Genomic DNA, 225,478 nt, shown 5'->3' on the forward strand with positions numbered 1-225,478 from the left:
CACAGCCGGCGAAGAATGAGCCGAGGCCAGCGGCAGCCAAGGCCGCGCCCGCCCTGCCCTGGCGGGCCATTTGGTAGCCGTCGATGGCAGTGACCACCGAGCTCGATTCACCGGGCACATTGATCAAAATCGCCGTGGTCGAACCACCGTACTGGGCGCCGTAGTAGATACCGGCCAGCATGATCAACGCCGGTGTCGCGTCCAAGGCATAGATGGAGGGCAGCAACATGGCAATGGTTGCCACCGGGCCGAGGCCGGGCAAGACACCGATCAATGTACCCAGCAAGGCGCCACCAAAGGCATACAGCAAATTCTGCAGAGTCAGGGCCGTGTGAAAGCCGAGCGCGAGATTGTTGAGCAAGTCCATGCGTCAGCCCTCAGTTGCCGAAAATGACAGGCCACACTGGAATCACCAGCTTCAAGCCCCAGACAAAAATTACCCAGCTGCCCAAAGTCAGCAGCACGCTATTCAGCAAGGCATCGCGCCAACGAAATTCATCACCGGCCGCTGCAGCGAGGGTCACGACCATGGGCAAGGTCATGACCAGGCCCAGGCGCGGCAAGCACAGGCCAAACAAGACAATCGCCGCCGTGATCACCAACAAGGGGCGCCACGCGATCGCACCGATCGGGTCGCCCCCTTCGGATTCAATCGTCAAAGCCTTGAACAGGACCAAAGCGCCCAGCAAGGCGAGCAGCACGCCCAGCCCAAACGGGAAGTAGCCTGGCCCAGGCCGCGCGGAGGAACCAAAACTGTATTCGGTGGAGGCCCAGGCGAACGTCAGCCCGAGCAACACGAACATCAAGCCGGAGAAGAAGTCTCTTTGACTCTTGATCTTCATGGGTGCGCCCTCTATTGATTCTGTCGATGACGGGCGATTCTAGGCAGCGCCATCCCGGCTCGGCCTGTGGGTTACACGTAATCTCGACAGACTGTGCCGCCGCGCGATTCACGCGCGCGGCTGGCTCAGGTCTGCCACTGCGGCGTGCTGCGCAGGATTTCTTCCAGCGTGGTCACACCTTCCGCCACCTTCATCGCCCCCGCCAAGCGCAGCGGTCGCAGGCCCTCTTGCATGGCCTGGCGCCGCAGCGCGGAGATATCGGGGGTCGGGTGAAGATGGGCCTTGACCGCTTCACCCACCGTCAAGAGCTCGTACAGACCCGCCCGGCCTCGGTAACCCGTATTGCGGCATTCCAGGCAACCGACCGGCTTGTAGGGCTTGACGCCGCCATTCATGCGCCAGTGCTTGAGCATGTCATTCAAGGTGTCGCGGGTGACGCTGGGGTCGGGCACTTTGCAATGGTTGCACAGGGTGCGCACCAAGCGCTGGGCCAGCACGCCAATCACCGTGGCGCTGATCAGGTAAGACGGCACACCCAAGTCGGTCAGGCGCGTGATGGCCGCTGCGGCATCATTGGTGTGCAAGGTGCTGAACACCAGGTGCCCCGTCAGCGCCGCCTGAATCGCCATCTCGGCCGTGGCCAGGTCGCGGATTTCGCCCACCATGATGATGTCCGGATCCTGGCGCATCAAGGCCCGCAAGCCCTCGGAAAAGCCGAAGTCCAGCGCGCTTTGCACCTGGGTCTGGTTGAAGGCGGGCTCGATCATTTCGATCGGGTCCTCAATCGTGCAGACATTCACCTCCTCCGTCGCCAGGCGCTTGAGCGTGGAGTACAGGGTCGTGGTCTTGCCGCTGCCGGTTGGGCCGGTCACCAGGATGATGCCGTGCGGCTGGGTCACCAGCTTTTCCCAGCGCTCGTTGTCGTGGCTGGAAAAACCCAGCATGGACAAGTCCTTGACCGCGGTGTCCGGGTCGAAGATGCGCATCACCATCTTTTCGCCAAAGGCCGTGGGCAGCGTCGACAGGCGCATTTCCACCTCATCGCCGGCCGGGTTGCGCGTCTTGATTCGGCCGTCCAGCGGCCGGCGGCGCTCCACCACGTCCATGCGACCAAGCAGCTTGATGCGCGAGGTCATCGCGCTCATCACCGTGGGCGGCAATTGGTAGACGGTGTGCAGCACCCCGTCGATGCGGAAACGGATCACGCCCATCTCGCGGCGCGGCTCCAGATGGATGTCGCTGGCGCGCTGGTCAAAGGCGTATTGCCAGAGCCAGTCCACCACCTGCACGACGCCCTGGTCATTGGCATCGAGCTGCTTGTTGCTGCGGCCCAGTTCCACCAGCTGCTCAAAGCTGGCCACCTGACTGGACTCGCCGGCCTTGGCCGCGGCGCGCACCGAGCGGGCCAGCGTGAAGAACTCGGTCGTGTAGCGCGAAATCTCCAGCGGGTTGGCCACCACCAGCTTGATGGGCTTGCGCACATGGGCCTCGATCTGCGCCACCCAGCCGGTGTCGAAAGGCTCCGAGGTCGCGATGGTCACGTCGTTGACGCCCACCAGCAGCGGCAGGCAGCGCTTGGCCTCGGCATAGCCTACCGACATCACATCGGACACCCGGCCCACATCGACCTTGAGCGGATCGATGCGCAAGTAAGGCAGCTTGGCCCGCTCGGCCAGCCATTCGGACAGCGCGTCGACATCGAGAGGCTTGCCATTGCTGAGCCGGGCCAAGCCACCATGACCCAAGCGCACCAGCGGGTGCAAGGAGCTGTCCCCGGCCGCGAAACGGGCCTCGGTGCGCTGCACCTGCTCGTCATCGATCAAACCATCGTCGCGCAGCCAATGCAGCAAGGCACGCCACTCCAGCCTTCCTTCGGCAGGCTGGGCGGCCGAGGCAGCGGCGGCAGAAGCAGAAGTAGAGGGGGCGCTGGTCTTGGACTTGGCACTCATGGCGATGGGTCGCTCCGCGCTCATTGGGGGTTGAGAATGCTCAAAGGCAGGGGCCGCACCATGCGCAGCCATTTGCGCGCCGGCAGCTCGAACAGCGTCTCGATATTAGCCGCTCGGCGCTCCAGTTCCTCGCGATCCGGCACCACCACGCCGCGCGCCGCCACCAGCACGGTGTTGCCCTCCTTGGTCGGCGTCAAGCTCCAGACCTGGTCCGAGCCAAAGATGGCCGCCACACGCCGCGCGCTGGAGGCAAAGCTGGCGTCGCGGCCGAAGAGATTCACCGTCATCAGCCCACCGTCCACCAGCAGGCCATGGCAATGGCGGTAGAAGTCTTTATCGTCCAGCACCGGGCCGGCGGCCTCGTGGTCATAGAGGTCGATGTTGAGCACATCGACCGTTTGCAGATGCTCAGGGTTCGCCACCCACTGGCCGGCATCCTCGTTGATCACGGTCAGGCGCTTGTCGTCCTCGGGCAGGTGGAACCACATGCGGCAGGCCTGGATCACCGTGGGGTTCAGCTCCACCGCCGTGGTCTTCATGCGCAGCACCTTGTGGCAAAAGCGGGTGATGGCCCCAGCGCCCAGGCCCAGCTGCAAAGCGTGGCCGCTGCGCAGCTCAGCGCTCGGTCGCCAGAGCATCCAGGCCATCATGCGCTGGATGTATTCCAGCTCCAGATGCTGAGGCTTGCGGATGCGCATCGCGCCCTGCACCCAGATGGAATCGAGGTGCAGAAAACGCACGCCGTCGAACTCCGACATGGTGGCTGGCGCCCAGGGCATGGCGCCGGTCTTGGATTTGGATGGACTCTTGGACTTGTTGTTCAGGCTCATGCCTCAAGTGTCGCCCATGGCCGCCTGCAGCGAAGGCCCGAGCTGGGCCCAGACGGCCAGCTTCTTCGCATAGCTCAGGGTGTAGGCCGGGCTGGAGGACGGCAGGGCATGGATGCGCCAGCGCCCGGCTTGATCGCCCAGCTGGCGCAGGCCCAAGCGCGCGGCCGTGCCGCCGTTGAAGGCAATGGCGCGCAGGCAAGGCAGACGCGCCTCGATCAGGCCCAGTAAATCGCTGGCCTCGGGATTGCGAATGTCGCTGTCCATGCTGCCGCGCCGCTGCGTCGTCTGGATCACATCCCACAGCCCCACACCGGCCTGCTGCAAGAGCCCCAGGCGCTCGGCATAGCCTGCCGACGCCAGGGCCAGGCCCAGCGATTCGCCGAGCAGGCGCCAGAACTGGTTCTGCGGGTGGCCGTAATAGGCCTGCGCCTGCAGCGAGGCCACGCCGGGAAAACTGCCCAGCACCAGCAGCCGGGTGTCGCCGAACACATGGGGTGCCAAGCCTTGCAGGCGCGGCACGGAGCTGCTGTCGATCTCAGCCATGCGCGGGCAAAGCCAAGCGCGGCAAGGCTGCGCGCACATTGGCGCTGGTGATGGCCGCCGTCTCGGCCAGGCTCCAGCCGCGCAGCGCGGCCAAGCTCTCGGCGATGCGCGGCAGCTCGGCCGGCTCGTTGCGGCCCATGGCCTCGCCGGCCGCGCGCTGCTCCGCCGTCTTGTAGAGCCAGTGTGGCGGGATGTCGGGCGCATCGGTCTCCAGCACCAGGCACTCAGCCGGTAGCTCGGCCGCCAGGCGGCGGATCTGCTGCGAGCGCTCGAAGGTCAAGGTACCGCCGAAGCCCAGCTTGAAGCCCAAATCCACAAAAACCTGCGCCTGCTGCGCGCTGCCATTGAAAGCATGGGCAATGCCGCCGGATACCGGCAAGCGCCGCAGCCCGGCAAGCAGCTGATCGGCACTGCGCCGCACATGCAGCAGCACCGGCAGCTCAAAACGCCGCGCCAGCTTGAGCTGCTCCAGATAGAAGAAGCGCTGCCGCTCGGCATCAAGGCCAGGCACAAAGAAATCCAGGCCGATCTCGCCGATGGCCACCAGGCGCGGATCGCCGTGGTGACGCTCCAATTGCTCGGTCAGCAGGGTCAGGTCTTGCTCGCTGGCCTGCATCACGTACAGCGGGTGGATGCCCAGGGCGTAGACGTAGCCATGCGCATGGGCCAGCTCGCGCACGGTGTCGAAATCAAAGGCGGCCACCGCCGGCAGCACGATCTGCTGCACACCGGCCGCGCGAGCACGCGCCACCACGGCGGCACGGTCGCCATCAAACTCGGGCGCGTCGAGGTGGCAGTGGCTGTCAATCCACATGCCAAGGTCTCCGCGAACGGTGAACGATCAGCGGAACACCACCGTGCGGCGGCCGTTCAGCAAGATGCGGTGCTCGGCATGCCACTGGATGGCGCGGGCCAGGGTCACGCACTCGGTGTCGCGGCCGATGGCCACCAGCTTCTCGGGCGGCAGGCTGTGGTCGATGCGGGCCACCTCCTGCTCGATGATGGGGCCCTCGTCCAGGTCCGAGGTCACATAGTGCGCGGTCGCGCCGATCAGCTTGACGCCGCGCTCATAGGCCTGGTGGTAGGGCTTGGCGCCCTTGAAGCTGGGCAGGAAGCTGTGGTGAATGTTGATGGCCCGGCCCGACAGGTCGCGGCACAGCTCGGGCGAGAGGATCTGCATATAGCGAGCCAGCACCACCAGATCGATCTGGTTCTCGGCCATCACCTCGCGGATCTTGCGCTCCTGGGCCTGCTTCTGCTCCGCGCTCGAGTTCAACAGCGGGAAGTGGTGAAAAGGAATGTTGTGCGAGGCCGCGAGTTGGTAGAAATCGCGGTGGTTGGAGACGATGGCCGGAATCTCGATCGGCAGATGCCCGGTCTGCACGCGGAACAGCAAGTCATTCAGGCAATGGCCGAGCTTGGACACCAGCAGCAGCACCCGCGTCTTGGCCGAACGCGCCACCAGCTCCCAGTCCATCTGCAGGCGTTCGGCCAGGGGCTGGAAGGCAGCCTGCAGCGCAGCGGCCTCGGTCAGCGCCGCGCACTCAAACTCGATTCGCATGAAAAAGCGCTGGTGGTCGGCATCGCCATGCTGGGCCGAGGTCAGGATGTTGCCGCCCTGCTCCAGCAGAAAACCGGTCACGGCATGGACGATGCCTGCGCGGTCCGGGCAGCTGAGCTTGAGGATGAAGCGGTTGTCTTGGCTCATGGTCACTCGTGAGAACAGGGAAACAAGGGAAAAGGAGAAGGGTCAGGCCAAGGCCGGCTGCATGGTGCCGCCGACCAGGCTCAGCTGCTGCTGGCATTGCGCGGCGAGCGTCTGATCATGGGTCACCAGCACAAAGGCCGTGCCCAGCTCGCGGGCCGTGGTCAACATCAGCTCGAACACCGCTTGTGCTGTGCTGCGGTCGAGGTTGCCGGTGGGCTCATCGGCCAGCACACAGGCCGGCTCGGTCACCAAGGCGCGGGCAATCGCCACGCGCTGGCGCTCGCCGCCCGAAAGCTCCGCCGGCCGGTGCGCCAGGCGCGCGCCCAGGCCCACACGCTGCAGCATGGCCGCAGCACGGGCCCGCGCCTGCTCTTGCGTCTGGCGGCGGATGCGCAAGGGCATGGCCACATTGTCCAGAGCGCTGAACTCGGGCAGCAGGTGGTGGAACTGGTAGACGAAACCCAGATGCTGGTTGCGCCAGCGGCCCAGCTCGGGCTCGCCCATCTCGGCCAAGTTGCGACCCATCAAGCTGACGCGGCCGGCGCTGGGTTTGTCCAAGCCACCGAGCAAATGCAGCAAGGTGGACTTGCCCGAACCCGAGGCGCCGACGATGGCCAGGGTCTGGCCGCGGCGCACCTGCAGGTCCACGCCTGAGAGCACCTGCACATCGAGATCGCCTTCGCTGAAGCGGCGGCTCAGGCCCCGCCCTTCCAGAATCAAGGACGATGAAGGATCACTCATAGCGCAGCGCCTCAGCGGGTTGAACGCGGCTGGCGCGCCAGCTCGGGTACAAGGTGGCCAGGAAGGCCAGGATCAAGGAAGTCACGCCGATGGGCACGATATCGCCCCACTGCGGGTCGCTGGGCATGCGGCTGATCAGGTAGATGCTGCCGGGAAGGAAGCTGACATTGAGCAAGCGCTCGATGGCCGGCACGATCACATCGATATTGAAAGCCACCAGCAGCCCCAAGCCCACACCGGTCAGGGTTCCGATCACGCCAGACGCGGCACCCTGCACCATGAAAATGCCCATGATGGAGCGCGGGCTGGCGCCCAGGGTGCGCAGGATGGCGATGTCAGCCTGCTTGTCCGTCACCGTCATCACCAGGGTCGAGACCAGGTTGAAGGCCGCCACGGCGACGATCAAGGTCAGGATGATGCTCATCAGGCGCTTTTCCACCTGCACCGCATCGAACCAGGTGGCATTGGTGCGGGTCCAGTCGCGCACATAGATTTCAGGGCCCAGGGACTGGGCCAACTCAGCCGCCACCTGGCGCGCACTCAGCGCTTGCTTGAGCTTGAGCTGCACACCGGTCGGCCCCTCGACCTGGAACAGCCTCGCCGCATCGTCGACATGGATCAGCGCCATGCCCGTGTCATATTCGTAATGACCGGCATGAAAAGTGCCGACCAAGGTGAACTGCTTGAGTCGCGGCACCACGCCGGCCGGCGTGACCTGGCCGTTGGGCGCCACCAGGGTGATCTTGTCGCCCTCACGCACGCCCAGGGCACGCGCCAACTCGGAACCGAGCAAGATGCCCCACTCGCCCGAGCGCAGCCGCGCCAGCGGCCCGTCCTTCAACTCAGCCGCCAGCGGCGTGACGGTGGCCTCCTCGGCCGGCGAGATGCCGCGCACCATGGCACCGCGCATGTCCGAGCCACGGGCGATCAAGGCCTGGGCGGCAATGAAGGGGGCCGCGCCGATGACGGCCGGGTTCTGCTTGGCCTGTGCGGCGGTCGCCCGCCAGTCAGGCAAGGCCTGACCCTGGTAGGACTGCAACTCCACGTGAGCGATCACCGAGAGCATGCGGTCGCGCACTTCCTTCTGGAAGCCGTTCATCACCGAGAGCACGATGATCAGCGCCGCCACGCCGAGGGCGATGCCCAGCATGGACACCCCGGAGATGAAAGAAATGAAGCGGTTGCGCCGCCCTCCCCGCCCGGCCCGCGTGTAACGCCAGCCGATCTGCAATTCATAAGGCCAATTCATGGCAGCGATGCTAACCGAGGGCCTGCGCCGCTCCGGCGCAGACAAAGAAAAACCCGCCGGGCTTTCAAGCCGGGCGGGTCAGACCGAAACCGAAATCGATCAGGCGTTCTTGCGGCGACGTGCCACACCCACCACACCGATCAGACCCAGGGCCATCAGGCCGTAAGTGCTGGGTTCCGGCACGGCAGCGGTGACGCCGAAGCTCAGCGAGCCCGAATTCCAGATGCCATCAGGGTCGACGCCCGAGTCGTCAAAACCCTCGTGGAATTCCAGAGTCAGCAAGCCATCGGCACCGACTTGGAAGGCAAAACCTGCGTCGACCAGGTCGATGGTGCCGCTGTAGCTCGCGGTGCCCGGGTCGTTGTCACCGACGCCAGGCGTGAAGGTCAGGCCGGCGAAGGACACCTTCAGCTCCGACAACCAGCTGGGGTCGTAGGCGGTCAGGTTCAGGTTCCAGTCCACCGAGGTCACGGTGGCAAAGGCGCCGATATTGAAGGTGCGAACCACATTGCCCGCTTCGCCGAACTCAGAAAAGCTCTGAATGCCAGCCACATCCACCACCAAGGTGCTGGCCGCTGAACGGTTGGTCTGGTAGGCCTCAGCGCCAATCACGGAAGACATGCCGCCCAGCTTGGCTGCCGAAGCGCTGCTGACGACCTTGCCGGCCGCTTGGGCGCTACCAAAGCTCATGGCAAGAGCGGTGACTGCGGCGAAGGCGAGGGTGCGAGCTGTGTTCAACTTTTTCATCTTGAATTCCTTGTAGCGATCACGATTGAGTGCCCATAAAACTCCCCGGGCTGTGAACAATTTCTCACATCAGACCCGCTCGACCTAGAGGGCGCACCCTGAGCCCCGGTCCCCTAGCACCGAAAGATGACAGGGGTTTTCACCAAGGCCTGTGCCATTTGGCACCGCAACATGCTCAGTGCGCCTGCTCCCAGTTCGGCCCCACACCCACTTCAGCCAAGAGTGGCACCTTCAGCTGGGCCACGCCGGCCATCAGGCGCGGCACCTCGCGGCGCACCCAGTCCAGCTCGGCCTCGGGCACTTCAAACACCAGTTCATCGTGGACCTGCATGACGATGCGGGTGGCCTTGCCCTGGGCGTCCAGTTCGGCTTGCACGGCAATCATGGCCAGCTTGATCAGGTCGGCCGCCGTGCCCTGCATGGGCGCGTTGATGGACTGGCGCTCGGCACCGGCCTTGCGCGGGCCGTTGCCGCCCTTGATCTCGGGCAGATAGATGCGCCGGCCGAACAAGGTCTCGACATAGCCCAGCTCGCCGGCACTCGCCTTGGTGCTGTCCATATAGTGCTTCACGCCGGCGAAGCGATGGAAGTAGAGCTCGATGTAATCGCGTGCGGCTTTTTGCTCGATGCCCAGAGACTGGGCCAGGCCGAAAGCGCCCATGCCGTAGATCAGGCCGAAGTTGATGGTCTTGGCATAACGGCGCTGCTCGCTGGTGACATCGGCCAGCGGGGTGGAGAACACCTCGGAGGCGGTGGCGCGGTGCACATCAAGGCCCTCGCCGAAGGCGCGCAGCAGGCCCGGGTCTTCGCTGATGTGCGCCATGATGCGCAGCTCGATCTGCGAATAGTCAGCGCTGACCAGGCAGCAGCCCGGTGGCGCCACAAAGGCCTCGCGCACGCGCCGGCCTTCCGCCGTGCGCACGGGAATGTTCTGCAGATTGGGCTCGTTGCTGGACAGACGCCCGGTCACCGCCACCGCCTGCGCGTAGTTGGTGTGCACCCGGTGCGTGCGGGCGTTGACCATCAGCGGCAGCTTGTCGGTGTAGGTGCTCTTGAGCTTGGCCAAGCCGCGGTACTCCAGCAGCTTGGCCGGCAGCGGGTAATCCAGGGACAGTTTTTCCAGCACCTCTTCGTCGGTGGACGGCGCGCCCGTGGCCGTCTTCTTCACGACCGGCAGGCCCAGCTTGGTGAACAGGATCTCGCCGATCTGCTTGGGCGAGCCCAGATTGAAAGGCTGGCCGGCGATGTCGTAGGCCTCCTGTTCCAGGGCCAGCAGTCGCTGGCCCAGCTCATGGCTTTGCGCCTGCAGCAGTTCCGGGTCGATCAGCACACCGGTGCGCTCGATGCGGGCCAGCAAGGCGCTGGTCGGCATCTCGATGTCGCGGTAGACCCTGAGCAGGCCGGGCTCGGCCTCGATCTGCGGCCAGAGGATCTGATGCAGCTGCAAGCACATGTCCGAGTCCTCGCAAGAGTACTCGGAGGCCTTGGCCACATCGACCTGAGCAAAAGGAATCTGATGCACGCCCTTGCCGCAGAGCTCTTCGTAGCTCACGCCGGCGCGGCCCAGGTAGCGCTCGCCCAGAGCGCCCAGGCCATGGGTCTTGTGCGCTTCCAGCACATAGCTCTGCAGCATGGTGTCGTGCTGCACGCCGCGCAGGGCGATGCCGTGATTGGCCAGCACATGGGTGTCGTACTTGAGGTTCTGGCCCAGCTTGGGCGCGGCCGCATCCTCCAACCAGGGCTGCAGCGCGGCCAGCACCTCAGCCAGGTCCAGCTGGGCGGGTGCATCGGGGCCCTCATGGGCCAGCGGCACATAGGCCGCCTCGCCCGGCGCCACCGCGAAGGAGATGCCGACGATGCGGGCTTGCATCGGGTCCAGGGAATCGGTCTCGGTGTCCAGGGCCACCAGGGGCGCGGCGGCGATGCGGGCGATCCAGCCCTGCAGCTGGGCCATTTCCAGCACCGTCTCGTAGCGACGTTCCACCTCAAGCGCCGAAACAGGCGCCTCGGCAAACAGATCTCCGCTGACGGGCGCCGCGGCGCGGGCCGCCGTGGCCGTGCCGCCGCTGATCTCCTTCAGCCAAGTCTTGAAGCCATAGCGGGTGTAGAAGTCCTGCAGGCCGACGCGGTCCACCTCGCGCAAGGCCAGGGCCTCCAGCGCCGGCCAGTCCGGCACATGGCCGCTGAGGTCGCAGTCCAGCTTGACGGTCACCAGCTTGCGGCCCATGGGCAGCCAGTCCAACGCCTTGCGCAGGTTCTCACCGGCCACGCCCTTGATCTTGTCGGCGCTGGCGATCACGCCGTCCAGCGAGCCGTACTCGGCAATCCACTTGGCCGCCGTCTTGGGGCCGACCTTCTCGACCCCGGGCACGTTGTCCACGGTGTCGCCCATCAAGGTCAGGTAATCAATAATGCGATCGGGCGGCACGCCGAACTTGAGGCCCACCGCAGCCGGGTCCAGCACTTCGCAGTCGATCGCCGGCCCGCCCCAGGGCGCCAGGCTGCCGGGCACGGCGGCGGCCTTGTTCATGGTGTTGATCAGGGTGGTGTCACTGGACACCAGCTGCGCCAGGTCCTTGTCGCCGGTGGACACCACCACCGCATGGCCGGCCTCGGCCGCCACCCGGGCCAGGGTGCCGATGGCGTCATCCGCCTCGATGCCCGGCACTTCCAGAATCGGCCAGCCGAGCAGGCGCACCACCTCGTGGATGGGCGTGATCTGCTCGCGCAGCGCGTCGGGCATGGGCGCGCGCTGCGCCTTGTACTCGGGGTACCACTCGTCGCGGAAGGTCGGGCCCTTGGCGTCGAAGACGCACACCGCATGTTCGGCCGCCACCTGCTCGCGCAGGCGCTTCATCATGGCCACCATGCCGTGAATGGCACCGGTGGCCACGCCCTCAAGGCCACGCAGATCGGGCATGGCGTGGTAGGCGCGGTAGAGGTAGCTGGAACCGTCGACCAGCAGCAGGATGGGTTTCTTGGAGCTCATGCCCGCATTGTCATGCAGGCCGCCTTGCTCAGTCCTCCCGGTAGTCAGGGCTCAGGGCCACCGCCTCGCCGATGATCAGCAAGCCCGGCCGCGGCCCATAGGCCGGCGCCCGCTCCAACAGGCGGCTCAGGCTGCAGGCCAACACCCGCTGGCCCGGCCGCGTGCCGTCCTGCACGATGGCGGCCGGCGTCGCCGGGCTCAGGCCATGGGCCATCAGCTGGCCGGCGATGCGCGGCAGGCGCGCGATGCCCATATAGAAAACCCGCGTCTGACCCGATCGCGCCAGCGCCGGCCAATCAAGCTGCTCGTCGAAGGGCGTACCCTCGTCGGCCAGCTGACCGGCCAGGAAGACACAGGCGCGCGCCATGCCGCGCTGGGTCAGCGGGATGCCGGCCGCCGCCGCGCAGCCGCTGGCCGCCGTGATGCCCGGCACCACCTCGCATTCAATGCCGGCCTCGCGCAAGGCCAGCATCTCCTCGCCGCCGCGGCCGAAGACAAAGGGGTCGCCGCCCTTGAGACGGACCACCTCGCGGCCGGCACGCGCCTGCTCGATCAAGATGGCATGGATCTGCGCCTGGCCCACCATGTGCGCGCCCGCCGCCTTGCCCACATTGATGCGCTCGGCCCGCGGCGGCAGCAGGTCCATGATCTCGGGCGAGATCAGGCGGTCATGCACCACCACCTCGGCCGCCTCGATGCGGCGCAGCGCCCGCAGGCTCAGCAGATCGGCCGCGCCCGGGCCGGCGCCGACCAGGCTCACCCGCCCCGGTTTGCTGGGGTCGCTCATGGCTCGGCCGCTTCTTCATCACTGCAGCCCGGCCCCTGGTGGAAAACCAGCTCGGCCACCGGCCGGCCATCGCGCAGATGCTCGGTGATGATGCGATCCAGGTTTTCACCCCGGGCATTGAAATACCAGGTGCCGTCGGGCTGCACGCACATCACCGGCCCGCCCTTGCAGGCGGCGAAGCAGCTGACCCGGCTGCGCTTCACGCGCAGCTCGCCCTCGTGCAGGCCGGCGGACTTGAACTTGTCGCCCAGGCTGTCGAACAAGGCCTGCGCCTCGCCGTCCGCCGTGCAGCGTGGGCCGGTGCAGACCAGCAGATGGCGGCGGTAGGCGGCGATCTTGGGGCGGACGATGGGCTCGTCCGGAACGGGCAGGGAAAGGTCGTCATTCATGGCGTCGCCTGGGCTTTCTGGTCTGATGAGATTTTGGAAGGAAGGGGGCGGCGGCCGCGCAAGCGGCGCCAGCCCAGCACGGTACCTGCGGCCGTCAGCGCCAGGCCGGCCAGGCTCAGCGCGATGACCAGGGCGTCGCGCGCCAGAGTCAGGCCGTGCAAGGGCGGCAGGTCCCAGCGGTGCAAGGCGTTGAAGAGCCAGCGGTTCCAGCGCCCGGCCGCGTCCACGCGCAGGGCGATGCGGGCGCTGCGCGGGTCCAGGTAGAGCAGCAGGCCGTCCTGGTACTGCAGGCGGTAGACCGGGAAGTCGCGCGGGTGGTGGCGCAGCGGGTAGTAGTGCAGATCGGCCTCGTGCAGCCACTGCGCTTGAACCAGAGGCTGCTGCGGCCGCATGGCCTGGGCAGCGGCCCGCAACTGCGCCTCGCTCAAGCCCTGGGGCAAGACCTGACCCCCGGGCGCAATCAGCTCGCTACTGCCCTGCGCCAGCCGCGCCAGCCACCAGGTCTGCGACTGGAAACGCAGGGCCTCCAGCTCCACCACACCCGACCGAAGCTCCGGCAGCGACAGGGCCGCGACGGACGGGCTCGCGCCCTGCCAGCGCTGCCGCTCCTGCCCGGCCGCTGCGCCGTCGCCACCGGGCCAGCCCCAGGGCCCCATGGACAGCCAGCCGCTGAACAGCCAGGCCAGCAAGACCACGCCGCCGCCCAGGCCCAGCAGATGGTGCCAGCGCTGCCAGCGCTCGCGGTAGGGAGAGACGCTGCCGCTGGCATAGCGGCGGCGCAGGCGCAGGCGCTGCAGGCCTAGCACCAAGCCCAGCAGGCACATCAGCGCCGCCGCGCCGCTGCTCCAGAGAATGATCTGGCGCCAGAGTTCGGTGTGCTGGCGCAGCGGCGTGATGTAGATCCAGTGCGTGACCGAGCCCAGCCAGTTCCAGGCCCGCTCCCAGCGGCGCGTGTCCAGCAGCAGCTCGCCACTGGCCTGGCCGATGTAGAGCTCCAGGCCCTCGTCCTCATCAGCCAAAGCCACGCGGTAAAGCGGGCGCTGCGGGTTGAAGCGGCTGTAGACCGTCCACTGGTCGCGCTCCAGCAGCTCCAGCTCGGCCACCGCCAGCGTGCGCCCTGTCAGGCGCTCGGCATGTTCGCGCGCCAGCTGCTCGGCCTGGGCCGGCTGCAGCGGCGGGCGCGGCTGGCCGCTCAGGCCGTCGACGGCAAGCCAGCGCTTGCCCGTCTGCAGCAGATAGACCGGCCGGCCCAGCTGCTGCTGCAGGCGCAAGCCGCCCGCCTCCGGGGGGGCCGAGGCGCCCACCGCCGCCCAGGCCTGGGCCGGCGACACGGCCTGGGCCTGGGCCGGCAGCTCGGCCAGGGCGCGCTGGCGCTCTTCCGCGCGCAGCTCGGGCCGCGCCACAAACAGCATGACCAGGCCCGAGAGCAGCCACAGCAGCACCAGCAGGCCCAGGCCGATGCCGGCCCAGCGGTGGATCAGATGAAGACGGCGCCACATCGCTTGAGCTCCGGGCTGTCAGTCGAAGCGGTAGTCCAGCACCAGATCGGCGCTGCGCGGCTTGCCCAGCATGGCCTGGTTGGCGGTGTAGGTGCTGCTGGCATAGAGCCGGTCACCCAGATTGCGCAGCTGCAGGCGCAGCGCGCCCTGGCGGCTGAAGCGCCAGCCCAGCGAGGCATCCAGCACCGTGTAGCCGGGCAGGCTCTGCGTGTTGGCCGTGTTGGTGCTGCGCTGGCCGACATGGCGCAGGCCGGCGCCCAGGTCGAAGTCGCCCTGCTGGCGGCTGAGCCAGAGGTTGGCCAGGCGCTCGGCCACATTGGGCGGGCGCTTGCCCGCCAGCGAGAGGCCGGCGCTGTCGAAGAGCTCCGTGTAGCGGGCCCGCAGCAAGCTGGTATTGGCATCGACGCGCCAACCCGGCGCCGGCGTCCAGGCCAGGCCCAGCTCCAGGCCGCGCGAGCGCAGGCGCCCGCCCTGCACGCTCTCGCGCGGGTTCTTGGGGTCGGGCGTCAGGATGTGGGTCTTGGCGATCTGGAACAGGGCCGCGCTCCACTCCAGTTCTGCGCCCGCCTGCTTGAAGCCCACTTCGGCCTGCCGGCCTTCGGTCAGGCGCAAGTTGGCGCTGGCCTTGCTCAGCGTGGCGATGGTGCCGACCGGGTCGGTGCCGCTGCTGAGCTGGCCGTAGAGGCTTTGCGCCGGGTTCAGCTGCCAGACCGTGCCCAGGCGCCAGGCGGTGGGCGTGAAGCGGCCGCTCCAGGCATCGGGCTTGGGCGAGAGGATCTGCCGCTCCACCTCGCTGCGATCGCGGCGCAGACCGGCGCTGACATGCCAGCCGTCCAGCGGCTGCCAGTCGGCCTCGGCGAACAGGGCCAGCTGCTCGGTCTGCGAGCGGTTGCGCGGCAGCAGCTCGGCCGCGGCGATGTAGCGGCCGGGGTCGAAGCCATGCAGGGGCACGCTGGTCACCGTCTTGTACTCATACAAATCATTGGCATGCTGAAAACGCAGATCCATGCGTTCCGCGCCCAGCGACCAGTTCAAGCGTCCACCCTGCCCGCCCTGCCCCAACAACTCTGCGCGCAGCCCGTTCTGGCGCAGCTCATGGGCAATACCCAGATAGCCCGAACGCCGCACCGTCTGCGCATCGGCGCTGAGCGCGTACTCCTCCAGGTTCTGCCAGCGCCGGTCGGCCTCGAAACGGTAGGCCACCACGCGGGCGGCCAGGCCCTCGCTCAACCGCCAATCCAGGCGGGCGCGAGCGCGCTCCTGGTCCATGCGCCAGATCGCGTCGCTGATGTTGTAGTTCTCGCCGCGCAGCTCGGCCCAGAGCTGGCCGTTCTTCAGCGGGGCACCGTAGTAGGCACTCGGGCTGTCGCGGTGGATGTCCAGGCTCAGATCCAGGCGCAGATCGGGCGTGGCCTGCCAGCGCAGCATGCTCATCAGCTTGCGGTTGCGGTGCTGGCCGCGTGCGACGAAACCATCGCCGCCCTTGGCCAGCGCATCCAGGCGCAGGCCAAGCTGCTCGCCCAGCGGCCGGCCCAGGCCCAGGCCGAGGCGGTACTCGCCGTCCGTGCCTAGGCCGGCCGTCAGCTCGCTGCGCGCCTCGCGGCCCGGCGCCTTGCGCACCAGATTGATCAGGCCGCCGATGGCGCCGTCGCCGTACAGCACCGAAGCCGGGCCGCGCAGGATCTCGATGCGCTCATAACCAAAGCTGTCAGCGGGCCCGGACTGGGTTCCCGAGGCTGTGGCCATGCGCAGGCCGTCCTCGGCCTGCGCCACCGAATCATTGCCGCTGAAGCCGCGGCTGCTGTAGGTGCTGCCCGAGCCCGGCGAGCCCAGGGCCGCCAGGCCGGTGCTGCGCGAGACCAGCTCGGCCACGCTGGCATCGCCGCGCGCCCGCAGGCGATCGACCTCCAGCACCTCGACGCTGGCCGCCGTTTCCAGCGGGCTCAGGCCCAGGCGGGAGGCCGTGCTTTGCGGCGTCTGCAAGACGCTTCTCTGGGCCTGGCCCTGGATCTGCACGGTGCGCAAGGAAATGGGCGTCGGCGCCTCAGCATCGGCCGCAGGCGGACGGGTCTGGGCCACAGCGGCGCAGCTGGCGAGCGCGGCAGCGCCGAGCAGGGAAAGATGGCGCGCCCCGGGGCGGCCTTGCAATGTCTTCATCATCAAATGTCGTCGGTTCGACCGCCCGCATGGCAGGAAACCGCAGCCTCGCGCCGATGGCGCAGGCCTCAGTTCCGTCCAACACCCCGTGGGCGGTCGTGTTCACAAGCCTCTTGCCGTGGCAAGGGGTTGAACAGCTGGCAGGCCGGTATCCGGACTCGCGAGTCTTGTGGCCTCGCCTTCCCAAGCCCTGAGGCTCAGTGGCAGGTGTTTGCGCCGTGGCAAACACCGTGAGGACACCGCACTCGCCCACCGTTGCGGGGGCAGTCGGGGCATGCGGTCTTGTGGCAAGACCTGACCCCGTTCCCGTTGAACCCGAAAACCCTCGGAAGGGTTCGCGCGGCACCTGGCAGCTGTGTACTTCTTCGTGGTCGTTCAGCGTGTCTCAGCCCTCGATATCGGCCTCCTCCTCTTTGCTGTCCGGCGCCGCGGCTTCCAGCGGTTCGCTCAGGGTCGCGCGCACATAGTCCAGCGGCAGGCGGTGGCGCGCGGCGAGCAGCTCGAAGCTGTCGCCGGCCGCATGGTCGGCCTGCAGCCCTTCCAGCCAGCCCAGCAGGCCGGTGGACAGCGAGCGGCCGGGCCGCTCGCCCGCGCGGGTCTCGCCGCCTTCGCTGAGGTCGTATTTGTTGGAATAGCCGCGCGGCGTGACCATCAGGCCATGCTGGATCACGGTGTTGCTGTTGCCGATCAGCACGGTGCTCAGCATGCCGATCTCGCACTCGCTCATGCGGTCCAGGGTCGTGAACTCGATGCGCTCGCGCCGGCGGTAGGCGCTCTTGACCACGGCGACCGGTGTGTCGGGCCGACGGTGGCGCAGAAAGAGGCGCTGCGCCTCGACGATCTGGCGCGTGCGCCGACCGCTCTTGGGGTTGTAGAGCGCCACCACAAAATCCGCCGCCGCGGCGGCATCGAGCCGGCGCGCAATCGTCGGCCAGGGCGTCAGCAGATCGGACAGCGAGATCGAGCAGAAGTCATGCGTCAGCGGCGCGCCGACGCGCGAGGCGCAGGCATTGATGGCCGAAGCGCCGGGCACGATCTCCAGCTGCACCGGGTCGTCCGGCGTCCAGCCGGCCTGGAACAGCACCTCGTAGGTGGGCCCTGCCATGCCGTAGACGCCGGCGTCGCCCGAGGAAATCAGCGCCACCTTCTTGCCCAGGCGGGCCTGCTCCAGCGCGCTGACCGCCCGGTCCAGCTCCTCGGTCATGCCTTTGCGCACGATCTCCTTGCCCTCCAGCAAATCGGCCACCAGCTTGATGTAGGTGACGTAACCGATCACCACATCGGCCTCGGCAATCGCCGCGCGAGCGCGCAGCGTCATGTGCTCGACGCTGCCGGGGCCGATGCCCACCAGCATGATGCGGCCGGGGCTGGAATGGTTGGGCTCGCTGGCATCGCTGGGCTTCAGTGCTTCATTCATGGCTTCATTCCTTGTGTGAGCGGGCCACCGACACGGTGGCGTGGCGCCCATCGGCGCCGCGGTGCTTGTGTTTTTCCAGCAGCAGATCGCTGACCCGGCCGCCGCCCAGCAGCAGGGCCGCCGCCTCGCTGACCGAGGGCGTGCCGGTGTGGCGCCGCACTGTCTCCGAAGGGTTGGGCACCTCGACACGGGCCAGCTCGGCCGCGCTGAAGAAGTGCAGCGGCCAGCCCTGGGCCGCGGCAAAGGCGAGCAGGCCGGCCTCGTCGGCCTTGAGCGCGATGCTGGCCAGGCCGCGCACCTGGGCCGAGCCGCAGCCCAGGCGCAACAGGGCCTGGGCCACCGCCTGCGCGATGGTCTCGGTCGGCGTGCCGCGGTCGCAGCCCAGACCCAGCACCACCGGCCCGCCAGAGAGCAGCGGCGCGCTCATGCCAGCGGCGGCCGGTAGACGACCAGGCGCTCGGCCAGGCGCTGCCAAAGAATTTCCGGCACCTCGGCATGGGTGACCCAGAGCACGGCCTTGAAGCGGCCCAGGTCCACATCGGCGAAGCGCTCGAAGCGCTGGATGTGCGCCGGCAGCGGCGTCGGCCGCGTCCACCAGTGCGGGCTGCCCGCCTCCTGCACAAAGGCGACCGGCTCCTCGTTGACCACATGGGCGGAGACGCGGGTGATGTTGATCTTGGGCGCCTCGACCCGCCAGCCCAGCTCGCGGCCCAGGATGTCCACCGGAATGGTCTTGCCCACGTCCGAGGCCGTGGTCAGCACCGGCGTGGCGCGCAGCAAAGCCGCGATCTGCTCGGCCATGGCATTGGCGCCGCCGACATGGCCGCTGAGCACCGGGATGACGAACTCGCCCGCATCGTCGACCACCAGCACGCCGGGGTCCTCGTCCTTGCTCTTCAGATGCGGCGCGATCAGACGCACCACCGCACCCAGAGAGACGAAAAACACGATCTGGTCATAACGCGCGAACAGCTCGCCAATCTCATCCTTGAACGCGCCGCTGTAGACCCGCAGCGGGTTGGCCAGGCCGGCCAGGGCCGGTGCGAACTTCTCAGCCACGCAGAGCTCGGCCTGCGGCAGCTCGCGCGCCAGCGCTGCCACTTGCGCGGCGCCATGCTTGGTGATGGCGACCAGGACCACGCGCGGTGCCGCGATGACGTTCTCAGGATTCATGTTTCGCTTTCATCTTCTTGTGGTTCCTCGTCCAGCTCGGCGGCAGCCTGGCTTTCCTTCTTGCGGCAGCCGCGCTGCAGCTCGCCGCGCACCCGCCCCGGGTTGCGCACCAGCAGCAGGGACAGGTAATTGACCTTGGTCCCGCGCAAGCTGGCCACCTCGTGGACGATGCGCTCGACCGGGCTGCCCGCTTTCTCGATGAAGCGGCTGTGGGCCAGCAGGCCGCGCCGCTCCAGCAGGTCGATCAAGTCGTCCAGCAGCGGCTTGACCTTCATCAGCACCAGGGTGTCGAAGTCCTCCAACATGCGCTCGACCGCGGCAATGCCATAGGCCGCCGGCACGATGGCGATGGTGTCGTCCTGCTCGGACAGCGGCATCTGCAGCTGGGCGCAGGCGGCGTTGAAGGAATTGACGCCGGCGACGATTTCGATGCGGGCCTCCGGTTCTAGCTCGCGCAGCACCCGGGCCAGGTAGCCAAAGCTCGCGTAGGTGGAGGCATCGCCTTCGACCAGAAAAAGCACGTCCTGCCCGCCGTCCAGCAGCGCGCGCACCGTCTCGGCCGCCTTCAGCCAGTGGCGGGCCAGCTTCTCGGCGTCATGCGTCATCGGGAACAGCAGGGACTGGTGCTGCGCGGGCGGCTGCAGGCCGGCGCGCAGGGCGATGTCCAGCGCATAGCTGTCCTTGCGCAGGCTGCGCACCGGATAGGTCCAGACGGCATCGCGCCGCTCCAGCAGCGCCCAGCCGCGGCGCGTGATCAGCCCGGGGTCGCCGGGGCCCAGCGAGACGCCGTACAGCGTCCCTTTGGCTTGCACGATCTCGCTCATGCCGCACTCCCGCGCTGCGCGCAGACCACCCAGACCGGGTTCTCCGCCGCCATCCGGTGCATATGCAGAATGGGCCTGCTGCGCGAGGCCTGCAGCTGCAGCACATCCCAGCTCGCGCCACCGGCCTTCAAGGCCTCGACCGCCGTGGCCAGATTCTCCAGCGTCACGAAATTCATCACCAGCCAACCCTGGGGCTTGAGCCGGGCCAACACGCGCTCGATCAGCTCGACCAGCTCGCCGCCCGAGCCGCCGATGAAGACGGCGTCGGGCGCGGGCCAGGCCTCCAGGCCCTCGGGCGCGCGGCCTTGCTGGCTGCTGTGGTTGCTCAGGCCCAGGGCCAGGCGGTTGCGGGCGACGATGGCCGCGTCCTCGGTGTTCTTCTCGATCGCGTAGACATGGCCCTCGGGGCAGAGCCGCGCCGCCTCCAGGCCCACCGAGCCGGAGCCGGCGCCGATGTCCCAGACGATGCTGTTGGCGCGCAGCTGCAGGCGCGCCAGCGACACCGCGCGAACCTCGCGTTTGGTCAAGAGGCCTTTCTCCGGCTGGCGTTGCTCAAAGCTCTCATCGGCCAGGCCGAAGAGCACCGGCCGCGGCCGCGGCTGCAAGCGCAGCAGCAGCATCACATGCAGGGGCGCGAAGCGCAGCTCGGCCACCTCGGCCACGCTGAGCTCGGCCCGCACCCGCTCGCCCGGCTGACACAGCGACTCGGCCACGGCGATCTGAAAGGCCTCGCCCAGCCCTTCGGCCAGCAGCATGCGGGCGATGCGATCGGCGCTGTTTTCCGGGCTGGTCAGCACGGCCACGCGCTCCTGCTGGCGCAGGGTCTGCAACAGCGCATACAGCCCATGCGAGGCATCGGCGCCCGGCTGCCATTCGCCGGCATCGCGGCTGTGCACCGAGCAGAACTTCAGGTCCTGCCAGGGCAGGCCCAGGCGGGCGCAGGCCAGCTGGATGGTGCTCAGGTTCGGCAGCACCTCCAGCGCGTCGATGCACAGGCGCGCCGCCAGATAGCTGGCGATGCCAAAGCACAGCGGGTCGCCGGTGGCCAGCACCACGCAGTGCTGGCCCTGAGCCTGAGCCTCGCGCACCCAAAGCGGCACCTGGGACAGGGCGCTGCCGATCTCATGCCGGCGCGCGCCGGGCGCGATCTCGGCCTCGAACAGGGCCAGGGTGCGGGCGGCGCCGATCACGCAGTCGGCCGCGCGCAGCTGGGCCAGGGCGGCCGCGCTGAGGCTGGCCGCGCCATCGTCCAGCACGCCGATCACCTGGCAGCGCCGGCCGCTGAAGCGCTGGCCTTCGTAGCGGGTGTCTTCGCCCTGCGGCGGGCGCGGCGCATGGGTGTGGGTTTCAGAAATCGTCATGTCTGTCATCTGAGTGGTCTTCAATGGCTGGCCGCCTCGGCCAGCTTGCGGCCCTCGAAATCGCAGACCAGCACGGTCAGGCGGAACTTGCCCGGGTAGCGGCCCATCAGGGTCTGCACCACGCGCTCGGCCAGGGCCTGGTGGAACTCCAGCACCAGGCCCAGGGCCTCGACGCGCTCGCTGGCATAGCGGGCGGTTTCGGCGTTGCGGATGTCCTCGCAGACCTCGGCCGGCACGCCGATGCCGGCGCAGAGCTCGGCCAGCAGGCCGGTGTCCACCTCGGCGCGGCCGGCGTGGGTGATGGTCTCGCCCTGGGCGATCTTGGTCAGCTTGCCCACCATGCCGCCGATCACCACATGGTCCAGGCGAGCCTTGACCGCCGCGTCCAGCGCATAGCGCAGGAAGTCGCCCATCTGCACAAAGCAGGCTTGCGGCAGCTCCGGGTATTCGGCCATGACGAACTTCTCGGTGCGGCCGCCGGTGGTCAGGGCCACCATGCCGGCTCCCGTGGTTCCGGCGACCTGCACGCCCTGCACCACGCTGGCCCGGTAGGCCGCCGTCGAGTAGGGCTTGACGATGCCGGTGGTGCCCAGGATGGAGATGCCGCCGAGGATGCCCAGTCGCGCGTTGAGCGTTTTCTTGGCCATCTCCAGGCCTTGCGGCACCGAGATGCAGACCTCCAGGCCCAGCTCATCGAGCAGGCTCTGGCCCACCTCGCGCACGTTGTCCTCGATATTGCGGCGCGGCACCGGGTTGATGGCCGGGCCACCCACCGCCAGGCCCAGGCCCGGCATGGTCACCGTGCCAACGCCGAAGCCGCCGGCCAGCAAGACCTGACCCTGCAGTTCCGGGCGCAGGCTGACATCGGCCGTCAGATGGGCTTTGTCGGTGCAGTCGGGGTCGTCGCCGGCGTCCTTGATGACCATGGCATGGGCGACACGGGCCAGGCCCTCGCCCTCGCAGCGGCCGTCCTGCACCGCGAAGCTGACGCGCTGCCCGTTCGGCAGCAGGCATTCCACCGTCTCGGGCACGGCACCGTGCACCAGGCCCAGCACGGCCGCCCGCGCGGCCGCAGCCGAGCAGGCGCCGGTGGTGAAGCCGGTGCGGGTGCCGCGCTTGACGGTCTTGTCCATCATGGCGAGTGCGGCTCCTGATTCAAGGTCTCGCGCTCGCGCGCCTCGGCCAGGCCCAGCAGCGCATGGATGGCCGCCACCACCAGGGTGGAGCCGCCCTTGCGGCCGCGGATGATGATCCAGGGCACCTCATGCAGCTCGGCCATCAAGTCCTTGCTCTCGGCCGCCGAGACAAAACCGACCGGCATGCCGACCACCAGGGCCGGCCGCACGCCCAGCTCGCGGATCAGGCGCACCAGCTCGATCAGGGCTGTGGGCGCATTGCCGATGCCGACGATGGCGCCGTCCAGCAGGCCTTGGGCCTGGGCCTTGCGCATGGCCTGCACGGCGCGGGTCGTGCCCTGCTCGGTGGCCGCCTGGATGACATCGGCATCGCTGATGAATTGGTGCGTGCGGATGCCGAAGTGAGCCAGGCGCGGGCGCGAAAGGCCGACGCAAATCATCTCTACATCGGCCACCACACGGCTGGGCGCGCGCCCGCCCGTGGCAAGAATGGCGGCGATGCCGGCCTCGACCGCCTGCGGGTGAAAGTCCGTCAGGCCGTTGAAATCGAAGTCGGCATTGGCGTGGATCATGCGGCGCACCACCGGCCACTGCAGCGCGTCGTAGCCGTGCGGACCGACCTCGGTGTCGATCACCGCGAAGGAGTCATGCTCGATGGCCCGCCCGGCCGCGGTCAGCTGCTCGGTGACGGTGTTGCCCTGGGCGTGGACGCTCATGCCGGCGCATGCCCGTGGGCATGGTCGTCGTGGGGGTGATGATGGTGGTGATGGTGCTCATGACCGTGCGCGTGGCTGTGGTCATGAGCGTGGTCATGCGAATGCGCGTGGTCGTGCGCATGCGAATGGTCATGCCCATGGTCGTGATCGTGCACATGCGGCTCCGGCCCATGGTGATGGCCGCCATGGCCCAGGCTGACGGCGATCTCGCGGAACTTGCAGCCGTCGCAAGGCATCAGGGCGGCCGGGGCGCCGGCGCGCAGGTCGGCGGCGCGCTGCTCCAGAAGCTCGAAGATCTCGCGCTCGGCCCCGAAATAATCGGCCAGGGCAAAACGCAGCTGCGGGTACTGCAGGCGCAGATGCTCGACCTGGCGCTCGATGCGGCTGATCAAGGTGCCGCTGAACAGGTAGTAAGGCAAGACGACGATCTGCGTCATCAGCTGCTGGCTTTGCCGCTGCACCACCCGCTCCAGACGCGGATGGGTGATGCCGGTGAAGGCCACATCGACCAGCTCATGGTCGCCCTCCTCCAGCAGCCAGCGCGCCATCTTGGCCACATCGCCATTGGCCTGGCGGTCCGAGGCGCCGCGGCCCAGCAGCACCACGCCGGTGTTGCGCGGGTCGGGCATGTCCAGGCTCATCATGGCCTGGCGCAGGCGGCGCTTGAGCAGGGCGAGGATGGGGTCGCAGGCGCTCAGATGCGGGGCATAGAGAAACTGCGTGCCAGGGCAGTCCAGACGCGCGCTGTCGATGGCCTGCGGGATGTCCATCTTCACATGCCCCGCGGCATTGAGGATCAGCGGCAGCACCAGCACGCGCTGCGCGCCGGCGGCGGCGCGGCGCAGGCCGCTGTGCAACATCACCGGCGCAAATTCGATGAAGCAGACCTCGATGCGCCAGCCCGGCTGACGCTGGCGCCATTGCTGGGCAAAGGCCTCGATCTCGTCGTTGGCGCCGGCTTCGCGCGAGCCGTGGCCGACCAGCAGGATGGTTTCGTTCGGGGTGATTGACATGGTGAGTTCGCCTCAGAGTTCGGGCTGGGCCGGCTCGCTGGCGCGGCGGAAGCGGTGGGTGAAGCTGGGGTCGTAGAGCTTGGACTTGGCCAGCTCGGGCCAGTGGCGCGAGCCCAGGGTCGGGCTGGCGATGACCATGGACTGGCTGACGATGCCGGCCTCGCGGCAGCGCTGTTTCACATCGGCCAGGGTGGCGCGCAGGATCTGCTCCTCGCCCGGCCAGGAGGCCTTGTGCACCACCAGGATGGGCGCGTCCTCGGCCCAGCCGGCCGCGCGCAGCTCGGCCGTGAGCTGGCCCAGCAAGGTGATGGACAGAAAGATGCACAAGGTGCAGCGGTGCGCGGCCAGGGCCGCCAGGTCCTCGCCCGCCGGCATGGGCGTGCGCCCGGCCACGCGGGTGAAGATCACCGTCTGCGTCAGCTCCGGCAGGGTGAAGGTCTCCACCGCCGCCGCGGCCGAGGCCATGGCCGAAGACACGCCCGGCACCACACGCAGCGGCACGCCGGCCGCATCGAGCGGCTGAACCAGCTCCATCAGCGCGCCGTAGAGCGCCGGGTCGCCGGTCTGCAGACGCAGCACGGTGTCGTGGCACGCGGCGCGCTCGATCAGCCAGGCCGACATCTGGTCCAGCGTCATGCCTTTCGAGTCGGCGATCTCGCAACCCGGCGGCGCCCAGCGCGTGGCCGCCTCGTCGACCAGGGAGCCGGCAAACAGGATGGCGCCGGCGCGCTCGATCAGAGCGCGGCCCTTGACCGTGATCAGGTCCGGGTCGCCCGGGCCGGCGCCGACGAACCAGACCGTGCCGGGCTCGGCTCGCGCCTCGCTCATGCGCGGCTGGCCGAGGGCGCGAAGCACAGCGCGGCGAACGCCTGGCGGCGCAGCAAGCCGGCCGGGCGCAGCAGCCACAGCGTGCCCAGCGTCACCACGGGCTCCAGCAGCACGACCGGCGCGTAGGCCAAGGCAAAGCGCGCCCACTCGACCACGCTGGTCTCACCCTGGCCGATGGCCAGCCAGAAGCCCACCATGGCGATCACGCCGCCGTAGTAGGCGCTGTCCAGTTGCAGCAGGGTCTTGACGGTGATGGGCCGCTCGCCGTGGACCAGGCGCTGGGCCAGGCCGTAATGCACGGCCATCAGCGGCAGCATCAGCGAGAGCGAGTTGACCGCCAGATGCACGAGATCCTGCGGCTCGAACACCAGGCCTTGCAGCAGCAGGCCGAGGGCCAGGCCCAAGAGCGTCGGCACAAAGCCGAAGCTCAGGTAGAGCGGCATGGCGCCGAGGAAATGCAGCTCGGACGGCCCGGCCTTCATATGGAAGGCCTGCATGAACAGCGAAAAGAACAGCGCCGCCAGCAGGGTGCGCAGCAAGAGGGCCGGCTGCTTGAACAGCGGCGGCAGATAAGCCAGCAGCAAGGGGCCGGCCACGGCGGCGGCCAGGGTCAGCTTGGCGGGGGCGATCAGCCCGGGTTCGATGTGCATGGCGGCAGCTCCGGCAAATGAAGGTGGGTGAAGAGACGAGAAGGCAGCGCGGCGGACGGCCGCGCAAGGCGAAGCAACGCGCAAGCCACGGCCAGGGCCGGACGCACGCGTCAGCGAGGGAAATTCAAGACAGGGTGGGAGCGGGCTTAGCCAGGGCCGGCGCGCCCACAGGCGCGAGGCGCGGGGCGCGAGCGGCCATGCGGCAGCTTCAGCCGACCGGCCGCAATCCGCAGGCGAACGAGCGCCAAGGACGAGGCCGATCCCGGCTGGCTGCGCCACAAGGCACGGCGAGCGAAGACCTGAAACTCAGACCCGATCAGGGCCTAGGAGGGGGAGGAATCCATGGGTAGAGACACCGAAACAGCGCGATCGCCCGCTTCCCCGCAGGTTTTCGCCACATGGTGCGGCAGCCCAAGGGCTGCGGCGCACCGCTTCGTTGGCCGGTATCCGGGCTGGTGAAATCGAGTCCATCGCCTTCCCAGATGCAAACAACAACATCCAGTGGCTTGAGATGAACCCTGAGGCCGGCTTGGCGCTAGGCCAGGCCGCTTCGTTCACGCACCGTTGCGGGGGCAGCTCAGTCAGGCAAGGTCCGAATGGACGGCTTGCATCTACTGATTCCCGTTTAACTGCAGGACTTTTGGGAGTCCCACGAGCACCAACAGGGCCGCATCCTAGCGCAAAACCGCGCGCCCGAACAAGCACTGTGCGAACTGCGGGTTAGGCAAAGACAACCGCGACCGCGCGGCCTGGGCAGCGACCCTGCCGACAGCGGCGCCGGGCCCCCGGCCCTAGAATGCAAACATGAACTCCTCGACCTTTTGGTTTCGATCACTGCCGGCCGTCCTGGCCCTGCTGAGTGCCGTGGCCCAAGCCGCCGATCCGGCGCCGGCGAAGCCTACCCAGGCGCCCGAATCCGCCCTGGCAAGTGCCCCGACAACTGCCGCGGCAGGCGCGGCCGACGCCCGTGTGAGCGTTGCTGTGATCGAGGACGACAGCACCCGTATCGAAGAGACGCGGGTGCGAGGCCAGACCCAGAAGGTCACGGTCCAGCCCAAGAACAGCAATTTGCCCGGCTACGAAATCCTCATGGTCGATGGCGGCCGCGACCTGTCGGCCGGCCCGGGCTCGACCCGCGGCGGCGGCGGCAAACGCGTCTGGAACCTCTTCAACTTCTGAAGACTGCGCGCCGGCCGGCCTCCGAGGCACCGGCCCGGCGCTGCGGCTTCACCCTTCCTGCTCCGGCAGTGCTGACATGGCTGTATTTACTGAAGTGACGCTGGATCAGGCTCAAGCCCTGAGCAAGCGCCTGAACCTGGGTGCGGTGCTGGGCTTGCGCGGCATCGGCGCCGGCATCGAGAACACCAACTATTTCCTGAGCACCGAGCGCGGCGAGTTTGTGCTGACCCTGTTCGAGCGCCTGAGCTTCGAGCAGCTGCCCTTCTACCTGCAGCTGATGAAACACCTGGCCACGCGCGGCCTGGCCGTGCCGGACCCGCAGGCCGATGCCAGCGGCACCATCCTCTTCGAGCTGCAAGGCAAGCCGGCCGCCGTGGTCAACAAGCTGCGCGGCGGCCACCAGCTGGCGCCCGACCTGCACCACTGCCAGCAAGTCGGCGCCGAGCTGGCCCGCATGCATCTGGCCGGCCAGGATTTCCCCCTGCAGCAAGCCAATCTGCGCGGCCTGGCCTGGTGGAATGAGACCGTGCCCGTGATCCTGCCCTTTCTGGCGCCGGAACAAGCAGAGCTGCTCAGCAGCGAGCTGGCCTACCAGCAGCAGCTGGCCGCCTCGGCCGGCTATGCGGACTTGCCGCGCGGCCCCATCCACGCCGATCTGTTCCGCGACAACGTGATGTTCGAGCCGGTGCCGCAGGAGGCCGGTGTCCAGACCCTGCCCGGGCGCGAGCGCTTGAGCGGCTTCTTCGATTTCTACTTCGCCGGCGTTGACACCTGGCTCTTCGACCTGGCCGTGTGCCTGAACGACTGGTGCATCGACCTGGCCAGCGGCCGCCTCGACGAAGCCCGCGCCCAGGCCTTTGTGCAAGCCTATGAAACCGTGCGCCCCTTGAGCGGCACCGAACACCGCCTGCTGCCGGGCCTGCTGCGTGCCGCGGCTCTGCGCTTCTGGATCTCGCGGCTCTGGGATGTGTACCTGCCGCGCCAAGCCAGCATGCTCAAGCCCCACGACCCAGCCCATTTCGAGCGCGTGCTGCGCGAACGCATCGCGCGTGCCTGGCATGCGCTGCCGGCCTGAGGCCGCATCCCCCACCCAACATCGAGTGATCTGACGGAATGAGCGAAGCCAGTCGCCCCACCAACCCCATGGTCCTGCATCTGCAGACCGTGCCCGCCCGCAATGGCCAGCTGTGGATACGGCATGGCATGAAAGTCTTCCAGCGCCGCCCCATGGCCCTGGCAAGCCTGTTCGCCACATTTGTGTTCCTGGCCTTCGCCTTGCTGCTGCTGCCCGGCGTCGGCATCGTCATGGTGCTGATGGCCGTGCCCTTGCTGTCCCTGGGCTTCATGTTGGCCACCCACCTGGTTCTGCAGGAAAAAACACCAACAGCCGCGGTCTTCCTGGCGCCGCTGCGCCTGACCCGGGAGCGGCGCAACACCCAGCTGATGCTGGGCGCCCTCTATGCCCTGGCCACGGTCGGCATCAGCCTGCTGTCCGAATGGGTGGACGGCGGCACGCTGGAGCAGTTGCAGGTGCTGATGGGCAAGGAGGCACCGGCCGCCGAGATTGAAGCCGTCACGTCCGACCCGCGCCTGTTCTGGGGCGCCGTCACCCGTCTGGGCCTGGCCGGCCTGGTGTCGATCCCCTTCTGGCACGCACCAGCCCTGGTGCACTGGGGCGGCCAAGGTCTGCTGCAGGCGCTGTTCTCCAGCACCCTGGGCGTCTGGCGCAACAAGGGCGCTTTTGCCTACAACGCCTTGCTCTGGGCCAGCGCGGTCCTGGGTTTGTCGGGCGTGTTGAGCGTCTTGCTCGGCGTTCTGGGTCTGGGCCAGTACGTGGCCCTGGTCGCCATGCCGGCGGGTCTGCTGCTGACGACGGTGTTCTACGCCTCGCTCTACTTCAGCTTCATCGACTGCTTCATGTTCGGCGCGCCCAAGGATCTGCCGGCCGCCAAGAGCGAATAAGCCCGCACGGGGCCCCAGGCCAACTGGAGGCCCTGGAGGCCCTGGCGACAACCCTAGCTTTGCGTCGTGCGCAAACTGTTAACGTTCACCTCAAATAACATGCCTACAACATACCCGCAGGCCATCACTGAGGAGACGAGACCATGACCCCAACGATTCCGCGCCCAAGCTTCTGGCGCCCCACCCTGCTGGCCCTGGCCTGCAGCCTGACCCTGCAGGGCGCGCATGCCCAAGACAGCAGCAGCTATGCCGAGCTGCGCACGCGCTGGCAGCAGCAACTCACCGGCGCCGGCCGCGCTGCGCCCACCTTGCCCGAGTGGCAGGCCGCCGCGACAGAGCTGGCCGACAAGGCCGAGCTGCACTGGCAAAACATGAACCTGGCCAGCACCACGCCCGGCCTGTGGCCCGACCTGCAAAGCAGCAGCGACGCCTCGGTGCTGACCAGCCACTACGCGCGCCTGCTGCTGATGGCGCGCGCCTACGCCTCGCCGGGCTCGCGGCTCCAAGGCCGCACAGACCTGGCCGAAGCCATCCAGGACGGCCTGGCCTGGATGCACGCCAACCGCTACCGCCCCGGCCTCGCCCGCTACGGCAACTGGTGGGATTGGGAGATCGGCGCGCCTCAGGCCCTGACCAGCATCCTCACGGTCATGCACGCAGAGCTCAGCGCGACCGAACGCGAGCGCTACCTGGCCAGCGTGGACTTCTACGTGCCCGACGCCACCTACCGCGGCAACCAGCCCAGCCTGGAAGAGACCGGCGCCAATCGCCTGGACAAGGCCTTGATCATCGGCGTGCGCGGCGCGCTCGGCGACTCGGACGAGCGCCTGCGCCACGCCCGCGACGCCATCAGCCAGACCCTGCCCGATGTCACCCAGGGCGATGGCTTCTACGCCGACGGCTCCTTCATCCAGCACAACTATGTGGCCTACACCGGCAGCTACGGCCTGGTGATGCTGGACAGCCTCTCGCGCCTGCTGCTGCTCTTGAACGGCAGCCTCTGGGCGCCGGACGACCCGGAGCTCAGCCATGTCTACGACTGGACCGAGCGCGCCTTCCGCCCCCTGGTGCGCGACGGCGCCATGGCCGACTCGGTGCGCGGCCGTGCCATCGCCCGGCGCAGTTCCAGCAACCACTCCGCCGGCCGCAGCCTGATGGGCTCGCTGCTGCGCTTGGCCGAGGGCGCGCCTGCGGCCCAGGCGCAGCCGCTCAAGGAAATGGTCAAGGGCTGGCTGCAGCGCAACCGCTATCTGGGCCCGAGCTGCTACAGCGGCCAGACCCTGAGCCCGGAGAGCGCCTGCGCCAAATTCTCGCTCCACGAAATCAGCCTGCTGCACAGCCTGCAAGCCGACACCGGCATCACGCCTGCGCCGGAGCGCGCCGGCGCCCAGGTCTTTGCCAGCATGGACCGCGCCGTGCTGCGCCACGCCGATTTCAGCTTCGATCTGAGCCTGTTCTCCAACCGCATCAGCGCCTACGAATCGGGCAATGGCGAGAACCTGCGCCCCTGGTGGACCGGCATGGGCATGAGCAGCCTGCACAACGCCGACCAGCAAGCCTTTGATGGCGACTACTGGGCCACGGTCGACCTGCTGCGTCTGGCCGGCACCACCACCGACCGCAGCAGCGCCGCCCTCAAGAACTGGGCCCTGATCAAGAACACCAGCAACTGGGTCGGCGGCGCCCAGCTCGAAGGCCGCTACGCCATCGCCACGCTGGACTTCGGTGCGCTCAACGTGACCGGCAGCTCGCTCAAGGGCAAGAAGGCCTGGTTCCTGTTCGGCGACAAGATCTTCGCCCTGGGCGCGGCCATCAGCAGCGGCAACAGCCTGGCCGTGGAGACCGTGGTCGAGAACCGCAAGCTCAACCCCGCCGGCAGCAATGCGCTGACCGTGGGCGGCCAGTTGCAGCCGAGCACACCGGGCTGGTCGCAAAGCTTCAGCGGCGCCGCCTGGGCCCATCTGGCCGGCAGCCAGGCGGGCGCGGACATCGGCTATGTCTTCCCCGACCGGCCCACCGTGCAGGCCTTGCGCGAGACGCGCAGCGGCAACTGGAAGGCCATCAAATCGCAAGAGGCGGCCGACAGCGTCAGCGCCCATTACCTGAGCCTGGCCCTGCCCCACGGCATCAAGCCCACGGCCGCCAACTACAGCTATGTCATCCTGCCCGGCCGCAGCGCCGCGCAGACGGCCGCCTATGCCGCCCAGCCCACGCTCAAGATCCTGGCGCGCAGCACCGACATGCTGGCCGTGCGGGACAGCAGCCTCGGCCTGGTGGGCGCGAACTTCCTGACCAATGGCAGCAAAACGCTGAACCTCGACGGCAAACCCCTGCTGACCAGCAGCGCCAAGGCCTCGGTGCTGATGCGCGAGAGCGGCGATGAGCTGGCCCTCAGCGTGGCCGACCCCACCCAGGTCAACACCGGCAGCATCACTCTGGATCTTCAGCGCGCCGCCAGCGCCGTGCTGGCCAGCAGCCCCGGCATCACTGTGCTGCGCCTGGCGCCCACGGTGCAGCTACAGGTCAATGTGGCGCAATCGGCCGGGCGCTCCTTCGAGGCTCGCTTCCGGCTGCAGCGCTGAGCTCAGCCCTTGGCAGCGCTGGCCGCCGGCACCTGCGCGGCCAGCAGCTGGCGCCAGCGGTAAAAGGTCGTGTCCGAGAAACGGCCGTGGCGGCAGGCCTGGGTGACGCTCATGCCCGCCTCCACCTGCTGCACATAAAAGCGCATCAGCGCTTCAGGCAGCGGCATGCTGGGCCGGCCGCGTGCGGGCGTGACGAACAACTCATCCATCACCACAGCTCCGCCAGCGTTGGCGCCATGTCCACCACCTCGCCCGCCTGCGGCAGGCGGGCGCAGAAGTCGGCGCTCAAGGCCTGGCCGGCCTCGGGCTGCAGCTCCAGCACGGTCAGCGTGTTGCGGCCTTGGCGCAGCAGCGGCCAGGGCAGGTAGAGCGCCAGCTGCGGCCCGCAAACCCAGTGCCGGCCAAGGTTGAAGCCGTTGATCCAGACCTGGCCCTTGTGACCGCCGTTCAGGCGCACAAAGCAGTCACCCGGCTCGTCCACCTCAAAGTCGGCGCTGAAGAACTGCGGCAGGCCGCTCTGCACCGAGCTTGGTTCGCGCACCTGCGTGGCGCCCGCCGGCAGCTCGGCCAGGGGCAAGGCGAAGTGCTCCCAGCGCTGCAGCACATTGATGCTCAGGCGCACCCAGCCGAGCAAACCCTTGCGGTCGTGCAGCTGCGGGCCGTAGTTGACCCGGCCCTGGTTCTCGACCAGCAGCTCCAGCGTGGCCTCGCCGCCGGGCCAATCCAGCGCCAGGCTCAAGGGCCCGTTGCGCTCCAGCAGGCCCACGGGCCGGCCATCCACAAACACCTGGGCGCGGTCATGCACCGCCTGCACCGACAGCGTCACCGGCCCTTTCGGGTGGCGCACCCGGCAGCGGTAGAACGTGAAGCCGTAGTCCTGCCCCAGCTGCTCCATGCTGCGCGGGCACACGTCAACACGCGTGGGCACCATGTCCTGCAAGGCCTCGAACCAGGGCTGGCATGGCGCCAGGGCCAGGCCTTGCCGATCGAAGCGCGGCGCCTCGGGCGGCAGCGGTGGCAAATCGGGCGCCGGCAGGCCGCGGGCCTGCGCTTGCGCGCGCAGATGGGCCAGGATCACCGCCTTCATGGCGATGAATTTGGGTGTCACGCTGCCGTCCTCGGCCAGGGGCGCGTCGTAGTCGTAGCTGTTGACCGTGGGCTGGTAGGCCCCGGTTTTGAGGTCGGTATTGGCCCCGTTCATGAAGCCGAAGCTGGTGCCGCCGTGCACCATGAAGATGTTGACCGAAGCGCCCGCCTCCAGGATCTGGCCCAGGCAGCGGGCGGCGTCTTCGCCGTCGCGGGTGTGGTGGGGCTCGCCCCAGTGGTCGAACCAGCCGTTCCAGAACTCCATGCACATCAGCGGGCCGCGAGGCTGGTGCTCGCGCAGCTTGGCCAGCTCCGAGGGCACGCGCGAGCCGAAGTTGCCGGTCTTGAGCAGATGCGGCAAGCTGCCGTGGGTCAGCATGTGATCGGTCGGGCCGTCCGAGGTGAAGAGCAGCACGCGCACGCCGTGGCGGCGCAGGCTGGCCTCGGTCCAGGCCAGGTAGTCCTTGTCGCTGCCGTAGCTGCCGTATTCGTTCTCCACCTGCATGGCCAGGATGGGGCCGCCTTCGGTGATCTGCAGCGGCGCAAGAAGAGGCAGCAGCGCGGCAAAGAAGCGGTCCACCGCCGCCAAATAGGGCGGGTGGCTGCAGCGCAAGGCCATATCACTGTCCGCCAGCAGCCAGGCCGGCAGGCCGCCGAACTCCCACTCCGCGCAGATGTAAGGCCCGGGCCGCACGATCACCCACAGGCCCAGGCGCTGGGCCAGCTGCACAAAAGCCACCAGGTCCAGCCCGCCCTCGAAGCAGAACTCGCCCGGCCGCGGCTCGTGCAGGTTCCAGGCCACGTAGGTCTCCACCGTGTTCAGGCCCAAGGCCTTGAGCTTGAGCAGGCGGTCTTCCCACTGCTCGGGCAGCACGCGGAAGTAATGCAGCGCGCCGGACAGCAGCTGCACGGGCTGGCCGTTCAGCACAAAGTCATCGCCGCAGACGGCAAAGGTCGAGGGGGAAGAGGTAGGAGAAGCGCTGGGGGACTGCATGGCATGAGCGCGGCGCTGGCTCGATCAAAGCATCACTCGATTCAGCGCCGAGATTGAAAGAGGAACAACAGAAGACAAAAAAGGCGCCGCCGCCGGCCTGATGCACCGGCGGCAGCGCCCGCACCCAACATCAATACTTCAGGCGCAAACCGACGTAGAACTGGCGGCCGCTGCTGTACAGCGCGGTGGTCGCATCAAAAGGCACGGTGGCATTGGCCGCGTTGTAGAAGCGGGTCACCGGCTTGTTGAGGTTCAGGCCTTCAAAGGTCAGGGTCACCGTGTCGTTGAGCTTGTAGTTGGCCGACGCAGCCAGCGTGCCCGAAGCCGCCAGATAGTTCTGCGACAGGCCGTACAAGCCCACGCGCGAGGCGCTGCGGTGCGCATACGCCAGGCGGGCGCTGAAGACCTCGTCTTCGTAGTAGGCGCCCAGGTTGTAGCTGTTCTTGGACGCACCCAGCATCGCGTTGCCGTTGGCTTCCTTGGCATTGGCGTAGGTGTAGTTGGCTGTCACGCCAAAGCCGCCCCAGACCGGCTGCTCATAGCCCAGCTCCAGGCCGCGCGAACGGCCGGTGGTGGCCGCCGGCGAGCTGACCAGGGTGGGCACCACGGCCGGGCCGCCCAGGGCCACCGGGATGGCCGTGTTCAGCTGCTGCTGCATGGAGCTGCCCGCGCCGATCAGCGAGTCGAAGTCCATCATGAACACTTGCGCCGACAGCACCGAGCGGCGCGCGAAGTACCACTCCAGGCCGAGGTTGTAGTTCTTGGCCACCACGGGCTTCAGCTCGGCGTTGCCACCGGCCGCCGTGGACGGCGGGTTGTTGGCCGGGTTGTAGGCAAAGGCACTCAGCGTCGAGCCCAGGGCGCTGTAGTCCGGGCGAGCCATCACCTTGGCCGCCGCCACGCGCAGCAGCAGCTTGTCGCTCAAGTCGTAGCTCAGGCTGGCGCTGGGCAGGGCCTGGGTGTCGGTGCTCTCGGTGCTCTTGATGTAGAAGTTGCCGAAGCGCGAGCCGGTCACCAGGCTGGCGCCCTCGGGCACAAAGCCCTTGCAGGCCTCGGCCTGGGCCGGGCTGCCGTAGGTCAGGCCATTGCTGGCGGTGACGGCGCCGCAGGGCACGCCGGTGTTGGTGGTGACTTGCGTGCGGGTGCGCACCAGGCGCAGGCCGAACTCGGCGCGCCAGTCGTCGCGCGCCAGCTTGGCCAGGCCGTAGGCCGCGCTGACGTTTTCTTTCACCGTGAACACGCCGGACACCGGGCGGTTGAACACCGGGTCGGCCGAGAAGTTGGCGTCCGACCAGGCCACCACCGCCGCCGGGTCGATCAGGGGCACGCCCACGCCGCCGGGGTTGCCGCCCAGGCCGTTGCCAAAGTTGCCGGGGAAGCTGGCGCCGCCCCAGGCCGGCAGGCTGGTCAGTGCAACCTGGCCGTTCTTTGTGGCGTTCATCGCAGCGGCACCCTTGACCGGGCGGCTGCCTTCGCGCTCATGCTCGGCGAATCGGGCGCCAAACTTGAGGGCCGAGATCAGGCTGCTCTCGGCGAAGCGGTACTCGCCGTCGATCTGGCCGTAGTTCTCGCGGTCCTTGCTGCGCTGCTGGCTGAAGCTGTTGTCGGCGCCGGAGTTGCCGGGCAGATAGCTCAGCTTGCTGCCGTCAAAACCATTGGGCAGGCTCACTTGCACCGGCTTGTCCATGCCCTGGAAGCTGTAGGCCGTGGCCGTGTTGGGCATGAAGGCGTAGTTCCAGTACAGGAAGGTGTCACCCTGCGCGCGGGTGTGGCCCACCTGGCCCTTGAAGCTCAGCGCCTCGCTGGCGCGGTAGTTGAAGTCGGCGTTCAGGTACTGGGTCTTGGAGGCGGCCAACGGGTTGGCCTGCGTCTCCAGCTGCGCGCCCATGGCATTGCCGGTGTTGTTGAAACGCGCGGCGTTGATGCGATCGCCGTCCAGGCTCACTTCACTGGGCACCACGCCGCCGCTGGCGGACACCGAGTTGCCGGGGCGCACAAAGAAGCGGGTGTTGGTGTAGCTGGCCTTGAGCTCGCTGTGGAAGGCGTCGAGGTTGACCGTCAGGTCCGGCGAGACCTTGAACTCGGCGCCCAGCACCGCGCCCTGGCGCTGGCGCTTTTGCTCGAACAGGCTGTTGATCAGGCCGCTGATGTAGAGCTTGTTGCCCAGCTGGCCGCTGTTGGCCTGGCCGGCGGGCGTGGCGGGCGAGAGGCGGGCCCAGGTGATCTCGGACTGGCCATCGCGGCGGATGTGGCGGGTCTGGTCAAACACCTGCAACATCACACCGGTGTCGTTGGCCTCGTTCTTCCAGTTGAACAAGGCGTTGAACTGCGGGTCGGTCTTGCCGGCCTGGTCGGCGTACACGCCTTGCAAGCCGATCTCGGCCGAAAAGCGCTTTTTGAATTCCAGCGGGCGGCGGGTGATGATGTCCACCGAGCCGGCCACGCCGCCCTCGAGCTGGTCGGCCGAGGCGCTCTTGCGCACCACCACCTGGCTGACGATTTCCGAAGGCAGCAGCAGGAAGCTGACGCTGCGCGCCGCACCCGAGCTGTTGGAGCCCGTGCCGCCGGCGATCTGGTCGCCCGGATCCCAATCGGCCGAAGCCACGCTGTGGCCGTTGATGGTGGTCAGCGACAGGCTGGGGTTGGTGCCGCGCATGCTGACCCGGTCGTTCTCGTCATAGCCGCCCTGGCCGCCGCTGCCGGCGGTGGTGGTCACGCCCGGCAGCTTCTGCAGCGCATCGGCCACGTTCTTGTCCGGCATCTTGCCGATGTCTTCGGCGCTCACCACCTCGGTCACGCCATCGGCGAAACGCTTGGCGTTCAGCGACTTTTCCTTGGACGCGCGGATGCCGCTGATCACCACCGTGTCCAGCTGGTTCTGCACCGGCTTGGCCTCGGGCGCTGCAGCGGGAGCCGTGCTTTGCGCAGCGGCGCTGCCGGCGGCCAGGGCCAGGAAGCTGGCGGCGGCGATCGCCACGGCGTGCGGCACGGTCGGGAAAGCCGAAGCGGAACGAGGGGCAAACAAAGTCTGAGTCGAGGGTCGCATGGTCGTGTCTCCAGTGTAGGTTTTGATCTGATCTGCGCAGCGAAACGAGGGACGGTGGAAGGAGAAAGGTCGAACGGGAAGCAGGGAAAGGGAGAAGAAAAGAACGAAAAACTAGCGGGCGCTTGCTTGCAGCTCAGTTCACGGGGTGGTGCTTGGGGGTGCCAAAACGGGATGCCAGAACGGTGTCCAGTGCCGGGCGCGGCGGGCCAGGGCTTCGAGGAAGAAGAAGTCGCCCCACAGGCTGGCCTCGTCCACGCCCAAGCCATCGGGCTTGCTGTAGACACCGTGGCGCAGCAAGGCGTTGCCGGGCGCGTCCCAGCCGGCGCAGTGGCGCAGCAGGCCGTCGAGGATGCGGTCGGCCGCCTGGCGGTAGGCTTGGGCTCGCTCGGCCTCGGCCGCGGGCAGCTGCTCGGCAATGTCCATCAGGCCGCAGGCCGCAATCGCGCTGGCCGAGCTGTCCCAGGGCTCGCCCGCCTCGGGCGGGAAGCTCATGTCCCAGCACGCAATGCCATGCTCGGGCAGCAGGGCCAGGAAGTGGTCGGCCAACTGGCAGGCCGTTTGCAGAAAGCCCTGCTCCGGCACCCAGCGGTGGTTGAGCGAGAAGCCGTACAAGCCCCAGGCCTGGCCGCGCGCCCAGCAGGATTGGTCCGAAGCGCCTTGGGCCGTGGTGCCATGCCGAGGCGCGCCGGTCTCGGGGTCGAAGTGGAAAGTGTGGAAGCTGCTGTGGTCGGGCCGCACCAGGTATTCACGCGAGCGCTGGGCGTGGCTGATGGCGGCCTCGCGCATCTCGGCCGCGCCGCCCTGCCCCGCGGCCCAGTGCAGCAGGGGCAGGTTGAGCAGGCAGTCGATGATGATGCGGCCGCGCTGGGCCGGGTCTTCCAGCCGGCCCCAGGCCTGCACCACGCCGGCGCGCGGCAAGTAGCGCGTCATCAGCAAGGCCGCCGCTTGCAAGGCCGTGGCGTGGGCCAGAGGCTGCGGCCCCTGGCGCAGCGCCGCCACGCAAGAGGGCATGAAGAGAAAACCCAGGTCGTGGTGGTCCACCACAAAGCGCCGCTCCAGTCTGCGCGAGTAACCCTCCAGCTGGGCGGCTGCGGCCGTGCCAAAGCGGGCATCGCAGCTCAGCTCATGCGCCATCCAGAGCAGGCCGGTCCAAAAACCCGCCGTCCAGCTGCTGTTGACGCCGTCCGGCTCATCGGGCCAGACCGCCGGCGCAAACACATTGCCGCTGCTGGTGTCGCCCGGGAACTGCGGGCCCAGCTGCTGCAGGCAGCGGCCCAACTGGGCGCAAGCGGCCACGATCGCCTGCTCGGCGCGCACCACCATGGAGGGCTGCATCGTGCTGGCCGCGCTGGCCTCAGGGTGTTCAACAACAGAAGCGGTGGTCGTCATGTCTCGTTCAGGCATGGGGCGCCGCAGCACTGCGGCTGCGGGCGGGTTGGATGGGGGTTCGGGGGCTTTGCGGCCGGTGCTTAGCGGGCCATCCAGCCGCCATCAACGACCAAGAGCTGGCCGTGTACGTAAGCCGAGGCCGGCGAGGCCAAAAACACCGCCGCGCCCACCAGGTCTTCGGCCTGGCCCCAGCGGCCGGCCGGGATGCGCTCCATCACCTGGCGGCTGCGCTCGGGGTCGGCGCGCAGCGGCGCGGTGTTGGCGGTTTCGATATAGCCCGGGGCAATCGCGTTCACGCCCACGCCCTGACCGGCCCATTCGTTGGCCAGAGCGCGGGTCAGGCCCAGCAGCGCATGCTTGGCCGCGGCGTAGGCCGGCACGCGGATGCCGCCCTGCAGGCTCAGCAGCGAAGCGATGTTGATGATGCGGCCGCTGCCCTGCTCCAGCATCTGGCGGCCGGCGCCTTGGCACAGGCGCCAGGCGGAGTCGAGGTTCAGGTCCAGCACGGCGTCCCAGTCTTCGTCGCGCACCTCGGCGGCCGGCGCGCGGCGGATGATGCCGGCGTTGTTCACCAGCACATCGATGCGCCCGTAGTGCTTCAGGGTTTGGGCCAGCACTTCGGCCGGCGCCTCGGGCCGGGCCAGGTCGGTGGCGATCACCAGGCATTGGCGGCCCAGGGCCCGCACCGCCGCCTCGGTGTCCTCGCTGCTCTGGCTGTGGCGGGTGATGGCCACATCGGCGCCCGCTTGCGCCAGGCCGATGGCCAAGGCCTGGCCAATGCCGCTGGCGCCCGCTGTGACCAGGGCCACGCGGCCCTGCAGGGAGAACAGGGATTGAAGTTGGGAGGGGGTGTTGGTGCTCATCTTGCTTGTCTCACTCACTCAGCACATGCCCACCAGCTTCTGCGTCCAGGCCAGCTCGGGCTGCAAAGCCACGCCCTGGCGGCGGCCGTCACCGGCCAGGAACCACAGGTAGTAGCTCTTGGCGCCCGGCGCGGCGGCGTAGGTGTGGTAGCCGTAGGGAATCGACAGCAGGCTGTCGTCGCGCACCGTGTGGGTGTGGTCGAAGCCATGCTCGGGGCTGAAGTGGCGCGCCAGGCCGAAGCCTTCGGGCGAAGCCACGCGGAAGTAATACATCTCCTCGTGGAAGACCTCGCCACCCTCCTCGCGCTCGTGCTTGTGCGGCGGGAAGGTGCTCCAGTTGCCCGAGGGCGTGATGGTCTCGCCCACGATCAGGCTGCTGGCCGGGCGGCCATCGGGCTGGGTCAAGATCTCGCGGAAGTGGCGCGTGTAGTTCAACGTGCCCCAGGTGCCGGTGCGCACCGCCTCGGGCCGCACCTCGTAGGCCTCTGTGTCCAGGCTGGACGGCGCGCTCACCAGCACCGCCTCGAACCGGCTGCCTGCAGTGACCGTGAAGCGGCTGCCGCGCGGCAGGTACACGCTGTGCGGGTTGCCCACAAACACATTGGCCCGGCCGCCCACGTTCGCAAAGCGCGGGCCGCCCACGACTTCCACCGCCTCGGCCGTGCCCGAGAGCACCACCAACATCTGCTCGCGGTCCCCCGCCACCTGGCCGCTGTGCGCCTGGCCAGGCAGCAACACCAACTTTTCAAAACCGAGCAAGCGGCAGCTCGCGCCTTGCAGCACATGGTGGCCCGGGGCGGTGGGGATGGCGTGGAAGTGTGTGTTGCTCATGTTTGCTTATGTTTAATGTGTGATAACGATAACATGTTAAACACAAGCGAGGGCTAGGGCAAGCCCTGAGGTGGGGTCAGGATGGGGCTAGTGGTGTGACGTTGCGCACGAGGTCGATCGGAAAGAGCTCCGCACGCGGGTCTGCTTTGCAGTCAATGCAGGAAGCTGGCCTCGCCGGGTCGCAGGCTGCATCGCATCGCATCGCAGCCTGCAATCTGCTGCAGCAGGCTCACACGGTCAGCACCGCATGCGACCTAAACACCTTGGCACCAAATCTGATACGACCAATCAAGCAGCCCAAATCTGAGCGACTTCGGTATACATGGCTAGACGGCCGGAGCGGCAGGCGACATAATCCAACTTAACGAACTTTCCATAAAAGGGGTGTTGATGATCGTCTTGAAAGCAACACAGGACAAGGTGCTCTCAGCCCTTCAGGCTGTAGCCGGCATCATCGAACGCCGCCACACGCTGCCCATCTTGGCTGGTGTACTCATCAACCGAAGCAAGTCTCTCGCCGCCATCTTCAACGCCGGCCCTGAGAACCTTCGCTTCCTCCGCCTGCTGCCCTTGCACAAGCACGCGCCGAAACCCACCAACGCTCACCCCATCGCCGCTTGTGGCCGTGCCCTGGCTGGCTTCTTCAGCCCTGCCAAAGTGAACGCCCGCAACGCGCCCTGATTCGAATTCACTCATGAAGCCCGCCACCACCTCCATTTCCACCGTCCGCAACACCGCACGCGTCGTCAGGGCCCCCAAGCGCCCCTCGCCCTATGTCTCGGCCGCCCAGACCAAGTCGCTCCTGGCCAGCAGCCTTGCTGCTCGGAATGAACGTCTGCAGGCCTCGGACATGGTCAACACCGACGACGCGGCCAGCATCGCCGCCACCACACGCGTGACCATCAACGCCTGGATCGCCAAGGGCCGAGCCATCGGCCTCACCCAGACCCGCCGAGGATTTCGGCTGCCCGTTTGGCAGTTCGACCCGCAGTTCTGGGAGGTCATCCCGAAGCTCTCGAAGGCCCTGGGCACCACCGAAGGGTGGACCATCCTGTCGTTCCTGGAGACCCCTCTGGGAGGCCTCGACGGAAAGACGCCCAAGGCAGCGATCGAGCAAGGCCTGACGGAGCGCGTGCTTGACCTGGCTGCAGCGGAAGGCACCTGACGCATCCACATGAAGCTCTCAGACCTCGAATTCGCTCCGACGTTCGATCTCCTTGCGCCCTCGGCGCTGTTCCGCATCCAGCGCAGCCGCGCACGCGCCGGCACCGTCCGAATTGGCAGACTGTTGCTTCCTCCCTCGACACTCCTGAACGGACGCTTCGATGTCGCCGGCGCGCCCGTGGGCTATTTCGCCGAAGCGCCCGACACGGCAGCCTACGAGGCTCTCGCCAGACGTGAAACGACCGCCCTTTCCATTCAGACCATCGCAGGCCGAAGCCTTCTGTGCGTACAGGCGAGCCGCACGCTGACCCTTCTCGATTTGAGGATGCACGCGTCGAGCTGGCCAGTGCTTCAGTCTTTGCGCCTCGCGCACACCCAGGAACTCGCCGCAGACGCCTACGCGCAAGGGTTTGCGGGCATCGTGTACTGCTCGGCCCAACAGAACAATATGGCCTGCTACGCGGTCTTCGGCGAAGCCCTTTCCTCCCTGAAGGCGGCGTGGACGGAGCGGCTGGTCGAACCCGGCACGGGCAACCTGCACACCGTGATCGCAGCCGCGCTGAAGGGCTCCAAAGTCCCACTGACGCCGTGAGGCCTTGGGCTTGTGGCCCTCAAGATCATCGGAAGATGCTGCTGCAACCTGCCGTGCAAGGGAAGCTCTAGACAATTTGCGGTCGGCCGCCACCGTCGGGATCGAGCCCGAAGCAATCGTTCACTGGCCAGCCAAAGCGTCGTCGCGGAGTAGATGGGGCCTTGCGATCTAATGCGACCCTCGCGCGGCCTTCTGCACGATCTGGACCTGACTAAGAAAATCCAGGCATACCCTGCATAGAACCGGGCAGCCCCCTCGGCAGAATGCATGCTCAGGCCCAATGGGCGTGATACCTCTTGGAGGGCTTGATGCGTAGCCTCGCTTTGTTTGGGTTCGGTTCAGCAATCGTTGTAGCGGCCTGTACTACGGCGTCAGCACGGGCACCGATACTGCCGGTGCCGCCGCGCGTGCTAGAGAGCGCCGATTGCGCCGCACTAGGGCATCCCGGCGATATCCAAAAGATCAAAGTCAGTTCGCAGCCCTATGGCTGGGTAGTGGTGCGCCACGACGTCGAGCGTGGCGTCATCACCAAAGCGCAGATAGTGGACTCAAGCCCCAAGGGACTGTTTGATGCCGAGTCCATCGCCTTCGTCAAGGCCCAGAGCTATCCGTCGCTGGGCACTGCATATGGTTGCGTGTGGTCCCATAAATGGGGCTGATGACAAAGGACAGGTCAGGGGCGAGGGCGAGTCCATAAATCTCAAGGGCCCATCTACTCAGTGAAAACGTCTTGGCTGCGCATCAGACAGGGAACAGATCCTTGAAGTTCAACAACAAGCACTTGTGGGCCGCGACGCTGGCACTGGTTTGGGCCCATAGCGCCCATGCCATCAGCATTCGTTTCGATTTCCCGCAGGCCGCGCGCGACAGCACGGTCATCGCCCAGCTCGAGATTGAAACGGCCGAGCACGTCAGGGCGCCATCGGGGGCCAGCTGCGGGACCCGATACACGGCACGAATCCTCGATGGCATCAAAGGTGTCGCAACCGGCAGCCGCATTGAGTTCGGCTTCTTCACCGGGCACGCAGTCGGCGCGCAGTACTTTGTTTTTCTCAAAGATTCGGCAGTGCTGGCCCAGCACAAAGCGCTCGCGCCCGAAGCCCGAGTCCCGATGACAAGCCCGATCTCGTACAGCGAGGAATGCAAGAAGCTTCTCCCTCGCTTCATCGAAACGGGAGAAGGCATGGGAACCCTTGCGATCCTGCCGAGCCGGCAGAGCCATGCACCCAACGAGCCGGCCGTCACGCTGGAGGCACACCTTTACCCCGTCCCCCTCAAGCTGCCGGTCGCTTTCTGGCACGAGGGCTTGATCTTTGAGGGTGAGTTGCTGGGGACGGTGGAGTTCTCAGTCGAGAACTTCAGCAGATATCTGCGCCTGCTACTCAGCCCCGCCGAGCAACCCTGAGCCCGGCCACCCGCCGAAGGGCTTGCGCCCGCAGCGCCAGTGCGACTTGCGCGACCCGTGCGCCGCTTCGTCTGACTTCACTCCGGCGCCCGATACCCCCCCGCCCCACCGAGCCGCTGGAAATGCCGGTGCACCATGGCAAAGGCCAGCGCGGCGGCCAGGGCCAGGGCGCCGCTGGCGATGAAGGTGTGGCGGTGCTCGTTGCCGGTGGCGTCGAGCCAGGCGCCCATGGGAGGCAAACGACCACATGGCCCGGGGCGGCGTTCGCCAAGGCTTGGCCAACCCTCGACTCAAGCAAAGCGATCAGCCCAGGGCTGCCATGGACCGCCCTAAACCCGCACTTAAGCAGATTCCCGCCAGCTAGACTTACGCAAGACCTGTTGAGGCATGACACATGAACTGGCTGAGAGGCACCGTCGCGAAGATCAAGAAGGCGCCATACCTCACCGCCGACGAGTTCTCCATACCTGTTGTGCTGTTGGCTTCGCTTGTCCTGTGGCAGTCTTCCGTCCTTGTTTACTTAGCGAGCTTTGTTGGCTGCGTGGCTGTCGCACTAATTTCCGGGGAGCTCAAAAAAGCATGCGAAAAAAGTTGGGCGATTGACCTCGAAGCTCGTGACCTCGTTTGGGACGTACGGCACTGGACTATTTGGCTCATGGCGCTAGCGCGGTCGAGCTGTGTGGCTGCAATGCTTGGAATGATCCTCGTTGCCTTTGCTGAGGAACTCGCGCAGTAGCTCTCGCTCACAATGATCGGCCAGGCCCGACCTGAAACTGCCACCGCTCGCAGCTATTGAGGCCGACAAGCTGCGCTGTACAACTCCCCCTCACTCCGGCGCCCGATACCCCCCCGCCCCACCGAGCCGCTGGAAATGCCGGTGCACCATCACAAAGGCCAGCGCTGCACCTAAGGCCAGGGCGCCACTGGCGATGAAGGTGTGGCGGTACTCGTTGCCGGTGGCGTCGAGCCAGGCGCCCATGAGCGGGGGCACGACCATATAGCCCAGGGCGGCCATCAGGCTCATGGCGGACTGGAACTGGGCAAAGCGCGTGCGGGGGAACAGGTACTGGCCCAGGGCAGCGGTGCCGGTGAGGTAGATGCCCGAGAGCACACCGTGCAAGACAAAGGCCAGGGCGAACTGGCCGCCCTCGCGCACCAGGGTGCCGGCGGCCAGCATGGCCAGGCCGTAGGCGGTGATGGCGGTGAGGCCCACGCGCAGCGGGTGCCAGCGGTCGGCCAGCCAACCCACGGGCAGGGCCAGCAGCAGAGAGATCGCGTAGGTCAAGGCCAGGTATTTGCCATAACCGTCCAGGCCCAGGCCCACATGTTTCGCATAGAACACGCCGAAGCTGTTGACCGGGTTGCCGGCCACCAGGCCCAGGGTCATGGCCAGGAACAGCCACAGGTAATAAGGCTGAGTAAAGCACTCGCGCAGATAGCGGCCCAGGGCGCCGCCGGCGGCGGGGGCATCGTGCGCAGCCGGCGCGTCTTCAAGCGGCGGGTACTCGCCCTCGCGCACGCGCCAGCACATCAGCGCAAAGCCCAGGCCGTAGATCAGGGCGATGCCGATGAAGATGGCCGCAAAGTGTTGCTCGGCGCGGCCCATCAGGTGGAAGGTGAAGGCCATGCCGGCCAACAGGCTGGTGGCGCGGAACAGGCCGTAGAAGCGCCCCACCAGGGTGGGCGGCACCACGTCATTGATCAGGCCGCCGAACACGGCATTGGCGGTGACCGAGGCCACCTCGAAGAGGCTCCACATCAGGGAGAACACGATCAGTGCGCAGACGCGCTCACCGGGTGAAGCCCCGCCCAGCAAACTGTGCAGCGCCGCACCGAGCTCGGGCGTGAAGGCCATGCCCACCAAGGACACGACGATGAAGGGCGTGGGCAGAAACAGATACGGGATGCGCCGGCCCCAGCGGCCACGGTGGCGGTCGGATCGCACGGCGACGATGGGCCCGAGCAGCAGGCCCAGGCCAGCCGGCACCGAGCCCACGACCAGGGCGATGAACAAATCGCTGGCCTGCATTTGTTTCAACAGCACCTGGGCCACGGGCGTGACGGCCCGCTCTTTCAGGCTCCAGGCGAAATCACCGAGCAGCAGCAAGGCAAACAGCAACACCAGGCCCGAGCTGCCGTAGACCAGCGTGCCATTGCTCCAGCGGCCCTGCGCCCAGCGATCGCGCCAGGTGCTAGCCACAGGCACAGGGCCCGAGGGCAAGATGGGCGGTGACGCAGACGACGCGGACGTGGGCAAGGAACTCATGGGCGGGGGCGGAAACAAGAGTGAGCTGAATGAAGAACAGGCCGCCCCGCACGCCGCTTCGTGGCGCTGCGCTGCTTAGCGGCCTAACGTTTTTTGCGTTCGGGCTGGGCAGGCGCGGAAGCCACCTTGCGCGCAGCGGCGGTGGAAGACGAAGACGAAGACGAAGACGAAGACAAGGAAGAGGAAGCGCCGCGCGAGGCCTTGGCCACCGGCGGCACCGCCGTAGATTCACGGATCACCAAGCTGCTTTGCAGCTCGACGCGGATGCCGCGCTGCACACCCGCCTCGACCTGCTGCAGCAGCAGGCGCACGGCGCTGCCTCCGAGCTGCTCGTAGTCTTGCTGCACGGTGGTCAGGGCCGGGTGGGTGTGGGCGGCGGCGGGGATGTCGTCGAAGCCGACCAGGGACAGGTCCTTGGGCACCTGCAGACCGCGGGCACGGGCGGCGTCGAGCAGGCCCAGGGCCATCAAGTCATTGGCGCAGAACACGGCGGTGGGCGGCTCGGCCAGGTCCAGCAGCTGCAGGCCTTGCTCAAAGCCCGAGCGCTGGCCGAAGTTGCCCTCCACCACCAGCTCGGGCGCGGGCGCCAGGCCAGCATGGCCCAGGGCCGCGGCGTAGCCTCGCTCGCGCTCCTGGCTCTGGCCCGAGTAGGCGGTGCCGCGCACAAAGGCGATGCGGCGGTGGCCCAGGTCCAGCAGGTGGCGCGTGAGGGCGTAGGCGCCCTCGTAGTTGTCGGCGCGCACGACCGGCAGCGGCGTGGGCGCGCGCCAGTAATTGACCAACACGACGGGCAGCTCGGTGCGCTGGAAATGCTCCAGCTGCTCGGCATGCTGGCCGGGCAGGATCAGCAGCAGGCCATCGCACAAGCTGCTGAGCAGAGGCACCAACTCGGGCCGCGCCTGGCCGCCCGCGTTGGGGGCGATATCGTAGATGATCAAGTCCATGCCGGCCTGCTTCACCACGCGGCTGATGGCGTTGATGATGGCGGCCACCACGGGGGATTCGAAGTCGGTGACCAGCAGGCCCAGCACATGGGTGCGCCCGCCCTTGAGCGCCTTGGCGCCCAGATTGGCCACATAGCCCATGGCCTGGGCCATGGCCAGCACGCGCTCACGCGTGGCCTCGGCCACATAGCCCTTGCCGCTGAGCGCACGCGAGACGGTCATCACCGACACGCCAGCACGGGCGGCGATGTCGCTGACGGTGATGCGGCCGACCTGGGTGGGTTCGGTAGCAGGTACAGCCGGTGCGGCCTCGCCCTCTGCGTCACGCGGCGCGCGGCTGGGCTTCGGTACGGGCTTGTTGTTGTTGTTCTTCATGGTCGACATGCTTTTCTCTCCCTCAATGGACGCGGGCCGGGCGCCGCGCGGAGCGCGAGGCCTGGCGGGCGGCATTGTCGCGCCAAGCCTGGCGCGCCCACCCCGGAGGAAAAGCGACTTGCGTTCATGCCCAAGGCGTGCCCGCGCGCAGGGCCGCCGCATCGAAGGCAAAGCGGCCCAGCGGCGCGCCGGCCACCGGCAGATCGGCCACGAAGAGGCCGCCAGCTAGCGGCTCGCGCGCCAGCTGCGCTTCGCTGAGGCCGGTGCGGGCGCTGGTGATGAAGAGCTGGCGGCCCTCGACGCCGCCGAAGCAGCAGCTCGTGACCTGGCTGACGGGCAGATCGATGCGGGCCAGGGGCTCGCCCTGCGGGCTGTAGCGCGTGACGCGGTGACCGCCCCAGTGGGCGATCCAGAGCGCGCCTTCGGCATCGACACACATGCCGTCGGGCACGCCTTCTTCGGGCGGGAACTGGCGCCAGAGGCGGCGCGGCGCGGTGCCTTGTTGCGCGCCTTGCGGCTCGCCGTGCTCGTCCAGCGCATAGGCCCAGACGCAGCCCAGGCCGCTGTCGGCATGCCAGAGCGTGCGGCCGTCGAGGCTGAAGCAGGGGCCGTTGCCGATGCGGTAGCCGCGGTCCATGGTGTGTAGCTGGCCGCGGCTGTCCAGACGCATCAGCTCGGCGCGGGGCTGGCTGGGGTCGGGCTCGTAGATGCCGCTGAACCAGACCCGGCCCCAGGGGTCGAGCTTGGCGTCGTTCAGGCGCAGGCCCTGGCCCGGGGCTGCGGGCTCATGGATGGGCTGGCCGGGGCCTAGCACTTCGAGCTGCGGCCACAGGCGCAGGCGCAGCACGGCATCGACACGGCCGGCGAGGAAGACGCCCTCCTCGGTTTTTCCGTCAGCGCCATTGCTGGCGATCAGCCAGGCCACGCGCCAGGGCAAGGCCCAGCGATGACGCTGGCCCGAGGGCAGATCGAGGCCATGGACGGCGGCGCCGTGGATGTCCAGCCAGAGCAGTCGGCCGGCCGAGGCTTGGGCCGCATCGGCCAGCCACAGCGGGCCTTCGCCGAGCTGGCATTCGGCCGGCCACAGGCAGCGGGCGCTGTAGCGCGGCAGGGTGTCGGGCATGTGGGCTTGCTGCGCGCTCATGCTCAAGTCCAACCGGCGTCGATGACGAACTCTTGGGCGGTGATCATGCGGCTGTCGTCGGCCGCCAGGAACAAGGCCAGCTGGGCCACATCACTGCCGCTGATGCGGCCGGGCAGGCAGTGGTGTTCGTCCATGGCGCGCTCGCCCTCGGCATCGACCCAGGTGCTGAGCTGCTTGTCCGTCATCACCCAGCCGGGGGTGAGCGTGTTGACGCGCACACCGGCGGGGCCGAACTCGCGCGCCAGGCTGCGGGTCAGGCCGGTCATGGCCGATTTACAAGTGGCGTAGGCGGCGTAGCCGGCCACCTTGTTCTTCCAGCTGGTGGAGCCGAGGTTGATGATGCTGCCGCCACCCTGGCGCTGCAGGCTGGGCAGGGCCGCTTGCGCCGCAAAGAAATGCGCGCGCAAATTGATGGCCACGCGGCTGTCGAAGTAGTCGGGCGTGACGTCGAGAAAGGCGTGGCGGTGGTCATCGGCCGCGTTGTTCACCAGCACGCTCAGGCCCAGGGTCCATGCGTCGGCCTGGCCCACAGCATCGCGCAGCTGGGCCACATCGCTCATGTCACAGCGCAGGAACAGGGGCTTGTACGTCGCGCCGCTGCAGTCGTCCAGCACCTGCTGGGCGGACGCGGCATTGCGGCCGGTGAAGGCCACGCGCGCGCCCTGGCGGGCGAAGGCGCGCACCATGTCACCGCCGATGCCGGAGCTGCCTCCGGTGATGAGGACACCGCGGCCGCGCAGGCTGGGGTAACTGGCCAGCGGGATGGCGGCGGAAGATGGGGACTCGATACTCATATTCATCGCGGGTGTGGTGACTGCGGGTGGCTCAGATCCATGGGAATCAATGGGATTCGCGCGCCACATGGTCGCCACGCTGGCCGACGAGAAAGTCCATGTCCGCGCCTTTGTCGGCCTGCAGCACATGGTCCACATACAAGCGGGCCCAGCCCGAGGCCGGCTTGGGCGGCGGCGCCCAAGCCTGGCAGCGCTCGGCCAGGGTGGCTTCGTCCACATGCAGATGCAGGCGGCGCTCGGCCACGTCGAGGGTGATCAGATCGCCGCTCTGCACCAGGGCCAGCGGGCCACCGGCCGCGGCCTCGGGCGCCACATGCAGGACCACGGTGCCGTAGGCGGTGCCACTCATGCGCGCGTCGGATAGGCGGATCATGTCGGTCACGCCCTGGGCCAGCAGCTTGGGCGGCAGGCCCATATTGCCGACCTCGGCCATGCCGGGGTAGCCCTTGGGGCCGCAGTTCTTGAGCACCATGATGGAGCTGGCGTCGATGTCCAGCGCGGGGTCGTCGATGCGGGCCTTGTAGTCCTCGATGGTCTCGAACACCACGGCGCGGCCGGTGTGCTGCATCAAAGCCGGCGAGGCGGCCGAGACCTTGATCACCGCACCGTCCGGCGCCAAGTTGCCGCGCAGCACGGCAATGCCGCCCTGGGCCACCACGGGGCGCTCGAGCGGGCGGATGACTTCGTCGTCAAAGCATTCGGCGGCCGCGATGTGCGGGCCGATGGTGCCGCCGGCCACGCTGGGCGCCTCCCGGTGCAGCAGGCCGGCCTCGGCCAGGCGGCGCATCACCACGGGCAGGCCGCCGGCGTAGCAGAACTCTTCCATCAGGAAACGGCCGGCGGGCAGCAGGTCCACCAGGGTGGGCACGTCGCGGCCAAGGCGGTCCCAGTCGTCCAGGTTCAGCGGCACACCCAGGCGGCCGGCCAGGGCCAGCAGGTGGATGACGGCATTGGTCGAGCCGCCGATGGCGGCGTTGACGCGGATGGCGTTTTCAAACGCCTCGCGGGTCAGGATGTCGCTGGGCCGGCGGTTCTCTTGCACCAGGGCGACGATGCGGCGGCCGACCTGGCGGGCCAGCTCGTGGCGGCGGGCGTCCACGGCCGGCAGGGCCGCGTTGTCGGGCATGGCGATGCCCAGGGCTTCGACCATGCAGGCCATGGTGGAAGCAGTGCCCATGGTCATGCAGTGGCCGGCGCTGCGCGACATGCAGGCCTCGGCGCTGCGGAACTGGGCTTCGCTCATCTGGCCGGCGCGCACGGCCTCGGAGAACTTCCAGACATGGGTGCCCGAGCCGATGGCCTGGCCGCGGTACCGGCCGTTGAGCATGGGGCCGCCCGAGAGCACCAGGGTGGGCAGGTTGACGCTGGCCGCGCCCATCAGCAGGGCCGGGGTGGTCTTGTCGCAGCCGACCATGAGCACCACGCCGTCCATGGGGTTGGCGCGAATGGACTCCTCCACCTCCATGGCGGCGAGGTTGCGGAACAGCATGGCCGTGGGGCGCAGATTGCTCTCGCCCAGGGCCATGGCCGGGAACTCGAGCGGCACGCCGCCTGCCTGCAGGATGCCTTCGCGCACCTTGTCGACCAGGCCGCGGAAATGGGCGTTGCAGGGCACGAGGTCGGAGCCGCTGTTGCAGATGCCGATGATGGGCCGGCCGTCGAAGGCCTCGCTGCCCAGGCCCTGGTTGCGCATCCAGGAGCGGTGGATGAAGCCGTCCTTGCTGTTGCCACCGAACCAGTGCTGGGAGCGGCGCGCCGGTTTCTTGTTTTGGTTGTCGTTGCCGTTGTTGTTGCTGTTCGAATCGTCCGACATGCGGGGCCGCCTTTGCTGCTTGAGCTTGTTCTTGAACGCATCCACACCCGCCTTCAGGACAGCTGTGATTGCAATGTGTTAACGTTACCTCATTGTGCGCAGCTTCGCGCTGCATGACAAGGGCCACGGCCCGTGAACAGACTGGGGTTTACGATGAGATGTATCGGAATTGACTGGGGCAGCAGCAGCCGGCGCGCCTATGCGCTTGATGAAAACGGCCAGCTGCTGGCCGAGCGCCACGACCAGGCCGGCGTGCTGCATGCCGCACTGAACGGCGCACGCGGCGGCACGCTAGGGCAGCGGCGCGATTTCGGCGCTGAGCTGACCGGCTTCGTCGGCGACTGGCTGCGCCAGGGCCCGCGCACCGTGTGGCTGTCCGGCATGATCGGCAGCCGCCTCGGTTGGCGTGAAGCGCCCTATCTGCCGGTGCCTCTGGCCCTCGATCAGCTGGGCGCGCAGGCCCTGGATCTGGACTGGCCCGCCGCCCGCATGGTGTGCGCCGAGCCGCCGCGCCTGCGCCTGCTACCCGGCCTGAGCCAGCTGCCCCAAGCCGGCCTGGCCGATGTGATGCGCGGCGAAGAAACCCAGCTGCTGGGCGCCTGGCGGCATTGGCAAGCCAGCGGCAGGGCGGCGGCCGATGAAGCCCTGTTCATCCTGCCGGGCACGCACAGCAAATGGGCCCATCTGCGCGGCGATCAGGGCCAGGCTCAGGTGCTGAACTTCCAGACCTTCATGACCGGCGAGCTGTTCCGCCTGCTGAGCCAGCAAGGCGCTTTGGGCAGCCTGATCGACAGCACCCTGCCCTTGCTGGAGCACCCGCTGGCTCAGCAAGGCTTTGACGAAGGCGTGGACTGGGCGCAAAGCCCGGAGCACGGCCTGCTGGCCAGCCTGTTCCGCGTGCGGGCCGAGGCCTTGTTGGCGCCGCCGGCGCAGCGGCCCGGCGGCACGGTTGAGGAGATCCGACTGCAGGCCGCGGCGCGCTTGTCGGGCCTGTTGATCGGCAGCGAACTGGGCCAGTTGCTTCGTCAGCCGGCCCTGCGCGCCCTGCCCTTGCTGGCCGTGGGCGAGGCGCGGCTCTGCGCCTGGTATGCGCGCGCCGCGGAACGCCTGGGCCTGGCCCTGCAATGCCTGGACCCGCGCGAGGCGCATCTGGCAGCGCTGCGCGCGCTCGAAGGCCTGGGCGATTGAAAGGACCGCGATGAAAGCGAACACCAACCCCTTTGCACCCACGCCCGCCTACCCGCCCCTGGTCGCCATCTTGCGCGGACTGCAGCCGGAGGAAGCGGCCGAGGTCGGGCTGGCCCTGTACGAGGCCGGCCTGCGCTTGATCGAGGTGCCGCTGAACCGCCCCGGTGCTTTGCAAGCCCTGAGCCTGATGCGCCAGGCCCTGCCGGCCGATGCGCACTTGGGCGCCGGCACGGTGCTGAGGCCCGAGCAGGCGGAAGCCCTGCGCGAGGCCGGCGGCACGCTGGCCATCTCACCGCACTTGGACCCGGATCTGGTGCGCCACAGCGTGGCCCTGGGCCTGTGGACCATGCCCGGCGTGGCCACGGTCAGCGAAGCTTTTGCCGCGCTGCGCGCGGGCGCCCATGCCCTCAAGGCCTTCCCCAACGACGCGCTGCCGCCCGAGGCTCTGCGGGCCTGGCGCACGGTCTTGCCCGAGGCGCTTATCTACCCGGTCGGCGGCATGGGCCTGCACAACCTGGCGGCCTACCGCCGCGCCGGTGCCACGGGCGCCGGCCTGGGCTCGGCGATCTACCGCGCGGGTGACAGCGCGAGCGTGGTGGGCGAACGAACGAGAGAGTTGGTGCAGGCCTGGCAGACGGCCGAGGGTTGAGCCTGCAGGGCCAACAGCGCCGGCCCCACAAAGAAAAAGCCCCGGCATGCCGGGGCTTTTTTACTTGCTTAGGCCTTCACCTGCGACACCCGAGGGTGCCGCAAGCGGATGACCTCATCAGGAACCGATGCGGCCGCCGTCGGTCTTGGTGATGACGATGGTGGCCGAGCGCGGACGCTTGCCAGCGCCGTAGCCAGCGTTGCTGGGCCACTGGCTGGTGTACTTCGTCGGGTCAGCGATATTGGCCATGGACGTGGTTTCGCCCGGGTGCTGAATGTTGATGAACAGCGCCTTGCCGTCCGGCGTCTCGGCCAGGCCGGTGATTTCGCAAGCAACGGAGCCCACCAGGAAACGCTTGAGCGTGTCGGCCGTAGGCGCCTTGCCGACGTACGTGTCGACATTGAGCTTGCTGCTGTCAGCCTTGGTGTAGCTCAGGGTCTTCTTGGCACCGTCGCCCACAGCGCCGGGCAGAGCAGCCAGCATCATGCAGTTGGTGACGTCGGTGTAGGCGCCGTCATCGGTCTGGATCCAGCAGATGCCAGTCGAGGGGCTGAAAGCCAGGCCGTCCGGGCTGGAGAAGTCCTGGTCGCCGGTCAGGTTTGACAGGTTGATGGCCGAAGGCGAAGCGCTGGATTCGGCACCGAAGAGGTACACGTCCCAGGTGAATCCGGTGGCAGCCGCGCCAGCAGCGTCTTCCTTCAGGCGCAGGATGTGGCCGTTGGGGTTGCCGGCCTGCGAAGTGGAAGCGCCCTTGATGTCGGTGTAGGCGCGCGGGTTAGCGCTGTCCGGAGCCACTTGGGAACCGGTGGCATCCACACGGCGGTTGCTGTTGTTGGTCAGCGCGTAGTAGACCTCGCCGTTCTTCGGGTTGACCGAGCACCATTCCGGGCGGTCCATCTTGGTGGCGCCCACGGCATCAGCGGCCAGACGGGTGTTGACGCAGATGTCGGCCTGGTCGGCGAACTTGTAGTTGGCGTAGGCCGCGATGGCCGTATTGCTCATGGCCAGCTCGATCCACTCGCCCTTGCCATCGGCATTGAACTTGGCGACGAACAGCTTGCCCTTGTCCAGGTACTTGTCGCCGGCGGCGATGCGGCTGGCCGGGGTGGCATCGGCAGCGTCCCAGACGGCTTCGCTGACGAACTTGTAGATGTACTCGCCGCGCGAGTCGTCACCCATGTACACGGCCAGAGGCTTGCCGGCTTCGGCCTTGCCGAACACGGCACTCTCGTGCGCGAAACGGCCCAGGGCGCTGCGCTTCTTGGCGGACTTGGTCTTGTCGTAGGCGTCGATTTCAACGATGTAGCCGAAGGTGTTCAGCTCGTTGCGATAGTCGTCCGAACCGTCGGCCGAGACACCGGACTTGCTGTTGTTGAAACGCTGGTACTTGTCTTCAGCACCGGCGGTTTCCCAGCCGTGACGCGAAGCGCCACCTTGCAAGCTGCCATAGCGCTTCAGCGCCACGACCGACTTGTCGCCACGGGCTGCGTCGTCAGCGGCGCCGCGCGCGAAGTAGCCGACCCAGTTTTCTTCGCCGGTCAGGAAGCTGCCCCAGGGCGACTTGCCCGTGCCGCAGTTGTTGATGGTGCCGCGGGTCTTGACGGCGGTGGGCGAGTACTTGGTCTTGGCCAGAGCGTGGCCGCGCAGCGGGCCGCCCAGCTCGACATCGCTCCAGGGTGTCAGGCGGAAGTTGAAGGCCGAGTCCTTGATGTAGGACCACTTGCCGTCAGCAGCCTTCTTCACTTCCACGACCGAGATGCCGTGGATGTTGACTTCCTTGTCGGTCTCGGCAGCCGGGCGGGGCAGCGTGCTCTTGCCGCCATCCGCGTGCAAGAAGAAGGACGACAGCTTTTCATCGGTCGTCGCTTCGTGGTTCATGGCCAGCAGGCCGCGGTCGTTGGACACCAACGAAGCCTTGCCGTCGGCGCCCAGGCCGAACCATTCCATGCCGTCGTGGTGGTCGCCGGCGCGGTTCTCGAAATCACCGTCGGTGCCGTCGTTCTTGTAGTCGGGCGTGGTGGCGCGCAGTGGGTCACCCAGTGCATAGATGACGCTGGCGGTGTAGCCGGCCGGCACGATGACCTTGTCTTCCAGGCTCTTGGCCACGGCGGTAAAGGCCAGCAGCTTTTCCACCGGTGCCGGGGCCGGCGCCGGAGCAGGAGCCGGTGCGGGAGCCGGATCATCACCACCACCGCAGGCGCTCAGCGAAGCGCCGCCCAGCACGGCCGTGGCCACGCTGCCGATCGAACCGCGCAGGATGTTGCGGCGGCTCAGACGAGCGGCGAGCACGCTGTCGAAAGTCGGGTTGGCAGAGGTGTTGGAGTTTTCGTCGTTGAAATCAACGGCGGTCACATCGGTGCGCTTGGTCATGGAAATTGTGCTGGCTACAGCTCACGTTGAAAGATGTGCGCAGCGTAAGAAGCTGCGGTGAAATCCTCGTGAACAGCACGTGACACTTCCATGACGCCATTCGGCCTAGGGCCGCTCGCCGACGCCAGCCTTGGCGATCAGTCGATCGGCGTCAGCTTGGCCACCGACAGAGCCAGCCATTTCATGCCGTGGCGGCCGAAGTTGACTTGGGCGCGGGCATCGGCACCGCTGCCTTCCAGCGTTAGCAAGACGCCCTCACCGAACTTGGTGTGGAACACGCCCTTGCCGACCTTGAGGCCGCCATGCTCGTCGGCCACCTTCTGGGCGGCGGCCTGCTTCATGCTCTTGGGCACGGGGGTGGTGTCGTAGGCCGGCTTCTCGACCCGGCCGGCGCCAACCATGGACTTGAGGCCCGAGCCGCGCTCCCAGGCGCTTTGGTATTCCTTGGCGAAGCCGGAGCCGAAGCCCTGGTTGCGCGGGGTCAGCCATTTCAGGCAGGCCTCGGGCAGCTCGTCGAAGAAGCGGCTCTTGACGTTGTAACGGGTCTGGCCGTGCAGCATGCGGGTCTGGCTGAAGGCCAGATAGAGGCGCTGGCGGGCACGGGTGATGGCCACATACATCAGGCGGCGCTCTTCCTCCAGGCCGTCGCTGTCGGACATGGAGTTCTCGTGCGGGAACAGGCCTTCTTCCAGGCCGGTGATGAAGACCGCGTCGAACTCCAGGCCCTTGCTCGAGTGCACCGTCATCAGCTGCACGGCGTCCTGGCCGGCTTGGGCCTGGTTGTCGCCGGCCTCCAATGAGGCGTGGGTCAGGAAAGCGGCCAGGGGCGACATGATCTCGCCGGTTTCGGCATCGGGCGTGAAGTTGGCGGGCGCCACGGCGGCGGGGAAGCCTTCTGAGATGGCGCCGGGCGACAGTTCATCGACCGGCAGGGCCACGGCGTCCTTGCCGAAGCCCTCTTGCGTGACAAAGGCTTCGGCGGCGTTGATCAGTTCGCCCAAGTTCTCCAGGCGCTCGGCGCCGTCCTTGTCGTTGCGGTAGAACTCGTTGAGGCCGGAGATCTCCAGGATCTGCTCGATGATCTCGCGCAGGGTGTGGCCTTGGGTCAGGTTGCGGGTCGAGTCGATCAGGCCGGTGAAGGCCTGCAGATTGCTGCCCGCCTTGCCGGCCACCGCACCCACGCTTTGGTACAGGCTGCGGCCGGACATGCGGGCGGCGTCTTGCAGCAACTCGATGGCGCGCGCGCCGATGCCGCGGGTCGGGAAATTGACCACGCGCAAAAAGCTGGTGTCGTCGTTGGGGTTCTCAAGCAGGCGCAAGTACGAGAGCGCGTGCTTCACTTCCGCCCGCTCGAAGAAGCGCAGGCCGCCGTACACACGGTAAGGAATGCCGGCATTGAAAAGCGCCGACTCGATCACCCGTGACTGCGCATTGCTGCGGTAGAGCACGGCGATCTCCTTGCGGTCGATGCCCGAGCGATGCAGGGCTTGCGCCTCTTCGATCAGCCACTGGGCTTCGGCGAAATCACTGGCCGCCTCGAACACCCGCACCAGCTCGCCAGCGCCAGCATCGGTGCGCAAGGTCTTGCCCAGGCGGCGGCTGTTGCGGCTGATCAGCTCGTTGGCGGAATCGAGGATGTTGGAGAAGCTGCGGTAGTTCTGCTCCAGCTTGATGACCTTTTTGACGCGGTACTCGCGCTCGAAATCGGCCATATTGCCGACCCGCGCGCCGCGGAAGGCGTAGATGCTCTGGTCGTCGTCGCCCACGGCCATCACGCCCTGGCCGCGGCCCGGGGGCGCGAACATCTTGAGCCAGGCGTATTGCAGCTTGTTGGTGTCCTGAAACTCGTCGACCAGGATGTGGCTGAAGCGGCGCTGGTAGTGGTCACGCACGGCCGGGTTGTCGCGCAGCAGCTCGTAGGAGCGCAGCATCAGCTCGGCGAAGTCGATCACGCCTTCACGCTGGCATTGGTCTTCGTAGGCCTTGTAGATCTCGATCAGGGTCTTGGTCTGCTCGTCGCGCGGCTCGATGTCGCCGGGGCGCTGCGCGTCTTCCTTGGCGCCGGCGATGAACCAGCTGACCTGCTTGGGCACGAAGCGCTCTTCATCGAGCTTCATGGCCTTGATGACGCGCTTGATGGCCGAGACGGAATCGGAAGCATCGAGGATCTGGAAGCCTTGCGGCAAGCCGGCCAGCTTCCAGTGCGCACGCAGAAAACGGTTGCACAGGCCGTGGAAGGTGCCGATCCACATGCCACGCACCTGCACCGGCAGCATGGCACCCAGGCGCGTCTGCATTTCCTTGGAGGCTTTGTTGGTGAAGGTCACGGCCATCACGCTGCCCGGCGTCAGCTGGCCGGTCTGCATCAGCCAGGCGATGCGGGTGGTCAGCACCCGGGTCTTGCCCGAACCGGCGCCGGCCAGGATCAGGGCCGGCTCCTGCCCCAGGGTCACGGCGGCGTACTGCTCGGGGTTGAGGTTCTTGAGCAGGCCGCTGGCTTGGGGCTGGTACAGGGCTTCAGCGGGGGCCACGACCTCGGCCATGACTTCGGCCTCGGCAAACAAATCCTCGTTCAGTTCTTCGGGCGGGGCTTCGGGGCGCGGGTCGTGGGGCATGTTCATCGCGGCATTTTAGGTTTGCGGCATCATGCGGCCGATGAATGCGCCAGAAGACCTGCCCTGCCCTTGCGGCCATGCCGCGAGCTACGCCGCATGCTGCGGCCGCCTCCATGCCCACTTTGCTGCCACCGGCGAATTGACCGCGGCCAGCGCCGAAGCCCTCATGCGCTCGCGCTACAGCGCCTTCGTGCGCGACGAGCTGGCTTATCTGCAAGCGACTTGGCACGCCAGCACGCGGCCCGCCGAGCTGTCAGCCAATGAGCCCGGGCTGAAGTGGTTGGGCCTGGAAGTGAAAAAGCATGGCCAGCTTGACGCTGACCATGCTTGGGTGGAGTTCGTGGCCCGCTGCAAGCTCGGCGGCAAAGCCCAGCGCTTACAGGAGCGCAGCCGATTTGTGCGCGAGAACGGGGTTTGGTTCTACCTGGACGGCGAGATCAGCTGAAGCCGCGGCTCAGGCGAATTCCTGGCGAACAGCGCGGCTGTTGAGGGTGTGCACCGTCCACAGCATGGCGGCACTCCAGAGCAGGCACAGTGCGGCCAGCACCAGATGCGAGCCGCTCACCCAGAGCAGCAGCGGCGAAGCCAGCAGGAAGCTGAACAGCAGGCCCTGGCAAAGACGACGCGCCCATTCATAGCGGCGCAGCAGTCCCTGGCCACCCGTGATCGCCAGGGCCGAGCTGGCGGCCAGCGCCAGCAGCAGGCTCAGGCCCAGCCAGCTGCGCAAGCTGGGCAGGCCCGAACCCACACCAATTCCCAGCCAATAGCCCAGCAAAGCCAGACCGGCCAGGCCCAGCGACATCAAAACCCAGGCCACGGCACTGACCCAGGGTGAGCGGTATCCGACATGGAAGATTTGCGGCATGGTCTTGGTCTCCTTGGTACCTAGGGTTGGCACTGAGAGGGATGATGAATTCGGCGTGTGACAGCATTGTTTCGACCGCGGCGCGCCAACACCACACCCCCCGAAGTGGGGTTCCCGCATGGCAACTGCTGTCAGAGTGAAGAAAACACCCGGCGCGCCTGCCTGGCCTCCTCGGAGCCGGTAATACTCACCCCCTCCATGTTGCAGATCATCCACATCGACGAACACCTCGTCGCCATAGACAAACCCGCTGGCTTGCTGGTGCACCGGAGCCAGCTGGCGGCACAGGAGCAGGTCTTTGCCCTGCAGATGCTGCGCGACCAGCTGGGCCGCCAGGTTTGGCCCGCGCACCGGCTGGACCGCGGCACCTCGGGCCTGCTTTTGTTCGCGCTCGATGCCGACACCGCCTCGTTGCTGGGCCAGACCTTTGAGCAGGGCCAGGCACGCAAGCGCTACCTGGCCCTGGTGCGCGGCTGGCCGGCGGCGGAGGAGGGCACGATCGAGCACCCCCTGGCCCGCGACCCCGAACTGCCCTCGGCCGGCCAGGCCTTGCTGGAATCACGCACCGACTGGCGCGCCCTGGCACGGGTGGAATGGCCTCTGGCCCTGGACCCGCGCTTTGCCACCAGCCGCTACAGCCTGCTCGAAGCCCGCCCGCTGACCGGCCGCCGCCACCAGATCCGCCGCCACCTCAAGCACATCGCCCACCCCATCATCGGCGACGCCACCCACGGCAAGGGCGCGCACAACCGCGCCGTGGCCGCATTTTTGGGCGAGCAGCGGCTGTGGCTGCACGCGCTGGAGCTGAGCATTCGGCACCCATGGACCGGCGAGACGCTGCGGCTGCGCGCGGCGCCAGGGGCGGAGTGGGAGGCGATGCTGGGGCGGGGGGAGTGGCGCCAGATGGACGACCAGCCCTGGGCGGGCTCGGCCGAGCAAGCCGAGTTGATGCAACCAGGCTGAGGCCGATCAGGGCCCTTCGATCACCCTCATCTCCAACTGCGACGCCCGCTCGCCCGAGCGGAACAAGGTCTGCGTAGCCGGCTGGAAGTCCTCGGGTGCGGCGTCCTTGATGCGCACAAAGCGCTGGGGGTTGCGGTCCAGCAGGGGGAACCAGCTGCTTTGCACCTGGACCATCAGGCGGTGGCCGCGGCGGAAGTTGTGGTTGACGTCGGGCAGCTCGATGTCCAGGGCCATGACCTCGCCGGGCACGACGGCCTCGGGCTTGTCCAGGCCTTTGCGGAAACGGGCGCGCAGCGGCTCGCCGCGCACCAGCTGCTGGTAGCTGTTGAGGGTCTGGCGCGGTGGCGGCACGTCGCTGGGCGGCGGGCCGGAGGGGCCTTCTTCTTCCATGTCATGCGGGTAGACGTCGATCAGCTTGACGATGAAATCGCTGTCGCTGCCGGTGGTGGACACATACAGCCGGGCCTTGATCGGGCCGGCCACCGTCAGGTCACGATCCAGCACCTCGGTCTGGTAGACCAGCACATCGGGCCGGGTGGCGGCGAAGCGCTGATCGCCCACCATGTACTCGGCGGGCATGCCCTGGGCGGCATAGCTGGTGAAGGGCACGGGCTTGCTGGGGTCGCTGACGTAACGATCCATTGCCTCGGTGCCTGCAGCTGCAGCTGGCAACTGCCAATCCAGCTTGCCGCCTGCCTGGAAATAGAGGCGACGCGATTTCGCCTCAGCCGGCGGCCAGGCCGGGTAGTGGCGCCAGACATTGCTGCCGGTTTCGAACATGGTGGCCTCGGCGATCTTGGCCTCCCCTTGGCCGCGCAAATGCTGCTCGAAGAAAGGCAGCATCACCTGCTTCATGAAGTACTCGCTGTTATTGCCACCGAAGCCCACCGAACCGAGGGACTTACCCGCGGTGCGGAACCAGCCGCCGTGGCGCCAGGGGCCCATGACGATCTGGTTGCTGATGCCGGGGTTACGGGTTTCGATGCTGCGGTAGATGGCCAAGGGGCCCGGCAGGTCCTCGGCGTCGAACCAGCCGCCCACCGTCAGCACGGCGGCGCGGATGCCGTTCAGATGCGGGGTGATGGATTTCGGCTTCCAGTGCTCGTCGTAGCTGTCGTGCTCGATCAGGTCGTTGAAGTAGGGGTTGCCCGGCGTGCCAAGGGTCTTGGCGATATTGCTGAGATTGCCGAGCTTGAGGAAGTAGTTGTAGGCGTCGCCGCTGCTGTAGCGGAAATCACCCCAGCGCGAGGGCTCGGAGGTGGGGTTGGGCTGGGGCTTGAAGCTGGTGAAGAAGCCGTAGTTGTGGGCCAGCATGAAGGCGCCGCCGTGGTAGCCGTCGTCGCCCTTGTAGTAATCGGCGATGGGCGCTTGCGGCGAGGCGGCCTTGATGGCCGGGTGCGAATCGATGATGGACGCGGCGCTGTAGAAGCCGGGGTAGGAATTGCCCCAGATGCCGACCCGGCCGTTGTGGCCCGCCACATGGTCGAGCAGCCACTGCACGCTGTCGTGCATGTCGCTGCTCTCGTCGACATCGTTCTTGCTCTTCTTGTTCGGCACATGGGGCGTCATCTCGACAAAGCGCCCTTCCGACATATTGCGGCCGCGCACGTCCTGGCAGACAAGGATGTAGCCGGCTTTGAGGAAATCCTCGCTGGGCGCCAGGCGGCCGCTGTAGCGGTCGGAGCCATAGGGCGCGCAGCTGTACGGCGTGCGCGTCATCAGGACGGGGTACTTCTTGCTGCTGTCCTTGGGCACGTAGACCGTGGTGGCCAGGCGCACGCCGTCGCGCACCGGGATGCGGTACTCGTACTTGGTGTAGTTGGCTTTGAAGTCATAGGGCGCCGGGGCAGAGCTACCCGAAGCACCGGCCGTTTGAGCCAGCACGGCACCAGAACCCAAGAGCAAGCAAGCAAACAATGCAGCGGACGCCACCGGCGAAGAAGAACGCATGAGCATGAAGAGACCTTGAGGAGTACAGAGTCGCGAAGTCGGCGCCAGGCGCAAAGGCAAGGTCAACGGCCTTTCGCAAGACCTGACCCTCACCACTCGCGCGCCAAAGGATTCGCGATTGGGCCATGCGCACTCCGCCCTGCGAAGCAGGTATTTGCCCGGCATGACTTTTGACACCCGCAGCAGAGCCGCCCCCAGCCAGCACGCCAGGCTGGGCTGACAATGCGGGGATGAACAGCAGCCCAGCCACATCGTCTTCAGCCGCCGCATCGGCCAGCCGTGGGGTGCTCTTCGCCGCCCTGTCCTACACCCTCTGGGGCCTGTTCCCGCTCTACTTCAAGCAAATCGCTCAAGTGCCCTCGCTGGAAGTGGTCGCCCACCGCACGCTCTGGTGCATGGTGTTCTTGCTGGGCGTGCTGGCGGTGCTCAAGCGCTGGGCCTGGCTGGGCCAGGTGCTGCGCCAGCCCAAGGTGCTGGCAGCCTTTCTGCTCTCGGCCCTGCTCTTGTCGGTGAACTGGTTGACCTACGTCTGGGCGGTGCAGAACGACCATGTGCTGGACGCCAGCCTGGGCTATTTCATCAACCCCCTGGTCAATGTGGCCCTGGGCTTTGCGGTGCTCCACGAGCGGCCGCGGCCGATGCAGTGGCTGGCCGTGGGCCTGGCCACGGCCGGCGTGCTCTGGCTGACGCTGCAGACCGGGCGTCTGCCCTGGGTGGCTCTGGTGCTGGCGGCCAGCTTCGGCGTCTACGGCCTGCTGCGCAAGATCGCCCCGCTCGGTGCGCTGGAGGGCCTGACCCTGGAAACCCTGCTGCTCGCCCCTCTGGCCGCCGCCGCCATGGCCTGGTGGACCTGGCAGGGCCAGAGCGCCCTGGCGCAAGGCGCCGAAGCGCCCTCCACCCTGCTCTGGTTGCTGTTCGCCGGCCCCCTGACCGCCGCGCCCTTGCTTCTGTTTGCCGCCGGCGCGCGCCGCATCCCCATGGCCACGCTCGGCCTGCTGCAGTACATCTCGCCCAGCATCCAGTTCATGCTGGGCGTCTGGCTCTATCACGAGCCCTTTGCAGCCACCCGCCTGGTCGGCTTCGGCCTGATCTGGGCGGCCCTGGCGATCTACAGCCTGGAAGGCTGGTGGCGCATGCACAGCCAAGCCACGAGCTCGGTTGTGGATGAAAGTTCTGCGGCTTAGAGCTGCGGCTGGTCTTGCCTATTTATTCTTCCGCCAGCGTTCGGACAAAGAAGGCCACAGTTTCGCGCCGGAGCATTTCATGCAGTGCCCTGCGTTCAAAGCCTTTCGGGTCCGCGCAGATTGCCGGGGCCATCTGCTGTCCTTGCGCTGTGCAAGGCGAGACAAAGCTGTAGTGCGTGGCATCGCTCAGCACATGCAAGGTGGCAGCGGGCAAGGATGAGGCCGCAAGTCTTGCGGTGAGCGCTGCGGGTGCTTGGTCGTCGGCGTCGGACGCGATCAGATGCACGGGGCGCTGTATGCCTGCGAGACTTTCCTGGCTCGTCAGTCGTCCATGCACAGGCGCCAGAACCAGGCCGGCGCGGATGCGCCCATCGCGCCAGTCCCGGCCCGCGTCGGCCAGGCTGGCCTGCAGACCACTGCCCTCTTGAAGGGCGCGGCTCACATCGGAGGCTTGGAATCGCGCAGAGATCTCGGGCGGCAAGGGGCAGGAGCTCGCTTTCAGGCAAGGCTCCAGGAAACGCTGCAAAGCCTGCGGATCCAGGCGTGCACCCAGGCTGGCCAGCGCCGTGTAGCCCCCGAGCGAAAAACCGATCACCCCAATGCGCTGCGTATCGACACGCGGCCCCCACACAGGGTCGGCGAGCAGGCGATCCAACAGAACGGTCAAATCACGCGGACGGTCCCACCAGGCGATGAAGGCTTCAAGCTGGTAACTGCCTTCCGCAGCGCTGTTGCCGTGATGGTCGGGGGCCGCCACCAGATAGCCTTGCCGCGCCAGCGCGTGGCCCAGCCATGCCATGGCCATGGCGCTGCCTCCGGTGCCATGAGACAGCAGTAGCAAAGGCAGGCGTCGAGGACTGTCCGCTGCGGCAGCGCCGATGGCCACGGGCTCCAGATCAAAGGGTCCTGCGGGCAGGCTTTGCACCGGCACGCCTGCGGCAGCGGGATACCAGAGCGTGACCTTCACCGGCCGCGCCGCCTCGCTGCCCCAGGCCTGGCGCGTGGGGTCGGTCCAGACGCGTTGCTGCAAACCCACCTGCGCCTGCGCCGACAGCGCCATGGCGCAGCAGAGCAGGCATGCGCCGAAGTCACGAAGCCATGCGAGCGCCTTCATAGCGCTTGCACCGGAATGCAGATTTCGCACGCAAAGCTGCCACTGGCCTCATCGAAGAAGGCCCCGACCGGGTAGTGCTCGAAGCAGGGCCGCGCATCCAACTGCCATCCGCTGTCCGGCAGCCAGTCCCGCAGCAAGGCCGTCCATGCCGCACCGATCTGCTCAGCGGTCCCCAAGTACGGCAGCACCGCGTAAAGACCGCCGGGCAAGCGGTCCAACAAGCGCCCAGGGCCAGGCACAAAGGACGGCGGCACCTCGGCTGCGGCGTCGTAGCGGCAGCGCTCGGGGTCAGAGACACCGGGGTCGTCCAGGCTGACACCAAACAAGGCCTGCTTCTGCAAGCCGTTCTGATGCAACCAAGGCCTGACCCTGTGGCGCCAGAATTCCTGCACCGGCTGGCCCAAGGGACCTTCGTAACGCAGGTAGCTGATCTCGGTCTCGGACCGCTCGACAAAGCGAACATTCATGGCAAAAGCACTGGGAGTGAAAGTCGAAGTGCCATTGTCGAAAGGCATGCCCTGGCCTGCCTGATCGAGCTTGCTTTCGACCTGATCCAGATTGCGGTCTTGCCGAACCTGCGCTCGCCAGACCGTCGGCGAAAGGCCGAATCGCTTCTTGAACGCACGCGCAAAGGCTTCACCCGAGGCAAAGCCGACGCTCAGCGCCGCGTCCAGCACCGGCAAGCGTGGCTGGGCCCACATTCGATGCGCAGCAAGCTCAAGACGGCGTCGACCGAGGTACTCACCCAGCGTCTCCCCGCCCATCCAGGCGGCGAACAGGCGATGGAAATGAAACGGTGAGAAATGCGCAAGCTCGGCCAGAAGGGCCAGGCTCAGGGGCTCGGCAAGATGCGCATCGATGTAGCGCAGGACCGCATGCATCCGTCGCTCATGGTCATGGCGGCTGAATTCCATAGGCGCGCAGTGTAGGGGCCGGCTCGGACGGCGGCGGGAGCCGCTTGCCCACCGCAGGGCTCCGCTTCAAGCCAGCCCATACGCGAGGCCGCTCAGCCGACTGGCCCCATGGCCAGCAGCGCGGCCAGCCCGGTGCTGAGCACCGGCAGCACCGCCACCAAGAGCGTGCCCACGAAGATGGCCAGCATGGCCGGCAGCACCGCGCGGGCGACATAGCGGATGGACTTGTTGAACATCGCGGCGGCAAAGTAGATGTTCATGCCGGCGGGCGGGCACAGGAAGCCGACCTCCATGGCCGCCAGGAAGATGATGCCGAAGTGGACGGGGTCGATGCCGTAGCTCTGGGCCAATGGCAACAACAGTGGCACCAGCACCGCGATGGCGGCGAAGATCTCCATCAAGGCGGCGGCCAGGAACAGAAAGGCGCACAGCGCCAGCAGGAACAGGTATTTGTTGGGAATCGCGCCCTGCACCCATTCCACCGCCAGATCGGGGATGCCCGCATCGACGAGGAAATTGGTCAGCGCCAGGGCCATGCCCAGGATCAGCATCACGCCGCCGATCAGCTGCGCGCACTCCGAGAGGCAGCGCCCGAGCAAGCGCCAGCTGAGCTCGCGGTGGGCCAGCGCCTGGGTCAGCAAGGCATAGGCTGCCGTCAGCGCGGCACTCTCGGTCGGTGTGGCCAGGCCGCTGGCCAGCGAGCCGATCGCCACCACAGGCGCCAGCAGCTCCCACTTGGCCGTCCAGGCCGCCGCCAGGGCCTGGCGTAGATTGGGCCGCACGCCCGCTTCTGATGCAGCAGACGCGCTGCCGCGCAGAAAGCCACCAAACAGCAGCAGACAAGCCACCATCACCAGAGCCGGCAGCAGGCCGGCCAGGAACATGTCCATGATGGGCACGCGGGCGATCACGGCATACATGATCAGCGGCACCGAGGGCGCCAGCAGCACACCCAGGGCACTGGCACTGGTGACCAGGCCGATGCCGCGTTGCTCGGGGTAGCCGGCATTGCGCAGCAAGGGCAGCAGCAGGCCGCCGAGCGCCAGAATGGTCACGCCGCTGCCGCCGGTGAAGGCGGTGAAGGCCGAACAGAGCACGGCCGCCGCCAGCACCGTGCCGCGCGCGCCGCCGCCAAACAGGGCCACAAACAAGGCGCCCAGGCGCTGCGCCGCGCCGGTGCGCGCCATCACCAGGCCGGCCAGGGTGAACAGCGGCAAGGCCGGCAGCGAAGGGTTGACCGTGATCTGGTAATGCGACAGCGCGATGGAGGCCAGCGGCAGGCCGTCGCTCCAGAACAGGGCCAGCGCCAAGCCGCCCAGGACCGCGAACACCGGGACACCGGCCAGCAGCGCCAGCAGGAGCAGGGTCAGCGCCGGCCAGAGCGGGCCACCCTGGCCCTCGCCCGCGGCGGCCAGCAGCCAGCCGGCCAGCGGCAGGGTCAAACACAGGGCCAAGCGAAGCCACAGGCCCTGAGCGCAACGGCTGGCCAGCCTCAGCCCCAGCAGGGCGAAACCAAGCGGCATGGCAGCCTGAACCCACCAGGTCGGCAGGCCATAAGCGAGCGGATGCGCCGTCTCCAGTTCGCTGGCGACAAAACTCCAACTGGCCCAGGCCAGCATGCCGCAGAGCAGCGCGGCGCTGCCCTTGGCCGCCGCCTGCACCAGGGCCCGGCTGCGTTCACTGCCACGCTGCCCCAAGCCGCTGCCCAAGGTGCTGAGATGGCCATGACGCTCGGCTGCGACGGCACCGAACATGGCCAGCAGCAGGCCCAGATGCTGGACCAGCACGGAGGCGTTCTCGATACCGCGGCCCATCAAGGGGCGCAGCGCGATCTCGGCCAGAGGCAGGAGCACCATCAGGGCCAGCGCGGCCGAGGCCAGGCCCTCATCGAAGCGGCCCAGCCAGCGGGCCACACCGGCCTCGCGCGTTCGCTCCGGCACGCCCGGCGTGCCTGGCACGGCTTGCTCGGCCATGCTCACTGCCCCTTGCCGGCGCGGTAGGCCTTCAGATGCAGGAACACCTCGTCAAAAGTTTCGGCCGGCACCATGCTGCCGCGGATGCGCGGGTAGAGGCGCTCGGCCAGCTCGTTCCATTCGCGCATCTGCTCGGGTGAGGGTTTGTTGACCTTGAGGCCGCGCTTCTTCATGGCCTCCACTGCTTCGTCCACCTCGCGGCGCGCCTGCTGGCGCATCGCCACGCCGGCCTTTTCGCCGCCGGTCTTGAGCGCCTGCTGCGCCGCCGGCGTCATGGCGTCCCAGGCTTTCTTGGTGACCACCAGGGCGCCGACGATGGGCGCCCAGTTGATGTCCAGCATGTTCGAGGCGGTGTTGTAGATCTGGCTGGCCAGGGCGAAATACGGCGTCGAGGGCACCACGCTGATCATGCCGGTCTGCATGGCCGGCAGGATGTCGGCGGTTTCCAGCGGCACCGGCGTGTAGCCGAGGTTCTTCATGATGGCCTGCTGCTCGGGCTCCGAACCCCAGGCAAAGAATTTCATGCGCTTGAAGTCATCGGGCCGCGACGCCGGCTCCTTGGAGAAGAAGCGCACCCAGCCGGCATCGCCCCAGGCCACCACCACAAAGCCGCGTTCGAGAAAGCGCTGCTCCATGGCCGGGCGCATCTTCTCGCGCACATGGTCGACCTCCTCCCAGCTGCGGAACAGCAGGGGCAGGTTCTGCAAGGCGGCCACCGTCGGCTCGATCTCGCGCAAGCCCACCACCGACATCAGCGCGCCTTGCAGCTGGCCGATGCGCATGCGCCGCGCCAGCTCGGCCTCGCCGCCCTGGCTGCCATCGGTGAACACCACAAAACGGGCATTGCCGCCCTGCGCCGCCCGCCAGCCCTCGCCCATCTCCATCAGCTGCTGGTGGTACTGCGAATTCTTGGGCACCAGGCTGCCGATGCGCAGCTGCACCGGCGCTTGCGCCCAGGAGGTGGCAGCGGTGGACAGGGCCAGCAAGAGGGCGGCGGCGTGGCGACGGTTCAATCGTGTCATGGTGGATTCGCAGTTCGGCGGAGTGAGAGAGGGCTCAAGAGGCCGCGCCGGCCTCAGAACAAATCGTCGGCGCTGTCGAGCAGCCATTGCGCGCGCACGCGCATCACCTGGTTGCCCAGGCTGTTGCCGGGCACGGCCAAGGCCTGGCGCAGCAAGGCTTCGAAGGCCGCGCGGTCGCCGGCCGGCTGGGCCAGGGACTCGGCCTTGCCGACGTAGACACCGGCATTGCGGCCGCCGCCGGCGGCGATGGCCTGCGCGAACAGGGCTTCAGCGCGGGCGCTGCTGCCGCCCGGGCGGGCCGCCTCCAGCGTGCCCAGCAAGCCGGCCAGCGCGCCGTCGCCATGCTCGGGCCGGGTCATCCAGGCCAGCTCGGCCAGGCGCTGCACCGTGGGCAGATCGGCCACGGCTTCGGGGCGGTCCTTGGACAGAGAAATGGCGGCGCCCCAGGAGGCCGCGGCCCAGTAGGCCAGGCCCACTTGTTCGGGCGGCAGCGCCGGCAGCGCAGAAAGAGGCTGCCCGGCCTGCAAGGCTTTGAGCAGGGTGCCGCCGTGATGCAGCTCCAGCGCCGTCATGGCGTGGCGCTGGGCGCGCTGGTACAGGCGAGCAGCGCGCTGGCGCAGCAGCTGCGCGGCGCGGGCATCGCGGCCGTCCAGGCGCTCGGCCTCGAAAGCCACAAAGGCATAGCTGTACTGCGTGAAGCCGCCGGCCACCGATTCGGCCAGGGCGAGATGGCCCGGGGTCTGGCGCAGCAGCGATTCCGACAGCTTCAGGTAAAAAGCGCCGGCCTCGCGCGCAAGGCCCAGGTCTTCCTCCTCCGCCTGGCCCTGAGCGGCCAACTCGTCGGCCACGCCGCGCACCAGCAGCAGGCGTGGTGAACAGGCGCTGAGCAGGCTGGCCAGCAAGAGCAGACCGAGGAGTCGGGCCATCATGGGTGTGGTCGAAGAAGCGGCCGGGTCGACCAATGGCTGGCGAGTCTAGGCAGGCTTGATGAAGAAGCCGTGACGCTGTCATGAAGCTGCGCATGCGCTGTCATAGCAACGCCGCACACGGCCGTCACACGCGCCAGGGACACTTGAACCTCTATGTCGACCGATCCCGCAACTCGCCCACTGCCACCGACGGAGGAGCCGCCGCTACATTCACCGGAACTGCGCTTGCGCGCCGCGGCGGAGGGTCTGACGGCGACACCCGTCACCCTGGCTCAGCTGGCCGCCTGGCAGGGCTCCGCCGCCTTGGGCTCGCTCTTGCTGCTGCTCGCAGCACCTTGCGTGCTGCCGGTGCCGGGGGTCGGCAATGTCATGGGCCTGGCACTGATGATGTTGGCCCTGCCCTTGTGGCGCGGCGAGCGCCTAGGTGCGCTGCCACAGCGGGTGGCGGGTTTTCAGATGCCGGCCCGCTGGGCGCGCCGGGCGCTGCTGCTGATGGCCTGGCTCTACGGGCAAGCGGGCCGATTCGCGCGCCCGCAGCGCCTGCCGGGCCTGCTGCCGCAGCCCGGCCCGCAGCCAGGGATGGCGGCGCTGGTGGCTTTGATGGGGGGCTTGATCTTCCTGCCCCTGCCCTTGGGCAATGTCCTGCCAGCCCTCTGCTTGGCGCTGCTGGGCCTGGCCCTGGCCCTGCGCGACGGCCTCTTGGTCCTGTACGCGCTGGGAGTTGGCCTGCTGGCCTGCCTCTACACCGCAGCGCTGGCTGCGGTGGCCTGGGCCTGGGGCCTGAGCCCGGTTTGGCGCAGCCTGGGGGCCGGCTGAAGCGGCCGGCGAGCCCAGGCGCCAATCCGGCTCTACTGCATCGCCAAGCTCAGAGCGCTGGCTGGCGCATCAGGTAGTCGAAGGCGCTCAAGGCCGACTTGGCCCCATCACCGGCGGCGATGATGATCTGTTTGTAGGGCACGGTGGTGGCGTCACCGGCCGCGAACACGCCGGGCACCGAGGTCTGGCCCTTGGCGTCGACAACGATCTCGCCATGCTTGCTCAGTTCGACCACGCCCTTGAGCCACTCGGTGTTGGGCACCAGGCCGATCTGCACGAACACGCCGTCCAACTCGATGTGCCGCGCCTCGCCCGTGGCGCGGTCGGTATAGCTGAGGCCGTTGAGCTTGTGGCCGTCGCCGGTCAGCTCGGTGGTCTGCGCCTGGGTGTGGATGCTGACGTTGGGCAGGCTCTTGAGCTTGCTGACCAGCACTGCGTCGGCCCGCAAGGCCTCGCCGTACTCGATCAAGGTGACATGAGCGACCAGGCCGGCCAGGTCAATCGCGGCTTCGACGCCGGAATTGCCGCCGCCGATCACCGCCACGCGCTTGCCCTTGAACAGTGGGCCGTCGCAATGGGGGCAGTAAGCCACGCCCTTGTTTTTGTACTGCTGTTCGCCGGGCACATTGACATTGCGCCAGCGCGCGCCGGTGCTCAGGATCACGGTCTTGGATTTCAGCGAGCCGCCATTGGCCATCTTGATCTCGACCAGGCCGCCGGGTTCAGCGGCTGGGACCAAGCTGTCCCCGCGCTGCAAATTCATCACATCGACGCCATAGGCTTTGACATGGGCTTCCAAGCCCATAGCGAACTTGGGTCCATCGGTTTCCAGCACCGAGATGTAGTTCTCGATCGCCAAGGTGTCGTTGACCTGGCCACCGAAGCGCTCGGCGGCAATGCCGGTGCGAATGCCCTTGCGCGCCGCGTAAACCGCCGCGGCCGCGCCGGCCGGGCCACCGCCGACCACCAGCACATCAAACGCCTCTTTGGCCGAGAGCTTGGCCGCGTCCTTGCCGGCTGTGCTGCTGTCGAGCTTGGCGACGATTTCTTCCACCGTCATGCGGCCGGAGCCGAAGACCTGGCCGTTCAGGTAGATGCTGGGCACGGCCATGACCTCACGGGCATTGACCTCGTCCTGGAACAGGCCGCCGTCGATGATGACGGTTTGGATGCGCGGGTTCTGCACGGCCATCAAGCTGAGCGCCTGCACCACGTCCGGGCAGTTGTGGCAGCTCAGGGACATGTACACCTCGAAGCTGTAGTCGCCGTCGAGGCTGCGGATCTGCTCCAGCACTTCCGGCTCGACCTTGGGCGGGTGGCCGCCCACCCACAGCAGGGCCAACACCAGGGAGGTGAACTCATGGCCGAGCGGAATGGCGGCGAAGCTCAGCTTCATGTCCGAACCGACGCGGTTCAGCGCGAAGGACGGGCGGCGTTCAGCCTGGCCGTCGGTCTTGAGGATGATCTTGTCGGACATGGCCGCGATGTCCTGCAGCAGGCCGAGCAATTCGCTCGAGGCCTCGCGCTGGTCCAGGCTGGCAATGATCTCGAAAGGCTGGGTGACGCGCTCAAGATAAGACTTGAGCTGGGACTTCAGGGCGGCGTCCAACATGGTGACTCTCCTAGGTGTTGTTCAGGCGTGGCGCTGCAAAGCCACTCTGAAAACACCCTGGCGGAGGCCGGGACGCTTTCAGCGTTGCTTTGACATCAAGCCTTGCGCTGGGGGATTCGCAAGCCCTCCCGGGCCTGCGAATTCAATCTTCATTCGATCAGATCGAAGTCAGAAGACTTCTTAGATCTTGCCGACCAGGTCCAGCGAAGGAGCGATGGTCTTGGCGCCTTCCTTCCACTTGGCCGGGCACACCTGGCCGGGGTTGGCGGCGGTGTACTGGGCGGCCTTCAGCTTGCGCAGGGTTTCCGACACGTCGCGGGCGATTTCGTTGGAGTGAACTTCGGCGGTCTTGATGATGCCGTCCGGGTTGATCACGAAGGTGCCGCGCAGAGCCAGGCCTTCTTCTTCGATGTGCACGCCGAATGCGCGGGTCAGCTTGTGGGTCGGGTCGCCGACCAGGGGGAACTTGGCCTTGCCCACGGCCGGCGAAGTTTCGTGCCAGACCTTGTGCGAGAAGTGGGTGTCGGTGGTGACGATGTAGACCTCGGCACCAGCCTTTTGGAACTCAGCGTAGCTGTCGGCCGCGTCTTCGACTTCGGTCGGGCAGTTGAAGGTGAAGGCTGCCGGCATGAAGATCAGCACAGACCACTTGCCCTTCAGGCTTTCGTCGCTGACGGTGATGAACTTGCCGTTGTGGAAGGCCTCGGTCTTGAAGGGCTGGACTTGGGTGTTGATCAGGGACATGACGTTTCCTTTGGGTTGAAAGACAGAACAGAACGGAACGAAACAAGCTCGAAAACCTGCAATCCCCGAATCATAAAAGCAAGCTCCGGCTTGCAGGTTTGATTAATCAAATCACTGTCATTGCTTGAGCCTATTGAGCCGGACTATCGGGGACCATGTCGTACTGTCATCTGCCTGTCACCTTATCCGATGCTTTCCAGCGCCAGCAGTTCTTCCACCGTCTGGCGGCGACGGATCAAGCGCTGCTCTTCTCCGTCGACCAGCACTTCGGCCGCCAGCGGGCGGCTGTTGTAGTTACTGGACATGGAGGCGCCGTAGGCCCCCGTGTCGTGAATGACCAGCAAATCCCCAACCTGAGCGGCCGGCAGCAGGCGCGGCTCGACCACGCCACCGTCCACTTGCGTGAACACATCGCCCGATTCGCAGAGCGGGCCGGCGACCACCGTGGGCCGCTCGGCGCGCGCCTCCTTGCCATCGGCGGGCAGCAGGCTCATGGCATGGAATGCACCGTACATGGCCGGGCGCATCAGCTCATTGAAGCCGGCGTCGACCAGCACGAAATGGTTGCGGCCCACGTCCTTGCTGGCACGCACCTCGGCCAGCAGCACGCCGCTCTCGGCCACCAGGTAGCGGCCCGGCTCGATCTCCAGCTGCAGCGCGTGGCCCAGCAGGGTTTGCGCCTGCTGGCGCGCCTGATCCCAGAGGCCGAAGTAATGCGCCGTGTCGATGACCGGCTCACCGGCGCGGTAAGGAATGGACAGGCCGCCGCCGGCCGAGATTGCCTGCAGGTCCATGCCCGCGGCCTGCACCTGACGCACCAGGTCCACCATGGCGCCGCAGACCTCGGACAGATGGCGGTAGTCCACGCCCGAGCCGATGTGCATGTGCAGGCCGATGAGGTGCAGGCCGTGCGCCTGCACCGCAGCCAGCGCGGCCGGCAGATCGGCATGCCAGATGCCGTGCTTGCTGTGCTCGCCGCCGGTGTTGGTCTTGTTGCTGTGGCCGTGGCCGAAGCCGGGGTTGATGCGCAGCCAGACGCCGTGGTCGGGTGAGGCAGCGCCCAGCTGGTGCAGCATGTCGATGGAGCCGGCATTGACCGGCACCTGGTGCTCGATCACGGTCGCCAGAGTCTCGCGGTCCAGCAGGTCTGCCGTGAAAACGATGTCCGAATGCACGGAGCCATCGGCGCGGTAGCCAGCCGCCAGCGCACGCAAGACCTCACCGCGAGAGACGGCATCGACCTTGACGCCTTGCTCGCGCATCAAGCGCAGGATGTGGGTGTTGGAACAGGCTTTTTGCGCAAAGCGGATGGCATCAAAGGCCCGCAGCGCGGCGATGCGCTCACGGATGGTGCCCGCGTCGTAGACCCACAAGGGCGTGCCGAAGGTCTGGGCCAGGGCGTGCAGGCGGGCGGGGGACAGGGTGGCAGCGGACATGGGCACTCTCTCGGGCAGGAGTTCAGGGAATGAGCGAAGAATGCCAGCGCCGCTCCATTCATTCAAATATTGAATTGTCTTCAGCTCATTCACTTTGGATATGCTGCCAGCATGAACCCCGACATCAGCCTGCGCCACATCGAAGTCTTCCGCGCCGTCATGACGGCCGGCAGCGTCACCGAAGCCGCCCAGCTTCTTCGCAGCTCGCAGCCGACGCTGAGTCGCGAGCTGGCCCGCTTGGAACAACTGCTGGGCTATGCCTTGTTCGAGCGTCAACGCGGCCGCCTGCGCGCCACCGCGCGGGGCCTGGCGCTGTTCGAGGAAGTGCAGCGCAGCTACCAGGGCCTGGACCGCATCCGCAGCCGCGCCGCGCAGCTGGGTCGGGACGAACAGGTCCAGCTGGCCGTGCTCTGCCTGCCGGCGCTCAGCCATGCCTTGCTGCCTGCCGCCTGCGCCGAATTTCTGGCTGCCCACCCAGCGGCGCAGCTTTCCATCACACCGCAGGAATCACCATTGCTGGAGGAATGGATGGCGGCCCAGCGCTTCGACCTGGGCCTGAGCGAGCAGCAGATGCACAGCAGCGAAGGCACACAGCGGGTGCCGGTGCTGACCTTGGATGAGGTGTGTGTGTTGCCTGCGGGCCACCCTCTGCTGGAACGACAGGTCTTGCAGCCGGCCGACTTTGACGACCAGGACTTCATCAGCCTCTCGGCCGAAGACCCTTACCGGCTGCAGCTGGATGCCTTGTTCGCGGAGGCCGGCGTGCAGCGCCGTCTGCGCGTGGAAACCCACAGCGCCGTGGCCGTGTGCGCGATGGTGCAGCAAGGCTTGGGCCTGGCCATCGTCAATCCCTTGACGGCGCTGGCCCTGGCCGGCCCGGGGCTGCAACTGAGGCGCTTCAGCATGTCCGTGCCTTTTCAGGTCTCGGCCCTGCTGCCGCTGTACCGGCCAGCGCAGCCGCTGGCGCAGAGTTTTTTACAGGCGCTGCTGGCTCAGGCTGAGCGCATGAGCAGCGCCTTGGAGCAAGCGATCCGCTGAATGAATCAGAGCCGCTCGATGCGCGCGTAAGCCGAATGATTATGGATGGACTCGAAGTTCTCGACGTCGACGGTGTAGCGGCCGATGCGCGGATCGGCGTTCAGGCGCAGGGCCACATCACGCACCAAGTCTTCGACGAACTTGGGGTTCTCGTAGGCGTGCTCGGTGATCCACTTCTCGTCACTGCGCTTGAGCAGGGGCCAGATTTCGCTGGAGGCGCTTTCTTCGGCGAAACGCACCAGTTCTTGCCAGCTGACCGGCTGGGCGCCGATTTCCGCACGCACCGTCACCAACGAACGCTGGTTGTGGGCGCCGTAGTCGGAGATTTCTTTGGAGCAAGGGCACAGGCTCTTGACCGGCACGGCCACCACGGCCCAGACCGTCGTCTGGCCGGCACGGGTTTCTGAAATCAGGCGGCCTTGATAGTCCAGCAGGCTCTCGATGCCCGAGACCGGCGCGCGCTTGCGGATGAAAAAGCTGAACGCCACCTCGATGCGCCCTTCGACCGCCTCCAGCTTGGCCAGCATCTGGCCATGCAGTTCGCGCAAGGAGGCCGCATCCAGCGGGGCATTCAAGGCGTCCAGCCAGGCGACGAAGCGGGACATGTGCGTGCCCTTCTTCTCTGCGGGCAGGCTGACGTCCAGCGTCCAGGTGCCCACGGTGGGCTGCGCTTGCGTGCCGATTTGAATCTGCAGCGGGTAGCGCACATCCTTGACGCCGACGCGCTGGATGACGAGGTGGCGCTCATCGCGCTCGCTCTGGGTGTCGGGAATGTGGAGAGCGCTGGTGACTTGGTTCATGCAATCTGGTGCGCAGCCCGGCAATGCGGCCGCTGAAATATCGGGATAACCCTGAGGGCCTCAGCTTGCCAGCAAGCGACCGACCTTGCCGAGGCAAGGTCTTCGCAAAACGCTCACTGATTGGCCGCGGGACGCAGCAAGCTGGGCCGAGCGCCGAAGCGCTTGAGGATGGCTTGTTCGATGCCGCTGGCGTCCAGGCCGCACTGGGCCATCAGCTTGGGCACCTCGCCATGCTCGATGAATTCATCGGGCAGACCCAGCACCAGCACCGGCAAGTTGAAGCCCGCCGCCTGCATGGCTTCCATCACCGCCGAACCGGCGCCGCCCATGACGCAGCCGTCTTCGACCGTGACCAGGGCATCGTGGCTGCGCGCCAGCTCGGTGAGCAGCTCGACATCGAGCGGCTTCACAAAACGCATATTGGCGACTGTCGCATCGAGTTGCTCGGCCGCTTCCAGAGCCGGATACAGCAAGGTACCAAAGGCCAGGATGGCGATGCGCGGCGCACCGGCCGCGCCAGACAACTGCGGCTTGCTCGATTGCCGGCGCAGCTCGCCCTTGCCCCAGGGCAAGAGGCTCATGGTCTTCTGGATCTCGGTGCCGACACCGGCGCCGCGCGGGTAGCGCACGGTCACCGGGCCGCTGTGCTGGTAGCCCGTGTACAGCGCCTGACGGCACTCGTTTTCATCGGCTGGCGTCAGCATCGCCATATTCGGGATGCAGCGAGTGAAGGCGATGTCGTAATTGCCGGCATGGGTGGCGCCATCGGCCCCAACCAGCCCGGCGCGATCCAGCGCGAAAAGCACCGGCAGGTTCTGCAGGGCCACGTCGTGGATCAATTGGTCATAAGCACGCTGCAGGAAGGTGGAATAGATCGCCACCACCGGCTTCATGCCCTCGCAGGCCATGCCGCCAGCCACCGTCACCGCATGCTGCTCGGCGATGCCAACATCGTGATAGCGGGTCGGGAAGCGCTTGTGGAACTCCACCATGCCCGAGCCTTCGCGCATGGCCGGCGTGATGCCGATCAGGCGGCTGTCGGCTTCGGCCATATCGCAGAGCCAGTCGCCGAAGACCTGGGTGAAGCTGGTCTTGGCCGGCGTGGCCGACTTGACGAAGCCGACCGAAGGGTCAAACTTGCCCGGCGCCGCGTGGTACTTGACCGGGTCCGCCTCGGCCAGCTTGTAACCCTGGCCTTTTTTGGTGACCACATGGAGGAACTGCGGGCCTTTTTTGCTGCGCAGATTCTCCAGTGTCGGAATCAGGGAATCAAGGTCGTGGCCATCGATCGGGCCGACATAGTTGAAGCCGAACTCCTCGAAGATGGTGCCGGGCACGACCATGCCCTTGGTGTGCTCCTCGAAGCGCTTGGCGAACTCGTACAGCGGCGTGTTCTTCAGCACCGACTTGGCGCCTTCACGGGCCGTGGTGTAGAAGCTGCCGCTCATCAAGCGGGCCAGGTATTTGTTCAGCGCGCCCACCGGCGGGCTGATCGACATGTCGTTGTCGTTCAGGATGACCAGCACATCGCCGAGCACGCCGCCATGGGCGACGCCGGCGTTGTTCAGAGCCTCGAAGGCCATGCCGGCCGTCATCGCGCCGTCGCCAATGATGGCCACGGCCTTGCGGTCCTCGCCCTTGATCTTGGCGGCCATGGCCATGCCATGGGCGGCCGAGATCGAGGTGCTGGAGTGGCCCGTGCCGAAGGTGTCGTATTCGCTCTCGTCGCGCCGCGGAAAACCGCTGATACCCCCGAAGTGGCGGATGGTGGCGAGCGCGTCGCGACGGCCGGTCAGCACCTTGTGCGGATAGGTCTGGTGACCCACATCCCAGACCAAACGGTCATGCGGGGTGTTGAACACATAGTGCAGAGCCACGGTCAGCTCGACCGTGCCCAGATTGGAGCCCAAATGGCCGCCGATGCGAGAATTGGACAAGGTGTCCAGCACATAGGCACGCAGCTCACCGGCCAGCTTGGGCAGGTCGGTGCGCGGCAGGCGGCGCAAATCGGCCGGGCTGTTGATCGTATGCAGCAAGGAGTCACTCATGGATGGTGCCGCGGCTTCTCAGTTGTCTCGTTCCACGACCATATCGGCCAACAAGCCCAGCCAGGCGGTGTTGCGCAGGCCACTGGCCGCCAGGGCGCGGTGCGCGTCATCGCGCAGCTGGCGCGCCAGATTGCGAGCCGGCTCCAGGCCTAGCACCGACACGTAGGTCGGCTTGTTGGCGTCCTGGTCCTTGCCGGCGGTCTTGCCCAGCACCGCCGAATCCTGGGTCACATCGAGGATGTCATCGACCACCTGGAAGGCCAGGCCCAGAGCCGCGCCGTAATCCGACAGGCACTGGCGGGCCACGGGGCTGATGTCACCACAGGCCGCTCCCATCATCACGCTGGCTTGCAAGAGCACGCCGGTCTTGCGGCGGTGCATATCACGCAAGGTGCATTCGTCGAGCTGCTTGCCCACGCTGGCCAGATCAATCGCCTGGCCGCCGGCCATGCCGGCGTGACCGGCGGCGCGGGCCAGCAGACCGCACAGGCGGGCCTGCAGCTCGGGCGCCACGTTCGATTCGGCCGGGTCCGGCGTCAACACCTCGAACGCCAGAGCCTGCATGGCATCGCCCGCCAACATGGCCTGAGCCTCGCCGAACTGCACGTGGACGGTCGGCTTGCCGCGACGCAGCACATCGTCGTCCATGCAGGGCATGTCGTCGTGCACCAGGGAATAGGCGTGGATCAGCTCCACGGCACAGGCAGCGCGCATGGCGGCCTCGGCATGACCCGCCACCGCTTCACAGGTCGCCAAAACCAGCAGAGGGCGCAGGCGCTTGCCGCCGTCGAGCACGGCGTAGCGCATCGCCTCACCGATCCCGGCCGGCGCGTCTACCGGGACGAATCCATCCAACGCGGTTTCGCAAGCAGCAAGCGAGCGCTGCATCCATTGTTCAAACACACCAGCATCCACGCTCAGGACTCTCCCCATTGTTTCAATCCCTCGCCCTCCAGCACCTTGACTTGTTGTTCTACGGCCTGCAGTCGCGATCGGCACAGCCCCAACAGACCGGCACCCCGCTTGTAACTTTCCAGTAACTGATCGAGCGGCAGTTGGCCGCCCTCCATATCGGCCAGCAAACGCTCCAACTCGCCGAGCGCATGCTCGTAGCTGAGATGCGCCAGATCCTCCGCCGCCTGGGGAGGGGCGGCTTTGGATGCGGCTTTGGAGGCACTGCTGGATCGGGTCATTGTTCGTTCAAGCAAACCTCGATTGTAGTCAGTGCGCGACGCGCCTCCGCAGCGGCAATGTCAGCCGGCCGCCACGACTGAAACGGCGGGTAACTTGACATGCTGGAGCGCATGGAGGTTGGCCTGGGTACAATCTCGCCTCTTTGCCTGCTCGCGGCCCGATGGCCGCTTGCCGGTCCGAGCGCAAACGAATCGCCCCTGCTGGGGGCCGGGCGCCCGGCGCTTCACCCAATCTTCCCATCGAGCCCCGTCAGGGGCCACATCGGCACAGGCCGACACCCCGGTTTCTAGGAGACCCACTTGGATCATGTCCGACCTGAGCATCGACCTCTCATTGATTGAAACACCACAAAGCTCCGGCGCGGCTGCACATGCAGCATCGACCGCAGCACCCAGTGCAGCCAGCCAGCTGCCTGTCACCGCCTATTTCGACCCGGACCTGTACCAGCGCGAGCAAGAGCTAATCTTCAAGGCCGGCCCACGCTATATCGGCCACGCCCTGGCCGTGCCGGAGGTGGGTGATCACTACGCCCTGCCCCAGGAAAACGAAGGCCGCGCCCTGGTGCGCACCCCGCAGGGCCTGGAACTGATCTCCAATGTCTGCCGCCACCGCCAGGCAGTGATGCTGCGCGGCCGTGGCAACACCCGCAGCAACATCGTCTGCCCTCTGCACCGCTGGACCTACAGCCTCCAGGGCGAGCTGATCGGTGCGCCGCATTTCGACCACGATCCCTGCCTGAACCTGAACAACTACCCGCTGCGCGAGTGGAACGGCCTGCTGTTCGAGGACAACGGCCACGATGTCGCCGCCTCGCTGAAAAATCTAGGGGCAGCTGCCCAACTCGATTTCTCGGGCTATGTGCTGGACAAGGTCCATGTGCATGAGTGCGACTACAACTGGAAGACCTTCATCGAGGTCTACCTGGAGGACTACCACGTCGGCCCCTTCCACCCGGGTCTGGGGCAGTTCGTCACTTGCGATGACCTGGCTTGGGAGTTCGGCGAGCACCATTCGGTGCAGACCGTGGGCATCCACAAAGACCTGGCCAAGCCCGGTTCGCCGGTCTACCAGCGCTGGCATGAACAGCTGCTCAAGTACCGCGAGGGCCGCCCGCCCGAGTCCGGCGCGATCTGGCTGACCTACTACCCGCACATCATGGTCGAGTGGTACCCGCATGTGCTGGTGGTGTCCACCCTGTTCCCACAAGGCCCGCAAAAGACCGCCAACATCGTCGAGTTCTACTACCCCGAAGAAATCGCCGCCTTTGAGCGCGACTTCGTCGAGGCCCATCAAGCCGCCTATATGGAAACCTGTGTGGAGGACGATGAAATCGCCCTGCGCATGGACCAAGGCCGACGCGCCCTAATGGAACGCGGCGACAACGAAGTCGGCCCCTACCAAAGCCCGATGGAAGACGGCATGCGCCACTTCCACCAGTGGTACCGGCGAGAGATGAAGCTGGACCGCTGAACGCCCGCCACCGACAAAACCTCCTTCGACGCCCTGCGCAGCTTGCCTGCCGGGGCGTTGTCTTTTCTGAGTCCACGCCCAAGCTTGCCCTGCCCTCCATGTCCGCATCCCTGCTGATCGTCGCCGCCACCTTCTTGTTCGCCAGCATGGGCGTCTGCGTCAAGCTGGCCTCGCGCCATTACGACGCCAGCGAGATCGTCATGTACCGCAGCCTGATCGGCGTGCTGATCGTGGCCAGCATGGCGGCCTTCCAGGGCAAGAGCCTGCGCACCCAAGTGCCGCTCAAACATTTCGGTCGCAGCCTGGCCGGGGTGCTGGCCCTGTCGCTGTGGTTCTACTCGATCGGCCAGCTGCCTTTGAGCACGGCCATGACGCTGAGCTATATGTCCTCGGTCTGGATGGCGGTGTTCATGATTCTGGGCGCCCTGCTGTTCAAGACCGCGCCGGTGCGGCCACGCCTGGTGGCCGCCGTGCTGCTGGGCTTTGTCGGCGTGGCCATGGTGCTGCGCCCAACCCTGGCGCAAGACCAAATCAGCGCCGGCCTGATCGGTCTGGTCGCCGGCATGCTCTCGGCCCTGGCCTATTTGCAGGTGGCTGGCTTGGGCCGTGCCGGCGAGCCCGAATACCGGGTGGTCTTCTATTTTTCGCTGGGCGGCGTCTTGGCCGGCGCCCTGATCACCGCAGGCATGCAGCAACTGGGCCTGACGCAAGGCCTGCACGAGCACAGCCCGGTAGGCCTGGCACTGCTGCTGGCCGTGGGCCTGCTGGCCACCGCAGCCCAGCTGATGATGACGCGCGCCTATGGCCGCGGCAAAGCCTTGGTCAACGCCGCACTGCAGTACCTCGGCATCGTCTTCTCGGTCGGCTATGCCCTGCTGTTTTTCGGCGAGGCCGTGGATGCCGGCACCCTGGCTGGCATGGCCCTGATTGTGGCGGCCGGCGTCGGCGCGAGTTGGGCACAAGCCGGTAGACAATCGCCAGCGACACCACCCCAAGACCCGAGCCGCCCATGAGCCACAGCAACCATCAAACCTTGATCTCCGCCACTGAGTTGCAAGAAGCCTTGGCCGCCGGCCAGCCCTTGCTCTTGGTCAACACCAGCTTCGACCTGGCAGACCCCGGAGCTGGCGAGCGCGACCATGCCCTGGGCCACATCCCCGGCGCTCACTATCTGCATCTGGACCGCGACCTCAGCGCCGCGCAGACCGGACCGGATGGCCTGTTCCGTGGCCGCCACCCCTTGCCGGACCGCGCTGACTTCGCCGCACGCATGGCGTCCATCGGCCTTCGCCCGGGACTGCAAGCCGTGGTCTATGACGGCCAAGGCGGCATGTATGCAGCGCGGCTGTGGTGGATGCTGCGCTGGATCGGCCACGCCGAAGTGGCGGTGCTGGATGGCGGGCACGCAGCCTGGCTGGCCAGCGGCGGCGCACTCAGCCATGCCCCGGCCCTGGGCCAGGCCGCCAGCCCGGTCTTGCAAGACAGCCAGGTCGGCAGCCTAGGCGCCGAACAGTTGCGCGCACAACTGGGCCGCGTGCGCCTGATCGACGCGCGTGCGCCCGAACGTTTCCGCGGCGAGGTCGAGCCCCTGGACGCACAGGCCGGCCATATTCCCGGCGCCAGCAATCGCTTGTTCAAGAACAATCTGCAAGAGGATGGCCGCTTCAAGCCGTCCGAGCAGCTACACCGTGAGTTCAGCGCATTGCTCGCCCCCTACCGACCCGAAGAGGTGGTGCACCAGTGCGGCTCGGGTGTCACGGCCTGCCACAACCTGCTGGCCATGGAGCACGCAGGGCTCACCGGTTCACGCCTCTACCCGGGCTCCTGGAGTGAGTGGTCGTCCGACCCGAGCCGACCGGTGGCCAAGGGCTGAAAGCATGGCTGGGCATTTCACTTGACATAGCGCAAGATGGGCGAGCTCTATCGCTACGAAACTGAAGTCCACAACAACGGAGGTTCGCCATGTTCAAGCGCATTCTGGTGCCCACTGACGGTTCAGATATTTCCACCAAGGCCATCCATACCGCCATCGCCATGGCCAAGCTCCATGGCGCCAAGGTCTACGCCCTGAGCGTCAAGGAGCCCTTCCCCTACAGCGCCGTGTCGGAAATGCAGCCGACCCCGCCGCAGGAATTCTTCGACGCTCAGGAGCGCATTGCCAGTGCCCGCGTCAAGGCCGTGCTGGGCTTGTGCGAAGCCGCCGGCGTGCCCCATGAAGGCCACACGCTCGAGGCCATCCACGCCTGGGAGGCCATCATCGAGTACGCAGCCAAGAACGACTGCGATCTGGTCGTCATGGCCTCGCATGGCCGCCGCGGCGTGCAAGCGCTCTTGCTGGGCAGCGAGACCCAGAAGGTGCTGACCCACTGCAAGGTGCCGGTGCTGGTCGTGCGCTGAAACCCATCGCTCGCAAGACAAAGGGCCGGGCTGCAAATACGCAGCGCCGGCCCTTTTTGCTGGAACGCTGGCGCGCCGACTCAGCTCAATGCTTGCCTGACAGCGCCACCACGACCAGAGGAATGGCCAGGCCGGCACTCAGCCAGAGCAGCTGCAGCCAGGTCTCGCGCAGGGGCAAGCGGCGCTGCAACTGTGGGATCAAGTCGGCCACGGCGACATAGATGAAGCTGCTGCTGGCCGCCACCAGCAAAAACGGGAACAGGCTTTCCCAGGGGCCGACCACGAAGTAACCGAGCACCCCACCGACCACCGCAGCCAGACCCGAGATGGCATTGAAGAGCAAAGCCTTGCCGCGCGAGAAGCCGGCATTGAGCAGCACGATGTAGTCGCCAACCTCTTGCGGAATCTCATGGGCGATGATGGCCAGCGAGGTGACCAGGCCCAAATGCGGGTCGGCCAGAAACGCGGCGGCGATGATGATGCCGTCACAGAAATTGTGGATGCTGTCGCCAACCAGCACGCTCAAGCCGCCCCGGCCTGCCTGCTCGACATCGAAATGATGGTGGTGGTGATGCCCATCACCTTCGTGGTGATGGGTGTGACGGTAGAGCTCGGCCTTCTCCAACAGGAAGAAGAACATCAGGCCGCCCAGCAAGGTCATGAACAGGGCATGCGGGCTGGCCTGGCTTTCAAAGGCCTCGGGCAGCACATGGAGCAAGGCCGTGCCCAGCAGCACCCCGGTGGACAGGCCGACCAGGTGCTTGACCACCCGGCCGAGCAGGCTGACGGTGACGCTGGCGGCAATCAGCACCGAGAGCAGGCCGCCGCTGAAGGTGGCCAGCACGATATAAAACAGAGTCATGTCATTCCAGGTGGCGAGCGCCTCGTGGCGCCCACACCGGCCCCAAAAGTGCCGGTCACAAAAACAAGGGGAGGCTGAACCAGCCTCCCTGCAGCCAAGCGGCGGTGCATCTGGCACCCAACGTTGGCTTTCGTCTTCATCTTAGCAAGCCTGTCAAGCGAGCGACCGGACGACTCCGACACAGAGATGCCATCGGTTTGCCACGACAATGCTGCCATGAATTTGCCTGCTGCCTCCCGCGCCGCCGAGCTCTCCGTGCCGGCCACTGCCCCGCTTGCTGCCATCGACATGGGCTCCAACAGCTTCAGACTGGAGATCGCCCACCTGCCGCGCGGCCAGTACAAGCGCCTGGAATACCTGAAAGAAACCGTTCGCCTGGGCGCTGGCCTGGACAGCGAAGGCATGCTGACCGAAGCCGCCATGCAGCGTGGCCTGGACTGCCTGCGCCGCTTCGCCAGCCGCCTCGAGGGCTTCCCGGCCGCACGCGTGCGCGCTGTGGCCACCCAGACCCTGCGCGAGGCGCGCAACCGCAACGCCTTTTTGGCCCGCGCCAAAGAGGCGCTGGGCTACCCGATCGAGGTCATCTCCGGCCGCGAGGAAGCGCGCCTGATCTTCGCCGGCGTCGCCCGTCTGCAGCCCTCGACCATGCCGCGCCTGGTGATCGACATCGGCGGCCGCTCGACCGAGATGATTCTGGGCCGCGGCCGCAAGCCGATCACGGCCGAATCCTTCCAGGTCGGCAGCGTCAGCCTGTCGCTGCGCTTTTTCCCAGACGGCCAGTTCACCGCCGAGGCCTTCCGTGCCGCGCAAGTGGCGGCCGGCGCTGAACTGGAAGAAGCCTTCGCCCTGTTCAAGCCGTCGATGTGGCAGGAAGCCCTGGGCTCCTCCGGCACGGTCGGTGCGGTCGCGCAGATTCTCGCCGCCAGCGGCCAGACCGACGGCCGCATCACGCCCGAGGCGCTGCGCTGGTGCATCGAACGCGCCCTGGAAGCGGGCAGCATGGAGCAGCTCAACCTGCCCGGCCTGAAAGAAGACCGCCGCGCCGTGGTCGGCGGCGGCCTCTGCATCCTCTACACCTTGCTGACCCAGTTCGGCATCCCTGAGCTGCTGCCCGCCAAGGGCGCCCTGCGCCAAGGCGTGATCTTCGACCTGGTGGAGCGCCTGGAAACCGAGAGCGCCGGCGAGGGCGGCACCGTGCTGGACATGCGCGAAGCTTCGGTGGCAGCGCTGCAAAAACGCTTCAGCGTCGACCTGGCGCAAGCCGGGCGCGTGCAAGAACTAGCCCTGCGCCTGTACAAGCAGTTGGCGCCGCGTGCCAGCCGAGCCCTGCAGCGCGAGCTGGCCTGGGCGGCTGCCTTGCATGAAATCGGCATGATGGTCTCGCACCACGACCACCACCGCCACAGCGCCTACCTGCTTTCACACGTGGATGCGGCCGGCTTCTCGCAAGACCAGCTGCGTCGTCTGGCCGATCTGGCCCTGGGTCAGCGCGGTGGCCTGCGCAAGCTGGAAGCGCAGATGAGCGACGAAAGCCTGCTCTGGCAGCTGCTGAGCCTGCGCCTGGCCGTGATCGCCTGCCATGCGCGCGGCGTGACCGAACCCAAGGCCCTGACCTTGCGCCGCAACGGCCGCCAGATCGTGTTGAACCTGCCCAAGGCCTTGCCCGACACGCAGCCGCGCGCGCTCTATCTGCTGCAGGAAGAAGCCCAGGCCTGGGCACGCTCCGAGGTCTTGGAGCTGCAACTGAGCGCTTGAACGCGGCGAGGCCGGTTCAGAGCTGATCCGGCCCCTGCACTGCCACCAGGGTCAGCTCACGCCGGCCCGCGCGCTCGCGCGCTCGCAGCCACCAAACCGCGCCTTTTTTGACCGCCCAGGCCTGATCCTGGCCGGCCAACAAACGCGCAGCCAATCGCCCCAGGGTCGGCTGATGCCCCACCAGCAGCACGGTTGAATGGCTTGGCTCGGGCCAACCCGCAGCCGCCAGCAAGGCCTCCGGCTCGGCATCGGGCGCCAAGGCCGGCAGCAAGCGCAGGTCTCGGCCTAGGGCCAAGGCCGTGGCATGGGTGCGTGCGGCCGGGCTGCTGAGCACCAGGCAATCGTCCGGCAGTCGCTCATTCAGCCAGGCGGCCATGCGCTGCGCCTGGCGCTCGCCCTTGGCGGTCAGGCGGCGCGCCAGATCGCTGCCGCCCTCAGCCAAGAGCTCGGCTTCAGCATGGCGCCACAGAATCAGATCCATGTCCGGCGACTCAGTTGTCGGCGTGATACAGGCGCATCAAGGCCTGCTGGGCGCTGAGGCCATGGTCAGAAACCCGGCTGGAGCGCCCGTCCGGCCCCAGCTGCCAGGCATCCAGGCTGTCATGCAGATAGGGCAGCAAGGCCTCATCGATGACGCGCTGACGTAGGCGATCATCCAGCACCGGCCAGGCCACCTCGATACGTCGGAACATATTGCGGCTCATCCAGTCCGCACTGGACAGGTAAAGCGCCTCGTCGCTTTCGCTGTGGCCCCAACGGAAGTAGCAGATGCGCGTGTGTTCGAGAAAACGCCCCACCACCGAGCGCACGACGATGTTGTCGCTGATGCCGGGCAGGCCCGGAGGCAGCATGCAGGCACCGCGCACGATCAGATCGATCTTCACGCCGGCCTGCGAGACCCGCAACAAGGCCTGGATCAGCTCCAGATCGGTCAAGGCATTGATCTTCAACACCACACGCGCAGGCTGTCCGGCCAGCGCTGCCTGTTCGACCTGAGCCAGATACTCCACCATGCGGCTGTGCATATTGAAGGGCGCCAGCAACAGGCGTTTGGGCGCTTTGATCTTGCCCAAGGAGGCCAGCTGGCGGAATACTGCGTCGGCATCCGAGGTCAGCTCCGGGTCGGCCGTCAGATAGCCGAGGTCGGTGTAGAAGCGTGCCGTGCGCGGGTTGTAGTTGCCGGTGGACAAATGGGCATAACGCCGGAACTTGGCGCCCTCGCGGCGCGTCACCAGCAGCAGCTTGGCGTGCGTCTTGTAGCCGACGATGCCGTACACCACCTGGGCGCCCACGGCTTCCAGACGCTCGGCCCAGTTAATGTTCGCTTCCTCGTCGAAGCGCGCTTTCAACTCGACCACGGCCATCACTTCCTTGCCGCGCCGTGCCGCCTCGATCAGCAAATCCATCAGCGCCGACTTGGCGCCGGTGCGGTAAATGGTCTGCTTGATGGCCAACACATCGGGGTCCTCGACCGCCTGGCGCAGGAATTCGACCACCGGATCGAAGCTCTCGAAGGGGTGATGCAGAAGCACATCGCCCTTGCGCAGACGATCGAACATGGACTTCTGGCGCGGCAAGCGGCCTTGCGGCCAGACCGGCTCATGGTCGGGAAAACGCAACTCAGGCGCCTCCGTCTGGTCGATCAGCTCATTCAGACGCACCAGATTGACCGGGCCGTTGACCCGGTACAAGGCCGCCACCGGCAGTGCGAACTGTTCCAGCAGGAACTGTGACAGCTCGGCCGGGCAGGTGTTGACCACCTCCAGGCGTACGGCTCGGCCGAAATGGCGGGTGGTCAGGCCCGAGCGCAAGGCATGGCGCAGATTGGCCACCTCCTCCTCGTCGACCTCCAGGTCGGAGTCGCGGGTGACACGGAACTGCGAGAAGGCCTCGACCTTGCGACCCGAGAACAAGTCCTCCAGATGGGCACGGATCACGCTGGTCAGCAGCACAAACACCTGCTGCCCGTCGCTGACCGAGGCCGGCAGCTTGATGACGCGAGGCAGCACACGCGGCACCTTGACGATGGCAATGCGGTTGTCGCGGCCGAAGGCATCCTTGCCCGAGAGGCGGGCGATGAAGTGCAGGGACTTGTTCGCCACCTGAGGGAAAGGATGGGCCGGATCCAAACCCACCGGCACCAGCAAAGGCCGCACCTCGCGCTCGAAGAACTTGGCCACCCATTGACGCTGCGCCTCGCTGCGGTCGGCATGGTTGAGCACGACGATGCGCTGAGCACGCAAGGCCGGCATCACATGGTCGTTGAAGATCGAGTACTGCTCGTCGATCAAAGCATGGGCAGCGCGCCCGACCCGTTCGACATCGCGGTTATTGACCAAGCTCTCCGGATCGCGCGCGGCATCCAGCATGTCGGCAAAGCGCACCTCAAAGAACTCATCGAGGTTGGAGGACACGATGCAGATATAGCGCAGCCGCTCCAGCAGCGGCACGTCCGGGCGCTGCGCCTGAGCCAGCACACGCCGGTTGAATTCAAGAATTGCCTGCTCACGGTTGAGCAGCACCACGGGCGCTTGAGATACGGTCATCAGACCATTCTATGGACCAAATATGACAGTTCCGAGAGCCATTCGGCTCATGCCAGCGTGCGCCCCGCTTCCGGCGCCATGGTCGGCCGCGGCAGCGCCAACGTGCGCCCGGCCAGCAGGCTGCTGTGGGCACTCCAGTCAAGGATTTCCAGCTGGCCGTCGGCGTGTTCGACCAGGGCAGTCAGGCTCTCCACCCAGTCGCCGTCATTGGCGTAGAGGATGCCGTCAATCTCGCGCAGCTCGGCATGGTGGATATGGCCGCAGACGACCCCATGCACGCCGCGCTTGCGCGCCTCGCGCGCCACCGCCATCTCAAAATCGGAAATGAAACTCACCGCCCGTTTGACCTTGAGTTTCAGGTACTTGGACAAGCTCCAGTACGGAAGACCCAGGCGGGCGCGCAGGCTGTTGAGATGGCGGTTGAGCTTGAGCGTCAGCTCGTACAAGGTGTCGCCGACATGGGCCAGCCACTTCGCACACTGGATCACGCCGTCGAACAGGTCTCCGTGGGTGATCCAGAGCTTGCGGCCGTCGGCCGTCTCGTGCACCCACTCCTTGGCGACTTCAATGCCGCCGAAGTTGTGGCCCAGGTATTTGCGCGCAAATTCGTCGTGGTTGCCGGGAATGAAGATCACGCGGCAGCCTTTGCGCGCCTTGCGCAGCAACTTTTGCACCACATCGTTATGGGCCTGCGGCCAGTACCAGCTGCGGCGCAGCTGCCAGCCGTCGATGATGTCGCCGACCAAAAACAGCTGCTCGCACTCCACTTCGCGCAAGAATTCCAGCAAGGCTTCGGCCTGACAACCCGGCGTGCCGAGATGCAGGTCCGAGATCCAGACCGTGCGATAGCTGCGGCTGGGGAGCTCGCTCACGCTCTCGTCACTTGCTGCGGCGCTGACAGCGTTGGCCAAGGCGGCGCGTGTGATGGCGGGGTCGTGCTGCATGGCCGGCAGTCTCGACCGCAGCCGTGTCGCTGCCATGGCAGGGCTGTGACGCTTGTGTGACGCAGGCCGCCGCCAAGGCTGGCCTCGATAATCCCCCCATGCATCTGATGATTCCCCATGCCAGCGCCCTGGGCGAGGCCTGCCAGCACAGCCTCGGCGAACTGAACCTGCCCCATTTGAGCGAGCTGCTAGGCCGCCTGAGCCCAGACGGCGCGGCCATCGGCGACGACGAGTACAGCCTCAACACCCCGCAGGAGCTGGCCCTGGCCCAACTGCGCGGCAGCGCCGCCGCGCCGGGCGAGTTGCCCACCGCCGCCTGGTTGGCCGACAGCCTGGGCCTGGATGCCAGCCTGGCCTGGGCGCGCCTGACGCCGCTGCACCTGGCCGTGGGCAGCGACCACATCACCGCCCGCAACCCGGAGGAGCTGCAACTCAGCGAGTTCGACTCGCGCGCGCTGTTCGAGGCCTTGGCCGAGCTCTGGCCAAGCAGCGAAGGCTGGACGGCCCACTGGGTGGACACACAGTGCTGGCTGATCGGCCACGCCAGTCTGCAAGGCCTGGCCTGCGCCAGCCTGGACCGCGTGCTGGCCCGCAATGTCGCGGCCTGGATGCCCGAGGCCCGCCTGCTGCGGCGCCTGCAAAACGAGATCCAGATGCTGCTGCACGAGCACCCCCTGAACGAAGCACGGGAACAACGCGGCTTGCTGCCTGTGAATTCGGTCTGGATCAGCGGCTGCGGCCGCCATGAGGGCGGCGCGCCACCGGCAGCGCTGCAAGTGGACGAGCGCCTGCGCGCGCCGCTGCTGGCAGGCGACTGGGCAGCCTGGGCCGAAGCCTGGGTGGCGCTGGACGCCGGCCCGGTGGCGCGCGGCCTGGACCTGGCTCGCGACGGGCGCGCGGTGCGCCTGACCCTGTGCGGCGAACGCCTGGCGCAAAGCTATGCCTCGGTCCCCAGCAGCGCACTGCAAAGCCTGTGGCAGCGTTTGCGCCCACCGCGCGCCAACACCGCCACCGTGCTGGGGGCCCTATGAACGCGCCCCGCTTGCTGACGCGCGAGGTGCCGCCTCGCACCGCCTGGGCCCTGGAGCAAGCCGGTGTCGAGCCACTGCTGGCGCGCTTGTTCGCCGCGCGTGGCGTCAGCTCGGCCGAGGAGCTGGACGACGGCCTGGCCCGCCTGCTGCCGCCCGAAGACCTGAAAGGCATCCATGAAGCCGCGCGCCTGCTGGCCGACTGCATCGAGCAGCGCGAGCGCATCTGCCTGGTGGCCGACTATGACTGCGACGGCGCCACCGCTTGCAGCGTGGCCCTGCGCGGCCTGGCCTTGCTGGGCGCGGCGCCCGAGCAGCTTTGCTACGTCGTGCCCGACCGCGCCATTCACGGTTACGGCCTGACCCCGGCCATCGTCGAGCTGGCCCTGCCCCTGCGGCCGCAACTCTTGATGACGGTGGACAACGGCATCGCCAGCATGGCCGGTGTGGCCCATGCCAAGGCCCTGGGCCTGCGGGTGCTGGTGACCGATCACCACCTGCCGGCGCTCGTCGCTGGTCAGGTCGAGCTGCCCGCGGCCGACGCCTTGGTCAACCCCAGCCAGCCCGGCTGCGGCTTTGCCAGCAAGAACTTGGCCGGCGTGGGCGTGGCCTTTTACGTGCTGCTGGCCTTGCGCAGCGAGTTGCGCCAACGTGGCCGCTACGAAAACACCCCACAACCCAAGCTAGACGGCCTGCTGGACCTGGTGGCCCTGGGCACGGTGGCCGATGTGGTCAAGCTGGACGCCAACAACCGCCGCCTGGTGGCGCAGGGGCTCAAGCGCATGCGCGCCGGCCGGGTGCAGCCGGGCATCGCCGCCCTGTTCACGGCCGCCGGCCGCGACTGCAGCCGTGCCAACGCGTTCGACCTGGGCTTTGCACTCGGCCCTCGCATCAACGCCGCGGGCCGGCTCTCGGACATGACCCTGGGCATCGAATGCCTACTCAGTGATGACCCGGCGCGCGCCCTGGAGCTGGCGCGCCAGCTCGACGCCATCAACCGGGAAAGGCGCGAAATTGAGGCCGATATGCGCGAGCAAGCCGAGTTCAAGCTCGACGAACTGATGCAGGACCCGCGCCTCAAGGGTGAACCACCGGCCGCCCTGGCTCTGTTCGAGCCCGAGTTCCACGAAGGCGTGGTCGGCATCATTGCCTCGCGCCTCAAGGACCGCATCCACCGGCCCACCTTTGTCTTCGCCCGCGGCGCCGACGGCCAGCTCAAGGGCTCGGGCCGCTCCATCCCCGGCTTTCATCTGCGCGATGCCCTGGACCTGGTCAGCAAGCGCCACCCCGAGCTCCTCAAGAAGTTCGGTGGCCACGCCATGGCGGCCGGCTGCACCTTGGCCGACGATGGCTTTGAGCGATTCGACCAGGCTTTGCAAGCCGTGGCGGCCGAATGGCTGGACGCCGCGGCACTGACCCGCACCCTGCGCACGGACGGGCCGCTCGCCCCGGAGCTGTTCACTGCCGAGACCGTGCGCAGCCTGGACGCCCAGGTCTGGGGTCAGGCCTTCGAAGCGCCGCTGTTCTGCGACCGGGTGGAAGTCGTCTCGCAGCGCATCGTCGGCGAGCGCCACCTCAAACTGCGCCTGCGCCAGGGCGGCGCTCTGCGTGATGCGATCTGGTTCAGCCACATTGAACCGGTGCCCGAACGCGGCTTGCTCGCTTACCGCCTGAGCTTGGACGAATACCAGGGTCAGCAGCGGGTGCAGATGATCGTCGAGGCGATGACGGAAGAGGCCGGCGCCTAAAATGGCCCGGTGAATCCAAACGCCACCCGCCCCTTCGCCCTCCACCACCTCAGCAATGCCGATCTGCATTGCCATTCGCGGGTGTCCGACGGCACTTTGCAGCCCGAGGAGCTGGCCGAGCGAGCCAAGGCCAATGGCGTCGAGCTCTGGGCCCTGACCGACCATGACGAGGTCGGTGGGCAGCAGCGCGCCCTCGAGGCGGCCCGCGCCCAGGGCCTGGCCTACCTGACCGGTGTGGAGATCTCGGTCAGCTTCGCTGGCCGCGTGGTGCACATCGTCGGCCTGGGCTTTGACCACCGCAACGAGGCCCTGGTCCAGGGCCTGCGCGCGACCCGTGGCGGCCGCGAACCGCGAGCCCGCGAAATGGCAGCGGGCCTGGCGGCCGTGGGAATCCAGGGCGCCTTCGAAGGCGCACTTCAGTACGTGGGCAACCCAGAACTGATCTCGCGCACCCATTTCGCCCGCTTCCTGGTCGAGGCCGGCCATTGCAACGACATCAGCGAGGTGTTCCGGCGCTTCCTCACCGAGGGCAAGCCCGGTTATGTCGAGCACCGCTGGGCGAGCCTGGGCGACGCCGTGCGATGGCTACGCGAGGCCGGCGGCGTGGCCGTGATCGCCCACCCAGCGCGCTACGCCTTCACGCCAACGGAGGAGTACGCCCTGTTCACCGAGTTCATCGCCCACGGCGGCCGCGGTGTCGAGGTCGTGACCGGCAGCCACAGCGCCGCCGAGGCCGTGAAATACACCGAAACCGCGCTGGAGTTTGGCTTGCTGGCCTCGCGCGGCTCCGACTTTCACTCGCCGCTTGAGAGCCGCATCGACCTGGGCCGTCTGGACGCACTGTCCGGGCGCTTGCAGCCAGTCTGGATGGAACTGGTCGATCGGGTTCATCTGCCCCAGTGACCCCCAGCGCCAGCGGCGCGTGTCTTTTTCGCACCGCCGCGCGCACGCGCACAAAAGCCGGCGCCACAATGGCCCATGGCTCAGTTCTTCGAAGTCCACCCAGACAACCCACAGCCGCGCTTTCTGAAGCAGGTGGCGCAGATCCTTCATGGCGGCGGCATCGCGGCCATCCCAACCGACTCCAGCTACGCCCTGGTCTGCCATCTGGACGACAAGGCCGCGGCTGAAGCGCTGCGGCGAATACGCGGCGTCGATGACAAGCACCACCTGACCCTGCTCTGTCGCGACCTCAGCGAGCTGGCCAGTTATGCGCGCGTGGACAACCGGCAGTACCGCCTGCTCAAACTGGCCACGCCCGGCCCCTTCACCTTCATCCTGGAGGCGACCAAGGAAGTGCCGCGGCGCTTGTCCCACCCGTCGCGGCGCACCATAGGCCTGCGTGTGCCCGACCACCGAGTCACGCAGGATTTGCTCGCCGTGTTCGGCCAGCCCTTGCTGGCGACGACCCTGATTGCACCCGGCGACAGCGAGCCCCTGAACGATGCCCAGGAGATTGCCGAACGCCTGGACAAGCAGCTGCAAGTCATTCTGGATGCCGGGGCCTGCGCACGCGAGCCGACCACCATCATCGACCTGAGCCAGGACATACCGGAACTGATCCGCCAAGGCCGCGGAAATGCAGCCAGTCTGGGGCTTTTTTAACTTGACCACCGGCCCCGCTTTTCGATGATCCTCAAGTCTTCAAGCGGCTTGCCGAAGATCCACGGGTAGGCTGCGCACACAAAAAAACAGGGTGGCAGCGTCAGCCGTGGATGTTTGTTGTCATTTGGAAGAAAGCGCCCGCCATGAGTCTTCTCTCGAAATTGCGTATCAGCCAGCGCTTGGGCTTGAGCTACGCCGTGCTGATCGTGTTGTTGATCATCATTGGCAGCTACGGGGCCTACAGCGCCAACCGCCTGGCCAAGGATCTCGACCGCACGGCCAACCAGAGTCTGGTCAAAATCGCAGCCGCCAATTCATTGGAGGGCAATGTCAATATCATTGCCCGCGCATCCCGGGATCTTCTGCTGCTCGATGAAGCGCGCCAGATCAAAAAACAAAAGGCTGCCATCGACGGCGCCGTGCAAGAGAGTGACAAGCAGCTGAGCAGCTTGGTCGCCTCGCTGGACAGCAGCGCCGAGAACGAGCTGGTCGGCAAGGTCAAGGAAGCCCAGGCGAAGTTCTTTGCCTCGGTCGAAAAGTTTCGCAAGGTGCAGCAGGACGGCAGCCCCGACGAGGCACGCGAGAGCCTGATCACTGACGTTCGCCCGGCCCAGCAGGCCTACCAGGACGGCCTCAAGGGTTTGGTCGATCTGCAGTTCGAGCAAGCGCATGACCTGGCGGTCGCCGGCGGAGAACTGGCACGCAACTCGGTGCTGGTCACCGTGGTGCTGGTGATCGCCGCCGTGGTGATCGGCGGCGTCGGCGGCCTGGCCATCTCACGCTCCATCGTCGCCCCGGTGAAACAGGCGCAAGCCGCGGCCGATGCGATCCGCAATGGCGACCTAACCCACGCCTTTGGCGTGTCGGGCAGTGATGAGCTGGGCCAGATGCTCGACGTCATGCAAGGCATGCAAGAAGCGCTGTCCGGCGTGGTCAGCAGCGTCAGCGCGGCCGCTGCCGATGTGGCGCAGAGCTCCAGCCAGATTGCCAGTGGCAACAACGACCTGTCCGACCGTACGGCCCGATCGGCATCCAGCCTGCAGACGACAGCCGCCTCGGTCGAGGAGATCGCCGCCAACCTCAGCGGCGCCAGCGAGCTGACCCGCAAGGCCGCCGGCATCGCCAGCAAAGCCCGCAACTCGGCCAGCGCCGGTGGCAAGGCCGTGGCCCAGGTGGTGGCGACGATGGAAGAGATCAGCGCCAGCTCGCGCAAGATCGGCGACATCATCGGCGTCATCGACGGCATCGCTTTCCAAACCAACATCCTGGCGCTGAATGCCGCCGTGGAAGCAGCGCGCGCCGGTGAACACGGCCGCGGCTTCGCGGTGGTGGCCTCGGAAGTGCGCGCCCTGGCCTCGCGCTCGGCCTCGGCCGCCAAGGAGATCAAGGTGTTGATCCAGGAATCTTCCATCAAGGTCGAGAACGGCACCGCCCTGGTCAACAACGCCGGCGTGACCATCAGCAGCGTGGTCAACGAGGTCAATGACATGGGTCAGCTGATCGAAGAGATCTCGCACTCCGCGCAGGAACAGGCAACCGGCGTCGGTGTCGTCAACCACGCCATGAACGAGCTCGACCGCAGCACGCAGCAAAACGCCAGCCTGGTCAGCGAGCTCAGCCATTCCACCGAGGCTCTGACCAGCAGCTCTTCACGACTGCTGGAAGCCGTTGGTTTCTTCCGCACCCAAGCCTGAATCCCCAACTCCCAGCCCTTTTTTTGCTGACAAACCCCGACAGAGGACAGACATGACCCCTTCCAAACGACCCTCTATGCGCGCCCACATGCTGCGCGCCTCGGTAGGCCTTCTCGGTGCCCTGCTGATCGCGACCAGCGCCATGGCTTCGCCCAAGGTTCTGAAGAAGGTCCCGCCCGAGTTCCCGGCGGCTGCAACCAAGAAAAACATCAAGACCGGCTCGGTCAAGGCCAAGATGAACATCGGCCCGGACGGCAAGGTCATCGATGTGCAGATCCTCGAAGCCGAGCCGCCGCGCATCTTCGATCGCGCTGTGACCGACGCCTTGATGGAATGGCGCTTCGAAGGCAATGGCGAAAAGCAGTCCCACGAAGTCAAACTCGTCTTCAGCAGCGAGGACTGAGTTCGCGCACAAGGTCCTGCCTGCGCAGGACCTTGTGGCTAAGTCAGGCCCCTGCGCTTGCAAGCGAGGGGGCTGAATGTGGACACAAAAGGCCGCCTGCGCGGCCTTTTGTGCCTCATTCAGGACTGACCGCATGCTTGCGGTCAGGCTGAGTTCGCGCACAACCTACGCTCCTAGGGCTGCACCGCCTTCGTCTGCTCCAACAACGCCACCATCCGCGCCCGGTCCAGACCCAATATGACCTGGCCCCGGACCAGGAAGGTGGGTGTGCCCCGCGCCAAGGTCTCGCGGTAACGCTGCGCGCATTGAGCATTGCTCTCGATGAAGCATTCAGCGTAGGGAATACGCTCCGCTTCAAACCACTGGCGTGCTTGCGTGCAGTAGCTACAGCTGAGGCTGGACAACATCACGATATCGCCCGGTTTGGCCTTCTCCCGAAGGCTTTGCGCTTGAGTCTCATGCAAGCCTTGGCGCGCCCAGCTGCTCAAAGCCCAGACCACAGCCACGATCAGCGCCAGAGGCCAAAGTTCTCGCCACGAGATGGCGCCGGAACAAAGAAAAGGGCGGCGTCGACTCATTTCGGCACCACCCTTGGCATGTCGTGAGGACTGCGGCTCAGACTGCGGCCGTCACGACGATCTCGACCTTCCACTCCGGCCGAGCCAGCTTGGCCTCGACCGTGGCGCGCGGCGGCGTGTGGCCCGGCAGCACCCAGGCATCCCAGGCGACATTCATGCCAGGAAAGTCCGCCAGATCGGCGATGTAGATCTGGGCGCGAAGGACCTTGCTCTTGTCGCTGCCGGCGCGGGCCAGCAAGGCGTCGATCATGGCCAGCACCTGGGCCGTCTGGCCGGTGATGTCCTGGCTGGCGTCTTCGGGCACCTGGCCGGCCAAGTAAACCACGCCCTTGTGCACGGCCATCTCGGACATGCGCGCGCCAACATCAAAACGTTCGATCGTCATTTCGTTCCTTGCCTTTCCTTCTTCTTGGGATGCTTGTGCGAATGACCGTGGGCATGGGCTGCTTCGGGGTCATGCGGGTGTTTCTTGCTGCTGCCGGCCGGCGGCGTTGCGGCGACCTTTTGGCCCAGGCGACTCTCGGTGCCGTTCATCAGCTTCTTGATGTTGGCGCTGTGGCGCCAGACCAGCAGCAGGCCCATGAGCACCAGCACGCCGACATTGGGGCCGGTGCCCCAACCGAACATCTCGTAAATGGGCGCAAAGGCGGCCGAAACGATGGCGGCCAGCGAGGAATAGCGTGTGAAATAAGCAATCGCCAGCCAGGTCAGCAGCGTAGCGGCGCCCAGCACCGGGTTCAGCGCCAGGATCACGCCGGCGGCCGTGGCCACGCCCTTGCCACCTTCGAAGCGGAAGAACACCGGCCACAGATGGCCCAGGAAGGCAGCCAGGCCGACCAGGGCCGCCGTGCCTTCGCCCAGACCGAAACGCGCGCCGAACTGCAGCACCAGCAAGACCGGCAAATAGCCTTTCAGCGCGTCAAACACCAGGGTCAGAATGGCCGCGGCCTTGTTGCCCGAGCGCAGCACATTGGTGGCACCGGGGTTGCCCGAGCCATAGCTGCGCGGGTCGGACAGGCCCATGACGCGGCTGACGATGACGGCAAAGGACAGCGAACCGACGAGGTAGCCGACGAACGCGGCCAAAAGAGGGGAAAAGGGGAAAAGAGTATCTTGCATGGGGCGCTATTCTGCACTGGCGCACTGGACCGCCCGCGCCAGCAGCAGCTCAGGCAGAACCCGCGGGTCCAGGCCGACCAGATAGCCGCGCCGACCACCGTTGATGCAGATGCGCTCTAGCGCCAGGATGCTGGCCTCGACGTACACCGGCATGGCCTTTCGCGTGCCGAAGGGCGAGGTGCCGCCGACCAGATAGCCGCTGTGACGCTGGGCCACGTCGGGCTTGCAGGGCTCGACCTTTTTGCACGGGATCTGACGCGCCAACTCCTTCAGGCTGACCTTCTGATCGCCATGCATCAACACGATCAAAGGCTGGGCGCGCTCGTCCTGCATGACCAGGGTCTTGACCACCTGGTGCTCGGGCACGTCGAGCTGACGAGAACTCTCAGCGGTACCGCCGTGCTCGACATAGTCGTACACATATTCGCTGAACGGGATCTCATGCTCGCGCAGGAACTGGGTCGCAGGCGTCTCGCTGACGTGGGCATTCTTCTTGGCCATGCGGGCAATTTTCACCCAAGATACCCAAGCCCACGCCAAGGCTCAATGCCAGCAGCGAGCAGGCCGCGTTTTCACCCCAGCGGATGGCAAGGCCGGCGGATCGCTGCATTCTGGCCCGAGAATCGGCCCCAACGCTGCAGCCGGCCTTGGTGCCGAAGATGTCGACCATGAAACCCTCCCTGCCCCCAACTGACGCACCACGTCAGGACATCACCCGCATCCTGCTGGCCGTGCTGGCCGTGGCCCTGCTGATCTTTGCCTCGCTTTGGGTCCTGCAACCCTTTCTGGGCGCCACCGTCTGGGCCACCATGGTGGTGGTGGCCACCTGGCCTTTGATGGAAAGCTTGCAAGCCCGGCTCTGGGGCCGGCGAGGCCTGGCGACTGCGGTGATGGTGCTGGGCCTGCTGCTGCTGCTTTTTGTGCCGCTGTCGATTGCCTTGTCCACCGTGGTGTCGCACGCCGACCGGGTCATGACCCTGGCCACCGGGCTGCTGGACTCGCAGATCCCCGAGCCGCCCGCCTGGTTGGCTGGCCTGCCCGTGGTCGGTGAAAACCTGGCAGCCTTCTGGCACAAAGTGGCGCAAGAAGGCCTGAGCTCCCTGCTCGCCATGATCAAGCCCTATGTCGGCAGCAGCCTCAAATGGACGGCTGCGCAAGCGGGCAACCTCGGCATGGTCGGCCTGCAGTTCCTGCTGACCGTGGCCATCGCGGCCATCCTCTACAGCGAGGGCGAGAATGCCGTCCAGCATGTGCGCCGCTTCATCCGCCGCTTGGCCGGGGAGCAAGGCGACGCCGTCGTCACCCTGGCCGGCCAGGCCATCCGCGGCGTGGCCCTGGGCATTGTGGTCACCGCCCTGGTGCAGACCGCGCTCGGCGGCCTGGGCCTGTGGATCAGCGGCGTGCCCTTCGCCGGCCTGCTCAGCGCCGTGATGCTGATGGCCTGCCTGGCCCAGATCGGCCCGGCCCTGGTGCTGGCGCCGGCCGTGGCCTGGTTGTACTGGAGCGGCGACAGCGGCTGGGCCACAGTGCTGCTCATCTGGACCCTGTTGGTGACCACGCTGGACAACTTCCTGCGCCCCTGGCTGATCAAGAAAGGCGCCGATCTGCCCTTGCTGCTGATCTTCGCCGGTGTGATCGGCGGCTTGTTGGCCTTCGGCCTGGTGGGCCTGTTCATTGGCCCGGTGGTGCTGGCCGTGACCTACACCTTGCTGGAGGCCTGGATCAACGAGGGCCTGCCGGCGAAGGCGCAGGCGCTGAGCGAGAAGACGGCGGCGCGCCAGGCTTCAGGCGGGCGCCGCGCACCTCGAAACTGATGCGCTGCAGCTCGCGGCCGCGACCGTCCAGCAGGCGCAGCTGATGCCGCCCCGGCCAGGGCGCCCAGTTCAGCTGGCGCCCGCGGCCGAGGATCTTGCCGTCCAGCTCCCATTGACCGTCCTGCCCCTCGAAGCGGATCTTCTGCGCCTGCGGTGGCATGTCGGGGTCGAGCGCGAACAGGCTGCCGTCCACCGGGCTGACGATGCCCAGGGCCGAAGCCTGGCCCTGCAACTGGCTGCCCGCGCCCCAGCGCGCCTGCTCGGTGCCGCGCACAAACCATTCGCGCCGCGCCGGTTCGGCCACGCCGTCGAACTGGACCGTCACCGGCTGGACCGTGGCCGGCGCGGCGGGTGCACGCGAAGGCCGGCCTTGGTGCAGATAGCGCATCAGCCCGGCCCAGACTGGCGCCGCGCCGCTGATGCCGCTGACCCCGTGCATGGGCGCGCCACTGGCATTGCCGACCCAGACGCCCACCGTATAGCGATCACTGAAACCTAGGCACCAGTTGTCGCGCATGTCCTTGCTGGTGCCGGTCTTGACCGCCGCATAGCTGGCCAGCGCCAGCGGGCTGTCCAGGCCGAAGCCGATGGCGCGGGCGTTGTTGTCGGCCAGCATGTCGGCGACGATGAAGCTGGCCCCAGCGTCGGCCACACGGCGGCGGCCGACCTGCGCTTGGGGCGCCTGCGCCAGAAACTGCACCGGCCCCAGCACGCCCCCATTGGCCAGGCTGCGGTAGGCATTGGCCAGATTCAGCAAAGACACATCTGCGCTGCCCAGGGCCAGCGAGAGTCCGTAAAAACCTGCGGTTTCGCCCAGCTGCAGTTCGAGCTGGTTCAGGCGCTCGAACACCGCCTCGCTGCCCAGCATGGCCATCAGGCGCACGGCCGGCACATTAAGGCTGCTGCCCAGGGCACTGCGCGCGGAAACGAAACCCTTGAACTGACGGTCATAGTTCTGCGGCACATAAAGGCCCGCGGGCGTGTTGATCTGTGCCGGTGAATCCTCCAGCAGGCTGGCGGCCGTGATCAGGCGCCGCTCCAGCGCCAGCTGGTAAATGAAGGGCTTGAACGTGGAGCCCGGCTGGCGCCGCGCCAGCACGCCGTCCACCTGGGCGGCGGCCGAAAACGCGCCGCTGCTGCCCACCCAGGCGCGCACCTGGCCGCTGGCGTTGTCGAGCACGATCACCGCGCCATCTTCGACATTGCGGCCATTCAGCTCGGCCAGCTGGTTCTTGAGCAGCTGGGCGGCATAACGCTGCAGATGAGCGTCCAGGCTGCTGCGCTGGCGCGCCGGGCCCTCGGGGCGCAGCAGCTGGCGGGCGATATGTGGCGCCAGCTGCTCGCCCAAGGGCATGGTGGCCGGACGCAGCAAGGCCGCCTCGGCCTGGCCGGCCACGGCCTCGCAGCCCAGGCCTTGCAGCTTGAGCAGGCCGCAGGCGCGCTGGCTCCAGGCGGCCGCGCTGGCATTGGGCGCGCGCAGCAGGGCGGCGGCCAGGGCGCCCTCCACCGCCGTCAAGCCAGCCGGATGCTTGCCGAACAGCACTTGCGAGAGCGCATGGATGCCGATCAGCTCGCCGCGAAAAGGCACGCTGTTGACATAGGCCTCGAGGATCTGCGCCTTGCTCCAGCGCCGCTCCAGCTGGGCCGCCAGCCAGACCTGGCCCAGCTTCTGCCCCGCGCTGCGGCCGCCGGCCGGGCGGGCCAGGCCGGCGTCGATCAAGCCGGCCAGCTGCATGGTCACGGTGGACGCGCCGCGCGTGCGCTGATTCCACAAATTGGCCCAGGCGCTGCTGGCCACGGCGCCCCAGTCGACCCCGCTGTGCTCGTAAAAGCGCCGATCCTCGCCCAGCAAGATCGCCTGCAGCAAGGCCGGCGAGAGCTGGCTCAAAGGCAGCCAGTCGAGCACGCGCCGCTGCGGGTCCATGCGCAAGGTCTGCAAGGGCTCGCCGCGCCGGTCCAGCAAGGTGAAATCCGACACCCGATGTGCGGCCTTGATCTCCTGAAAGCTGGGCTGCGCCCGGGCCGGCGCGCTCGCGGCGAGCAGCAGGCCGACCAGCAGCCATGCCCCGCGAACGCATCCCCTCAAGGCGCCACCTCCAGCGAGGCCTGGGGCAGCTCGGCGAAGTTTTCGGGCGCGTACATGGCCTCGACCCGGGTGCCCGGCATCTGGAACCGGCCGGCGTTGTTCAGGCGCACGGTGTACTCCAGCACATGCTTGCCGCGCGGCAGACGCTCGAAATAGGCGCGCCAGGCCTCGTGGCTGCGCTCTTCAAACGTGGGCGGCACGCGCGCTTCATCACCCGGCTTGGCATTGCGGCTGAGCTCGGCCACCCGATCGGCGCCCAGCACGGCTGCGCCGCCGGGCAGCGGATCGGCCAGCACCACCCAGGCCATATCGCTGCCCGCCTCCAACTCCAGGCGCACACGCAGCACATCACCCCGGCTCCAGCGCCCAGCCACCTTCTGCTCCACGGCCTGCACGGTGCGTTGCAGGCGGTAGCCCGCGCTGGCCGCTTGCTTGAGCGGCACGGCAGCCAGCGATTGCACGGTCAGCCAGGGCTTGCCCGCGCCCTTGTGCTCCACGCTCAGCGTGCCGCTGTTCCAGGGCAGCAAGAGCTTGCCGCCTTCGGGCTGGCGCGTCCAATCCAGGGTTTGCAGCGGCGCCGGGCTCAGCGTTGCCTCCGTCTTGCCTGCGGGCTTGACGCCCTCAAAGCGAGCGGCGAACTTGTCCAGCGCCAGCACGCCCCAGAGATTGGCCGTGGTGCTGCTCCAGGCGCCGCGCTGCTGGCGGCCCAGGCTGCCCTGCAGCAGACGCGGCAGTTCCTCGGCCCAGCCGGCTTCATCCAGCACGGCCAGCATCAGGCGCGAGGCGTTGGCATCGGCGTTGTCCATCAGCCACCACCAGGCATCGCTCTCTTCGGTGCTGAAACGCAGCACCGTGCCCTGGTAGCTCAGGCGGCTGCGCAGCAAGGCCTGGGCCTCGGCCAGGCGCTGGGCACGCTGCGGCGCCTGCGCCATGCGCTTGTGGATGTTGAGCCAGTCGATCACGGCGGCCGTCGGCCAGGCCCCCAGGGCCTTGGCGTTGACGGTGCTGAGCCCCGCGGGCGTGGCACGGCCGTAGCGCGACAAGGCCTCTAGCGCCGCCAGGCGGCGCACATCAGCATCCAGCTCGGCGCTGCGCGGCGACCAGCTGGGGCGGCTGATGCGTCCGTCGATATAGGCCGTCAGGCCTTGCAGCATCTTCTCGCGCAGGGCCACCGGGATGTCGCGCCCGGCCTCGTGTGCGGCGGCCAGCAGGTAGGCGGTCAGGCGCTCGCTGCCGCGCGGCGCCTCATCGGGGCGCGGCGGGAAGTAGTGGGCCAGACCATCGCGGTCCAGGTAGGACGGCATGGCCGCCAGCACCGACTGCCACAGCGCCGCATCATGCAGGCCCAGGGCCTTGGAGGTCTGCTGCTCCAGGCAGCTGTAGGGGTAGGTCTCGAAGAAGCGCCTCGGCCCGGGCAGATCGCCGGCCAGGCGGCGCTGCAGCACCAGCTGCACACCGCCGCGCTTGGCGCCAGCTTCAGGCCAGGCACCGGCAGGCGGCGCCACGGGCAGGCTTGTGCGGCCATCGAGCTGGCTCAGGCTGGCCTGCCAGACCTGCACCGGCACGGCGGGCAGCACGCGCTGGCTGACGCGCAGCTGGTCGCGCGCCAAAGCAGGGCCGGGCTTGGCCGCGCCCTGCTCCGTCGCCGTGGCCTGCCACTGCAAGGCCTGCGCACCCTCGGGCACCTTGAGCGTCCAGCTCAGCTCACGCGCTTCACCGGCCGCCAGTTTCAAACTCTGGGCCGGCAACTGAAGCACCGGCAGGGCAGGAGCGGCGCCATCCGCCGCTTGCGGCTGCGCCTGCAACTCGGCCCGCAGATTCATCGCCCGGCCGCTGCTGTTGCGCAGGGTCAGATTGGCCTGAAACTCATCGCCCTCGCGCACCAGCGGCGGCAGGCCGGACAGCACCTGCAGATCCTGCGTCACCCGCACCGTGGCCTGGCCCGTGCCGAACTGGTGGCTGCCCGCATCGGCCACGGCCACCAGGCGGAAGCTGGTCAGCGAATCGTTGAGAGGCACCTCGATCAGCGCTTCGCCGCGCGCATCGAGCTTGACCGTGCTGCGCCAGAGCAAGAGCGTGTCGAAGAGCTCGCGGGTGGGCGCGCGGCCCCCGCCGCCGCCAGCCGCCACCGCCTTGCGGCCGTAGTGGCGCCGGCCGATGATTTCGCTCTGCGCCGTGGCCGTGTCCACGCCCCAGCTGCGCTGCTGGATCATGGCCGGCAGCAGCTCCCAGCTGCTGTTGCCGCGCAGGGCCAGCAGGCCTTCGTCCACAGCGGCAAAAGCCACTTCAGCACCGGGCACCGGGCGGCCATCCTGCGTCACCTGCACGCGGGTGCGCACGGTTTCACGCACGCCGTACTGGCTCTTCTCCGGGCTGACCTTGACCTGCAGCTGGTGCTCGGCCAGGCCCACTTGCACGGCGGCCACGCCGAGTTTGAAGGACGGCTTGGCCAGGTCCACCATGGCCGTGGGCGCCGGGGTGTTGCGCCCCTCGCGCCAGGCGGCCCACCAGTTGAGCGGCTCGCGCCAACCCCAGCTGAAGAAAGAGTACCAAGGCACATGCTGGATGCGCCCACGCAGGGCCAGCACACTGACGTAGACATTGGGCGCCCAGGCGCGCTCGATCTTGAGCTCGAAGCTGGGGTCGCGGCCGGTGAGCTTGATGACGCGGCTGTCGATCACGCCCTCGCGCTCGATCGCCACCAGGGCCGTGGCTTCGCGAAAGGGCATGCGCACCTGGAAACGCGCCGTCTGACCCGGCTCATAACGCTTCTTCTCGGCGAGCACATCGATGCGGTCGTCGTTGTCCTGGGCAAACCAGAGTTCGCCCTCCTGGCTCATCCAGGCGCTGGCCGCGGCCTGGCTGGGCCGACCGTCGCTGTCCTTGGCACTGAGCACCAGCTCCACCTCGCCCGAGACATCGAGCTTGGCCTCGCAGGCCAAGAGGCCCTGGACATCGCTGCTGCCGCTGCAGACCGTGCCCAGGTCCTTGAGTTCGGTGCGGTTGTCATAGGCATAGAAGCCGCCCACCATGCGCTTGCGGCTGCTGATGGTCTGGCGCAGCTGCGCCTTGATCTCCAGGCGCTGGCCGGCCACCGGCTTGCCGGCCGTGTCCAGAGCCAGGGCGCTGAAGGCCAGGCTGCCGCGGTTGTTGGACCAGCTGCGCGTTCGCAGACCCAGCACCAGCTTGGAAGGCCACAGCGCCACGGTCTGGTTGATGCTGCGCACCTCGCCATTCGGGTCGCTATAGCTCAGTTCGGCCAGCAGTTCGCTGGGCCGGCTCAGGGCGGGCAGGTTCTTGATGACGGTTTCGGCCGCGCCCTGGCGGTCGGTGACGGCGGGCTGCTTGTCCAGCACCAGGCGGGTGTCGCGCGCCGGGCCGGCGCCCTCCTCGCCCTCGCCTTCGTCTTGGAAGCGCTCGGCTTCACCGAGGCCACGCGGCGGCTCGAAGCTGAACTCGTCGTAGCCTGGGAAGCGCAGGCTGCGCGGGCGCAGCAAGGCGCTGAACTTGAGCGGCGCCTGGGCCATGGGGCCGCCGGCCTGGTAATTGAGCTGCGCGCCCAGACGCAGGTCCTTGGGTGCCACCTGCACCGCCTTGGGCGCGCTCAAAGTGGCGCTGATCAGGGGCACGCGGAACTCTTCGACATGGAAGCTGCCCGTCGTCCAGCTGGCGGCCTGGCCCTCGCGAACCAGTTCGATGCTGTAGGTGCCCAACTTGGCGCCCGCTGGAATCTGCCACTGCGAGCTGGCGCTGCGCGGGCTGGGCCAAGTGATCGGAATCTCCACTTCGCTGCCGCTGCCCTGATGGGTGAGCTTGAGCTTGGTGGGCAGCTGCTCGGGCGCCGCCAGCTTCAGGCCCTGGCGGGTCTCCAGGCGGAAGAAATGCTTCATGGACACGGTCTCGCCGGCGCGCAGCAGGCTGCGGTCCAACACCGTGTGGGCGCGCACCTCGGCGCCGCCGGCGCCGTACAGCGTCGGCAGATTGAAGCGCCAGGGCTCGATGCCGCGGTTCCAGTTGCTGAAGACAAAAGCCATGTCGGTGGCGCCGCCGGCCGCATCGGCCTTGTGCGCGGTGACGAAGAAGCCGCGCTCGGCAACACAGCGCCTGTCGTCCCAGCTCGGGGGCTCCAGGGCCTGTTGCACCAGGGCCCGACCCTGGGCATCGGTGCGGCCGCCCCAGAGCGGCTTGCCGGCGCAGTCATGCACCACGACCTCGGCATCGGCCACAGGCAGGCCGCGGTCCAGGCTGGTCACCCAGACCAGGCTGTTCTCGCGCGACCATTTGAAATGCACGCCGAGGTTGGTGACCAGCACACCGGTGCGCACAAACATCGGTGCGGTCTTGTCCAGCAAGGCCTGGCCCAGGCGCGGCGAGCGCAGTTCCACCACGTGATAGCCCGGCTCGGCCAGGGGCAGGCCGATGACCTCGAAAGGCCGCGGCTCAGCGCCCTGAGGCGGGGTGGCGGGCGGCGGAAGCTTGAGGCTGCGGGCCTCCGGGTCTTTGTCCAGCAAGGACAGCTCTCGCGTGCCAACCTGGCGCATCTGCTTGCGAAAGATCGCCTGACCACGCGAATCGGTGTCGGCGACCGATTCGTACCACTGGCTCTCCGGCAGGCCGGCCTCTCGGGCATTGAACACGCTCTCGTGATAACGCCGTACCCGCGCGTACCAGGCCAGCACATCGGCCGCGCTGCTCAGGCGCTTGACCCGGATCTCTCCGGGGGTGGCCTGCGCTGCGGCGGCGCTCGCAGCTGCACCGGCGGCGCCCCAATCGCTCTGCACATGGCGCATGGTGATGGGCAGCAGGGACGGCTCCTTGCCGCCCGCCTCACGCTCGATCACGCCAAAGGGCGCGGCGGCAAACTTGGCCAGCGGCGGCGAGGCGCCCGTGGCCACCTTGAGTGGAAAGCTCGCGGCGTTGGCCAAGGCGCGGCCGCTGTTGTCCTTGAGCCCGGCCGGCAGCTGCAGGGTGAACTGCGCGTTCTCGGCCAGAGGAAAAGGAAACTCCAGCATGGAGAGCTCGGCCGTGTCCTCGCCCTTGGGCTTGAGCGGTTTGAGGACCTGGCCCGAAGCCGACTTCAAGGTCAGTTGCAGCGCCTGCTCGCGGGTCACGGGCGCGCTGAACAAGACCCGCATCGGCCGCACCGGCATGCAGGGCACGTTGGCACGCTCCCGTTCGCAGGAAAACTCGGCGGTGAAGGGACGGCGCACGTGATAGGCGTGCGTCTCGGTGTCGCGGCGCGCCTGGACGGGTTTGTCACCTTCGCCGTTGGACCAGATCAGGCGCATCTTGGCGTCTTGCGGCAGGGGCCGTTGGCAGTGCAGCAGCCAGTGGCTGCCCGGCAGCTTGGCCGCAGCCTGGCTGCGACCGCGCGACTTGAGCACCGCGGCCAAAGCTTCGCCCTGCACGAGCTGCACAGGAATGCGTTCACCGAGGCCATCGACCTCACACCAGGCGCGCTGACGCAGCTGCGCCTCGCTGAGGGCGCCGTTGAAGCGCAGCAGGAAATGCTGGTCTTCCTCGATCTCGCTGCCCGGCCAGGGCTGCACCTGCTGCAAACGAACCGGTCCGGTCTGGAAGCTGAAACTCTGCGGGCCGGCGATGGGCCCGCCCAAGGGTTTGAAGCTCTCCAGCAGTTGAACCTCACAGCGTTGCTTGGGCCCCAAGGCCGGGCCGCTGGCCTGCCAGACCCATTCCCGCGCGTTGTTCCAGCGGCCGTCTTCGGTGCTGAGGCTCTTGCCGCCACAGCTCAGGCTCACGGGCGCTGGCAAGCGCGGGTCGCCGGCCGGCACGACGGCCTCGGAAAAGCTCAGGCGCAGCTGCCGAAACTCGGGCACCTCGCCGCTCGGCGACACCGTGACCGTGGCTGCCTGCGCCAGCGGTGCCCACAGCGCCAGGCCGAGGACCAGCCCGAAGCCGAATTGATGTGTGGCAAACCTGCGCTGCGTGGACGCGCTTGCGTTCTTCGTCATTCCCCACCCTCCCAGGTGATCGATCGTGGCGGCGCTCAGTCTAGCCGCAGCCCAGCGGCCGGCCGGATCGGTCCGATAGCGCACAGACCCGGCAGCGCGCCGGCACTACCGTGAGGCGGAACCTCAAACTTCAGGGCTCTGCATGAACACGACTGCGCCGCTGCGCTCGGCCTGCCCCAGCGCGACAAGCCGAACTCTTCCGCAACAGCGAACGAGGTGCGGTCGGGCCATGTCACTCTGATATGGATGCAAGCAAACCGCCCGCCCCGGCGGAGACTCAGCCGAGCGTCAGCGGCACCGACCCGGCGCTGCTGCGGCCCGATCTGGCGCTGGAGGCAGGCTCCGCCGATAGCTGGGCGCTGAGCGGCCACTGGACGCTGGCCGGCCTGGGTCTGCGCTTGCCGACGCAGGCCTTGCCCGAGGCCAGCAGCCCGGCGCGCGCGCTCGATGCCACAGCCCTGCGAGCCCTGGACTCGGCCGGTGCCTGGGTGCTGCGCGCCTGGTTGGGCAGCGCAAAGCCGGCGCTGCAGGGCTGGCAGCCACAAGCCTTGGCTTTGATGAAGGAAGTCCTGGCGCGCGAGGAAGCGCAGCTCGCCAGCCCACCGGACGGCAGCCGGCTGCAGCGCGTGGGCAAGGCCGCGGTCGCCATGGGTCGACAGGCACAGGCCTTCCTGCACTTTGTTGGCGAGCTCAGTCACGCGGCCTGCCGCGCCCTGCCCCACCGGCGGCTCTGGCGCCTTCGCGCCATCGGCCATGAGGTCCAGATTGGCGGCTACGACGCCCTGCCCATCATCGGCCTGACCTCCTTTCTGCTCGGTGTGGTGGTGGCCTACCAGGGCGCCGATCAGCTCCGGCATTACGGCGCCAGCGTCTTTGTCGTCGAGCTGGTCGGCTACGCCATGCTGCGCGAATTCGCGCCGCTGATCAGCGCCATCATCATTGCCGGCCGCTCGGGCTCCGCCTATGCCGCGCAGATCGGCACCATGGTGGTGGCCGAGGAGGTCGATGCCCTGCGCACCCTGGGCATCGACCCCCTGCAGCGCCTGGTGCTGCCCAAGATCCTCGCCCTGAGCCTGGCCCTGCCCTTGCTGACCGTGTTTGCAGATATCACCGGCGTGTTCGGCGGCATGGTCATGGCGCGTTGGCGCCTGGACATCGGCTACACCGAGTTCGCTGAACGGTTCAGCCGGGTGATGCAGGGCTCGGCCCTGCTGCTGGGCCTGGGCAAGTCCCTGGTCTTTGCCCTGATCATTGCCGCGATCGGCTGCTTCCAAGGCTTTCGCACCCAGGGCAGCGCCGACAGTGTGGGGCGGCAAACCACGCTGGCCGTGGTCCAGGCGATCTTCCTGGTCATCGTCGCCGATGCCTTGTTCTCGGTGGTCTTCAATATGCTGGAGCTGTGATGATGACGACGGCCGCCGCTGACGCCCCCGTGATCGAGCTCAAGCAGATCAGCACCCGCTTCGGCAGCCACAGCGTGCACGAGGGCCTGGACCTGAGCGTGCGGCGCGGCGAGGTCCTCGGCTTGGCCGGGGGCAGCGGCTCCGGCAAGTCTGTGCTCTTGCGCGAGATGGTCGGCCTGCAGAAGCCCAGCGCAGGCCAGGTGCGGGTGTTCGGCCAGGAGCTCGCCGGCCTCGATGCGGCGCAAGGCCTGGCCTTGCGCAAACGCTGGGGCATGATGTTCCAGCGCGGTGGGCTCTTCGGCGCGCTGACGGTGCATGAGAACGTGGCCCTGCCCTTGCGGGAGCACTCGGCGCTCGAGCCCGCGCTGATAGCCCGCATCGCCAGCTGGAAACTTGCACTGACCGGCCTGCCGGCCGACGCCGGAGCGAAGCGGCCGAGCGAGCTCAGCGGCGGCATGCTCAAGCGCGCCGCGCTGGCCCGTGCCATCGCCCTGGACCCTGAACTGCTCTTCCTCGACGAGCCCACGTCGGGCCTGGACCCGGAAAGCGCCAGCGGCGTGAACGACTTGATCCTGCGCACCCAGGCCTTGTTCGGCCCGACCGTGGTCATCGTCAGCCACGATCTGGATCTGCTCTGGCAGGTCTGCGACCGGGTGGCCGTGCTCGGCGAGGGCCGGGTGCTGGCCCTGGGCAGCATGGACGAGCTTTCCAAAAGTCCACTGCCCATCGTCGCAGCCTATTTCGACGACCGGCGCTCAGACGCTCAGAACGCGGCCGCGCAGAAGAACTCGGCCACGTCCGAGCAGGCCCCATGAAGCGCTGCCATGGATGACAAGCTCAACTACGCACGCGTCGGTGCCTTTGTGCTGCTGCTGGGCGCGCTGCTGGTGGCCGGCGTGCTGTGGCTGGCCTCGGGCCTGGGCACGCGCGAGAAGATGGACCCCTACCAGGCGGTGATCGCGGAATCTGTGGCCGGCCTGAGCATCGACGCGCCGGTCAAGTATCTGGGCGTGGACGTGGGCAAGGTCGATCGCATCGGCATCGACCCGCACAACTCGGAGCTGGTGCGCCTGCACTTCCTGGTCCACCAAGGCACGCCGGTCAAGCGCGACAGCGTGGCCGTGCTGAAGACCCAGGGCCTGACCGGCATTGCCTACGTCGAACTCAGCGGCGGCAGCGCCGCTTCACCGGCACTGCGCGCCGGCGCCGACGGCCTGGCGCCCATGATCCCTTTCAAGCCCTCGCTGGGCGCGCGCTTGGAGAATGTGCTGAGCTCGGTGCTGAACAATGTCGACCGGGTGTCGAACAACCTCAACGCGCTCTTCGATGCCGAGAACCGAGCGGCCCTCAAATCGACCCTGGTCGATGTCGCCGCTCTGGCGCACGCGCTGGCCGGCCAGCAGGCGGTGATCAAGGCCGCGCTGGCCGATGCCGCGCGCACGGCGGCGCTGACGGCCCGCGCCGGCGAGCAGCTGCAGCCGGTGCTGGACCGCATCGCCAGCAGCGCGCAAGCCGTCGAACGCATGGCCGAGCTGGCCGCTTCGGCCAGCGCCCGCGCCGGCGAGACGGCCGAAGCCGCCACCCAAGGTTTACGCCAGATCGACGGGCAGACCTTGCCCGAGCTGGCCCGGCTGATGGCCGAACTGCAGCAGCTGGCCGGCGCCCTGCGCCAGCTCAGCGAGCAGACCGCCGTCAGCCCCAACAGCCTGCTGATGGGCAAGCCCAAACCTCAGCCGGGCCCGGGAGAACAGGCACCGTGAACACGCAGCAGCGCAAGTTCAAGCACAGCTTGGCCACGGTCGAGACGGCAGGGAGCCTGTGGCGGCCTCGCTGCGGCCTATGGGCCTTGCTCGCCACCGCATCCCTCCTCTTGCCAGCCTGCTCCGGCAGCCTGCTGCCCAAGCCAGATCCACTGCCGGCACGCTTCAGCCTGGACGGCGGTTCAGCGGCAGCCACCACCTACAGAGCTGTCCCGGGCGCCGCGGACCTCACGGTCGACCTGCCGCGCGCCGCCGCCGGCTACGACAGCACGCGCATGCTCTATCTGCGCCGGCCACTAGAGCTGGAGGCATTTGCCTTCCATGAATGGGTGGCGCCGCCCGCGCAGATGCTGAGCCCCTTGCTGCCGCGCGCCTTGCAGCAAGGCGGCAGCTTTCGCATCGTGCTGGCCGCCGCGGCGGCCGCGCCGACCCGCTGGCGGCTGCAGACCGAATTGCTGCGCTTGCACCAGGACTTCACCCAGCGGCCCAGCCGGGTCCGCCTGAGTGTGCGGGTGCTGCTGCTGGACGGCATCTCGCGCCAAGCCCTGGCCGAGCGTGAATTCGACATCGTGGTGCCAGCCGCCCGCGACGACCCAGTGGCCGGCGCTGTCGCAGCGCAAGCCGCCACGCAGCAGTGGCTGGAGGCGGTGACAGCTTTCTGCAGGGAACAGGTGCAATTGCAGGCGCAGATTGCGCCCTCAAGAGCGCGCCACAACATGCCATAGGGCCTGCAAGCGAGCGCGCAGCCCTGCCATTCGTGTGTACATAGGAAAAAGGACCTGGATGCTCTCGCTTCCAGGTCCTTGATTTCTCTTCTTACTGATGGTCGGAACGGTGGGATTCGAACTCACTACCCCTTGCACCCCATCCTATTAAACACGAAATTCCCCGAATTTCTCTGGACGCCCCTGGACGAACAATTCTCTTGTAAATCAACGATTTATAGCCGATAGTTCATTTTACGACGTGCAACGCGGTTCGCCAAAATCCGCGTTCCGGTTTACCCATGGGTTTACCCATTGGAGGCTATCGAAATGACTCGCTACCCTCGCCAAGGCAAAGGTCGCCGCTGGTCGGTAAAAGAACTCCAGGCTGCTCCCGCCGCATGGAAAGGTGACACGTTGAGCGACGGAGATGGTCTCAGCGGCGAAGTAAGAACGTCCTTGGACGGGAACGTGTCCGTCGCTTTCCGCTTTGCCTTCAAGTGGGAGGGCAAGGTGAGTTGGCACTATTGCGGCACCTGGCCGATGAACACGTTAGAGGCCATACGAACGGAGCGCGATGACGCCCGGTCTCTGGTGAGATCCGGCGTTAGACCAACCGATGCCAAACGAGCGTCAAAGATTGAAGCGCAAGCGCAAGTCGAAGCTGTGCTCGCGGAAGTGGCGCGCAAAGACGCAGAAGACCAACCTGTGCGTGCAATGTATGAGTCATGGCTACGCGATGGCGTTGCGCGCGCAGACGGTAACGCAGAGATTCGCCGCAGCTTCGAGAAAGATGTCTTGCCCAGCATTGGTGCCAAGCCCATTCGCGAGGTCACCGAGCACGACCTGCGCGCCCTGCTTCGTCAAATGGTGAAACGCGGCGTGCATCGCCAGACCGTTCGCACTTACAACGACATTGTCCAGATGTTCGCCTGGGCCGAAAAGCGCAAACCGTGGCGCGGCCTGATGTCCGACGGAAACCCCGCTGAGCTGCTGGAGATCGAGAAGATTCTCCCTCCCGGCTCTGCCATCGACAAACCGCGCGAGCGAGTTCTGTCAGCCGAGGAACTAAGGGAGTTACGTGACATCCTCAAAGGCATGGAGGCCGTCTATGCGGCTCAGCCCGCTGGCCAGAAATACGGTACCGCCCGCCCGCTCAAAAAAGAGAGCCAGCTCGCACTTTGGATCTGCATCAGCACCGCCTGCCGCATCGGAGAATTGCTGATGGCCCGATGGGAGCACATCAACCTAGATGCTCGCGAATGGTTTGTGCCTGCAGACAATACCAAGACCAGCGTCGACTGGCGCGTCTACCTCTCCGACTTCGCGTGCACACAGTTCAAGGCACTGAAAGAACTGACGGGCGACAGTCCGTACTGCTTTCCAGCACGGACCGCAAAAGGAGAAGCACCGGCTCAGCATGTCTGCGTCAAGAGTGTCTCCAAGCAGATTGGTGACCGGCAAACACAGTTCAAGAACCGCAGTGGCCCATTGAAGAACAGGCGGAATGACAACAGCCTCGTTCTGGCCAAGGGCACCAAGGGTGAATGGACGCCACATGACTTGCGCCGTACAGCCGCGACCATGATGCAGGCCCTTGGCGTTCTTCCCGACATCATTGACCGCTGCCAGAACCATGTGCTCGCAGGCAGCCGTGTGCGCAGGCACTACATGCATCACGACTACGCAGAAGAGAAGCGAACGGCTTGGACCAAGCTCGGAGATCGCCTCAAGAACATTTTGGCCATCGAAGACGAGGGCGGGACGGTTAGTCCCTAGAGCCCAGGTCGAGGAGCCAACAAAGGCGACGCCTCAGCAGCTATTGCCGTCCGGGTGCTCTCCTTTGTCTGCTCCGCTGTTGGCGCCGACGACAAATTGACCCGAGACGCCAACTTTCGATTGTCCCTACCAACCGACGTCGTTAACCGAGCAGCAGCATCAAGCAACGTTGCTCGCGGGGTCAGTCGGCGGTCGGCAGAACTACGGCAAATGGGTCAATCCGCGATTGGCGCTCACGCCCCAGGGCCAACAACTGGAAATTCGCCACAAATGCACAGATTTCTGTGTTTATGATACAAACAAGTCTTCTATACAAACTAATTATTGTGTCTCAACTACAGGAAACGCTAGGTCAGATCATGCGACGGCTCCAGGTCTCTCAGGACCGCCGTCTGACCTATCGCGATCTTGCGGACATCGCCGGCACCAGTGAGCGGACCATGTCCGAATGGATGCGCGGCGCGACCTCGCCCATGGGGATGAATGGGCTGCTCAATTTGATGTCCGCCTTGAAGGAGGACGACGCGACAAAGGTGCTGGAGCTTTGGCGAGAAGCAGCACCGCAGGATCCCACCAGTGCCAACGAGGCCCAGGAGAAGCAGAAATGACCAAGATTAAGACCGATCCGACAGAGGTGCGCTTCTATCGCGCCAGCGAAAAGCCGTACGGCGCTTTCAGTAATCTATACCGGCGCGAGATCGAGTTCGAGGACGAGAAGTTCACGACCTCCGAGCACGCTTACCAGGCCGGTAAGGCCCGCAAGCCCGCGGTTCGGAAATGGCTGATGGAAGCCCCCTCCCCCGCGCTGCTGGCCATGGCCGCCCATGGGCTCTACGTCTGGGACATCAACTCCGACTGGTCGAAGATCAAGTTCGATCGGATGAAGCGCGTGTTGCAGGCCAAGTTCACGCAGCATGAAGACCTGAAGGAGCTACTCCTGAGCACCGGCACGGCGCGCCTGGTGGAGTCCGCTACTGTCGACAACGCCGTGAATCGCCTCTGGGGCGAGGTCAACGGCGTCGGCAAGAACAAGCTGGGCGAGCTGCTGATGGAAGTACGCGCCGAACTCGTGGCGGCCGCAGCGCCCGTCAGGACCAAGCGCAAGGCCGAACCCAAAGCACCGACAAAGAGTCGCGCGGCTAAGGCGACCGTGGCCGACAGCGCAGCGCCTCGGTCAAAGCGTCGAGCAGCAGCCGAAGCCGTCTCCGCGTAGGGCGGCCGTCGACGACGTCCGACCGACGTCGTGCGCGAAGCTGCGGAAGGTCTGATCAACGAACAGGCCTGGCCCCGTGCGCGCTTGCGCGACGGAGCGGCCGGCCCGAACGATCTGGTCGGGAGACCAGGTGGCCAGCAGACCGCGAGCCCCTTCCGTCATGCAGTTCAGCGTCGAAAGCACCTGGCCAAACGCGAGCGCATGCTCGATCGCATCGCGATCGATGAGTCGCGCACCGGCGGCGGCGCCGAATAGTTCATGCACCATGCCAGCAGTACACCAGTCCCCAGCACCGGCGGTGTCGTGGATGAACGGCAGCCGGAAGGCCGGCAAGTAGGTCCACGACCGATCCACCGTTCCAGCGCGGAACCGCAGGCCATGCGAACCGCGGGTTTGGATCTCGATGCCATCGGGGCGCAGGTGATAGGCACCCAGATCTCCGAGCCGCTCATCCGCATATTTGACGACGTGAGCGGCACGCGCAGCTCTCACGAACAGGTCCACGTCCCCGCCCACAGCCGACGGCTCGAAAACCACGACCGCGCCATGAGATGCGTACTGCTCAGCGACCGCCACACCGAGTCGGGTCGGCCGGTCCAGGTAGAAGACGCTCGCGGGCGGCAGATGGGCTCGCACGTCCGCGAACTCGGGATCGTCGTCCCAGTATGGGCGGCGCCGGCCGCCACAGTTCGGGCAGGCAAAGGTAAAGCGATGGGTCGCGTCATCCTCGGCTGCTTGCCTGTCGAGTTGGTGCTGGAAGATCACCGGTGTGCAACGAGCCATGGAGCGCTGCAGCAGCCGCATGTCGGCGCCCACGCGCTCGAAATCGCGTCGGATGGCGTGACCTGCGAGGTCGTCGCCCAGCACGCCCACCGGCGAGGTTCCCCAGCCCAGGGCGCCCAGGATCGACAGCACATTGCCAGCCGATCCGCCGAGGCTTGGCGTAGCCTTCGAGCCATCCAGCCGAACGATCACATCGAGCGCAAACAAACCCGTACCGGCGATGGAGAGAGCTGCGTTCCTCACGTGCGGGATCTCGGCTGGGTGTCTATGGGCGAAGCCAAATGTGCCAAAGGTGTTCGGGTGGATTCTGCGAGAGGTCGGGCACGGAAAACAACGCGGAGTAATACCCGATGCTTTCCTCGTACATGATGGGCAAATCCTGTTCCATCGCTGCCAGCAACATTCCCACGCTGCCGATCCTGGAGCCCGAGGGCGACAATACTGTGACCGACGGCACCTTGCAGGAAGCAGAGAGCGCGTCCGTGCGGCTGCGATGGATCCGCATGATCGTGGCGCAGACGTCCATCGGATTCGATTCGTGTGCGTAGATGACGTCTAGCAGGGTGACGTTCCAGTCGTCCAGGAAGGGCCCCTGGAACTCCTTCAGGAGCTTGTCGCCGCGGCGTGGGTCCCAGGACGGGAAGGGAAGAATGGGGCATGTCTCGTCTGGAGCAAGTTTGCCCTGGATACGGCTTAGTGACGTGGCCGCATTTTCCGACAGTTGCGGGATCCAGAGCTTGATGGCCTTGTCCATCTTGGATGTATCCATGACACCCTGGAAGCCGTGAACGAACTGTGGTGAGTCGCTCGAGGTCGACTGCGCCTTGATCGTTGAGCGGTTGCGGCCAGCAGTCAGTACGTGCGCGCTAGGCTGACCGGCCTTCTTCGATTGCTCGAAGACGTACTTCACCACCGGAAAACAAACCCCGCGGGACATCGAGCTGGCGTCGACGAACACGTCCGTATAAGTCTCCCCCAGGGACTTCCTACAAGCCTGGGCGGCCCGCCTGCCAGCCACATTCGCCGTGTCGTCGGAAGCCACGATCTCGATCGTTTCGAAGGCCACCTTCCGCTGGGCGAGCGCCGCCATCAATACGTCCCGGTTGCGGGCGGCTGCGGCACGCAAGATCTCCGACACCTCGGGCCGGTCCTCCACGAGGAACAGGAAGTCCACCTCCGCGAAACCAGCCAACGCCAGGGGAAAGTGCAGGCAGATGTCATTGAAACCCAGCGTCGCGATGCAGAGCACCTTGCGATCCGCCGTGATGTAGTCGCTGAAAAACTGGGCGCAGTCCTCGCCCTGGCTGACGATATGTTTCATCGGCTACGCCCCCTCCCCTGGCACCATTGCCTGCAGCCTCCGCAGCGTACTCTCGATGAAGCCACCGCGGTTGAGCGTGAGCCCATACGCGAGGTTCGGTAGAGCGCCCAACTCCAGCAGGCACCAGACCTTGCCCTTGCAACGGTAACCGGGCACGAACACTAGGGCGTTGTAGGCGAACGCAAAGTGAAGCACACGAGCCAAGCGACCATCGCGCTGCAAAACCGCATCCATCTCCTCCTGTGGAATTCCGATGGCATTGGCACCTGCGCCGAGCGGTGCATTCCCTTGCAAGGTCTTGGCCAGGCACTGCGTGGCAATCTCTTTGACCAGCGCGCGGACAATGCCGTTGTAAGGGTAGTCCCAGTCAGCCATTGCCTGCTTGGCTTGACCAACCAGTGCGATGTGCTGCGCTTTCGGTGCCAGGTAGGGTTCGCGGTTGCGGATGACGCGTGCCAGCAATTCGTCGACGAGAGTGCCAGCCAAGCGAACGAACTGCTCAATGTTCGAGTTGCTGGCCGCGATGAGCTTGTCCATACCGAAGTAGTACGGTCGCTCGAACTCGTGCATCAGTTGCACGCGCGCACCCTCCAGCACCGTGGAATTGACCTTCTTGTCATCAGAGGCTGGCTCGTCCAGCAATTCGTCGTCGCCCAGCAGGTCGATCTGAGGAGTCTTGTTCTTCTCTCGATAGATGAGAATCCGAAGCGCCGCCAGTGACTCATCCGCCAGAGCGTCTTCGCGAACGCGTGCATGCAGGGATTCCACCAGCGTCCTCGAAAAGCGTGCGTCCTGCGCGAGCTTGTCGACCTTCTCTTCGAGCTGTCGATAGACCCCAGGAGCAAGTTCAGCCGCAGCGGCCTGATTCAGCAGGGGCTTGAGGTCCGAGATGCCACGCCGGCGGAACTCGGGGATGCTTGCTATGTAGCGGCTCGCGATGTCCGTCGCCACATGCTTGAAGCGCCTCGCGGTCCCCAACTGCATCAGCTTCATGATGTAGTCACGATCGCGGATGGACCCTGGCTGCATGTCCTCTTCAGCGATGACATCTTTGGCCAAGGCCTCACGGTAATCGTCGGCCGAGACGATATCAGGGCGACACATAAGCCAGCGCGAAATCCCCATGGCTTTGGTCTTCAGCCAGTCCCGCAACTGCGTGAATTGCGTCGGATGCAGCTCGTGCGCGTCATCAACGATGATCATCGGGCGCAGAACGACATCGGCATCGATGGGCGCATCGAGCGATCCGGGCCAACGACGAACCCGGAAGCCGCGGAGCACTTCGAACACGTCGTAGCTCGTGTTCAGGAAGTTCTCTGCCATGTCCTTCTCTTCCGGCGGCACCAGTGAGGTCACGATTCGGAAGATGGCCAGCTCGATGCCGCGCGCGTACTCTCGGAATGTCTCCGCGCGATCAGCCCCCGTTGTCGTGAACACGGACTCCGAGTTGGCGCCCATCACGATCTCGACATGCTCCAACGAGACGCCCATCACGTCCAGCTGATTGAACCAGCCCAGGACCGCCTTCGACTGCAAGAAGGCGCGCAGCAAGGCCAGCCGCGTTTGGTCGGAATAAGGTAGCTCCCAGATGTCGCGAAAATTGGTCGACATCGGCAGGCGGTGCCCGAGGATGGCCGGCAGACCATCCCTAATCAATTCATGGCCCGTAAGCACATCCACAAGATCGCGGTTGATCGGGCTGGCTGTGTCCAGGCATAGGTTGTAGAGCGACTCGAATTCGACGACCTGGGCGATCGTCGTCTTGCCGCAGCCGGGCGTGCCCACGACCAACGTTAGCTTCTCTAGAAGCTGCTTCTTCTCGGGCTCGAAAAACTCCTCGAAAGGGACGGAGCTGACGAGAGCGAGCAGCGTGCGCCGGTCGGTGATTAATTCCGTACGGCGCTTCTTGAAGGGGTTATCCATGGCTTGAGTGCCTCTTGCGACGCGCGAAAAGCGGCTTCATTCGCAGCGACGCGTCTTGTTTTGATTCGGCCCACAGAAGCGCGATCGAGTTGTTAGGCGTGTTGTGTTCCAGCACAAGCGGAAGGCCGCACTGCTTGTAGCCGTACCAGATGTCCTTCTTGGTGTGCTTGTCTTCAATGCCGTTGTCGTAGTAAGCCTTGATCAGCGTCGTCAGGGCAGTGTCCGCACATTGGTCGTCGATCACCACGTCAGGAGGCAGAACGTACGAGAAAGACGTGCTGAAGTGGAACAGCGAGTAATCGGGCTCGAAAGCCTTCAGGTCCTTCTCGATCTGGCTCCGCGCTTGGTCAGAAGCAAGGTGATGGTGGATATGCATCACGCAGTCCGCAGACAGAAATTCGCCCAACCGTTCCGCACTGGACTTGTAGAACTTTTTGATCTTTCCGCTCCAGCCCTTTGTCGCGTCGTGCCGCAGGAGAGAGGATCCCGAGCCGGAGAAATCGTCGACAAGGCAGATAGCCTCGAAGGTTGCGTTCGCATCCACGGCAGCCCGGTCCATGCCCATCTCAAGCAAACTCTCCTTGAGTTCGCCTTGAAGGTCCTTCCACTTGTCCGTGGTGATCTCGCTGAACGCGACAACCTGCTCGTTGGAGACCTTGCCCTCGTTGTAGCGTCGGAAAACGTCGATGCGTGCGCCGTCACTCAGGCCGACGTAGAGCGTGCGCCGCAGCAATTGCGCAACCCGGTCAATGGCGGCCTGCTCGATGTAAGTCCTGTACAGCGGAATCTGCATTTCCTTGGCCACGCGGTGATGCGCGTTGCGCTCGACGATGGGCATCATGAGGCTGACGAGGTGGTGCATCTCACGCTGGCTCACATAGGCCAGCCGTTCCTTAACAAACTGGTAGGCGGCCTTCTTCTCCGCTGTGGTCGAGAATTGGCTGAGCCAGTTAAGCAGGTTGACATGGAACCGCGTGCCCGGCTGAAAGCCCTGGTAACCGTCGTACTTGTGGTCGATCATCAACTGCAACTCGCGGAACTCCTTCGCGAAGTCTGCATCCGTCCAGTCAAGCTGCTCGCCGATGTACTTGAAGGCCGTCTCGTGCTTCATGTGGTGTTCAGGATCGGAAGGAGGATGGTTCTACGCGCCGAACAGGGCTGCCGGCAGCAAGCGAAACGCGCCGTCGTGGCGCGAGAGACCGCGCAAATAGGCGCTGGTCACATCGACCTGGTTGCTGCCTGACGCGCCGAAGTTCCAGCACGCGGTCAGGTCGACCGATACGCGCTCGCAGCTCAGGCTCAGGCCTTCACTCAGCAACTCGTAGTCGTTGCCGCCCTCATGGCCAGCGTCGCCCAAGCGCAGGATCTCGGTGTTCGGGTCGATCTGGCACCGAGCAGCGATGTGAGCAACGACCTTTCGTTTTGATGTGTCGGCATCCAGGATGTCAATGGAGTGCCCGGAGCTAAAGGCTCGCCAGCCGCGCAAGCCATTGCGCTCGAGCCAGTGCTGGAGTGCCGCGAGCAAGCGGGTGCATTCATGAGCGCTGTCCAGGCGGATGCTGAGCTGGCCGCCACGAGCCAGATCCGACAAAGGCTTGCAGTGCTGGTGGTACACCGATTTTTGGAGCCAGTCCAACAAATCCTGGAAGGCTGCGTTCGCAGGTGGTTGCTCAAAACCTTCGTCCAGTCGGGCAATCAGCGACCCACTGTAATAGCCCACGGTGATTGCGCCGTGCAACTCCGGGTCGAAGCTTTTGCGCAAGTCATCGTACAGAGAGTTCCCTCGACCAGTCGCGATGGCAAGCACCATGCCCTGGCGGAGCAATGAAGAAACCTGCTCAGCGTGTTCGGCAGCCATCAGGTCGAAGCGGTTCTCGGCCCGGCACAAGGTGCCATCGAAGTCACAAACGATCGCCTTAATCTCTGCCCTGGTCAGGCCGTCTGCATAGTCGGCTGCGGCCGCCACGACACCGGGCTTCGCCGCCCGCTCGCCCCGGACCTGCGGTGCTTCCTTGCGACGCGCCGCGAGTTCTAGCCTGCTCTGCACCTTAGGTGAGGATCGCAGAAGCGACGCCGATTCGATGGCGTGGATGGCTCGGCCGAACGCCGGCACCTCCGGCTGGCCGGGATCAATGCCGGCAGCCTTCGCAAACGCGTCGGTCAAGAACATGGCGTCGATCAGGCCCGCGATCGCCGTGTCTTGTTCGCGCTGGCCATCGAGCTCGATCGTCCACTGCTGCACGGTGGACGGCAGCAACTGAGCCGTGGCCGCAGCAAGCGGAGCTTCCTCAACTGACGTCGCCAGGATCACCGCCATCGGAGTCTGGGACGCGAGCTGCAGATGCCGGCCATGGGCGAATTGGCGCAAGTCGGCCAGCTGCACATGGCCGAGCGCGGCCTCAGCAAACTTCGACTCCAAGTCCATCGCGAAGGGCTTGGCCTGGGCCGAAAACAGGACCAGTAGACCGGACTGGCGCGCGCGCTCGAGCCCCGCCCAGGAATTGAAGTGTTTGCGGCGTGCGCCAAGCCGCTCCGGATGGAACAGCGGCCCGAGCTGCAGCATGAAATCGCTTTGGCCGAAGAACACGCGGTAGGCCAGCGTGCTGGTGGCCAGCAGGGAATTCGTCGCCAGATAGCCGTCCTTGCCCCAGTCCATCTGGAATGCGAAGGCGCGCAGCGAGGCATGCGCGGCGGCAAACTCAAGTAGCGGGTTCGACGTGGTGAGTGTTAGTGCGGCGCTGCTGAGGTCGGCGGCCTGCGCAGCCTGGGCCGCGGCGAGCACATCCCGGTTCTTGCCCTCGGCCGACAGCAGCAGCGCGCGTGGCGAGAGCCGCTGCAGCAAGGCATCGAACTCGAGCGGGGTGACCGCCGAGGTGGGCGAATGGTGAGCAAGCTCGCGGAACAGGGCTACAACAAGCGCCGCCGAGTACGAGCCGCCCGAGCCAACGACGGCCACGTGCTCGCCACTCCATCGGCTGAGGAAACGACGCAGTTGATCGACCGGCTGCTGGCCGGCCCACTGAAAGGTGTGGGCGAAGCCATCCAGCTCGTCCGAGTACGGTTTACCCAAAGGCGCTCCCTGCTGCCAAGCTATTGCGTTACCGCATTGTCGAAGCCAAGGCCTTGCCATGGGCGAAGTGTCCCAGGTCCGACACCGCAGTGACGTCAGCCGCCAGCTGTGTTTTTCGATTATTCCTCGACGTTAACACCGCTTACAGGGTGGCGCAGGCTTTGAGACCAGGACATGTCGCGCGCACGCGTCCTTTTGGGGGTGTGCACGTCACGCAGGCCCGGCCAGATGGACGCATGGAAGCGTGCGGGTTTTACGAATGAAGTGAGGACAGGTCGCTGACCCAGGGCACAATGCCCGTAGGTGAATTCGCGCGACCCGATGGCGTCTCGGCGTAGGACGCGTCCGATCATAAATCCGCCCTACCCGACCGCGTACTGGGTCACATGTACTTCAAGTTTCGCGCTGGCCATTTGCACCTCTCGTTCTTAGTTGAACAAGCCCTCAAACTCGGTCTCTAGACGCGGACTCATCGCCACCTCTAAACGCAACGGTTATGCTGAGTTGCTAGTGGGTCGGAGATCCCCGCTTATGGCTTGCCTGTTAACGGCATCTCGATAGCAAGTGGAAGGCCGGGGAGACGAGGCTGCAATCCATTCGCCTTCAACGTCACCGAGCCTGCGCTCGTCCAGGTTCCTGACGGCTTGAATGAAAAGACGCAAATGTTCGCATCCTTGTCCCAGCGCGTGGACACCCCTCCATTGGTGGTCGTCTCTGGCTTCCAGGCGAGGCCACACACGGTATCAGTGAGGTCTCGAAACGATGCTTCGAAATGGTCCTTAACCCATCCTGCGTTCAGAGAGTCCGGCGCCGAAGTCGCGGAGTCCGCGACTGTGCGCACTACCTCGGCGCGCAGTACAGCGTAGGTTGTACTTGTCTGCGGCTGGAGTGCTGCGTCTTCGATCAGATACGTCTCAAAAGATTCGAACGCCATTTCACGGGAGATGGTGCCTCCCGCATCAGCGGTAGCCTTGACGCTCGCAACGCCAATGCCACCGCCACCGCCACTTTCAACTCGAGCTTCGCCTTGCGCCGAGGACTTCCCCTTGTTTGAAGCCCACAGCAAGCGGAGCTCTCGCAGGACATCAATCTGCATCGCATCAGGCGCCGAGGGGCGAACGAGGTCGATTTCAGCAATCGCTGCGTGAAGCAGTTCCAACTTCTCCCGAGCACTCGGTCGAATTTTTGTGGGGACGGTGAGCGGGTACAGCGCAGCTATCACCGGAGAAGTGACCGTTGCCTGAGCAACGGAGACGCTTCTTGACCCGTTCACCAGCCCTTTAGCGAAGGACTTCAAGTCTGCCGCCCCCAGACTAACCTCCAGATTGAAGGTGGATGTCAGATAACCGGAGCAGTCCATCGTGTAGACAACTGCGTCTGAACTTTTATCTACAAGAGCGAGTGGATTCAACGTCGCATATTGGCTAGCACTCTTCAAGCGAGCGCTGACTATGCTGCCACCGTCCGTCTTTGGAAACTGGATCGAGGCGAGCGCTGCAGCTGCTGCCTGACCCTTCACCGCCGTGTATTTCGGAAGGATGGCCGGGTCAGGGAACAGTTTGGCGTCCAGGTCCGGAGGGATAAAGCCGTCGGGATTTGTGTTCTTTATCTTGTCCAGCACACGCTGTGGCAGCGGGCATTCGAAGGACTTGAATAGACGCTGCATTTCCTGACGAAGCGAGCTCTTGTCTGCTGGCACGACTTCGTCTGCGCGGAAGTATGCCTTCTTGATGTCGAAGACACGGGCCTTTAGCGCTGCAATGTCTTTGGCGCTTGCAGCGACCGTCGGCGCTGGTTCTGCGGCAAGAGCCACGACTGGCGAAAGCAGAAGCGCAGCCAGCAACGTTACGCGGCTGCCGTTCATGCACGGCAGGTTTTCTCTGCTCATCGTCTTCTCCCTCAAGTTGTTTCGCCAACTTTCACCTTGAGGGGATGGTACGGAAATAGGTTGTTTCCCTCGGGCAGCTCCTTTGGGGCTGAGGACCAGCGGTACCCGACTTGAATAAAAGACGTTTTGCGCCGTCGCGCCGCTCATCTGCCAGCAGCTTCATTGACGCATGGGGATTACAGCTAGCCACTCGGGTCAGCGTCCGGTCCGTGGTCGCACCTTCGGCTTCACCGGCGTGCGCCCGCCGGCAGGGGGCGTGATGGCCCCACGCTTGCACTACAACCACGATCTACACGCATGAACTCCGGATGGACGTCGGGGTGGTACGCAGCCCATTAGATTCGCCTCCCTGCGCTGAGCCGGCGCAAAGCTGACGTTGGCTAACCTCCGCAATCAGCCTAATGCCGAAATTAGATGGAATTCTGGTATGCAGCCGTTGCTGCTGCTCGCCGCCGGAGATCGAGTGCACGCTGACCGCGATCAAGCTGCCATTGGGCCCGCGACCACGAAACACGCACCAACGTCGGCTGCACCAGGAAAAGGGGCCGCAGACAGCGTGTGGCGCAATCAGGCTCCGCCTGACAGACTGCCAACCGCCGACCCGAACTGACGCTGACGACCCGGAGCCGTCTTCAGCCTATTCAGATTGGCTATCAACGCCATTCGGCTGGCTCTAAGCCTTCAAGCCTTGCTCGACCTTTCTGCCAAAGATATGACAATCTTTGTTTTCTGCTGACAGTCTTTGTTTATACGATCAGGCGTCACACTGTCGTGCGTAAGGAGCGCAACCGTCACGCTCTTCGCGAGATTTCTCGTCTTTTCGACATTGCTGCCACGCCGCCGGTACAGCACAAATGTCTGGCTTCCAAATGCTGGCGCCGCGCCTATCCTGCACTCAGCTTTTCTACTGTTCTTGGTCTTCAAAGGTGTGGCTAGGCGCTGAAATTCAGGCCCAAATCACCGACGATTCCTAACTTTCCGAGCACGCGGTGAGCCTAGTCGCTGGCCAAACGGCAGCAACCAGACAGATGTGAACCGAAACCGGACCATATCCGGACCATATCCGGACCAAAACCGGACCGTAAGCGAACCGTATCCGGACCAAAAGCGGACCATATCCGGACCGTACCCAAACCTTTTTTGAGCCCAGTGCACGAGTGACGCCTCAGGCGCGACAACATGTCGGCCTAACGGGCTCCGGCGGCCCGGCATCGGGCGTGGCGGGTGTCAGCAGTGTCGGTCTGGCCGAAGGCCTGTCCGGCACGGGGGCGCGTTCATGCACCGCATGAATGCATTGAAGCCCCCACCCGCTGACACGGGAGCGGGCCGCCTCTCCCCTGCCCTGCCGCTGTCGCAGCTGCCCTTCAACGGGGCGCCAGCTCCAAACGATCAGATTGCTCTTTGACGTCCAAGCCATGCAGCGCCCCCACCGCACGCGCAAAGCTCGCACTGTCGCCGGTCCTGAACAGGCCACTGACTCGCAGCGCCTTGAGCCTGTCGCCATAGACCATCACGATGGGCTTCGAGCTATAGCGGTTCATCTCGGCCACGGCCTCATTGAGGGCGACATCGTCAAACGAGGCCTCACCGCGTGTCCAGGCCACGGCACGGTCCAGACCTGGCCGATCAACTCGCACCTTAGAAGTTCGTGGCGCGGCCATTGCGCCATCAATGTGCACACGCTCACCAGCAATCATCACGACCGGACCAGCCCCCGCCGCTACGCCCACAAGACCTGCCTGAGGCCGCAAGACAACCTGTCCCTCGATCAAGGTCACTTCAAGCGACGTGCTGACCTCTTGACTACTCGACTGCAAGCGAACGAGAAAGGCGGTTCCTGTCGCTTTGACCTCAGCCCCACCCGCAGCCACCAGGAAAGGGCGGGTGGCGTCCTTGGCCACTTCGAACAGAGCCTCTCCAGCCTCGACTTCAACGAGCCGCTGAGACGAACCCAAACTTGCCCGGACCTTCGTGGCGGTGTTCAGAGACATGCGACTGCCATCCCCCAGCATCACCACCCGGTGCTCCCCCACTCCCGTGGCGTACACCTCTCCGGTTTGCCATGGCTGCAGCGCCAAGACCAGCACGGAGGCCAGCACCAGGAACAGTGCCGCCAAGGCCCACTGCATAGGCCTGGCGACTCTCACGCGCTGCTCTGGAGACCTTTTTACACTGCCCCAGGCGTTGGCGTAGGCACTGAGACTGAGATTCGCAACCTCCTGCCATGTCTCCGTACATCGTTCAAAAGCAAGCCGATGCGCGGTTGACTGGGCCTGCCAGGCCATGCACTCGCGCACCACTGCTGGCGTACGGCTGGGGCCATGCAAACGGGCGATCCACACGGCAGCTTCAGCAGCGATGTCCGGCGACACCGATGAAGGAGGCCGATCCCCGGCTTCAGCGGCCACCTCGGTTCGTCCTCCTCCCACACGCCCCGGACTGCCCTGCTCCCCCTCAAACTCAGCCGCCACTACCAACCTTCCATCCAGCTTGTCAGCTGCAGGGTGGCCTTGGCGACATGCTTCTCCACCGTGCTGATGCTCAAGCCACGATTCTGAGCAATCTCTTGGTAGGTCAAACCATCGACCCGATGGGATAGAAAAATGCCCCGGGTCTTGTCGGTCAGGCGCCCTAACCCAAGGCTCAAGCGCGCCATACGCTCTCGAGCCAGCACGATCGCCTCAGTGCCTGGAGCGGTGTCCAGCAGGACCACATCCTCCACCATCAGCTGTTCACCGTGACAGACGCTAGACCGGTGAGCATCAATGGACAGATTCAGAGCCGTTCGCATCATGAAAGCCTCAGGCTTGGCAACCACCTGCTCACCTTCATAGCAAGCCAGGCGAACCCAAGCCTCCTGCACAAGATCGTCCGCGTCATGCGAGGAACGACCGCTGCGCATCAGCGCGGCACGTATTCGGAAAAAGACTGGGGGTAGGTTCTTGAGCATGGGAGATCCCTCCAAGAGTCAATGACCAGGTGACGCAAGGCCAGCAGCAGGATCAATTGCGCGAATGGCAGACAGAGTCGACTTCAAGCACCTAGAGATGTTGAGCCGCAGCCCTTGGCGCAACAGCGCCTGTGCCAACTGAGCAGGACGAGTCTTTCGGTCAGCAGCCCGGCTAGCTTTTCAACCATCTCCAAGCGCGGCCTGATGCTCTCTGACCTAAACGCCGCCGAGCTTCGCCCACGCTTGCAAAGTAATTCTACGAATTTCGTAGAGACGGTGCAATTGCATCCTACGAATATCGCAACTTGTCTACTCGATCCAAGCCCACATCCACAGTCTTCGGCCGGCGCCTTCGCGAAGCCAGGACGCGCTCCGGCCTTCCTCAGGATCGGCTCGGTGTTGAGATTGGCCTGGACGAAGCAACCGCCAGCACCCGAATATCTCGGTACGAGACGGGCGTGCATGAGACCCCCTTCGACACAGCAGTGCTTCTGGCAAAGGCACTACATGTGCCAACTCCCTATCTCTATTGCGAGGATGACGACCTGGCCGCTTTGTTGTTGAGTTGGGGGGAACTCTCAAAAGGAGATCAGAGGCGAGTTCGTTTGCTCATCGAGGAGATAGGCGCGACGCGCAAGGGTGCACGTTGAGCCCAGCCGAACGGCAGACGCCGACATCTGCTTCAGGCTGATCTCGGACGTTCGACCATGGCGCTATCAGTGACTGCTGTTGCCAGAGGATGATTCGACATGAGGCGAAGTGCTTCGCCGCGCGCTGAAGGTGCTTCGAGGGCGTGCATGAACATTCCCCACGTGAGGTCGGCGGCAGCGATCTTCTTCAACACGCGTCATGCCTCCCGATGTTCGGGACCATGGAATAGCTGATGTGCGAGAACCCAGCGGGTCCGGACATTATCGGCGCGGCAGACGTGCCGCGTGCCAACAATGAGGACGTCGGCTGCGTACAACGCCGATGTGCAAGCGATGGCCCTACTCCCGTGATAGGACTTGACTTCTCGCGCGGTTAGCCTCAAATGAGGGTTGCTACTAGCAGACATGGGCTGCTGAGCTTCATGGGGCGCCGGACAGGGCCTGATTCGGGCGATTTTTCACGTATTACCGAGTTACAATTCGATGTTTTTTCGGGCAAGCTCTAATACTGTCGTCGATCGCGTGTGTAAGGCTACGGGCCTTGTCACGCACCAGCCTACATCGCAGGCAGGAGACGCGGCCACGAAAGGGTGCGGAACCCACAGGGAGCAGATGTGAACGAATTTGGGCCAGAAAACAAGCAGCTTGTCGAGTTGCTGACTAAGGTGCTCAAGGACCACACGAACGATCAGTTGAGTCGGCTGGAGGAGCGCCTCGAGGTGTTCTCAGTCGGTGTCAATCAGCGGCTTGACCAGCAAGCTGAGCAGACCCAGCAACTCGCCAAGTCGATCGCGGATCTCACGCAACGCGTGCTCGAACTCGAGTCCGCTGCAGAGTCGCGGGATGAAGACATGTCATCTCGGATGCGATTCCTCATGAATCGAATGAGTGATCTTGACGGCGCTCAGCGCACGAGTGCACGCGCTGCGAGTGTTGGGTTCGCCCCTGCGTATTCTTCGAACGAAGCTCGTTTGGACGGCCGAAATTTCCATACACGTGAGCGAGACGTACGTGCTCGCTCGCCGATGGAACAATAAAAGAAGAATAGACCAGGGCTCTCGCGCAGACGTGAGTCCTGGAGGGGGGCGGCTGGGGTGCCGCCGCGTTGCGGAATCGCAACTTACGACGCCTAAACTTAGACCGCCCAATGATGAAAGAGCCGCAAGGGAGGCAGGCTCGAAATGTGGCGAAGCAGACAAGCATCCTGAACCGTTATGGTTGGATCAGAAGGGTGCGTCTCACCGTTGCATCACTACTTGCCTATGTCACGAAGCACCCCATGTTTATCGTGGGGATGCCGGCGAAGCAGACGCCGCCTGACGGAGAGCCTTCCAGACTCCGACTTACGGAGACGCCTGCCTACTGGATCTGGATAGCGATCGGATTCATTGTCGTCTCAATGCCGTTGGCCATTGAACGACCAGCAGCGATTGCCCTTGTTGCGGTAGCCGCGATTTGGCTGACGGTGCTCGCTCTGCGCGTGCAGCATTTGAACCGCACCATGTCGAAGATGCAAACCAAAGAAGGGTGGCATCTTTGCTCTCCCTACTGGGAGGCCAAGTCTCGGGCAAAAGCTTGGATTCCCTGCGCTGGCGCTGCACTCGTATTCTCATTGATCCCAGCCGTAGGCTTGTACTTGGTTGCCGATGAGCGCGGTGACCGTTCGCTAGGGTGCGGTGCACTCTACGCGCTGGGCGCCGTGATTTGTGCCATCGTCGCTGTTTTGCTGAGATGGCCAGCCAGAGCGGGCCCGACGCTTCCAGCTCTGGACAGTTGGCGGGCCCAAAGTCCCACCGCCGTGCAGGCCATGATTGACGCCTCCATGCACGGGACGTGCCGATACCCGTCCATTGCCTGGCGCACGTATCCCGATATGCGCAGCGAGGTGATCAGGGCGGGTCTTGCGCTCGCCTTGTTTCCAGCAAGCCCCGACAAGCCCATTTGGCGACGCAGTCCGCTGTATGTGCTGACGTACTTCGCACCAGTCTCGCTCCCGCTGCTTGCGTTGATCGTCACGCCGTTGACCTGGCCCATGGCCTTCGGAGGAACGGGCCTCGATAACACCACGAAGGTGCTTCTTGCGCTGTCATCGATGGTGTGGGCCGCGTGGGCTATTGCGTTCTTCTCATACTTTGGGGAGAGAGACTTCCTCGTGCCTTGGCGTGTCCGGCAGAAGGAGCGCTTCGCGAACGCGACAACCGAGTTGCTCGGTTTTCCTAATCGGCATGCGCGCAACTTGGCTGCTGAGTTCTTTGCTGATAAGGGGCCAACGGCGTTCAACCTCATGGCCCTTGTCGTCGTGCCGGCGTTCGCTGGCTACATCGGGCTCTTCTCGGCGCCTGACAAGCCATCCGAACCGGCCGCGCCAGTGGTTAACGAGACCCACATCTCTTTGAGCTCCACACAATGCGAAATCTCGCCTTCGGCGGTAGCGAACGTGAGCCTTTCTGCGTCCGGCACGGCCAATATTTCGCTGAAGGGCAAATTCTCGCGGCGTACGAAAGCCGTTGGTTGTGAAACGGGAACCGCCGCATCGGCTCCCTCTCTCCAAACTTCCGAACCACCGCATTCCGCCAGCTCGACGGCGTCCGCACCATTTGAAGTTGATACGACCGCGCCAAGCGTTCGCTAGCCGTGATCGGCACTAAAAAAAGACTGCGATTCAGCATGGCCTCCAAGCAAATCAAGCCGATAGAGACGCTACTCAACATCCTCCACTACGACTCTGGCAAGCGCCTAGAGGTCCTGCGAGAAGAGATCACGCACCTCACGGCTTCGATCGGCTATCGCGTAGGCGACGTCGGGGATGGCAACGTGAAGCCGAAGGGGCCAGTGAAGGTTGCTCAGCTCTCCAGCCAGGCTGCGTTTCTGGCGCGTTTGCGGCGTTCTGCCGAGGTGTTGCTCGCTGAATGCGAAGCAGACCTGAAGGAGTCGCGCGGGTTTCGCAAGAGCACCGGGACCGAGCGCGAGGTTTCGGACTCCCGCGGGTCATCTTCGGCCAATGGGCCGGGTCCGGTTGTCCGGCTGAAGAGTGGTGACATCCATAAGGAGCTTGCCAAGCAGTACAAGCGTGAACTGCTGTGGAACGCCAAGATCATCAACAAGGCGTTGGTGATTGCAGAAAGACTCGGAGACCTGCACGACCGGCTCGAGCTGTTTTTGCAGCGGACAAACCCGGACCAGCCCGATCCGACACTTCGGCGAAGGTCGGAGCAGGGCCTAGCCGATAAATACCTGAGCGAGAAAGCGCGCTGGGTTCACAAGGACCTTGCACGCCTGGTCATGCATCTGCGGGAAGGGCAGTACCCCTTCGCGGAAGTTCCGTCGACCTACCAGTTCTGGGCCTACGACCACACGTCGCATCACCATTCATTCACGTCGCTGAAGGCGCACAACGACTGGGTAGACGTTTCGAAGCAGCAGGCCGCCCTGGAGCGAAACAAGACCTTAGGTGGTCGGCTTGCACGGCTGGCGCGCTTGGCGCAGCCGAAAAGCGATGAGGACGCGCCAAAGGCCGACACCTCTGAGCGATTCGTCTGTCTTTCGCTGTCGTACTGGGTCCCCGATCGGATTGCGCTGGTGCCGATAATCGGGCACGAGCTCGCTCACGAGGTGTTGCGGTCAACGTATGGGCGCCTCCTGAACGTTCCCCGTGCGGAACAAGATCCTACGGAGCTTGGGCGTGTATATCGGCGACTGACGCGGGTTACGGAAGCGTGGCTCAGCAATCATCCTTGTCCCGGCGGCGCTGCAGGCAGGAGCACGGATGCTTTGGTGCACGAGATCCTGTGTGATGTGTTGGCGACGATTCGGTTCGGCCACGCATACGTCTATGCCTGGACCTTGGAAATGCTGGCGGACGAGAGGCTGGCCAACCTCTTCCATGACGAGTATGGAATGCTGCGTCGAGCTGAGTTCGACGACGCCACCGGGAAACAACCCGATCTCCGTCAGATGGACAGCATGTCCAAAGACGCAGAGGCCATCCGCGAGCACCTCAGTTGGAGCCCGCCATTGGCGGTCTACCGTGGTCACGTCCTTCTGAACGTCTTGCGTGGCCTCGAGCTGGAGAAAGATCCGATCGCCGAGCAGTTCCTGGATGCTTTCGAGGGCTTGCTAGGTCTCATGCTCGACCTTTATGCGGGACCAGACGAAGCCCGCCAGTACTATGAGCTCCAGGTTGCGAACGAGTTGGCGCGGGCGGTTTGCGAAGAGACGCTCTTCGAAGATGCCGGAGTTGGCATTGGCGAAAGCCAGTTCTTGACCAAGAGCAGAGGCTTCTGGAAGCGCGGTCAGGGCGGACTAGGGAAATCGACCCCGATCCTTCCAACCCTTGAGTACCAGTGCCTATCGGAGGGCTTCCGCCGAATCGTCGATGAAGCCATGGAGCCGCTGGCGACCAAGACCTTCGGTCGTCAAGTTGATTCCTTCTCGCTACTCAACTGCCCGCACGTCACCGGCGTTGCGTGGCGTGCAGAGTGGCTGCTTGACCTAGCGCTACCGCACTGCGCCGAATCCGCCGAGGAAGCGGATGCTGCGCCTCTACCCAGCAAGGGTGTGGTGCGTGATATCGCACGGCGCCTGAACTTTCTCGGCATGGACGACTATTTGTTTCAAACGTTGCACCCAGCGCGCCTGTTCGCTGCGTTAGGCAAAGACGAGACGCACTACCAACTCAACGCGCTTCTTGGCGACCGGACCAATCTTCTCAAGGACAGCGCCACACGCAAGAGCTATGACAAGGAAGCGATTCGGATCCTTGACAAACTGAAGCTGAGCCCTCCGCTGCCTACCGTCGAGGCAACAAAGATCGTAGTGCGGGATGCACCGGTCCTCGTGGCGACTGAGGCGCTTCAATGGCTGGGAGGACCGGTGTTGAGCGGAGGCATTCAGTTGTTCGTTCGTCGCTCCATGCAGGACGAAGCCGGAAACCCGTGCTCAAGGACCTACTTCCTGGATCTGATGAAGCTTCGGATGAACCGTGAGCACGCAGGCCTCGACTTCCACGTTGAGCCCCGCGCCAGTGATGGAGAGCGTGGCAAGTACGTTGTTGAATGCGATGGAGCACTGCTGGGGAGGTACGACGGGTACGTGCTCTATTGGCAGCAGGACTCACACGGCCAACTCGGCTGGGACTTCAAGACAGGGGCGGCGCGCGGGCGACAGGAGTCGGAGTCCATCACATGTCACTACGCCTCGCGTGGGCGAAGGATGGTTCAGGTGTACTCGAGCAATCCGGGCGATGCGGTTCCGTCGCCGTTCGCGGTAATCCTTGTGTCCCTGAAATGGGATGCTTCTCGGCTCGTGGTGGCCAATTGGTTGGCATCCCAAGCAACGCTGGACCATCTTAGGCATCCGCCGATCACAATCTTCCTGAGTGATGGGTGGGAAGACCTGGTGGTTTTCGTAGGGACGGACCATTCGGCATCTAGTTCAGACGAGATCGCCGCACAGTTCGAACATTGCCGCCGGACGATCGAGCACCTGAATACCAACCCGTTCGTGGCGACGACCGAATCACTCTTCTCCAGGGATCTTCTCACTGCCCCCCCAGATTCCGTCAGACTCCGGTTCGCCTGCCGTGTTGGCGATAACGGGTATGCGGTAGCGCGCAAACAGCTCGGTGACGTGCTCGCGAACGTCGGCGATGAGTCAATTGAGTTTCGGGATGTCGCCGGCAATAAGGACTTCGAGATCTCGATTGAGCGCGGTCGGGAGCTGACCCTTGCGAACGATCTATATCAAAGGCTGCACAGAGAGCTCGGCGCATCGTGCCGTATCGAAACCCGTGTGGCTTGGTCCTCTCGCGCCAGTTCGTAGAGCGATCGCCAGAGTGTTGCTGCTTAGCCAGGTCAGACGCTCTGCCCTCGCGGGGTTGCTGCGCAGCCATCGACAGAAGAGCCGCGGCGGTGCAGATGAGCAAGGTATGTCGATCTACTAGACGAATCGACGTTTAAGTAGGGTCTGCTTTGGAGCTCTGACCGGCAGGAAACGCTGCAAAGCTGCTGGCCACTAGCGTCGACCTGATTGCCTGCCGCAGGATCAGCTCCGAGCAGGCGTTAGCGTTTGGCTCGCAGAGCAAATGACAAGACGGCAGGCGCCGCGCGTCATCGCGACATACAGATTCGCGGGTGTCATCTGCTCCGGCTCAAGAATGACGGCTGCGTCAGCTTCGAGCCCCTTCAAGAGCAGCGTGCTACCAACGGCCCTCCGACCAATGGGTCGGCCTTCATGGCGATTGCGCTCGCGGGTTGCCAAGACGGCGTCCAGGAAGGACACCTTGCCGCTTGCTGCCGAGCGCATCGCTGTCCGGCAGCAATGGAGCATGTCTGGGCGATAGGTCCGGGTGTCGGGCTGGTCCTCGAGCGTCTGCAGAAGCGAGAGTGCCGAATTCATGGATGGAGCTTCGGTAAACGCAACTGCGGAGCGCTCGACTTCCGTTGGCTCAGTCTTGTTCCGGCCGCCTCGGATGGTGGTGACCCTCTTACAGAGCTCGGCAGCGCCGACGCCGGTCATCAGACCGCCGAAGAACCCGACGAGGGTCCCGAGTGCGTCTTCCGACTCCAAATCGAGGTTGCGGGCAAAGCCGGTCAGGTCGCTCATGTCGACAGCCTCAACAGATGTTGCGCCGCGAGTCTGACTGGTCAGTTGGTGGCGGCCTCGGGGATTCTTCGCATCGCCGATGATGAGTATGTTGCGCTCCTGGCCCTCCAACCGGGTATGTGCGGCTGTACGACGAGTGCCTTCTGGGTCTGCTGGATCGAGCCTGACCCAAACCAGTTCCGGCGGAGCCCTACTGATGTCCACAGGCCGCCGATTGAGCAAATCCTTGCGGATCTCTATGAGCCAGCGTCCAAGGGGCTCGGTGCCGGCATTTATCCACCGCCATGGGGTCATCAGGCGGCCGAGCGCGGGAAATGCTGGCCACACCTCCGTCTTCCAATCCACTAGGCGGCCCGCGAATCCAAAGATGGCTTGCAGCGGGTCCCCGAGTACTACCGTAGGTAAGGCGCTGGCAAGGGCGTCGACTATGCCGTGCTGGACGATGTTGCAGTCCTGGTACTCATCGACGATGAGCCGCGCGTAGGTCGCTCGAAGAGTTTGAGTCAGATGTCCGGCCTTCAATAGGCCCAGCGCAGCTTCACGGATTGCCGGATAGTCGGCCTTGGCGTTCGCCAGCTGGAGAATCTGTGGGTTGTGGCCGCTGCGCTTCGGGAACGCTGCAATGAGCCGCATCGCGAAGCCATCAAGGGTGGCGACGCGGTACTTCGAACTGCTCACCCCTCCGCGCTTCATGCGAAGCCGAAGGGCTGCTGCACCTGCGTTGGTGTGTGTCAGGATGAGAAATGGCTTGGCAGCGTCGTGCAACTGCAAGGTATCCGCAATCAGCTGCGTTTTTCCGCAACCGGCTGGGGCTGTAACCGAGCCGCGGTCTACTGCGAGCAGGTCAATTTCAGGCGGCATGGGTCCAAGTCTTCAGTTCTTCGATGAGGGCATTGAATCCAGCCTCGGTGTTGGCCAGTTCAGGCCCAACAATCTCATTGCCAATGAGTTGAAAGGCTGTCAGCGACTTGAACCAGCCGCTACTGCGGATTCGAGATGCGGCAGCCAGAACTTCTCTTGAATGCGCAGCTATCCCACCATTGAAATAGGACTCTCGGATGGCAGCCACAGTGACCTTGTTGTCCGACTTCGACTGGACATGGCCCGCAATGACGTCCTCTCCAAGAAGGGTGCCGGCGTAGTCAATGAGGTCCATGACGAGTGCATCGGGTAGACACGAGAACAGCTCGTCTTCAAGGGCGCGGCCCGCTCGCCACGAAACCACCTTGCCGCCTGCGGCCACAAACTCAGCGACGACTGCGGGCGTCGGCGGCTTGTCAGCATCTGCCAGCACAAGGACTCGGTACCCCAGGCTGAGCAGCGCGATGCCGCGCCTGTAGCACTTGTCGGCATCGCCGCCGCCTACGTTCACATAAGCACCGCCCAGGGCAAGGAAAGACTGGGCGCCGCTATCTGTCCAGAAAAGGTCGAGGCCACGCGCTAACCCGACCTCGCTGGCACCTTCGCAAACCATTACCGACCTGGCTAGAAAAGCTTCTGGGTCAGCGCGCAGGGTGCTCTGAATATCGTTATCAGTTCCGACCTTCAGCACGAGATGACCGCCGGAACCTGCCCTGACAACGCAGACCTGGTCGCCCGACAACTCGCGCACTGCCACAGGCGAATGGCTGGTCATGAAGACTTGTAGCGGCTGTGTGGCGTCCTTTGCGCCCAGTGAATCCAGCAGCCGTACCAGGCGGTGAGGCTCCAGCCCGTACTCCACCTCATCGACCAGAACGATGCAGGCGGCTTCTGCGGCCTCACGTTGCAGTCCGGCAATCAGGAGGCGGCCAGAGCCAGTCCCCAATGACTTCAGCGGCACGCCTTTGTCATCGTGAAGCCCGATTGCGCCATCTCCGATCGAGACGGAATGGGCATCGAGCAATGCCCTCGCTGACTCCCCAACGGGAACGCCCAATGAGTGAGCCACCTTGGTCACCGCCTCCAAGGTGTTGCCGAGCTGACGCTCGGCCTGATCGCCGAACTTGCTACGAGCCTCTCGGGCCGCCTTTGCGAGCTCCTCGCCCAGGTCGGCCTTATCCTCCGTCAGGCGGTTCAGCACCGAGCCGCGGGTCCAGGTGAGGTGGTTGCTGGCGTAGTTGCCGATGCGAGCCGGAGCAATTGCCGAACGATCCTTCCAGGTCAAGCCGCGTTCCAGGCCGTCCGCTTCAGCGCGCTCCGAAAAGAGCGACCAGACCGGCTCGAGGTCACTCGCTACCGTCATCCGCAGCGTGAGTACCGTCCTCAGCTCTGCCTTTGGCTCGTCCTCGACCAGTCCGAGCTCTGGGTCGAAGCCCCGAAGATAGCTGGCGTATACCTCCAGGCTCAGGAGTTCGTCCGGGAGGTCGCCAAGTGTGGCCGAGATGGTGATGGGCTTGCTGACATCGAGTCCATAGAAGTCGGCATCCCCAAAGCCGATGTTCCGGCGAGCGCCGAGACAGTAATCGATGGCGTCAAGAATGGTTGATTTGCCACTGTCGCCTGGGCCGACGAGACAGTTAATTCCACGAGAAGGGAACCAATCGAGCGACTTGATAGAGCGGAAATTCTGAATCTCCAGGCGACAGATGCGCGCCATGGCCTCTCCTGTTTGAAGTCTTGTGAGCGCAGTATCCACAAGACAGCGCGTCGCCCGGCGCACTTTCCGATTGACTTTGAGGTTCTGTGCGAGCTGCGGCTATGTCAGCATCGCCTGGGAAACCGGTCGCTGGCACTGCTGCGGGTCAGGGGACTCAACGACCGCAATGGGCACGGGATCGCGAGTTCACCGCTCGCCGACAACCGACGGCAATCGCTGCGTAGCGGTAGTTGGTGCCCGGTTACCCGGCTCAGTGCGGACCGCGGACAAATGTCATCGCCAGCAAAAAGAGCCAATGAACTGAGACCAAGAACGTCCAGCAAAGCACCTCAACAGCCAACCGCCGGTTTACCCATTGGTTTACCCATTGAGCGCAGTCGCTGCCGGAAAAGAAAAACGGGTTAGCTGCTTTCGCTGCTAACCCGTTGATTTACTTCAATAAAATGGTCGGAACGGTGGGATTCGAACTCACGACCCCTTGCACCCCATGCAAGTGCGCTACCAGGCTGCGCTACGCCCCGACTGAGCTTTGCATTATAGGAGGGTTTTTACGTTCATGGCAAGAGTGTTTGTCGAATTGCCAATAATTCTTCTTTGACCTGGGCCAAGGTCAGGGCTTCGACCCCGCTCATCGCGCCACCGAGGCGCAGCGACATACCGGCCAGTTCGTCCAGACCTGCCGTGCTGCGGGCGGCCGAAGGCTGGGCCGCCAGGGCTGCCACACCCGTGCTAGCGCCCACTCCGCCCGGCAAGGCAGCAGCTCGCACGGCAATGTCGTCGTCGTCAAAGCTGGCCTCGTCTTCGAGACGCTGCGCCTCATCGGCTTCTTGCTTGAACACCAAAGCCGCGGCATCGCTGCGGGCGGCGCCGCCTTCCATCAGCTGGTTGCGTGCGCCGCTGATGGTGAAGCCCTGGTCGTAGAGCAGGCCACGGATGCGGCGGATCAGCAGCACCTCGTGGTGCTGGTAGTAGCGCCGGTTGCCGCGCCGCTTCATGGGTTTGAGCTGGATGAATTCCTGCTCCCAATAGCGCAGCACATAGGGCTTCACGCCGCACAAATCGCTGACCTCACCGATGGTGAAGTAACGTTTGGCAGGGATGGCGGGCAGCGCGTTTTCCATGCAAATCAAGGGCTTTCGGTGGGGAGGTCAGACTCTACTCGAAGTCATCTTCCCCGCCTACCTCGCCCTGGACCACGTCCTTGAGCTTGTGGCTGGCATGGAAAGTGACCACATCGCGGGCCTTGATAGGGATGGCTTCACCCGTGCGCGGGTTGCGGCCCGGGCGCGGCGCCTTGCGGCGGATGTTGAAATTGCCAAAACCGGACAACTTCACGTCCTGGCCACGCACCAAGGTGCTGTGGATGATGTCGAAGAAGGCCTCGACCATGTCCTTGGACTCACGTTTGTTCAGGCCCAGCTTGTCGAACAGCAGTTCGGCCAGCTCGGCCTTGGTCAAGGTCGGGGTTTCCAGCGTGGGCAGCAGAACGCGGGCCGCGGCGATCAGGGCCTGATCGTCGAGCGGGTCTTCGTCCCGGGTGTCGTGTGCAGTCATCAGCGTCTTGCCTTGCTTGCAGTCGTTGCTGCCATCAGCCGCGCAGGCGCGCGCCTAGTTGTTCAGCCAGTGCAGCCACCACGGCCGCCACCGTCTGCTCGATGCGCTCGTCGGTCAAGGTGGCCTCGTCGTCCAGCAGCTCCAGGCGCACAGCCATGCTGCGCTCGCCTTCCTTCAACTCCGCATTGGCTTGCGTGGGCTTGAAGACGTCGAACAAGCGGGCCGAGCGGATCAGGCCGGTGTGGGCGCTGGCGATGGTCTGCATCAGCGCATCGTGGCTGACCTGCTCGCCGACGATAACGGCCAGGTCGCGCAGCACCGACTGCTGGCGCGGGATCGCCTGTGCCGCCGGCAGCTGGCGCTCCAGCACGGCCGGCAGGTCCAGCTCGAACAGCACCGGTGCGCTGGGCAGCTCGTAGCCCTGGCGCCACTTGGGGTGCAGCTCACCGATCACGCCAATATCGCGGCCGTCCAGCTCGACGCGGGCGCTGCGGCCCGGGTGCAGGGCCGGATGTTGGGCCGGCTTGAATTGCAGCAGGCGCGGCGCGAACAAGGCCTCCAAATCGCCCTTCACATCGAAGAAGTCGACCTGGCGATCGCGCTGGCTCCACTGCGGCTGGTCCGCCGGGCCGAATGCGAGACCCGCCAGACGCATGGGCTGGGCCACGCCGGCGATGCTGCTGTCGCTCTCCTGCACCGAGGCGTCGCGCAGGAACACACGGCCGATCTCGAACAGGCGCACGCGGCTGGCGCGGCGACTGAGGTTGTGGCGCAGGGCCTGGATCAAGCTGCCGATCAGGCTGCTGCGCATCACGGCCAGGGGCGCGGCGATGGGGTTGAGCAGCTGAATCGGGTTGCTGTTGCCGGCCAGTTCGGCCTCCCAGCGGGCTTCGACAAAGCTGAAGTTGATGGTCTCGAAATAATCACGCGCCGCCACGGCATGGCGCAGCGCATGGATGGCGCGGCGCGATTCCGAGGCCACCTTGGCCACCACCGGCGCCAGCGGCGGGGTGTTGGGCAGGCTGGGGTAGCCCATCACGCGGATGATCTCTTCGATCAAGTCTTCCTCGATCTGCAGATCGAAGCGCCAGCTCGGCGGCGTCACGGTCAGCACGCCCGATGCTTCGCTGAACTGCAGGCCCAGACGGCTGAAGACGCGCGCGCAATCTTCCTGAGTCACCGGCATGCCGATGATCTTGGCGGCGCGAGCGACACGCAGAGCCACAGGCTTGCGTTCGGGCAAGGCGGTGGTCTGGTCGTCCATGGGGCCGGCTTCACCGCCGCAAATCTCGAGGATCAGCTGGGTGATGCGCTCGATATGCAGGGCCGTGTCGGCCGGGTCCACGCCTCGTTCGAAGCGATGACCAGCGTCGGTCGAGAAGTTGTAGCGGCGCGAACGGCCGGCCACGGCCTTGGGCCACCAGAAGGCGGCTTCGACGTAGACGTTGCGGGTGTCGTCCGACACGGCGGTGGCGTCGCCACCCATGATGCCGGCCAGGGACTCAGGCGCCGAGGCATCGGCCACCACGCCCACGGTCTCGTCCAGCTCAACGGTGTTGCCATTGAGCAGCTTGAGGCTCTCGCCTTTCTTGGCCCAGCGGATCACCAATTCACGGTCGATCTTGTCCAGATCGAAGATGTGCGAGGGGCGGCCCAGTTCGAACATCACGTAGTTGGAGATGTCCACCAGCGGCGCCACGCTGCGCTGGCCGCAGCGGGCCAAGCGGTCCACCATCCAGGCGGGGGTCTTGGCCTGCGTGTTGACGCCGCGCACGATGCGGCCAGAGAAGCGGCCACACAGATCGGCCGCCTCGATGCGCACCGGCAGCTTGGCGTCGTGTTGCGGCTGCACCGGGCTGATGGCCGGCGCCTGCAGCGGCGTGCCAGTCAGCGCAGACACCTCGCGGGCAACGCCGTACACGCTCAGGCAATGGGCCAGATTGGGCGTCAGCTTGAGGGTGAACAAGGTGTCGTCCAGGTTCAGATGCTCGCGGATGTTCTGGCCGACGAGTGCACTCGCGTCCAACTCGAGCAGACCGCCATGCTCCTCGCTGAGCTTGAGCTCACGCGCCGAGCACAGCATGCCGAAGCTCTCCACACCGCGCAGCTTGCCCACGCCGATCTTGAAGGCCTTGCCGTCTTCGCCCGGCGGCAGCTCAGCGCCCACGGTGGCCAGCGGCACCTTGATGCCGACGCGTGCATTGGGTGCGCCGCAAACGATCTGCAGAGGCTCGCCGTTATTGAACGCCGCACCGGCATTGACCTTGCAGACGCGCAGCTTGTCGGCGTTGGGATGCTGCTCGGCCTCCAGGATCTCAGCCACCACGATGCCGTGGAAGGGCGGCGCCACCGGGCGCAGCTCTTCGACTTCCAGGCCCGACATGGTCAGCAGGTCGGCCAGCTCTTGCGTGTTCAGCGGCGGGTTGCAGAAGGACCGCAGCCAGGATTCAGGGAATTGCATGTGAAATCTCTTCTTCTCTGCTCTTTCGAGCGTGTTCTGGTGGATGGCGGCGCGCGGGGCTTACTTGAATTGGCTCAAGAAGCGCAGATCGCCATCAAAGAACAGGCGCAGATCATTCACGCCGTAGCGCAGCATGGCCAAGCGGTCGATGCCCGAGCCGAAGGCAAAACCAATGTAGCGCTCGGGGTCCAGGCCCATATTGCGGATCACTTGCGGATGCACCTGACCAGAACCCGAGACCTCGAGCCAGCGGCCTTTCAGCGGACCCGAGCCGAACATGATGTCGATCTCGGCGCTGGGCTCGGTGAAAGGGAAATAGCTGGGGCGGAAGCGCAGCTCCAGCTGATCGGTTTCGAAGAAAGAGGTGATGAAGTTCAGGTAGACCGACTTCAGGTCCTTGAAGCTGATGTTCTCGCCCACCCACAGGCCTTCGACCTGGTGGAACATCGGCGAGTGGGTGGCATCGCTGTCGACACGGTAAGTGCGGCCCGGCGCGATCACGCGGATTTCGTGCATGGGCTGACCGGCGTCAATCAGGGCCTTGTGTTTCTTGACATGCTGAACCGCGTAGCGGATTTGCATGGGGCTGGTGTGAGTGCGCAGCACATGACCGCCTTCGATGTAGAAGGTGTCGTGCATGGAGCGGGCCGGGTGGTCTTCCGGCGTGTTAAGCGCGGTGAAGTTGAACCAGTCGTTCTCGATCTCGGGGCCGTCGGCCACATCGAAACCCATGGAGCCGAAGATGGACTCGATGCGCTCCATCGCGCGGGTGATGGGGTGCAGGCCGCCGGTGCCGCGGGCACGGCCGGGCAGGCTCACATCGAGCGCCTCAGCCTTCAGTTGCAACTCCAACTCCGCATCGGCCAGAGCCTGGCGGCGAGCCGTCAGCGCGGCCTCAATGCCGGACTTCAGCACATTGATCTCGGCACCGCGGGCCTTCTTTTCCTCGACCGGCAAAGCGGCCAGGCTCTTGAGCAACTCGGTCACACGACCTGACTTGCCCAGAAAACGCGCCTTGGCGTTCTCGAGGTCGGCGGGAGTGGCGGCGGCGGCGAATTCGCCTTGGGCCGTCTGCAGCAGTTGATCAAGCTCGTTCATCGCGGTGCCAGTCGGGCGGACTGTCAGAAAAATTCGGGCAACAAATAAAAAAGGCCGACACCCTGGTGTCGGCCTAGAGGGTGCTCACCCCGGCCATCCTGGAATCCCAGGGGCCGGGGCTGCCGCCACCACAAGCCAAAGCTTGCAGCTGAGGGGGCAATTAAGCGAGAGCGGCCTTCACCTTGGCGAAGATGCTGGCAAAACCAGCAGGATCGTTGACGGCCAGATCAGCCAGGACCTTGCGGTCGATGTCGATCTGAGCCTTCTTCAGGCCAGCCACAAACTTGCTGTATGTCAGGCCCAGACCGCGGCTTGCTGCGTTGATACGCGCAATCCACAGGGCACGGAACACACGCTTCTTGGCGCGACGGTCACGGTAGGCGTATTGGCCTGCCTTCATCACCGCCTGTTTGGCGATGCGGAAAACATTCTTACGACGACCACGGAAGCCCTTGGCCAGAGCCAAGACCTTCTTGTGACGGGCTCGGGCGGTAACACCACGTTTAACGCGAGGCATAGTATTTCTCCTTCAGAAGTCGATCAGAGGCCAGCGAAGGGCAACATTTGAGCCATGTGGCCCATGTTGGTTTCGTGCACGGCCGTCGTGCCACGCAGGTGGCGCTTGTTCTTCGTGGACTTCTTCGTGAGGATGTGGCGCTTGAACGCCTGACCGCGCTTGACGGTACCGCCCGGGCGGACGCGGAAGCGCTTCTTGGCGCTGCTCTTGGTCTTCATTTTGGGCATGTGAGTGCTCCTTTTAAGTACGTCCCAGGGGCGATTGCGGGCCTCGCAATACTTTAACCAGCCTCTGGAGACTAATAAGCCTGCCGACGACCAAATCGGCAGGCCTGAACTTGCGCGAACCGCCTTTACAGGTTGTTCGCCGAACCACCCGAGGGCGGCCTTGCTGCAATTGAAAACGGGCCACGGCCCGCTTTCAATTGCGCCCCTCGCGAGGCGCCATGCCCGCTCAAGACGGGCCAGGTGATCAGCGCTTCTTCGGCGCCAACACCATGATCATCTGCCGGCCTTCCAGCTTGGGCATGTTTTCCACCACAGCCACATCGGACAACTCGTCGCGAATGCGTTCCAGCAAGCGCATACCGATGTCCTGGTGGGTGATTTCACGACCGCGATAACGCAGCGTGACCTTGCCCTTGTCACCATCCTCGGCGATGAAGCGGCGCAGATTGCGCATCTTGATCAGGTAGTCGCCTTCGTCCGTACCCGGGCGGAACTTGACTTCCTTGATTTCGATGACCTTCTGCTTGGACTTCGCCTCGGCAGCGCGCTTTTGCTCGATGTACTTGAACTTGCCGTAGTCCATCAGGCGGCACACAGGCGGCGTCGCGGTGGCGGAGATTTCGACAACGTCCACATCCAATTCGCCCGCCATACGCAAGGCTTCGTGGATGCTCACAATTCCGAGCGGCTCGTTCTCAGGCCCGTTCAGACGGACTTCAGGAGCCATGATTTCGCGATTCAGCCGATGCTTACGCTCAGGAATGGCTCGACGGTCAGCAAATGTAGCGATGGTGCATACCCTTCAACGAGCCTCAAGGCAGGAGGCCCAAACAAAGCAAAAGCGCGCCTGACTGACAGCCATCAGACCTTGTCGGCAATGTCTTGGGAGGCCTTCGCAATGAAGTCTTCCAGAGGCATCACACCGAGGTCCTGGTTGCCGCGGGCGCGCACCGCAACGGCTCCGTTTGCCTTTTCCTTGTCGCCGACGACGAGGATGTACGGAACCTTTTGCAAAGAATGCTCACGGATTTTATACGTGATTTTCTCGTTCCGCAAATCAGCCTGGACTCTAAGCCCTTGTTTTTGCAGCGATTTCACGATTTCAGCGACGTAATCGGCCTGCGCATCCGTGATATTCGCCACCACCACCTGCACCGGCGCCAGCCAAACCGGCAATGCGCCGGCATGCTGTTCGATCAGGATGCCGATGAAACGCTCCAGGCTGCCGACGATGGCACGGTGCAACATGACCGGGGTCTTGCGCTGGCTGTCCTCATCGACAAACTCAGCCTCCAGACGCGAGGGCATATTGGAATCGATCTGGATGGTGCCGCACTGCCACTGGCGACCCAAGGCATCCTTGAGCGCGTATTCGATCTTGGGCGCATAGAAGGCTCCCTCGCCATGGGCGATCTCGAACTCGCAGCCCGAGCGGCGCAGCGATTCCATCAGCACTTGCTCGGTGCGATCCCAGTACTCGTCCGTGCCGATGCGCGCCTCGGGGCGAGTGGCCACCTTGTAGACGATGTCGGTGAAGCCGAAGTCAGCATAGACCTTCTTCAGCAGCGCCGTGAAATTGGCGCACTCGTCGAGGATCTGGTCTTCGGTACAGAAGATGTGGCCGTCGTCCTGCGTGAAGCCTCGCACGCGCATGATGCCGTGCAGGCCGCCCGTCGGCTCGTTGCGATGGCATTGCCCGAACTCGCCGAAGCGCAGCGGCAGGTCGCGGTAGCTCTTGATGCCATGCTTGAAGATCAGGATGTGACCCGGGCAGTTCATCGGCTTCAAGGCGTAGTCACGCTTCTCCGACTCGGTGATGAACATATTGTCCCGGTACTTGTCCCAGTGACCGGACTTCTCCCACAGGCCCTTGTCCAGAATTTGCGGACCCTTGACCTCCTGGTAGCCGTTGTCACGGTAGACGCGGCGCATGTACTGCTCGACTTCCTGCCAGACAGTCCAGCCCTTGGGATGCCAGAACACGGTGCCGGGCGAATGCTCGTCGATATGGAACAGATCCAGTTCGCGGCCCAGCTTGCGGTGGTCGCGCTTCTCGGCCTCTTCCAGGCGCAGCAGGTACTTCTGCAGATCGTCCTTGCTGGCCCAGGCCGTACCGTAGATGCGCTGCAGCTGCTCGTTGCGATGGTCGCCGCGCCAGTAGGCGCCGGCCACCTTCATAAGCTTGAAATGCTTGAGCTTGCCGGTGGACGGCACGTGGGGGCCTCGGCACAGATCGGTGAATGCACCTTCGGCGTAGAGCGACACGTCTTGGTCGGCCGGGATGCTCTCGATGATCTCGGCCTTGTAGGCTTCACCCAGGCTCTTGAAGTAGCTGACGGCCTCGTCGCGCGGCAGCACCGAGCGGGTGATCTTCTCGTCTTTCTTGGCCAATTCGCCCATCTTCGACTCGATCGCCGCCAAGTCTTCGGGCGTGAAGGGGCGCTTGTAGCTGAAGTCGTAGTAGAAGCCGTTCTCGATCACCGGGCCGATGGTCACCTGCGCCTCGGGGAACAGTTCCTTGACGGCATAGGCCAGCAAGTGGGCCGTCGAATGACGGATGACTTCCAGGCCGTCGGCGTCCTTGTCGGTGATGATGGCCAGCTGCGTGTCGGCCTCGATCAGATAGCTGGTGTCCACCATGCGTGCGGCCTCGCCCTGCCCCACACGCCCCGCCAAGGCGGCCTTGGCCAGACCGGCGCCAATGGAAGCGGCGACTTCGGCCACGGTGACCGCCTGGGGGAACTCGCGCTTGGAACCGTCCGGCAATTGAATCGAGATCATCTAAGCTGCTCCGAAAGAATCAGGAGCCCTGCAAGTGCAAGGCCGAAAAACAAAAAAGCGCGGCTGTCAGAGCCGCGCTTTTTCTTGGGTTGCCGCCCGCAGGCAGCTGAGTAGGGACGTGTGGAAGCCGCGGCCGACTAAACCTGTGGAGGTGTGGTCGTAGTTCGCGGTGTCATAACCATCGTGCCTTTCTCGCCCTTGTTCGTTGAAGAGGCACCGATTGTAGCCGCGCTTCAGCGACGACGTTGTGAACGCTCGATCTCATGGCCGATGACCGCGCCGGCCACTGCGCCCACGGCCGCTCCCAAGGCTGGGTCGCCATCGCGCGCCAATTCATGACCGATCACACCACCCACCACACCGCCTGTCACTAGGCCGACGCCGCGGACAGGGCCGTAGCCGCGGCCATCGTAGCCATGGTGCCGGTGATGATGTCCATGGCGCGGTGGCAGCACGATGCAGGCGCTCAAGCTGAATACCAGCCCCAGCACGAGCGCGCTGCGCAAAACCGGACGGAACACAAAACGAGCAGACATATGAATCTCTCCAGGAGGATTGAGTTCATCTGCAACGCCGACAGCACGGCCATGGTTGGCCGCGCTTGCGAATGCTTACAAGTGTCGGGAATTCAGTGCGACCCGATTCACAGCGGCAGCGCCTGCACGCTGGACGAAGCGCAAGCCTGGGCAAATTCATCGCGCAGGTGCTGGCTTTCGGCAATCGCCTGCAGCCAGACCCTGGCCCGGCCGGCGGCGTCGTTGCCAAAGTGCTGGAAGTCCGAGCGATCGGGCAGCTTGGCGCGCGGCAGGCTGCGCACCCAGTCCGGGTGCGGCGCCAGCAGGACCACATTGTCGAGAAAAGGCGTGGCGCCGTGGCGGCGCTGCCAGGCCTTGTCCAACCAGCCCGGCACCACCTGGCGCTGGAAATGCGGGTAGAGCACCAGGCCCTCGCCCGCCATGGCGGCGTAATTCAGATGCAGGTGGTAATCGGTGATGCCGCCGTCCCAATAGGCACCGCGCGGTGCGCCCGGGATGTCTTGCACCGCCTTCAGCCAAAAGGGAATGGAACAACTCGCAAGCAGGCTGGGCTGGAAGTTGGCGGCATCCAAAACCACCTGCTGACTCGGGTAGTCCGCCAAAGGCAGGGGCAAAGGCGTGCGCGCGTCTGAGAACAGCACCCGCTCCAGCCACCGTCCCATCGCTGGCCGAGCCAGGGCATTGGCCGCGAAGGCGCCGGCGTAACCCAAAGGTGTACGCAGCCGCCCTTCCCGGTTCAGCAGCAAGCCACGGCCACGTGAAGTCAGGATGTGCAGGCGCCAGCGCGGATGGCTGAGCACGGCCGCCTCGCGCCCGCCAAAGACCTCGTCGAGCTTGGCTGCGAAAGAGGCCGACACCGAGGCGGCGCTGGGTGGCTTGCCTGGCTCGCTGTCGTAGTGCTGGTGAACATACTCGTGGGACAGGCGGGCGAATTCGGCTTGCGTCTCGGCCGCGTCGGCCCTGAGACAGGCTGTGGCCATGCGCCAGGCGCCGATCGAGGCACCGATCAAATGAACCTCTTGCGTGCTGCGCAAGAGCCAGTCGCCAAAGATGAACTGATCCAGCGGCCCCAAGATCAGGCCTTTGGGGCCACCGGCCGCGGCCGGCACCACGCGCACATCCTCAGGCCGCAGGCCACGCTCGGCCAAGCGAGCGCGGGCCCTAGGGCCGGCGAAGATCTGCAGCGCTGGGGTGCTCATCGGTGGCGCAGTTCCTGCATCAGAGCTTCATCTCCAGATTGATACCGAAGAAGCTGCGACCCTTGCGCACGTTGCCACTGCCATAGCCACTGCTGAGCAGGGTTTGCGATTCGGCATCGAGCGGCGCCAGATTGTTGGCTGAAACCCGCATGGACAAGGTCTTGCTGAAGGTCCACTGGGCAAACATGTCCAGCGCACGCGAACGCGACTGCTCGACTGTTTGGCTCAGGGTCTGCTGGGTGGCATAGCCCGGGGTGTAGGCCAAGCTGGCGCCGGTGACCAGAGGCAGCCCGCTGAAACGATAGTCAAAACCCAGGTTGCCGGACCAAGGCTGCTGGCCGTCCAGGCGGTTGTCCGGACCAGGCAAGGCGTCGACCTTGGACTTGTAGTAGCTCAGCGAAGCCCGCAGATTGAGGGCGGTCTTGATATCGAACCAATCGGGCATCAGCTCAGCCGCGCGACCCTTGATTTCCAGCTCCAGGCCGGTGGTCTGGGCCTTGGAGAAATTGGTCGGGCGCGAGACATAGCGCGGCACGCTGGCCCAAGAGACCGACGACAGGCTGGTGACGTTGCGGACCAGGTCGTTGACCTTGCGATGGAACACGCCGACGCTGAACATGCCGCCGCCGGTCAAGTACTTCTCATAGGCCACGTCGAGGCCGGTGGCCAGCTCGGGCTTGAGCAGCGGGTTGCCTTCGCGGTCCGGCGAGATCTCGGTGTTGGGCTTGCTCGTGTCGGTGAACAGGCTGCTCAGGCTGGGGCGGGCCAGCAGGGCATTCAGGTCCGGCGCCTTGTAGCTGCGCGTCAGGCTGGCGCGGATCAGGTCCTTGCCCTTGGGGTCGAACTTGTAGTTCAGGTGCCAGAGCGGGGTCGTCACAGTGCTGGTGTTGCGCACCGGTTCAGCCAGGCCGCGGCTCTCGGTGATGATGCGCTCGCTACGCAGGCCCAGGTAGGTGGACCATTGCGGCGACAGCTCCCACTCGTCCTGCACAAAGAGGGCCTGGCGGGTGATGCGGGCGCCGAAGGGCTGGCCATCGAAATCTGGCAGCTGGGGCTTGCCGGCTTCGGAGACCGTGCGCTCTTCCTCGCGACGGCGCCATTCCAGGTCCCAGCCCACGGTCAGGCTGTGGTCCTCGCCCAGCAGCTGGCCGAACTTGCCGGCCTGGGTGAAGCCGCGGTCGGTGTTGTCACCGACCGCACGGCGCAGCTGGCTGGCTGGCAGAAAGGTCTGGTTGTCGAAGGTGCCGCGCGAATGCTGCACGCCACCCTTGAGTTCCAGCTTCTGCTCGTCATTGAAGCGCTTGGACCAGACCGCGTTGCCGCGCAGGTTCTGCCAGGTGCCGTGGCTCAGGCTGTCGTCATCGAGCACCGCATTGGGGCTGCTAGACACGAGCTCGTAGCTGCTGCGGTTGTTCCAGAAGCCTTTTTGCAAAAAGGCCTGAAGGGTCAGCGACTCCTCGTCGCTGATCTTCCAGTTCAGGCGCGGGGCCGAGTTGAAACCATGACCCCAGTTGGCCTGCTCCCCCTGCTGCACGCTGCTCGAAGGCTCGCCGTCGCTGCCCGGCATGCGACGGGTGCTCTGTACATCGTTCTGACCTCGCCACTGGAAGAAGGACAGGGGCACGGACACCGCTGCCGAACCGATCTTCTCGCCCAGGGTGAAGGTGGCCGAGGGCGTGGGACGCACGGCGCTGTAGCCGATGCCCAGTCGCAAATCGCGCTGCGAGATGCGCGGCGCGTCCTTCAGGATGATATTGATGGCGCCGGCCACGGCCTGAGCACTCTGGTCGGCGGTGGGCGCCTTGGTCACTTCGATGCGCTCCACCTGCGAAGGGCTGAGCTGGCTCATGTCGAAGCCCGGGGGCGCCGGGTCGCCGTTGATCAGGATCAGGGTGTAGCCCGAGCCCAGGCCGCGCATGCGCGGCGCACCGCCCTGCATGTTCACGCCGGGCAGGCGCTTCAGCACATCGGCCACATTGGTGTCGCCGAACTTGTCCATTTCCTCGCGGCCGTAGACCTGCTTGGCCACCGGCGATTTGCGGCGCAAATCGGTGTCGCTTTGCGGACGGGACGTCAGCTCCACCCGCTCCAGCTTGTTGCCGGCCGCCGGGCGGTTGTCGCCCATGCCAGGCACACCTTCCTGCGCCGCCACCAGCGATGCGCTCAAGGACAAGGCGCTGGTCGCCAACAACAGGCGACAGGCCCGATTCACGGAAGTGCGAGACAGAGAATTCAAAGAGGACTCCAGGGACAAGCATGACAACAGGGCGGCAGCTTAACGAGCGCGCGTGTCGCAGTCTGCCTGCAGCCGACCAAGCGCGACTTGTTGGGGCTGATTTGCAGCCCGGATGCGCCAACGGCGGCCGGGCCGACCGCTCACCCTCCCCGCAGGTCTCAGCTCGGCTTCTTGAATTTGGCGAAAGCCGCCGCCATGGCACCGCTCGCTGCCGGCTCGGGCGGGCGTGCAGAGCCCTGCCCGGCTCGGCCTCCGCCCGAGCCCATGCGCTCGTTGCGGCCTGCCGGGCGGTAGCTGTTGTCGGGCTTGCTGCCGGCGCGCGGCGTCGGTGCGTCGAGCTTCATGGTCAGCGACACGCGCTTGCGCGCCAGGTCCACCTCCAGCACCCGCACCTTGACGATGTCGCCGGTCTTGACCACCTCGCGGGCATCGGTGACGAATTTATTGGACAGCTGGCTGACATGCACCAGACCGTCCTGGTGCACGCCCAGGTCCACGAAAGCGCCGAACTGGGCGACGTTGGACACCGTGCCCTCGAGCACCATGCCTTCCACCAGGTCCTTGATGTCGTCCACGCCTTCGTTGAAGCGGGCGACCTTGAAGTCCGGGCGCGGGTCACGCCCCGGCTTTTCCAGCTCGGCCAGGATGTCCTTGACCGTGATGGCGCCGAATTTCTCGTCGGCAAAGGCCTCAGGCTTCAGCGCGCGGATCACATCGCTCTTGCCCATCACCTCGGCCGCCGGCTTGTTGACCGCCTTGAGGATGCGCTCCACCACCGGGTAGGTTTCGGGGTGCACGCCCGAGAAATCCAGCGGGTTCTCGCCATCGCGGATGCGCAGGAAGCCGGCCGATTGCTCGAAGGTCTTGGGGCCGAGGCCGGCGACATCGAGTAGCTGCTTGCGACTCTTGAAAGCACCGTTGGCATCGCGCCAGCGCACGATGGACGCGGCCACCGTGCCGGACAGGCCGGACACGCGCGACAGCAGCGGGGCCGAGGCGGTGTTCAGGTCCACGCCGACCGAGTTCACGCAGTCTTCCACCACCGCGTCCAGGGTCTTGGCCATGGCGCTCTGGTTGACATCGTGCTGGTACTGGCCGACGCCAATGCTTTTGGGGTCGATCTTGACCAACTCGGCCAGCGGGTCCTGCAGGCGGCGGGCGATGGACACCGCGCCGCGCAGGGTCACATCCAGATCGGGCAGTTCCTTGGAGGCGAACTCGGACGCCGAATAGATCGAGGCGCCGGCCTCGCTGACCACCACCTTGTCGATGGGCGTGCCAGGGGCCAGTTGCTGGATGCGCTTGATCAGGTCGCCGGCCAGCTTGTCGGTTTCGCGACTGGCCGTACCGTTGCCGATGGCGATCAAGTTGACACCGTGGGTGGCGCAGAGGCGGCCCAGGGTGTGCAGCGAGCCGTCCCAGTCCTTGCGCGGCTCGTGCGGGAACACAGCGCAGGTGTCCAGCACCCGGCCGGTGTCGCTGACCACGGCCACCTTGACGCCGGTGCGAATGCCTGGGTCCAGACCCATGACCACACGCTTGCCGGCCGGCGCGGCCAGCAGCAGGTCACGCAGGTTCTCGGCGAACACCTTGATGGCCACGGCCTCGGCCTCCTCACGCAGGCGCGAGAACAGATCGCGCTCCAAGCTCATGGAGAGCTTGACCTTCCAGGTCCAGGAGATGGTCTTGCGAATCAGGGCGTCGCCCGGGCGTGTGCCCATGGTCCAGCCCAGGTGGCGGGCGATACGGCCTTCCGCCAAACCCGGTTGGCCGGCCACCACCTCTTCGTCCAGCGCCAGCTTGGCGTCGAGGATCTCCAGCGTGCGGCCGCGGAACACGGCCAGCGCGCGGTGCGAAGGCACGGTGCGGATCGGCTCGTCGTAATCGAAGTAGTCGCGGAACTTGGCGACATCGGGGTTCTGCTCATCCTTGCCGTCCATCAGCTTGGACTTGAACAAGCCCTCGGCCCACAGCCACTCGCGCAGCTTGCCGATCAAGAGCGCGTCCTCGGCCCAGCGCTCGGACAGAAGGTCGCGCACACCGTCCAACACTGCAAACGCGTCGGCAAAACCGGCGTCGGCGTTGATGAAGGCCGCAGCCTCCGCCATCGGGTCCAGGCCGGGGTCGGCAAACAGCTTGTCGGCCAGGGGCTCCAGGCCGGCTTCGCGGGCGATCATGCCCTTGGTGCGGCGCTTTTGCTTGTAGGGCAGGTAGAGGTCTTCCAGCTCCTGCTTGGTCGGCGCGGCGAGGATGGCGGCTTGCAGCTCGGGCGTGAGCTTGCCTTGCTCCTCGATGCTCTTGAGCACGGCGGCGCGGCGGTCTTCCAGCTCGCGCAGATAGGCCAGGCGGGCCTCGATATCACGCAGCTGGCTGTCGTCCAGCCCGTCGGTCACTTCCTTGCGGTAGCGGGCGATGAAGGGCACGGTGGCGCCGCCATCGAGCAGCTCCACGGCGGCGTTGATCTGGGCCGGGCGAACGCTCAGTTCGGCGGCAATTTGAAGCAGGATCTTGTCCAAAACGTCGGCGAGGCAGTCAAAACAGGAAGCGGCGGAGTGTGCCACAGGGGCTGGCGGCGCTCCTGGCCGCAGCCATGTGCAGCCCCCGGACCGGCCGCCAAAAGGCGGGCGCCAGCAAAAGTCACAGATTTACGCCATATTGCGAGGCGATTCATCCGGCCCGGCCTCGCACGCGTGGCCGCCGGCATCAAATCCAGGCTGCACGCCTGTTCATGCAACTCGCCCTTCCGCTCATCAACCCAGCCCCGGCACGCCACCATGACCCACACCCTCTGCCATCTGTCCGCCGCTAGCCTGATCGCCTGCATCGGCCTATTCAGCAGCACCCTGGCTCAGGCCCAGGCCTTCGACACCGCCCGCATCTACGGCGCCGCCCCCGAGCGCGACGGCGGCCGCATCGGCGTGGTCGCATTGGCCGGCCATGCCTACCAAGGCTCGAAGAAAAGTCGGGCCATGCTGGTGCCCAGCCTCGACTACCAATGGAGCAATGGCTGGTTTGCCGGCACCAGCAATGGCCTGGGCCTGAACTTCTCCAAGCAAGCCCAGTTCAGCTACGGCCTGCGCCTGACGGCCGATTTCGGCCGCGATGAAGACCGCTCACCAGCCTTGCGCGGCATGGGCGACATCGAGTTCCGCCCCGAGATCGGTGGCTTCTTCAATTACAGCCCCAGCCAGAGCCTGGCCCTGACCAGCTCCTTGCGCTACGGCTCCGGCCAGGACCGCAAGGGCCTGCTGGTCGATCTGGGTGTGGCCCATCAGATCCCGCTGGATGCGAGCTGGCGCCTCGGTGTGGGCGCTGCCCTGACCCTGGCCAACCGCGAAGCGCTGCAGTCCTACTTCGGCGTCAGCGCGGCCCAGGCGGCGAGCAGCGGCTATGCGCCCTACAGCGTCGGCGCAGGCCTGCGCGATGTGCGGGCCAATGCCTCGCTGACCCACATCCTCAGCCCGCGCAGCAGCGTGACAGCCGGCCTCTCGGTCAGCGCCCTGCAGGGCGATGCCAAGAACAGCCCGCTGACGCACCAGAAAACCAGCGTCAACGGACTGGTGTCCTTCGGCTACTTGTTCTGACCCAGGCGGCGGCGCTGTATCAGCCCCAGGCCCAGCAGCCCCGCCAGCGTCATCGACAACGCGCCGGGCTCGGGCACGGCGCTGACCTGCAGGCTGCCGCGCCAGTCGATGGGCAAATTGGCCGTGCCCTGGGCATAGCCGAGGCCGAGGTTGAGGTCGCCGTCGGGGCTGCTGATCTGCAACCAGGCCTCGCCCGGGCTCAGCAGCTCGAACTGCAGCGCGCCCAGGTTCAGCCAGGACTGAGCAGCCGCGGCGGCGACGCCGGGGAAGTTGGACGCACCGATCTCGCCGGGGCGCAGAAAGCCGCTGTCATCGCTCCAACCCTCGGCCGCAGCAAAGCCCTTGAAGCGCAGCTGGCTGGGGTCGAAGTCGAGCTTGAAGCCGTAGAACAAAAACACATCGTCGGCGGCGCGGCCGGCGAAGGGCTGGTCCAGACGGATGGCCACGTTCAGGGTCTGGCCCTGCTGCGCCGCCACGGGCAGCTCCAGGCGCAGCAGCGGCTCCAGCGGCAGGCCGGTGGGCGTGATGGCACTGGCCGCGAAAGTCTGGGCTGAAGCCAGGGAAGAAGCCAGCAGGCCGGCGGCGCCCAGCAGGCTGGCCGCCAGGCTCGGGGCGCCGAATTTCAAAAAGGTGTTCGGTGTGCGTGTCATGGTCATGTTCCTGCGTGGGGTGATCAAGGCTTTTGCTGGCGGAAGATGTCAAACCAGGCGCGGTAGTCGGCCTGGGTGATGCAGGCATCGGCATCGAAATTAGCCAGGGGCTGGTAGCGGCTGTCGCCGGCGCAGACCCCCATGGCGGCGCGCTGGGCCTCACGGTCGGCGGCGTCGATGCGGCCGTCGCCGTTGATGTCGCCGCGCTTGAGCAGACGCAGGGCCAGGCGCGGGGCCGCCTCTTCGTAGCCATCGTTCAGGAACAGGCCGAAGAAGTACTCGCCCTCTGGGAAGCTGGCCAGGCTGAAGCTCTGGCCGCCGGCCGGCGCGGCCACATAGTTCCACTTCAGCGAGCCCGGGCCGCCGGGCACCATGCCCTTGCGGTAGAAGCCCAGCCAATGCTTGTTGCCGGCCGGCAGGCCTTGCCAGCTCAGATTGATGCTGTCGCCGATGCGGGAAACGCTAGCCGAGACGCTGAAGCGCACCGGGTTGACAGGAGGCGGCGTCGGCACCTGCACCGGCGGCGAGTCCTGGGCCTGGGCCAGGCCGTTGAGCACCGGGTCGGTGTAGTCCAGGCCCGCGCCTTCGACATGGCCGGCCAGGCGGCGCCAGTACAGGCTCTGGCCTTCCAGCGTCACGCCCAGGTCGTACCAGCCGCGGCTGGCCTCCACGCTGCGGGTCTCGCTGTGGCTTTGCTGCGGCTGGAGCGTCAGTTCCAGCAGCTTTCCTTGGCCATAGGCCAGATCCACCAGTTGCAGGCGCAGCACCTGGCTGCTGCTGTTGCTGAACTGCAGGCGCACGCTGCGGCTGGCGGGCTCTTCACGCAAGCTGACTTCCAGCTGCCGCGCCGCGCTGCCCAGCGCCCCGCTGAACTCGCGCACAAAACCGTTCTGGCCATGGACCTTGAGCTGGTAGCTGTCGCCGCTCCAGTTCCAGACCTCGCGCTCGACGCGCGTGCCGGCGGCCAGGGTGTAGTGCCAGGGGCCGTCGCTGCGCAGGGCCGAGTAGACGATGAAGGGCTCGGCCACCGTGCCGCCATTGCCAAAGCTCAAAGCGAACTGGCGGGCCGTGCCCTGCACGGCGCCATCCACCTCGGCACGGTAGGGCATGGGGCAGGCCGGGCGCGGCTGGCCGGTGCTGACCTGCTCCTGGCGCGGCAGCACCTGGGTGGCGGGCGGCCAGGCCGGCGCCGTGGCGTCGTACTTGGGGTACTCAGCCGTGCGCGGCACCCCGGCCGGCCAGGTCTTGTTCGGCTCGTCGAAGTTGAAGACGCTGAGCAGATCGCCGCAGACCGCGCGGCGCCAGGGCGAGATATTGGGGCACTGCACGGCCGCACGCGCCAGGCCCTTGCCCTGCACCAGCCACTCTTCGAGGAAACGGATTTGCGAGGTGTGGTCGAAGAGCTGGGAGTTGACGCGCCCGCCCTTGCTCCAGGGCGAGATCACCAGGGTCGGCACGCGTGGGCCCAGGCCGATCGGCTCGCTGTCGTTGTAGACCTCGCCCTGCAAGCTGTTGGCCACCGTGCTGCGGCCACGGCCGGCGTCCATGGGCGGCACGTTCGAGGGCATGTGGTCGAAGAAGCCGTCGTTCTCGTCGTAGGTGATGATGAGCACGGTCTTGGCCCAGACCTCAGGGTTGTCGACCAAGGCGGCCAACAGGCGGGCGCTGAAGTTCTCACCGGCATTGGGCGTGGGCGAGGGATGCTCGCAGTACTCGGTCGGCGCGCAGATCCAGGACACGGCCGGCAGGCGGCCGGCGCGCACATCGGAGGCAAAGTCATCGATCAGCCACTGGCCGGTGGTTTGCGCGGAGTTCGATGCGTTCGAGCCCGCGGCCATGGCGCGGCACTTCTGGTACAGCGGCGACTCGGGCGTCAGCTTGCGGCCGGCCGCGTCGACGCGGAAGTTCTTGAAGTACTGCAGGTAGTTGTCGCCGTAGTTGTCCCACTCCTGGTAGACCTTCCAACTGACCCCTTGTGCTTCCAGCACCTCGGCATAGCTTTGCCACGTGATTCCCTGAGCAGCCGGGTTGTCGTTGGCGATGTCGGCGTTGTAGGTGCCGTTGTTGACGTTGTAGAGCCGGCTGTCGGGAATGCCGGTGACGTAGCCGGCCGTGTGGCCGCTCAGGGCATAGAAACGGTTCGGGTCGGTGGGGCCGAAGACCGAGCAGTGGTAGGCATCACAGGTGGTGAAGGCGTCGGCCAGGGCGTAGTAGAAAGGCAGATCGCCGCGGTCGAAATAGCCCAGGGACATCGAAGTCTTCTTGGGCACCCAGGCGTTCCAGTCCTTCCAGACTGCTTCCGTGCCCTTCCAGTGGTGGTCCAGGCCGACATGCAGGGCGTTGGTGTTCTTGACGTCGTAGTGGTAGGGCAGCACATGGCTGCTGCCGCTGGGCTGGAACCAGACCGGCTTGCCCGAGGGCAAGGTGATGGCACGCGGATCGCTGAAGCCGCGCACGCCGGCCAGGCAGCCGAAGTAATGGTCGAAGGAGCGGTTTTCCTGCATCAGGAAAACCACATGCTCGATGTCGCCCAGGCCGCCGCTGACTTGGCTGGCCGGCGTAGCCAGGGCGCGGGCGATGGTCTGGGCAAAGCTGGGGGTGCTGGCCAGGCCGGCCGCACCGGCAGCCAGAAAGCCGCGGCGGGAGGGGTTTTGAATTATTCTGCTGCTCATGGCGGTCTCCGAACCGACCGCACAAGCCAAAAAGCGCGCACGGCCGGAGGTGAAAACCGCCGATTCTGAGAAGCCGCGATGTCAGGCGATCCAGCGCGGCATGAGCCGTTTAGACCAGGGGGTATGTAACCCGGTCCGTCTTTCAGACTGTGAGGCCGGCACCACGTTGCAGATGCCGCACCGCGCCCTCGCCGGCCACCCAGCCGCTGGCCATGCTGGCGGTGAGCAGGTAGCCGCCGGTGGGCGCTTCCCAGTCCAGCATCTCGCCGGCGCAGAACAGGCCCGGCAGGCGCTTGATCATCAGCTGTTCGTCCAGCTCTTCCAGGCGCACACCACCGGCCGTGCTGATGGCCTCGGCCATCGGCCGGGTGGAAGCCAGGCGCAAAGGCAGGCGTTTGATGGTGCGGGCCAGGGTGGGCAGGTCGGCGTACTCATCCTTGCTCAGGACTTCAAACAACAAGCCGGCTTTCAGCCCTTCCAGGCCCAGGCGGCTCTTGAGGTGGGTGGACATGGAGCGCGAGCCCCGCGGGCGGGCCACCTCGTCCATGACAAAGCTCTCGCTGCGGTCGGGCAGCAGGTCCAGGTGCATCACCGCCTCGCCGAACTCGGCGATCTCTTCGCGCAGCAGGCTGGAGGCGGCATAGATCAAGGAGCCCTCGACGCCGCTGGAGGTGATGACGAACTCGCCCTGGCGGTCGAAGCGGCGGCCGCTGCGCCCTTGGAAATGCAGAGCCACCGGCTTGACCGGCTGGCCGGCAAAGCGCTCGGCAAACAGCGGCGACCAGCCGGGCTGCGGCCGGCCGTCGCGGGCCAGCCCCAGATTGAAGCCGCAGTTGGCCGCGCGCAGGCCGGCGATGTCCACGCCGTGGGCCGTCAGCAGCGGCACCCAGCCGGCGTTGGAGCCCAGCTGCGGCCATGACGCGCCGCCCAGGGCCAGCACGACGGCGCCGGTGTGGGGCAGGGTCAGCTGTTGGTCGCCATGGGCGAAGCGCAAGCAGCCTTCTTCGTCCCAGCCCAACCAGCGGTGGCGCATATGAAAGCGGACCCCGCTGTTGCGCAGCCGAGCCAGCCAGGCGCGCAGCAAGGGCGCCGATTTCATATCGACCGGGAAGACCCGGCCGGAGCTGCCGACAAAGGTGTCCACGCCCAGCTCGGCGGCCCAGGTACGCAGGGCTGGGCCGTCGAAATGGGCCAGCCAAGCGCCGACCTCTTCGCAACGCTCGGCGAAGCGGCTGCGGAAACTGAGGCTGTCCTCGGAATGGGTCAGGTTGAGCCCGCCCTTGCCGGCGAGCAGGAATTTGCGCCCGACCGAGGCCATGGCATCGTAGACATCGACCTCCATGCCCGCCGCACGCAGGCGCTCGGCGGCCATGAGCCCAGCAGGGCCGCCGCCGATAACGACGGCGTGGCGGGAATCGATGGCGAGGGGGACGGCTGACATGGATGAATGATTGAATGAGGCGAAATCGAAGCTGGGCCGGGAGTGTGCCAGATTGCGCGCCTCAACCCTCGGGTTTTCCCTCAATCCACCGTGAATTCGGCCTTGAATTCGCGCCGCATATCGATGTGTTCGATGTCGTCGTCCAGATAGGGCTCCGACGTGGCGACAAAACCCAGGCTGACATAGAACGCGCGCAAATAGCTCTGCGCTTGGATCTCCACCGCCTGGCCCGGCCAGTGCTCGGCGCAGGCGCGCAGGGCCTGCTCCATCAGCGCTCGGCCCGCGCCCCGGCCGCGTGCGGCCGGCGAGGTGACCACCCGGCCAATCATGGGCTGAGTCTGGCCCGGGCCCTTGGTGCCGGGCGGCACCAGGCGGGCGTAGGCCAGCAACTCGCCGCTGTCGTCGTCCTGACCCAGCAGATGCAAAACCGCCGGGTCATGGCCGTCCAGATCGAGGTAGACACAGTTCTGTTCCAGCACAAAGACCTGGGCGCGCAGGGCCAGGGCGGCGTAGAGCTCGTGGACGCTCAAGCCCTCGAAAGGAACGCAGCGCCAGCGCAAGCGCAAATCGATAGGGCCCGCCATCAGACCAGCTTCACCAGCTGCTTGCCGAAATTGCGGCCCTTGAGCAGGCCAAGGAAGGCCTCGGGCGCCGCATCCAGGCCCTGCGCAACGGACTCGCGGAACTTGAGCCCGCCGCTAGCGACCAGGCCGCCGAGCTCCTTGAGCGCCTCGGGCCACAGTTCCATGTGCTCGCTGACGATGAAACCCTCGACCTTCATGCGGTTGGTCAGGATGAGCTGCGGGTACTGCAGGGGGATGGGCTCGCCGTTGTAGCCGGAAATCATGCCGCACATGGCCACGCGGCTGAAGGCATTGGCGCGCAGCAGCACGGCGTCGAGGATGAGGCCGCCGACGTTTTCAAAGTGGCCGTCGATGCCGTCTGGGCAAGCAGCCTTGAGCGCCTGCGAGAGCGAGGTCAAATCGGGGTGCTGCTTGTAGTCGATGCAGGCATCGAATCCCAGTTCCTCGACGACGTAGCGGCATTTCTCCGCCCCGCCGGCCAGGCCAATCGCCCGCGCACCGCGCGCCTTGGCCAGTTGGCCCACCACCGAGCCCACGGCGCCGCTGGCCGCGCTGACCACCACGGTCTCGCCGGCCTTGGGGCGAATGATCTGGGTCAGGCCGTACCAGGCGGTCACGCCGGGCATGCCGACCGCGCCCAGATAGGCCGACAGCGGGATGTGGCGGGTGTCCACCTTGTTGAGCACGCCGCGCTGGCTGGCGTCGACCACGAAATGCTCTTGCCAACCGCCCATGCCCACCACCGAATCACCGACCTGGAAGGCCGGGTTGCGTGAGGCGAGCACCTCGCCGGCGGTGCCGCCCAGCATGACGGCGTCCAGGGCTTGAGGTGCGGCGTAGCTCTTGCTGTCGTTCATGCGGCCGCGCATATAGGGGTCCAGGCTCAGGAAATGGTTGCGCACCAGCACCTGGCCTTCGGCCAGCTCGGGCAGGGCTTGTTCGACCAGACGGAAGTTATCCAAGCTCGCCTCACCCTGGGGACGTGAAGCCAAAACGATTTGACGGTTGAAACTCATGGGAGGACTCCTTGTACTGACTGGGTCCGGATTCCACCATGGCCGCGACCACCCGGTGCAAAACAGCTGACAAAAAGGGCTGGGAAGCAAACTTCCCTCAAGCGGGTCGTGCCGCGGCCGATACCCGAAAGGTCACCGTTTGCACGGACCCGGCCTCGCCACGCCCGCACGGGCCGCGGGGCAAGCGACAGACCCGTGGGAGTGAAGCAGGCCACCCAGAGGGCCGGATTTCGACACATTCACGTTGGAGACCCTATGCAGCTGTCTGACTACAAAATTTCCACCAAGCTGGTGGGCGCCTTCACGGCGGTGGCCCTGATCGGCGCCGTGATTGGCACGGTCGCGATCATCAATATGAATCGCATCAACGACGCCGACACCATGCTCTATGAGCAAGAGCTGCTCGGCCTGTCACTGACCAAGGAAGCCAATGTGCGGCGCCTGCAGGCCGTGGTGGCCGTGCGCGACGCCATCCTGGCCACCGACGCGGCCGAACGCGAGCGCGCCCTCGGTCTGATGAATGAATCGCGCAAGCAGTGCAATGACTTGATCGAGCAGGCCGGCAAGCTCTATGCCAGCGACAAGGGCAAAGCCGAGCTGGCCTCACTGCGCAGCCACTGGGAAAAGGACCAGCAGGTCGCCCAGGAAATGATCAAGCGCATTGGCGTGACCGAACTGTCGGGCTCCAACGATGCGATCAAATTCATCAAGTCCGACATGACCCCGCAAGGCGTGCTGGTCGACCAGACCCTGACCGGCCTGACCCGGCTCAAGGAAGAGGAAGCCAAGGCTCTGTCCCACGCCAATGATGAGCTTTACCACAGCAGCCGCAACACCACGATCGCACTGATCGTGCTGGGCGTGATGGCCGGCATCGGCCTCGGCTTGGGCATCAGCCGCCATGTCACCGCGCCCCTGGCTCGGGCCATGGAGGGCGCACAGCGCATGAGCGAAGGCGATATGACCGTGGACCTGCGCAACGAGGGCCGCGACGAAACCTCGCAGCTGCTACAAGCGCTGGAAGCCATGCGCAGCCGCTTGCTGGAGATCGTCGCCAATGTGCGCGACAACTCCGAGAGCGTCGCCACTGGCGCGGGTGAGATTGCCCAGGGCAATGCCGACCTCAGCCAGCGCACCGAGGAACAGGCCAGCGCCCTGGAAGAGACCGCCGCCACCATGGACGAACTGGGCTCGACCGTGCGCAACAACGCCGACAACGCCAAACAGGCCAATCAGCTGGCCCTGGGCGCTTCACAAATCGCTACCCGCGGCGGCGATGTGGTGGGCGAAGTGGTCGAAACCATGCGCGGCATCAACGACAGCTCGAAGAAGATCTCCGACATCATCAGCGTCATCGACGGCATTGCCTTCCAGACCAATATCCTGGCGCTCAATGCAGCCGTGGAAGCCGCCCGGGCCGGTGAACAAGGCCGCGGCTTCGCCGTGGTGGCCAGCGAGGTGCGCAACCTTGCCCAGCGCAGCGCCGATGCGGCCAAGGAGATCAAGTCACTGATCAGCGCCAGCGTCGAGCGCGTCGAGCAAGGCACGATGCTGGTGGACCGCGCCGGCACCACCATGACCGAGATCGTCGGCGCCATCAAGCGCGTCAGCGACATCGTCGGCGAAATCAGTGCCGCCAGCAGCGAGCAGAGCTCGGGCATCGCCCAGGTCGGCGAGGCGATCACGCAGATGGACAGGGTGACCCAGCAGAATGCCGCCCTGGTCGAGCAGAGCGCGGCGGCCGCCGAGAGCTTGCGCGTGCAGGCCTCGCAGCTGGTCCAGGCCGTGGCGGTGTTCAAGCTGCGTTGAACGCTCTGATCTTTCGCGCAGGGCTGTGGCTGCGTGGCGTCACAGCCCTGGCTGGCCGGCTGTGCTGGGCCGGCCTTCTGCTGCTGCCCCACCCTGCCGAGGCGGCCGAGCTGCGCATCTGCCAGGCCGACCCGCAGCGCTATGCCTACCGCATGGCCTTGACGCGCCTGATCCTGGAGCGCACCGAGCGGCCCGGGGAACGCTCACAGCTGCGCGCCTACGCTGACGGCCCCGATCCCACGCAAGAGCGCTGCCTGGGCCTCCTGCGCCAGGGCCAGGTCGACCTGGTCTACCTGCCGCCCAGCAAGGAACTGCTCCGGGAATTCAGCAGCATCAAGATCGACCTGCACAAAGGCATGTTGGGCTACCGGCTGCTGCTGATTCACAAGAAAGACCGCGCCCTGTTCGAGCAGGTGAACAGCCTGGCCGATCTGCGCCGCCTGACCGGAGGGTTCGGGCGGCAATGGGCCGACTTCGGCATGTTCGAGCGCAACGGCCTGCCGGTCGTCGGGGTGGCGCAGGGCAGCGCTTTGCTGCCGATGTTGCAAAGTGGCCGCTTCCACTACTTTCACCGCGGCCTGCATGAGGCCTGGGCGGAACTGGAGGCCCACCCCGAGCTCAATCAATTGATGGTCGAGCCGCGCATCGCCCTGTATTACCCCTTCCCGGTCTACTACATGTTCCGCGCCGACAAGCTGGCGCTGCGCCAGCGCTTTGAGAAAGGCTTGGAACGCATCCAAGCCGACGGCAGCTTCGACCAGCTCTTCCTTCAGTACTTCCAGGCCATCGCCCGCCGCGCCCGACTGGATTCACGCACCATCATCGAGATTGAGCATTCCCTGCCCGAGGGCTTGCCGCCCGTGGATGCACAGCTGTGGCGCAAGTCCTGATCACTCGCTACCGCGCCGCTGCAAAGGTTTGAGCGCGCGGCCGCGAGTCGGCAAGGCACGCAAGTACTTGAAAGTGGCGGTGGCATGGGCCACCAGCTGGCCGTCCTCGCCGAGGATGGAGCCCTCGCAAAAAGCCATGGTGGTGGAGCGGTGCAGCAGCTTGCCCAGGGCACGCAGCTCGCCTTCGCCGGGGCGCATGAAGGAGGTCTTCATCTCCACCGTCACCACGCCCGGGCCCATGCCCTCAGCTTTCATATGGATGCTGCGCGCCGCATGGGCCATGGCCACATCCAGCATGGTCATGAGCACGCCACCATGGGCCACCTCCCAGCTGTTCAGGTGGCTCTCGGACAAATCGACCCGCAGCTCAGCCTGGCCATCGGCCATGCTGTGCAGCTCCAGGCCCAGCTGTTCGACGAAGGGGATGTGGACGGGGAAATGGAGAGGCATGGCAGTGGAGGATGAGTGAACGGGTGAACAGGTGAACCAGTGAATGGGCCCCAGCATTTTCACCCGTTCACCCGTTCACCCGTTCACCCCTTCACTTCTTACCCCAGCGCGAACGGATCCAGATCATCAGCACGCCGATCACGACCGCCACTCCGCCTTTGATCAGCAAGATCCAGCCCAGCAGCTCGGCATCGCTCAGGCCCTGCTTCATCAAAAACACCCCCAGGATGACGGCCAGCAGGCCGCCGTAGATCAAGACCCAGATCAATGCCTCGACATGACCCAGCCAGCGCGGCGGCGGGCGTCCCGATGGGTGTTCTTGCTCCTCCATCTGGGCGAGCCCTCCCCGGCTCAGAACCACCCATCCTGCATCTCGCGGCACAGCGGCTCGCGGCTCTCGACCACGGCCAGCCAGGCGCTGATCTTGGGCAGCTCATAACGATAGAAATACGCGGCGGCGGCGCGCTTGCCTTGTGCGAAGTCCGAGCTCACCGCCGCATCGTCCAGTGCCAGTGTGACATCCAGCCACAACCAGGCCAGCACCCCGTGGCCAAAAGCCTGCAGATACGGTGTGGCATTGGCCAGGGCCACCTCGGGCTCGCCCGTGGCCCAGGCGGCCTTGCTGGCCCGGCCCAGCTGGGCCAGGGCGGCCGCCAGCTGATTGGCCTGGGCCGCCAGGGCCGGCCGCTGCAGGGCGGCCTCGACCGTGCGGTTGATGCGCGCGGCCAGCACGCGCAAGGCCTGGCCGCCGTTCAGCACCACCTTGCGTCCCAGCAGGTCCAGGCCGTGGATGCCATGCGTGCCCTCGTGGATCATGTTCAGGCGGTTGTCGCGCCAATATTGCTCGACCGGAAAATCGCGCGTGTAGCCGGCGCCGCCCAGCACCTGGATGGCCAGGCTGTTGGCCTCCAGGCACCATTCGCTGGGCCAGCTCTTGGCGATGGGGATCAAGACCTCGAGCAGCTGCGCCGCCTCGGCCGCCGCTTCTGGCGCCCCTGTCTTTTGCTCATCGACCAGGCGCGCGCAGAACAGCTCCAGCGCCAGCGCGCCCTCGACATAGCTCTTCTGCGCCAGCAGCATGCGCTTGACGTCGGCATGCTCGATGATCAGCTGCTGCGGCTGCGCCGCGTCTTTAACGCCCATTCCCAGGCTGCGGCCCTGCGGCCGCTGGCGGGCATAGGCCAGGCTGGCTTCAAAACCGGCATAGCCCAGCATGGTCGCGGCCAGGCCCACGCCGATGCGCGCCTCGTTCATCATGTGGAACATGCAGCGCAGGCCCTCGCCGGGCTGGCCGACCAGATAGCCGATGGCCCCCGCCCCGCCCTCGCCAAAGTTCAGCAGGCAGTTGCTGGTGCCGCGGAAACCCAGCTTGTGGTTGAGGCCGGCCAGGGCCACCTCGTTGCGTTGGCCGTTCAGGCGGCCTTCGGCATCGACGCCATGCTTGGGCACGATGAAGAGCGAAATGCCGCGCGCGCCCGGCACCAGGCGGCCTTGGGCATCGGGGATCTTGGCCAGCACCAGGTGGACGATGTTCTCGCTCAGCTCATGCTCGCCGGCCGAGATCCACATCTTGTGGCCGCGCAGGCGGTAGCGCGGGCCCAGGGGGTCCAGTTCAAAGCCCTCGCCATCGGACACGGCCCGGGTCTGGATGTCGGACAGGGAGGAGCCGGCCTGCGGCTCGCTCAAGCACATGGTGCCGAACCAACGCCCCTGCAGCTGCGGCTGTGCAAACACGGCGCGCTGGCGCTCGCTGCCATGGGCCAGCAGCAGATTGGCATTGCCCACAGTCAGCAAGGCATAGCCGCTGATGCCCACGCTGGCCTTCTGGAAAAAGGCATTGGCGGCGGTCTCGATCACGCAGGGCAGCTGCAGGCCGCCCTGGGCCTCGTCCTGCGAGGCGGCCAGCATGCCGGAGGCGATGTAGGCGTCCAGCGCCTGCTGGGTGGAGGCCGGCAGGATCACGCGCTCGCCGTCGAAGCGTGGCTCCTCGGCATCGCAGGCACGGTTGGCCGGTGCGAACTGCTCGGCGGCGATGCGCTCGCAGCTGTCCAGCACGGCGGCATAGCCCTCCAGCGAATGCTCGGCAAAGCGCGGCCGCTCGCTCAGCGACTGGACCTGCAGCCAGTCGCGCAGCAGAAAGTCCAGGGTGGCGCGCAAAGCCATCACAGCACCTCGAAGACGCCGGCTGCGCCCATGCCGCCGCCGATGCACATGGTCACGCAGATGCGCTTGGCGCCGCGGCGCCGGCCTTCCAGCAAGGCATGGCCGGTCATTCGCTGGCCCGAGACGCCGTAGGGGTGGCCCAGGGCAATCGCGCCGCCGTTGACATTGAGCCGCTCCTGCGGGATGCCCAGCCGATCGGCGCAGTACAGCACCTGCACGGCAAAGGCTTCGTTCAGCTCCCAGAGGTCGATGTCGTCCACCGTCAGGCCCAGGCGCTGCAAGACCTTGGGCACGGCGAAGACCGGGCCAATGCCCATCTCATCGGGCTCACAGCCGGCCACAGCAAAGCCGAGGAAGCGGCCCAGAGGCTGCAGGCCCTCGCGCGCGGCCAGGGACTCGCTGACCAGCACGCAGGCGCCCGCGCCGTCCGAGAACTGGCTGGCATTGCCGGCCGAGACCCGGCCGCCGGGCAGCGCGCTGCGCAGGTCTTTGATGCCCTCAAAGGTGGTGCCTTCGCGCAGGCCTTCGTCCTGACTGACCGTCACTTCACGCGTGCTCAGGCCGCGCAGCTTGTCGGCCACGCCCATCTGCACGGTGATGGGGGCGATTTCCTCGGCAAAGTGCCCGGCCGCCTGGGCGGCGCAGGCGCGCTGCTGGCTTTGCGCACCGTACTGGTCCATGCGCTCGCGGCTGATGCCGTAACGCTGGGCCACGGTTTCGGCCGTCTGCAGCATGCTCCAGTAGAGCTCGGGCTTGTGCTGTTGCAGCCAGGGCTCCTGGGCCATGTGGCGGTTCATCTCGTTTTGCACGCAGGAGATGCTCTCCACCCCGCCGGCGACAAACACCTCACCCTCGCCGGCCATGATGCGCTGGGCCGCCAGGGCGATGCTTTGCAGGCCGCTGGAGCAAAAGCGGTTGACCGTCATGCCGCTGACGCTGACCGGCAGGCCGGCGCGCAAGGCGATTTGGCGGGCGATATTGCCGCCGGTCGTGCCCTCGGGGAAGGCGCAACCCATCAGCACATCCTCGACCCGCTCGGGCGCGAGGCCGGCGCGGGCCACCGCGGCCTGCACCACATGGCCGCCCAGGGTGGCGCCGTGAGTGATGTTGAAAGCGCCCTTCCAGCTCTTGGCCAGGGGGGTGCGGGCGGTGGACACAATCAGGGCGTGGCTCATGGCGATTCAGCTCCGGGATTCTTGAGGTGTGGGGGTCGAGGCGACGGTCAAGGCAGTGGTCGAGTCAGGTGAGGCGCTCAGCCGTTGAAGCTCTTGCCCTCGGCCACCAGGCGCTGCAGCAGGGCTGCGGGCTCCCAGAAGGCCGCATCGTCCCGCGGGTTGCGTGCCAGACGCTTCATGGCCTGCAGCACATTGAAGAGGCCCAGACTGTCGGCATAGCACATGGGGCCGCCGCGCCAGAGCGGGAAGCCGTAGCCGCTGAGGTAGACCATGTCGATGTCCGAGGCGCGCTGGGCGATGCCCTCCTCCAGCAAGCGGGCGCCTTCGTTGACCAGGGCCAGCACCAGGCGCTCGACGATCTCCTCATCGCGGATCTGGCGCGGCTGCAGGCCCAGGGCCGCGCGGTGCTCGGCCAGCAGGGCCGCCACCTCGGGCGAAGGCAGGGCCTCGCGCCGGCCGGGCCGATAGTCGTACCAGCCTGCCTGAGTCTTCTGGCCGAAGCGGCCGCGCTCGCACAGGCGGTCGGCGCTTTGCGAGTAACGCAGCTCGGGCCGCTCGATCGCGCGGCGCTTGCGGATGGCCCAGCTGATGTCGTTGCCGGCCAGGTCGTTCATGCGGAAGGGGCCCATGGCGAAGCCAAAGGCCTCGGCCGCGCGGTCCACCTGCTCGGGCGAGCAGCCCTCGTCCAGCAGAAAACCGGCCTGGCGCGCGTACTGCTCGATCATGCGGTTGCCGATGAAGCCGTCGCAGACACCGGCCACCACCGCCGTCTTGCGGATCTTCTTGGCCAGGGCCATGGCGGTGGCCAGCACATCGTGGCCAGTGGCCGCGCCGCGCACCACCTCCAGCAGCTTCATCACCTGGGCCGGGCTGAAGAAATGCAGGCCCAGCACATCCTGCGGGCGGCGGGTGAATCCGGCGATGGTGTTGATGTCCAGGGTCGAGGTGTTGGAGGCCAGGATGGCACAGGGCTTGGCCGCCGCGTCGATCTGCTCGAAGACCTGGCGCTTGACGGCCAGATCCTCGAACACCGCCTCGATCACCAAGTCGGCCTCGGCGATGTCGGCATAGCTCAAGCTGCCGCGCAGCAGTGCCAGGCGCGCGTCCAGCTTGTCCTGCTTGAGCTTGCCCTTGCTCAGCTGCGCCTCGTAAACGCCACGGATGCGGGCCAGGCCGCGCTCCAGCGCCTCGGCCTGGCTTTCCAGCAGCACGACGGGCAGGCCGGCATTGAGGAAATTCATGGCGATGCCGCTGCCCATGGTGCCGGCGCCAATCACCGCCACCTGGCGGATCTCGCGCAGCGGCGTGCCGGGCGGCAGATCGGCGATCTTGGACGCGGCCCGCTCGGCCACAAAGGCATGGCGCAGCGCCTTGGACTCGGGCGTGATCATCAGGGCCGCAAAGCCCTCGCGCTCGGCGCGCAGGCCTTGCTCGAAAGGCAGGTTCACGGCCGCGGCCACCGCCTCCAGGCAGCGCAGCGGCGCGGGGAAATTGCGGCTCTGCGCGGCCACCATGTTTCGGGCGAACTGGAAGAAGGCCTCAGGGTTGGCATGTGTGGCCGGCAGATCGCGCACGCGCGGCAGCGGGCGCTGCGCGGCGACTTCGGCTGCAAACGCCAGGGCCGCCTCCAGCACCTCGCCGGCCACCACCCGGTCGAACAGCTTTTGCCCGGGCACCTGGGCCAGCAGTTCGGCCGCCACGATCTCGCCGCTGACGATCAGGTTCAGCGCCGCCTCCACACCGAGGGCGCGCGGCAGGCGCTGCGTGCCGCCGGCGCCGGGCAGCAGGCCCAGTTTCACCTCAGGCAAGGCGACCTTGGTGCCGGCGGCCACCACGCGGTAGTGGCAGCTCAGGGCCAGCTCCAGACCACCGCCCATGCAGACGCTGTGCACGGCCGCCACCACCGGCTTGCTGCAGGCTTCGACCAAGGCCACCACGCTGGGCAGATTGGGCTCGCTCATGGCCTTGGGGCTGCCGAACTCCTTGATGTCGGCCCCGCCCGAGAAGGCCGCGCCGGCACCGGTCATCACCACGGCCGTGACGGCCAGGTCGACCTCGGCCCGCTCGATGGCGGCGACGATGGCCTGACGTGTCGCCAGGCCCAGACCGTTGACCGGCGGATTGTTCAGGGTGATGACAGCGGTGCTGCCGCGGACTTCGTAGAGGGTGGACATGGCGTGCTTAGTGAACGGTGGATGGCCTGTGGGTGAACGGGTGAACAAGTGAACGGGTGAAGGAGCGGCGATTCGTGGACAGGGTCTGTATTTCGCGATTCACTTGTTCACCCGTTCACCTGTTCACCAAAAAAGAACGATCGTTCGATTCTAGGCAGATGCACCCGGGAGGGTTGTCGCATCCGGATCAGGGTTAGCCCGAGTCGGCCGGCTTACGCCTAATATGCGCGGCCTTCCAGAATCCAAACCTATGCGTCTTTCACTGCGTCCCCCTCGGTTTCTCTCCGCGGCCCTGCACCCCGACATCCCCAGCGATCCAGCGCTCTGCCCCAACTGTGGCAGCCGCTTCGCCGAGCCGCGGCCGAACTACTGCGGAGAATGCGGGCAGGAGTCGCGCCTGCGCGCGCCGACGCTGGGCGAGTTCGGCCAGCAGCTGGGCGGCGCCTACATCTCCATGGAAGGCGCGCTCTGGCGCACGCTCTGGCGCCTTTTCCTGCTGCCCGGACAACTGACGCTGGAGTACTTCGCCGGCCGGCGCCGTCGCTATGTGCTGCCGCTGCGCCTGTACCTGACCATCAGCGTGTTGGCCCTGCTGGCCCTGCGTCTCGTGACCGCGCCGCAACTGGAGGCGCAAGCCGAAAGCGACGCGCGCGAAGCCGCGGAGACGGCAGCCGCTGCTTCTGCACCAGCGTCTGGGTCTGCACGGCCGTCTGCGCCGAGCGCCAAAGCACGCCCCTCGGTGGTGGAACTGGAGCCGGACGAAGATCAGAACTTCTACGTCGGCTTGGCTGGCAGACGCTTTGGTGTCAAGGACAAGAAGTTCTTCTGCGAGCGTTTGCCCGAATCCATGTGCAAGCGCTTGGAAAAGCGCCTGGCACATGGCCGGGAGCACCTCAAGCAGGAGATCTTCGGCGTCATCCTGCGCAGCCTCAACAATCTCGGCGTCACCATGTTCCTGCTGCTGCCCGCTTTTGCGCTGTGGCTGAAGCTGATCTTCATGGACAAGCGCCTGCGCTACACCGAGCACCTGGTCTTCGCCCTGCATCTGCATGCCTTCTGGTTTGCCATGCTGATGCTGATGCTGGTGCCGCTGGGCGGCCTGCAAGGCAGTGCCTGGTTGGCCACCATGGTCTACCCCCTGATCGCCATCCAGCGGGTCTACCGCACCCGCTGGTGGAGCACCCTGCTGCGCGCCTCGGTGCTGGCCCTGCTCAACCTCTTCGTGACGACCTTGACCGTGGCCCTGCTTTTCCTGGCCACTCTGGTGAGCTGAGACTAGGCACGGTTTGGGCGGGCCGCCCACAATGCGCGGGCGCGGCGTGATCTCTTGTCATCCGCCCGCCCCAGCCATGTCCACAAGCCCCCGCCGCAAGGCCACCCATCTCTTGAGCGCCAGCGAGCTGCGCGGCCTGGCCCAACTGGCCACCCAGGGCACGCTGGGCGTGACCGACATCGTCGAAGGCATGCACCAGGCCGTCTGGTCACGGCTGGGGATGCAAGGCCGGCGCGAAGAGGAAAAGACCCGCAGCGCCGGCCTGACCGGCCTGGTCTACCGCGGCATCCGCGGCAGCACCCGCTTGCTGGGTCAGGGTGTCGACCAGTTGCTGGCAGCCTGGCCGGCGGATGAATCCAAGGCCACATCCGAACCCTCGCCCCAGCGCCTGGCCCTGCTGGCCGTGCTCAACGGCGTGATGGGCGACCATCTGGCCGACAGCGGCAACCCCCTGGCCTTGACCATGAGCGTGCAGCAGCCCGACGCCGGCAGCCAGCAAGCCACGGGCCACCTCTTGCTGCTGATCCACGGCCTGTGCATGAACGATCTCCAATGGCGCAGCGAGAACAAAGCCGGCCAAGCCCATGACCACGGCGAGATCCTGGCCCGTGCCCTTGGCGCCAACCGGCTTTATCTGCGCTACAACTCGGGCCGCCATATCTCGGAGAACGGCCGGGACCTGGCGCAGCTGCTGCAGCAAACCGTAGACGCCTGGCCGGTGCCGGTGAAGCGCATCACCATCGTCGGCCACAGCATGGGCGGCCTGGTCGCACGCAGCGCGATACAGCTGGCGCAAGCGGCCCGTCTGGGCTGGCCCAAGCGCCTGCACAGCCTGGTTTTCCTGGGCTCACCGCACCAGGGCGCGCCGCTGGAGCGGGCCGGGCATTGGGTGGACCTGCTGCTGGGCAGCAACCGGCACAGCGCCCCGCTGGCCCGCCTGGGCCAGCTGCGCAGCGCCGGCATCACCGACCTGCGCCACGGCTTGGTGCAAGACGCCGACTGGCAGGGCCGCGACCGCTTTGCCCCTGGGCATGTGCCGCATCAACCCCTGCCCCTGCCGGCCAGCATCGCCTGCTACACGGTGGCGGGCACCACGGCTGCCAAGCGCAGCCCCATGGCCGACCGGCTGCTGGGCGACGGCTTGGTGCCGCTGCGCAGCGCCCTCGGCGAACACGAAGATCCGGCGCTGCGCCTGGACTTCGCGCCCGAGGCCCGCAGCATCCAGTACCGCTGCGGTCATCTGCAGCTGCTCAGCAGCCCGGCGGTCAGCCAGCAGCTGCTGGACTGGTTGGCGCCTTCGCCCGCAAAAGCGGAATAAAGCGCGTCAGAGGCCGCGCAGCAGCTGCTGCACTTCGGCCTGGTTGCCGTACTGTTTGCCACTGGTGGCCAGGCGGTTCAACTCGACCGCGGCCAGGCGTTTGTCGCCGGCCTTGAGGTAGAGCTTGGCCAGGCGCATGCGCAGATCGTGGTTCTGCGGCTGCAACTCCAATGCTTGCACCTGCACCTCGATGGCGCGCGGCAGCTTGTTGTCGGCCTCCAGCACCGAGGACAAGGTGTCCAGGAAGGCAGGCTGCTTGGGCGCGATCTGCACAGCCTTCTCGGCCAGCGCCAGGCCGCCCGGTTTGTTCAGCTTCATGGCCAGCCAGGCCAGGTTATTGAGCACGGCCGGGTTCTCGGGCTGCAGCTTCTGCACCGCCGCAAAGCGACCTTCCGCCGCGGCCAGCTGGCCCTGGTTCAGCTCGACGCCGCCGAGGTAGAAGAGGAACTCGGCGTCGTTCGGGTGGGCCTTGAGCCAGTCCTGCGCATGTTTGTCGGCCTCGGCCTTGGCGCCGCCCAGGCTCAGGGCCAGGTGCAGCTTGCTCGCCACCGCCGGATCGGGCGCTTTCTCCAGGCTGCGGCGCATGGCGGCGGCGGCCGCCGGCCAGGCCTTTTGGTTGGCCTGCACATCACCTTCGAGGCTGTAGCCCAGCGGCGAGGCCGGCGCGCGCTTTTGGATCAGGGCCGCCGTGGCCAGCGCTTCCTTGGGCTCGCCATTGGCCAATTGCAGTTCACCGAGCCGGCGCTGCACCACCAGGTTGTCGGGCGACAGCTCCAGCGCGTGCTTCAAATTGCTGATCGCTGTCGGGTACTTCTTGAGCGCGGCATAGACCTCGGCCAGGCGCAGTGACGGCAGCGGCGAACGCGGCATGGCGCGGGACAGCGCGTTGAAGGATTCCAAGGCCTGTTGGTACTCACCAGCCACGGTGCGGGCCCGCCCTTGAGCCTCCATCAAGTCGGCACTTTCCGGCATGGCGGCAATGCCTTGCTCGGCGGCGCTCAGCGCAGCCTTGAGATTGCGTTCCTTGAGCTGGAAATCGATCAAGGCCACACGCGGCGCCGCGGCACTGGGCTTGCTGGCGATGGCCTTGTTGATCATGGCCTCGATCTCGGCCTTGGGCACGCCGCGTTGCTCGGCCAGCTCGGCCAGTGCCAGCTGCGCGTTGACGTTGTCCGGGTCGGCCACCAGCAGGGTCTCGAAGCGCTGCTTGGCGGCCGCCGGCTGCTTGTCGTTGATGTCCAGCGAAGCCAGCAAAGCGGCGGCAGGATAGAACTTGGGGTCGATCTTGAGGGCCTGCTCCAGGCTCTTGCGGGCACCGGCCTCGTCGCGCCGGGCCAGGAACACCAGGCCGCGCAGATTGTGCGCCATGGGTTTGTCCGGCTGCTTGCGCTCCAGCACCGCGATGGCGGCCAGCGCCTTGTCCAGATCACGGCGCTGCAGATGGGCGCGGATCAAGGCCACATCAGCCACCGTGCTAGGGTCAGAGTCAGAAATGCTCTTGAGCTCCGCCAGCACGTCTTCTGGCGAGGCGCTGGCGCCACGCCCCAAAGCCAGTTGGGTGCGGCTGCGTGTGTCGGCCGGGTTGAGCTTGGCCGCCTGGGCGAAATAGCCGGCCGCCTTCTTGTCGTCGCCATTCTGGCGGTAGGCCTCACCGGCCAGCGAGTAGAGCTGGGCATCGATGGGCGACGCGCCTTGCAGCAGGGGCTGCAGCGCCGCCACGGCCTTGGCCGGCCGACCGGTCAAGAGATAGACCTGGGTCAGCATGCGCCGGGCCAGGCCCAGATTGGGGGAAATCTTGAGCGCCTTGCCGAGATACTCCTCGGCCTGCACATAGCCCTTGAGCTCGAACTCGATCGCGCCGCCCAGCTGCAAGGCCAGAGGATTTTCGGGCGCCATCTTGAGCAGTTGCTGGCTGAGCTCGCGCGCCTTGGAAAACTCGCGCTGACGGAAGGTCAGCAAGGCCTCGAAATACAGGGTTTGCGGATGGCCGGCCAGCACCTTCTTGAGCGCGGCCAGCTGTTCGGCCGCGGCCGGCAGGTCACCGCTGTCCAGCCAGTGGTTGAGCAGGCCGGTGTGTGCGGCCACATCCCCGGGTTGCATAGCCAGAGCCTGGCGGTAGGCCGCCACAGCGGCCTGGCCACCGGCCTCGGCCGCCTTGCTGTCCTCGGCTTTGTCGAGCGGCTTGCCCGCGCTGGCGGCTGCGGCCTGGGATTGCGCGGCCTCGACCCGGCGCGTCACCATCAGGATGTCGCCCTTGAGGCGCCAGCCCTCGGCCAGCTTGGGCTCACGCTGCAGCAGCGCGTCCAGCATTTGCAGAGCGCCCGTGAAGTCGCCGTCTCGGGCCTTCATGCGCACCTGGAGGATCTGGGTGGCCGGGAAATCGGGCTGGGCCTGGAGGGCCTCGGCGATCGCCGCACTGGCCTTGTCCTGGGCGCCGGTGGATTCATAGGCAATCGCCAGTGAGGTCAGCAGGTCGGCGCGCGCCTTGGCGTCGCCGGGGCGAGTGCTGCCATGCTGCTCGATCAAGGCCTTGTACGAGTCATTGGCAATCATGGCCCGTGCCAAGACCGGAATCACCTGGTCGGCCGATGCCTTGAGGGCCAAAGCCTTGCCCAGCTCCACCTCGGCCGAACGGCTGTCACCGGCGGCCAGAAAGGCTTGGCCCAGCAGGAAGCGCGCCTCGGCCGCCTCAGGCGACTTCTGCAGGGCATTCTTCAGCTGGATGATGGCGGTCTTGTGGTCACCCTTGCCGATGGAGCCCCGGGCTGAGGCCATCAGGCTGTCATAACTCTCTCCGCCACAGGCCGCCAAAAGGCAGGCGGTCAGAACACTGGTGGCAATCAGCTTGGGAGTGGACATGGGATAGGCGCGATGGGTCTGAGGCTGAAGAAACCGGCACCGCCGCTGACAGGGCGGCTGGGGCCAAGGAATGGCCGGCAAAGTATAGGGGCGGGGCTGGCTGGCTACACTGGTCCGATGCCTGCTCCAGACCTCGTTTCACCGGCCAATTCGCCTCGCGATGCCGAGCTTTTCTCTGCCAAGCAAGCGGGCCGCGTACCGCCGCCTGAAGCCTGGCTGAACCGCTTCGCCGCCCTGGGCCCGGCCTTCTACACCGAGCTGCCGCCGCAAGGCTTGCCCCAACCGGTCTGGGTGGCGCAGAGCACGGCCTGCGCGGCCGAGCTGGGCTGGCCCGAGGACTGGTGGCAGCGCGAAGACTGGAACGCCCTGCAGGTGCTGAGCGGCAATGCCGCCTGGCCCGGCATGCGCACGCTGGCCAGCGTCTACAGCGGCCACCAGTTCGGCGTCTGGGCCGGCCAGCTCGGCGACGGCCGCGCCCATCTGCTGGGCGAGATCGCCACGCCCGGCGGCAGCCTCGAGCTGCAGCTCAAAGGCGCCGGCCTCACGCCCTACTCGCGCCGTGGCGACGGCCGCGCGGTGCTGCGTTCGTCCATCCGCGAATTCCTCTGCTCGGAGGCCATGCACGCGCTGGGCATCCCGAGCACCCGCGCCCTGGCCCTGACGGCCTCGGCCCTGCCGGTGCGGCGCGAAACCCTGGAGACCGCGGCCATCGTCACCCGGGTGGCGCCGAGCTTTCTGCGCTTTGGCCACTTCGAGCATTTCTCGCACCGCCAGCAGCACCAGGAGCTGCGCCAGCTGGCCGATCACTTCATCGATCTGCACGCGCCCGAATGCCGCGCGGCGAGCGAGCCCTATCTGGCCTTGCTGGAGCGGGTGGCCCGGCAAACCGGCGCCCTGCTGGCTCAGTGGCAGGCCGTGGGCTTCTGCCATGGGGTGATGAATACCGACAATATGTCCATGCTGGGCCTGACCATCGACTACGGCCCCTTCGGCTTCCTCGACGGCTTCAACCCGGGCCACATCTGCAACCACTCCGACCACCAAGGCCGTTATGCCTTCGCCCGCCAACCGAGCATGGCGTTCTGGAACCTGCATGCCCTGGCCCAGGCCCTGCTGCCCTTGATACAGAACGAGGGTGAGGATCCCGAGGCTGCCAGCGAGCGCGCACTCGATGCGATCGAGCCCTACAAGCAGGCCTTCAGCAACCACTTCACCGCCCTGATGCGGGCCAAGCTGGGCCTGCTCAGCGAGCAGACCGAAGACACGGCCCTGATCGACGACTGGCTGCGCCTGCTGGCCGCCACCCAGGTGGACTACACCATTGCCCACCGCCGGCTCAGCCGATTCGGCCTGCACGATGACCCCGGCGCCTTGCGCGACCTGTTCCTGGACCGCGACGCCTTCGACGCCTGGGCTCAGCGCTACCGCCAGCGCCTGCAGGCGGAGGCCAGCCAGGACGGCCCGCGCCAGGCGGCCATGCGCGCGGTCAACCCGGCCGTGGTGCTGCGCAACCATCTGGCCGAGGGCGCCATCCGTGCCGCCCAGGCCGGCGACTTCTCCGAGACGCAGCGCCTGCTCCAGGTCCTACAGCGGCCCTTCGACGACCCCACACAGGCCAGCGACGCGGCCTTCCCGCCCGACTGGGCTCAAACCCTGGAAGTGTCCTGTTCATCATGAGCGACAAGAGCAGCAAGACCTACCCGGTTCAAAAGAGCGAAGCCGAATGGCGCGCCCAGTTGGACCCCATGCAGTACCAAGTGGCCCGGCAGTCGGGCACCGAACGGGCCTTCACCGGCAAGTACTGGGACCATTTCGAGAAGAACGGCCTGTACCGCTGTGTCGGCTGCGGCACGCCCTTGTTCGAGCCGGACACCAAGTTCGACGCCGGCTGCGGCTGGCCCAGCTACTGGGCCCCGGTCAATGCCGAGCTGATCGAGCGCATCGTCGATGAAAGCCACGGCATGGTGCGTGTCGAAGTGCGCTGCAACAACTGCGGCTCCCACCTGGGCCATGTCTTCCCCGACGGCCCCGAGCCGACCGGCGAGCGCTTCTGCATCAACTCGGCCGCGATAGACTTCGCGCCCCGGACCTGAGTTCCTCCAGGCCGCCCTTACTGCGGAGCCACGCCGGCCCGCCTTGCCCATGAAGCTTCTGCTCGACTTTCTGCCGCTGATCCTGTTCTTCGCCACCTTCAAGTACGCGGACAGCCACAAAGACTGGGCCGCGGCCTTTGCCACCGAGCATTTCGGTTTCATGGTCTCGGGCGGCAAGGTCGGCACCGAGGAGGCGGCGGTCTTGCTGGCCACCCTGGTGGTGATGGTGGCCACCCTGGCGCAGGCGCTGTTCCTCAAGTTACGCGGCAAGAAGATCGACCTGATGCTCTGGATCAGCTTGGCCCTGGTCGTGACCCTGGGCGGAGCCACCATCTGGTTCCACAACGAGACCTTCATCAAGTGGAAGCCCACCGGCCTCTACTGGGGCATGGCCCTGGTGTTCTGGGGTTCGGTGCAGTTCTTCAAACGCAATCTGATCCAGAAGATGCTGGGAGCCGATCTGGAGCTGCCGGCTTTTGTGTGGCAGAACTTGAACCGCGCCTGGGTGCTGTTTTTCGCCACCCTCGGTATCGTCAACCTCTACGTGGCCTACAACTTCTCGACCTCGACCTGGGCTGACTTCAAGGTCTTCGGCGTCACCGGATTGATCCTGGTGTTCACGGTCGCACAAGGCGTCTACCTGAGCCGCCATCTGCCCGAGCTGCCGGACGACAAGGCCGAGCCCGCCAAGGCCGAAGAAACTGGAACCCAGCCATGAGCACCCACCCCGCCCTGAGCGAGATCATCACGGCGCGCCTGCAGGCAGCGCTGAGCCCTGAGCGCCTGGAAGTCCAGGACGACAGCCACCTGCACGCTGGCCACGCCGGTGCCCGGGAAGGAGGCCATTACACGGTGCGAATCTGCAGCAGCCGCTTCCTTGGCCTGGGCCGCGTGGCCCGCCATCGGCTCGTATATCATTCGCTGGGTGAGTTGATGCAGCAAGGCATCCACGCGCTGGCGATTGATGCCAGCACACCCCAAGAGAACTGATTCCTCTCGAAATCGATCAGCGCCGATACGGCGCATTTTTTTAGCCCAAAGCCCTACCCATGAAGAAGTTTGTGCTCGCCGCCTCCGTCGCGGCCCTGTCCGCTGCGCTCCTGCCCATGTCGGCCAGCGCGCAGAACCTCGCCATCGTGAACGGCAAAGCGGTGCCCAAGGCCCGCGCCGAACAGCTGATCAGCCAAGTCACCAAGAGCGGTCAGCAAGCCCGCACGCCTGAGCTGGAAAACCAGGTCAAGGACGAAGTCGTGCTGCGCGAAATCTTCATGCAGGAAGCCGAGAAGCGCGGCATCCCGGCCAGCGCCGACTACAAGGCTCAGATGGAACTGGCCCGCCAGAGCATCCTGATCCGCGAACTGTTCGCCGACCACGCCAAGAAGAACCCGGTCACCGACGCCGATGCCAAGGCTGAGTACGACAAGTTCAAGGCGCAGAACAGCGGCGAGGAAGTGCGCGCCCGCCACATCCTGGTGGAGAAGGAAGAAGACGCAAAGGCCCTGATCGCCCAGATCAAGGCTGGCGGCAAGTTCGAAGAACTGGCCAGCAAGAACTCCAAGGACACCGGCTCCGCCGCCAACGGTGGCGATCTGGACTTCGCCAAGCCCAGCAGCTACGTGCCCGAGTTCGCCGCTGCCGTGACCAAGCTGAAGAAGGGCGAAATGACCGATGAGCCGGTCAAGACCCAGTACGGCTTCCACATCATCAAGGTCGAAGACACCCGCGAAGCCCAGTTCCCGGCTTTCGATGATGTCAAGGCTCAGATCGTCCAGCGTCTGCAGCAGCAGAAGGTCGGCGCGTATCAGCAAGAGCTGAAGAGCAAGGCCAAGACGGACTACAAGTTCGCCAACTGATGAGGCCCGTGGTGCCGAGCTCAAGCAGCTGTCGGCGCAAGCGCTGACCGCGCTCGCAGGCACCACGTTTTCTTGTCCGACCACACACGCCGTACCCGTCAGGCCCAGCCAGACCCAACCCGCGCAAGGCCCTCAGGCTTTCCGCGGGTTTTTTACGGCCAAGGGCACGTCGTTCACCGATCGATCCGAGGTTTCGTTTGCCCGCATCCCGTCTCGCCCGCCGCGTCCTGCCGCACCCAGACACTCTGGCCCAGACACCGGGCCTGCGCTGGCTCGGCCACTACCTCGCCCCACGCCCCTGGCTGTGGGTGGCGCACCGGCGTCGGGTCGCCATGGGCGTGGCCGTGGGCCTGGCGATCGGCGTCATTCCGCTGCCGACGCAGATGGTGCTGGCGGCCGTGTTGGCCATCATCTGCCGCGCCAATGTCGCCGCGGCCATTGCGGCGACCTGGCTGACCAACCCCTTCACCCTGGTGCCGATCTGGAGCCTGGCCATCGCGCTCGGTCGCCTGGCTTCGGGGCACAGCGGGCCGATTGCCACACCGGAGATGCTGGCCATCACCTGGAGCGAACCAGCCAGCTGGCTGCCCTCGGCCTGGGCCTGGGTGCAGGCTCTGGGTGAACCGCTGCTGATTGGCTTGCCATTGGCCGGCCTGGCCTTGGGCTCAGCGGCCTATTTGGTCGTCTACATCGGCTGGTGGGCCGTCATCCGCGGCGAGCGCTGGAGGCGCCTGCGTCAGCGCGCACGCGCGGCCTGAGCGCAGCGCTCAGACGGCGGCCGTTGCTTCGTCCCGGAGCGCCGTCGCCGTTTGTTCGACCAAGCGACCGGCCTCGATCCGCAGCTGACGCTGGCAGCGACGCGCAATCGCCGGATCATGGGTGACCAGCACCAGGGTCGTGCCCGCTTCGCGGTTCAGTTCGAACATCAGCTCCATCACGGCCGCGCCGGTGGCGAAATCGAGGCTGCCGGTGGGCTCATCGGCCAGCAGCAAGGCGGGCCGCACGACAAAGGCGCGCGCCAGGGCCACACGCTGCTGTTCACCGCCAGAGAGCACGCGCGGGTAATGGCCCAGGCGCTCGGACAGCCCCACACGGCCGAGCATCTGCGTGGCCAGACTGCGCGCCTGCGGATCGCCGCGCAGCTCCAGCGGCAGCATCACGTTCTCCAGCGCGGTCAGATTGGGCAAGAGCTGAAAGCTCTGGAACACAAACCCCAGCTCGGCGCCGCGCACCGCGGCCCGCTGGTCTTCATCGAGGACAAACAAGTCCTGCCCGCGCAGGCGCACGGTGCCGGCACTGGGTGTGTCCAACCCGGCCAGGATGGCCAGCAAAGTGCTCTTGCCTGAGCCCGAGGCACCGACGATGGCCACCGACTCCTGTGCCCGCAGGCTGAAGCTGATGTCATGCAGAATCACCAGCTCGCCGGTCGCGTCCTGCACCCGTTTGTTGATGTGATCGACTTCCACAAGAATTTCGGACATGGCGGAACCCAAAGAATGAAGGACAGAAAAGCAGAGCCCGTCGCGCAAGCGGCCCGGCGGGCCGCACTGCGCATGGCCTTGCACTGTAGCGTCTGCATCGCGGGCAGTGGGCTCGCGGGTCTTGCCAGCGCACAGACGAAAACCGACGAGCGCACGCTGGTGGTGCTCGGTGACAGCCTGTCCGCCGAATACGGCCTGAGCCGCGGCCAAGGCTGGGTGGCCTTGCTGGAACAGCGCCTGGCCGAGCAGAAGCTGCCCCAGGGGCGCCGCTACCGCGTCATCAATGCCAGCATCAGCGGCGACACCACGGCCGGCGGCCGTGCCCGCCTGGCCACCTTGCTCAAGCTGCACCGGCCCGCCGTGCTCATCATCGAACTCGGCGGTAACGACGCCTTGCGCGGCCTGCCTCTGGCCAACAGCCGCGAGAATTTGCTGGCCATGGTGCGCGCGGGCAAGGCGGCCGGCGCCAAGGTGCAGTTGCTTGGCATGCAGGTGCCGCCGAACTACGGCGCCAGCTATGGGCGCGAGTTCGCCGGCCTGTTCAGCGAGGTGGCCAAGGCCGAGAAGGTGGCCCTGACCCCTTTCTTGCTGGCCGGTTTTGCCGAGCGGCCGGATGCCCAGGATTGGTTCCAGGCCGACCGCATCCACCCCCTGGCCAAGGCCCATCCTCTGATGCTGGACCAAGTCTGGCCGGTGCTCAAACCCTTGCTCTGAGCGCAGAGGGACAGGGAAAGAGAAACGCCGCTGCGGCCCAAGGGCCGGCAGCGGCGCTGCATTCAAGAGTCAACCGGAGGCGCCTGTCTTAGCGCTCCCGCTCGCCGTTGCGGCGCGGCGGCCCGTCGGCGTTGCCACGCTCCCGCTGCGGGCCTTGTGACTCGCTCTTGCTCGGCTGCTGCGGCTGAGCTTGAGGCTGCGGCGCTGGCGCCGGGCGCATGGGCAGAGCAGACGGCTCGGCCGAGCGCATGCGTTCGGGCGGACGCTCGACTGGGCGTTGTTCCATCTGACGCTCCATACGACTGTCGCCACGATCCGGGCGCTGCGGGCCGGCCCGTTCGGAACGGTCGGCTCCCGGACGATCGGCCCAGGGCATGTTCGGCGGCAGGGCCGGCTGCACCGGAGCTTGCGGCTGCACTTGCACCGGCGGCGCTGCACGGTCACGGTCACGACCGCGCCAAGGCACATCGGCCGGGCCGCCCGAGCTCTGCGGCGCCGGAGCGCTGAGCTCGCCACGCTGCGGTCCAACACGCTGTTCACGCGCTTCCCTCTCCTCACGCGGGACTTGCTGATCGCGGCGGCGATTGGCGAGCGGGTTGTCATTGCGCCAAGGCACATCGGCCGCGCTGCGTCCAGCCGGGCCCTCAGGGCTCATGGCGGGCCGCTGCGGCAGCATCGTGGCCAGCTCCTGGCGCGCCGGAGCCGCAGGCAAGGGCCGCACCGGGCCGCTGTCAGCAGCCGGCATGGCACGGACCGGTCCACCGGCGCCAGGCAGATAGCTGATGGCACCGCCGACTTCGCGGTTGCTGCGCGGCTTGTTGACGGTCACCGGGTCGCGATCGAAATGGTTGTTCAGGCGCTGGACATAGCCCGGGCTGTGGCGGAAGCCCGGCACATAGACTTCACGCGGGGCCAACGGGTACCAGCCGTAATGCGGGCGCGGCGGGCGAGCGCCGCCACCGATGCTGATGCCCACAGACACTGAGGGGCCACCCACCCAGGCCACCAAAGCCGGGGCGTAGACCGGGCGCGCCACATAGCGGCCTGGCGACCAGCACCAGCGGCCATTCCAGCTGACCCAGCGGCCATAGTGGAACGGCGCGAAGCCCCAGGGCGCATCGTCCACCCAGCTCCAGCCCCAGTGGCGCGTCCAGGCCCAGTGGCCGTAGCGATACGGTGCCCAGTCGGCCACGACCACGGAAGGGAACCAGACGGCGCCGTACTCGGGCGACTGTTCCCAGCGGCCATGGCGGTCCAGATCTTCGGCGCCCGTCATCTCGGGCGAGACATAGCGCTGGCTCAGGCCTGCGTTGACGCTGTCGCCCTCGCTGCGGCTCTGTGCGCTGAGCCAGTCAATGAAGCCATCGCCCTGCAGGCGCTGGCGCTCGGTGCGCGGGCCGCCGGCCCACCAGAATTCGGCCTGCTCGCCGTCCTGCAGCCAGACCGGCAGCGTGCCCTCGCCCTTGCTCGATTCAAAGCGCAAACGGCCCTGCAAGGCAAAGCCACGGCTGCCGCGGTCCATCTGCTCAACGCGGTACAAGCCCTCGCGCTCGGCAAAAAACAGGCCCTCGCGGGTCATCACCTTGTATTCGCTGACTGCTTCCTGCGAACGCAGGCGCAGCCCCATATCGCCCTTGGCCAGGAGCAGCAGCACGCGGCCCTCGTCGAGCTGGCTGATCTCCAGGTCGCTGCGCTCATCGAGCCAGAAGCTGCTGGAGCCGACCCGCAGGCTGACGCGCGAGCGATCGTCGGTGCGCAGGCGGTCGCCCTCGGAGATGGTCTGGTTGCGCAACACGCGCGTCCATTCCTTGTTCTCGGCGTCGAACAGCCAGGCATCGCCGATGACTTCGGAGACCCGACCGGCACGCGTCGGCGGGTCGCTGCCTGGCGCGGCTTGGGCCTGGGCCGGCTGCCAAGCGCTGAGGCCCAGCACCAAGCAGGCCAGGCACAGCCAGCTGCGCCAGGCCCAGGCCAGCGCAGCAGTGGCAGACAAATTTCGGGCGGCAACTTTCATGACAAGCTCCTGTGACCCCAGCTCAACGCGCCGTCTGCTGCCGCGGAGGACCGTCTTTACAAACAATCACCACAGCGGCGTGCGAGGTGCAGGCCACGCACCCGAAAGGAGCGTCTCAATCGTCTGCCGCCGGGTCCAGCTCCGGGAACAGCACCGAGGTGAAGCCAAAGCGGCTGAAATCCTTGACGCGCATCGGGTAGAGGATGCCGTCGAGGTGGTCGCATTCATGCTGGACCACGCGGGCATGGAAGCCTTCGGCCTCGCGCTCGAAGGCCTGGCCTTCGGCGTCAAAACCGCGGTAGCGCAGGCGCGCATGACGCGGCACCACGCCGCGCAGACCGGGCACCGAGAGGCAGCCCTCCCAGCCCTCTTCATCTGCCGCGCCGAGCAGCTCGATCTCGGGGTTGATCAGCACGGTCGGCGGCACGGGCGGCGCGTCCGGATAGCGCACATTGCTCTGGTAGCCAAAGATGACCAGGCGCAGGTCGACACCGATCTGCGGCGCGGCCAGGCCGGCGCCGTTGGCCGCCTTCATGGTCTCGAACATATCGGCGATCAAGTCGCGCAGCTCCGGCGTACCGAAGTTCGTGACCGGCTGGGCCACGCGCAGCAGGCGCGGGTCACCCATCTTCAAGATTTCATGCACGGCCATGGCAATGTCGCGACATCAGTTAAGGTGGGCGGATTCTAGAAGTGAGCCCGGAGACACCCCCGCCATGCATGATTTTGTCCAGCCCCTCGGCCATGGCATCTATGCCATCGACACCGGCTTCCAGCGCCCGCAGTTCGACGCCGCCTATCTGGTGGTGGAGTCCGGCCGCGCCGCTTTCATCGACACCGGCACCAACCACGCCGTGCCGCGCCTGCTGGCGGCGCTGGGCGATCTGGGCCTGGGCCCGGAAGCGGTGGACTGGGTGATCCCCACCCATGTGCATCTGGACCATGCCGGCGGCGTGGGCCTGCTGATGCAGTCCCTGCCCCAGGCGCGCCTGGTCGTGCACCCGCGTGGCCTGCGACATCTGATCGACCCGACCGCGCTGTACATGGGCGCCAAGGCCGTCTACGGCGAGGCCGAGATGCAGCGTTCCTACGGCCGCCTCGTGCCGGTGCCGGCCGAGCGGGCGCGGGCCAGCAGCGATGACGAGACCCTGCACCTGGCCGGCCGACCCTTGCTCTTGCTGGATACCCCCGGCCATGCGCGCCACCACCACTGCATCTGGGATGCGCACAGCCGCGGCTGCTTCACCGGCGACACCTTTGGCCTGAGCTACCGCGAGTTCGACACCGCGCAAGGTGCTTGGGCTTTGCCGACCAGCACGCCGGTGCAGTTCGAGCCCGAGGCACTGAAGGCCTCGATGGATCGCCTGCTGGCCCTGCAGCCCACGCAGATGTTCCTGACCCACTACAGCCGCGTCGGCGGCAGCGTGGCCGAGGTGCAGCGCCTGGGCCAGCTGCTGCGCGAGCAGATCGACGAGATGGTGGCCCTGGCCCATGCGGCGCCATTCGGCGCCAGCCCCGAGCGCCACGCTTTTCTGAAAACCGGGCTGGAGGCGATCTACCTGCCGCGCTTGCATGCCCATGGCTGCACGCAAAGCCTGGTGGCGCAGCTGGGCCTGCTGGAGATGGACATCGAGCTCAACGCCCAAGGCCTGGGCGTCTACCTCGACAAGCGCGCCGCTGCAGCCTGAAGAACCTCAGTCCTTGCGCCCCAGTGACAGCAGGGCGTAGAGCAGGATGGCGCCGAAAGTGGCGGTCCCGATGCCGCCCAGCGCAAAGCTGCCCAGCTTCAAGGTGTAGTCGCCCGTGCCCAGCACCAGGGTGATGGCGACCACCAGCAGATTGCGGCTGTCGCTGAAGTCCACCCGCTTGTCCACCCAGATCTTGGCGCCGGCCACGGTGATCAGGCCGAAAACGACGATGCTGACCCCGCCCATCACCGCCAGCGGAATCGCCTGGATCAGCGCCCCGAACTTGGGGCTGAAGCCCAGCAGCACGCCCAGCAGGCCGGCGATCACGAAGATGGCGGTCGAGTAGATGCGGGTGGCGGCCATGACGCCGATGTTCTCGGCATAGGTGGTCACGCCGGTGCCGCCGGCGGCTCCGCTGACCATGGTGGCCAGGCCGTCGCCCATGAAGGCACGGCCCATGTCGGCGTCGAGATTGCGGCCGGTCATGGCGCTGACGGCTTTCAGGTGACCGAGGTTCTCGGCCACCAGCACCACCACCACGGGCACGATCAGCAGCAGGGCCTGGGGCTCGAAGACCGGGCTGGCAAAACGCGGCAGGCCCACCCAAGCGGCATTGGCCACACCCGACAAGTCGATCGGCTTGCCCAGGCCCAGGCCATTGGTCAACAGCGCATAGAGCAGGCTGGCCGCCAGCAGGCCCAGCAGGATCAGCAGGCGCTGGGCCATGCCGCGGCTGTACACCGCCACCAGGGCCACGCTCAAAAAGGTGGCGCCCTGCATCCAGGCATCGAAGCCGGTGGGCGCCATGTTCTTGATCGGGATGGCGGCCAGGTTCAGGCCGATCACGGCCACCACGGCGCCGGTCACCACCGGCGGCATCAGGCGCTCGATCCAGCCCGTGCCCAGCCAGGACACCAAAGCGCCGATGGCGAAGTAGACCGCGCCGCAGGCGATGATGCCGCCCAGAGCCAGCCCGATATTGGCGTTAGGTCCGGCGCCGGTGTAGCCAGTGGCGGCGATCACCACGCCGATGAAAGCAAAGCTCGATCCCAGATAGCTGGGCACGCGGCCGCCCACCATCAGGAAGAAGATCAGGGTGCCGATGCCGCTCATCAGGATGGCGACATTGGGGTCGAAGCCCATCAGCAGCGGCGCCAGCACCGTGGCGCCGAACATGGCGATCACATGCTGCAAGCCCATGGCCAGGGTCTGCGGCCAGGGCAGGCGCTCGTCGGTCTGTACCGCCTGCCCGTCTCGGGCCGGCACCTCACGCCAGTGAAAAAGTCGACTCATGCTGCATGTGCTCCATCGTGTAATGACGCCGCAGTGTAGTGAGGCCAGTTGCCCCGCCGACCCAGGGCTTGCACGCAGCCCATCGGGGCCTCAGACGTCCAGGTTCAATTCCTGAATCTTGCGCGTGATGGTGTTGCGGCCGATGCCCAGCTTTTGCGCCGCCTCGATGCGGCGGCCATGAGTCAGCTCCAGCGCGGCGGTGATCAGGCTGGCCTCGAAGCGGCGGCTCAGCAGCTCCCAGACCTCGGGCTCGCCCGCGGCCAGCAGGCGGCGCGCCTCGCGGGCCATCTCCATCACCCAGGCTTCGCTGGCCACACCCGCACCAGGCAGGGGCGTAGCCGCTGGCACATGCGCCCCAGATTGAGGCGCGGCGGCAGCAGAAGCCTCGCCTGAGGTCGCTGGCGCGTCCTCGCTGCGCTCCAGCGTCAACTCGGCCGAGGCAGTCGGCTGCAACAGCTCCTGGGGCAGATCCTTGGCTTCCACCACCTGGCTGGGCGCCATGACGCTGAGCCAATGGCAGATGTTTTCCAGCTGGCGCACATTGCCGGGGAAGTCAAAAGCCAGCAGCTGGGCCAGCGCAGCCTCGCTGAGGCGCTTGGTCTCGACGCCCAGCTCGGTCGCGCTGCGCTGCAGGAAAAAGCGCGCCAGCACGCCGATGTCCTCACGCCGCTCGCGCAGCGGCGGCAGGCGCAGGCGGATCACATTGAGGCGGTGGAACAGGTCTTCGCGGAAGGCGCCCTGGCGCACGCGCGACTCCAGGTTCTGGTGGGTGGCGGCAATCACGCGCACATTGGCGCGCAGCGGGCTGTGGCCGCCGACGCGGTAGAACTGGCCATCGGACAGCACGCGCAGCAGCCGCGTCTGCAGCTCCAGCGGCATGTCGCCGATTTCGTCGAGGAAGAGCGTGCCGCCGTCGGCCTGCTCGAAGCGGCCGCGCCGTGTGGCCTGCGCGCCGGTGAAGGCGCCACGCTCGTGGCCGAAGAGCTCGCTCTCCAGCAAGTCCTTCGGGATGGCCGCCGTGTTGATGGCGACAAAGGGCCCCTCGGCGCGCGGGCTGTGCTTGTGCAGTGCGCGCGCAACCAGTTCCTTGCCCGAGCCCGACTCGCCGGTGATCAACACCGTCACATGGCTCTGGCTCAGGCGGCCGATGGCGCGGAACACGTCCTGCATGGCGGGCGCCTGGCCCAGCATCTCGGGCACTTGCGCGGCGGCCTCGTCGGCCACGGCCTCGCGCTGGCTTTCTTCTTGGGCGCGGCGGATCAACTCGACCGCACGCGGCAGGTCAAAGGGCTTGGGCAGGTATTCAAACGCACCGCCCTGGAAGGCCGCCACGGCGCTGTCGAGATCGGAGTAGGCCGTCATGATGATGACGGGCAGATGCGGCAGGCGGGCCTTGACCTTGGCGAGCAGGTCAAGACCTGAGCCTCCGGGCATGCGGATGTCGGACACCAGCACCTGCGGGCTGTCCTCCTCCAGCGCGGCCAGCAGATCGCGGGCGTTGCTGAAGGTGCGCACGGGCAGGCCCTCGCGGCTCAAGGCCTTCTCCAGCACGAAGCGGATGGAATGATCGTCGTCGACAACCCAGATGGATTTCATGCGGCTGGTTCCCTCTAGGGCAGGGGCAAGGTGATGCGAAAGTCGGTCCGGCCCGGTTCGCTTTCACAGTCGATCATGCCTTGGTGCTGTTGGGCGATCGTCTGCGCCAGCGTCAGGCCGAGGCCGGAACCACCCTCTCGCCCCGACACCAGGGGAAAGAAGATGCGATCACGAATCTCGGCCGGAATTCCGGGGCCGTTGTCCTCGACATGCAATTCCAATGCCAAGCGCCAGCGCTGCTTACCAATGGTCACCTGGCGCGCCACCCGTGTGCGCAAGGTGATGGAGGCATCACCGGCCGCCATGCGGGATTGCAAGGCCTGGGCGGCGTTTTGCACGATGTTGAGCACGGCCTGGATCAGCTGTTCGCGGTCGCCGCGGAAATCGGGCAGCGAGGTGTCGTAGTCGCGCTTGATCACCAGGCCACGCGGGTGCTCGACCAGCACCAGGGCTCGCACCCGCTCGCAAACCTCGTGGATGTTGACATCGGCCACCACCGGCGCGTGGCGGTGCGGCGCGAGCAGGCGGTCGACCAGGCTTTGCAGGCGATCGACCTCATGGATGATGACTTGGGTGTACTCGCTGAGCTCAGGGCCTAACTCGGTGGGTGCCAGCTCCATGGCCAGCAGCTGCGCGGCGCCGCGGATGCCACCCAGCGGGTTCTTGATTTCGTGCGCCAGATTGCGCGTCAGCTCCTTGGTCGCCTGCACCTGGTCGAGCGTGCGCTCCTCGCGGTCCTGCCGAGTCTGCTGGGCGTTCTCGATCAGCTCGATCAAGACCAGGTCGCCACCGCGCGGCGTGGCCGAGCCGGCCTCCAGCTGCGAGACGATCACGTGCACCGGCACCAGCACCTCGTGCGGCCGCACGCCGCGGCGCAGCAAGGCATCGAAGCGGCTGCTGGAATAAGCATTGCGGGCCACGCCCTCGACCGTGTCACGCAGGCGGCCGGCTTCGGCAAACCAGTCATACAGGCTGCTGCGCTGCACGGCACGGCGCGACAGGCCCATGACGTTTTCGAAGGCCGTGTTGGCGAACAGGCATTCGCCATCGGGCCGGACCACGGCCACCATGGTGGCCAGCATGTCCAGAGCATCAAAGGCCGGCGGGGTGCGCTCGGACGCTTGAATAGCCCCGAGTGACATGGGAGCGCTTGGGCTCATGACAACAACTCCTGAGTGCGGCTGCGCGGCCCCGGAGCCGGCGCGATACACCGGGCCTCAGGACGGCAGCTTGCTGATTTCGCGTTTGAGCGCCGCGACGTCGCTTTCCTGGCGCGCGATGCTGGCTTTGAGTTCGGCCATGCGGTCCAGGTAGCGCTGGTAGTTGCGCTCATCGGCACGTCGCTCGGCGTTGCCGCCGGCGTATTCACGCTGCGTCGCGGCCAGGCGTTCCTCGGCCTCGCGCAGCTCGGTTTCCAGCACACGCCGACGTTCTCCGTCGCGGCTGCGCTGCTGGTTGGGGTCGACCCGGCCGCCGTCGCTGCTGGCGCGCGCCGGTGGCGTGGCATCAGCACGGCCTGCATTTCCGGTACCGGCCGCCCGCGGCTTGGGGGCCTGCAGGATGGTGATGGGCGAGCCCTCGATCGTGCGGCAGCCCTTCTCCTGGGCTTCCTTGGCCGACACGGCGTCGGTGTAGAGCACCGGCGGGCCGGGGCAACGGTAGACCGTGCCCTGGGCCTGCGCCGCGGCGGCCCAGACCGCCAGCGAGCAAACGGCCCAAACCAGCGGATCCGTGCGGCGCGTCATGCGGCGCGTCTTGCGATAGGCGGGCATCGGCGGAGCAGATCGGTTCAACATGGCGCGATTGTGGCCCAAGCGCGGCCGGGCCAAGCGCGCAAGTGCGCGGCCGAAGGCCGGCAAACGCAGCGGCCACGAAAAAGGACGGCCTGAGCCGTCCTTCGAGATGAGCCTGGCGGCTCGTGAAAGCCCGGCCTTCAGCGCACCGATCAGCACGCTGGCGGCCGGCAGCCATCACAGTGCGTAGTACATATCGAACTCGACCGGGTGCGTGGCCATGCGCAGACGGGTCACTTCCTGCATCTTCAGATCGATGTAGGCGTCAAGGTAAGCATCGGTAAACACGCCACCCTTGGTCAGGAAGGCACGGTCCTTGTCCAGCGCTTCCAGGGCCTGGTCCAGGCTGTGGCAGACGGTGGGCACCAGCGCGTCTTCTTCCGGCGGCAGGTGGTACAGATCCTTGGTGGCGGCTTCGCCCGGATGGATCTTGTTTTCCACGCCGTCCAGACCGGCCATCAGCAGTGCCGCGAAGCACAGGTAGGGGTTGGCCGAAGGATCGGGGAAGCGTGCCTCGACGCGACGACCCTTGGGGTTGGCCACGTAAGGAATGCGGATCGAGGCCGAGCGGTTCTTGGCCGAGTAAGCCAGCTTGACCGGCGCTTCGTAGCCAGGCACCAGACGCTTGTACGAGTTCGTACCGGGGTTGGTGATGGCGTTCAGGGCGCGGGCGTGCTTGATGATGCCGCCGATGTAATACAGGGCGAAATCGCTCAGACCGGCATAGCCGTCACCGGCGAACAGGTTCTTGCCGTCCTTCCAGACCGACTGGTGCACGTGCATGCCGGAGCCGTTGTCGCCGACCAGGGGCTTGGGCATGAAGGTGGCGGTCTTGCCATAGGCATGGGCCACATTGGCGACCACGTACTTCTGCAGCTGCGTCCAGTCGGCGCGCTCGACCAGGGAGCTGAAACGGGTGCCGATTTCCATCTGGCCGGCGTTGGCCACTTCATGGTGGTGCACTTCAACCGGGATGCCCAGCTGTTCCAAGATCAGGCACATCTCCGAGCGCATGTCCTGGCCGCTGTCGACCGGGGGCACGGGGAAGTAGCCGCCCTTGACGGTCGGGCGGTAGCCCGAGTTGCCATGGTCGTATTCCTTGCCGGTGTTCCAGGCGCCCTCTTCCGACTCGATCTTGAAGAACGCGCCGGACATGTCATTGCCCCAGCGCACCGAGTCAAAGATGAAGAATTCAGGCTCAGGGCCGAAGAAGGCGGTGTCGCCCAGGCCCGAAGCCTTCAGATAGGCTTCGGCGCGCTTGGCCAGCGAACGCGGGTCGCGCTCATAGGCCTTGCCATCGGCCGGGTCGACCACGTCGCAGGACAGGATCAGCGTCGGCTCTTCGAAGAAGGGGTCGATATTGGCCGTGTTCGGATCGGGCATCAGCAGCATGTCCGAGGCTTCGATGCCCTTCCAGCCGGCGATGGACGAACCGTCGAAGGCATGGCCGGAGACGAACTTGTCTTCGTCGAAGTGGGACACGGGCACCGACACATGGTGCTCCTTGCCGCGGGTGTCGGTGAAACGGAAATCAACGAACTTGATTTCGTTTTCCTTGACGATCTTCATCACGTCGGCGACGGTCTTGGCCATCAGAAACTCCTAAACGGGTAAGTAGCGGGAGAAAGCTTGCGGATGCGTAGGTATTTGTTTGGCTGGCACTGCGCCGTAAGACACAGGCCGCGCCAGTTCAATAAAGCAGTTTGTGTGCCAACTTACGGCACTCCGGTGCGCACTGCGCATGCAGACGGGCACACAGCACGAGCTGCCGCACCGCGCCGGCGCACAGAGCCGCCGAAGCTGCGGGATTATGGTCCGACCCCAGGCTCTGGAACCGGGCGAGCGAGCGAGTTTTCACGTTCAATCACCAAAACGGTGCAATTCGGCGCCGCTCATCGCACCAACTCGGTGCTCACGACAGCACCAAATTGGATCACGCCACTTTTCAGTGCTTGGTAGGCCGCGTCCATCTGTTCGGCCGGGCCTTTGACGCCCAGCTCGATGTGGCGACCCCACTGCGGGTGATCCACGCTGGGCAGGCTGAAGACCTTGATGCCGGGGAACTCCGCTTCCACCCGTTCCATCAGCGGTGTCAGGCTGGCCTCCATCGCCCCCTGGACGATCAGGGACAGTTCCTGGCGCTGCACCGGGCGCTGTAGATCGGCGTGCCGCTGGTCCAGCACCCACTCCATCATCGGATGGGCCATGACCGGGAAGCCGGGCACGAAATAGACCGTGCCGACCGAAAAACCCGGGATCTTGTTGAAGGGGTTGGGAACGATGTCGGCGCCGACCGGAAACACACCCATCTCCAGGCGGCGCAGGGTGTCGAGGTGCTCGGGGTCGACCGTCTCGCCCTTCTCCGCCGCCATGTTCTGGATGCGTTCCCAAATCAGCGCGCGCGCCTCCGGGTGCAGCAGCAGTTCGCGGTCCAGTGCGGCCGCAGCGGCCTGGCGGGTGTGGTCGTCGGGCGTGGCGCCGATACCGCCACAGCTGATCACCAGGTCGCCGCTGGCGAAGGCCTCACGCAGCCGGGCGCTGATGTAGGCGCGGTCGTCGCCCAAGTACTGAGCCCAGTCCAAGCTCATGCCGCGCGCGGCCAGGATCTCGATGAACTTGGACAGATGCTTGTCCTGGCGCTTGCCGGACAGGATTTCGTCGCCAATGATGATCAAACCGATTTTCATGACTCTTCTTGCCTAGGCAGGGATGGGATGGGCGTCAGCAGTTCGACGGGGGCGGCGCCGGTGCTGCGGCTCTGGCGCAGCTCCTGGAGTGCGGCTAGGCAGTAATGGCTGAACCACAGCGAAGAAAAGGCAAAGATCAAGGTGTAGAGCCAGATCGACACCAGGATCAACAAAGGAGCCAGGGCCACGGCCATCACACCGAAGGCCCAGATGGCGGCCGGGGCCGCGCCCAGGTAACCGGTCAGCAGGCCCAGACCCAGCAAAGGCAGGCGGTGCAGACGCAGCAGCTGGCGCCGTTCGGCCACCGAGGCATGTTCGGCCAGCGCGTCGTATGCGAACACCCGGTAGCCAAGCCAGCCCCAAATCAGCGGCGGCAAGATCAGCACCAAGGGCGGGATGAACAGGAAAGGCAGGCTGATCAGCAAGGCCAGCAAGGCCAGGGCCGCGTGGCCCAGGGACCAGAGCAGCGACTGCACAAAAACTGCACCCCGCTTGCGCTCCAGCAGCGGAAAGCGGCGCTGGGCGACCAGATTGACCGCGGTCGGCGTCAGCAGCAGAGCCACCAGCAGCAGGCTCAGCACCACCACCACCGGCAAGCTCAGGGCCAGCACCAGCAAAGGTGCCAAGGCCGAGCGGAAACCGCCCAGACCGACATAGCTGAGCCAGCCCAGCAGGGTTTCGATCAAGCGCCAGGACTCCAGCGTGGCGCGCACCCCAGCCACCGCCTGCTCCCAGAAGAAATAACCGAGGCCCAGCGCCAAGGCCGCGGCCAGCAGCAAGGGCAGCAGGGACAAGGCGATCACCCGCGGATGCAGGCAGTAGGCGGCCGCGCGCCAGAAGGCATCGGCGACGCGGCTGAAGGATTGGACGGGCATGGGTGGGGGGGAGGAGGAGAAGTGAACGGGTGAATGGGTGAATGGGTGAATGGGTGAATGGGTGAATGGGTGAATCGTGGATGGAGCTTTCGATCGGGGTGCCTTGTTCACCCGTTCACTTGTTCACCCGTTCACCAAAAAAAAGCGGCCCTCGGCCGCTTTTCTTGAATGGGCTGCGCTTCGACCGCCCCCAGCTTACTCGTCGTCGCCGCCGAGCAGGCCACCCAGGATGCCGACACCAGCGGCGCCGGCTGCGAAACCGCCCAGCACCGAACCTTCTTCCTTGCGGCCACCGTTCTGAGGCGCGGCAGCAAAGATGCGCGAAGCCAGGCGCGAGAAAGGCAGGCTCTGCAGCCAGATCTCACCCGGGCCGGTCAGCTTGGCCAAGAACAAGCCCTCACCGCCGAACAGTGCGGTCTTGATCTTGCCCACATACTGGATCTCGAAATCCACGCTGGGCGTGTAGGCCACCACGCAACCGGTGTCGACCAGCAGGGTCTGGCCGGGCGCCAGCGTGCGGCGCACCACGGTGCCGCCGGCATGCACAAAAGCCATGCCGTCGCCTTCCAGCTTTTGCATGATGAAGCCTTCACCGCCAAAGAAGCCGGTGCCCAGTTTCTGCTGGATGGCGATGCCCAGAGACACGCCGCGCGCTGCGCACAGGAAGGCGTCCTTCTGACAGATCAGGGTGCCGCCGAGCTGGCGCAAGTCCATGGGCAAGATCTTGCCCGGGTAAGGCGCGGCGAAGGCGACACGCTGCTTGCTGCTGCCGTTGTTGGTGTAGATGGTCGTGAACAGCGACTCGCCCGTGATCAAGCGCTTGCCGGCGCCGAGCAGCTTGCCGAAGAAGCCACCCTGGTTGGCCGCACCATCACCGAACACCGTGTCCATATTAATGGCGGCATCCATGAACATCATGCTGCCGGCTTCGCCGATGGCGGCCTCGCCCGGGTCGAGCTCGACCTCGACGAACTGCATCTCGGCGCCCTTGATTTCAAAATCGACTACATCCATGGCCATGAAAAAACTCCTCGCTTGGGAAAGACTGCGGGCGCGATGTTAGCCAGTTTTTGCCCGCCCTGACTTGGGTCACCCAGCGCCGCTCACTGCCGCCGCTGACAAGGCCCCGCTGCCCCGCAAGGGTGAGCCGAAGCTCCTGCCTATACTGCCGGCCATGAATGACAACGCCGCGCCCGAACTCGCGCCCAAACCCGGGGACAGCTATGTGCAGTCCTTCGCGCGCGGCCTGTCGGTGATCCGCGCTTTTGATGCCACCGCACCGCGCCAGACCCTGACCGAGGTCTCACGCCGCTGCGGCCTCACCCGCGCTGGCGCCCGGCGCATCCTGCTGACCCTGGAAACGCTCGGTTATGTCAAGAGCGACGGCCGCTTGTTCGCGCTGACGCCCAAGATCCTCGACCTCGGCTTTGCCTACCTGTCCTCGCAGCCGCTCTGGCAGTTTGCCGAGCCAGTGATGCAGCAGCTGGCCGCCGAGCTGAACGAGAGTGTTTCGGCCGCGGTGCTGGAGGGTCAGGACATCGTCTATGTGCTGCGCGTGCCGGCACGCAAGATCATGAGCATCAACCTCGGCGTGGGCAGCCGCCTGCCGGCCTGGTGTACGTCCATGGGCCGCATCCTGCTGGCCAGCCTGCCCCCGCCGGCGCTGGATGCACAGCTGGGCCAGCTGAACATCACGCCCCTGGCCTCTCGGACCGTGGCCAATCTGCCCGATTTGCGCGAGCGCATTGCGCAGGCCGGCCGCCAAGGTTGGTGCCTGGTCAACCAGGAGCTGGAAGACGGCCTCGTGTCCCTGGCCGCGCCCATCACCGATCGCAAAGGTCATGTCATCGCCGCACTCAATGTCGGCTCGCAAGTGAACCGCCGCTCGCCCGAGCAGCTGCTGGAGCAGACCCTGCCACGCCTGCTCGACGCGGCAGGGCAGATCTCGCGCTTGCTGCAGATCAAGGCCTGAGGACGGCTGGAACCGGCACAAAGCAGCCGTTGAGTCCGGCGGTGATCGGGCCGACTGGGCACTCTGCTCCGTTCATGTCCCCCGACCCCACCCTGCGGCTGGGGTCTCCTCCTTGACTTCACTTCGCAGAGCACCCAGCCGTCCCGATCCAGCGAGGCCGCGCTCATTCGACGAAAACGCCGAGCGGTGGACCTGACAAGGGGTGTCGGGTGAGTGCTGAAGCGAAGTAAAGGGGGAGGCCTGGGCGAAGCACAGGCCGGAGGACATGAGCGGAAGCACTCGCCCGACGCCCCTTGGCACAAGTCCAGCCTTTAACGGCTGCTTCGTGCCGAAGACAGTCATCCAGCCAACGTCACCGCGCCGACGCCGCCCCGCCACGAATCTTTCACACAAGCTGCCTAGCATCGCCCCAGCTCCTGACGGCTTGTCGCCGCTTCAGGATGCCCTTGAGCGAAAGAGCGAGGTGCGGCATGCATGCAATCGAAGTGACAGCGCTGAGCAAGAGCTTTGGCGCACGACGGGCCTTGGACAGCGTCAGCCTGCAGCTGCGTCCAGGCGAGATGGTGGCGCTGATCGGCGCTTCGGGCTCGGGCAAGTCCACCTTGCTGCGCCATTTGTCCGGCTTCGTCGCCGGCGACGCCAGCTCCGGTGAGCTGCGCGTGATGGGCCAGCTGGTGCAGTCGCAAGGCCGCATCGCCGGCAATATCCGCAGCGTGCGCGCCCAGATCGGCTTTGTCTTCCAGCAATTCAATCTGGTCGGCCGCATGACGCTGCTGAACAATGTGTTGACCGGCCAGCTGCACCGCATTCCCCTGCACCGCAGCCTGCTGCAGTGGTTCACGCGCAGCGAACGCGCCGCCGGCCTGCAAGCGCTGGCCGAAGTTGGTATAGACGACTATGCCTTTCAGCGCGCCTCCACGCTCTCGGGCGGCCAGCAGCAGCGCGCCGCAATCGCCCGCGCCCTGGTGCAGGGCGCCAAGGTGGTGCTGGCCGATGAGCCGATCGCCTCGCTGGACCCGGAATCCTCACGCAAGGTCATGGACATGCTGGCCCGCGTCAACCGCGAGCATGGCTGCACGGTGCTGGTGTCCTTGCACCAGGTCGATGTGGCGCTGCGCTACTGCCAGCGCGTGGTCGCCATGCGCGAAGGCCGGGTCGTCTATGACGGCCCCAGCAGCGCCCTGAACCCGGCCTTCCTGAACGAGCTCTATGCCAGCGACGCCGACGCCCCGGCCCTGCCGCACGAGGGCGCGGCGCTGGTCAGCCAGCCCATGCCCCTGCCCAGCGCGGCCCCAGCAGCCGCACCGCACAGCGCGCCGCTGCCCGTGGCGGCCTGAGCCCCCTTTCGACCCCGCCATTTTTCATTTGGAGAGAACCCCATGATCCGCAAGCTCTTGCTCGCCACCGGCACCCTGCTGGCGGCCACCCTGGCCCAGGCTCAGGACATCAATTTCGGCATCATCTCGACCGAATCCGCCTCCCACCTCAAGGCCGACTGGGCCCCCATCCTGGCCGATATGGAAGCCAAGACCGGCTACAAGGTCAAGGCCTTCTTCGCCAACGACTACACCGGCATCATCGAAGCCATGCGCTTCAACAAGGTGCAGATGGCCTGGATGGGCAACAAGTCCGGCATGGAAGCCGTGGACCGCGCCGGTGGCGAGGTGTTCGCACAGACCAGCTATGCCGATGGCGCTTTGGGGTATCACTCGCTGCTGATCACGCACAAAGAGAGCGGCATCAAGAGCGTCGAGCAGGTGCTCAAGAGCCAGCGCGAATACAACTACGGCGCCGGTGACCCGCAGTCCACCTCGGGCACCCTGGTGCCGGGCTACTACCTCTACGCCCTCAACGGCATCGACCCCAAGACCCACTACAAATCCAGCCGCTCGGGCAACCATGAGTCCAACTTGATGGCGACCGCAGCCAAACAAGTGGACGTGGCCATCACCAACACCGAAGTCTGGGAAAAGTTTCAGAAGCGCGAAGCCGAGAAGGCCAAGAACATCCAGATCCTCTGGAAGTCGCCCCTGATCGCGGCCGACCCCATGCTCTGGCGTGCCGACCTGCCGGCCGATATGAAGGCCAAGCTCAAGACCTTCTTCATGAGCTACGGCCGCGGCGAATCCGAAGCCTCCAAGCGTGAGCTGGCCAACCTGGCCAAGCTGACCTTCGGCGTCTTCAATGAATCCAGCAACAAGCAGCTGGTGCCCTTCCGCCAGCTCGAGCTGTTCAAGGACAAGGCCAAGCTCGAAAACGACGACAAGCTCGACCCGGCCGCCAAGCAAGCCAAGCTGGCTGAGATCCAGAAGAAGCTGGCCGAGCTGAACGCCCAGCTGGCCCAGGCCAAGTAAGCAATAGGGCAGCCGCCCGTCCCCACCACGACGCCCCCACGCCATGAGCAGCACCACCACCAGCACCGCCGTTTCACCCAAGGCCCCCACGGACCCCAGTGGCGGCCTGCCGCGGGCCGGGCTCATGAGCTTGGTCGGCTGGGGCCTGGCCCTGGCGCTGTTCGCCTGGGCCTGGCGTGGCGCCGACATGCGCCCGGGCGCGCTCTGGGCCGACTCGGCCAATATGGTGAGCCTGGCCCGCGAGTTCTTCCCGCCCGACTTCACGGACTGGCGCACCTATGTGGCCGAGATGGTGGTGACGGTGCAGGTGGCGCTCTGGGGCACTTTGCTGGCGGTCGTCTGCGCCGTGCCATTCGGCCTGCTCAGTTCGTCGAACATCACGCCGGCCTGGGTGCACCAGCCGGTGCGGCGCCTGATGGACGCCGCACGCGCCATCAACGAGATGGTGTTCGCCATGATCTTCATCGTCGCCGTCGGCCTGGGGCCCTTCGCCGGCGTGCTGGCCTTGTGGGTGCACACCACGGGCATCTTGGCCAAGCTGTTCTCGGAGGCGGTCGAGTCCATCGACCCCCGGCCGGTGGAAGGCATCCGCGCCACCGGCGCCAATGCGCTGGAAGAAATCGTCTACGGCGTGATTCCGCAGGTCATGCCGCTCTGGGTCAGCTACACGCTCTACCGTTTTGAGTCGAATGTGCGCTCGGCCTCGGTCGTGGGCATGGTCGGCGCTGGTGGCATTGGCGTCATCCTCTACGAAGTGATCCGCAGCTTCCAGTACGCCCACACGGCGGCGGTGATGCTGATCATCATCGCCTTCGTCACCGCCATCGACCTGGTCTCGGCGCGCATTCGCAAGGTGCTGATCTGATGACGAGTTATCACATCGCCGCCCACAACCTGCCGGCACCGGTGCGTCTGAGCGAGGCGCCCACCCTGGCCAGCGACGCCATCGTCCGCGACAGCTCATTTGGCCGCTGGTGCGAAGTCGGCGCCAGCACCCGCATCGAGCACAGCGTCTTCGGCGACTACAGCTACATCGGCCACCACGCCGAGGTCATGGCCGCCGACATCGGCAAGTTCGTCAACATCGCCAATATGGTGCGCATCAACCCCGGCTTCCACCCGGTCGAGCGCCCCTGCCTGCATCACATCCTCTACCGCGGCAGCATGTACGGCGAAGGCTTCGGCGCGGATGACGCCGAGCTCTTCCACTGGCGCCGCCTGCAGCGCGTCAGCATCGGCCACGATGTCTGGCTGGGCCATGGCGTGATCGTCATGCCCGGCGTCAAGATCGGCCACGGCGCCGTCATCGGCAGCGGCAGCATCGTCACCCGCGACGTGCCCGCCTGGACCATCGCTGCCGGCAACCCCTGCCGCGCGATTCGGCCGCGCTTCACGCCGGCCATTGGCAGCGCCATCGAAGCCGTGGCCTGGTGGGACTGGACCCACGAAGAGCTGCAAGCGCGCCAGGACGAACTGAAGGATGTGCGCAAGATGTTGGCCGCGCACTCTCGAAGGCAGTCGGCGGTGGCCGCTTCCTGAGCCTTGCCTGAGCGTTGCGACGGGAGCTTGCTCTCGGACGGATGCGCACGGTGCCGCCATCAGGGAGGGCTGACACCGGCAACGAAGCTGCACTTACCATCGCCATGTTCTGAGGCCGCGACCCTGCATGGGCAGGGAAGCTTCAGACCAGAGCGCGAAGGGAGACTCATGCAGCCATTGACCCACATCCTTGCGCTGATGCGCGAAGGCAAGTGGAACGAGGCTCACAACCTGGTTCAGGACGATGAATCCAGCACCGCAGCGTGGCTGCACGCCCTGCTGCATGTGCAGGAAGGCGACCTTGAAGACGCGGAGTATTGGTACGGAAAGGCCGGTCGCCACTTTCGCAGCAGAGGCACGCTCAGCGAGGAGCTTGCTGCCTTGGAGGCCAGCCTGCGAGGACCCTAGGCCAGTGCGCTGGTCCCCGCGACATCAACCCCGCATGGCCTGCGCGACCCGCAAGGTGTCGGTGAACTGCTCGAAACCGACGATCTTGCCCGCAGCAAGGCGCCACACATGCGTCGTGCGCGCCTGCATCGCTTTGCCGGTCTTCCGGTACGTGCCCTGATAGCTGCCAACGGCCACGATCTGCTCGCCGCCGTCGATCAACTGGTCCAGTGAAAAGGTGTACCCCTCCCAGTCGCGGCCCAGCACCTTGAACACCTGTTCGATGACCTGCTCGATGCCGATCCAGGTACCGGCGCAGGGAAAGCCAGCCATCTCGGTCCAAGCCACATCGGGCGCGACGTCCAGCATCATGCCGACGACATCCTGGCGTGCTGAAGCCGCATAGTGGTCAGCGATGATCTGCAGATTGGTTTTCATGAGAGCTCTCTGAAGTCGCTTCAAATGGCACAGCCGTCCGCGCCACATCCAAACGCAGGTGCTGCTTGGATGCTGGGGCTGCGGCTACGCAGCCAGGCCTGGAACTCCTGAGGGCGCCCCAGATAGCTGGAGACGTCCACGGTTTGCAAGCCGCCTTCCGTTTCAAGCACCATGCTTGGAAAGCCCTGTGCGCCCACCTGAGCCATGAAGGCGCGGGTGTCTTTGATGTGCGCCTGCACCGGCTCGCCCAGCTGCTGATCCAAGGCTTGCGCAAAACCACTGGCGGCCAGGCCGATGGCAGCGGCCACCTCGATCAGAACCGCACGGTCGGCGATGCGCACGCCGTCGACATAGTGCGCGGTCTGTAGCTGCGCGAGCAGGTCCAGCCCTCGCCCCGCCATCGCCTCGGCGGCCAGCATGGCGGCGGTCGGCGGCTCGGAATCGAACACGGCCGTCGCGTCGCGCAGCAAGCCTTCTTGATAGCCCTCACCGAAACGCTGGCTGCTGAGCTGCGCCACGCGCACGTCATGCGCCATCACGAAGCTGCGCAACTCGGGCGTTACGCGCTGGCGCCGCGCGCCCGTCATCATCCCGCCGCCCCGAGGGAGCACGGGAATGACTTCACGGGCCGCCTTCACCAAGGGGGCGACGCCGTAGCACCAGCCACACAAAGGGTCATGGATGTAGTGCAAGCGGGTCTTGTTCATGATTCGACAACTGTTCTGTGTGGCAGGGTGAGCAGGTGTACGCGGCGCAAGGCTCAGCCGATCACCACTGCATTTCGCCCTTGGCGACCTTGGCACTGATGTCGAGCGCGATGCCCTCGCCCGCTTGGGGGTAGGCCTTCTTCATCGCCTCGATCAGCTCAGCGCCGGTTTTGGCTTTGATGGCCTCGGCGTTGAAGCGCAGCAGATAGCTGCGCGTGTAGGCAATGGTGCTGGTGTCCAGTGCGGTGCCGGGCGCCATGTGACCAGGCACGACCATCGCGGGCTTGAGCGCTTCCATCTCATCCAGCTGAACCAACCAGGCCGCACGCTCGCTGGCCTTTTGCGTGTCAGCCGTCCACACATGCTTGTTGCCGAAAATGGCGATGTTGCCGGCGATGGTCTTGATGGACGGGATCCACACATAAGGACGATGGGCCAGTTCACCCACGGTGCCGCGCACTTCGATGGTCTCGCCGTCCACCTTCAGGGTCGTGCCCTGCAGCAGCTCGGGAACGATAGGTTTTTGCGGTGCATTGGCACCCATCTTGGGCGACCAGAAAGTCACTTTGCCTGCCAGCTTGGCCTGCAGCTTCTCGCGCACGGCCGGGGTGGTCAGAACCTGGGCATTGGGGAAGATGCCTTTGAGCACTTCGGCGCCGAAGTAGAAGTCCGGATCGGCATTGCTGATGAAAATGGTCTTCAGGGTCTTGCCGCTGTCGAGCACATTGGCGGCCACACGCAGGGCGTCGGCACGAGTGAAGCCCGTGTCAATCACGAGGGCTTCGGTCTGGCCGCTGACGACCACGGCGTTGACGTTGAAGCTGTTGCCGTCGGCGTTGTAGACCTTCACCGCCAAGGGTGCCGCGGTCTGCGCCGCAGCGCCGGTGGCGGCCAAAACGCCGAGCGTCAGGGCTGGGAATACGAAACGGGCGATGCTGTTGAGCTTGAACATGGTGATTGATCTCCGTGAATGGAAGCTGGTTTGTTTGCTTACTTGCTTGGGACAGGTCGAACTTTAGTTTTTCGTCAAACGCAGATAAAGTAGCCATTCATTGATTGTTTATTGCGCGAATCGACCGAATCGACCGAATCAACCCAATGGACCGACTGACCGCTGTGCGTGTGTTTGTAGAAGTCGCGGATCGCGGCAGCCTGACCCAGACCGCTGAGCATCTGGAGATGTCGGTGGCGATGGTCAGCCGCTATCTCGCCGCCATCGAGGACTGGTTCGGTGCGCGCCTGCTCCACCGCACCACGAGAAAAATCAGCCTCACGGATGCCGGGCTGGCGGCCCTGCCCTCATGCAGGCAGCTGCTCGACCTCGCGCAAGAAGCCCAGCACATCGCCGCCGAACGCATGCGGGAGCCTGCGGGCGTGCTGCGGGTGACCACGGCCAGCTCCTTTGCCGAGGCCCAGCTCACCTCGGCGCTGCTGGACTTTCAGGCGCAGTACGAGCAAGTGGAGATCGTGCTGTCGGTGGGCGACAAAGCGGCCGACCTGGTCTCTGAGCGGGTGGATCTGGCCGTGCGCATCACCAACAACCTGGACCCCGCGGTGATTGCGAGGCCGCTGGCGCGTTGCCGCTCGGTACTGTGTGCCTCGCCAAGCTATCTGGCGCGCTTCGCCACGCCGCGCACCGCCGAAGACTTGAGCCAGCATCGCTGCATCGGCCACGCCTTTGGCATCGGCAAGCAATACAGCTTCACGCGAAACGGTGAAATGGTCCAGGTTCCGGTGAACTGGCGCTTTCACACCAACGAAACCGCCGTGCTGCGCCGTGCCGTTTTGAGCGGCGCCGGTATTGGCATGCTGCCCACCTACTACGTCGGCGACGATCTGCGCAGCGGCCGCCTGCTACCCCTGCTGCCCGATCACGAGCCCGAGGAAATGGGCATCTACGCCATCTATCTCTCGCGTCAGCATCAAGCATTGGCCTTGCGCTTGCTGGTGGACTTTCTGGCGGCGCGCTTTGCCGGGGAGACGGCGCCGTGGGATCTGGGTTGAGACGGGATAGAGCTCGGGCTGGGGCCGAAGGCCCTTGGTCTTCGCAGTCTTGTTTCGCGCTGGCTGACCTGGGCAGCCAGCGACAGGTCGAACCCCTGCCAAGCTTTGGGATAGGCTGATTTCAAGGCATCGCTCAGCACGGCGGATTTGGCAAGTTTCCACAGCTCCGATGCAGAACCTGCCAGATCGCGGGAATGCAGCGATCGCAAACAGCCGCGGCGACGAGTCCATCCAATCGCTCCAGGGCAGCTTGTAAATCGCCAGATTGTTCAGCGTCGCCTCAAGCCAAGGGGCCTCCGAGATTGCCAGGGCGGCTCACACACCGCACACGCCTCCATGACCGCTGGACCGCAGGCTGAACAAGTCAACTACGAGTTCCCGTGGGCGCCTCAGCGGGTCGGCACCGAAAACCGATAGTCCAGCCCGATCACCAGGTTGTTGGCGCTGTAGCGCCCGCCGCTGGCACTGCGGGCCTGGATGCGGCCGCCGCTGAGGCTGGCGGCCAGGCGCTCGTCCAGCAGGTAGCGCAGGCCGGCGTTGAACTTGGCGCCCTTGCCATGCACGTTGGCGCCCGCCATCAGTTGTCCAAATGCCTGCACGCGTTCCCCGGGCGCCAGCTTGGTCTGTACACCCAGGCCCGCAAAGATCTCGGCGTAGCCGGGATAGCCGAGGTAGGACGTGTAGGCCGCCGAGGCCTGCAGCGGCAGGTACCAGCGCTCGCTCACGGGCATGTCGATCTGCAGGCCCAGCATGTGCAGGGCGGGCCGGTCGACATCGCGGAAGCGCAGCTGGGTGTCCGACTGGTGCAGCAATGTGATGCGCATGCCCTCATAACTGGCCGGGGCCGGTGCGGCGTCGCCGCCCTGGCCCGAGCGCAGGTGCCGGGTCAGCGTCAGGCCATAGGTCGGGTTGCGCGAGCTGCCCTTGGGCGCACTGAGGTAACCCGCCGAAAACGCCAGGCCCAGGTTCTTGCCCAGGGCAAATTCGGCCGAGAGCTTGGGATAGACCAGCAGGCCCGGGCCGGTATCGATCTGCTCCGGCGCGTAACCGCCAGAGCCCACGCCGAGCTGGGCGTAGAGCCGCCAGGACGGCGCCAAGCGCCAACGCCAGCCGACGCCGCCAAGGAGCTGGTTGTAGGTGGGCAGGCCGGCGTAGGCGCTGGCGAAATTGGCGAACCAGAACAGGTCCGGCGTCAGGAAATGCGAGAACTGGAACTCCCCCGTGCGCACCGTGCCGGTGTAGCTGCCCTGGGCGCGGAGCTGGCGGTAGTTGTCCAGCGAGACGCTCAGCATGGTTTCGCCCATCTCCTGGGCGGCGCGCTGGTCGTCCGCGCCCGACAGCGGCTGGCCGCGCTGTGCATACGAGCCGCTGAGGTAGCTGAAGGGGATGTCCAGGAAGAGATTGAGCTGGCTGCTGTCGATGAGCGAGCGACGGAATTTGATGCTGGACATGCCAGCGCCGACCATGAAGTCGCCGGCGTCATAGCCCAGTGCCAGCTGTCCGCGCACAAAGCTGCCCGTGCCAGACAGCTTCTTGGCGTGCTCGGGGCTGCGTCCACCGGCGCCACCCCCGGCCGCCAATGCCGCCAGAGCCACCACAGGGCCGCCCAGGCGGAAACGCCCCTGGATGCCGACGCTGGCCCCCATGAAGCCCCCGTACTGTCCGGCGATCAGCGGCCCCATCAGTCCGGCCCCCACGGAGACGCCCTCGGTCACCGGCACGTAGACATGAAAGCCCACCAGATCAATGGGACTGTCCCCCTGCACACGCACGGTTTGGTAGTCGAGCATCAGCCGCGCATTGTTGCGCTGTAGGCTCGAGGCTTCAGCGGGCGTGGCCTGCTGGGCATGGACGCCTTGGCAGGCCAGCGCGCCGGCACCAAGCACGACCGACGCAGCAAGCGCAGAGCGCAGGTGAGAGCCACGCCATCGGCCGCCAAAACCTAACGCCGGCCGCCCCCAGATCCTCAAAGCACGGGTGTTCATGGTTGCTTCCTCCCTCTGAGTTGCGCCGGGCTCGCCCCCGGTCTTAGCACCGCCGTGCAGCAACTCCCGCCGGCACATGGACAGGAAACTCAACGGCCCCACCGCAAGTTTGACGAACCTGGACCGGTCGACTCATCCGGAATTCCCCTTGTCAGGACAGACTTCTCGCTTGACTTAGGCGCTTGGCTCAGACGCTTGGGGCGAGGCCAGCAGCAATTCTTGACGCTCATTCGAGCCGGAGCGCCGACACCGACACCGACACCGACCGACGTTATTACTTGCAGCCAGAGCGCCCCTGTCTGCACCACTTCCTTTACCGCGGCAGCATGTACGGAGAAGGCTTCGGCGCGGACGACGCCGAGCTCTTCCACTGGCGCCGCTTGCAGCGCGTCAGCATCGGCCACGACGTCTGGCTGGGCCATGGCTTCATCATCATGCGGAGCGTCAAGACCGGCCATGACGCTGTGATCGGCAGCGGCAGCTCCATCGAGGCGGTGGCGTGGTGGGACTGGACGCATGAAGAACTGCAAGCGCGGCAGGACGAGTTGAAGGATGTGCGCAGGATGTTGGCGGCGCATGAGCGCAGGCAGGTGGCAGGGCTGCGACGGGACTTAGCTGGAGAACTGCGGCTTGGGCTTCCGGGTGAGGAACGGATGTTTGCGGGCCGGGGAATGTGGAAGCGTTGGGTGGGGGAATGGGTGGCGGGGTCCAGCTGCTCAAACCGCAAGTACGAGAGGCGGCTCCCGGCCAGCAACGGTCGTAGGTGAACGACGGCTTCCTGGCATCTCACCCAGAACGCAGATGCTGCGCGCTGATATTAGGGATCTGGTCGGCCGAATCTGGCGTGCCCGGGACCCCTCCGCGCAGGGCGATGCAGTCAAGGTCTGCGGTCGAAGTGGGGGCCGCCGCGGGCTCCGATCACACGCCAGGTTCTACAACTTCGGCTGCACTCACAAGATGTGGCGCGTCACGCCGGCGATGGAAGCCGGCATTGCTGATCGCGTCTGGACCATCGAAGAAATCGTAAACCTGGTGCCTGGTCCGGTGGCGAAGACGCGTAGCCCGTACAAGGCGGGCGCCGCCGTTTCTCAGGATTCAAACTGAAGCAGTACCCAAAAAATGGCGTCCACTGCTCGCTCACTCCAGGGGCAACGGCTGGGTCTGGATCGATGCAGCCAGCGCCGCGATGCAGCTTCGGATCCATCTCATGCCGGGGTCCGTGTCGGTCTGCAAGTGCCAGTACATGGCCACCTCGAAGTGCGGCACCGAGATCACCGGTTCGACCACGGCCATATGCTTGGGCAACTTCATGTCACGGATCAAGCGCGTGGGGACATTGAAGGCGCAATGCGCGGCGCAGGCGAGGTCAATGGCGCTGGCAAAACTGCGAGCGCGGCATGCGATGTGGCGGCGGTCACTTCCGAGCCGGGCGTCGACCGGGTTGACGATCGGCTCTTCGGTGGCCACCACCACATGCGCCAGCGACAGGTAGCCCTGTCTCGTCAGCGGAAGTGCCGACTTCGGCACCAACGTCACGAAACTCTCCTTCAGCAACAGCCTTCGTTTGGCCCAAGGGTAGTCGCCATCCGGGGACAGCAGGCCCAGTTCCGCCGCTTGGTTTTCCAGCGCCTCGACGCCTCGGTCGCCACCGTTCAAGAGATGCACCCGAACACCCGGCGCGGTTTGCCGAAACTGCTTCAGGAGCGGGGCAATCAAGATCCCTGTCTCGTAGTCGGTGCAGGCGATGCGAAACGCCCGATCGCTGGTCCGTGGGTCGAAGGTGCTTGGCCGGCTGAGCTTGTCAATGCGACTCAGAATGTCGTCCAGCTCCGGCATCAGCGCCAGCACGCGGTTGGTCGGGATCAGTGATCGTCCCAGCGGCGTCAGCAGCGGGTCGCCCAGGGACTTTCGAAGCCGCATCAGAGAACGACTCATCGCCGAAGGTGTGACCCCGCAGGCGTACGCCGCGGCGGCCACTTGCTGGTGCTTGATCAGCTGCTGTAAGGCGACCAGCAGATTGAGATCCAGCCCGGATGCTTCAATTTTGCGCATTTCAGGAATGAGTTGAGTGCACTCGTTGGCGGTAATGATTCACTTAGGATCATTTCTATTGCAACACATGGGGAACGCCTTGAGGTTCTTGATCACCGCCATCCTGGCGACTCTTGTTGCCGGAACCGTCCACGCTGACCCTCAGAAGACGGCCGCGAACAAGAAGGTCGTGGTCGACTTCTATGACCTGGCGTTCGACCAACGCAAGCCAACTGAAGCCGCCCTGAAGTACATCTCTGCCAAGACCTACATTCAGCACAACCCAAATGGCAAGGATGGGCGCGAGGTCTTCCTCACGGGCTTCGCCAAATTCGTCGAGAAGGGGAGCCTGCGCTGTGTGCGCAAGCGTGCGGTCGCCGAGAACGACCTGGTCGTGATTCACGCCCACTGCATCGACAACCCGGCAGATCCCAAGGATCGTGGCCATGCCTACATGGACATCTTTCGTGTCGAGAACGGTCTGATCGTCGAGCACTGGGACGTCGGACAACCCGTCCCGGAAAAGTCAGCCAACAACAACACCATGTTCTGATGAACGCCCAACTCCCCACTGATCCCATGACATCGAACTGTGTTCTTCCTGCCCGCGCGACGCGCCGAGGGGCGCTTCGTCTGGGTATCGCAGCGCTGGGCCTGTCGGCCTTGCCCGCCCGCAGTGCGCAGCGCCAGTTCCGCCTCGACAGCACCACAGGCCTGATCCTCCATGACGTGGTGGCCTCGCCAACGACCTTCGAAGGTCGCATGGGGGTGAAAGTCGAATTGAGCGACGCCACGCAACGACGGGTGACGTCCAGTGGGGTTGGCAATCAGCCCGCGTTTGCCTTGCTGCCGGGCGACTTCACCGACGGAACGATCCAGACAGCCATCGCTGCGACCGTGAACGGCCGGGGTGACAAGGACGCGCGCGGATTTGTCGGCATCGCCTTTCACATCCCTGAAGATCGCAGCACCTACGAAGCGGTCTACCTCCGCATGACCAACGGTCGCTTGGCTTCGCCAAAGCCACCAGCGCCGCGAATCGACCGCGCGATCCAGTACACCGCGCATCCCGACTTCCATTTCGACGCCTCACGCCGCGCGGCACCTGGACGCTACGAGCGCGGTGCCGACGTCGCACCGGCAACGTGGACGAGCTTGCGCCTTGAAATCAAGGGCAAGTCACTGCGGGCCTTTGTCGGCGACGCGGCGGAGCCCGCGCTGGAGGTGTCCGACCTGCGCTACGGGGGCAGGGGCGGTGCCATCGGTCTGTGGGTGGATGACGGTACCACCGGCTACTTCAGCGACCTTCGTATCACGCCGCGCTGAAGCCGCCCTGGGGGTGAGCCAGCCATGCTTCGCCATTGCGACGAAACGCCATAGGCGGTTCGGACGAGCGCCGTCAGGCGGTGTGGGCGCATCAACCCTGCCGGACCGGCGCCCGCTGTAGCCTGCTGGGCAGCAGCCGAAAGTCCGCCACCGCCGCACCTCGCTACAGATGATGTCACCCCGCTGTGGCCTGTCCAGACAGCGGGTGGCTGCGTTGATCCCTCGGCTACGACTGCGCACTCCCATGACTGCTTCGCGGCAATGAAATTCGGCAGCCGGAGTTCTGGTTTGGGTCGGGATCTGTCGCTGGTTCAGCCCATCTTGGCCGGCGGCAAGCAGCCCCTGGAAGCGCCACAAGCGACTTCCACCCGCAAATCCTGCTGGCCTATGCACCTCTGCATTAGCCCCTTCCAAGCAACTCACATCCCACCCGACCTAGAAAAACTCATCCAAACAAAGATGCGCCGCCAGCTTGCGCTCGTCGGGCTCAGCGATGCCGTAAGCCTGCATGAAAGCCCGCTGCGCCAGCTCGCCAAACTCGGCCAGGCAGTTCCAGCAGATGGCCAGATCCTGGTAGCGGGCGGCCACACCCAGGCGGCCCAGGTCGATGAACCCGGTGACCTGCCCGGCTGCGTACAGCAAGACCTTGTCGAGTGAGTAGTCGCCATGCGTGAACACCAGGTCTGGGCTGAGCGGCAGCAAGGCCTGAAGCTGCGCCCAGACCTGCTCGGGCGAGAGGCCGGCGCGTGCCTCGTCAAAGTCAGACGCATCGACCAAACCGGACTCCAGGCCTTGCTGCACAGCGGCCATGCGCAGAGCCAACTGGACATCGAAGGGACAAGCATTGATGGGCAGCGCGTGCAGCCTGCGCGATGGCGACGGCCCGCTCGGGCTGCACCTCCAGCCAGTCATACGCGCTGCTGCCGGGCACCTCGCTGCTGAGTAAAACGCAGGCTTGGCCTGCACTGCCTTCAAAGTGCAGCAGGCGCTGGCACGGCAGCGCGTCACCCAGCCAGCGCAGGCGCGCCGCCTTGTCCGCCAGCGCCTGGGCTGCCTCACCCCGTCGCCCATGCTTGAGGTACATCGCTGTCTCGCCCTGCTGCGACGGCAGCAGCTGGTACACGGCAGCTTCGGTCTGGTCACTGTGATTGCGTTCCCACTGTCAGCCGTCCAGGTGAGAGGCCAGCCCTTCGGACAGCGGCAAGCTGCGCGCCGCAGCCCAAAGCCGATGGGGCTCCAGCCATTCCACAGCAACCAAGCCATGCCGGGCCAGGAGATCCTCGATCGGCGCTTCCTCCAAAGACACAGTCTCGAAGCGGTGCGTCCATCGCTCTCCAAAGGCTTGGTACACCAGAGTCATGCGCAGGCGGTCGCCGTCACGGACCACCTCGTCGGCCGCATAGCTCACGCCGTGTCGAGCAGCGAGTGGACCGGGCTGCACCTGGCGCAACCAGGCCGGGTCATGCCGCTTGAGATAGAACACCCCGCCCGGCGCAAGATGGCGCGCGGCGCAGGCCACAAAGGAGGCACGCAGCGCGGCGTCCGGGTGGTTGATCAGATGGCTGGGCAGCAGCACCACGTCGAAGCGCTGCGTCAGCGCCAGCGTCTCGATCGAGGCATGCACCCCGCTGACGCTCGCCGGCAGGTGGCTCAGCATGGTCGCAGAGTCATCCACCCCCACCACCGGGTGGCCCCGCTCCGCCAGATGCGCTGCCAGGCGCCCCGTGCCGCAGCCCAGCTCCAACACGCTGGCGCCGGCGGGCAGCAAGGGCAAGATCTCGTCCAGTTCGCCTTGGTAGGGCAAGCGGCGGTAGAACTCGACCGAGCAACCGTCTTCAGTCTGGGGGCCAGGCCCGGTTCCTTGGAATTTCTGCATGGCTGCGAGGTCGACAGATCAGGCACAGCGCCATGGGATGAAAGAGGCTTGATGCTAACGCCCCTCTTACATACTCCCAGGCCAGTTCAATCTCGAACGGCGAAGGCACGCCGGCATCGAACGACCTTGTACGGCCGCCCCGCCCCCACCTGGACATCCTTACACCCACAGGCGGACTTTTTTGTCCCACCGCCAGCGCCGGGCATCGCCCCATGGGAGCGCAGCTCAGGCCGCGCAACACCGCGTTTTCCCCCACGGACGCTTTCGTCCCGCCCGCCCTCAGCCGCTGCACCCCACCCCAATCAAATCAAGCACTTGCGTGATTCCCCAGGCTGGCATGGCGCTTGCAAACACACAGCGTGAACACAAGCCCGCAGCATGCCAAGCCCGCAACGTACCCGTGCCATCCGGCGGGCCCTGGCCTGTTATCTGCGCACGCACCGCCATGCCTGTGACACGGCAGACGGCATCGCGCGCTGGTGGGTGCCGCAGGAATTGAACGTGCTTGAGAGCGAGCTGCTGCCCATCCTGGCGTGCTACGAAGCGCGCGGCTTGGTCCGCATGTTCGCCAGCGCCGATGGGCGCTGCTATTACCGCCGCCGGCAGGTGCAGCCACAAGGCCTGCCGGCATCTTTGTCGTCACCATCGTCGTCAGCAGCACCCCGCCCGCCAGCGGGCGAACTGCCCTGATCCCTCAGCGAGGAGCCGTCACATGGCACAAGTCAGCTACCCAGGCGTCTACATCCAGGAAGTGCCCAGCGGGGTGCGCACGATCAGCAATGTCGGCACCTCCATCACCGCCTTCGTGGACTTCTTCGCCGAGGGGCCGGTCAACCAGGCCACCGAGGTCTTCGGCCTGTCCGAGTTCGGGCGGGTGTTCGGCGGCATCGACAGCCGCAGTGAAGCCAGCTACGCGATCGCACAGTTCTTCCTCAACGGCGGCTCCAGCGCCCTGGTCGTGCGCTGCCACGCCGCCAGCGGCCCCAGCCCTTTCAGCGCCGCCACGGTGGGCGTGCGCAGCGTCACCAATGTGGCCACAGCGCCGGTGCTGACCCTGCGCGCCGTCAGCGAAGGCGCCTGGGGCAACAGCTTGCGCGCCGAGATCGACCACCGCACGAGCGACCCGACGCGCTTCTTCAACCTGACCATCACCCGCCACGCCTCCGCCGCCAAGGACGCGCCCGCCCTGCTGCAGGAACAGCATCTGAACGTGACGCTGGACCCGAGCAGCTCGCGCGACATCGTGCAGGTGCTGGCGGCCGACTCGAAACTGGTGCGCGCCACCGTGCCGGCCTTCCCACTGCCGGTGCCCATGCCCTTGGCGGTGGGCACCCTGGGCGGCGCCCTGCCGACGGCCGAGCCCGGGCTGCGCACGCTGCTCAATTCGCTGCGCTGCGTGCAGCCGCCACCGGCGCCGCCGGCAGCCCTGGTGCCGCGTCGGCTGCGCGTGCAGCTGGCAGCAGGCCTGGTCTTCGAAGCCACGCTGCCGACCTGGGCCGCCGATGAGGTGAGCACGCTGCAGCAGCTGGCCACGCGGCTGCAGGGCGCGCTGCGCGTCGCGCTCGATGTCAGCGCGGCTGCCGCGCCAACACCGCCGGCCCTGACTGGCGCCACCGTCAGCGTGGTCGGCAATGCCCGCCTGGTGGTGACCCCCGGGCGCGGCGACCCGGCGCGCCAGCTCAACGACACCCTGGTTTTCAGCGATGCCGGCGCCGACACCGCCGCCACCGTGCTGCTGCTGACCGCTGCCGCCACCGTCAATGTGGCCTCGTATCCGCTCGGCTCTGCGCTGGCCAGCACCGCTGCCTACGCCACGGGCACGCTCGGTGCCGACGGCCTGGCGCCCGGCGCGGCCGAGCTGGTCGGCGCCGTCGCCGACGCCAATGACCAGGGCATCTACGCGCTGCGCAAGGCCGACCTTTTTAACCTGCTGGTGATCCCGCGCGCCGCATCACTGAACGATGTGCAGATGCGTCAGGTGGTACAGAACAGCATCGCCTTCTGCGAATCGCGCCGTGCCTTCATGCTGGTGGACATCCCCGAGAGCGTGAACGAGGTCGGTGAGATCAAGGACTGGCTGGACGCGCATGGCAACTTCCGCAGCCGCAACTCGGCCATCTTCTTCCCGCGCCTGCGCATCGCCGACCCGAACGCCGACTACCGCCTGCGCTCTTTCGCGCCCAGCGGTACCATGGCCGGCCTGTTCGCCCGCACCGACAGCGACCGTGGCGTCTGGAAGGCGCCGGCCGGCATCGAGGCCACGCTGCGCGGCGTCGACGCGCTGGACTACCGTCTCAACGACGGTGAGAACGGCACGCTCAACCCCCTGGCCATCAACTGCCTGCGCGTCTTCCCCATCTACGGCCTGGTCAACTGGGGCGCGCGCACGCTGGACGGCGCCGACCAGACCGGCTCCGAGTGGAAGTACATCCCCGTGCGGCGCCTGGCGCTGATGCTGGAGGAGTCGCTGTTCCGCGGCACCAAATGGGTGGTCTTCGAGCCCAATGACGAACCGCTATGGGCGCGCATCCGCCTCAATATCGGCGCCTACCTGAACTCGCTGTTCCGCCAGGGCGCCTTCCAGGGCAGCGGCCCCAAGGACGCCTACTTCGTCAAATGCGACGCCGAGACCACCACCCAGGACGACCGCAACAAGGGCATCGTCAACATCGCGGTGGGCTTCGCGCCGCTGAAGCCGGCCGAGTTCGTGGTCATCAAGATCCAGCAGATGCCGGGTGATCTGTGAGCCGCAGCGGCTCCACCGATCGCCTCTGACATCCCGCCCTCAAGCCCCCCATTCAACCGCGCCTCAAACCGCCCCAGGAGCTCGTCATGGCCAACACCGGCTTCGTGGTGAACACGCACCGCATCGACCCCTACAAGAACTTCAAGTTCCGCGTCCTCTGGGACGGCAAGCCCGTGCTGGGCGTGTCCAAATGCGGCGCGCTCAAGCGCACGACCGAGGTGGTCAAGCACCGCAGCGGCGGCGACAACAGCCACGACCACAAGTCCCCCGGGCGCAGCAGCTTCGAGGGCCTGAGCATGGAGCGCGGCATCACCCACGACCTCGAGTTCGAACGCTGGGCCAACAAGATCCACAACTACGAGGGCGACCCGACCATGGATCTGGCGGGCTACAAAAAAGACCTGACCCTGGAAGTCTTGAACGAGCGCGGCCAGGTGGCGCTGCGCTACTTCCTGTTCCGCTGCTGGGTCAGCGAATTCACCGCCTTGCCCGACCTGGACGCCAACGCCAACGCCGTGGCCATCGAGAGCATGAAGATCGAGCTCGAAGGCTGGCAGCGAGACGCCGACACGGCCGAGCCGTCTGAGGCTTGAGCATCTAGCGAATCGGCGTTATGTCTCGTGATTCCCTGACACCCCAAGCGCCTCGACGCTGAAACGCCCAGCCCCATGACGAACGCCATCGACTCAGCCGCCAGCGCCGCCGCCGCATCTTTTGCAGCCCAGCCGCGCCCGTGGTGCAGCGCGCCAGCCGACCTGGCGCTGGCGCCCGACCCGGCACGGCCGCTGAGCAGCGTCGATGCGCTGCTGGCCGAGGGCCTGCGCGACGCCCAGGGCCGCGCCCCGCTGCCCGCCCAGCTGGCCGGCTGGAGCACGGCGGAGCGCCTGGATGCCTTGTTGCGCCTCTGCCTGGCACGCGGCCTGAGCCGGCGCCGGCTCGCCCTGCGTTGCACAGCAGCGGTGGACTGCGGCGCGGACTTTCACGCAGAGCTGGATCTGGCAGCCTGCCGCCAGGCCTCTGCCGCGCCTGCAGGCTTGCTGAGCTTTCAGCTGGGCAGCCAGCAGTGGCAGGCCCGCATGCCCACCGGCGCCGACCAGGCACGCTGGAGCGAGCAAGCGCCGACGCCGGCACAGCTAGCCACCGAGCTGCTGCAACCGGCGCCCAGCGAGCCGCCCGCGGCCGAGCTGATCCGCGCCCTGGACCAGGCCCTGGCCCGGCACGATCCGCTGCGCCTGCTGCGCCTGGAGCTGAGCTGCCCCGAGTGCGGCGCGGTCCAAGTGCAGGAGGTTCAGCTGGAAGCGCAGCTGCTGGCGGCGCTGGCCCAACGCCACCGCGAATGGCTGGCCGAGATCGCCACGCTGGCCCGCGCCTTCCACTGGTCAGAGGCCGAGCTCGCAGCCCTGCCCGACTGGCGGCGGCGTTTCTATCTCCAAGAGCTGGCGCGGGCGGCGGCATGAAAAACGCAGACAGCCACGGCAGCGATCGCGAGCCCGCTGCAAGCCGTGCCGGCGATCTGCCCTATTTGCGCAGCCTGCTACAAGCGGCCGCGCCGAGCCTGCGCACCACAACACCGGGCGACCCCTTTGCGGATGTGTCGGTCGAAGCAGCGCCCGCCAGCGCCTCGGCAGCGCCGGCCATATTGGATGCGGCTGCCGACAGGCTGGACAAGGGGGCAGCGGAACCAGCAGCAGCACAGATCCAGGCGTCAGCGCGCCACTCAGGCACAGACACGCTCCGCGAACTCAGCGCAGGCGCTCAGGATGCGACGGCACCGTCCACCATGCCTGGCCTGGAGCAGCTGATGCGCTGGGTGAGCACCCCGCGCGCTGCGGCTGATGCAGTTGCTGAGGCTGAATCCATCACCGTTGAGTTGGGCGGTAAGGGGCACGCGGCCAAGGCGGCGCAGCGCGTCAGCTTGCCAGGCACAACGGCCTCTATTGAAGCGCCATCGAGCCGGGTGACATCGGCGCATGTAAGCCCCGACGCAGCCCGCGATGAAGCGCAGCACAGCACCCGATCACAGTCCGCACAGAAGGTCAGCCCGCGCATGCCGCCCATGGGTGAGCCTGCGCCCACACAGCCCGCCCAAGCGCCCCGCGCAGAGCCGCCCAGGCCCGGGCTGGAGCTGCATATCGGCCAGATCAGCTTGCATGTGCAGGCGCCGCCCTCAAGCCCAGCCCCTGCACCTTCGCCCGCAGTCACGCAGGTGGCCACGCCGCTGCCCGTCGCCGGCGCGGTTCAGAGCGCCGCACACACGCCCGCCCCCGGCCTGCGCTTCAGCGCCAGCCGCCACTACCTGCGCTGGAGCTGACCCACCATGGCATCGCCCAGCACCGAAGCGATTGGCGCCGTCAGCGAGCTGCTGCGCACCCGGCTGTCGGCCGCGCTGAACAACCTCAATGTCGCCGTCGGCCGGCCCGATGCGGCCACCGCCGGCCAGGGCCGTTGGCTCAATCTGTTCCTCTACCGCGTGGCGCTGGACCCGCATCTGCGCAACGAACCGCTCGACCGCGGCCAGCTGCCGCCGCTGTGGCTGAACCTGCACTATCTGCTGACCGCCTTTGACGACTCCCGTGAGAGCGAGTCGGTCGCTGCCCACCGCCTGCTGGGCCAGGGCATGGCCGCTCTGCAGTCGTTCAACTTCATGCGCCCGCCGGCCCTCAATCTGGCCCTGGCCAGCAACCCCGAGCCACTGAAGATCACCTTCGACGATGCCGATGTCGAGCTGCTGTCCAAGCTGATGCAGGGCAGCGACGAGAAGTACCGGCTCAGCGCCGCGCTGCAGGTGCGGCCGGTGATGCTGAAGCTGGACGCCGACCCCGGCTACGCGCCCCTGGTCAAGACGATCGGCCCCATCGTGCCCCAGCCCTCGGGCCCGCCGGCGCCGGCCGGCATCAGCGTGCTGCCCAGCCTGGGCGCGACGCTGGCGCGCCTGGAGCCGGCGCGCTTCGAGGCCGGCCAGGAAATCACCGTGCACGGCGCCGGCCTGGCCGGCTACGGCGAAGCCCTGCTGGGCCCGCACACCCTGCCCCTGCTGCCCGGGCCCGAGGGCCAGGCCCGCTTCACCGTGCCGGCCGCCGCCGCCATCGCCGCCAATGGCTACGGCCTGTGCATCGCCCGCCTGCTGCCCAGCGGCCGCCGCATCACCAGCAATGCCCTGCTGGCCGAACTGCTGCCCACGGTGGCGCCGCTCGCTGCACTCGACGGCCCGACCGTCGCCCTGCCGCCCGTCAACGGCGTGGTGCCGCGCCACGGCCGCTTCACCGTCAGCGGCAGCCAACTGGGCGGCAGTGCCGCCTCCTTGTTCGCCAGCCTCTATGCCGAGGGGCGGGCCCACGGCCTGCTGGAAGCCGACGCCGGCTCCACCCAGACCCTCTTGCGCTTCACCGTGCCGGCCAGCGCGCCGCTGCCGGCCGGCAGCTACCGGGTGGTGCTGCGGGTGAACGGGCAGCAAAGCGTGAACGCCCCCGAGCTGATCTGGGCCTGATGCCATGAACGCCGCCCGCCCTAACCCATTGCTGCTGCAGCCTGTCCTGCTGCAGCCCGCGCTGCAGCCACCGGACCCCTGGGTGCGTTACTGGCTGGCTCAGCTGACCCTGCGCCTGCGCCGCGAAATCGCCTGGTGCTGGCGCCAACGCGGCGCGGCCCCGGCCGATACCGCAGAGACCGGCCTGCCCGCCTTCAGCGACCCGGCGCTGGACAGCCTGGACCTGCTGCGCTTCGCCGAGGACAAGGCCGACTTCTTTGCCCAGGACGCCTGTGCCGCCCACCTCAGCGAGGCGCTGGCCGCGCTGCGCCCGGCGGCCGGCCTCAGCCGCTGGGCCCGCATGGCCCAAGCCCTCGGCCTGGACGAGGCTGCGCAGTTCGTGCTGGCCTGCGCCCTGGCCGCACGCAGCGACGCCAGCCTTGGCGCCGTGGCCGCCGCCGCCATGAACGACGCGCGCCGGCCCAGCATCAGCCTTGCCCTGGCGCAACGCCTCTGGGACGAGCCGCTGGCCATCGTCGCCTGCGCCGAGCCCAGCCATGCGCTCTACCGCAGCGGCCTGCTGCAGCGCATCGGAGGTTCTGGCAGCGGCGATGCCCATGAAGACTGGATGGCGCCGCTGAGCATGCCGGCCGCCGTGGCCTGCGCCCTGCTGGGCGAGCCGAGCCGGCGCCTGCTGCCGGCCGCGCTGCGCCCCTTGCCTGCCGCCCATGCCCTGCCGCCCGAGGCCGCCGCTCTGGCCCTGTGGCTGCGCAACACGCCGCCGCAAGGCCTGCAGATCGTGCCGGTGCGCAGCAGCCAAGGCGCCGACACCGCCGCCTGGGTGGCCGGCCTCGGTGAAGCATTGAGCAGCAGCATCCTGCGCCTGGGCGAGGACATCGGCCCCGGCCATGCCGCCCTGCCGGCCCTGGCCTGCGCCGCCTGGCTGCAGGGCGCCGATCTGCTGCTGCCCGAGCATTGGGCCGAGGCCTTGGGCGAAGCCCATGCGGGTCACCTGACGGAATGGTGGGCGCCGCTGAGCGCCCTGGCCCTGCGCTGCTATTTGCCGGTGGACCGGCCCGGCCTGCCGCGCGGCCTGCCCGCCGCCCTGCTGGCCCCGGCCTTCAGCGTGCCGACCCTGAGCACGCAGGAACGCGCCGCACGCTGGGCGGCTGCGGCGCGGGCCGGGCAGAAGAGTGAGGCCGCCATGCCCCTGCCCAGCGCCGACGCGGCCGACGGTGCCGAGGCTGCGCGCCGCTTCCGCCTGCCCGCCCTGGCCAGCCAGCGCCTGGAAGCGCTGCTGCGCAGCGGCCAGGTGCAGGACCGAGCAGCACTGTTTGCCCTGGCCCAGGGCGAGGCGGCGCTGGACATGGCCCAGCTGGCCCAGCCGGTGGCGCTGCGTTTCGAGCTGTCCGAGCTGGTGCTGCCGCCGGCCGCCGGGGCGCAGCTGCAGGCCATCGTCTCGGCCATGCGCCAGCTGGGCCGGGTGCACCACGACTGGGGCTGCGCGCGAGCCTGGAACGAAGGCGGCCTGGCGGTGATGTTCTGCGGCCCGCCGGGCACCGGCAAGACCATGGCGGCCGAGGCACTGGCCCAGGAACTGGCCCTGCCCATGTACCGCATCGACCTCTCCCAGGTGGTCAACAAATACATCGGCGAGACCGAGAAGAACCTGCGCCGCATCTTCGACGCCGCCGAGACCAGCGACTGCCTGCTCTTCTTTGACGAGGCCGATGCCTTGTTTGGCAAACGCACCGAGGTGCGCGACGCCCACGACCGCTTCGCCAATATCGAGATCAGCTACCTGCTCGAACGCATGGAGCGCTTCAAAGGCCTGGCCGTGCTGGCCACCAACCGCCGCAAAGACCTGGACGAAGCCTTCGGCCGCCGCCTGCGCTTCATCGTCGAGTTTCCGGTGCCCGGCGCTAGCGAACGGGCCAGCCTCTGGCGCCAGGTCTTTCCGGCGCCGGTCGATGTTTCGGCGCTGGACTTCGCCTTCCTGGCCCAGCGCTTCGAGCTGGCCGGCGGCGCCATCCGCTCGGCCGCCTTCAACGCCTGCCTGCAGGCCGCCGCCACAGCGCCGGCGGCCGAGCCCCGCGTCGCCATGCCCGAGGTGCTGCTGGCCATCAAGCGCGAGCTGGAGAAAGGCGGCCGCGAGGTGGCGGACGAGCAGTTCGGCCACTACGCCGGCCTGCTGCCGGCCCAGCTCCAGGGGAGCCCGGCATGAGCAACAGCATCAACAGCAGCAGCCCCCAGCGCCTGGTGATCGACGAGCTGACCCTGAGCCTGAGCGGCATCAGCGATGCCGACGGGCGCCTGCTGGCCTGCGAGCTGGAGCCAGCCTTGCGCGCCGCCTTGCAAAGCGTGCCGCCGCTGGCCCGGCCGCTCAAGGCCAGGCCGCCCACCAGTCTCATGCAGACCGCCTTGACGGGCCCGGCCTTGGTGGACGCGGTGGCCGCCCAGCTGGCCGATCTGATCTCCAGCAAGGCCGCCGCCCAAGCAAGCCAAGCCTCTGAAACCAACGAGGAGAACCCATCATGGCGCTGATGCCGATGCGCGGTGCCCTGGTCGAGTACAGCGGCCAGTTCCTGGGGCCCATCCCCAATATCGTGATCTTCCAGTTCAACCCGGAGAGCATCAGCCGCAGCCTGAGCATCCCGCCCGCCGCCGGCACGCAGAACAGCGCCGCCAACCGGCCGCGCCGCGACAGCGGATCGGCGCTGGCGCCGCCGGTCGAGACCCTGACCCTGAGCGCGCAGTTCTCGGCCGCCGACGACCTCGGCGCCGGCGGCGCCGTCAGTGCGGTACCGCGCCTGTTCGGCATCGGGCCGCAGCTGGCCGCGCTGGAAAAAATGGTTTACCCGCCGGCCGCGCCGGGCGGCCTGATGGGTGCAGCGATTGGTGCCGCCATCGACGCCGTCGGCGCCGCCCTCAGCAGCGGCACCAAGAAGCCGGCAACGCAGCCGATGCCGCGCACCCCGGTGCCGCCCCTGCTCTTCATCTGGGGCCCGTCGCGGGTGCTGCCGGTGCGCATCACCAGCATGGTGATCAACGAGAAGCACTACGACGCCCTGCTCAACCCGATCGAGGCCGAGGTGCAGCTGGGCCTGGCCCTGCTGCCCGCGCCCTCGGCCAAGGCCGACCCGATCGGCCATGGCGCCTACGTCTATTCGCAGATGGTCAAGGACACGCAGGCCAGCCTCAACCTCGCCAAGGTGATCGAGTTCGCCGTCGATCTGGTGCCCCTCTGAACGCCGCTGGAAGAACGAACAAAAGAAAGCTCGCCGCCATGTTTCTCAAGAACTCCCGCTACGCCGGCCTGCCCACCGAGCGCATCAGCACGCCCGAAGGCAGCGTCGAGCTGGTGCGCTTGCGCGCCCTGCCGCCAACCACCGGCCTGCCCCATGCCCTGCAGTCGCATGAGCAGCTGGACGCGCTGAGCGAGCAGCACTATGGCGGCGACGCCAGCCGCTTCTGGCACATCGCCGATGCCAACAGCGAGCTGGAAGCCGCCGCGCTGAGCCGCCAGCCCGGGCGCCTGATCAATCTGCCCGAGAACTGACAGGCCACCACCGAGCCCACCCACCATGCCCAGCGCCGAGTACCGCCTCTTCATCGACAACCAGCCCCTGGACCGCGAACAGCTGGACCTGTTCACCAGCGTGCGCGTCGAGCAGGCCATGGGCATGGCCGCAGCGGCCGAGCTGGAGCTGCAACTGGCCACCGACGCCAAAGGCAGCTGGCAGGGCTTCGACGAAGCCTGGCTGACGCCGCTGGCGCGGCTGCGCGTCGAGGTGAAGGTCGGCGAGGGCGATTTCCAAGCCTTGATCGACGGCCCCGTGGTCGGCCAGCGCTACAGCCTGGAGGCCGCGCCCGACAGCAGCCGCCTGGTGCTGATCGTCCATGACGACAGCGTGCTGCTGGACCGCGAGGAGCGCGTCAAGGTGTTCGAGAACCAGCCGCTGGCCAGCCTGGTGGCCGAGCTGATCGAGGAGCCGGGCCTGAGCTCGCGCATCGCCGCCGGCTTGCCCGACGCCGCCAGCGCGCTCGACCGTTTCATCGTCCAGCGCGGCAGCAATATGCAGCTGCTGCGCCTGCTGGCGCGCCGCTTCGGCATGCAGGTCTATGTCGAGCCGGGCGCCGAGCCGGGCCAGTCGGTCGGCGTGTTCGAAAGCCCCGAGGCGCGCGACGAGGGCTTGCCCGAACTGGTGCTGCTGGGCCAGGACCGCAATATCGCCAGCTTCCAGGCCGAGTTCGACGCGCTGCGGCCGCAAGCGCCGCGTGCCGCCAGCGTGAGCGCCAGCGACAAGCAAACCCTCAGGGCCAGCGCCAGCGTCGCCGCGGCCGACCCCAGCCCCCTGGGCGAGCAGCCGGCCCATGCGCTGAGCCAGCCTGCCAGCACCCTGCTCTGCCATGGCCGCGAGGAACAAGCCGATCTGGACGCCGCCACCGCCGGCGTGGCGCAAGTCTCCGCCTGGGCCTACACGGCGCAGGCGGAAGTGGACAACGACCTCTACAGCGCCGTGCTGCGCCCCTACCGCCGGCTGCGCGTGGTCGGCGTCGGGCCGCAGCTCTCGGGCGACTACCTGATCGCCCGCGTGCTGCACCAGCTGGACGACAGCGGCTACCGCCAGAGCTGCTCGCTGAGCCGCAATGCGCGCAGCACCGCCGGTGCATCCGAGGGCCTGGCTGGCCTTCTTGCAGGAGCATTCTGATGGGCATGGGCATCGAGGAACTGGTGGTCGAGCTGGCAAGCCAGCAGCGCAGCCGCTTCTACGGCAAGTACCGCGGCATCGTCGACAGCACCGATGACCCCGAGGGCCTGGCCCGCCTGCGCGCCTATGTGCCCGAGGTTCTGGACACCGAGCTCTCGCCCTGGGCCCTGCCCTGCAGCACGTATGCCGGCCCCGATGTCGGCCTGCATGCCGTGCCGCCACCCGGCTCTGGCGTGTGGATCGAGTTCGAAGCCGGCGACCCGGCACGGCCGATCTGGGTCGGCGGCTGGTGGGGGCGCGGCGACCCGCCGCTCAACGAAAGCGGCAGCGCCCCGTCGCCCAAGCAGAAGACCTTGAAGAGCGACTCCGGCCTGATGCTGGCCCTGGACGACGACCAGCACAGCGCCACCCTCAGCGACAGCAGCGGCAGCAATCTGCTGACCATACGCGTCGACGAAGGCCAGGTGCGCGTGCTGGCCACGGCCAAGGTGGTGATCGAGGCGCCGCAGATCGAGCTGACCGATGGCGCCAGCCACCCCCTGGTCTTCGGCGACGACTTGCTGCAGTACCTGAACCAGCTGGTCAACATCTTCTGCACCCACACCCATGTCGGCGAGACGGTGCTGGGCATCCCGGTCACGCCCATGATCCCGACGCCGCCGTTCCCGCCGGCCACGCCCGCGCTGCTCTCGGTCCGCGTCAAGACCGGCTGATGCCCAGGAAGGAGCCTCCATGCCCAACCCTCTGAAAGCCGGCAGCGTGCACGACCTCGGCGCCAGCATGGCGGCCGAGATCGAAGCCGCCATGCAGCGCGAGTGGCAGGCCGCACGCGGCCGGCCCCTGCCGGGCGGCGCCGGCGAGCTGGACCGCCAGATCCTCTTCGCCGCCATCGCCCAGGGCGTGCTGCGTTACCTCTATGCCCACCGGACCGACCTGACGACCAACCGGGTGCATGACGACATCAACGGCGGTCATGTCCACCACAGCGACTTTGACCTACTGGAGAAGCCATGAGCAGCGGCCGCCACCTCGCTTTTCCTTTCCGCATCGGCAGCGACGGCCGCAGCGCGGCGCCCGCCGATCTGGCCGAGCATGTGCGCGGCGAGCTGATCCAGCTGCTGCTGACAGCGCCCGGCGAGCGGCCCTTTCTGCCGGGCTTCGGCGCCGGCCTCAAGCGCCTGGTGTTCGAGCGCAATGACCCGGTGGCGGCCGGCCTGAGCAAGGCCACGCTCAGCCGCAATCTCTCACGCTGGCTGGGCCACCGCATCGTCGTCGAGACCCTGGAGGTCGACGCCAGCCAGGCCACGCTGACGGTGGACCTGCGCTACCGCATCGTCGCCACCGGCGAGACCCGCGGCATGAAGCTGCAAGGCGGAGGCCGCTGATGGGCGCCGGGCCGGTCATGGACCGCGTCGTCCTGCATGCCGAGCGCCTGGCCCAACGCGCCGAGCAGCTCGATGGCCTGGGCGCCAACGGCATACGCCTGGGCTATATCAGCCTGGAGCCTGTGGCCAAGCCGAGCTTCGCCTGGCTGGACCTGGAATTCCTCAACGACCATGGCCTGGCCGCCCTGCCGCCGCCCGAGGCCTTCGAGGTCAGCGGCGGCCTGCGCGCCACGCAGACGCCGGTGCGGGTGCTCGCCGTGCTGGCCGACCCCGGCGGCAATCCGCGCGGCCTGCGCCTGCGCCTGGCCCCGGTCGGCGACTACAGCAGCTACACCCTCTCGACCCGGGCCAGCGGCCTGCCGCCGCCGGCCGATGCCCTGGCCGAGCTGATGGACCCGCTGTTCAACCGCTTGCCCTTCAAGTTCCGGCCGGGCTGTTTCAACCTCAGCTGCGCGCCGCCGGCCTCGGGCGCTCGCCCGGCCGCCGATGCGCCGGTGGTGGACACCCTGGCGCGCGACTACGACTCCTTCCGCCACCTGATGATGAGCGCCATGGCCGCGCGCGTGCCGGGCTGGGCGCCCAGCAGCGAGGCCGATCTGGACCAGGTGCTGATCGACCTGATCGCCGCGCGCGGCGACGAACTGGCCGACGCCCACGACCGGGTGATGGCCGAGCGCGCGCTGGGCACGGCGCGCAAGCGCGTCTCGCTGGCCCGCCATGCCCGCCTGGTCGACTACCACCTGCACCAGGGCCAGCAGGCCAGCACCACCCTGGCCGCGCAGATCGGCGCCGCCCTGCTGGACCTGCCCGCCCTGCCGGCCCCGCCCGGCGCGGCGCGCCCGGTCTGGGCCGTCTACAGCGGCCCGGCCTGGCAGTCGCCCGAGGCGCAGATCTTCGCCCCGCTATCGACCGGGCCGCGCTGGCGGCGGCGTTTCTTTGCCGAGCTCAATGAGCTGCGCCTCTACACCTGGGGCAACACCGTCAGCGCCCTGCCGAAGGGCGCCACCTGTGCCGACCTCAGCATCGGCGCCGCCACCAGCAAGAGCAGCGCCGAACGCCTGCGCGACTTGCTGCTGGGCCAGGCGGCCGAGCAGACCGGCGCGCCGGCCGATGTGGACGCCAGCGTGGACCGCCTGCTGCTCGAGGAGGTGCTCAACCCGCAGACCGGCACGCCCAACGGCCGCCGCCTGGCGCAGCGCCAGCTGCTGCGCCTGCTGCCGGGCCCGGGCCGCGCCCAGGTGCTGCAAGACCCGGTCAGCCAGGCCTGGTTCTGCCGCGTCCACTGGCGGCCCGAGGACGGGCTGCGAGAGAACTTCTGCTTCATCGCGGACTGCGGCCCGGTCAGCAAGACCGAGCTGAGCCTGTTCTACGGCAATCTGGTCGAAATGGGCCATGGCCGGCCACGCCTGGCCACGCTGCTGCCGCCGGGCACGCCCTTGGCGGCCGCCGATGCCGGCAGCCTGCTGGCCAGCCAGCAGGCGCATTGGCAGCCGCTCAGTCGGCCCCTGGGCGCCGGCCAGGTGCCGGCCGGCACACGCGCACCGCTGCCACGCGACCCGTCCATCGAGCCCCTGGCCTTCCGCGCCTGCGCGCCCGGCGGCGAACAGGCGCCGCGCTCCAGCCTGCGGGTGGAGGTGGACGGCACGCGCTGGGACGAACGCATCGACCTGATCGCCAGCGACGGCAGCGAAGAGCATTTCCAGGTCGAGACCGACGAGCTGGGCCAGAGCCAGCTGCGCTTTGGCGACGGCATCAACGGCGCGCCGCTGCCGGCCGGCGCCCGCGTGCTCTGCCAGTACCAAACCGGCGAGCCGCTGCGCGGCCATGTCGGCGCCGACACCTTGCTCAGCAGCAACCTGCCCCTGGGCCCGGGCGGCCGCATCTGGAACCCCTTCGATGTGGTCAACGGCCTGGCACCGGAAAGCCGCGAGCAGCTGCTGCGGCGCGCGCCCGAGGCCTACCGCCAGCGCCAGCGCCGCGCCATCACCCTGGCCGACTATGTGGCCGAGGCCGAGCGCCTGCCCGGCGTCTCCAGGGCCAATGCGCGTTATGCCTGGTGCGGCTCCTGGCGCGTGGTGCAGCTGGTGATCGACCCGGTCGGCGGCGGCCAGCCCGGCCCGGCCCTCTTGGCCGAGTTGCACGCCGCCCTGGACGCGCTGCGCCTGATCGGCGACGACATCGAGCTGCGCCCGGCCGCCCTGGTGCCGCTGGACGTCCGCCTGGTGCTGTGCGCCCAGCCCGGCTACTGGGTGGAAGACCTGCGCGCCGAGCTGCTCAGCGAGTTCAGCAGCGGCTGGACGCCGGACGGCCGGCGCGGCTTCTTCCACCCCGAGGCCTGGACCTTCGGCCAGGACCTGCACGCCAGCCAGCTGATCGGACGCGCGCTGGCGGTGCAAGGCATAGGCCGGGCGCTGCGCCTGAGCCTGCGCCGCTTCAACCACGGCGGCAGCGGCGGCGCGCTGAGCACGCTGGAGCTGGACCCGTCCCTGCCCCTGCCACCGGGCGCGCCGGCTGTGCTGCCCATCGGCCCTTTCGAGATCCTGGTGGTGGCCAACGACCCTGACATGCTGGAACGCGGCCGCATCGCGTTCGAGATCCAAGGAGGCCGGCGATGAGCTGCGACCACGATTGCAAGCGCCCGGCTCCCTTCCCGCGCCGCTTGAGCAACCGGCCCGGGCTGACACGCATCGACTACCGCATCGGCGACTACGGCCTGATGCGCGAACACATCTTCGGCCTGCTGGACGCCGCGCCGGCCCTGGCCGCCTGGACGCACCGCAAGGCCGACGATCCCGGCATCGCCCTGGTCGAAGCGGCCGCCCTGGTCGGCGATGTGCTGGCGCGCTACCAGGACCGCTATGCCAACGAGGCCTATCTGCGCAGCGCGCGCTGGCACGAGTCGGTGGTCGAGCTGGTGCGGGTGCTGGGCTACCGCTTGGCGCCAGGCCTGGGCGGCCGCGCCCGCTTCGCCCTGGCGGTCAAGGGCAAAGCGCCGGTGTCGGTGCCGGCCGGCTTTGGCATCAGCGTCAAGCTGCCGCATGCCGGAGCTGATGCCGCCAAGCCAGCCATCTTCGAAACCGAAGCGCCGCTGCTGGCCCGGCCGGCGCTGTCACGCTTTCATCTCTACCGCCCGCGCCACGTGCCCGACATCGTCAACGGCATGGACAGCTTCCAGCTCGCGGCCGGCACCGGCCCGGCCCTGGTGGCCGGTGACCGCCTGCTGCTCGGTATTGCGCAAGGCACGACCCTGAGCCACACCCAGATCGTCGTGGTCGACAAGGTCTGGGAAGCCTTCGGCGTGCGCCACATCAAGACCCGGGGCCGCATCGCCTGTTTGCTGGGCGCTTCAGCCAGCAGCGCGAGCAGCATCTCCAGCGGCGTCAGCGGCGTCAGCGGCATCAGCAGCATCAGCAGCACCTTCAGCGCCGGACGGCTGTCCGCCGGCATCTCCTATCTGCCGGCCTTCAGCGGCCTGCTTCACGCCGGCCTGGGCCTGGCGCTTCAGGTCTCGGCGCCGCAGCTGCGCGCCTACAAGCTGGGCGCCACGGCGCGCCATTTCGGCCACAGCGCGCCGCCCAGCCGGATCGCCGTGAACGAGGCCAACGGCCGCGTCAGCGAGGTGCCCGTCTCCTATGACCGGCGCCTGGACGCCGCCCAGGGCGACCCCGCCGGCCCGCAGCTGCGTCCGCGCCAGCTGCCACTGGACGGCGAGCTGGCCGACTTCAGCGCCGGCAGCGCGGTGCTGGTGGAGCTGAACCTGGCCAGCACGGCCGGCAGTTCCAGCCCGCGCAAGCGCGTGCTGGAGCGCCAGATCAGCCAGGTCGACCGGCAGTCCCTGGCCTGGGGCGGCGGCAGCGGCGCCAGCACGGTGCTGCAGCTGGACCAGGACCTGGCCCTGCAGGAAGGCGCCAGCGCGCTGCGCTGGGCCGACATCCGCGGCATCAGCGTGCACCAGGTCAAGGGCGAGGGTTTCAGCCTGCGCGCAGCCGCACAGGCACTGCCGCTGGCGCAAGGCCTGAGCTTCGACTTCTATGGCGAGCGCGAGGACGCCCTGGCCCTGCAGGACCGGACCTTGCTGCTGGCTCTGCCCGAGGGTCCGTTGGCGGTGACGGTGCAAGCTGTAAACGCGCAAGCCCAGGCCGGGCCCAGTTTTCACCGCCTGAGCCTGGACCGATCCCTGCCTTATGCCCGCTTCGGCCATGAGCAGCCGGGCGTCGATGTGCATGGCAATCTGGTCTGGGCCAGCCAGGGCAAGACCGAGAGCGAGGCTGTGCTTGGCGACGGCGACGCGCGCCAGAGCTTCCAGACCTTGGTGCTGCCCAAGACGCCGCTGACCTGGCTGCAAGACGGCGCGCTCAGCCCGCCACGCCGGCCCCAGCTGCAGCTGCGCGTCGGTCAGGTGTTATGGCGACAGGTCGAAAGCCTGTTCGGCCGGGGCCCGAATGAGCAGGTCTATATCGTGCGCGAGCTGGCGGACGGCCGCAGCGTCGTGCAGTTCGGCGACGGCCTCAGCGGTGCCCGCCTGCCCTCGGGTGTGGGCAATGTGCGGGTGCAGATGCGCAGCGGCCAGGGCGCTTACGGCCTGCCCGAGGGCGGCGACAAGCCCACGGCCGTGCAGCGCCTGACGGGTTTCGATGCCCTCAGCCTGCTGGAGCCGGCCATGGAGGGCGCCGCCCCGGAACCGGCCGCCAAGGCCCGCCAGGCCGCGCCCCTGCTGATGCAAAGCCTGGGCCGCATCGTCAGCCTGGCCGATTTCGAGGCCGAGGCCCTGAGCCTGGCCGGCGTGCTGAAGGCGCGCGCCAGCTGGCAGCTGCTGGACGGCGCGCCCCTGCTGATGCTGACCCTGCTGATGGCCAGCGGCCAGGCCGCCGATGCCGCCGCCGCCCAGCAGGCGCTGCGCCGGGCACTGGCGGCACGCGGGCCGGCGCGCTGGCCGCTCAGCGTGCGCATCGGCGAGCTGCTGCTGGTGCGCATGGCGCTGACGGTGGCGACCGAGCCCACACGGCATCCGGACGAGCTGCGTGCGGCCATCGCCGCCGCGCTCGGTGTGGTGGAGGCGGAGCCGGGCGCACCGGAGCAGGCCAAGGATGAAGACAGGGATGAACTCGGCCTGCTGCACTGGCGCCAGCGCCAGTTCGGCGAAGGCCTGCATGGCTCGCAAATCCTGGCGGCGGTGCAGCGGGTCAGCGGTGTGCGCTGGCTGCGCCTGGACCGCTTGCACGCGGCGACAGACACGAGCAGCCCGGTCCCCGCGCGCGACGGCCTGCCCCAGCTGCGCGCCGCCGCCCATCAGCTGCTCGGCCTGCGGCCGGCCGGGCTGAGCCTGCAATTCGTCGCCGATGAAGCGGAGAGCCGACCATGAGCGTGCTGGCCCAAACCCCCAGTCTGTACGAACGCCTGCCCGAGCTCTACCGCCAGCGCGATCTGGAGCAGAGCCCGCCCGGCCCGCTGCGGGCCCTGGTCGACAGCATGGACAGCGTGCTGCAAACCCTGGCCGAGCGCGTCGGCGCGCAGTACGACGACCTCTTCATCGAAAGCTGCGAGGACTGGCTGATCCCTTACCTGGCCGATCTGGTCGGCAGCTTGCATCTGAAGGGCGATGCCTGGACCCTGCGTGCCGATGTCGCCCGCACCGTCTTCCACCGCCGCCGCAAGGGCACGCTGGGCGCCGTCGAGTCGCAAGTGCATGCGCTGACCCAGTGGGCCGTGCACGTGGTCGAGCTGCGCGAACGCCTGGCCTGGAACCAGGCCCTCAACCATCTGCGGCCCCAGCCGCATGCGCGCACGCCCTGGCGCGAGGCCGCCGGCGGCGACCCGCGCCTGCCGGTGCGCGGCGGCATGGCGGCGCTGCGCTCGCCGGCCCTGCTGTCCCTGGTGGACGGGCCTTTCGACCCGCTGGCGCGCGTGGCCGACTTGCGGCCGCCCCTGCTGCAGGCCGACCCGCCGGTGGCCCGGCCGGCGCCCAACCTGCCCCATCTGGCCGTCTTCCTCTGGCGCCTGGCCGACTACCAAACCCCGGCCTCGCGCCCCAGCCCGCCGCATGCGCGCGTGGGCCAGCCGCCCTGGAATGCGATCGAGCCGGCGGCGCCCGGCGCGCCGTTTTACGCGGTGCGCTTCGAGCTGCACCCGCAGGGCGAGCCCCTGGTGCTGTTCAACACCCACCGCTTCCAGGCCGATGCCGACAGTCCGCGCCTGGCCGGCCGCGACGCGGTGCCCGGCCCCATGCCGCATGCGCTGTTGAACAGCCAGGGGGGGCGGCCCGAAGAGTACGTGCAGATCAACACTTACACCGGCAACAGCCCGCCGCTGCCGCCGGACGACGCGGTCGGACTGCTGCTGCATCTGCCGGCCCTGCCCTTTGCCGGCGTGGCCTGGACCCTGCGCGGCGCCGAGCTCTGCGCCTGGGAACAAGGCCTGAACCCGCCGCTGGCGCCGTTTGAGATCGCCATCGACGCCCACCATGGCCGCCTGGTCTTCGGCGTCACCGGGGCCGACACCAGCGCCATGGCCGAGCCGCTGCGCGCCGGCCTGCGCGTCTCGGCCACGAGCGGCTTCAGTGGCTTGAAGCGGCGCGAGGGCAGCGTCGGCGCCCAGCCCCTGCCGCGCACGCCCGCGCCGCTGCCGGCCGGCGCGACCCTGATCCAGGTGGACGGCATCAGCGTCACCCTGGCCGATGCGCTGGCCGACCTGGCCAGCCGCAGCGCGCCCTTGGTGATCGAGATCGTCAACAGCGACACCCACCGCCTGGACTTGGCCGCCGTCAGCGGCATTGGCCTGGACCCCGGCGGGCTCGCCTTGCACCTGCCGCCGCCGGCCATCCTGCCCGCCGAGGCCGACCCGAACGAGCGGCCCTGGCCCCTGACCCTGCGCGCCGCCAGCGGCCATCGCCCGGTGATACGCCTGGTGCAGCCGCTGCGTTGGCGGCCGCAGACCGTGCTGGGCCAGCCGGCCGCCCGGCACGCGCTGCAAAACGTACGCCTGCAAGGCCTCTACCTGACGCGCGACGCCGCCTTCCCGGCCGGCGCCGCGCTGATCGAACAGGCAGCGCTGAACCGCCTGGAGATCGAGGGCTGCACCCTGGACCCGGGCGGCGCCTGGCTGCTGGACGGCACGCGCCACGGCAGTCGCGGGCCCCTGCACCCGGCCCTGCGCCTGCGCGCCGACCTGGGCCTGAGCCCGGCCGAGGCCGATGCCTTCGGCCAGACACCGCAGATCGTGCTGCGCCACTGCATCAGCGGCGCGCTGGCGGTGGACCGCGGCCATCTGCTGGGCCTGCAGGCCTGCATCGTCGATGCCGGCGCCGGCGTGGACGAGGCCACGCCCGCCCTGGCCTTGAGCTCGGCCAGCGCCGACCCCGAGCTGCGCTGGGGCGCCCCGTTAGCTTTCCAAGGCTTGACCGTGTTCGGCCGCAGCCGGCTGGAAGTGGCGCGCGGCGCCGGCGGCATCTTTGTGCACCGCCTGCAGGTGCACGACACGCAGGACAGCCACACGCTGGAGTTCGCCTCCCGTGGTGATGGCAATGAAGGCGAAGCGGACCTGATGGCCCTGCTGGCCAAGCCGGGCAGCTGCATCCGCGAGAGCTGGTTTCGCGGCCAGGGCGACCGCCTGCCCCAGCACTACGCCTGCCTGTTCGGCACACAGGCGCGCCTGCGTTTTGGCGACGAACGTTTCGGCATGCCCGCCTATGCCCAGCTCGCGCTCTCGGCCGACCGCCGTTTGCGCGAGGAGGGGCCGGGCGCCGATGAGATG

General features: G+C 66.5%; 192 protein-coding genes, 1 tRNA gene, 3 pseudogenes and 2 riboswitches (2 of these 198 cut by a window edge). Of the genes and pseudogenes, 81 read left to right on the forward strand and 115 right to left on the reverse strand.

The window, feature by feature from the left end; all coding sequences use genetic code 11:
* From ACQY39_RS20330 to ACQY39_RS20450, 25 genes are all read right to left on the reverse strand, one after another.
* Window positions 1-367: the 5' portion of a tripartite tricarboxylate transporter permease gene (locus ACQY39_RS20330; RefSeq protein ID WP_428509297.1), read on the reverse strand. Its footprint begins 1,142 nt before the window's first position; 367 of the gene's 1,509 nt are visible here — the first part of the coding sequence; its start codon is at window positions 365-367; the stop codon falls past the left edge of the window.
* A 10-nt stretch (window positions 368-377) separates the two neighbouring features.
* Window positions 378-842, reverse strand: coding sequence for a tripartite tricarboxylate transporter TctB family protein (locus ACQY39_RS20335; protein WP_428509299.1), 465 nt, complete (start codon window positions 840-842; stop codon window positions 378-380).
* 125 nt (window positions 843-967) lie between these two features.
* A complete protein-coding gene (locus ACQY39_RS20340; protein WP_428509301.1) occupies window positions 968-2,791 on the reverse strand; it encodes a GspE/PulE family protein in 1,824 nt (607 codons plus the stop codon).
* 20 nt (window positions 2,792-2,811) lie between these two features.
* Entirely contained in the window at window positions 2,812-3,621 is an 810-nt protein-coding gene (locus tag ACQY39_RS20345) for a spermidine synthase (RefSeq protein WP_428509303.1), read from the reverse strand.
* Window positions 3,622-3,624: 3 nt separating this feature from the next.
* Window positions 3,625-4,164 (reverse strand): DNA-deoxyinosine glycosylase, encoded by a 540-nt coding sequence (locus ACQY39_RS20350; RefSeq protein WP_428509305.1) that lies wholly within the window; start codon window positions 4,162-4,164, stop codon window positions 3,625-3,627.
* Window positions 4,157-4,978 carry a TatD family hydrolase gene (locus ACQY39_RS20355; RefSeq protein ID WP_428509307.1) on the reverse strand — a complete coding sequence of 274 codons (822 nt, stop codon included), beginning with the start codon at window positions 4,976-4,978 and terminating at the stop codon, window positions 4,157-4,159. Before ACQY39_RS20355 ends, ACQY39_RS20350 begins: the two co-directional genes overlap by 8 nt.
* Window positions 4,979-5,005: 27 nt before the next feature.
* Window positions 5,006-5,872 (reverse strand): formyltetrahydrofolate deformylase, encoded by an 867-nt coding sequence (gene purU, locus ACQY39_RS20360; RefSeq protein WP_428509309.1) that lies wholly within the window; start codon window positions 5,870-5,872, stop codon window positions 5,006-5,008.
* A 42-nt stretch (window positions 5,873-5,914) separates the two neighbouring features.
* Window positions 5,915-6,613, reverse strand: coding sequence for a lipoprotein-releasing ABC transporter ATP-binding protein LolD (gene lolD / locus ACQY39_RS20365; protein ID WP_263562629.1), 699 nt, complete (start codon window positions 6,611-6,613; stop codon window positions 5,915-5,917).
* A complete protein-coding gene (locus ACQY39_RS20370; RefSeq protein ID WP_428509311.1) occupies window positions 6,606-7,862 on the reverse strand; it encodes a lipoprotein-releasing ABC transporter permease subunit in 1,257 nt (418 codons plus the stop codon). The genes lolD and ACQY39_RS20370 overlap by 8 nt, the downstream gene beginning before the upstream one ends.
* Before the next feature lie 99 nt (window positions 7,863-7,961).
* Entirely contained in the window at window positions 7,962-8,609 is a 648-nt protein-coding gene (locus tag ACQY39_RS20375; RefSeq protein ID WP_428509313.1) for a PEP-CTERM sorting domain-containing protein, read from the reverse strand.
* A gap of 175 nt (window positions 8,610-8,784) precedes the next feature.
* Window positions 8,785-11,598: a DNA polymerase I gene (gene polA, locus ACQY39_RS20380; protein ID WP_428509315.1), complete on the reverse strand. Its 2,814-nt coding sequence runs from the start codon at window positions 11,596-11,598 to the stop codon at window positions 8,785-8,787.
* 28 nt (window positions 11,599-11,626) lie between these two features.
* Complete coding sequence (gene cobA, locus ACQY39_RS20385; protein ID WP_428509317.1) at window positions 11,627-12,385, reverse strand: uroporphyrinogen-III C-methyltransferase; 759 nt, start codon at window positions 12,383-12,385, stop codon at window positions 11,627-11,629.
* Window positions 12,382-12,774 (reverse strand): (2Fe-2S) ferredoxin domain-containing protein, encoded by a 393-nt coding sequence (locus ACQY39_RS20390; RefSeq protein ID WP_428509319.1) that lies wholly within the window; start codon window positions 12,772-12,774, stop codon window positions 12,382-12,384. The genes cobA and ACQY39_RS20390 overlap by 4 nt, the downstream gene beginning before the upstream one ends.
* Entirely contained in the window at window positions 12,771-14,273 is a 1,503-nt protein-coding gene (locus tag ACQY39_RS20395; protein ID WP_428509321.1) for a PepSY domain-containing protein, read from the reverse strand. The genes ACQY39_RS20390 and ACQY39_RS20395 overlap by 4 nt, the downstream gene beginning before the upstream one ends.
* An 18-nt stretch (window positions 14,274-14,291) precedes the next feature.
* Window positions 14,292-16,430, reverse strand: a complete 2,139-nt coding sequence (locus ACQY39_RS20400) for a TonB-dependent receptor (protein WP_428509323.1) — start codon at window positions 16,428-16,430, stop codon at window positions 14,292-14,294.
* A gap of 126 nt (window positions 16,431-16,556) precedes the next feature.
* Window positions 16,557-16,795, reverse strand: a riboswitch (cobalamin riboswitch).
* Between the two features lie 20 nt (window positions 16,796-16,815).
* Complete coding sequence (gene cobJ, locus ACQY39_RS20405; RefSeq protein ID WP_428509325.1) at window positions 16,816-17,847, reverse strand: precorrin-3B C(17)-methyltransferase; 1,032 nt, start codon at window positions 17,845-17,847, stop codon at window positions 16,816-16,818.
* A 4-nt stretch (window positions 17,848-17,851) separates the two neighbouring features.
* A complete protein-coding gene (locus ACQY39_RS20410) occupies window positions 17,852-18,274 on the reverse strand; it encodes a cobalamin biosynthesis protein (protein WP_428509327.1) in 423 nt (140 codons plus the stop codon).
* Window positions 18,271-19,020, reverse strand: a complete 750-nt coding sequence (locus ACQY39_RS20415; RefSeq protein ID WP_428509329.1) for a cobalamin biosynthesis central domain-containing protein — start codon at window positions 19,018-19,020, stop codon at window positions 18,271-18,273. Before ACQY39_RS20415 ends, ACQY39_RS20410 begins: the two co-directional genes overlap by 4 nt.
* Window positions 19,017-19,844 (reverse strand): precorrin-2 C(20)-methyltransferase, encoded by an 828-nt coding sequence (gene cobI / locus ACQY39_RS20420; protein ID WP_428509331.1) that lies wholly within the window; start codon window positions 19,842-19,844, stop codon window positions 19,017-19,019. The genes ACQY39_RS20415 and cobI overlap by 4 nt, the downstream gene beginning before the upstream one ends.
* Window positions 19,841-21,205, reverse strand: a complete 1,365-nt coding sequence (gene cbiE / locus ACQY39_RS20425; RefSeq protein ID WP_428509333.1) for a precorrin-6y C5,15-methyltransferase (decarboxylating) subunit CbiE — start codon at window positions 21,203-21,205, stop codon at window positions 19,841-19,843. Before cbiE ends, cobI begins: the two co-directional genes overlap by 4 nt.
* A 20-nt stretch (window positions 21,206-21,225) precedes the next feature.
* Window positions 21,226-22,341, reverse strand: coding sequence for a cobalt-precorrin-5B (C(1))-methyltransferase (locus tag ACQY39_RS20430; protein ID WP_428509335.1), 1,116 nt, complete (start codon window positions 22,339-22,341; stop codon window positions 21,226-21,228).
* Window positions 22,338-23,057, reverse strand: coding sequence for a precorrin-8X methylmutase (locus ACQY39_RS20435; protein ID WP_428509337.1), 720 nt, complete (start codon window positions 23,055-23,057; stop codon window positions 22,338-22,340). Before ACQY39_RS20435 ends, ACQY39_RS20430 begins: the two co-directional genes overlap by 4 nt.
* Window positions 23,054-24,070 carry a sirohydrochlorin chelatase gene (locus ACQY39_RS20440; protein WP_428509339.1) on the reverse strand — a complete coding sequence of 339 codons (1,017 nt, stop codon included), beginning with the start codon at window positions 24,068-24,070 and terminating at the stop codon, window positions 23,054-23,056. The genes ACQY39_RS20435 and ACQY39_RS20440 overlap by 4 nt, the downstream gene beginning before the upstream one ends.
* A 12-nt stretch (window positions 24,071-24,082) precedes the next feature.
* Window positions 24,083-24,898 carry a precorrin-4 C(11)-methyltransferase gene (cobM, locus tag ACQY39_RS20445; RefSeq protein WP_428509341.1) on the reverse strand — a complete coding sequence of 272 codons (816 nt, stop codon included), beginning with the start codon at window positions 24,896-24,898 and terminating at the stop codon, window positions 24,083-24,085.
* Window positions 24,895-25,548, reverse strand: a complete 654-nt coding sequence (locus tag ACQY39_RS20450; protein WP_428509343.1) for an energy-coupling factor ABC transporter permease — start codon at window positions 25,546-25,548, stop codon at window positions 24,895-24,897. Before ACQY39_RS20450 ends, cobM begins: the two co-directional genes overlap by 4 nt.
* 421 nt (window positions 25,549-25,969) lie before the next feature.
* A riboswitch (cobalamin riboswitch) is annotated at window positions 25,970-26,226 on the reverse strand.
* Between the two features lie 126 nt (window positions 26,227-26,352).
* Here ACQY39_RS20450 and ACQY39_RS20455 point away from each other — a divergent pair.
* The 4 genes from ACQY39_RS20455 to ACQY39_RS20470 all read left to right on the forward strand — a co-directional run bounded on the left by ACQY39_RS20455 (window position 26,353) and on the right by ACQY39_RS20470 (window position 31,271).
* On the forward strand, window positions 26,353-26,727 hold the full coding sequence (locus ACQY39_RS20455; RefSeq protein ID WP_428509345.1) for a hypothetical protein: 375 nt from the start codon (window positions 26,353-26,355) through the stop codon (window positions 26,725-26,727).
* A gap of 76 nt (window positions 26,728-26,803) precedes the next feature.
* On the forward strand, window positions 26,804-27,802 hold the full coding sequence (locus ACQY39_RS20460; protein WP_428509347.1) for a homoserine kinase: 999 nt from the start codon (window positions 26,804-26,806) through the stop codon (window positions 27,800-27,802).
* Window positions 27,803-27,840: 38 nt separating this feature from the next.
* Window positions 27,841-28,689, forward strand: coding sequence for a BPSS1780 family membrane protein (locus ACQY39_RS20465; protein ID WP_428509349.1), 849 nt, complete (start codon window positions 27,841-27,843; stop codon window positions 28,687-28,689).
* Window positions 28,690-28,832: 143 nt separating this feature from the next.
* Window positions 28,833-31,271 carry a polysaccharide lyase 8 family protein gene (locus ACQY39_RS20470; RefSeq protein WP_428509351.1) on the forward strand — a complete coding sequence of 813 codons (2,439 nt, stop codon included), beginning with the start codon at window positions 28,833-28,835 and terminating at the stop codon, window positions 31,269-31,271.
* Between the two features lie 2 nt (window positions 31,272-31,273).
* On the opposite strand, the gene ACQY39_RS20475 is transcribed toward ACQY39_RS20470, so the two are convergent.
* From ACQY39_RS20475 to ACQY39_RS20500, 6 genes are all read right to left on the reverse strand, one after another.
* Complete coding sequence (locus tag ACQY39_RS20475; RefSeq protein ID WP_428509353.1) at window positions 31,274-31,480, reverse strand: hypothetical protein; 207 nt, start codon at window positions 31,478-31,480, stop codon at window positions 31,274-31,276.
* Window positions 31,480-33,351, reverse strand: coding sequence for a glycoside hydrolase family 35 protein (locus tag ACQY39_RS20480; protein ID WP_428509355.1), 1,872 nt, complete (start codon window positions 33,349-33,351; stop codon window positions 31,480-31,482). The genes ACQY39_RS20475 and ACQY39_RS20480 overlap by 1 nt, the downstream gene beginning before the upstream one ends.
* A 130-nt stretch (window positions 33,352-33,481) precedes the next feature.
* Entirely contained in the window at window positions 33,482-36,397 is a 2,916-nt protein-coding gene (locus tag ACQY39_RS20485) for a TonB-dependent receptor (protein ID WP_428509357.1), read from the reverse strand.
* Between the two features lie 138 nt (window positions 36,398-36,535).
* Window positions 36,536-37,786: a glycoside hydrolase family 88 protein gene (locus ACQY39_RS20490; protein WP_428509359.1), complete on the reverse strand. Its 1,251-nt coding sequence runs from the start codon at window positions 37,784-37,786 to the stop codon at window positions 36,536-36,538.
* Window positions 37,787-37,866: 80 nt separating this feature from the next.
* Window positions 37,867-38,649, reverse strand: a complete 783-nt coding sequence (gene kduD, locus ACQY39_RS20495) for a 2-dehydro-3-deoxy-D-gluconate 5-dehydrogenase KduD (RefSeq protein WP_428509361.1) — start codon at window positions 38,647-38,649, stop codon at window positions 37,867-37,869.
* An 18-nt stretch (window positions 38,650-38,667) separates the two neighbouring features.
* A complete protein-coding gene (locus ACQY39_RS20500) occupies window positions 38,668-39,480 on the reverse strand; it encodes a 5-deoxy-glucuronate isomerase (protein WP_428509363.1) in 813 nt (270 codons plus the stop codon).
* A 390-nt stretch (window positions 39,481-39,870) separates the two neighbouring features.
* On the opposite strand from ACQY39_RS20500, the pseudogene ACQY39_RS20505 reads away from it, so the two are divergent.
* The 5 genes and pseudogenes from ACQY39_RS20505 to ACQY39_RS20525 all read left to right on the forward strand — a co-directional run.
* Window positions 39,871-39,987, forward strand: a pseudogene (locus ACQY39_RS20505) (DNA polymerase III subunit beta); the annotation flags it as partial.
* Between the two features lie 187 nt (window positions 39,988-40,174).
* Window positions 40,175-40,645 (forward strand): hypothetical protein, encoded by a 471-nt coding sequence (locus ACQY39_RS20510; RefSeq protein WP_428509365.1) that lies wholly within the window; start codon window positions 40,175-40,177, stop codon window positions 40,643-40,645.
* A 9-nt stretch (window positions 40,646-40,654) separates the two neighbouring features.
* Entirely contained in the window at window positions 40,655-41,236 is a 582-nt protein-coding gene (locus tag ACQY39_RS20515) for an RES family NAD+ phosphorylase (protein ID WP_428509367.1), read from the forward strand.
* A 308-nt stretch (window positions 41,237-41,544) separates the two neighbouring features.
* The gene (locus ACQY39_RS20520) at window positions 41,545-41,895 is read left to right on the forward strand and encodes a hypothetical protein (protein WP_428509369.1); all 351 of its coding nucleotides are present in this window, start codon (window positions 41,545-41,547) and stop codon (window positions 41,893-41,895) included.
* 101 nt (window positions 41,896-41,996) lie between these two features.
* Window positions 41,997-42,641: a hypothetical protein gene (locus tag ACQY39_RS20525; RefSeq protein WP_428509371.1), complete on the forward strand. Its 645-nt coding sequence runs from the start codon at window positions 41,997-41,999 to the stop codon at window positions 42,639-42,641.
* A 77-nt stretch (window positions 42,642-42,718) separates the two neighbouring features.
* Here the strand turns inward: ACQY39_RS20525 and ACQY39_RS20530 are convergent, their stop codons facing one another.
* Window positions 42,719-42,871 carry a hypothetical protein gene (locus ACQY39_RS20530; RefSeq protein ID WP_428509373.1) on the reverse strand — a complete coding sequence of 51 codons (153 nt, stop codon included), beginning with the start codon at window positions 42,869-42,871 and terminating at the stop codon, window positions 42,719-42,721.
* A gap of 164 nt (window positions 42,872-43,035) precedes the next feature.
* Here ACQY39_RS20530 and ACQY39_RS20535 point away from each other — a divergent pair, with 164 nt between their 5' ends.
* Window positions 43,036-43,377: a hypothetical protein gene (locus ACQY39_RS20535; protein ID WP_428509375.1), complete on the forward strand. Its 342-nt coding sequence runs from the start codon at window positions 43,036-43,038 to the stop codon at window positions 43,375-43,377.
* A 90-nt stretch (window positions 43,378-43,467) separates the two neighbouring features.
* Here ACQY39_RS20535 and ACQY39_RS20540 read toward each other — a convergent pair whose 3' ends face one another.
* From ACQY39_RS20540 to ACQY39_RS20560, 5 genes are all read right to left on the reverse strand, one after another.
* Window positions 43,468-44,907 carry an MFS transporter gene (locus ACQY39_RS20540; RefSeq protein WP_428509377.1) on the reverse strand — a complete coding sequence of 480 codons (1,440 nt, stop codon included), beginning with the start codon at window positions 44,905-44,907 and terminating at the stop codon, window positions 43,468-43,470.
* Between the two features lie 83 nt (window positions 44,908-44,990).
* Window positions 44,991-46,235, reverse strand: a complete 1,245-nt coding sequence (locus ACQY39_RS20545) for a LacI family DNA-binding transcriptional regulator (RefSeq protein WP_428509379.1) — start codon at window positions 46,233-46,235, stop codon at window positions 44,991-44,993.
* 115 nt (window positions 46,236-46,350) lie between these two features.
* Entirely contained in the window at window positions 46,351-47,370 is a 1,020-nt protein-coding gene (locus ACQY39_RS20550; protein ID WP_428509381.1) for an SMP-30/gluconolactonase/LRE family protein, read from the reverse strand.
* Window positions 47,371-47,372: 2 nt separating this feature from the next.
* Window positions 47,373-48,170: an SDR family NAD(P)-dependent oxidoreductase gene (locus ACQY39_RS20555; protein WP_428509383.1), complete on the reverse strand. Its 798-nt coding sequence runs from the start codon at window positions 48,168-48,170 to the stop codon at window positions 47,373-47,375.
* Window positions 48,171-48,210: 40 nt separating this feature from the next.
* Window positions 48,211-49,977 carry an IlvD/Edd family dehydratase gene (locus ACQY39_RS20560; RefSeq protein WP_428509385.1) on the reverse strand — a complete coding sequence of 589 codons (1,767 nt, stop codon included), beginning with the start codon at window positions 49,975-49,977 and terminating at the stop codon, window positions 48,211-48,213.
* Window positions 49,978-50,130: 153 nt separating this feature from the next.
* Here ACQY39_RS20560 and ACQY39_RS20565 point away from each other — a divergent pair, with 153 nt between their 5' ends.
* Entirely contained in the window at window positions 50,131-51,165 is a 1,035-nt protein-coding gene (locus ACQY39_RS20565) for a 2-dehydro-3-deoxygalactonokinase (RefSeq protein WP_428509387.1), read from the forward strand.
* A gap of 10 nt (window positions 51,166-51,175) precedes the next feature.
* A complete protein-coding gene (locus ACQY39_RS20570) occupies window positions 51,176-51,814 on the forward strand; it encodes a 2-dehydro-3-deoxy-6-phosphogalactonate aldolase (RefSeq protein WP_428509389.1) in 639 nt (212 codons plus the stop codon).
* A gap of 117 nt (window positions 51,815-51,931) precedes the next feature.
* On the opposite strand, the gene ACQY39_RS20575 is transcribed toward ACQY39_RS20570, so the two are convergent.
* The gene (locus ACQY39_RS20575; RefSeq protein ID WP_428509391.1) at window positions 51,932-54,184 is read right to left on the reverse strand and encodes a PhoX family protein; all 2,253 of its coding nucleotides are present in this window, start codon (window positions 54,182-54,184) and stop codon (window positions 51,932-51,934) included.
* Between the two features lie 137 nt (window positions 54,185-54,321).
* The gene (locus tag ACQY39_RS20580; RefSeq protein WP_428510890.1) at window positions 54,322-56,727 is read right to left on the reverse strand and encodes a UvrD-helicase domain-containing protein; all 2,406 of its coding nucleotides are present in this window, start codon (window positions 56,725-56,727) and stop codon (window positions 54,322-54,324) included.
* Between the two features lie 112 nt (window positions 56,728-56,839).
* Between ACQY39_RS20580 and ACQY39_RS20585 the strand changes: the two genes are divergently transcribed.
* Window positions 56,840-57,244: a YchJ family protein gene (locus ACQY39_RS20585; protein WP_428509393.1), complete on the forward strand. Its 405-nt coding sequence runs from the start codon at window positions 56,840-56,842 to the stop codon at window positions 57,242-57,244.
* A 9-nt stretch (window positions 57,245-57,253) separates the two neighbouring features.
* On the opposite strand, the gene ACQY39_RS20590 is transcribed toward ACQY39_RS20585, so the two are convergent.
* Window positions 57,254-57,664, reverse strand: coding sequence for a hypothetical protein (locus ACQY39_RS20590; protein ID WP_428509395.1), 411 nt, complete (start codon window positions 57,662-57,664; stop codon window positions 57,254-57,256).
* 198 nt (window positions 57,665-57,862) lie between these two features.
* On the opposite strand from ACQY39_RS20590, the gene ACQY39_RS20595 reads away from it, so the two are divergent.
* A complete protein-coding gene (locus tag ACQY39_RS20595) occupies window positions 57,863-58,627 on the forward strand; it encodes a pseudouridine synthase (RefSeq protein WP_428509397.1) in 765 nt (254 codons plus the stop codon).
* 6 nt (window positions 58,628-58,633) lie between these two features.
* On the opposite strand, the gene ACQY39_RS20600 is transcribed toward ACQY39_RS20595, so the two are convergent.
* Window positions 58,634-60,577: a CocE/NonD family hydrolase gene (locus tag ACQY39_RS20600; RefSeq protein WP_428509399.1), complete on the reverse strand. Its 1,944-nt coding sequence runs from the start codon at window positions 60,575-60,577 to the stop codon at window positions 58,634-58,636.
* 230 nt (window positions 60,578-60,807) lie between these two features.
* Here ACQY39_RS20600 and rarD point away from each other — a divergent pair, with 230 nt between their 5' ends.
* Window positions 60,808-61,761: an EamA family transporter RarD gene (gene rarD / locus ACQY39_RS20605; protein WP_428509401.1), complete on the forward strand. Its 954-nt coding sequence runs from the start codon at window positions 60,808-60,810 to the stop codon at window positions 61,759-61,761.
* Window positions 61,762-61,783: 22 nt separating this feature from the next.
* On the opposite strand, the gene ACQY39_RS20610 is transcribed toward rarD, so the two are convergent.
* From ACQY39_RS20610 to ACQY39_RS20630, 5 genes are all read right to left on the reverse strand, one after another.
* Window positions 61,784-62,875, reverse strand: a complete 1,092-nt coding sequence (locus ACQY39_RS20610) for an alpha/beta hydrolase family protein (RefSeq protein WP_428509403.1) — start codon at window positions 62,873-62,875, stop codon at window positions 61,784-61,786.
* Window positions 62,872-63,789 carry an AraC family transcriptional regulator gene (locus ACQY39_RS20615; protein WP_428509405.1) on the reverse strand — a complete coding sequence of 306 codons (918 nt, stop codon included), beginning with the start codon at window positions 63,787-63,789 and terminating at the stop codon, window positions 62,872-62,874. The genes ACQY39_RS20610 and ACQY39_RS20615 overlap by 4 nt, the downstream gene beginning before the upstream one ends.
* A gap of 92 nt (window positions 63,790-63,881) precedes the next feature.
* Complete coding sequence (locus ACQY39_RS20620; RefSeq protein WP_428509407.1) at window positions 63,882-65,762, reverse strand: TRAP transporter large permease subunit; 1,881 nt, start codon at window positions 65,760-65,762, stop codon at window positions 63,882-63,884.
* 2 nt (window positions 65,763-65,764) lie between these two features.
* Window positions 65,765-66,784 (reverse strand): TRAP transporter substrate-binding protein DctP, encoded by a 1,020-nt coding sequence (dctP, locus tag ACQY39_RS20625; protein WP_428509409.1) that lies wholly within the window; start codon window positions 66,782-66,784, stop codon window positions 65,765-65,767.
* Between the two features lie 53 nt (window positions 66,785-66,837).
* Window positions 66,838-67,713, reverse strand: coding sequence for a TRAP transporter TatT component family protein (locus ACQY39_RS20630; RefSeq protein WP_428509411.1), 876 nt, complete (start codon window positions 67,711-67,713; stop codon window positions 66,838-66,840).
* A 225-nt stretch (window positions 67,714-67,938) separates the two neighbouring features.
* Here ACQY39_RS20630 and ACQY39_RS20635 point away from each other — a divergent pair, with 225 nt between their 5' ends.
* Window positions 67,939-68,529, forward strand: a complete 591-nt coding sequence (locus ACQY39_RS20635; RefSeq protein ID WP_428509413.1) for an exopolysaccharide biosynthesis protein — start codon at window positions 67,939-67,941, stop codon at window positions 68,527-68,529.
* 49 nt (window positions 68,530-68,578) lie between these two features.
* Here the strand turns inward: ACQY39_RS20635 and ahpF are convergent, their stop codons facing one another.
* From ahpF to lysA, 3 genes are all read right to left on the reverse strand, one after another.
* Entirely contained in the window at window positions 68,579-70,141 is a 1,563-nt protein-coding gene (gene ahpF / locus ACQY39_RS20640; protein ID WP_428509415.1) for an alkyl hydroperoxide reductase subunit F, read from the reverse strand.
* A gap of 180 nt (window positions 70,142-70,321) precedes the next feature.
* A complete protein-coding gene (ahpC, locus tag ACQY39_RS20645; RefSeq protein ID WP_263518217.1) occupies window positions 70,322-70,885 on the reverse strand; it encodes an alkyl hydroperoxide reductase subunit C in 564 nt (187 codons plus the stop codon).
* Window positions 70,886-71,067: 182 nt separating this feature from the next.
* Window positions 71,068-72,321 carry a diaminopimelate decarboxylase gene (gene lysA, locus ACQY39_RS20650; RefSeq protein ID WP_428509417.1) on the reverse strand — a complete coding sequence of 418 codons (1,254 nt, stop codon included), beginning with the start codon at window positions 72,319-72,321 and terminating at the stop codon, window positions 71,068-71,070.
* Between the two features lie 111 nt (window positions 72,322-72,432).
* Between lysA and ACQY39_RS20655 the strand changes: the two genes are divergently transcribed.
* Window positions 72,433-73,359 (forward strand): LysR family transcriptional regulator, encoded by a 927-nt coding sequence (locus ACQY39_RS20655; protein WP_428509419.1) that lies wholly within the window; start codon window positions 72,433-72,435, stop codon window positions 73,357-73,359.
* Window positions 73,360-73,364: 5 nt separating this feature from the next.
* Here ACQY39_RS20655 and folE2 read toward each other — a convergent pair whose 3' ends face one another.
* The 4 genes from folE2 to xseB form a co-directional block, all read right to left on the reverse strand.
* Entirely contained in the window at window positions 73,365-74,159 is a 795-nt protein-coding gene (gene folE2 / locus ACQY39_RS20660) for a GTP cyclohydrolase FolE2 (RefSeq protein WP_428509421.1), read from the reverse strand.
* A gap of 113 nt (window positions 74,160-74,272) precedes the next feature.
* Window positions 74,273-76,207 (reverse strand): 1-deoxy-D-xylulose-5-phosphate synthase, encoded by a 1,935-nt coding sequence (dxs, locus tag ACQY39_RS20665; protein WP_428509423.1) that lies wholly within the window; start codon window positions 76,205-76,207, stop codon window positions 74,273-74,275.
* Window positions 76,208-76,225: 18 nt separating this feature from the next.
* Window positions 76,226-77,095 (reverse strand): polyprenyl synthetase family protein, encoded by an 870-nt coding sequence (locus ACQY39_RS20670; protein WP_428510892.1) that lies wholly within the window; start codon window positions 77,093-77,095, stop codon window positions 76,226-76,228.
* Between the two features lie 29 nt (window positions 77,096-77,124).
* Entirely contained in the window at window positions 77,125-77,400 is a 276-nt protein-coding gene (xseB, locus tag ACQY39_RS20675; protein ID WP_428509425.1) for an exodeoxyribonuclease VII small subunit, read from the reverse strand.
* Window positions 77,401-77,707: 307 nt separating this feature from the next.
* Between xseB and ACQY39_RS20680 the strand changes: the two genes are divergently transcribed.
* The 4 genes from ACQY39_RS20680 (at window position 77,708) to ACQY39_RS20695 (ending at window position 81,268) form a co-directional block, all read left to right on the forward strand.
* Window positions 77,708-78,871, forward strand: coding sequence for an aromatic ring-hydroxylating oxygenase subunit alpha (locus ACQY39_RS20680; protein ID WP_428509427.1), 1,164 nt, complete (start codon window positions 77,708-77,710; stop codon window positions 78,869-78,871).
* Between the two features lie 98 nt (window positions 78,872-78,969).
* On the forward strand, window positions 78,970-79,884 hold the full coding sequence (locus ACQY39_RS20685; RefSeq protein WP_428509429.1) for a DMT family transporter: 915 nt from the start codon (window positions 78,970-78,972) through the stop codon (window positions 79,882-79,884).
* Window positions 79,881-80,744: a sulfurtransferase gene (locus ACQY39_RS20690; protein ID WP_428509431.1), complete on the forward strand. Its 864-nt coding sequence runs from the start codon at window positions 79,881-79,883 to the stop codon at window positions 80,742-80,744. Before ACQY39_RS20685 ends, ACQY39_RS20690 begins: the two co-directional genes overlap by 4 nt.
* Window positions 80,745-80,833: 89 nt before the next feature.
* Entirely contained in the window at window positions 80,834-81,268 is a 435-nt protein-coding gene (locus ACQY39_RS20695) for a universal stress protein (protein WP_428509433.1), read from the forward strand.
* Window positions 81,269-81,353: 85 nt separating this feature from the next.
* Here ACQY39_RS20695 and ACQY39_RS20700 read toward each other — a convergent pair whose 3' ends face one another.
* Entirely contained in the window at window positions 81,354-82,130 is a 777-nt protein-coding gene (locus ACQY39_RS20700; RefSeq protein ID WP_263518237.1) for a ZIP family metal transporter, read from the reverse strand.
* Window positions 82,131-82,346: 216 nt separating this feature from the next.
* Here ACQY39_RS20700 and ppx point away from each other — a divergent pair, with 216 nt between their 5' ends.
* Window positions 82,347-83,885, forward strand: a complete 1,539-nt coding sequence (gene ppx / locus ACQY39_RS20705) for an exopolyphosphatase (RefSeq protein WP_428509435.1) — start codon at window positions 82,347-82,349, stop codon at window positions 83,883-83,885.
* 16 nt (window positions 83,886-83,901) lie between these two features.
* Here the strand turns inward: ppx and ACQY39_RS20710 are convergent, their stop codons facing one another.
* Genes ACQY39_RS20710 through ACQY39_RS20720 form a run of 3 tightly spaced genes read right to left on the reverse strand, consistent with a single transcriptional unit; the run spans window position 83,902 to window position 87,375 of the window.
* On the reverse strand, window positions 83,902-84,366 hold the full coding sequence (locus ACQY39_RS20710; protein WP_428509437.1) for a SixA phosphatase family protein: 465 nt from the start codon (window positions 84,364-84,366) through the stop codon (window positions 83,902-83,904).
* 10 nt (window positions 84,367-84,376) lie between these two features.
* Entirely contained in the window at window positions 84,377-86,431 is a 2,055-nt protein-coding gene (gene ppk1, locus ACQY39_RS20715; protein WP_428509439.1) for a polyphosphate kinase 1, read from the reverse strand.
* 47 nt (window positions 86,432-86,478) lie between these two features.
* Window positions 86,479-87,375, reverse strand: a complete 897-nt coding sequence (locus ACQY39_RS20720) for a UDP-2,3-diacylglucosamine diphosphatase (RefSeq protein ID WP_428509441.1) — start codon at window positions 87,373-87,375, stop codon at window positions 86,479-86,481.
* A 98-nt stretch (window positions 87,376-87,473) separates the two neighbouring features.
* Between ACQY39_RS20720 and ACQY39_RS20725 the strand changes: the two genes are divergently transcribed.
* From ACQY39_RS20725 to ACQY39_RS20750, 6 genes are all read left to right on the forward strand, one after another.
* Complete coding sequence (locus tag ACQY39_RS20725; protein WP_428509443.1) at window positions 87,474-88,406, forward strand: hypothetical protein; 933 nt, start codon at window positions 87,474-87,476, stop codon at window positions 88,404-88,406.
* Window positions 88,403-90,151: a single-stranded-DNA-specific exonuclease RecJ gene (gene recJ / locus ACQY39_RS20730; protein WP_428509445.1), complete on the forward strand. Its 1,749-nt coding sequence runs from the start codon at window positions 88,403-88,405 to the stop codon at window positions 90,149-90,151. The genes ACQY39_RS20725 and recJ overlap by 4 nt, the downstream gene beginning before the upstream one ends.
* A gap of 9 nt (window positions 90,152-90,160) precedes the next feature.
* On the forward strand, window positions 90,161-91,054 hold the full coding sequence (locus ACQY39_RS20735; protein ID WP_428509447.1) for a 3',5'-nucleoside bisphosphate phosphatase: 894 nt from the start codon (window positions 90,161-90,163) through the stop codon (window positions 91,052-91,054).
* A 75-nt stretch (window positions 91,055-91,129) separates the two neighbouring features.
* Window positions 91,130-91,756 (forward strand): L-threonylcarbamoyladenylate synthase, encoded by a 627-nt coding sequence (locus tag ACQY39_RS20740; protein WP_428509449.1) that lies wholly within the window; start codon window positions 91,130-91,132, stop codon window positions 91,754-91,756.
* Window positions 91,757-91,899: 143 nt separating this feature from the next.
* Window positions 91,900-93,450 (forward strand): methyl-accepting chemotaxis protein, encoded by a 1,551-nt coding sequence (locus tag ACQY39_RS20745; RefSeq protein ID WP_428509451.1) that lies wholly within the window; start codon window positions 91,900-91,902, stop codon window positions 93,448-93,450.
* 52 nt (window positions 93,451-93,502) lie between these two features.
* Window positions 93,503-93,853 (forward strand): energy transducer TonB, encoded by a 351-nt coding sequence (locus ACQY39_RS20750; RefSeq protein WP_428509453.1) that lies wholly within the window; start codon window positions 93,503-93,505, stop codon window positions 93,851-93,853.
* A 173-nt stretch (window positions 93,854-94,026) separates the two neighbouring features.
* On the opposite strand, the gene ACQY39_RS20755 is transcribed toward ACQY39_RS20750, so the two are convergent.
* From ACQY39_RS20755 to ACQY39_RS20770, 4 genes are read right to left on the reverse strand one after another with little or no spacing between them, the layout of a single operon-like run.
* The gene (locus tag ACQY39_RS20755; RefSeq protein ID WP_428509455.1) at window positions 94,027-94,431 is read right to left on the reverse strand and encodes a glutaredoxin family protein; all 405 of its coding nucleotides are present in this window, start codon (window positions 94,429-94,431) and stop codon (window positions 94,027-94,029) included.
* A gap of 37 nt (window positions 94,432-94,468) precedes the next feature.
* Entirely contained in the window at window positions 94,469-94,816 is a 348-nt protein-coding gene (locus ACQY39_RS20760) for a RidA family protein (RefSeq protein WP_428509457.1), read from the reverse strand.
* Window positions 94,813-95,550, reverse strand: a complete 738-nt coding sequence (gene plsY, locus ACQY39_RS20765) for a glycerol-3-phosphate 1-O-acyltransferase PlsY (protein WP_428509459.1) — start codon at window positions 95,548-95,550, stop codon at window positions 94,813-94,815. Before plsY ends, ACQY39_RS20760 begins: the two co-directional genes overlap by 4 nt.
* Window positions 95,551-95,556: 6 nt before the next feature.
* Entirely contained in the window at window positions 95,557-96,051 is a 495-nt protein-coding gene (locus ACQY39_RS20770; RefSeq protein ID WP_428509461.1) for an aminoacyl-tRNA deacylase, read from the reverse strand.
* A 167-nt stretch (window positions 96,052-96,218) separates the two neighbouring features.
* On the opposite strand from ACQY39_RS20770, the gene ydiK reads away from it, so the two are divergent.
* A complete protein-coding gene (gene ydiK, locus ACQY39_RS20775) occupies window positions 96,219-97,364 on the forward strand; it encodes an AI-2E family transporter YdiK (protein ID WP_428509463.1) in 1,146 nt (381 codons plus the stop codon).
* Here ydiK and pbpC read toward each other — a convergent pair.
* Both pbpC and ACQY39_RS20785 read right to left on the reverse strand, forming a co-directional pair.
* Window positions 97,273-99,450, reverse strand: a complete 2,178-nt coding sequence (gene pbpC / locus ACQY39_RS20780) for a penicillin-binding protein 1C (RefSeq protein WP_428509465.1) — start codon at window positions 99,448-99,450, stop codon at window positions 97,273-97,275. The genes ydiK and pbpC overlap by 92 nt on opposite strands.
* On the reverse strand, window positions 99,447-105,422 hold the full coding sequence (locus tag ACQY39_RS20785) for an alpha-2-macroglobulin family protein (protein ID WP_428509467.1): 5,976 nt from the start codon (window positions 105,420-105,422) through the stop codon (window positions 99,447-99,449). Before ACQY39_RS20785 ends, pbpC begins: the two co-directional genes overlap by 4 nt.
* A gap of 242 nt (window positions 105,423-105,664) precedes the next feature.
* Between ACQY39_RS20785 and ACQY39_RS20790 the strand changes: the two genes are divergently transcribed.
* From ACQY39_RS20790 to ACQY39_RS20820, 7 genes are all read left to right on the forward strand, one after another.
* Window positions 105,665-106,825, forward strand: coding sequence for an MlaE family ABC transporter permease (locus ACQY39_RS20790; protein ID WP_428509469.1), 1,161 nt, complete (start codon window positions 105,665-105,667; stop codon window positions 106,823-106,825).
* Complete coding sequence (locus ACQY39_RS20795; protein ID WP_428509471.1) at window positions 106,825-107,640, forward strand: ABC transporter ATP-binding protein; 816 nt, start codon at window positions 106,825-106,827, stop codon at window positions 107,638-107,640. The genes ACQY39_RS20790 and ACQY39_RS20795 overlap by 1 nt, the downstream gene beginning before the upstream one ends.
* 9 nt (window positions 107,641-107,649) lie before the next feature.
* Entirely contained in the window at window positions 107,650-108,585 is a 936-nt protein-coding gene (locus tag ACQY39_RS20800) for an MlaD family protein (RefSeq protein WP_428509473.1), read from the forward strand.
* On the forward strand, window positions 108,582-109,310 hold the full coding sequence (locus ACQY39_RS20805; protein ID WP_428509475.1) for an ABC-type transport auxiliary lipoprotein family protein: 729 nt from the start codon (window positions 108,582-108,584) through the stop codon (window positions 109,308-109,310). Before ACQY39_RS20800 ends, ACQY39_RS20805 begins: the two co-directional genes overlap by 4 nt.
* A gap of 309 nt (window positions 109,311-109,619) precedes the next feature.
* Complete coding sequence (locus ACQY39_RS20810; RefSeq protein WP_428509477.1) at window positions 109,620-111,068, forward strand: tyrosine-type recombinase/integrase; 1,449 nt, start codon at window positions 109,620-109,622, stop codon at window positions 111,066-111,068.
* Between the two features lie 359 nt (window positions 111,069-111,427).
* Window positions 111,428-111,676, forward strand: a complete 249-nt coding sequence (locus ACQY39_RS20815) for a hypothetical protein (protein WP_428509479.1) — start codon at window positions 111,428-111,430, stop codon at window positions 111,674-111,676.
* A complete protein-coding gene (locus ACQY39_RS20820) occupies window positions 111,673-112,281 on the forward strand; it encodes an NADAR family protein (protein ID WP_428509481.1) in 609 nt (202 codons plus the stop codon). The genes ACQY39_RS20815 and ACQY39_RS20820 overlap by 4 nt, the downstream gene beginning before the upstream one ends.
* Here ACQY39_RS20820 and ACQY39_RS20825 read toward each other — a convergent pair.
* The 8 genes from ACQY39_RS20825 to ACQY39_RS20860 all read right to left on the reverse strand — a co-directional run bounded on the left by ACQY39_RS20825 (window position 112,243) and on the right by ACQY39_RS20860 (window position 124,216).
* Entirely contained in the window at window positions 112,243-113,307 is a 1,065-nt protein-coding gene (locus ACQY39_RS20825; RefSeq protein ID WP_428509483.1) for a hypothetical protein, read from the reverse strand. The two genes, ACQY39_RS20820 and ACQY39_RS20825, sit on opposite strands and share 39 nt — an antisense overlap.
* A gap of 22 nt (window positions 113,308-113,329) precedes the next feature.
* The gene (locus tag ACQY39_RS20830; RefSeq protein WP_428509485.1) at window positions 113,330-114,385 is read right to left on the reverse strand and encodes a hypothetical protein; all 1,056 of its coding nucleotides are present in this window, start codon (window positions 114,383-114,385) and stop codon (window positions 113,330-113,332) included.
* Between the two features lie 3 nt (window positions 114,386-114,388).
* Window positions 114,389-116,308: a hypothetical protein gene (locus tag ACQY39_RS20835; RefSeq protein ID WP_428509487.1), complete on the reverse strand. Its 1,920-nt coding sequence runs from the start codon at window positions 116,306-116,308 to the stop codon at window positions 114,389-114,391.
* Entirely contained in the window at window positions 116,301-117,419 is a 1,119-nt protein-coding gene (locus tag ACQY39_RS20840; RefSeq protein ID WP_428509489.1) for a phosphoribosyltransferase-like protein, read from the reverse strand. Before ACQY39_RS20840 ends, ACQY39_RS20835 begins: the two co-directional genes overlap by 8 nt.
* A 30-nt stretch (window positions 117,420-117,449) precedes the next feature.
* Window positions 117,450-119,378, reverse strand: coding sequence for an HAD family hydrolase (locus ACQY39_RS20845; RefSeq protein ID WP_428509491.1), 1,929 nt, complete (start codon window positions 119,376-119,378; stop codon window positions 117,450-117,452).
* Window positions 119,379-119,907: 529 nt separating this feature from the next.
* Complete coding sequence (locus ACQY39_RS20850; RefSeq protein WP_428509493.1) at window positions 119,908-121,266, reverse strand: hypothetical protein; 1,359 nt, start codon at window positions 121,264-121,266, stop codon at window positions 119,908-119,910.
* A 1,364-nt stretch (window positions 121,267-122,630) separates the two neighbouring features.
* Window positions 122,631-123,674, reverse strand: coding sequence for a FecR family protein (locus tag ACQY39_RS20855; protein WP_428509495.1), 1,044 nt, complete (start codon window positions 123,672-123,674; stop codon window positions 122,631-122,633).
* A 62-nt stretch (window positions 123,675-123,736) separates the two neighbouring features.
* Complete coding sequence (locus ACQY39_RS20860; RefSeq protein ID WP_428509497.1) at window positions 123,737-124,216, reverse strand: RNA polymerase sigma factor; 480 nt, start codon at window positions 124,214-124,216, stop codon at window positions 123,737-123,739.
* Between the two features lie 305 nt (window positions 124,217-124,521).
* On the opposite strand from ACQY39_RS20860, the gene ACQY39_RS20865 reads away from it, so the two are divergent.
* The 4 genes from ACQY39_RS20865 to ACQY39_RS20880 all read left to right on the forward strand — a co-directional run bounded on the left by ACQY39_RS20865 (window position 124,522) and on the right by ACQY39_RS20880 (window position 130,686).
* Window positions 124,522-124,866 carry a helix-turn-helix domain-containing protein gene (locus ACQY39_RS20865; RefSeq protein ID WP_428509499.1) on the forward strand — a complete coding sequence of 115 codons (345 nt, stop codon included), beginning with the start codon at window positions 124,522-124,524 and terminating at the stop codon, window positions 124,864-124,866.
* A gap of 614 nt (window positions 124,867-125,480) precedes the next feature.
* Window positions 125,481-125,903 (forward strand): hypothetical protein, encoded by a 423-nt coding sequence (locus tag ACQY39_RS20870; RefSeq protein WP_428509501.1) that lies wholly within the window; start codon window positions 125,481-125,483, stop codon window positions 125,901-125,903.
* A 770-nt stretch (window positions 125,904-126,673) separates the two neighbouring features.
* Complete coding sequence (locus tag ACQY39_RS20875) at window positions 126,674-127,498, forward strand: hypothetical protein (RefSeq protein ID WP_428509503.1); 825 nt, start codon at window positions 126,674-126,676, stop codon at window positions 127,496-127,498.
* Window positions 127,499-127,533: 35 nt separating this feature from the next.
* Window positions 127,534-130,686: a hypothetical protein gene (locus tag ACQY39_RS20880; protein WP_428509505.1), complete on the forward strand. Its 3,153-nt coding sequence runs from the start codon at window positions 127,534-127,536 to the stop codon at window positions 130,684-130,686.
* A 222-nt stretch (window positions 130,687-130,908) separates the two neighbouring features.
* Here the strand turns inward: ACQY39_RS20880 and ACQY39_RS20885 are convergent, their stop codons facing one another.
* From ACQY39_RS20885 to ACQY39_RS20955, 15 genes and pseudogenes are all read right to left on the reverse strand, one after another.
* A complete protein-coding gene (locus ACQY39_RS20885; protein ID WP_428509507.1) occupies window positions 130,909-132,330 on the reverse strand; it encodes a UvrD-helicase domain-containing protein in 1,422 nt (473 codons plus the stop codon).
* Window positions 132,320-134,047, reverse strand: a complete 1,728-nt coding sequence (locus tag ACQY39_RS20890) for an ATP-dependent nuclease (RefSeq protein WP_428509509.1) — start codon at window positions 134,045-134,047, stop codon at window positions 132,320-132,322. The genes ACQY39_RS20885 and ACQY39_RS20890 overlap by 11 nt, the downstream gene beginning before the upstream one ends.
* Before the next feature lie 444 nt (window positions 134,048-134,491).
* Window positions 134,492-134,568 (reverse strand) — tRNA-Pro (locus ACQY39_RS20895).
* 273 nt (window positions 134,569-134,841) lie between these two features.
* Window positions 134,842-135,168 (reverse strand): annotated as a pseudogene (locus ACQY39_RS20900) (MerR family transcriptional regulator); the annotation flags it as partial.
* Window positions 135,169-135,202: 34 nt separating this feature from the next.
* On the reverse strand, window positions 135,203-135,601 hold the full coding sequence (locus ACQY39_RS20905; protein ID WP_428509511.1) for an integration host factor subunit alpha: 399 nt from the start codon (window positions 135,599-135,601) through the stop codon (window positions 135,203-135,205).
* Between the two features lie 34 nt (window positions 135,602-135,635).
* Window positions 135,636-138,062, reverse strand: coding sequence for a phenylalanine--tRNA ligase subunit beta (gene pheT, locus ACQY39_RS20910; RefSeq protein WP_428509513.1), 2,427 nt, complete (start codon window positions 138,060-138,062; stop codon window positions 135,636-135,638).
* A 60-nt stretch (window positions 138,063-138,122) separates the two neighbouring features.
* The gene (pheS, locus tag ACQY39_RS20915) at window positions 138,123-139,160 is read right to left on the reverse strand and encodes a phenylalanine--tRNA ligase subunit alpha (protein ID WP_428509515.1); all 1,038 of its coding nucleotides are present in this window, start codon (window positions 139,158-139,160) and stop codon (window positions 138,123-138,125) included.
* Window positions 139,161-139,320: 160 nt separating this feature from the next.
* Window positions 139,321-139,677 (reverse strand): 50S ribosomal protein L20, encoded by a 357-nt coding sequence (gene rplT, locus ACQY39_RS20920; RefSeq protein ID WP_102766472.1) that lies wholly within the window; start codon window positions 139,675-139,677, stop codon window positions 139,321-139,323.
* 23 nt (window positions 139,678-139,700) lie between these two features.
* Window positions 139,701-139,904: a 50S ribosomal protein L35 gene (rpmI, locus tag ACQY39_RS20925; RefSeq protein WP_263518291.1), complete on the reverse strand. Its 204-nt coding sequence runs from the start codon at window positions 139,902-139,904 to the stop codon at window positions 139,701-139,703.
* Window positions 139,905-140,148: 244 nt separating this feature from the next.
* Window positions 140,149-140,694: a translation initiation factor IF-3 gene (infC, locus tag ACQY39_RS20930; protein ID WP_263518783.1), complete on the reverse strand. Its 546-nt coding sequence runs from the start codon at window positions 140,692-140,694 to the stop codon at window positions 140,149-140,151.
* A gap of 71 nt (window positions 140,695-140,765) precedes the next feature.
* Window positions 140,766-142,685 carry a threonine--tRNA ligase gene (thrS, locus tag ACQY39_RS20935; RefSeq protein WP_428509518.1) on the reverse strand — a complete coding sequence of 640 codons (1,920 nt, stop codon included), beginning with the start codon at window positions 142,683-142,685 and terminating at the stop codon, window positions 140,766-140,768.
* A 233-nt stretch (window positions 142,686-142,918) separates the two neighbouring features.
* A complete protein-coding gene (locus ACQY39_RS20940; protein ID WP_428509520.1) occupies window positions 142,919-143,221 on the reverse strand; it encodes a glycine zipper 2TM domain-containing protein in 303 nt (100 codons plus the stop codon).
* 107 nt (window positions 143,222-143,328) lie between these two features.
* Window positions 143,329-144,420: a phospholipase gene (locus ACQY39_RS20945; RefSeq protein ID WP_428509522.1), complete on the reverse strand. Its 1,092-nt coding sequence runs from the start codon at window positions 144,418-144,420 to the stop codon at window positions 143,329-143,331.
* Window positions 144,421-144,439: 19 nt separating this feature from the next.
* On the reverse strand, window positions 144,440-146,632 hold the full coding sequence (locus tag ACQY39_RS20950) for a TonB-dependent receptor plug domain-containing protein (RefSeq protein ID WP_428509524.1): 2,193 nt from the start codon (window positions 146,630-146,632) through the stop codon (window positions 144,440-144,442).
* Window positions 146,633-146,814: 182 nt separating this feature from the next.
* Window positions 146,815-149,172, reverse strand: coding sequence for a Tex family protein (locus tag ACQY39_RS20955; protein WP_428509526.1), 2,358 nt, complete (start codon window positions 149,170-149,172; stop codon window positions 146,815-146,817).
* A 258-nt stretch (window positions 149,173-149,430) separates the two neighbouring features.
* On the opposite strand from ACQY39_RS20955, the gene ACQY39_RS20960 reads away from it, so the two are divergent.
* Entirely contained in the window at window positions 149,431-150,240 is an 810-nt protein-coding gene (locus ACQY39_RS20960; protein ID WP_428509528.1) for a MipA/OmpV family protein, read from the forward strand.
* On the opposite strand, the gene ACQY39_RS20965 is transcribed toward ACQY39_RS20960, so the two are convergent.
* From ACQY39_RS20965 to ACQY39_RS20985, 5 genes are all read right to left on the reverse strand, one after another.
* The gene (locus ACQY39_RS20965) at window positions 150,228-150,890 is read right to left on the reverse strand and encodes a PEP-CTERM sorting domain-containing protein (protein ID WP_428509530.1); all 663 of its coding nucleotides are present in this window, start codon (window positions 150,888-150,890) and stop codon (window positions 150,228-150,230) included. The genes ACQY39_RS20960 and ACQY39_RS20965 overlap by 13 nt on opposite strands.
* Before the next feature lie 23 nt (window positions 150,891-150,913).
* Entirely contained in the window at window positions 150,914-153,562 is a 2,649-nt protein-coding gene (locus ACQY39_RS20970) for a phosphocholine-specific phospholipase C (protein WP_428509532.1), read from the reverse strand.
* Window positions 153,563-153,704: 142 nt separating this feature from the next.
* Window positions 153,705-155,003, reverse strand: coding sequence for an NAD(P)/FAD-dependent oxidoreductase (locus tag ACQY39_RS20975; protein ID WP_428509534.1), 1,299 nt, complete (start codon window positions 155,001-155,003; stop codon window positions 153,705-153,707).
* Between the two features lie 80 nt (window positions 155,004-155,083).
* Window positions 155,084-155,587, reverse strand: a complete 504-nt coding sequence (locus ACQY39_RS20980) for a GNAT family N-acetyltransferase (RefSeq protein ID WP_428509536.1) — start codon at window positions 155,585-155,587, stop codon at window positions 155,084-155,086.
* A complete protein-coding gene (locus tag ACQY39_RS20985) occupies window positions 155,587-156,603 on the reverse strand; it encodes an NADP-dependent oxidoreductase (RefSeq protein ID WP_428509538.1) in 1,017 nt (338 codons plus the stop codon). The genes ACQY39_RS20980 and ACQY39_RS20985 overlap by 1 nt, the downstream gene beginning before the upstream one ends.
* 255 nt (window positions 156,604-156,858) lie before the next feature.
* On the opposite strand from ACQY39_RS20985, the gene ACQY39_RS20990 reads away from it, so the two are divergent.
* Window positions 156,859-158,412 (forward strand): methyl-accepting chemotaxis protein, encoded by a 1,554-nt coding sequence (locus tag ACQY39_RS20990; RefSeq protein ID WP_428509540.1) that lies wholly within the window; start codon window positions 156,859-156,861, stop codon window positions 158,410-158,412.
* Entirely contained in the window at window positions 158,409-159,302 is an 894-nt protein-coding gene (locus ACQY39_RS20995) for a hypothetical protein (protein WP_428509542.1), read from the forward strand. The genes ACQY39_RS20990 and ACQY39_RS20995 overlap by 4 nt, the downstream gene beginning before the upstream one ends.
* Here the strand turns inward: ACQY39_RS20995 and ACQY39_RS21000 are convergent, their stop codons facing one another.
* From ACQY39_RS21000 to ACQY39_RS21020, 5 genes are all read right to left on the reverse strand, one after another.
* Complete coding sequence (locus ACQY39_RS21000) at window positions 159,303-159,752, reverse strand: PaaI family thioesterase (RefSeq protein ID WP_428509544.1); 450 nt, start codon at window positions 159,750-159,752, stop codon at window positions 159,303-159,305.
* 91 nt (window positions 159,753-159,843) lie between these two features.
* Complete coding sequence (locus ACQY39_RS21005; RefSeq protein WP_428509546.1) at window positions 159,844-160,083, reverse strand: hypothetical protein; 240 nt, start codon at window positions 160,081-160,083, stop codon at window positions 159,844-159,846.
* A 20-nt stretch (window positions 160,084-160,103) separates the two neighbouring features.
* Window positions 160,104-161,915 carry an acyl-CoA dehydrogenase gene (locus ACQY39_RS21010; RefSeq protein WP_428509548.1) on the reverse strand — a complete coding sequence of 604 codons (1,812 nt, stop codon included), beginning with the start codon at window positions 161,913-161,915 and terminating at the stop codon, window positions 160,104-160,106.
* On the reverse strand, window positions 161,915-163,090 hold the full coding sequence (locus ACQY39_RS21015; RefSeq protein ID WP_428509550.1) for an acetyl-CoA C-acyltransferase: 1,176 nt from the start codon (window positions 163,088-163,090) through the stop codon (window positions 161,915-161,917). The genes ACQY39_RS21010 and ACQY39_RS21015 overlap by 1 nt, the downstream gene beginning before the upstream one ends.
* A 77-nt stretch (window positions 163,091-163,167) precedes the next feature.
* A complete protein-coding gene (locus tag ACQY39_RS21020) occupies window positions 163,168-165,264 on the reverse strand; it encodes a 3-hydroxyacyl-CoA dehydrogenase NAD-binding domain-containing protein (protein ID WP_428509552.1) in 2,097 nt (698 codons plus the stop codon).
* 250 nt (window positions 165,265-165,514) lie between these two features.
* On the opposite strand from ACQY39_RS21020, the gene ACQY39_RS21025 reads away from it, so the two are divergent.
* Window positions 165,515-166,537 carry a DUF3667 domain-containing protein gene (locus ACQY39_RS21025; RefSeq protein WP_428509554.1) on the forward strand — a complete coding sequence of 341 codons (1,023 nt, stop codon included), beginning with the start codon at window positions 165,515-165,517 and terminating at the stop codon, window positions 166,535-166,537.
* Window positions 166,538-166,613: 76 nt separating this feature from the next.
* The gene (locus ACQY39_RS21030; protein WP_428509556.1) at window positions 166,614-167,855 is read left to right on the forward strand and encodes a lipase family alpha/beta hydrolase; all 1,242 of its coding nucleotides are present in this window, start codon (window positions 166,614-166,616) and stop codon (window positions 167,853-167,855) included.
* Between the two features lie 6 nt (window positions 167,856-167,861).
* On the opposite strand, the gene prsT is transcribed toward ACQY39_RS21030, so the two are convergent.
* Window positions 167,862-170,714 carry an XrtA/PEP-CTERM system TPR-repeat protein PrsT gene (prsT, locus tag ACQY39_RS21035; protein WP_428509558.1) on the reverse strand — a complete coding sequence of 951 codons (2,853 nt, stop codon included), beginning with the start codon at window positions 170,712-170,714 and terminating at the stop codon, window positions 167,862-167,864.
* 117 nt (window positions 170,715-170,831) lie between these two features.
* On the opposite strand from prsT, the gene ACQY39_RS21040 reads away from it, so the two are divergent.
* The 6 genes from ACQY39_RS21040 to ACQY39_RS21065 all read left to right on the forward strand — a co-directional run bounded on the left by ACQY39_RS21040 (window position 170,832) and on the right by ACQY39_RS21065 (window position 175,418).
* Window positions 170,832-172,391 (forward strand): protein adenylyltransferase SelO, encoded by a 1,560-nt coding sequence (locus ACQY39_RS21040; protein ID WP_428509560.1) that lies wholly within the window; start codon window positions 170,832-170,834, stop codon window positions 172,389-172,391.
* Window positions 172,388-172,807, forward strand: coding sequence for a peptide-methionine (R)-S-oxide reductase MsrB (msrB, locus tag ACQY39_RS21045; protein WP_263518332.1), 420 nt, complete (start codon window positions 172,388-172,390; stop codon window positions 172,805-172,807). Before ACQY39_RS21040 ends, msrB begins: the two co-directional genes overlap by 4 nt.
* A gap of 49 nt (window positions 172,808-172,856) precedes the next feature.
* The gene (locus ACQY39_RS21050; protein ID WP_428509562.1) at window positions 172,857-173,525 is read left to right on the forward strand and encodes a septation protein A; all 669 of its coding nucleotides are present in this window, start codon (window positions 172,857-172,859) and stop codon (window positions 173,523-173,525) included.
* The gene (locus ACQY39_RS21055; RefSeq protein ID WP_263562521.1) at window positions 173,522-173,797 is read left to right on the forward strand and encodes a BolA family protein; all 276 of its coding nucleotides are present in this window, start codon (window positions 173,522-173,524) and stop codon (window positions 173,795-173,797) included. Before ACQY39_RS21050 ends, ACQY39_RS21055 begins: the two co-directional genes overlap by 4 nt.
* 59 nt (window positions 173,798-173,856) lie before the next feature.
* Window positions 173,857-174,660 (forward strand): peptidylprolyl isomerase, encoded by an 804-nt coding sequence (locus tag ACQY39_RS21060; RefSeq protein ID WP_263518339.1) that lies wholly within the window; start codon window positions 173,857-173,859, stop codon window positions 174,658-174,660.
* Between the two features lie 197 nt (window positions 174,661-174,857).
* The gene (locus tag ACQY39_RS21065; RefSeq protein WP_428509565.1) at window positions 174,858-175,418 is read left to right on the forward strand and encodes a DUF2062 domain-containing protein; all 561 of its coding nucleotides are present in this window, start codon (window positions 174,858-174,860) and stop codon (window positions 175,416-175,418) included.
* Window positions 175,419-175,427: 9 nt separating this feature from the next.
* Here the strand turns inward: ACQY39_RS21065 and ACQY39_RS21070 are convergent, their stop codons facing one another.
* A complete protein-coding gene (locus ACQY39_RS21070; protein ID WP_428509567.1) occupies window positions 175,428-176,141 on the reverse strand; it encodes an ABC transporter ATP-binding protein in 714 nt (237 codons plus the stop codon).
* Between the two features lie 15 nt (window positions 176,142-176,156).
* Between ACQY39_RS21070 and ACQY39_RS21075 the strand changes: the two genes are divergently transcribed.
* A complete protein-coding gene (locus tag ACQY39_RS21075; RefSeq protein ID WP_428509569.1) occupies window positions 176,157-176,855 on the forward strand; it encodes an arylesterase in 699 nt (232 codons plus the stop codon).
* An 88-nt stretch (window positions 176,856-176,943) separates the two neighbouring features.
* On the opposite strand, the gene ACQY39_RS21080 is transcribed toward ACQY39_RS21075, so the two are convergent.
* Together ACQY39_RS21080 and def are read right to left on the reverse strand one after the other, a co-directional pair.
* A complete protein-coding gene (locus tag ACQY39_RS21080) occupies window positions 176,944-178,869 on the reverse strand; it encodes a DUF6600 domain-containing protein (RefSeq protein WP_428509571.1) in 1,926 nt (641 codons plus the stop codon).
* 115 nt (window positions 178,870-178,984) lie between these two features.
* The gene (gene def / locus ACQY39_RS21085) at window positions 178,985-179,521 is read right to left on the reverse strand and encodes a peptide deformylase (RefSeq protein WP_428509573.1); all 537 of its coding nucleotides are present in this window, start codon (window positions 179,519-179,521) and stop codon (window positions 178,985-178,987) included.
* A 64-nt stretch (window positions 179,522-179,585) separates the two neighbouring features.
* Here def and ACQY39_RS21090 point away from each other — a divergent pair, with 64 nt between their 5' ends.
* On the forward strand, window positions 179,586-180,557 hold the full coding sequence (locus ACQY39_RS21090; protein WP_428509575.1) for an MBL fold metallo-hydrolase: 972 nt from the start codon (window positions 179,586-179,588) through the stop codon (window positions 180,555-180,557).
* A 6-nt stretch (window positions 180,558-180,563) separates the two neighbouring features.
* On the opposite strand, the gene ACQY39_RS21095 is transcribed toward ACQY39_RS21090, so the two are convergent.
* From ACQY39_RS21095 to ACQY39_RS21130, 8 genes are all read right to left on the reverse strand, one after another.
* Window positions 180,564-181,850 carry a solute carrier family 23 protein gene (locus ACQY39_RS21095; protein WP_428509577.1) on the reverse strand — a complete coding sequence of 429 codons (1,287 nt, stop codon included), beginning with the start codon at window positions 181,848-181,850 and terminating at the stop codon, window positions 180,564-180,566.
* 90 nt (window positions 181,851-181,940) lie between these two features.
* Window positions 181,941-183,446: a nitrogen regulation protein NR(I) gene (gene ntrC, locus ACQY39_RS21100; protein WP_428509579.1), complete on the reverse strand. Its 1,506-nt coding sequence runs from the start codon at window positions 183,444-183,446 to the stop codon at window positions 181,941-181,943.
* Between the two features lie 14 nt (window positions 183,447-183,460).
* On the reverse strand, window positions 183,461-184,588 hold the full coding sequence (gene glnL, locus ACQY39_RS21105; protein WP_428510894.1) for a nitrogen regulation protein NR(II): 1,128 nt from the start codon (window positions 184,586-184,588) through the stop codon (window positions 183,461-183,463).
* 75 nt (window positions 184,589-184,663) lie between these two features.
* Complete coding sequence (locus ACQY39_RS21110; protein ID WP_428509581.1) at window positions 184,664-185,218, reverse strand: hypothetical protein; 555 nt, start codon at window positions 185,216-185,218, stop codon at window positions 184,664-184,666.
* Between the two features lie 198 nt (window positions 185,219-185,416).
* On the reverse strand, window positions 185,417-186,832 hold the full coding sequence (glnA, locus tag ACQY39_RS21115; protein ID WP_428509583.1) for a type I glutamate--ammonia ligase: 1,416 nt from the start codon (window positions 186,830-186,832) through the stop codon (window positions 185,417-185,419).
* A gap of 299 nt (window positions 186,833-187,131) precedes the next feature.
* Window positions 187,132-187,926 carry a competence/damage-inducible protein A gene (locus ACQY39_RS21120; protein ID WP_428509585.1) on the reverse strand — a complete coding sequence of 265 codons (795 nt, stop codon included), beginning with the start codon at window positions 187,924-187,926 and terminating at the stop codon, window positions 187,132-187,134.
* Window positions 187,923-188,801: an EI24 domain-containing protein gene (locus ACQY39_RS21125; protein ID WP_428509587.1), complete on the reverse strand. Its 879-nt coding sequence runs from the start codon at window positions 188,799-188,801 to the stop codon at window positions 187,923-187,925. The genes ACQY39_RS21120 and ACQY39_RS21125 overlap by 4 nt, the downstream gene beginning before the upstream one ends.
* A 195-nt stretch (window positions 188,802-188,996) precedes the next feature.
* Window positions 188,997-189,821 carry a TIGR00266 family protein gene (locus tag ACQY39_RS21130; protein WP_263518361.1) on the reverse strand — a complete coding sequence of 275 codons (825 nt, stop codon included), beginning with the start codon at window positions 189,819-189,821 and terminating at the stop codon, window positions 188,997-188,999.
* Between the two features lie 154 nt (window positions 189,822-189,975).
* Here ACQY39_RS21130 and ACQY39_RS21135 point away from each other — a divergent pair, with 154 nt between their 5' ends.
* From ACQY39_RS21135 to ACQY39_RS21160, 6 genes are all read left to right on the forward strand, one after another.
* A complete protein-coding gene (locus tag ACQY39_RS21135) occupies window positions 189,976-190,773 on the forward strand; it encodes an IclR family transcriptional regulator domain-containing protein (RefSeq protein ID WP_428509590.1) in 798 nt (265 codons plus the stop codon).
* A 470-nt stretch (window positions 190,774-191,243) separates the two neighbouring features.
* Window positions 191,244-192,110, forward strand: coding sequence for a phosphonate ABC transporter ATP-binding protein (gene phnC / locus ACQY39_RS21140; protein ID WP_428509592.1), 867 nt, complete (start codon window positions 191,244-191,246; stop codon window positions 192,108-192,110).
* Between the two features lie 42 nt (window positions 192,111-192,152).
* Complete coding sequence (gene phnD / locus ACQY39_RS21145; RefSeq protein WP_428509594.1) at window positions 192,153-193,127, forward strand: phosphonate ABC transporter substrate-binding protein; 975 nt, start codon at window positions 192,153-192,155, stop codon at window positions 193,125-193,127.
* A gap of 124 nt (window positions 193,128-193,251) precedes the next feature.
* The gene (phnE, locus tag ACQY39_RS21150) at window positions 193,252-193,992 is read left to right on the forward strand and encodes a phosphonate ABC transporter, permease protein PhnE (protein WP_263518785.1); all 741 of its coding nucleotides are present in this window, start codon (window positions 193,252-193,254) and stop codon (window positions 193,990-193,992) included.
* Complete coding sequence (locus tag ACQY39_RS21155) at window positions 193,992-194,666, forward strand: DapH/DapD/GlmU-related protein (protein ID WP_428509596.1); 675 nt, start codon at window positions 193,992-193,994, stop codon at window positions 194,664-194,666. Before phnE ends, ACQY39_RS21155 begins: the two co-directional genes overlap by 1 nt.
* A gap of 168 nt (window positions 194,667-194,834) precedes the next feature.
* Entirely contained in the window at window positions 194,835-195,074 is a 240-nt protein-coding gene (locus ACQY39_RS21160; RefSeq protein WP_428509598.1) for a hypothetical protein, read from the forward strand.
* A gap of 24 nt (window positions 195,075-195,098) precedes the next feature.
* Here ACQY39_RS21160 and ACQY39_RS21165 read toward each other — a convergent pair whose 3' ends face one another.
* The 3 genes from ACQY39_RS21165 to ACQY39_RS21175 all read right to left on the reverse strand — a co-directional run bounded on the left by ACQY39_RS21165 (window position 195,099) and on the right by ACQY39_RS21175 (window position 197,150).
* Window positions 195,099-195,491 (reverse strand): nuclear transport factor 2 family protein, encoded by a 393-nt coding sequence (locus ACQY39_RS21165; RefSeq protein ID WP_428509600.1) that lies wholly within the window; start codon window positions 195,489-195,491, stop codon window positions 195,099-195,101.
* Between the two features lie 20 nt (window positions 195,492-195,511).
* On the reverse strand, window positions 195,512-196,198 hold the full coding sequence (locus ACQY39_RS21170; protein WP_428509602.1) for a DsbA family protein: 687 nt from the start codon (window positions 196,196-196,198) through the stop codon (window positions 195,512-195,514).
* 61 nt (window positions 196,199-196,259) lie between these two features.
* A complete protein-coding gene (locus tag ACQY39_RS21175) occupies window positions 196,260-197,150 on the reverse strand; it encodes an MBL fold metallo-hydrolase (protein ID WP_428509604.1) in 891 nt (296 codons plus the stop codon).
* Window positions 197,151-197,296: 146 nt separating this feature from the next.
* Here ACQY39_RS21175 and ACQY39_RS21180 point away from each other — a divergent pair, with 146 nt between their 5' ends.
* On the forward strand, window positions 197,297-198,202 hold the full coding sequence (locus ACQY39_RS21180) for a LysR family transcriptional regulator (protein WP_428509606.1): 906 nt from the start codon (window positions 197,297-197,299) through the stop codon (window positions 198,200-198,202).
* Window positions 198,203-198,591: 389 nt separating this feature from the next.
* On the opposite strand, the gene ACQY39_RS21185 is transcribed toward ACQY39_RS21180, so the two are convergent.
* Entirely contained in the window at window positions 198,592-200,187 is a 1,596-nt protein-coding gene (locus tag ACQY39_RS21185; protein ID WP_428509608.1) for a hypothetical protein, read from the reverse strand.
* Window positions 200,188-200,369: 182 nt separating this feature from the next.
* Here ACQY39_RS21185 and ACQY39_RS21190 point away from each other — a divergent pair, with 182 nt between their 5' ends.
* The gene (locus tag ACQY39_RS21190) at window positions 200,370-200,954 is read left to right on the forward strand and encodes a hypothetical protein (protein WP_428509610.1); all 585 of its coding nucleotides are present in this window, start codon (window positions 200,370-200,372) and stop codon (window positions 200,952-200,954) included.
* A gap of 190 nt (window positions 200,955-201,144) precedes the next feature.
* Window positions 201,145-201,291, forward strand: a complete 147-nt coding sequence (locus ACQY39_RS21195) for a hypothetical protein (RefSeq protein WP_428509612.1) — start codon at window positions 201,145-201,147, stop codon at window positions 201,289-201,291.
* Window positions 201,292-201,324: 33 nt separating this feature from the next.
* On the opposite strand, the gene ACQY39_RS21200 is transcribed toward ACQY39_RS21195, so the two are convergent.
* Window positions 201,325-202,239, reverse strand: a complete 915-nt coding sequence (locus ACQY39_RS21200; protein ID WP_428509614.1) for a LysR substrate-binding domain-containing protein — start codon at window positions 202,237-202,239, stop codon at window positions 201,325-201,327.
* Window positions 202,240-202,327: 88 nt separating this feature from the next.
* Between ACQY39_RS21200 and ACQY39_RS21205 the strand changes: the two genes are divergently transcribed.
* Together ACQY39_RS21205 and ACQY39_RS21210 are read left to right on the forward strand one after the other, a co-directional pair.
* A complete protein-coding gene (locus tag ACQY39_RS21205) occupies window positions 202,328-202,771 on the forward strand; it encodes a nuclear transport factor 2 family protein (protein WP_428509616.1) in 444 nt (147 codons plus the stop codon).
* Entirely contained in the window at window positions 202,771-203,544 is a 774-nt protein-coding gene (locus tag ACQY39_RS21210) for a hypothetical protein (protein WP_428509618.1), read from the forward strand. Before ACQY39_RS21205 ends, ACQY39_RS21210 begins: the two co-directional genes overlap by 1 nt.
* Before the next feature lie 435 nt (window positions 203,545-203,979).
* Here ACQY39_RS21210 and ACQY39_RS21215 read toward each other — a convergent pair.
* Both ACQY39_RS21215 and ACQY39_RS21220 read right to left on the reverse strand, forming a co-directional pair.
* Window positions 203,980-204,667, reverse strand: a pseudogene (locus tag ACQY39_RS21215) (APH(3') family aminoglycoside O-phosphotransferase).
* A 39-nt stretch (window positions 204,668-204,706) separates the two neighbouring features.
* A complete protein-coding gene (locus tag ACQY39_RS21220; RefSeq protein WP_428509620.1) occupies window positions 204,707-205,420 on the reverse strand; it encodes a class I SAM-dependent methyltransferase in 714 nt (237 codons plus the stop codon).
* 378 nt (window positions 205,421-205,798) lie between these two features.
* Between ACQY39_RS21220 and ACQY39_RS21225 the strand changes: the two genes are divergently transcribed.
* From ACQY39_RS21225 to ACQY39_RS21305, 17 genes are all read left to right on the forward strand, one after another.
* The gene (locus ACQY39_RS21225) at window positions 205,799-206,110 is read left to right on the forward strand and encodes a hypothetical protein (RefSeq protein ID WP_428509622.1); all 312 of its coding nucleotides are present in this window, start codon (window positions 205,799-205,801) and stop codon (window positions 206,108-206,110) included.
* 22 nt (window positions 206,111-206,132) lie between these two features.
* Window positions 206,133-208,166, forward strand: a complete 2,034-nt coding sequence (locus tag ACQY39_RS21230; RefSeq protein ID WP_428509624.1) for a phage tail sheath family protein — start codon at window positions 206,133-206,135, stop codon at window positions 208,164-208,166.
* A gap of 86 nt (window positions 208,167-208,252) precedes the next feature.
* Window positions 208,253-208,759, forward strand: coding sequence for a phage tail protein (locus tag ACQY39_RS21235; RefSeq protein WP_263562493.1), 507 nt, complete (start codon window positions 208,253-208,255; stop codon window positions 208,757-208,759).
* A gap of 75 nt (window positions 208,760-208,834) precedes the next feature.
* On the forward strand, window positions 208,835-209,623 hold the full coding sequence (locus ACQY39_RS21240) for a hypothetical protein (RefSeq protein WP_428509626.1): 789 nt from the start codon (window positions 208,835-208,837) through the stop codon (window positions 209,621-209,623).
* Window positions 209,620-210,477, forward strand: a complete 858-nt coding sequence (locus ACQY39_RS21245; protein WP_428509628.1) for a hypothetical protein — start codon at window positions 209,620-209,622, stop codon at window positions 210,475-210,477. The genes ACQY39_RS21240 and ACQY39_RS21245 overlap by 4 nt, the downstream gene beginning before the upstream one ends.
* A gap of 6 nt (window positions 210,478-210,483) precedes the next feature.
* Window positions 210,484-211,653, forward strand: a complete 1,170-nt coding sequence (locus tag ACQY39_RS21250) for a DUF4255 domain-containing protein (RefSeq protein ID WP_428509630.1) — start codon at window positions 210,484-210,486, stop codon at window positions 211,651-211,653.
* A 4-nt stretch (window positions 211,654-211,657) separates the two neighbouring features.
* Window positions 211,658-213,856, forward strand: coding sequence for an ATP-binding protein (locus tag ACQY39_RS21255; protein WP_428509632.1), 2,199 nt, complete (start codon window positions 211,658-211,660; stop codon window positions 213,854-213,856).
* On the forward strand, window positions 213,853-214,176 hold the full coding sequence (locus tag ACQY39_RS21260; RefSeq protein ID WP_428509634.1) for a hypothetical protein: 324 nt from the start codon (window positions 213,853-213,855) through the stop codon (window positions 214,174-214,176). Before ACQY39_RS21255 ends, ACQY39_RS21260 begins: the two co-directional genes overlap by 4 nt.
* Entirely contained in the window at window positions 214,167-214,880 is a 714-nt protein-coding gene (locus ACQY39_RS21265; RefSeq protein WP_428509636.1) for a hypothetical protein, read from the forward strand. Before ACQY39_RS21260 ends, ACQY39_RS21265 begins: the two co-directional genes overlap by 10 nt.
* A 38-nt stretch (window positions 214,881-214,918) precedes the next feature.
* Complete coding sequence (locus ACQY39_RS21270; RefSeq protein WP_428509638.1) at window positions 214,919-215,191, forward strand: hypothetical protein; 273 nt, start codon at window positions 214,919-214,921, stop codon at window positions 215,189-215,191.
* A 25-nt stretch (window positions 215,192-215,216) separates the two neighbouring features.
* On the forward strand, window positions 215,217-216,344 hold the full coding sequence (locus tag ACQY39_RS21275) for a phage late control D family protein (RefSeq protein ID WP_428509640.1): 1,128 nt from the start codon (window positions 215,217-215,219) through the stop codon (window positions 216,342-216,344).
* Window positions 216,344-217,057 carry a phage baseplate assembly protein V gene (locus tag ACQY39_RS21280; RefSeq protein ID WP_428509642.1) on the forward strand — a complete coding sequence of 238 codons (714 nt, stop codon included), beginning with the start codon at window positions 216,344-216,346 and terminating at the stop codon, window positions 217,055-217,057. Before ACQY39_RS21275 ends, ACQY39_RS21280 begins: the two co-directional genes overlap by 1 nt.
* A 19-nt stretch (window positions 217,058-217,076) precedes the next feature.
* Window positions 217,077-217,358, forward strand: coding sequence for a hypothetical protein (locus ACQY39_RS21285; protein ID WP_428509644.1), 282 nt, complete (start codon window positions 217,077-217,079; stop codon window positions 217,356-217,358).
* Window positions 217,355-217,729 carry a GPW/gp25 family protein gene (locus tag ACQY39_RS21290; RefSeq protein WP_428509646.1) on the forward strand — a complete coding sequence of 125 codons (375 nt, stop codon included), beginning with the start codon at window positions 217,355-217,357 and terminating at the stop codon, window positions 217,727-217,729. The genes ACQY39_RS21285 and ACQY39_RS21290 overlap by 4 nt, the downstream gene beginning before the upstream one ends.
* A 17-nt stretch (window positions 217,730-217,746) precedes the next feature.
* Window positions 217,747-220,344, forward strand: coding sequence for a baseplate J/gp47 family protein (locus ACQY39_RS21295; RefSeq protein ID WP_428509648.1), 2,598 nt, complete (start codon window positions 217,747-217,749; stop codon window positions 220,342-220,344).
* Entirely contained in the window at window positions 220,341-223,091 is a 2,751-nt protein-coding gene (locus ACQY39_RS21300) for a hypothetical protein (protein ID WP_428509650.1), read from the forward strand. Before ACQY39_RS21295 ends, ACQY39_RS21300 begins: the two co-directional genes overlap by 4 nt.
* A protein-coding gene (locus tag ACQY39_RS21305; protein WP_428509652.1) for a phage tail protein crosses the window boundary here: on the forward strand, window positions 223,088-225,478 show its 5' portion. It continues 108 nt past the right edge of the window; 2,391 of the gene's 2,499 nt are visible here — the first part of the coding sequence; the start codon lies at window positions 223,088-223,090; the stop codon falls past the right edge of the window. Before ACQY39_RS21300 ends, ACQY39_RS21305 begins: the two co-directional genes overlap by 4 nt.

The sequence above is a fragment of the Roseateles sp. genome (assembly GCF_965262435.1).
GTDB lineage: Bacteria > Pseudomonadota > Gammaproteobacteria > Burkholderiales > Burkholderiaceae_C > Paucibacter_A.

What these genes read in the sequence shown, in the direction of transcription:
- ACQY39_RS20335 (WP_428509299.1), bottom strand. Translation starts at nt 842, where the DNA reads ATGAAGATCAAGAGTCAAAGAGACTTCTTCTCCGGCTTGATGTTCGTG.
- ACQY39_RS20340 (WP_428509301.1), bottom strand. Translation starts at nt 2,791, where the DNA reads ATGAGTGCCAAGTCCAAGACCAGCGCCCCCTCTACTTCTGCTTCTGCC.
- ACQY39_RS20345 (WP_428509303.1), bottom strand. Translation starts at nt 3,621, where the DNA reads ATGAGCCTGAACAACAAGTCCAAGAGTCCATCCAAATCCAAGACCGGC.
- ACQY39_RS20350 (WP_428509305.1), bottom strand. Translation starts at nt 4,164, where the DNA reads ATGGCTGAGATCGACAGCAGCTCCGTGCCGCGCCTGCAAGGCTTGGCA.
- ACQY39_RS20355 (WP_428509307.1), bottom strand. Translation starts at nt 4,978, where the DNA reads ATGTGGATTGACAGCCACTGCCACCTCGACGCGCCCGAGTTTGATGGC.
- purU (WP_428509309.1), bottom strand. Translation starts at nt 5,872, where the DNA reads ATGAGCCAAGACAACCGCTTCATCCTCAAGCTCAGCTGCCCGGACCGC.
- lolD (WP_263562629.1), bottom strand. Translation starts at nt 6,613, where the DNA reads ATGAGTGATCCTTCATCGTCCTTGATTCTGGAAGGGCGGGGCCTGAGC.
- ACQY39_RS20370 (WP_428509311.1), bottom strand. Translation starts at nt 7,862, where the DNA reads ATGAATTGGCCTTATGAATTGCAGATCGGCTGGCGTTACACGCGGGCC.
- ACQY39_RS20375 (WP_428509313.1), bottom strand. Translation starts at nt 8,609, where the DNA reads ATGAAAAAGTTGAACACAGCTCGCACCCTCGCCTTCGCCGCAGTCACC.
- polA (WP_428509315.1), bottom strand. Translation starts at nt 11,598, where the DNA reads ATGAGCTCCAAGAAACCCATCCTGCTGCTGGTCGACGGTTCCAGCTAC.
- cobA (WP_428509317.1), bottom strand. Translation starts at nt 12,385, where the DNA reads ATGAGCGACCCCAGCAAACCGGGGCGGGTGAGCCTGGTCGGCGCCGGC.
- ACQY39_RS20390 (WP_428509319.1), bottom strand. Translation starts at nt 12,774, where the DNA reads ATGAATGACGACCTTTCCCTGCCCGTTCCGGACGAGCCCATCGTCCGC.
- ACQY39_RS20395 (WP_428509321.1), bottom strand. Translation starts at nt 14,273, where the DNA reads ATGTGGCGCCGTCTTCATCTGATCCACCGCTGGGCCGGCATCGGCCTG.
- ACQY39_RS20400 (WP_428509323.1), bottom strand. Translation starts at nt 16,430, where the DNA reads ATGAAGACATTGCAAGGCCGCCCCGGGGCGCGCCATCTTTCCCTGCTC.
- cobJ (WP_428509325.1), bottom strand. Translation starts at nt 17,847, where the DNA reads ATGAATGAAGCACTGAAGCCCAGCGATGCCAGCGAGCCCAACCATTCC.
- ACQY39_RS20410 (WP_428509327.1), bottom strand. Translation starts at nt 18,274, where the DNA reads ATGAGCGCGCCGCTGCTCTCTGGCGGGCCGGTGGTGCTGGGTCTGGGC.
- ACQY39_RS20415 (WP_428509329.1), bottom strand. Translation starts at nt 19,020, where the DNA reads ATGAATCCTGAGAACGTCATCGCGGCACCGCGCGTGGTCCTGGTCGCC.
- cobI (WP_428509331.1), bottom strand. Translation starts at nt 19,844, where the DNA reads ATGAGCGAGATCGTGCAAGCCAAAGGGACGCTGTACGGCGTCTCGCTG.
- cbiE (WP_428509333.1), bottom strand. Translation starts at nt 21,205, where the DNA reads ATGACGATTTCTGAAACCCACACCCATGCGCCGCGCCCGCCGCAGGGC.
- ACQY39_RS20430 (WP_428509335.1), bottom strand. Translation starts at nt 22,341, where the DNA reads ATGATGGACAAGACCGTCAAGCGCGGCACCCGCACCGGCTTCACCACC.
- ACQY39_RS20435 (WP_428509337.1), bottom strand. Translation starts at nt 23,057, where the DNA reads ATGAGCGTCCACGCCCAGGGCAACACCGTCACCGAGCAGCTGACCGCG.
- ACQY39_RS20440 (WP_428509339.1), bottom strand. Translation starts at nt 24,070, where the DNA reads ATGTCAATCACCCCGAACGAAACCATCCTGCTGGTCGGCCACGGCTCG.
- cobM (WP_428509341.1), bottom strand. Translation starts at nt 24,898, where the DNA reads ATGAGCGAGGCGCGAGCCGAGCCCGGCACGGTCTGGTTCGTCGGCGCC.
- ACQY39_RS20450 (WP_428509343.1), bottom strand. Translation starts at nt 25,548, where the DNA reads ATGCACATCGAACCCGGGCTGATCGCCCCCGCCAAGCTGACCCTGGCC.
- ACQY39_RS20455 (WP_428509345.1), top strand. Translation starts at nt 26,353, where the DNA reads ATGAACTCCTCGACCTTTTGGTTTCGATCACTGCCGGCCGTCCTGGCC.
- ACQY39_RS20460 (WP_428509347.1), top strand. Translation starts at nt 26,804, where the DNA reads ATGGCTGTATTTACTGAAGTGACGCTGGATCAGGCTCAAGCCCTGAGC.
- ACQY39_RS20465 (WP_428509349.1), top strand. Translation starts at nt 27,841, where the DNA reads ATGAGCGAAGCCAGTCGCCCCACCAACCCCATGGTCCTGCATCTGCAG.
- ACQY39_RS20470 (WP_428509351.1), top strand. Translation starts at nt 28,833, where the DNA reads ATGACCCCAACGATTCCGCGCCCAAGCTTCTGGCGCCCCACCCTGCTG.
- ACQY39_RS20475 (WP_428509353.1), bottom strand. Translation starts at nt 31,480, where the DNA reads ATGGATGAGTTGTTCGTCACGCCCGCACGCGGCCGGCCCAGCATGCCG.
- ACQY39_RS20480 (WP_428509355.1), bottom strand. Translation starts at nt 33,351, where the DNA reads ATGCAGTCCCCCAGCGCTTCTCCTACCTCTTCCCCCTCGACCTTTGCC.
- ACQY39_RS20485 (WP_428509357.1), bottom strand. Translation starts at nt 36,397, where the DNA reads ATGCGACCCTCGACTCAGACTTTGTTTGCCCCTCGTTCCGCTTCGGCT.
- ACQY39_RS20490 (WP_428509359.1), bottom strand. Translation starts at nt 37,786, where the DNA reads ATGACGACCACCGCTTCTGTTGTTGAACACCCTGAGGCCAGCGCGGCC.
- kduD (WP_428509361.1), bottom strand. Translation starts at nt 38,649, where the DNA reads ATGAGCACCAACACCCCCTCCCAACTTCAATCCCTGTTCTCCCTGCAG.
- ACQY39_RS20500 (WP_428509363.1), bottom strand. Translation starts at nt 39,480, where the DNA reads ATGAGCAACACACACTTCCACGCCATCCCCACCGCCCCGGGCCACCAT.
- ACQY39_RS20510 (WP_428509365.1), top strand. Translation starts at nt 40,175, where the DNA reads ATGAAGCCCGCCACCACCTCCATTTCCACCGTCCGCAACACCGCACGC.
- ACQY39_RS20515 (WP_428509367.1), top strand. Translation starts at nt 40,655, where the DNA reads ATGAAGCTCTCAGACCTCGAATTCGCTCCGACGTTCGATCTCCTTGCG.
- ACQY39_RS20520 (WP_428509369.1), top strand. Translation starts at nt 41,545, where the DNA reads ATGCGTAGCCTCGCTTTGTTTGGGTTCGGTTCAGCAATCGTTGTAGCG.
- ACQY39_RS20530 (WP_428509373.1), bottom strand. Translation starts at nt 42,871, where the DNA reads ATGGGCGCCTGGCTCGACGCCACCGGCAACGAGCACCGCCACACCTTC.
- ACQY39_RS20535 (WP_428509375.1), top strand. Translation starts at nt 43,036, where the DNA reads ATGAACTGGCTGAGAGGCACCGTCGCGAAGATCAAGAAGGCGCCATAC.
- ACQY39_RS20540 (WP_428509377.1), bottom strand. Translation starts at nt 44,907, where the DNA reads ATGAGTTCCTTGCCCACGTCCGCGTCGTCTGCGTCACCGCCCATCTTG.
- ACQY39_RS20545 (WP_428509379.1), bottom strand. Translation starts at nt 46,235, where the DNA reads ATGTCGACCATGAAGAACAACAACAACAAGCCCGTACCGAAGCCCAGC.
- ACQY39_RS20550 (WP_428509381.1), bottom strand. Translation starts at nt 47,370, where the DNA reads ATGAGCGCGCAGCAAGCCCACATGCCCGACACCCTGCCGCGCTACAGC.
- ACQY39_RS20555 (WP_428509383.1), bottom strand. Translation starts at nt 48,170, where the DNA reads ATGAATATGAGTATCGAGTCCCCATCTTCCGCCGCCATCCCGCTGGCC.
- ACQY39_RS20560 (WP_428509385.1), bottom strand. Translation starts at nt 49,977, where the DNA reads ATGTCGGACGATTCGAACAGCAACAACAACGGCAACGACAACCAAAAC.
- ACQY39_RS20565 (WP_428509387.1), top strand. Translation starts at nt 50,131, where the DNA reads ATGAGATGTATCGGAATTGACTGGGGCAGCAGCAGCCGGCGCGCCTAT.
- ACQY39_RS20570 (WP_428509389.1), top strand. Translation starts at nt 51,176, where the DNA reads ATGAAAGCGAACACCAACCCCTTTGCACCCACGCCCGCCTACCCGCCC.
- ACQY39_RS20575 (WP_428509391.1), bottom strand. Translation starts at nt 54,184, where the DNA reads ATGACCAAGCGCACCGATGTGACCGCCGTTGATTTCAACGACGAAAAC.
- ACQY39_RS20580 (WP_428510890.1), bottom strand. Translation starts at nt 56,727, where the DNA reads ATGGCCGAGGTCGTGGCCCCCGCTGAAGCCCTGTACCAGCCCCAAGCC.
- ACQY39_RS20585 (WP_428509393.1), top strand. Translation starts at nt 56,840, where the DNA reads ATGAATGCGCCAGAAGACCTGCCCTGCCCTTGCGGCCATGCCGCGAGC.
- ACQY39_RS20590 (WP_428509395.1), bottom strand. Translation starts at nt 57,664, where the DNA reads ATGCCGCAAATCTTCCATGTCGGATACCGCTCACCCTGGGTCAGTGCC.
- ACQY39_RS20595 (WP_428509397.1), top strand. Translation starts at nt 57,863, where the DNA reads ATGTTGCAGATCATCCACATCGACGAACACCTCGTCGCCATAGACAAA.
- ACQY39_RS20600 (WP_428509399.1), bottom strand. Translation starts at nt 60,577, where the DNA reads ATGCGTTCTTCTTCGCCGGTGGCGTCCGCTGCATTGTTTGCTTGCTTG.
- rarD (WP_428509401.1), top strand. Translation starts at nt 60,808, where the DNA reads ATGAACAGCAGCCCAGCCACATCGTCTTCAGCCGCCGCATCGGCCAGC.
- ACQY39_RS20610 (WP_428509403.1), bottom strand. Translation starts at nt 62,875, where the DNA reads ATGAAGGCGCTCGCATGGCTTCGTGACTTCGGCGCATGCCTGCTCTGC.
- ACQY39_RS20615 (WP_428509405.1), bottom strand. Translation starts at nt 63,789, where the DNA reads ATGGAATTCAGCCGCCATGACCATGAGCGACGGATGCATGCGGTCCTG.
- ACQY39_RS20620 (WP_428509407.1), bottom strand. Translation starts at nt 65,762, where the DNA reads ATGGCCGAGCAAGCCGTGCCAGGCACGCCGGGCGTGCCGGAGCGAACG.
- dctP (WP_428509409.1), bottom strand. Translation starts at nt 66,784, where the DNA reads ATGACACGATTGAACCGTCGCCACGCCGCCGCCCTCTTGCTGGCCCTG.
- ACQY39_RS20630 (WP_428509411.1), bottom strand. Translation starts at nt 67,713, where the DNA reads ATGATGGCCCGACTCCTCGGTCTGCTCTTGCTGGCCAGCCTGCTCAGC.
- ahpF (WP_428509415.1), bottom strand. Translation starts at nt 70,141, where the DNA reads ATGTTGGACGCCGCCCTGAAGTCCCAGCTCAAGTCTTATCTTGAGCGC.
- ahpC (WP_263518217.1), bottom strand. Translation starts at nt 70,885, where the DNA reads ATGTCCCTGATCAACACCCAAGTCCAGCCCTTCAAGACCGAGGCCTTC.
- lysA (WP_428509417.1), bottom strand. Translation starts at nt 72,321, where the DNA reads ATGTCCGCTGCCACCCTGTCCCCCGCCCGCCTGCACGCCCTGGCCCAG.
- ACQY39_RS20655 (WP_428509419.1), top strand. Translation starts at nt 72,433, where the DNA reads ATGAACCCCGACATCAGCCTGCGCCACATCGAAGTCTTCCGCGCCGTC.
- folE2 (WP_428509421.1), bottom strand. Translation starts at nt 74,159, where the DNA reads ATGAACCAAGTCACCAGCGCTCTCCACATTCCCGACACCCAGAGCGAG.
- dxs (WP_428509423.1), bottom strand. Translation starts at nt 76,207, where the DNA reads ATGAGTGACTCCTTGCTGCATACGATCAACAGCCCGGCCGATTTGCGC.
- ACQY39_RS20670 (WP_428510892.1), bottom strand. Translation starts at nt 77,095, where the DNA reads ATGCAGCGCTCGCTTGCTGCTTGCGAAACCGCGTTGGATGGATTCGTC.
- xseB (WP_428509425.1), bottom strand. Translation starts at nt 77,400, where the DNA reads ATGACCCGATCCAGCAGTGCCTCCAAAGCCGCATCCAAAGCCGCCCCT.
- ACQY39_RS20680 (WP_428509427.1), top strand. Translation starts at nt 77,708, where the DNA reads ATGTCCGACCTGAGCATCGACCTCTCATTGATTGAAACACCACAAAGC.
- ACQY39_RS20685 (WP_428509429.1), top strand. Translation starts at nt 78,970, where the DNA reads ATGTCCGCATCCCTGCTGATCGTCGCCGCCACCTTCTTGTTCGCCAGC.
- ACQY39_RS20690 (WP_428509431.1), top strand. Translation starts at nt 79,881, where the DNA reads ATGAGCCACAGCAACCATCAAACCTTGATCTCCGCCACTGAGTTGCAA.
- ACQY39_RS20695 (WP_428509433.1), top strand. Translation starts at nt 80,834, where the DNA reads ATGTTCAAGCGCATTCTGGTGCCCACTGACGGTTCAGATATTTCCACC.
- ACQY39_RS20700 (WP_263518237.1), bottom strand. Translation starts at nt 82,130, where the DNA reads ATGACTCTGTTTTATATCGTGCTGGCCACCTTCAGCGGCGGCCTGCTC.
- ppx (WP_428509435.1), top strand. Translation starts at nt 82,347, where the DNA reads ATGAATTTGCCTGCTGCCTCCCGCGCCGCCGAGCTCTCCGTGCCGGCC.
- ACQY39_RS20710 (WP_428509437.1), bottom strand. Translation starts at nt 84,366, where the DNA reads ATGGATCTGATTCTGTGGCGCCATGCTGAAGCCGAGCTCTTGGCTGAG.
- ppk1 (WP_428509439.1), bottom strand. Translation starts at nt 86,431, where the DNA reads ATGACCGTATCTCAAGCGCCCGTGGTGCTGCTCAACCGTGAGCAGGCA.
- ACQY39_RS20720 (WP_428509441.1), bottom strand. Translation starts at nt 87,375, where the DNA reads ATGCAGCACGACCCCGCCATCACACGCGCCGCCTTGGCCAACGCTGTC.
- ACQY39_RS20725 (WP_428509443.1), top strand. Translation starts at nt 87,474, where the DNA reads ATGCATCTGATGATTCCCCATGCCAGCGCCCTGGGCGAGGCCTGCCAG.
- recJ (WP_428509445.1), top strand. Translation starts at nt 88,403, where the DNA reads ATGAACGCGCCCCGCTTGCTGACGCGCGAGGTGCCGCCTCGCACCGCC.
- ACQY39_RS20740 (WP_428509449.1), top strand. Translation starts at nt 91,130, where the DNA reads ATGGCTCAGTTCTTCGAAGTCCACCCAGACAACCCACAGCCGCGCTTT.
- ACQY39_RS20745 (WP_428509451.1), top strand. Translation starts at nt 91,900, where the DNA reads ATGAGTCTTCTCTCGAAATTGCGTATCAGCCAGCGCTTGGGCTTGAGC.
- ACQY39_RS20750 (WP_428509453.1), top strand. Translation starts at nt 93,503, where the DNA reads ATGACCCCTTCCAAACGACCCTCTATGCGCGCCCACATGCTGCGCGCC.
- ACQY39_RS20755 (WP_428509455.1), bottom strand. Translation starts at nt 94,431, where the DNA reads ATGAGTCGACGCCGCCCTTTTCTTTGTTCCGGCGCCATCTCGTGGCGA.
- ACQY39_RS20760 (WP_428509457.1), bottom strand. Translation starts at nt 94,816, where the DNA reads ATGACGATCGAACGTTTTGATGTTGGCGCGCGCATGTCCGAGATGGCC.
- plsY (WP_428509459.1), bottom strand. Translation starts at nt 95,550, where the DNA reads ATGCAAGATACTCTTTTCCCCTTTTCCCCTCTTTTGGCCGCGTTCGTC.
- ACQY39_RS20770 (WP_428509461.1), bottom strand. Translation starts at nt 96,051, where the DNA reads ATGGCCAAGAAGAATGCCCACGTCAGCGAGACGCCTGCGACCCAGTTC.
- ydiK (WP_428509463.1), top strand. Translation starts at nt 96,219, where the DNA reads ATGAAACCCTCCCTGCCCCCAACTGACGCACCACGTCAGGACATCACC.
- ACQY39_RS20785 (WP_428509467.1), bottom strand. Translation starts at nt 105,422, where the DNA reads ATGACGAAGAACGCAAGCGCGTCCACGCAGCGCAGGTTTGCCACACAT.
- ACQY39_RS20790 (WP_428509469.1), top strand. Translation starts at nt 105,665, where the DNA reads ATGGATGCAAGCAAACCGCCCGCCCCGGCGGAGACTCAGCCGAGCGTC.
- ACQY39_RS20795 (WP_428509471.1), top strand. Translation starts at nt 106,825, where the DNA reads ATGATGACGACGGCCGCCGCTGACGCCCCCGTGATCGAGCTCAAGCAG.
- ACQY39_RS20800 (WP_428509473.1), top strand. Translation starts at nt 107,650, where the DNA reads ATGGATGACAAGCTCAACTACGCACGCGTCGGTGCCTTTGTGCTGCTG.
- ACQY39_RS20810 (WP_428509477.1), top strand. Translation starts at nt 109,620, where the DNA reads ATGACTCGCTACCCTCGCCAAGGCAAAGGTCGCCGCTGGTCGGTAAAA.
- ACQY39_RS20815 (WP_428509479.1), top strand. Translation starts at nt 111,428, where the DNA reads ATGCGACGGCTCCAGGTCTCTCAGGACCGCCGTCTGACCTATCGCGAT.
- ACQY39_RS20820 (WP_428509481.1), top strand. Translation starts at nt 111,673, where the DNA reads ATGACCAAGATTAAGACCGATCCGACAGAGGTGCGCTTCTATCGCGCC.
- ACQY39_RS20830 (WP_428509485.1), bottom strand. Translation starts at nt 114,385, where the DNA reads ATGAAACATATCGTCAGCCAGGGCGAGGACTGCGCCCAGTTTTTCAGC.
- ACQY39_RS20835 (WP_428509487.1), bottom strand. Translation starts at nt 116,308, where the DNA reads ATGGATAACCCCTTCAAGAAGCGCCGTACGGAATTAATCACCGACCGG.
- ACQY39_RS20840 (WP_428509489.1), bottom strand. Translation starts at nt 117,419, where the DNA reads ATGAAGCACGAGACGGCCTTCAAGTACATCGGCGAGCAGCTTGACTGG.
- ACQY39_RS20850 (WP_428509493.1), bottom strand. Translation starts at nt 121,266, where the DNA reads ATGAGCAGAGAAAACCTGCCGTGCATGAACGGCAGCCGCGTAACGTTG.
- ACQY39_RS20860 (WP_428509497.1), bottom strand. Translation starts at nt 124,216, where the DNA reads ATGCTCAAGAACCTACCCCCAGTCTTTTTCCGAATACGTGCCGCGCTG.
- ACQY39_RS20875 (WP_428509503.1), top strand. Translation starts at nt 126,674, where the DNA reads ATGATTGACGCCTCCATGCACGGGACGTGCCGATACCCGTCCATTGCC.
- ACQY39_RS20880 (WP_428509505.1), top strand. Translation starts at nt 127,534, where the DNA reads ATGGCCTCCAAGCAAATCAAGCCGATAGAGACGCTACTCAACATCCTC.
- ACQY39_RS20885 (WP_428509507.1), bottom strand. Translation starts at nt 132,330, where the DNA reads ATGCCGCCTGAAATTGACCTGCTCGCAGTAGACCGCGGCTCGGTTACA.
- ACQY39_RS20890 (WP_428509509.1), bottom strand. Translation starts at nt 134,047, where the DNA reads ATGGCGCGCATCTGTCGCCTGGAGATTCAGAATTTCCGCTCTATCAAG.
- ACQY39_RS20905 (WP_428509511.1), bottom strand. Translation starts at nt 135,601, where the DNA reads ATGACTGCACACGACACCCGGGACGAAGACCCGCTCGACGATCAGGCC.
- pheT (WP_428509513.1), bottom strand. Translation starts at nt 138,062, where the DNA reads ATGCAATTCCCTGAATCCTGGCTGCGGTCCTTCTGCAACCCGCCGCTG.
- pheS (WP_428509515.1), bottom strand. Translation starts at nt 139,160, where the DNA reads ATGAACGAGCTTGATCAACTGCTGCAGACGGCCCAAGGCGAATTCGCC.
- rplT (WP_102766472.1), bottom strand. Translation starts at nt 139,677, where the DNA reads ATGCCTCGCGTTAAACGTGGTGTTACCGCCCGAGCCCGTCACAAGAAG.
- rpmI (WP_263518291.1), bottom strand. Translation starts at nt 139,904, where the DNA reads ATGCCCAAAATGAAGACCAAGAGCAGCGCCAAGAAGCGCTTCCGCGTC.
- thrS (WP_428509518.1), bottom strand. Translation starts at nt 142,685, where the DNA reads ATGATCTCGATTCAATTGCCGGACGGTTCCAAGCGCGAGTTCCCCCAG.
- ACQY39_RS20940 (WP_428509520.1), bottom strand. Translation starts at nt 143,221, where the DNA reads ATGTCTGCTCGTTTTGTGTTCCGTCCGGTTTTGCGCAGCGCGCTCGTG.
- ACQY39_RS20945 (WP_428509522.1), bottom strand. Translation starts at nt 144,420, where the DNA reads ATGAGCACCCCAGCGCTGCAGATCTTCGCCGGCCCTAGGGCCCGCGCT.
- ACQY39_RS20960 (WP_428509528.1), top strand. Translation starts at nt 149,431, where the DNA reads ATGACCCACACCCTCTGCCATCTGTCCGCCGCTAGCCTGATCGCCTGC.
- ACQY39_RS20965 (WP_428509530.1), bottom strand. Translation starts at nt 150,890, where the DNA reads ATGACACGCACACCGAACACCTTTTTGAAATTCGGCGCCCCGAGCCTG.
- ACQY39_RS20970 (WP_428509532.1), bottom strand. Translation starts at nt 153,562, where the DNA reads ATGAGCAGCAGAATAATTCAAAACCCCTCCCGCCGCGGCTTTCTGGCT.
- ACQY39_RS20975 (WP_428509534.1), bottom strand. Translation starts at nt 155,003, where the DNA reads ATGTCAGCCGTCCCCCTCGCCATCGATTCCCGCCACGCCGTCGTTATC.
- ACQY39_RS20980 (WP_428509536.1), bottom strand. Translation starts at nt 155,587, where the DNA reads ATGGCGGGCCCTATCGATTTGCGCTTGCGCTGGCGCTGCGTTCCTTTC.
- ACQY39_RS20985 (WP_428509538.1), bottom strand. Translation starts at nt 156,603, where the DNA reads ATGAGTTTCAACCGTCAAATCGTTTTGGCTTCACGTCCCCAGGGTGAG.
- ACQY39_RS20990 (WP_428509540.1), top strand. Translation starts at nt 156,859, where the DNA reads ATGCAGCTGTCTGACTACAAAATTTCCACCAAGCTGGTGGGCGCCTTC.
- ACQY39_RS21000 (WP_428509544.1), bottom strand. Translation starts at nt 159,752, where the DNA reads ATGCCTCTCCATTTCCCCGTCCACATCCCCTTCGTCGAACAGCTGGGC.
- ACQY39_RS21005 (WP_428509546.1), bottom strand. Translation starts at nt 160,083, where the DNA reads ATGGAGGAGCAAGAACACCCATCGGGACGCCCGCCGCCGCGCTGGCTG.
- ACQY39_RS21010 (WP_428509548.1), bottom strand. Translation starts at nt 161,915, where the DNA reads ATGGCTTTGCGCGCCACCCTGGACTTTCTGCTGCGCGACTGGCTGCAG.
- ACQY39_RS21015 (WP_428509550.1), bottom strand. Translation starts at nt 163,090, where the DNA reads ATGAGCCACGCCCTGATTGTGTCCACCGCCCGCACCCCCCTGGCCAAG.
- ACQY39_RS21020 (WP_428509552.1), bottom strand. Translation starts at nt 165,264, where the DNA reads ATGTCCACCCTCTACGAAGTCCGCGGCAGCACCGCTGTCATCACCCTG.
- ACQY39_RS21025 (WP_428509554.1), top strand. Translation starts at nt 165,515, where the DNA reads ATGCGTCTTTCACTGCGTCCCCCTCGGTTTCTCTCCGCGGCCCTGCAC.
- ACQY39_RS21030 (WP_428509556.1), top strand. Translation starts at nt 166,614, where the DNA reads ATGTCCACAAGCCCCCGCCGCAAGGCCACCCATCTCTTGAGCGCCAGC.
- prsT (WP_428509558.1), bottom strand. Translation starts at nt 170,714, where the DNA reads ATGTCCACTCCCAAGCTGATTGCCACCAGTGTTCTGACCGCCTGCCTT.
- ACQY39_RS21040 (WP_428509560.1), top strand. Translation starts at nt 170,832, where the DNA reads ATGCCTGCTCCAGACCTCGTTTCACCGGCCAATTCGCCTCGCGATGCC.
- msrB (WP_263518332.1), top strand. Translation starts at nt 172,388, where the DNA reads ATGAGCGACAAGAGCAGCAAGACCTACCCGGTTCAAAAGAGCGAAGCC.
- ACQY39_RS21050 (WP_428509562.1), top strand. Translation starts at nt 172,857, where the DNA reads ATGAAGCTTCTGCTCGACTTTCTGCCGCTGATCCTGTTCTTCGCCACC.
- ACQY39_RS21055 (WP_263562521.1), top strand. Translation starts at nt 173,522, where the DNA reads ATGAGCACCCACCCCGCCCTGAGCGAGATCATCACGGCGCGCCTGCAG.
- ACQY39_RS21060 (WP_263518339.1), top strand. Translation starts at nt 173,857, where the DNA reads ATGAAGAAGTTTGTGCTCGCCGCCTCCGTCGCGGCCCTGTCCGCTGCG.
- ACQY39_RS21070 (WP_428509567.1), bottom strand. Translation starts at nt 176,141, where the DNA reads ATGTCCGAAATTCTTGTGGAAGTCGATCACATCAACAAACGGGTGCAG.
- ACQY39_RS21075 (WP_428509569.1), top strand. Translation starts at nt 176,157, where the DNA reads ATGAAGGACAGAAAAGCAGAGCCCGTCGCGCAAGCGGCCCGGCGGGCC.
- ACQY39_RS21080 (WP_428509571.1), bottom strand. Translation starts at nt 178,869, where the DNA reads ATGAAAGTTGCCGCCCGAAATTTGTCTGCCACTGCTGCGCTGGCCTGG.
- def (WP_428509573.1), bottom strand. Translation starts at nt 179,521, where the DNA reads ATGGCCGTGCATGAAATCTTGAAGATGGGTGACCCGCGCCTGCTGCGC.
- ACQY39_RS21090 (WP_428509575.1), top strand. Translation starts at nt 179,586, where the DNA reads ATGCATGATTTTGTCCAGCCCCTCGGCCATGGCATCTATGCCATCGAC.
- ACQY39_RS21095 (WP_428509577.1), bottom strand. Translation starts at nt 181,850, where the DNA reads ATGAGTCGACTTTTTCACTGGCGTGAGGTGCCGGCCCGAGACGGGCAG.
- ntrC (WP_428509579.1), bottom strand. Translation starts at nt 183,446, where the DNA reads ATGAAATCCATCTGGGTTGTCGACGACGATCATTCCATCCGCTTCGTG.
- glnL (WP_428510894.1), bottom strand. Translation starts at nt 184,588, where the DNA reads ATGTCACTCGGGGCTATTCAAGCGTCCGAGCGCACCCCGCCGGCCTTT.
- ACQY39_RS21110 (WP_428509581.1), bottom strand. Translation starts at nt 185,218, where the DNA reads ATGCCCGCCTATCGCAAGACGCGCCGCATGACGCGCCGCACGGATCCG.
- glnA (WP_428509583.1), bottom strand. Translation starts at nt 186,832, where the DNA reads ATGGCCAAGACCGTCGCCGACGTGATGAAGATCGTCAAGGAAAACGAA.
- ACQY39_RS21120 (WP_428509585.1), bottom strand. Translation starts at nt 187,926, where the DNA reads ATGAAAATCGGTTTGATCATCATTGGCGACGAAATCCTGTCCGGCAAG.
- ACQY39_RS21125 (WP_428509587.1), bottom strand. Translation starts at nt 188,801, where the DNA reads ATGCCCGTCCAATCCTTCAGCCGCGTCGCCGATGCCTTCTGGCGCGCG.
- ACQY39_RS21130 (WP_263518361.1), bottom strand. Translation starts at nt 189,821, where the DNA reads ATGGCCATGGATGTAGTCGATTTTGAAATCAAGGGCGCCGAGATGCAG.
- ACQY39_RS21135 (WP_428509590.1), top strand. Translation starts at nt 189,976, where the DNA reads ATGAATGACAACGCCGCGCCCGAACTCGCGCCCAAACCCGGGGACAGC.
- phnC (WP_428509592.1), top strand. Translation starts at nt 191,244, where the DNA reads ATGCATGCAATCGAAGTGACAGCGCTGAGCAAGAGCTTTGGCGCACGA.
- phnD (WP_428509594.1), top strand. Translation starts at nt 192,153, where the DNA reads ATGATCCGCAAGCTCTTGCTCGCCACCGGCACCCTGCTGGCGGCCACC.
- phnE (WP_263518785.1), top strand. Translation starts at nt 193,252, where the DNA reads ATGAGCTTGGTCGGCTGGGGCCTGGCCCTGGCGCTGTTCGCCTGGGCC.
- ACQY39_RS21155 (WP_428509596.1), top strand. Translation starts at nt 193,992, where the DNA reads ATGACGAGTTATCACATCGCCGCCCACAACCTGCCGGCACCGGTGCGT.
- ACQY39_RS21160 (WP_428509598.1), top strand. Translation starts at nt 194,835, where the DNA reads ATGCAGCCATTGACCCACATCCTTGCGCTGATGCGCGAAGGCAAGTGG.
- ACQY39_RS21165 (WP_428509600.1), bottom strand. Translation starts at nt 195,491, where the DNA reads ATGAAAACCAATCTGCAGATCATCGCTGACCACTATGCGGCTTCAGCA.
- ACQY39_RS21170 (WP_428509602.1), bottom strand. Translation starts at nt 196,198, where the DNA reads ATGAACAAGACCCGCTTGCACTACATCCATGACCCTTTGTGTGGCTGG.
- ACQY39_RS21175 (WP_428509604.1), bottom strand. Translation starts at nt 197,150, where the DNA reads ATGTTCAAGCTCAACAGCATCGCCCGTTTCGTATTCCCAGCCCTGACG.
- ACQY39_RS21180 (WP_428509606.1), top strand. Translation starts at nt 197,297, where the DNA reads ATGGACCGACTGACCGCTGTGCGTGTGTTTGTAGAAGTCGCGGATCGC.
- ACQY39_RS21185 (WP_428509608.1), bottom strand. Translation starts at nt 200,187, where the DNA reads ATGAACACCCGTGCTTTGAGGATCTGGGGGCGGCCGGCGTTAGGTTTT.
- ACQY39_RS21195 (WP_428509612.1), top strand. Translation starts at nt 201,145, where the DNA reads ATGTGGCGCGTCACGCCGGCGATGGAAGCCGGCATTGCTGATCGCGTC.
- ACQY39_RS21200 (WP_428509614.1), bottom strand. Translation starts at nt 202,239, where the DNA reads ATGCGCAAAATTGAAGCATCCGGGCTGGATCTCAATCTGCTGGTCGCC.
- ACQY39_RS21210 (WP_428509618.1), top strand. Translation starts at nt 202,771, where the DNA reads ATGAACGCCCAACTCCCCACTGATCCCATGACATCGAACTGTGTTCTT.
- ACQY39_RS21220 (WP_428509620.1), bottom strand. Translation starts at nt 205,420, where the DNA reads ATGCAGAAATTCCAAGGAACCGGGCCTGGCCCCCAGACTGAAGACGGT.
- ACQY39_RS21225 (WP_428509622.1), top strand. Translation starts at nt 205,799, where the DNA reads ATGCCAAGCCCGCAACGTACCCGTGCCATCCGGCGGGCCCTGGCCTGT.
- ACQY39_RS21230 (WP_428509624.1), top strand. Translation starts at nt 206,133, where the DNA reads ATGGCACAAGTCAGCTACCCAGGCGTCTACATCCAGGAAGTGCCCAGC.
- ACQY39_RS21235 (WP_263562493.1), top strand. Translation starts at nt 208,253, where the DNA reads ATGGCCAACACCGGCTTCGTGGTGAACACGCACCGCATCGACCCCTAC.
- ACQY39_RS21240 (WP_428509626.1), top strand. Translation starts at nt 208,835, where the DNA reads ATGACGAACGCCATCGACTCAGCCGCCAGCGCCGCCGCCGCATCTTTT.
- ACQY39_RS21245 (WP_428509628.1), top strand. Translation starts at nt 209,620, where the DNA reads ATGAAAAACGCAGACAGCCACGGCAGCGATCGCGAGCCCGCTGCAAGC.
- ACQY39_RS21250 (WP_428509630.1), top strand. Translation starts at nt 210,484, where the DNA reads ATGGCATCGCCCAGCACCGAAGCGATTGGCGCCGTCAGCGAGCTGCTG.
- ACQY39_RS21255 (WP_428509632.1), top strand. Translation starts at nt 211,658, where the DNA reads ATGAACGCCGCCCGCCCTAACCCATTGCTGCTGCAGCCTGTCCTGCTG.
- ACQY39_RS21260 (WP_428509634.1), top strand. Translation starts at nt 213,853, where the DNA reads ATGAGCAACAGCATCAACAGCAGCAGCCCCCAGCGCCTGGTGATCGAC.
- ACQY39_RS21265 (WP_428509636.1), top strand. Translation starts at nt 214,167, where the DNA reads ATGGCGCTGATGCCGATGCGCGGTGCCCTGGTCGAGTACAGCGGCCAG.
- ACQY39_RS21270 (WP_428509638.1), top strand. Translation starts at nt 214,919, where the DNA reads ATGTTTCTCAAGAACTCCCGCTACGCCGGCCTGCCCACCGAGCGCATC.
- ACQY39_RS21275 (WP_428509640.1), top strand. Translation starts at nt 215,217, where the DNA reads ATGCCCAGCGCCGAGTACCGCCTCTTCATCGACAACCAGCCCCTGGAC.
- ACQY39_RS21280 (WP_428509642.1), top strand. Translation starts at nt 216,344, where the DNA reads ATGGGCATGGGCATCGAGGAACTGGTGGTCGAGCTGGCAAGCCAGCAG.
- ACQY39_RS21285 (WP_428509644.1), top strand. Translation starts at nt 217,077, where the DNA reads ATGCCCAACCCTCTGAAAGCCGGCAGCGTGCACGACCTCGGCGCCAGC.
- ACQY39_RS21290 (WP_428509646.1), top strand. Translation starts at nt 217,355, where the DNA reads ATGAGCAGCGGCCGCCACCTCGCTTTTCCTTTCCGCATCGGCAGCGAC.
- ACQY39_RS21295 (WP_428509648.1), top strand. Translation starts at nt 217,747, where the DNA reads ATGGACCGCGTCGTCCTGCATGCCGAGCGCCTGGCCCAACGCGCCGAG.
- ACQY39_RS21300 (WP_428509650.1), top strand. Translation starts at nt 220,341, where the DNA reads ATGAGCTGCGACCACGATTGCAAGCGCCCGGCTCCCTTCCCGCGCCGC.